This is a genomic window from Variovorax paradoxus (assembly GCF_030815975.1).
Taxonomy (GTDB): domain Bacteria; phylum Pseudomonadota; class Gammaproteobacteria; order Burkholderiales; family Burkholderiaceae_C; genus Variovorax; species Variovorax paradoxus_N.
In genome coordinates this window covers 1-221,387 of the sequence record NZ_JAUSXL010000002.1, presented here as the reverse complement: position 1 = coordinate 221,387, position 221,387 = coordinate 1, and the positions used below count along the sequence as shown (strand labels likewise).

General features: G+C 66.6%; 215 protein-coding genes, 3 tRNA genes, 3 pseudogenes and 1 riboswitch (1 of these 222 running past the window's edge). Of the genes and pseudogenes, 96 read left to right on the top strand and 125 right to left on the bottom strand.

The features are described 5' to 3' along the window. Both QFZ47_RS04790 and QFZ47_RS04785 read left to right on the top strand, forming a co-directional pair. Positions 1-1,007: the 3' portion of a M20 family metallopeptidase gene (locus QFZ47_RS04790; protein WP_307654558.1), read on the top strand. The gene continues 412 nt to the left of window position 1, outside the view; 1,007 of the gene's 1,419 nt are visible here — the last part of the coding sequence; its start codon lies beyond the left edge, outside the window; its stop codon occupies positions 1,005-1,007. Positions 1,008-1,027: 20 nt separating this feature from the next. Then, on the top strand, positions 1,028-2,017 hold the full coding sequence (locus QFZ47_RS04785; RefSeq protein ID WP_307654557.1) for a Bug family tripartite tricarboxylate transporter substrate binding protein: 990 nt from the start codon (positions 1,028-1,030) through the stop codon (positions 2,015-2,017). Positions 2,018-2,029: 12 nt separating this feature from the next. Here the strand turns inward: QFZ47_RS04785 and QFZ47_RS04780 are convergent, their stop codons facing one another. Beyond that, positions 2,030-2,842, bottom strand: a complete 813-nt coding sequence (locus QFZ47_RS04780; RefSeq protein WP_307654556.1) for an alpha/beta fold hydrolase — start codon at positions 2,840-2,842, stop codon at positions 2,030-2,032. 364 nt (positions 2,843-3,206) lie between these two features. After that, positions 3,207-4,517, bottom strand: coding sequence for an O-acetylhomoserine aminocarboxypropyltransferase (locus tag QFZ47_RS04775; protein WP_307654555.1), 1,311 nt, complete (start codon positions 4,515-4,517; stop codon positions 3,207-3,209). A 142-nt stretch (positions 4,518-4,659) separates the two neighbouring features. Here QFZ47_RS04775 and QFZ47_RS04770 point away from each other — a divergent pair, with 142 nt between their 5' ends. Further along, positions 4,660-5,100, top strand: a complete 441-nt coding sequence (locus QFZ47_RS04770) for a CBS domain-containing protein (RefSeq protein WP_055799807.1) — start codon at positions 4,660-4,662, stop codon at positions 5,098-5,100. Between the two features lie 32 nt (positions 5,101-5,132). Here the strand turns inward: QFZ47_RS04770 and QFZ47_RS04765 are convergent, their stop codons facing one another. After that, on the bottom strand, positions 5,133-6,113 hold the full coding sequence (locus QFZ47_RS04765) for a Bug family tripartite tricarboxylate transporter substrate binding protein (protein ID WP_307654554.1): 981 nt from the start codon (positions 6,111-6,113) through the stop codon (positions 5,133-5,135). An 8-nt stretch (positions 6,114-6,121) separates the two neighbouring features. Further along, positions 6,122-7,213 carry an adenosine deaminase gene (gene add / locus QFZ47_RS04760; RefSeq protein ID WP_307654553.1) on the bottom strand — a complete coding sequence of 364 codons (1,092 nt, stop codon included), beginning with the start codon at positions 7,211-7,213 and terminating at the stop codon, positions 6,122-6,124. Positions 7,214-7,297: 84 nt separating this feature from the next. Between add and QFZ47_RS04755 the strand changes: the two genes are divergently transcribed. Continuing rightward, the gene (locus QFZ47_RS04755; protein WP_307654552.1) at positions 7,298-8,254 is read left to right on the top strand and encodes a LysR family transcriptional regulator; all 957 of its coding nucleotides are present in this window, start codon (positions 7,298-7,300) and stop codon (positions 8,252-8,254) included. Between the two features lie 21 nt (positions 8,255-8,275). Here the strand turns inward: QFZ47_RS04755 and QFZ47_RS04750 are convergent, their stop codons facing one another. After that, entirely contained in the window at positions 8,276-9,493 is a 1,218-nt protein-coding gene (locus tag QFZ47_RS04750) for a polyhydroxyalkanoate depolymerase (protein WP_307654551.1), read from the bottom strand. Between the two features lie 99 nt (positions 9,494-9,592). Here QFZ47_RS04750 and QFZ47_RS04745 point away from each other — a divergent pair, with 99 nt between their 5' ends. After that, a complete protein-coding gene (locus QFZ47_RS04745) occupies positions 9,593-10,249 on the top strand; it encodes a glutathione S-transferase (protein ID WP_307654550.1) in 657 nt (218 codons plus the stop codon). A gap of 53 nt (positions 10,250-10,302) precedes the next feature. Here QFZ47_RS04745 and QFZ47_RS04740 read toward each other — a convergent pair whose 3' ends face one another. Genes QFZ47_RS04740 through QFZ47_RS04720 form a run of 5 tightly spaced genes read right to left on the bottom strand, consistent with a single transcriptional unit; the run spans position 10,303 to position 13,817 of the window. Next, positions 10,303-10,650, bottom strand: a complete 348-nt coding sequence (locus QFZ47_RS04740; protein ID WP_307654549.1) for a DOPA 4,5-dioxygenase family protein — start codon at positions 10,648-10,650, stop codon at positions 10,303-10,305. A 21-nt stretch (positions 10,651-10,671) separates the two neighbouring features. Continuing rightward, positions 10,672-11,721, bottom strand: a complete 1,050-nt coding sequence (locus tag QFZ47_RS04735; RefSeq protein WP_307654548.1) for an SRPBCC family protein — start codon at positions 11,719-11,721, stop codon at positions 10,672-10,674. A gap of 35 nt (positions 11,722-11,756) precedes the next feature. Next, entirely contained in the window at positions 11,757-12,716 is a 960-nt protein-coding gene (locus QFZ47_RS04730; RefSeq protein ID WP_307654547.1) for a class I SAM-dependent methyltransferase, read from the bottom strand. A gap of 15 nt (positions 12,717-12,731) precedes the next feature. Further along, entirely contained in the window at positions 12,732-13,157 is a 426-nt protein-coding gene (locus tag QFZ47_RS04725) for a thiol-disulfide oxidoreductase DCC family protein (RefSeq protein WP_307654546.1), read from the bottom strand. A 57-nt stretch (positions 13,158-13,214) separates the two neighbouring features. Next, positions 13,215-13,817 carry a GbsR/MarR family transcriptional regulator gene (locus QFZ47_RS04720; RefSeq protein ID WP_307654545.1) on the bottom strand — a complete coding sequence of 201 codons (603 nt, stop codon included), beginning with the start codon at positions 13,815-13,817 and terminating at the stop codon, positions 13,215-13,217. A gap of 118 nt (positions 13,818-13,935) precedes the next feature. Between QFZ47_RS04720 and QFZ47_RS04715 the strand changes: the two genes are divergently transcribed. Then, positions 13,936-15,030 carry a PA0069 family radical SAM protein gene (locus QFZ47_RS04715; protein ID WP_307654544.1) on the top strand — a complete coding sequence of 365 codons (1,095 nt, stop codon included), beginning with the start codon at positions 13,936-13,938 and terminating at the stop codon, positions 15,028-15,030. Here the strand turns inward: QFZ47_RS04715 and QFZ47_RS04710 are convergent. From QFZ47_RS04710 to QFZ47_RS04700, 3 genes are all read right to left on the bottom strand, one after another. After that, positions 14,981-16,468 (bottom strand): efflux transporter outer membrane subunit, encoded by a 1,488-nt coding sequence (locus tag QFZ47_RS04710; protein WP_307654543.1) that lies wholly within the window; start codon positions 16,466-16,468, stop codon positions 14,981-14,983. The two genes, QFZ47_RS04715 and QFZ47_RS04710, sit on opposite strands and share 50 nt — an antisense overlap. After that, positions 16,465-17,718 carry an efflux RND transporter periplasmic adaptor subunit gene (locus QFZ47_RS04705; RefSeq protein WP_307654542.1) on the bottom strand — a complete coding sequence of 418 codons (1,254 nt, stop codon included), beginning with the start codon at positions 17,716-17,718 and terminating at the stop codon, positions 16,465-16,467. The genes QFZ47_RS04710 and QFZ47_RS04705 overlap by 4 nt, the downstream gene beginning before the upstream one ends. An 85-nt stretch (positions 17,719-17,803) precedes the next feature. Next, on the bottom strand, positions 17,804-21,034 hold the full coding sequence (locus tag QFZ47_RS04700; protein WP_307658885.1) for an efflux RND transporter permease subunit: 3,231 nt from the start codon (positions 21,032-21,034) through the stop codon (positions 17,804-17,806). A 104-nt stretch (positions 21,035-21,138) separates the two neighbouring features. Here QFZ47_RS04700 and QFZ47_RS04695 point away from each other — a divergent pair, with 104 nt between their 5' ends. Then, positions 21,139-21,645 (top strand): gluconokinase, encoded by a 507-nt coding sequence (locus QFZ47_RS04695; protein ID WP_307654541.1) that lies wholly within the window; start codon positions 21,139-21,141, stop codon positions 21,643-21,645. Positions 21,646-21,656: 11 nt separating this feature from the next. Here QFZ47_RS04695 and gnd read toward each other — a convergent pair whose 3' ends face one another. The 8 genes from gnd to QFZ47_RS04655 all read right to left on the bottom strand — a co-directional run bounded on the left by gnd (position 21,657) and on the right by QFZ47_RS04655 (position 28,085). After that, a complete protein-coding gene (gene gnd / locus QFZ47_RS04690; RefSeq protein ID WP_307654540.1) occupies positions 21,657-23,078 on the bottom strand; it encodes a decarboxylating NADP(+)-dependent phosphogluconate dehydrogenase in 1,422 nt (473 codons plus the stop codon). A gap of 105 nt (positions 23,079-23,183) precedes the next feature. Next, entirely contained in the window at positions 23,184-23,792 is a 609-nt protein-coding gene (locus QFZ47_RS04685; RefSeq protein ID WP_307654539.1) for a 3'-5' exonuclease, read from the bottom strand. Beyond that, entirely contained in the window at positions 23,789-24,094 is a 306-nt protein-coding gene (locus QFZ47_RS04680; RefSeq protein WP_307654538.1) for a TfoX/Sxy family protein, read from the bottom strand. Before QFZ47_RS04680 ends, QFZ47_RS04685 begins: the two co-directional genes overlap by 4 nt. Before the next feature lie 93 nt (positions 24,095-24,187). Continuing rightward, entirely contained in the window at positions 24,188-24,577 is a 390-nt protein-coding gene (locus QFZ47_RS04675; protein ID WP_307654537.1) for a VOC family protein, read from the bottom strand. A gap of 28 nt (positions 24,578-24,605) precedes the next feature. Continuing rightward, entirely contained in the window at positions 24,606-25,109 is a 504-nt protein-coding gene (locus tag QFZ47_RS04670) for a GNAT family N-acetyltransferase (RefSeq protein WP_307654536.1), read from the bottom strand. A 49-nt stretch (positions 25,110-25,158) separates the two neighbouring features. Beyond that, complete coding sequence (gene fghA / locus QFZ47_RS04665) at positions 25,159-26,034, bottom strand: S-formylglutathione hydrolase (protein ID WP_307654535.1); 876 nt, start codon at positions 26,032-26,034, stop codon at positions 25,159-25,161. After that, the gene (locus tag QFZ47_RS04660; RefSeq protein WP_307654534.1) at positions 26,031-26,957 is read right to left on the bottom strand and encodes an alpha/beta fold hydrolase; all 927 of its coding nucleotides are present in this window, start codon (positions 26,955-26,957) and stop codon (positions 26,031-26,033) included. Before QFZ47_RS04660 ends, fghA begins: the two co-directional genes overlap by 4 nt. Positions 26,958-26,978: 21 nt before the next feature. Then, complete coding sequence (locus tag QFZ47_RS04655) at positions 26,979-28,085, bottom strand: S-(hydroxymethyl)glutathione dehydrogenase/class III alcohol dehydrogenase (RefSeq protein ID WP_307654533.1); 1,107 nt, start codon at positions 28,083-28,085, stop codon at positions 26,979-26,981. Positions 28,086-28,176: 91 nt separating this feature from the next. Between QFZ47_RS04655 and aroQ the strand changes: the two genes are divergently transcribed. Then, positions 28,177-28,617, top strand: coding sequence for a type II 3-dehydroquinate dehydratase (gene aroQ, locus QFZ47_RS04650; protein ID WP_307654532.1), 441 nt, complete (start codon positions 28,177-28,179; stop codon positions 28,615-28,617). 12 nt (positions 28,618-28,629) lie between these two features. Here the strand turns inward: aroQ and QFZ47_RS04645 are convergent, their stop codons facing one another. The 19 genes from QFZ47_RS04645 to QFZ47_RS04555 form a co-directional block, all read right to left on the bottom strand. Then, the gene (locus QFZ47_RS04645; protein WP_307654531.1) at positions 28,630-30,168 is read right to left on the bottom strand and encodes a SpoVR family protein; all 1,539 of its coding nucleotides are present in this window, start codon (positions 30,166-30,168) and stop codon (positions 28,630-28,632) included. Next, positions 30,165-31,457 carry a YeaH/YhbH family protein gene (locus QFZ47_RS04640; protein ID WP_307654530.1) on the bottom strand — a complete coding sequence of 431 codons (1,293 nt, stop codon included), beginning with the start codon at positions 31,455-31,457 and terminating at the stop codon, positions 30,165-30,167. Before QFZ47_RS04640 ends, QFZ47_RS04645 begins: the two co-directional genes overlap by 4 nt. A gap of 66 nt (positions 31,458-31,523) precedes the next feature. Next, the gene (locus QFZ47_RS04635; RefSeq protein WP_307654529.1) at positions 31,524-33,446 is read right to left on the bottom strand and encodes a PrkA family serine protein kinase; all 1,923 of its coding nucleotides are present in this window, start codon (positions 33,444-33,446) and stop codon (positions 31,524-31,526) included. Positions 33,447-34,176: 730 nt separating this feature from the next. Beyond that, a complete protein-coding gene (dnaJ, locus tag QFZ47_RS04630; protein ID WP_307654528.1) occupies positions 34,177-35,313 on the bottom strand; it encodes a molecular chaperone DnaJ in 1,137 nt (378 codons plus the stop codon). A 97-nt stretch (positions 35,314-35,410) separates the two neighbouring features. Next, positions 35,411-37,351, bottom strand: a complete 1,941-nt coding sequence (gene dnaK, locus QFZ47_RS04625) for a molecular chaperone DnaK (RefSeq protein WP_307654527.1) — start codon at positions 37,349-37,351, stop codon at positions 35,411-35,413. 120 nt (positions 37,352-37,471) lie between these two features. Beyond that, on the bottom strand, positions 37,472-38,047 hold the full coding sequence (gene grpE, locus QFZ47_RS04620; protein WP_307654526.1) for a nucleotide exchange factor GrpE: 576 nt from the start codon (positions 38,045-38,047) through the stop codon (positions 37,472-37,474). Between the two features lie 159 nt (positions 38,048-38,206). Then, positions 38,207-38,557, bottom strand: a complete 351-nt coding sequence (locus QFZ47_RS04615; RefSeq protein ID WP_012746856.1) for an FKBP-type peptidyl-prolyl cis-trans isomerase — start codon at positions 38,555-38,557, stop codon at positions 38,207-38,209. A 98-nt stretch (positions 38,558-38,655) separates the two neighbouring features. Further along, positions 38,656-39,102 (bottom strand): winged helix-turn-helix transcriptional regulator, encoded by a 447-nt coding sequence (locus QFZ47_RS04610; RefSeq protein WP_307654525.1) that lies wholly within the window; start codon positions 39,100-39,102, stop codon positions 38,656-38,658. A gap of 176 nt (positions 39,103-39,278) precedes the next feature. Beyond that, positions 39,279-40,130, bottom strand: coding sequence for an archaetidylserine decarboxylase (asd, locus tag QFZ47_RS04605; protein WP_307654524.1), 852 nt, complete (start codon positions 40,128-40,130; stop codon positions 39,279-39,281). Between the two features lie 145 nt (positions 40,131-40,275). Next, complete coding sequence (locus QFZ47_RS04600) at positions 40,276-41,268, bottom strand: Bug family tripartite tricarboxylate transporter substrate binding protein (protein WP_307654523.1); 993 nt, start codon at positions 41,266-41,268, stop codon at positions 40,276-40,278. 34 nt (positions 41,269-41,302) lie between these two features. Beyond that, positions 41,303-42,394, bottom strand: a complete 1,092-nt coding sequence (locus QFZ47_RS04595) for a lactonase family protein (RefSeq protein ID WP_307654522.1) — start codon at positions 42,392-42,394, stop codon at positions 41,303-41,305. Continuing rightward, on the bottom strand, positions 42,391-43,377 hold the full coding sequence (locus QFZ47_RS04590) for a tripartite tricarboxylate transporter substrate binding protein (protein WP_307654521.1): 987 nt from the start codon (positions 43,375-43,377) through the stop codon (positions 42,391-42,393). The genes QFZ47_RS04595 and QFZ47_RS04590 overlap by 4 nt, the downstream gene beginning before the upstream one ends. Positions 43,378-43,445: 68 nt before the next feature. Continuing rightward, positions 43,446-44,207 carry an SDR family NAD(P)-dependent oxidoreductase gene (locus QFZ47_RS04585; protein ID WP_307654520.1) on the bottom strand — a complete coding sequence of 254 codons (762 nt, stop codon included), beginning with the start codon at positions 44,205-44,207 and terminating at the stop codon, positions 43,446-43,448. A 17-nt stretch (positions 44,208-44,224) separates the two neighbouring features. Further along, positions 44,225-45,814 (bottom strand): galactarate dehydratase, encoded by a 1,590-nt coding sequence (gene garD / locus QFZ47_RS04580; protein ID WP_307654519.1) that lies wholly within the window; start codon positions 45,812-45,814, stop codon positions 44,225-44,227. A 28-nt stretch (positions 45,815-45,842) separates the two neighbouring features. After that, a complete protein-coding gene (locus QFZ47_RS04575; RefSeq protein WP_307654518.1) occupies positions 45,843-47,138 on the bottom strand; it encodes a TRAP transporter large permease in 1,296 nt (431 codons plus the stop codon). A gap of 6 nt (positions 47,139-47,144) precedes the next feature. Then, positions 47,145-47,633: a TRAP transporter small permease gene (locus tag QFZ47_RS04570; RefSeq protein WP_307654517.1), complete on the bottom strand. Its 489-nt coding sequence runs from the start codon at positions 47,631-47,633 to the stop codon at positions 47,145-47,147. Positions 47,634-47,771: 138 nt separating this feature from the next. Beyond that, the gene (locus QFZ47_RS04565) at positions 47,772-48,749 is read right to left on the bottom strand and encodes a TRAP transporter substrate-binding protein (protein ID WP_307654516.1); all 978 of its coding nucleotides are present in this window, start codon (positions 48,747-48,749) and stop codon (positions 47,772-47,774) included. A 48-nt stretch (positions 48,750-48,797) separates the two neighbouring features. Next, a complete protein-coding gene (locus tag QFZ47_RS04560; RefSeq protein ID WP_307654515.1) occupies positions 48,798-49,688 on the bottom strand; it encodes an SMP-30/gluconolactonase/LRE family protein in 891 nt (296 codons plus the stop codon). Continuing rightward, positions 49,678-50,511 carry an NAD-dependent epimerase/dehydratase family protein gene (locus QFZ47_RS04555; protein ID WP_307654514.1) on the bottom strand — a complete coding sequence of 278 codons (834 nt, stop codon included), beginning with the start codon at positions 50,509-50,511 and terminating at the stop codon, positions 49,678-49,680. Before QFZ47_RS04555 ends, QFZ47_RS04560 begins: the two co-directional genes overlap by 11 nt. 61 nt (positions 50,512-50,572) lie before the next feature. Between QFZ47_RS04555 and QFZ47_RS04550 the strand changes: the two genes are divergently transcribed. The 6 genes from QFZ47_RS04550 to QFZ47_RS04525 all read left to right on the top strand — a co-directional run bounded on the left by QFZ47_RS04550 (position 50,573) and on the right by QFZ47_RS04525 (position 56,913). Beyond that, a complete protein-coding gene (locus QFZ47_RS04550; protein WP_307658884.1) occupies positions 50,573-51,400 on the top strand; it encodes a FadR/GntR family transcriptional regulator in 828 nt (275 codons plus the stop codon). Between the two features lie 76 nt (positions 51,401-51,476). Beyond that, on the top strand, positions 51,477-52,454 hold the full coding sequence (locus tag QFZ47_RS04545) for a Bug family tripartite tricarboxylate transporter substrate binding protein (protein WP_307654513.1): 978 nt from the start codon (positions 51,477-51,479) through the stop codon (positions 52,452-52,454). Between the two features lie 144 nt (positions 52,455-52,598). Beyond that, a complete protein-coding gene (kdgD, locus tag QFZ47_RS04540) occupies positions 52,599-53,510 on the top strand; it encodes a 5-dehydro-4-deoxyglucarate dehydratase (protein ID WP_307653667.1) in 912 nt (303 codons plus the stop codon). 46 nt (positions 53,511-53,556) lie between these two features. Then, positions 53,557-54,006, top strand: a complete 450-nt coding sequence (locus QFZ47_RS04535) for a nuclear transport factor 2 family protein (protein ID WP_307654512.1) — start codon at positions 53,557-53,559, stop codon at positions 54,004-54,006. A 29-nt stretch (positions 54,007-54,035) separates the two neighbouring features. Continuing rightward, positions 54,036-55,391, top strand: a complete 1,356-nt coding sequence (gene gudD, locus QFZ47_RS04530) for a glucarate dehydratase (RefSeq protein WP_307654511.1) — start codon at positions 54,036-54,038, stop codon at positions 55,389-55,391. Positions 55,392-55,476: 85 nt separating this feature from the next. Then, positions 55,477-56,913, top strand: a complete 1,437-nt coding sequence (locus QFZ47_RS04525; protein WP_307654510.1) for an aldehyde dehydrogenase family protein — start codon at positions 55,477-55,479, stop codon at positions 56,911-56,913. A gap of 48 nt (positions 56,914-56,961) precedes the next feature. On the opposite strand, the gene QFZ47_RS04520 is transcribed toward QFZ47_RS04525, so the two are convergent. Beyond that, positions 56,962-58,521, bottom strand: a complete 1,560-nt coding sequence (locus tag QFZ47_RS04520; RefSeq protein WP_307654509.1) for an ABC transporter permease/substrate-binding protein — start codon at positions 58,519-58,521, stop codon at positions 56,962-56,964. A 111-nt stretch (positions 58,522-58,632) separates the two neighbouring features. On the opposite strand from QFZ47_RS04520, the gene QFZ47_RS04515 reads away from it, so the two are divergent. Beyond that, a complete protein-coding gene (locus tag QFZ47_RS04515) occupies positions 58,633-59,685 on the top strand; it encodes an ROK family protein (RefSeq protein WP_307654508.1) in 1,053 nt (350 codons plus the stop codon). Here the strand turns inward: QFZ47_RS04515 and QFZ47_RS04510 are convergent. From QFZ47_RS04510 to QFZ47_RS04490, 5 genes are read right to left on the bottom strand one after another with little or no spacing between them, the layout of a single operon-like run. Further along, complete coding sequence (locus tag QFZ47_RS04510; protein WP_307654507.1) at positions 59,682-61,211, bottom strand: efflux transporter outer membrane subunit; 1,530 nt, start codon at positions 61,209-61,211, stop codon at positions 59,682-59,684. The two genes, QFZ47_RS04515 and QFZ47_RS04510, sit on opposite strands and share 4 nt — an antisense overlap. Before the next feature lie 9 nt (positions 61,212-61,220). Further along, positions 61,221-62,339 carry an ABC transporter permease gene (locus QFZ47_RS04505; protein WP_307654506.1) on the bottom strand — a complete coding sequence of 373 codons (1,119 nt, stop codon included), beginning with the start codon at positions 62,337-62,339 and terminating at the stop codon, positions 61,221-61,223. 13 nt (positions 62,340-62,352) lie between these two features. Continuing rightward, complete coding sequence (locus tag QFZ47_RS04500) at positions 62,353-63,489, bottom strand: ABC transporter permease (protein WP_307654505.1); 1,137 nt, start codon at positions 63,487-63,489, stop codon at positions 62,353-62,355. Beyond that, the gene (locus QFZ47_RS04495) at positions 63,486-65,267 is read right to left on the bottom strand and encodes an ATP-binding cassette domain-containing protein (protein WP_307654504.1); all 1,782 of its coding nucleotides are present in this window, start codon (positions 65,265-65,267) and stop codon (positions 63,486-63,488) included. Before QFZ47_RS04495 ends, QFZ47_RS04500 begins: the two co-directional genes overlap by 4 nt. Next, positions 65,267-66,292, bottom strand: coding sequence for an HlyD family secretion protein (locus QFZ47_RS04490; RefSeq protein ID WP_307654503.1), 1,026 nt, complete (start codon positions 66,290-66,292; stop codon positions 65,267-65,269). Before QFZ47_RS04490 ends, QFZ47_RS04495 begins: the two co-directional genes overlap by 1 nt. 97 nt (positions 66,293-66,389) lie before the next feature. Between QFZ47_RS04490 and QFZ47_RS04485 the strand changes: the two genes are divergently transcribed. Beyond that, positions 66,390-67,112 (top strand): TetR/AcrR family transcriptional regulator, encoded by a 723-nt coding sequence (locus QFZ47_RS04485; RefSeq protein ID WP_307654502.1) that lies wholly within the window; start codon positions 66,390-66,392, stop codon positions 67,110-67,112. Here the strand turns inward: QFZ47_RS04485 and QFZ47_RS04480 are convergent. The 3 genes and pseudogenes from QFZ47_RS04480 to QFZ47_RS04470 all read right to left on the bottom strand — a co-directional run bounded on the left by QFZ47_RS04480 (position 67,090) and on the right by QFZ47_RS04470 (position 70,318). Beyond that, a complete protein-coding gene (locus QFZ47_RS04480) occupies positions 67,090-68,469 on the bottom strand; it encodes a phospholipase D-like domain-containing protein (protein ID WP_307654501.1) in 1,380 nt (459 codons plus the stop codon). The two genes, QFZ47_RS04485 and QFZ47_RS04480, sit on opposite strands and share 23 nt — an antisense overlap. 34 nt (positions 68,470-68,503) lie before the next feature. Beyond that, positions 68,504-69,170: pseudogene (locus QFZ47_RS04475) on the bottom strand (glutathione S-transferase family protein). A gap of 26 nt (positions 69,171-69,196) precedes the next feature. Beyond that, positions 69,197-70,318, bottom strand: coding sequence for a 5-methyltetrahydropteroyltriglutamate--homocysteine S-methyltransferase (locus QFZ47_RS04470; protein ID WP_307654500.1), 1,122 nt, complete (start codon positions 70,316-70,318; stop codon positions 69,197-69,199). A gap of 144 nt (positions 70,319-70,462) precedes the next feature. On the opposite strand from QFZ47_RS04470, the gene QFZ47_RS04465 reads away from it, so the two are divergent. The 9 genes from QFZ47_RS04465 to QFZ47_RS04425 all read left to right on the top strand — a co-directional run bounded on the left by QFZ47_RS04465 (position 70,463) and on the right by QFZ47_RS04425 (position 80,177). Then, the gene (locus QFZ47_RS04465) at positions 70,463-71,569 is read left to right on the top strand and encodes an aromatic ring-hydroxylating dioxygenase subunit alpha (protein ID WP_307654499.1); all 1,107 of its coding nucleotides are present in this window, start codon (positions 70,463-70,465) and stop codon (positions 71,567-71,569) included. Continuing rightward, positions 71,569-72,345: a GntR family transcriptional regulator gene (locus QFZ47_RS04460; protein WP_307658883.1), complete on the top strand. Its 777-nt coding sequence runs from the start codon at positions 71,569-71,571 to the stop codon at positions 72,343-72,345. Before QFZ47_RS04465 ends, QFZ47_RS04460 begins: the two co-directional genes overlap by 1 nt. Positions 72,346-72,385: 40 nt before the next feature. Next, positions 72,386-73,372: a PDR/VanB family oxidoreductase gene (locus QFZ47_RS04455; RefSeq protein ID WP_307654498.1), complete on the top strand. Its 987-nt coding sequence runs from the start codon at positions 72,386-72,388 to the stop codon at positions 73,370-73,372. A 153-nt stretch (positions 73,373-73,525) separates the two neighbouring features. After that, positions 73,526-74,701, top strand: a complete 1,176-nt coding sequence (locus tag QFZ47_RS04450; protein ID WP_307654497.1) for an ABC transporter substrate-binding protein — start codon at positions 73,526-73,528, stop codon at positions 74,699-74,701. A 364-nt stretch (positions 74,702-75,065) separates the two neighbouring features. Then, positions 75,066-75,938: a branched-chain amino acid ABC transporter permease gene (locus QFZ47_RS04445; RefSeq protein WP_307654496.1), complete on the top strand. Its 873-nt coding sequence runs from the start codon at positions 75,066-75,068 to the stop codon at positions 75,936-75,938. Then, positions 75,939-76,946 carry a branched-chain amino acid ABC transporter permease gene (locus tag QFZ47_RS04440; RefSeq protein ID WP_307654495.1) on the top strand — a complete coding sequence of 336 codons (1,008 nt, stop codon included), beginning with the start codon at positions 75,939-75,941 and terminating at the stop codon, positions 76,944-76,946. It abuts the gene before it with no gap. Then, complete coding sequence (locus QFZ47_RS04435; RefSeq protein WP_307654494.1) at positions 76,943-77,704, top strand: ABC transporter ATP-binding protein; 762 nt, start codon at positions 76,943-76,945, stop codon at positions 77,702-77,704. The genes QFZ47_RS04440 and QFZ47_RS04435 overlap by 4 nt, the downstream gene beginning before the upstream one ends. Further along, positions 77,697-78,401 (top strand): ABC transporter ATP-binding protein, encoded by a 705-nt coding sequence (locus QFZ47_RS04430; protein WP_307654493.1) that lies wholly within the window; start codon positions 77,697-77,699, stop codon positions 78,399-78,401. Before QFZ47_RS04435 ends, QFZ47_RS04430 begins: the two co-directional genes overlap by 8 nt. A 72-nt stretch (positions 78,402-78,473) precedes the next feature. Beyond that, positions 78,474-80,177 (top strand): tannase/feruloyl esterase family alpha/beta hydrolase, encoded by a 1,704-nt coding sequence (locus QFZ47_RS04425; protein ID WP_307654492.1) that lies wholly within the window; start codon positions 78,474-78,476, stop codon positions 80,175-80,177. Here QFZ47_RS04425 and QFZ47_RS04420 read toward each other — a convergent pair. From QFZ47_RS04420 to QFZ47_RS04410, 3 genes and pseudogenes are all read right to left on the bottom strand, one after another. Further along, positions 80,174-80,851 carry a DsbA family protein gene (locus QFZ47_RS04420; protein ID WP_307658882.1) on the bottom strand — a complete coding sequence of 226 codons (678 nt, stop codon included), beginning with the start codon at positions 80,849-80,851 and terminating at the stop codon, positions 80,174-80,176. The genes QFZ47_RS04425 and QFZ47_RS04420 overlap by 4 nt on opposite strands. Positions 80,852-80,895: 44 nt before the next feature. Further along, positions 80,896-81,789: pseudogene (locus tag QFZ47_RS04415) on the bottom strand (MBL fold metallo-hydrolase); the annotation flags it as partial. A 122-nt stretch (positions 81,790-81,911) separates the two neighbouring features. Beyond that, positions 81,912-82,829, bottom strand: a complete 918-nt coding sequence (locus QFZ47_RS04410; RefSeq protein ID WP_307654491.1) for a LysR family transcriptional regulator — start codon at positions 82,827-82,829, stop codon at positions 81,912-81,914. Positions 82,830-82,928: 99 nt separating this feature from the next. On the opposite strand from QFZ47_RS04410, the gene QFZ47_RS04405 reads away from it, so the two are divergent. Genes QFZ47_RS04405 through QFZ47_RS04395 form a run of 3 tightly spaced genes read left to right on the top strand, consistent with a single transcriptional unit; the run spans position 82,929 to position 86,100 of the window. Further along, positions 82,929-83,876 carry a hydroxymethylglutaryl-CoA lyase gene (locus tag QFZ47_RS04405; RefSeq protein ID WP_307654490.1) on the top strand — a complete coding sequence of 316 codons (948 nt, stop codon included), beginning with the start codon at positions 82,929-82,931 and terminating at the stop codon, positions 83,874-83,876. Next, positions 83,873-85,078: a CaiB/BaiF CoA transferase family protein gene (locus QFZ47_RS04400; protein WP_307654489.1), complete on the top strand. Its 1,206-nt coding sequence runs from the start codon at positions 83,873-83,875 to the stop codon at positions 85,076-85,078. The genes QFZ47_RS04405 and QFZ47_RS04400 overlap by 4 nt, the downstream gene beginning before the upstream one ends. Before the next feature lie 35 nt (positions 85,079-85,113). Then, the gene (locus QFZ47_RS04395; RefSeq protein ID WP_307654488.1) at positions 85,114-86,100 is read left to right on the top strand and encodes a tripartite tricarboxylate transporter substrate binding protein; all 987 of its coding nucleotides are present in this window, start codon (positions 85,114-85,116) and stop codon (positions 86,098-86,100) included. A gap of 10 nt (positions 86,101-86,110) precedes the next feature. On the opposite strand, the gene sugE is transcribed toward QFZ47_RS04395, so the two are convergent. The 4 genes from sugE to rpoD all read right to left on the bottom strand — a co-directional run bounded on the left by sugE (position 86,111) and on the right by rpoD (position 91,197). Then, the gene (gene sugE, locus QFZ47_RS04390) at positions 86,111-86,431 is read right to left on the bottom strand and encodes a quaternary ammonium compound efflux SMR transporter SugE (protein WP_307654487.1); all 321 of its coding nucleotides are present in this window, start codon (positions 86,429-86,431) and stop codon (positions 86,111-86,113) included. Positions 86,432-86,449: 18 nt separating this feature from the next. Next, on the bottom strand, positions 86,450-87,580 hold the full coding sequence (locus tag QFZ47_RS04385; protein ID WP_307654486.1) for an HPP family protein: 1,131 nt from the start codon (positions 87,578-87,580) through the stop codon (positions 86,450-86,452). Between the two features lie 13 nt (positions 87,581-87,593). Further along, a complete protein-coding gene (locus QFZ47_RS04380; protein WP_307654485.1) occupies positions 87,594-88,829 on the bottom strand; it encodes a multidrug effflux MFS transporter in 1,236 nt (411 codons plus the stop codon). A gap of 100 nt (positions 88,830-88,929) precedes the next feature. Beyond that, entirely contained in the window at positions 88,930-91,197 is a 2,268-nt protein-coding gene (gene rpoD / locus QFZ47_RS04375) for an RNA polymerase sigma factor RpoD (RefSeq protein WP_307654484.1), read from the bottom strand. Here rpoD and QFZ47_RS04370 point away from each other — a divergent pair. Beyond that, complete coding sequence (locus QFZ47_RS04370; RefSeq protein WP_307659043.1) at positions 91,112-91,684, top strand: hypothetical protein; 573 nt, start codon at positions 91,112-91,114, stop codon at positions 91,682-91,684. The genes rpoD and QFZ47_RS04370 overlap by 86 nt on opposite strands. Here QFZ47_RS04370 and dnaG read toward each other — a convergent pair. After that, complete coding sequence (gene dnaG / locus QFZ47_RS04365) at positions 91,612-93,591, bottom strand: DNA primase (RefSeq protein WP_307654483.1); 1,980 nt, start codon at positions 93,589-93,591, stop codon at positions 91,612-91,614. The genes QFZ47_RS04370 and dnaG overlap by 73 nt on opposite strands. Positions 93,592-93,673: 82 nt before the next feature. Between dnaG and QFZ47_RS04360 the strand changes: the two genes are divergently transcribed. Further along, complete coding sequence (locus QFZ47_RS04360) at positions 93,674-94,615, top strand: YihY/virulence factor BrkB family protein (RefSeq protein ID WP_307654482.1); 942 nt, start codon at positions 93,674-93,676, stop codon at positions 94,613-94,615. On the opposite strand, the gene QFZ47_RS04355 is transcribed toward QFZ47_RS04360, so the two are convergent. Then, positions 94,563-95,321: a 3-hydroxyacyl-CoA dehydrogenase gene (locus QFZ47_RS04355; protein ID WP_307654481.1), complete on the bottom strand. Its 759-nt coding sequence runs from the start codon at positions 95,319-95,321 to the stop codon at positions 94,563-94,565. The genes QFZ47_RS04360 and QFZ47_RS04355 overlap by 53 nt on opposite strands. 127 nt (positions 95,322-95,448) lie before the next feature. Beyond that, a complete protein-coding gene (locus tag QFZ47_RS04350) occupies positions 95,449-96,000 on the bottom strand; it encodes a phasin family protein (protein ID WP_307658881.1) in 552 nt (183 codons plus the stop codon). Positions 96,001-96,178: 178 nt separating this feature from the next. On the opposite strand from QFZ47_RS04350, the gene QFZ47_RS04345 reads away from it, so the two are divergent. Both QFZ47_RS04345 and QFZ47_RS04340 read left to right on the top strand, forming a co-directional pair. After that, positions 96,179-97,105: a histone deacetylase family protein gene (locus QFZ47_RS04345; protein ID WP_307654480.1), complete on the top strand. Its 927-nt coding sequence runs from the start codon at positions 96,179-96,181 to the stop codon at positions 97,103-97,105. Next, positions 97,102-97,545, top strand: a complete 444-nt coding sequence (locus tag QFZ47_RS04340) for an acyl-CoA thioesterase (RefSeq protein ID WP_307654479.1) — start codon at positions 97,102-97,104, stop codon at positions 97,543-97,545. The genes QFZ47_RS04345 and QFZ47_RS04340 overlap by 4 nt, the downstream gene beginning before the upstream one ends. A gap of 61 nt (positions 97,546-97,606) precedes the next feature. Here the strand turns inward: QFZ47_RS04340 and QFZ47_RS04335 are convergent, their stop codons facing one another. Beyond that, positions 97,607-98,029, bottom strand: a complete 423-nt coding sequence (locus QFZ47_RS04335; protein WP_307654478.1) for a hypothetical protein — start codon at positions 98,027-98,029, stop codon at positions 97,607-97,609. 38 nt (positions 98,030-98,067) lie between these two features. Then, positions 98,068-98,301 (bottom strand): CsbD family protein, encoded by a 234-nt coding sequence (locus QFZ47_RS04330; protein WP_307654477.1) that lies wholly within the window; start codon positions 98,299-98,301, stop codon positions 98,068-98,070. A gap of 176 nt (positions 98,302-98,477) precedes the next feature. Between QFZ47_RS04330 and pncB the strand changes: the two genes are divergently transcribed. Genes pncB through QFZ47_RS04305 form a run of 5 tightly spaced genes read left to right on the top strand, consistent with a single transcriptional unit; the run spans position 98,478 to position 104,691 of the window. Further along, positions 98,478-99,698 (top strand): nicotinate phosphoribosyltransferase, encoded by a 1,221-nt coding sequence (gene pncB, locus QFZ47_RS04325; RefSeq protein ID WP_307654476.1) that lies wholly within the window; start codon positions 98,478-98,480, stop codon positions 99,696-99,698. A 25-nt stretch (positions 99,699-99,723) separates the two neighbouring features. Beyond that, entirely contained in the window at positions 99,724-101,136 is a 1,413-nt protein-coding gene (locus QFZ47_RS04320; protein WP_307654475.1) for a sodium:proton antiporter, read from the top strand. Between the two features lie 11 nt (positions 101,137-101,147). Next, on the top strand, positions 101,148-102,134 hold the full coding sequence (locus tag QFZ47_RS04315; protein WP_307654474.1) for a 2-hydroxyacid dehydrogenase: 987 nt from the start codon (positions 101,148-101,150) through the stop codon (positions 102,132-102,134). 29 nt (positions 102,135-102,163) lie between these two features. Further along, on the top strand, positions 102,164-103,531 hold the full coding sequence (locus QFZ47_RS04310; protein WP_307654473.1) for a DNA recombination protein RmuC: 1,368 nt from the start codon (positions 102,164-102,166) through the stop codon (positions 103,529-103,531). Continuing rightward, positions 103,528-104,691, top strand: a complete 1,164-nt coding sequence (locus QFZ47_RS04305; protein WP_307654472.1) for an MFS transporter — start codon at positions 103,528-103,530, stop codon at positions 104,689-104,691. The genes QFZ47_RS04310 and QFZ47_RS04305 overlap by 4 nt, the downstream gene beginning before the upstream one ends. 47 nt (positions 104,692-104,738) lie before the next feature. Here the strand turns inward: QFZ47_RS04305 and QFZ47_RS04300 are convergent, their stop codons facing one another. The 4 genes from QFZ47_RS04300 to earP all read right to left on the bottom strand — a co-directional run bounded on the left by QFZ47_RS04300 (position 104,739) and on the right by earP (position 108,374). After that, positions 104,739-105,602 (bottom strand): LOG family protein, encoded by an 864-nt coding sequence (locus QFZ47_RS04300; RefSeq protein ID WP_307658880.1) that lies wholly within the window; start codon positions 105,600-105,602, stop codon positions 104,739-104,741. A gap of 66 nt (positions 105,603-105,668) precedes the next feature. After that, positions 105,669-106,448: a crotonase/enoyl-CoA hydratase family protein gene (locus QFZ47_RS04295; RefSeq protein ID WP_307654471.1), complete on the bottom strand. Its 780-nt coding sequence runs from the start codon at positions 106,446-106,448 to the stop codon at positions 105,669-105,671. Positions 106,449-106,532: 84 nt separating this feature from the next. Further along, the gene (efp, locus tag QFZ47_RS04290; RefSeq protein ID WP_012746921.1) at positions 106,533-107,087 is read right to left on the bottom strand and encodes an elongation factor P; all 555 of its coding nucleotides are present in this window, start codon (positions 107,085-107,087) and stop codon (positions 106,533-106,535) included. Between the two features lie 189 nt (positions 107,088-107,276). Continuing rightward, complete coding sequence (earP, locus tag QFZ47_RS04285; RefSeq protein ID WP_307654470.1) at positions 107,277-108,374, bottom strand: elongation factor P maturation arginine rhamnosyltransferase EarP; 1,098 nt, start codon at positions 108,372-108,374, stop codon at positions 107,277-107,279. Between the two features lie 89 nt (positions 108,375-108,463). Between earP and QFZ47_RS04280 the strand changes: the two genes are divergently transcribed. From QFZ47_RS04280 to QFZ47_RS04265, 4 genes are all read left to right on the top strand, one after another. Further along, a complete protein-coding gene (locus QFZ47_RS04280) occupies positions 108,464-109,927 on the top strand; it encodes a M20/M25/M40 family metallo-hydrolase (protein WP_307654469.1) in 1,464 nt (487 codons plus the stop codon). Positions 109,928-109,992: 65 nt separating this feature from the next. Beyond that, complete coding sequence (gene uvrC / locus QFZ47_RS04275; protein ID WP_307654468.1) at positions 109,993-111,954, top strand: excinuclease ABC subunit UvrC; 1,962 nt, start codon at positions 109,993-109,995, stop codon at positions 111,952-111,954. Between the two features lie 55 nt (positions 111,955-112,009). Then, positions 112,010-112,576, top strand: coding sequence for a CDP-diacylglycerol--glycerol-3-phosphate 3-phosphatidyltransferase (gene pgsA / locus QFZ47_RS04270; protein WP_307654467.1), 567 nt, complete (start codon positions 112,010-112,012; stop codon positions 112,574-112,576). Further along, positions 112,573-113,457 carry a DMT family transporter gene (locus QFZ47_RS04265; RefSeq protein WP_307654466.1) on the top strand — a complete coding sequence of 295 codons (885 nt, stop codon included), beginning with the start codon at positions 112,573-112,575 and terminating at the stop codon, positions 113,455-113,457. Before pgsA ends, QFZ47_RS04265 begins: the two co-directional genes overlap by 4 nt. Positions 113,458-113,473: 16 nt before the next feature. Here QFZ47_RS04265 and QFZ47_RS04260 read toward each other — a convergent pair whose 3' ends face one another. Continuing rightward, positions 113,474-114,421 (bottom strand): LysR substrate-binding domain-containing protein, encoded by a 948-nt coding sequence (locus tag QFZ47_RS04260; protein ID WP_370880625.1) that lies wholly within the window; start codon positions 114,419-114,421, stop codon positions 113,474-113,476. Between the two features lie 85 nt (positions 114,422-114,506). Here QFZ47_RS04260 and QFZ47_RS04255 point away from each other — a divergent pair, with 85 nt between their 5' ends. The 6 genes from QFZ47_RS04255 (at position 114,507) to QFZ47_RS04230 (ending at position 119,872) form a co-directional block, all read left to right on the top strand. After that, complete coding sequence (locus QFZ47_RS04255; protein ID WP_307654464.1) at positions 114,507-115,421, top strand: alpha/beta fold hydrolase; 915 nt, start codon at positions 114,507-114,509, stop codon at positions 115,419-115,421. Further along, on the top strand, positions 115,418-116,503 hold the full coding sequence (locus QFZ47_RS04250; protein ID WP_307654463.1) for a tartrate dehydrogenase: 1,086 nt from the start codon (positions 115,418-115,420) through the stop codon (positions 116,501-116,503). Before QFZ47_RS04255 ends, QFZ47_RS04250 begins: the two co-directional genes overlap by 4 nt. Positions 116,504-116,718: 215 nt before the next feature. Beyond that, on the top strand, positions 116,719-116,991 hold the full coding sequence (locus QFZ47_RS04245; RefSeq protein WP_307654462.1) for an HU family DNA-binding protein: 273 nt from the start codon (positions 116,719-116,721) through the stop codon (positions 116,989-116,991). 28 nt (positions 116,992-117,019) lie between these two features. After that, positions 117,020-117,095 (top strand) — tRNA-Val (locus tag QFZ47_RS04240). Positions 117,096-117,172: 77 nt separating this feature from the next. Next, the gene (locus QFZ47_RS04235; protein ID WP_307654461.1) at positions 117,173-119,083 is read left to right on the top strand and encodes a SurA N-terminal domain-containing protein; all 1,911 of its coding nucleotides are present in this window, start codon (positions 117,173-117,175) and stop codon (positions 119,081-119,083) included. A gap of 114 nt (positions 119,084-119,197) precedes the next feature. Continuing rightward, complete coding sequence (locus tag QFZ47_RS04230) at positions 119,198-119,872, top strand: histidine phosphatase family protein (protein ID WP_307654460.1); 675 nt, start codon at positions 119,198-119,200, stop codon at positions 119,870-119,872. A 27-nt stretch (positions 119,873-119,899) separates the two neighbouring features. Here QFZ47_RS04230 and QFZ47_RS04225 read toward each other — a convergent pair whose 3' ends face one another. Then, the gene (locus tag QFZ47_RS04225; protein ID WP_307654459.1) at positions 119,900-120,232 is read right to left on the bottom strand and encodes a hypothetical protein; all 333 of its coding nucleotides are present in this window, start codon (positions 120,230-120,232) and stop codon (positions 119,900-119,902) included. Between the two features lie 21 nt (positions 120,233-120,253). Further along, positions 120,254-120,502: a GlsB/YeaQ/YmgE family stress response membrane protein gene (locus tag QFZ47_RS04220; protein ID WP_307654458.1), complete on the bottom strand. Its 249-nt coding sequence runs from the start codon at positions 120,500-120,502 to the stop codon at positions 120,254-120,256. Between the two features lie 160 nt (positions 120,503-120,662). Between QFZ47_RS04220 and QFZ47_RS04215 the strand changes: the two genes are divergently transcribed. The 3 genes from QFZ47_RS04215 to QFZ47_RS04205 all read left to right on the top strand — a co-directional run bounded on the left by QFZ47_RS04215 (position 120,663) and on the right by QFZ47_RS04205 (position 122,114). Next, positions 120,663-121,355: a YbhB/YbcL family Raf kinase inhibitor-like protein gene (locus tag QFZ47_RS04215; RefSeq protein WP_307654457.1), complete on the top strand. Its 693-nt coding sequence runs from the start codon at positions 120,663-120,665 to the stop codon at positions 121,353-121,355. A gap of 75 nt (positions 121,356-121,430) precedes the next feature. Next, positions 121,431-121,506, top strand: a tRNA-His gene (locus QFZ47_RS04210). A 263-nt stretch (positions 121,507-121,769) separates the two neighbouring features. Then, positions 121,770-122,114 (top strand): H-NS histone family protein, encoded by a 345-nt coding sequence (locus QFZ47_RS04205; RefSeq protein ID WP_307654456.1) that lies wholly within the window; start codon positions 121,770-121,772, stop codon positions 122,112-122,114. Positions 122,115-122,198: 84 nt separating this feature from the next. Here the strand turns inward: QFZ47_RS04205 and QFZ47_RS04200 are convergent, their stop codons facing one another. Then, a complete protein-coding gene (locus QFZ47_RS04200) occupies positions 122,199-123,185 on the bottom strand; it encodes an NADPH:quinone oxidoreductase family protein (RefSeq protein ID WP_307654455.1) in 987 nt (328 codons plus the stop codon). Between the two features lie 127 nt (positions 123,186-123,312). Between QFZ47_RS04200 and surE the strand changes: the two genes are divergently transcribed. The 5 genes and pseudogenes from surE to rlmD all read left to right on the top strand — a co-directional run bounded on the left by surE (position 123,313) and on the right by rlmD (position 128,243). Next, positions 123,313-124,071: a 5'/3'-nucleotidase SurE gene (gene surE / locus QFZ47_RS04195; RefSeq protein ID WP_307654454.1), complete on the top strand. Its 759-nt coding sequence runs from the start codon at positions 123,313-123,315 to the stop codon at positions 124,069-124,071. Between the two features lie 2 nt (positions 124,072-124,073). After that, positions 124,074-124,847 (top strand): protein-L-isoaspartate(D-aspartate) O-methyltransferase, encoded by a 774-nt coding sequence (locus tag QFZ47_RS04190; RefSeq protein WP_307654453.1) that lies wholly within the window; start codon positions 124,074-124,076, stop codon positions 124,845-124,847. Between the two features lie 11 nt (positions 124,848-124,858). Next, positions 124,859-125,763 (top strand): annotated as a pseudogene (locus QFZ47_RS04185) (peptidoglycan DD-metalloendopeptidase family protein). Between the two features lie 4 nt (positions 125,764-125,767). Continuing rightward, positions 125,768-126,766 (top strand): sigma-70 family RNA polymerase sigma factor, encoded by a 999-nt coding sequence (locus QFZ47_RS04180; RefSeq protein WP_307654452.1) that lies wholly within the window; start codon positions 125,768-125,770, stop codon positions 126,764-126,766. 28 nt (positions 126,767-126,794) lie between these two features. Then, the gene (gene rlmD, locus QFZ47_RS04175) at positions 126,795-128,243 is read left to right on the top strand and encodes a 23S rRNA (uracil(1939)-C(5))-methyltransferase RlmD (RefSeq protein ID WP_307654451.1); all 1,449 of its coding nucleotides are present in this window, start codon (positions 126,795-126,797) and stop codon (positions 128,241-128,243) included. Between the two features lie 64 nt (positions 128,244-128,307). Here the strand turns inward: rlmD and QFZ47_RS04170 are convergent, their stop codons facing one another. Then, a complete protein-coding gene (locus QFZ47_RS04170; protein WP_307654450.1) occupies positions 128,308-129,009 on the bottom strand; it encodes a Bax inhibitor-1/YccA family protein in 702 nt (233 codons plus the stop codon). Positions 129,010-129,174: 165 nt separating this feature from the next. On the opposite strand from QFZ47_RS04170, the gene QFZ47_RS04165 reads away from it, so the two are divergent. Beyond that, positions 129,175-129,582 (top strand): GlcG/HbpS family heme-binding protein, encoded by a 408-nt coding sequence (locus tag QFZ47_RS04165; RefSeq protein ID WP_028258861.1) that lies wholly within the window; start codon positions 129,175-129,177, stop codon positions 129,580-129,582. 175 nt (positions 129,583-129,757) lie between these two features. Here the strand turns inward: QFZ47_RS04165 and hemP are convergent, their stop codons facing one another. From hemP to QFZ47_RS04140, 5 genes are all read right to left on the bottom strand, one after another. Continuing rightward, the gene (gene hemP, locus QFZ47_RS04160; RefSeq protein ID WP_018903010.1) at positions 129,758-129,970 is read right to left on the bottom strand and encodes a hemin uptake protein HemP; all 213 of its coding nucleotides are present in this window, start codon (positions 129,968-129,970) and stop codon (positions 129,758-129,760) included. 95 nt (positions 129,971-130,065) lie between these two features. After that, a complete protein-coding gene (locus QFZ47_RS04155; RefSeq protein WP_021006519.1) occupies positions 130,066-130,479 on the bottom strand; it encodes an ExbD/TolR family protein in 414 nt (137 codons plus the stop codon). Between the two features lie 5 nt (positions 130,480-130,484). Continuing rightward, entirely contained in the window at positions 130,485-131,201 is a 717-nt protein-coding gene (locus QFZ47_RS04150; protein ID WP_307654449.1) for a MotA/TolQ/ExbB proton channel family protein, read from the bottom strand. Between the two features lie 22 nt (positions 131,202-131,223). Further along, positions 131,224-131,925, bottom strand: coding sequence for an energy transducer TonB (locus tag QFZ47_RS04145; RefSeq protein ID WP_442480561.1), 702 nt, complete (start codon positions 131,923-131,925; stop codon positions 131,224-131,226). Between the two features lie 108 nt (positions 131,926-132,033). Continuing rightward, the gene (locus tag QFZ47_RS04140; protein WP_082517598.1) at positions 132,034-132,306 is read right to left on the bottom strand and encodes a (2Fe-2S)-binding protein; all 273 of its coding nucleotides are present in this window, start codon (positions 132,304-132,306) and stop codon (positions 132,034-132,036) included. Positions 132,307-132,654: 348 nt separating this feature from the next. On the opposite strand from QFZ47_RS04140, the gene QFZ47_RS04135 reads away from it, so the two are divergent. The 4 genes from QFZ47_RS04135 to QFZ47_RS04120 are packed head-to-tail and all read left to right on the top strand — an operon-like array spanning position 132,655 to position 136,504. After that, positions 132,655-134,892: a TonB-dependent receptor gene (locus QFZ47_RS04135; protein WP_307654447.1), complete on the top strand. Its 2,238-nt coding sequence runs from the start codon at positions 132,655-132,657 to the stop codon at positions 134,890-134,892. 19 nt (positions 134,893-134,911) lie between these two features. Further along, entirely contained in the window at positions 134,912-135,598 is a 687-nt protein-coding gene (locus QFZ47_RS04130) for a Fe2+-dependent dioxygenase (RefSeq protein WP_307654446.1), read from the top strand. A gap of 37 nt (positions 135,599-135,635) precedes the next feature. Further along, positions 135,636-135,935, top strand: a complete 300-nt coding sequence (locus QFZ47_RS04125) for a PepSY domain-containing protein (protein WP_307654445.1) — start codon at positions 135,636-135,638, stop codon at positions 135,933-135,935. Between the two features lie 14 nt (positions 135,936-135,949). Next, positions 135,950-136,504 carry a cytochrome b/b6 domain-containing protein gene (locus QFZ47_RS04120; protein WP_307654444.1) on the top strand — a complete coding sequence of 185 codons (555 nt, stop codon included), beginning with the start codon at positions 135,950-135,952 and terminating at the stop codon, positions 136,502-136,504. A gap of 24 nt (positions 136,505-136,528) precedes the next feature. Here QFZ47_RS04120 and bfr read toward each other — a convergent pair whose 3' ends face one another. Continuing rightward, on the bottom strand, positions 136,529-137,005 hold the full coding sequence (bfr, locus tag QFZ47_RS04115; protein WP_307654443.1) for a bacterioferritin: 477 nt from the start codon (positions 137,003-137,005) through the stop codon (positions 136,529-136,531). Positions 137,006-137,248: 243 nt separating this feature from the next. Between bfr and ahpC the strand changes: the two genes are divergently transcribed. After that, the gene (gene ahpC / locus QFZ47_RS04110) at positions 137,249-137,821 is read left to right on the top strand and encodes an alkyl hydroperoxide reductase subunit C (protein WP_025569327.1); all 573 of its coding nucleotides are present in this window, start codon (positions 137,249-137,251) and stop codon (positions 137,819-137,821) included. Between the two features lie 85 nt (positions 137,822-137,906). Then, positions 137,907-139,463 (top strand): alkyl hydroperoxide reductase subunit F, encoded by a 1,557-nt coding sequence (gene ahpF / locus QFZ47_RS04105; RefSeq protein ID WP_307654442.1) that lies wholly within the window; start codon positions 137,907-137,909, stop codon positions 139,461-139,463. Positions 139,464-139,505: 42 nt separating this feature from the next. Here ahpF and ppsR read toward each other — a convergent pair whose 3' ends face one another. Beyond that, positions 139,506-140,327: a posphoenolpyruvate synthetase regulatory kinase/phosphorylase PpsR gene (gene ppsR / locus QFZ47_RS04100; RefSeq protein WP_307654441.1), complete on the bottom strand. Its 822-nt coding sequence runs from the start codon at positions 140,325-140,327 to the stop codon at positions 139,506-139,508. A 190-nt stretch (positions 140,328-140,517) separates the two neighbouring features. On the opposite strand from ppsR, the gene ppsA reads away from it, so the two are divergent. The 7 genes from ppsA to dnaB all read left to right on the top strand — a co-directional run bounded on the left by ppsA (position 140,518) and on the right by dnaB (position 146,791). Then, entirely contained in the window at positions 140,518-142,911 is a 2,394-nt protein-coding gene (ppsA, locus tag QFZ47_RS04095; protein ID WP_307654440.1) for a phosphoenolpyruvate synthase, read from the top strand. A gap of 214 nt (positions 142,912-143,125) precedes the next feature. After that, on the top strand, positions 143,126-143,632 hold the full coding sequence (locus QFZ47_RS04090; protein ID WP_307654439.1) for a hypothetical protein: 507 nt from the start codon (positions 143,126-143,128) through the stop codon (positions 143,630-143,632). Between the two features lie 114 nt (positions 143,633-143,746). Then, the gene (gene rpsF / locus QFZ47_RS04085) at positions 143,747-144,121 is read left to right on the top strand and encodes a 30S ribosomal protein S6 (RefSeq protein ID WP_012746958.1); all 375 of its coding nucleotides are present in this window, start codon (positions 143,747-143,749) and stop codon (positions 144,119-144,121) included. A gap of 4 nt (positions 144,122-144,125) precedes the next feature. Further along, positions 144,126-144,443: a primosomal replication protein N gene (gene priB / locus QFZ47_RS04080; protein ID WP_307654438.1), complete on the top strand. Its 318-nt coding sequence runs from the start codon at positions 144,126-144,128 to the stop codon at positions 144,441-144,443. Between the two features lie 21 nt (positions 144,444-144,464). Further along, positions 144,465-144,746 (top strand): 30S ribosomal protein S18, encoded by a 282-nt coding sequence (gene rpsR / locus QFZ47_RS04075; RefSeq protein WP_007830781.1) that lies wholly within the window; start codon positions 144,465-144,467, stop codon positions 144,744-144,746. A gap of 12 nt (positions 144,747-144,758) precedes the next feature. Then, entirely contained in the window at positions 144,759-145,211 is a 453-nt protein-coding gene (gene rplI / locus QFZ47_RS04070; RefSeq protein ID WP_007830783.1) for a 50S ribosomal protein L9, read from the top strand. A gap of 170 nt (positions 145,212-145,381) precedes the next feature. Beyond that, the gene (gene dnaB, locus QFZ47_RS04065; RefSeq protein ID WP_307654437.1) at positions 145,382-146,791 is read left to right on the top strand and encodes a replicative DNA helicase; all 1,410 of its coding nucleotides are present in this window, start codon (positions 145,382-145,384) and stop codon (positions 146,789-146,791) included. 10 nt (positions 146,792-146,801) lie between these two features. Here dnaB and QFZ47_RS04060 read toward each other — a convergent pair whose 3' ends face one another. The 7 genes from QFZ47_RS04060 to QFZ47_RS04030 form a co-directional block, all read right to left on the bottom strand. Continuing rightward, on the bottom strand, positions 146,802-147,518 hold the full coding sequence (locus QFZ47_RS04060) for a helix-turn-helix transcriptional regulator (protein WP_307654436.1): 717 nt from the start codon (positions 147,516-147,518) through the stop codon (positions 146,802-146,804). A 55-nt stretch (positions 147,519-147,573) separates the two neighbouring features. Next, positions 147,574-148,041 (bottom strand): GyrI-like domain-containing protein, encoded by a 468-nt coding sequence (locus tag QFZ47_RS04055; RefSeq protein WP_307654435.1) that lies wholly within the window; start codon positions 148,039-148,041, stop codon positions 147,574-147,576. Between the two features lie 23 nt (positions 148,042-148,064). Next, on the bottom strand, positions 148,065-148,517 hold the full coding sequence (locus tag QFZ47_RS04050; RefSeq protein WP_307654434.1) for an EVE domain-containing protein: 453 nt from the start codon (positions 148,515-148,517) through the stop codon (positions 148,065-148,067). An 11-nt stretch (positions 148,518-148,528) separates the two neighbouring features. Next, positions 148,529-148,900, bottom strand: coding sequence for a VOC family protein (locus QFZ47_RS04045; protein WP_307654433.1), 372 nt, complete (start codon positions 148,898-148,900; stop codon positions 148,529-148,531). 153 nt (positions 148,901-149,053) lie between these two features. Next, entirely contained in the window at positions 149,054-150,838 is a 1,785-nt protein-coding gene (locus tag QFZ47_RS04040) for a PhoH family protein (protein ID WP_307654432.1), read from the bottom strand. 211 nt (positions 150,839-151,049) lie between these two features. After that, entirely contained in the window at positions 151,050-151,526 is a 477-nt protein-coding gene (locus QFZ47_RS04035) for a peroxiredoxin (protein WP_007830801.1), read from the bottom strand. A 133-nt stretch (positions 151,527-151,659) separates the two neighbouring features. Continuing rightward, a complete protein-coding gene (locus tag QFZ47_RS04030) occupies positions 151,660-152,040 on the bottom strand; it encodes an Mth938-like domain-containing protein (protein WP_307654431.1) in 381 nt (126 codons plus the stop codon). A 99-nt stretch (positions 152,041-152,139) separates the two neighbouring features. Here QFZ47_RS04030 and QFZ47_RS04025 point away from each other — a divergent pair, with 99 nt between their 5' ends. The 6 genes from QFZ47_RS04025 to moaD all read left to right on the top strand — a co-directional run bounded on the left by QFZ47_RS04025 (position 152,140) and on the right by moaD (position 158,380). Further along, positions 152,140-153,369: a pyridoxal phosphate-dependent aminotransferase gene (locus QFZ47_RS04025; protein ID WP_307654430.1), complete on the top strand. Its 1,230-nt coding sequence runs from the start codon at positions 152,140-152,142 to the stop codon at positions 153,367-153,369. 88 nt (positions 153,370-153,457) lie between these two features. Continuing rightward, complete coding sequence (locus QFZ47_RS04020) at positions 153,458-154,780, top strand: homoserine dehydrogenase (RefSeq protein ID WP_307654429.1); 1,323 nt, start codon at positions 153,458-153,460, stop codon at positions 154,778-154,780. 21 nt (positions 154,781-154,801) lie between these two features. Next, positions 154,802-156,217, top strand: coding sequence for a threonine synthase (gene thrC, locus QFZ47_RS04015; protein WP_307654428.1), 1,416 nt, complete (start codon positions 154,802-154,804; stop codon positions 156,215-156,217). Positions 156,218-156,300: 83 nt separating this feature from the next. Further along, positions 156,301-156,846 (top strand): molybdopterin-guanine dinucleotide biosynthesis protein B, encoded by a 546-nt coding sequence (mobB, locus tag QFZ47_RS04010; RefSeq protein ID WP_307654427.1) that lies wholly within the window; start codon positions 156,301-156,303, stop codon positions 156,844-156,846. Then, positions 156,839-158,116, top strand: a complete 1,278-nt coding sequence (locus tag QFZ47_RS04005; RefSeq protein ID WP_307654426.1) for a molybdopterin molybdotransferase MoeA — start codon at positions 156,839-156,841, stop codon at positions 158,114-158,116. The genes mobB and QFZ47_RS04005 overlap by 8 nt, the downstream gene beginning before the upstream one ends. A 12-nt stretch (positions 158,117-158,128) precedes the next feature. After that, the gene (gene moaD / locus QFZ47_RS04000) at positions 158,129-158,380 is read left to right on the top strand and encodes a molybdopterin converting factor subunit 1 (RefSeq protein ID WP_307654425.1); all 252 of its coding nucleotides are present in this window, start codon (positions 158,129-158,131) and stop codon (positions 158,378-158,380) included. On the opposite strand, the gene dapA is transcribed toward moaD, so the two are convergent. After that, on the bottom strand, positions 158,367-159,362 hold the full coding sequence (gene dapA, locus QFZ47_RS03995) for a 4-hydroxy-tetrahydrodipicolinate synthase (protein ID WP_307654424.1): 996 nt from the start codon (positions 159,360-159,362) through the stop codon (positions 158,367-158,369). The genes moaD and dapA overlap by 14 nt on opposite strands. Positions 159,363-159,515: 153 nt before the next feature. Between dapA and QFZ47_RS03990 the strand changes: the two genes are divergently transcribed. Then, on the top strand, positions 159,516-159,992 hold the full coding sequence (locus QFZ47_RS03990; protein ID WP_307654423.1) for a molybdenum cofactor biosynthesis protein MoaE: 477 nt from the start codon (positions 159,516-159,518) through the stop codon (positions 159,990-159,992). Here the strand turns inward: QFZ47_RS03990 and QFZ47_RS03985 are convergent. Beyond that, complete coding sequence (locus QFZ47_RS03985; protein WP_021006547.1) at positions 159,989-160,981, bottom strand: Bug family tripartite tricarboxylate transporter substrate binding protein; 993 nt, start codon at positions 160,979-160,981, stop codon at positions 159,989-159,991. The genes QFZ47_RS03990 and QFZ47_RS03985 overlap by 4 nt on opposite strands. 110 nt (positions 160,982-161,091) lie before the next feature. On the opposite strand from QFZ47_RS03985, the gene clpB reads away from it, so the two are divergent. The 4 genes from clpB to QFZ47_RS03965 all read left to right on the top strand — a co-directional run bounded on the left by clpB (position 161,092) and on the right by QFZ47_RS03965 (position 165,222). Further along, positions 161,092-163,713 (top strand): ATP-dependent chaperone ClpB, encoded by a 2,622-nt coding sequence (gene clpB, locus QFZ47_RS03980; protein WP_307654422.1) that lies wholly within the window; start codon positions 161,092-161,094, stop codon positions 163,711-163,713. A gap of 9 nt (positions 163,714-163,722) precedes the next feature. Next, positions 163,723-164,064: a hypothetical protein gene (locus QFZ47_RS03975; protein WP_307654421.1), complete on the top strand. Its 342-nt coding sequence runs from the start codon at positions 163,723-163,725 to the stop codon at positions 164,062-164,064. A gap of 107 nt (positions 164,065-164,171) precedes the next feature. After that, complete coding sequence (gene arfB / locus QFZ47_RS03970) at positions 164,172-164,579, top strand: alternative ribosome rescue aminoacyl-tRNA hydrolase ArfB (RefSeq protein ID WP_307654420.1); 408 nt, start codon at positions 164,172-164,174, stop codon at positions 164,577-164,579. Between the two features lie 73 nt (positions 164,580-164,652). Next, the gene (locus QFZ47_RS03965; RefSeq protein WP_307654419.1) at positions 164,653-165,222 is read left to right on the top strand and encodes a DUF3299 domain-containing protein; all 570 of its coding nucleotides are present in this window, start codon (positions 164,653-164,655) and stop codon (positions 165,220-165,222) included. Positions 165,223-165,267: 45 nt separating this feature from the next. On the opposite strand, the gene QFZ47_RS03960 is transcribed toward QFZ47_RS03965, so the two are convergent. The 6 genes from QFZ47_RS03960 to QFZ47_RS03935 form a co-directional block, all read right to left on the bottom strand. Next, on the bottom strand, positions 165,268-167,004 hold the full coding sequence (locus QFZ47_RS03960) for a SulP family inorganic anion transporter (RefSeq protein WP_307654418.1): 1,737 nt from the start codon (positions 167,002-167,004) through the stop codon (positions 165,268-165,270). Positions 167,005-167,126: 122 nt separating this feature from the next. Then, positions 167,127-167,549: a DUF2501 domain-containing protein gene (locus QFZ47_RS03955; RefSeq protein ID WP_307654417.1), complete on the bottom strand. Its 423-nt coding sequence runs from the start codon at positions 167,547-167,549 to the stop codon at positions 167,127-167,129. A 78-nt stretch (positions 167,550-167,627) separates the two neighbouring features. Beyond that, on the bottom strand, positions 167,628-168,836 hold the full coding sequence (locus QFZ47_RS03950; RefSeq protein WP_307654416.1) for a beta-ketoacyl-[acyl-carrier-protein] synthase family protein: 1,209 nt from the start codon (positions 168,834-168,836) through the stop codon (positions 167,628-167,630). Continuing rightward, a complete protein-coding gene (locus tag QFZ47_RS03945) occupies positions 168,833-169,075 on the bottom strand; it encodes an acyl carrier protein (protein WP_307654415.1) in 243 nt (80 codons plus the stop codon). Before QFZ47_RS03945 ends, QFZ47_RS03950 begins: the two co-directional genes overlap by 4 nt. 93 nt (positions 169,076-169,168) lie before the next feature. Further along, the gene (locus QFZ47_RS03940) at positions 169,169-169,954 is read right to left on the bottom strand and encodes a phosphatase PAP2 family protein (protein WP_307654414.1); all 786 of its coding nucleotides are present in this window, start codon (positions 169,952-169,954) and stop codon (positions 169,169-169,171) included. Between the two features lie 19 nt (positions 169,955-169,973). Continuing rightward, positions 169,974-170,816, bottom strand: coding sequence for an AraC family transcriptional regulator (locus QFZ47_RS03935; protein WP_307654413.1), 843 nt, complete (start codon positions 170,814-170,816; stop codon positions 169,974-169,976). A gap of 88 nt (positions 170,817-170,904) precedes the next feature. Between QFZ47_RS03935 and QFZ47_RS03930 the strand changes: the two genes are divergently transcribed. Further along, positions 170,905-172,158: an MFS transporter gene (locus tag QFZ47_RS03930; protein WP_307654412.1), complete on the top strand. Its 1,254-nt coding sequence runs from the start codon at positions 170,905-170,907 to the stop codon at positions 172,156-172,158. A 23-nt stretch (positions 172,159-172,181) separates the two neighbouring features. On the opposite strand, the gene arsC is transcribed toward QFZ47_RS03930, so the two are convergent. The 11 genes from arsC to QFZ47_RS03875 form a co-directional block, all read right to left on the bottom strand. Continuing rightward, positions 172,182-172,565, bottom strand: a complete 384-nt coding sequence (arsC, locus tag QFZ47_RS03925) for an arsenate reductase (glutaredoxin) (RefSeq protein WP_307654411.1) — start codon at positions 172,563-172,565, stop codon at positions 172,182-172,184. Positions 172,566-172,575: 10 nt separating this feature from the next. Further along, complete coding sequence (locus QFZ47_RS03920) at positions 172,576-173,262, bottom strand: glutathione S-transferase family protein (RefSeq protein WP_307654410.1); 687 nt, start codon at positions 173,260-173,262, stop codon at positions 172,576-172,578. Positions 173,263-173,294: 32 nt separating this feature from the next. After that, complete coding sequence (locus tag QFZ47_RS03915; RefSeq protein ID WP_307654409.1) at positions 173,295-173,810, bottom strand: 6,7-dimethyl-8-ribityllumazine synthase; 516 nt, start codon at positions 173,808-173,810, stop codon at positions 173,295-173,297. Positions 173,811-173,909: 99 nt separating this feature from the next. After that, positions 173,910-174,079: riboswitch (FMN riboswitch) on the bottom strand. A 115-nt stretch (positions 174,080-174,194) separates the two neighbouring features. Continuing rightward, entirely contained in the window at positions 174,195-175,286 is a 1,092-nt protein-coding gene (locus tag QFZ47_RS03910; RefSeq protein WP_307654408.1) for a DNA glycosylase AlkZ-like family protein, read from the bottom strand. A 350-nt stretch (positions 175,287-175,636) separates the two neighbouring features. Next, the gene (locus QFZ47_RS03905; protein ID WP_307654407.1) at positions 175,637-176,515 is read right to left on the bottom strand and encodes a sugar phosphate isomerase/epimerase family protein; all 879 of its coding nucleotides are present in this window, start codon (positions 176,513-176,515) and stop codon (positions 175,637-175,639) included. A gap of 8 nt (positions 176,516-176,523) precedes the next feature. Next, entirely contained in the window at positions 176,524-177,711 is a 1,188-nt protein-coding gene (locus tag QFZ47_RS03900; protein ID WP_307654406.1) for a dihydrodipicolinate synthase family protein, read from the bottom strand. Positions 177,712-177,721: 10 nt separating this feature from the next. Then, complete coding sequence (locus QFZ47_RS03895; protein ID WP_307654405.1) at positions 177,722-178,885, bottom strand: Gfo/Idh/MocA family protein; 1,164 nt, start codon at positions 178,883-178,885, stop codon at positions 177,722-177,724. 43 nt (positions 178,886-178,928) lie between these two features. Next, positions 178,929-179,912, bottom strand: a complete 984-nt coding sequence (locus tag QFZ47_RS03890; protein ID WP_307654404.1) for a tripartite tricarboxylate transporter substrate binding protein — start codon at positions 179,910-179,912, stop codon at positions 178,929-178,931. Positions 179,913-180,053: 141 nt separating this feature from the next. Further along, the gene (locus tag QFZ47_RS03885; protein WP_307654403.1) at positions 180,054-180,710 is read right to left on the bottom strand and encodes a TetR/AcrR family transcriptional regulator; all 657 of its coding nucleotides are present in this window, start codon (positions 180,708-180,710) and stop codon (positions 180,054-180,056) included. A 189-nt stretch (positions 180,711-180,899) separates the two neighbouring features. Continuing rightward, positions 180,900-181,349, bottom strand: a complete 450-nt coding sequence (locus QFZ47_RS03880) for an SWIB/MDM2 domain-containing protein (protein ID WP_307654402.1) — start codon at positions 181,347-181,349, stop codon at positions 180,900-180,902. Between the two features lie 155 nt (positions 181,350-181,504). Beyond that, positions 181,505-182,437, bottom strand: a complete 933-nt coding sequence (locus QFZ47_RS03875) for a DMT family transporter (RefSeq protein WP_307654401.1) — start codon at positions 182,435-182,437, stop codon at positions 181,505-181,507. A 36-nt stretch (positions 182,438-182,473) separates the two neighbouring features. Between QFZ47_RS03875 and QFZ47_RS03870 the strand changes: the two genes are divergently transcribed. The 11 genes from QFZ47_RS03870 (at position 182,474) to QFZ47_RS03820 (ending at position 192,860) form a co-directional block, all read left to right on the top strand. Next, positions 182,474-182,902: a gamma-glutamylcyclotransferase family protein gene (locus QFZ47_RS03870; RefSeq protein ID WP_307654400.1), complete on the top strand. Its 429-nt coding sequence runs from the start codon at positions 182,474-182,476 to the stop codon at positions 182,900-182,902. A gap of 246 nt (positions 182,903-183,148) precedes the next feature. After that, complete coding sequence (aceA, locus tag QFZ47_RS03865) at positions 183,149-184,468, top strand: isocitrate lyase (protein ID WP_307654399.1); 1,320 nt, start codon at positions 183,149-183,151, stop codon at positions 184,466-184,468. Positions 184,469-184,794: 326 nt separating this feature from the next. Next, positions 184,795-186,702 (top strand): threonine--tRNA ligase, encoded by a 1,908-nt coding sequence (gene thrS, locus QFZ47_RS03860; protein WP_307654398.1) that lies wholly within the window; start codon positions 184,795-184,797, stop codon positions 186,700-186,702. Between the two features lie 102 nt (positions 186,703-186,804). Continuing rightward, positions 186,805-187,422: a translation initiation factor IF-3 gene (infC, locus tag QFZ47_RS03855; protein WP_307658879.1), complete on the top strand. Its 618-nt coding sequence runs from the start codon at positions 186,805-186,807 to the stop codon at positions 187,420-187,422. A gap of 162 nt (positions 187,423-187,584) precedes the next feature. Continuing rightward, positions 187,585-187,788 carry a 50S ribosomal protein L35 gene (gene rpmI / locus QFZ47_RS03850; protein ID WP_007832497.1) on the top strand — a complete coding sequence of 68 codons (204 nt, stop codon included), beginning with the start codon at positions 187,585-187,587 and terminating at the stop codon, positions 187,786-187,788. Positions 187,789-187,812: 24 nt separating this feature from the next. Further along, the gene (gene rplT, locus QFZ47_RS03845) at positions 187,813-188,172 is read left to right on the top strand and encodes a 50S ribosomal protein L20 (RefSeq protein ID WP_007832499.1); all 360 of its coding nucleotides are present in this window, start codon (positions 187,813-187,815) and stop codon (positions 188,170-188,172) included. Between the two features lie 113 nt (positions 188,173-188,285). Continuing rightward, complete coding sequence (gene pheS, locus QFZ47_RS03840) at positions 188,286-189,362, top strand: phenylalanine--tRNA ligase subunit alpha (RefSeq protein ID WP_307654397.1); 1,077 nt, start codon at positions 188,286-188,288, stop codon at positions 189,360-189,362. A 43-nt stretch (positions 189,363-189,405) separates the two neighbouring features. After that, complete coding sequence (gene pheT, locus QFZ47_RS03835; protein ID WP_307654396.1) at positions 189,406-191,847, top strand: phenylalanine--tRNA ligase subunit beta; 2,442 nt, start codon at positions 189,406-189,408, stop codon at positions 191,845-191,847. 5 nt (positions 191,848-191,852) lie between these two features. Further along, positions 191,853-192,224 carry an integration host factor subunit alpha gene (locus tag QFZ47_RS03830; RefSeq protein WP_307654395.1) on the top strand — a complete coding sequence of 124 codons (372 nt, stop codon included), beginning with the start codon at positions 191,853-191,855 and terminating at the stop codon, positions 192,222-192,224. Between the two features lie 65 nt (positions 192,225-192,289). Then, positions 192,290-192,757 (top strand): MerR family transcriptional regulator, encoded by a 468-nt coding sequence (locus QFZ47_RS03825; RefSeq protein WP_307654394.1) that lies wholly within the window; start codon positions 192,290-192,292, stop codon positions 192,755-192,757. 26 nt (positions 192,758-192,783) lie between these two features. Continuing rightward, a tRNA-Pro gene (locus QFZ47_RS03820) sits at positions 192,784-192,860 on the top strand. Between the two features lie 429 nt (positions 192,861-193,289). Here QFZ47_RS03820 and QFZ47_RS03815 read toward each other — a convergent pair. The 13 genes from QFZ47_RS03815 to QFZ47_RS03755 form a co-directional block, all read right to left on the bottom strand. Then, positions 193,290-196,754, bottom strand: coding sequence for an autotransporter outer membrane beta-barrel domain-containing protein (locus QFZ47_RS03815; protein WP_307654393.1), 3,465 nt, complete (start codon positions 196,752-196,754; stop codon positions 193,290-193,292). A gap of 326 nt (positions 196,755-197,080) precedes the next feature. Next, positions 197,081-197,938, bottom strand: coding sequence for an alpha/beta fold hydrolase (locus tag QFZ47_RS03810; RefSeq protein WP_307654392.1), 858 nt, complete (start codon positions 197,936-197,938; stop codon positions 197,081-197,083). Between the two features lie 36 nt (positions 197,939-197,974). After that, the gene (locus QFZ47_RS03805; protein ID WP_307654391.1) at positions 197,975-198,679 is read right to left on the bottom strand and encodes an SDR family oxidoreductase; all 705 of its coding nucleotides are present in this window, start codon (positions 198,677-198,679) and stop codon (positions 197,975-197,977) included. 64 nt (positions 198,680-198,743) lie between these two features. Beyond that, positions 198,744-199,745: an NADP-dependent oxidoreductase gene (locus QFZ47_RS03800; RefSeq protein WP_307658878.1), complete on the bottom strand. Its 1,002-nt coding sequence runs from the start codon at positions 199,743-199,745 to the stop codon at positions 198,744-198,746. 90 nt (positions 199,746-199,835) lie between these two features. After that, positions 199,836-200,441 carry a TetR/AcrR family transcriptional regulator gene (locus QFZ47_RS03795; protein ID WP_307654390.1) on the bottom strand — a complete coding sequence of 202 codons (606 nt, stop codon included), beginning with the start codon at positions 200,439-200,441 and terminating at the stop codon, positions 199,836-199,838. Between the two features lie 57 nt (positions 200,442-200,498). Further along, the gene (locus QFZ47_RS03790; protein ID WP_307654389.1) at positions 200,499-200,966 is read right to left on the bottom strand and encodes a hypothetical protein; all 468 of its coding nucleotides are present in this window, start codon (positions 200,964-200,966) and stop codon (positions 200,499-200,501) included. 133 nt (positions 200,967-201,099) lie between these two features. Continuing rightward, positions 201,100-202,128: a Csu type fimbrial protein gene (locus tag QFZ47_RS03785; protein WP_307654388.1), complete on the bottom strand. Its 1,029-nt coding sequence runs from the start codon at positions 202,126-202,128 to the stop codon at positions 201,100-201,102. Further along, on the bottom strand, positions 202,125-204,449 hold the full coding sequence (locus QFZ47_RS03780) for a fimbria/pilus outer membrane usher protein (RefSeq protein WP_307654387.1): 2,325 nt from the start codon (positions 204,447-204,449) through the stop codon (positions 202,125-202,127). Before QFZ47_RS03780 ends, QFZ47_RS03785 begins: the two co-directional genes overlap by 4 nt. Before the next feature lie 34 nt (positions 204,450-204,483). Continuing rightward, positions 204,484-205,212, bottom strand: a complete 729-nt coding sequence (locus QFZ47_RS03775; RefSeq protein WP_307654386.1) for a fimbrial biogenesis chaperone — start codon at positions 205,210-205,212, stop codon at positions 204,484-204,486. A gap of 22 nt (positions 205,213-205,234) precedes the next feature. Beyond that, complete coding sequence (locus QFZ47_RS03770) at positions 205,235-205,741, bottom strand: Csu type fimbrial protein (RefSeq protein WP_307654385.1); 507 nt, start codon at positions 205,739-205,741, stop codon at positions 205,235-205,237. A 712-nt stretch (positions 205,742-206,453) separates the two neighbouring features. Continuing rightward, positions 206,454-206,738, bottom strand: a complete 285-nt coding sequence (locus tag QFZ47_RS03765) for a hypothetical protein (protein WP_307654384.1) — start codon at positions 206,736-206,738, stop codon at positions 206,454-206,456. Beyond that, positions 206,735-207,169, bottom strand: coding sequence for a low molecular weight protein-tyrosine-phosphatase (locus QFZ47_RS03760; protein ID WP_307658877.1), 435 nt, complete (start codon positions 207,167-207,169; stop codon positions 206,735-206,737). The genes QFZ47_RS03765 and QFZ47_RS03760 overlap by 4 nt, the downstream gene beginning before the upstream one ends. A gap of 63 nt (positions 207,170-207,232) precedes the next feature. Then, positions 207,233-207,874 (bottom strand): integrase core domain-containing protein, encoded by a 642-nt coding sequence (locus tag QFZ47_RS03755; protein ID WP_307654383.1) that lies wholly within the window; start codon positions 207,872-207,874, stop codon positions 207,233-207,235. A gap of 107 nt (positions 207,875-207,981) precedes the next feature. Between QFZ47_RS03755 and QFZ47_RS28860 the strand changes: the two genes are divergently transcribed. The 3 genes from QFZ47_RS28860 to QFZ47_RS03745 all read left to right on the top strand — a co-directional run bounded on the left by QFZ47_RS28860 (position 207,982) and on the right by QFZ47_RS03745 (position 209,670). After that, on the top strand, positions 207,982-208,092 hold the full coding sequence (locus tag QFZ47_RS28860; protein ID WP_370880563.1) for an ESPR-type extended signal peptide-containing protein: 111 nt from the start codon (positions 207,982-207,984) through the stop codon (positions 208,090-208,092). A 24-nt stretch (positions 208,093-208,116) separates the two neighbouring features. Then, complete coding sequence (locus QFZ47_RS03750) at positions 208,117-208,677, top strand: hypothetical protein (RefSeq protein ID WP_307654382.1); 561 nt, start codon at positions 208,117-208,119, stop codon at positions 208,675-208,677. 198 nt (positions 208,678-208,875) lie between these two features. After that, the gene (locus tag QFZ47_RS03745) at positions 208,876-209,670 is read left to right on the top strand and encodes a phosphodiesterase (protein WP_307654381.1); all 795 of its coding nucleotides are present in this window, start codon (positions 208,876-208,878) and stop codon (positions 209,668-209,670) included. 23 nt (positions 209,671-209,693) lie between these two features. On the opposite strand, the gene QFZ47_RS03740 is transcribed toward QFZ47_RS03745, so the two are convergent. The 5 genes from QFZ47_RS03740 to QFZ47_RS03720 are packed head-to-tail and all read right to left on the bottom strand — an operon-like array spanning position 209,694 to position 215,824. Then, positions 209,694-211,058 (bottom strand): four-carbon acid sugar kinase family protein, encoded by a 1,365-nt coding sequence (locus QFZ47_RS03740; protein WP_307654380.1) that lies wholly within the window; start codon positions 211,056-211,058, stop codon positions 209,694-209,696. Next, positions 211,058-212,329: a ribulose-bisphosphate carboxylase large subunit family protein gene (locus QFZ47_RS03735; RefSeq protein ID WP_307654379.1), complete on the bottom strand. Its 1,272-nt coding sequence runs from the start codon at positions 212,327-212,329 to the stop codon at positions 211,058-211,060. Before QFZ47_RS03735 ends, QFZ47_RS03740 begins: the two co-directional genes overlap by 1 nt. Then, complete coding sequence (locus QFZ47_RS03730; RefSeq protein WP_307654378.1) at positions 212,326-212,865, bottom strand: VOC family protein; 540 nt, start codon at positions 212,863-212,865, stop codon at positions 212,326-212,328. The genes QFZ47_RS03735 and QFZ47_RS03730 overlap by 4 nt, the downstream gene beginning before the upstream one ends. Positions 212,866-212,902: 37 nt before the next feature. Further along, positions 212,903-214,798 (bottom strand): TRAP transporter large permease, encoded by a 1,896-nt coding sequence (locus QFZ47_RS03725; protein ID WP_307654377.1) that lies wholly within the window; start codon positions 214,796-214,798, stop codon positions 212,903-212,905. Between the two features lie 6 nt (positions 214,799-214,804). Next, complete coding sequence (locus tag QFZ47_RS03720) at positions 214,805-215,824, bottom strand: TRAP transporter substrate-binding protein (RefSeq protein ID WP_307654376.1); 1,020 nt, start codon at positions 215,822-215,824, stop codon at positions 214,805-214,807. Between the two features lie 124 nt (positions 215,825-215,948). On the opposite strand from QFZ47_RS03720, the gene QFZ47_RS03715 reads away from it, so the two are divergent. Beyond that, positions 215,949-216,998, top strand: a complete 1,050-nt coding sequence (locus tag QFZ47_RS03715; RefSeq protein WP_307654375.1) for a LacI family DNA-binding transcriptional regulator — start codon at positions 215,949-215,951, stop codon at positions 216,996-216,998. A 28-nt stretch (positions 216,999-217,026) separates the two neighbouring features. Here the strand turns inward: QFZ47_RS03715 and hpaI are convergent, their stop codons facing one another. The 4 genes from hpaI to QFZ47_RS03695 form a co-directional block, all read right to left on the bottom strand. Continuing rightward, positions 217,027-217,830: a 4-hydroxy-2-oxoheptanedioate aldolase gene (hpaI, locus tag QFZ47_RS03710; RefSeq protein ID WP_307654374.1), complete on the bottom strand. Its 804-nt coding sequence runs from the start codon at positions 217,828-217,830 to the stop codon at positions 217,027-217,029. Between the two features lie 38 nt (positions 217,831-217,868). Continuing rightward, on the bottom strand, positions 217,869-219,338 hold the full coding sequence (locus QFZ47_RS03705; protein ID WP_307654373.1) for an NAD-dependent succinate-semialdehyde dehydrogenase: 1,470 nt from the start codon (positions 219,336-219,338) through the stop codon (positions 217,869-217,871). A 28-nt stretch (positions 219,339-219,366) separates the two neighbouring features. After that, positions 219,367-220,890, bottom strand: coding sequence for a UxaA family hydrolase (locus QFZ47_RS03700; protein ID WP_307654372.1), 1,524 nt, complete (start codon positions 220,888-220,890; stop codon positions 219,367-219,369). After that, positions 220,890-221,387 (bottom strand): tripartite tricarboxylate transporter substrate-binding protein (locus tag QFZ47_RS03695; protein ID WP_307654371.1); only part of this gene is annotated, 498 nt, incomplete at its 5' end. The genes QFZ47_RS03695 and QFZ47_RS03700, both read right to left, overlap by 1 nt.

The following is a 221,387-nucleotide window of genomic DNA, read 5'->3' as shown; positions in this document are numbered from 1 at the left end:
GGCTGGCCGCCGCGCTGCGCGCACGGGGCGGGCGCCTGGGCTACAACATCACCTGGCTCATCGAGACCGGCGAGGAGGCCGCATCGCCGGGCCTGCACGCGGTGTGCGAGCAGCGGCGCGAGCGGCTGCGCGCCGACCTGTTCATCGCCAGCGACGGACCGCGCGTGAGCGCCGAGCGTCCCACGCTGTTCCTGGGCTCGCGCGGCGCCGTCAACTTCAGCCTGCGGCTGCGTGCCCGGGCGCGCGGCTACCACTCGGGCAACTGGGGCGGCGTGCTCGCCAATGCGGCCACCGTGCTGAGCCATGCCGTGGCCTCGCTGGTGGACGCGCGCGGGCGCATCCTGGTCGAGGCCTTGCGGCCGCCTGAAATTCCGCAGGGCGTGCGCGAGGCGCTGGCCGGCATCGCCATCGGCGGCGGCGCCGACGATCCCGCGCTCGACCAAGGCTGGGGCGAGCCCGGCCTGAGCCCGGCCGAGCGGCTGGTGGCGTGGAACACCATCGAGGTGCTCGCACTCGGTGCCGGCTCGCCGCAGCGGCCCGTCAATGCGATTCCGTCCGAGGCAGTGGCGCATTGCCAGCTGCGCTTCGTGGTCGGAACGCCGTGGCGGGAGCTGGCGGACATCGTGCGCGCCCATCTCGATGCGCACGGCTTCGGCCAGGTCGAAGTGCAGATCACGCTGACCGGCGCGGCGACGCGGCTCGATGTCGAGAATCCCTGGGTGGGCTGGGCGCGCCAGTCCATCGAGCAGAGCAGCGGCCAGCGCGTCGACCTGCTGCCCAACCTCGCGGGCTCGCTGCCCAACGACGTCTTCGCCGACCTGCTGGGCCTGCCCACGCTGTGGGTGCCGCATTCGTACCCGGCCTGCGCGCAGCACGCGCCCAACGAGCATCTGCTGGCCTCGCTGGCGCGCGAAGGCCTGCAGATCATGGCGGGTCTCTACTGGGATCTGGGCGAGCCGGGGCTTGCGCCGTGGGCCGCCGGGAAAACGACGCGCGCTGCTGCCTGATTTCTCTTTCTGGACAAACCATGAAAACTGCTCTCTTCCATCGGCTCCGTGGCCTGCTGGTCTGCGCTTGTGCGCTCGTCGCCTTCCATGCCCCCGCACTGGCGCAGGACAACTGGCCCGACAGGCCCGTGAAGCTGATCGTGCCCTTTCCGCCAGGCGGCGGCACCGACATCGTCGCTCGAGCCATGGGGCAGGGCCTGTCGGAGCGGCTCGGCCAGCCCGTGGTCATCGACAACAAGCCCGGCGCCGCCACCATCATCGGCACCGACGCCGTCGCCAAGGCCGCGCCAGACGGCTACACGCTGCTGCTCTCGGGTTCCACCAGCTACAGCGTGAACCCCGCGCTGCGCGCCAAATTGCCCTACGACCCGGTGCGCGACCTGGCGCCCATTGCCATCGTCGCGCGCACGCCGCTGGTGCTGGTGGTGGGCGCCGGCACGCCGTGGCGCTCGCTGCCCGAACTCATCGCCGCCGCCAAGGCCAAGCCGAAGAGCATCCGCTACGCCACCTTCGGCGCCGGCTCGGGGCCGCACCTCGCGGGCGAACTGCTCGCGCTGGCCGCGGGCATCCAACTGCAGGACATCCCGTACAAGGGCAGCAGCCAGGGCTCGATGGCGGTGATCGGCGGCGAGATCGAGATCGGCATCGACACCGTGGCCGCCGTGGCGCCGCATGTGCGATCGGGCAAGCTGCGGGCCTTGGGCATCGTGGGCGCGGCGCGCTCCAGCATGCTGCCCGAGGTGCGCACCCTGGCCGAGCAGGGGCTGCCCGATGCCACTTTCGATGCCTGGTACGGCTTTGCCGCGCCGGCGCGCACGCCGGCCCTGGTGGTCGAGAAGCTGGCGCGCGCGGTCACAGCCACGATGGGCAACCCGGCGCTGCAGGCGCAGCTGCGCGCGCAGGGCATGGAGCCGGTGGCCATCGGCGCGGCGGCATTCCGCACGCAGATGGAGGGCGAGATCTCGCGCTACCGTGCGCTCGCGCATCGCGCGGGCATCGCGGCTGAATAAGAGGCGGAAGGTTCAGGCGGTCGCGCCGACGAAATCGCGCAGCGCGAACAGCACTTCGTCGGGCGCCTCGCTCATCAGCGCGTGGCCGGCATGCACCGTCACCACCTTGGCGTTGCGGGCCTTGCCCACCAGCGCCTTGGTCGCGCGCGGCGGTGTCATCTGGTCGGCATCGCCGAGCAGGAACAGCACGGGGCACTGCACGGCTTCGATCGCTTTCTCGCCGTTCGCGTAGTCGTTGCAGGCCTTGAAGCCGATGTGGAACACATTGGCGTCGCGGTTGCTCGCAAGCACGCGGCGCATCAGCGCGCGCGAGCTGCCATAGAGCCAGGTGCCGGGGCCGAGCGAGGAGGGCGGCGGTGCCAGCAGCGAGTGCGAGAAGGTGTTGACCATCGCGATGGCGCGCTGCGGGTCGTTGAGCGCACCATCGAGCAGCGCGGGCGACACGGTCATCGGGTAGGCCGTGCCCACCAGCGCCAGATGGGTCACCCGTTCGGGTGCGCGCGAGGCGGCTTCGAGCGCGATCAGCGATCCGAAGCTGTGGCCCACGAGCGCAGCCTTCTGCACGCCGGCCGCATCGAGCAGCGCGAGCACGAACTGCGCCGCGTCTTCCACGCTGGCAGGCGGCGGGCCTGCGCTCCTGCAGTGGCCGGGCAGGTCTAGCGCCAGCACGTTCCAGCCGTGATTGGCGAACCAGCGGCTTTGCAGGATCCACACGCTGTGGTCGTTGAGCACGCCGTGGATGAACACCACGGTCGGCTTGTCTGCATCGAAAGCCTTGCCGCCGGTGTAGCAGTAGGTGGCGTGGCTGTTGACGGTGTAGTTCATGTCAGTTGCTCCACGGGGCGGTGTCTTTGTTCGTGGCGCTGTTGTTCAGGGCGCCGTTGTTCAGGGCGCGTGCACAGGCCACCGGGTACTCCCCTCCGCGAATGTCCCCCGGCTTCGCCTCCTCCTTTATTTCGCTGCGGGGAGCACCCGGCGCCCTGCGCACACTGGGCGCTGCCGTTGTTCCGCTCGATCAACCGCCGCTGCGTACAACGCTCCCGCCGATGGGGTGCCTTGCGCAGCGAAATCAAGGAGGAGGCCGCAGGCCGGGGGACATTCGCGGAGCAAGGTACCCCGTCGGCGGGAGTGCGCCCTGAACAAGGCACGTCGAACACAACACGACGCAAAGAAAAGCAAGGTTTCATCCCTAGCCCCCCGCCTTTTCCGCAGCCTTGAGCGCACGCTTCAGGTCGTCGATCAGGTCGGCCGGGTCTTCGAGCCCGATGGAAAGCCGGATCGTCCCCTGCGAAATGCCCGCCCCCGCCAGCGCCTCGTCGGTCATGCGGAAGTGCGTGGTGCTGGCCGGGTGGATCACCAGGCTGCGGCAGTCGCCCACGTTCGCCAGGTGGCTGAAGAGCTTCAGCGCCTCGATGAAAGCCTTGCCCTGCGCGCGGCTGCCCTTGATGTCGAAGCTGAACACCGCGCCGGCGCCGCGCGCACCGTGGCGCAGCAGCTTCTGCGCCAGCGCATGGCTGGCATGCGATTCGATCAGCGGATGCCCCACGCGCGACACGAAGGGGTGGCTCGCGAGGAGCTCGACCACCTTCTGCGTGTTGTCGATGTGGCGCTCCATGCGCAGCGGCAGCGTCTCGATGCCCTGCAATATCAGCCACGCCGTGTGCGGACTCATCGAGGCGCCGAAGTCGCGCAGGCCTTCGCGCCGGGCGCGCAACAGGAACGCGCCGACCGTGCTTTCCTCGCTGAAGACCATGTTGTGAAAGCCGTCATAGGCCTGCGTGAGTTCGGCGAATTTGCCCGATTTCTCCCAGTCGAAGCTGCCGCCGTCGACCACCACGCCGCCAATCACCGTGCCATGGCCCGAGAGGAACTTGGTGGCCGAGTGGTAGACCAGGTCGGCACCCCAGTCGAAGGGCTTGATGAGATAGGGCGAGGTGAGCGTGGAGTCGACCAGCAGCGGCACGCCGGCTTCGTGGGCGATGTCGCTCACGGCCGGAATGTCGAGCACGTCCAGGCCCGGGTTGCCCACGGTTTCGCCGAACAAGAGCTTGGTTTCGGGCCGGATCGCGGCGCGCCAGCCGTCCAGGTCGCCGGGCTTCACGAAAGTGGTGTCGATGCCGAAGCGCCGCATCGTGTAGTGCAGCAGGTTCTGCGAGCCGCCATAGAGCGCGGTGCTCGCCACGATGTGGGAGCCCGCGCCCATCAGCGTGGCCACCGACAGGTGCAGCGCGGCCTGGCCGCTGGCGGTGGCAATCGCGCCGATGCCGCCTTCGAGCGCCGCAACGCGCTGCTCGAGCACCGCGTTGGTCGGGTTGCTGATGCGCGAATAGACATGGCCTGCGCGCTCGAGGTTGAAGAGCGCCGCCGCATGGTCGCTCGACTCGAAGACGAAGGAGGTGGTGAGGTGGATCGGCACCGCCCGCGCGCCGGTGGCGGGGTCGGGCGCGGCGCCGGCATGCAGCGCCAGGGTGTCGAAGCCGGGGTCGGAATAGCCGGGCATGGGGGCCTTTCTGGGTTCGTTCGCAATGCCCCGTTACGTCTGCTAATCATGCGAGCGCGTCATGGGCGTGGGAGTCGGCGCCGATTGTGGGCTATATTCAAATCGGCACGCCGCCGAGAACGATTTCCGAGAGGAGCACACGATGAAAGTCAGCGACATCCTTCGCGTCAAGGGCAACACGCTCTTCACCATCACGCCCGACGACCTGCTGGCCGAAGCCGTCAACACCATGGCGGAAAAGGACATCGGCTCCCTGGTGGTCATGGAACACGGCGACCTGGTCGGCATGCTCACCTTCAGGGAAGTGATCCTGGCCATTGTCGACAACGGCGGCCAGGTGGGCGGCACGCTGGTGCGCAAGGCCATGGACGACGCGCCCGTGACCTGCACGCTCGAAACCGACCTCGACGAGATCCGCCGCATCATGCTGGAGCGCCACGCGCGCTACATGCCCGTGATGGACAAGCGCATGCTGATGGGCGTGATCAGCTTCTACGACGTGGCCAAGGCGGTGGTGGACAGCCAGAACTTCGAGAACAAGATGCTCAAGGCCTACATCCGCGACTGGCCAGAAGAGCAGTAGTTAGCACCGCACCCTGCGCCTGCCGGGCTGGTTTATTCCTTGATGTTGGCTGACTGCACGATCTTTTGATTTCGGGCGTATTCGGCCTGGACGAACTGGCCGAATTGCTCCGGCGTGCCGCTTCCGGGCAGGGCGCCTTGCTCGTTGAGCTTGGCACGCACCTGCTCCTCGGCGAGCACGGCGTTCAGTTCCTGGTTGAGGCGGGCCACGACGGCGGGCGGGGTTCTGGCGGGGGCGAAGATGCCGGTCCAGCTCACCATGTCGTAGCCCTTGAGGCCCGGCATCTCGTTGAAGGTGGGCACGTTGGGCAGCGCGGCCAGGCGCTGGCTGCCGGTGATGCCAAGCGCCTTCAGGCGGTTGCCGTTCACGTGCGGAATGGCGCTGGTGCTGACCAGCATTGCCAGGTCGACCTGGTTGCCGATCACGTCGGTGGCAATCTGCGCGCCGCCGCGGTAGGGCACATGGGTCACGAAGATGCCGCTCTTCTGCTTGAGAAGCTCCATGGCCAGCTGCAGCACGGTGCCCACGCCCGAGGTGGCGTAGTTGTAGGCGCCGGGCTTGGCCTTGGCGAGCTTCACGAAGTCGGCATAGGTTTGCGCCTCGAGGCCGGGCCGAGCCACCAGCACCATCGGCGCGGTGTTGAGCATGCCGACCGGGGCCAGGTCCTTGAGCGGATCGAACTTGAAGGCCGAAGGATTGACCAGCCGCCCGATGGCGATGGCGCTGTCGGGCCCGACCACCAGCGTGTAGCCGTCGGGCGCCGCGTTGACAGCCTTGGCCACGCCGATGGCGCCGCCCGCGCCGCTCACGTTCTCGATCACCACCGACTGCTTCAGCCGCTCGCCCAGCCGCGTGGCGACGAGGCGGGCGTTGACGTCCACGCTGCCGCCCGCGGTGTAGGGAACGATCAGCGTGATCGGCTTGGCCGTGGGCCATGCGCCCTGCGCGAGCGCCGAAATCGGCAGCACCGAGCAGAGGGTGGCGGCAAGAAGAAGGCGGCGAGGGTTGTTCATGGCGTGGGTCATTGCGGGTGGGCGGGATGCTGCTCTTGTGCGAGGCGCGCGCGCAGCGTGTCGAACTCGCGGCTCCATTGCGTGCGCCAGCCGCGGCGCTGCGTGTCGTCGATCCATGCGCCGTCGAGCCCGTTGTGCATGAAGCCGCGCAGGTCGTTCAGCCCGAAGCCGAAGTCGCGCGCCATCATCAGCCAGGCCTGCGTGGGCGTGACCTTGTGCAGCGTCGGGTCGTCGGTATTCGGATGGATGCGCAGGCCCAGGCCCGGCATGCGGCGAATGGGATGGTCGAGCGCCCAGCGTTCCGGCGGCAGCGTGCGCAGGTAGTAGGAGTTGGTGGGCACCACGGTGAAGATCACGCCGCGTTCGGCGCACTGGCGCGCGAAGTCGGGCTGGTCGACCACCGTGTAGCCGTGGTCGATGCGGTCCACCTGCAGCACGTCGAGCGCGGTGCGCACGTTGGTCCATGGCATGCCGAATTCGCCCGCATGCGCGGTGGCCTTGAGCCCCGCGCGCCGCGCGTCGGCATAGGCCTGGGCGAAGAGTTCGGGCGGCCGGTCGACTTCGCGGTAGTCGATGCCGATGCCGATCACCTCGTCGCAGCGGTGCGCCTTGACCCACTCCACCATGTCGACGGCCGCCTCGGGGCTCGCCTCGCGGTCGATGGCGGCGATGAGCCGGCCCGTGATGCCGAACTCCTGCTGCGCGTCCTGGATCGCGCGGACGATCGCGCCCTGCGCCATCGGGTAGGCGATGCCGGAGCCGTGCACCGTGCCGGTCGGGTTCCAGAAGAACTCGGCGTAGCGCACGTTGTGGGCTGCCGCGTCCTCGAGGTATTCGCGCGTCAGCTGGTAGAGGTCGCCGGCGCTGCGCACCAGCTGCGCGTCGAGCGCGCGCAGCACGCGCAGCACGCCCACCGGTTTTTCTCCGCGTGTATAGAAGCCTTCGATCTCCTCGGCCGCGAGCGGAGAGCCGGCGCGATGGTTGAGTTGCCTGAAGGTTTCGTGGCGCACCGTGCCGAACAGGTGGCAGTGCAGCTCCACCTTGGGAATCGCATGCAGCATGGATTCCAGCGTGAGGGGCGCAAAGGCGGGGCTGGTCATGCCAGCCAGTCTAGGGAAGGCTGCTCCATAAGCAAAATTTTGAATTTCTATAATTTGATTCATTGAATTGATAATTGGAACGCCATGGCCTCCTTGCCGCTTCGGGCGCTCACCTTGCGCCAGCTTCAGTTCTTCTCGGTGCTGGTGGAAGAAGAGCACTTCGGCCGCGCGGCGCGCCGGCTGGCCATTACCCAGCCGGCGCTGAGCAACGCGATCAAGCAGATGGAGAAGCTGCTCGGCGCCGAGCTGCTGACCCGTTCCACCCACCGGCTGGAACTCACGCCCGTGGGCGCCGAGGTGCTGGCGCGCACCGATTTCCTGGTCAACACCTTCGAGGTGGCCTTGCGCGACATCGAGAGCACCGTGCAGCGCGGACGCGCCTTCGTGCGCGTGGGCGTGATCCCGTCGGCCAGCGCACGCGTGACGGCCGCGGCCAGCGAGTTTCTTCAGGCCGGGCAGCGCGAGCTCGAGATCGCCTGGCGCGATGCGCCTTCGACCACCTTGCTGGCCGAGCTGCGCAGCGGCCAGCTCGACATGGCGGTGGCCGCCATCACCGAGCCGCCGGGCGGGCTGGCCTGCGTCGACCTGTTCCGCGATCCGCTGGTGCTGGTGGTGCGCCGCGACCATGCGCTGGCCGCGGCCGCAGACGCGAGCTGGGAGGCCATCGGCCGCGAGCGGCTGGTGCTGTTCGAAAGCGGCAGCATGCCGGCCCTCGGCAATCCGGCGCGTGCGCAATTCGAGCAAGGCCCCGAGCCTTGCCGCGTGAGCTATTCCGAAACGCTCTATGCGCTGGTGCGCAGCGGCCAAGCCTTGGGGTTGATGCCGCGGCTCTACACCTCGCTGCTGCGCGACCCCGAGCTGGTGGTGCTGCCGCTGCTCAAGCCGCGCATCGAGCGCCGCGTGGTTCTGGCCTACCTGCCGGGGCCGATGCGCAACGTGGCGGCGCAGGAGCTGATCGCGTTCCTGCGCGAGCGGCTGCCGCAGGCCGGCGAGGCCACGGTGCGGCGTGTGGCGGTCAAGGGAAAGCGCAGCCGGCGCTGAAGCCGGCATTCGACCGAATGCTCAGTGCAGCTCGGCCGCGGCGTGGATGGTCTCGCGCACGCGCGGGTAGATCTGCGCGTTCCACTTGCTGCCGCTGAAAACGCCGTAGTGGCCCACGCCGGCTTGCAGGTGATGCACCTTGAGGTACGGCCGGATGCCGGTGCAGAGGTCTTGCGCCGCCACCGTCTGGCCGGCCGAGCAGATGTCATCGCGCTCGCCTTCCACCGTGAGCAGCGCGGTGCGGCGGATGGCGGCCGGGTTCACCGTGCGGTCGCCCACGGTGAGCACGCCGCGCGGCAGGTCGTAGGTCTGGAACACGCGCTCCACGGTCTCCAGGTAGAACTCGGCCGGCAGGTCGTTCACCGCCAGGTATTCGTCGTAGAAGCTGCCGATGGTGCGGGCCTTCTCGATGTCGCCCTCAACCAGATGGCGGACCATGTCCTGGAACTGCTTCTTGTGGCGCTCGGGGTTCATGCTCATGAAGGCCGAGAGCTGCAGGAAGCCGGGGTACACGCGCCGCATCATGCCGGCATGCGGCCAGGGCACGTGGCTGATGAGGTTGCGGCGAAACCATTCGATCGGCTTGCTGGTGGCCAGCGCGTTGACGCCGGTCGGGTTGACGCGGCAATCGACCGGGCCGGCCATCAGCGTGAGGCTGCGCGGCGTGGCCGGGTTGTCGTCTTCCGCCATCAGCGCCGTGGCGGCCAGCGCGGCCACGCAGGGCTGGCAGACCGCGACCATGTGCACGCCCGGGCCCACGGCCTCGAGAAAGCGCATGAGCTGCAGCGTGTAGTCGTCCAGGCCGAATCGGCCCTGCCACAGCGGCACGTCGCGCGCGTTGTGCCAGTCGGTCAGGTACACGTCGTGGTCGCGCAGCAGGGTGCGCACGGTTTCGCGCAGCAACGTCGCGAAATGGCCCGACAGTGGTGCGACCAGCAGCACGGGCGGGTGCACGGCCTGCGTGTCCTTGCGGAAGTGCAGCAGCGTGCCGAAGGGCGAGACCAGCGTTTTCTCTTCGTGCACCGCGGTTTCCACGCCATCGACCGGCACGCTGGCAATGCCGTAGTCGGGGCGCGAGTGCGTCAGCCGCATGCGCGAAAACACTTCGAACTGCGCGGCCATGCGCCGCAACATGGTGCGGTCGGTGCCGTCCTTCCAGAGGGCCTGGCCGAGGTACTGGGCTGCGAGCCGGGAGGGCGAAAGCAGGTCGGCTTGGTTCTGGTAGGCCCGATACAACATGAAAGTAGTACAGGCAAGTTGCGGGCCAAGCGGTGGCACAGGCCTTGCACGTCCCATGGGAGCCAACCGGCAGCAGGCAGCCCGTCAAGGAGATCCACGATGGCCAAACCCGTTCTCACGATCAGCAGCAAGAACTACGGCGCCTGGGCGCTGCGGGGCTGGCTGATGTGCAGGCTGGCAGGGCTCGACTTCAGCGAGAAGATCATTCCGCCCGACGACCCGGCCATGAAGGCCGAGATGCTGCTGCTCTCTTCGTCGATGCTGGTGCCCTCGCTGCAGCACGGCGGCGTCAAGGTGTGGGACACGCTGGCCATCGGCGAATACCTGAACGAGATCAAGCCCAAGGGCGGGCTGCTGCCGACCGACATCCAGGCCCGCGCGCACTGCCGCGCCATCTGTGGCGAAATGCACTCGGGCTTCGCTTCGATGCGCGGCGCGTTGCCGATGAACATCAAGGCCCGGTTCCGCGGCTTCAAGATCTGGTCGCGCGCGCAGGCCGACATCGACCGCATCGTCATCATCTGGCGCGAATGCCTCAAGACCTACGGCGGCCCCTTCCTGTTCGGCAAGCAGCCGGGCATGGCCGATGCGATGTACGCGCCGGTGGTCACGCGCTTCCTGAGCTACGACGTGCCACTCGACAGCGTCTGCGCCGCGTACTGCAAGCGCGTGATGGACCTGCCCGCCATGCAGGAGTGGGTGGCCGCCGCGAAGGAAGAGCCCGAGGAAATCGACGAGCTCGACGCCGAGTTCTAGCCAGGGCCTGTTAACGCCATGGAAGGGATCCCCTTCCATGGCGTTAACACGCCCTAGCGGCGGAACATCCGCAGGTCGAGCGCGCTTTCCTCGCCGAGCCACATGGCATGCGCCGTGTGGTCGGCGAAGTCGTCGCCCGTGACGCCGTGCACGAAGATGTCGAGGCCGTTGCGGTGTGCCTCCAGCCATTCGATCACCTGGTCGAACTCGGCCGCGTCGAACGCCAGCTGGCAGCTCCAGCGCGTGTGGGGCCCCACCAGCCGTTCGTGCACCCGGCCGACCACCACCATCAGTTCGCGGCCCGCCTGCTCGCACAGCTGCCGTGCCTGCGCCACCGTGCCGGGGCCGAAGTACACGTGGGCGTGGTATTGCGGATAGAGGTTTTCAGGGCGGCGCGGCATGGTCCGGTCATTGTGGACTGTTCACGCGGCCGCCGCAGCGGTTTCGCTGCGCGCCTTGTAGAAGCGCAGGATGTGCTCGGAGAAGTCGCCCAGGAGGAACTGCGCCACGCGGTCGGCGTACCAGTTGAAGCGCGTGCTCACGCGCCAGGAGACGTCGATGCGAAGCTCCGTGCCGCCCTCGCGCGGCGTGAGCGTGTAGGCCGAATCGCGCAGGTCGAAATAGTGGCCGCCGATCACCACGTGGTCGTCCAGCGCGCCGGCGGGAAACGAATCGGGCGAGAAGCGGTAGCGCCACTTCACCCGCTGCAGCGGCTGCCATTCGGTGATGATTTCGTCGAAGTGCACGTCCTTCTGCCACTGCACCTTGCGCACGCGGCCTTCGGGGGTGTCTTCGGTCAGGCCCGCCACCGGCATCGGCACGCCGATGCGGTAGGCCCAGGCATCGCCGACTTCGCTCGGGCGGATGCCCTGCGCATCGTTGAGTTCATGCCACACGCGCTCGGCGGGCGCGGCGATGAAGAGCGTGCGCGAGGTGCTCGAGACCTGCTCGGGGTTGGGCCAGTGCGGCTCGATGGCGCCGAACACCAGCGGCAGCATGGCGAAGCTGTAGAGCGCCGGCCTGGGCCAGTTCGTGACGCGGCAGACGATGCCCATCGCGAGGCCGCCGAGGCTGCCCATGAACGCGAACAGCGGAATGATCACGACCGCGCAGATGATGCCTTCGATGAAGACTGCCAATGTGCCGGCCACGAACAGGGCAGTGGAGATCAAGGGCATCCAGAGGTAGTAGCCCCAGCTGCGCCGTTCGATGCGCTCGGCCATGTAGACCGTGACCGCGCCGCACACGGCAGGCGCGAGGTAGATGAACGAGCCGAGCATCGCCGAGAAGCGATGGCCCGGTCCACCGCTGAATGCGATGCGCAACAGCAATGCCACCAGGGCACCAGCCAGCGTTGGCCAGAACCACGCGAAGGGCATGCCGCGAATGGAGACGTCGGTCATCGCAGGCGCGGCGGCGGGCGCCGGCGCGGCTGGGTCAGACCGCTGGGTGTCATCGGGTTCGGTGCTCATCTCAACCTTTTCTCCTCGTTGTGTTTTTCGGTCTTTCAGTCGCTGCGCCTGGCGGTCACCAGGCAGTAGTCGAAATCGCGCCAGAAAAGGCCCAGCACCAGCGCGCAGTAGCTGGCCACGATGTGCTTGCGGCGCCAGGGGCTGAGCCGGCCGCGCGCCTTCCAGAGTTCGGCCAGCGCGAAGCGGGTGGCAAGCACCGGGATGTGCAGCGCGCTGGGCGCCACGCGCCAGCGCAGCGAGCGCACCTCGACGTCTTCGAATCCGTTGTCGCGCAGCGCAGCGACGAAATCACCCTGCACGGCCAGCGTGGGCACGGCCCAGCTGTCGGCCCACAGGCGGTGCAGCCAGCTGGCGGTGCGGCCGGGCTTCTGGCGCAGCAGGAAGCCGTCGATCACCGCGAGCCGCGCGCCGGGCTTCAGCAGGCGGGCCGCCTCGCGCACGAAATCGGCCTTGGCGGTGCCGCTCGCGTAGCAGGCGCTTTCCACGGCCCAGGCGCCATCGGCCTGTGCAGCGGGCAGGCCGGTGCGCGTGTAGTCGGCTTCGATGTGCGCCATGCGGTCGGCCACGCCGGCACCGGCGTCGAGCCGCGCGGCGATGCTGTTCTGCACCGCCACGTTGGTGACCGTCACGGCAAACAGCGACGGGTCGTCGCCCACCAGCGTGCGCGCGGTCGCGCCGGCGCCGCAGCCGAGGTCGACCACGCAGCGGCGTCGTGGCGCCTTCTCCATGGACCGGGGCTCGTCGAGCTTCAGCGCGCGGCCGACTGCGCGGTTCATCTCCACCAGCATGCCTTCGCGCCGCAGCGGGTTCAGGCCGAGCCGCCAGAAGCCGAAGTGCATGTTGTAGCTGGGGCTCCATGCGCGGTAGTCGTCGGCGACCTCGGTGAAATAGTCCTGTGTGTCGGCCTTGGTGATGGAGGCTTCGGGCGCCGTGGATGTTCGAGGCCCACCGCGGGCGCTGGAGGGACGGAAATCGGGCTGGAAGACGTTGGGCACGAAAGCTCCTTTTTTTCAGATCCGGCAGTTGCCGCCGGTGCAGGTGCGGGACGCGCGCGCGGCCTTGCCGGCGAGCAGGGCCACCAGCCAGAGCGGCAGCTGGTAGCGGTTGCGCGCGAGCACCGCATAGGCGCGGTCGGCCAGCGGCGCGACCAGCGGCAGGTCGAGCAGCAAGCTGCCGCTCGGCAGCCCGACGGCGTCGCGGCAGGCGCGGATGGCGGGGACGCCCACGAACAGCTGTCCCGCGGCGTCAATGGCGTGGATCGCGGTCATCAGCGCCTCGCGCGGGGCCGGCCCGGCGTCGAATCCAGCGGGCGAGCAGTCGACGAGGTTCAGGCGGGCCGCGGCATCGCGCGCCTTCATCGCAGTCATTTCCGCCGTGCAGAGGGCGCAGGTGGCATCGAAGTAGACGGTCAGAGGGTAGGCGGCGATGGTGGGCATGAGGATGTTTTCGTTATTTCTGTCAAAACAGAAATGGTCGGGCAAAAAAAGAGCAGCTCAGATCATCGGCAGGCTGGCATGGTGGGCATCGGGGTCGTCGTCCTTCTTCGGCGCTGCTGGAGTTGCCGCCTGCGCCGCATCCCCGCGAACGAACTTCTGCACGCTGGCGCCGAGCGTCAGCACCTTGTCGAGCGTGCCGGGCGAGAGCCGCAGCATTTCGTCGGCCCAGGTGGCGAGCTTGGCCATCAAGTCCATGGTGGAGCGGATGCGGTCTTGCGCATCGGCGGGCTCCTTCTGGAAGTCGGGGCTGGAGACGATCTCGCGCAGCACGCGGATGGTGGGGTCGAACTCGCGTTCCTTGCGCTCGCGCACCACGGTGCGGAACAGCTCCCAGACGTCGACACTGGTTTCGAAATAGTCGCGCCGGTCGCCCAGGATGTGCGTCACGCGCACCAGGTTCCATGCCTGCAGTTCCTTCAGGCTGTTGCTCACGTTGGAGCGGGCCACGCCCAGCGTGTCGGAGAGCTCTTCGGCATGCATGGGCTTGCCGTGCGCGAACAACAGGGCATGGATTTGCGAGACCGTGCGGTTGACGCCCCACATGGAGCCCATTTCCCCCCAATGGAGAACGAACTTGCGTTGGATGTCGGTGAGTTCCATGCCTCGGAGTCTAGGATTTTAGAAATTTCTGTCAAGAGAGAAATAAAAAATCCGATTGCCATCGGAAAGGGTTTGGAATACTGTGTAAACATACAGTATTCGAAAGAAAGGATCTGTCATGCCGGCGGCCTACATTCCCCTCCATGCCATCAAGGGCCGCGGCGCGGCCACGCGCCTGGCGCACCGCTTTTCGCGCGACGAGCGCAATGCATTCGACGACGGCTGGGGCACGCTCGAAGAAGGCGCGGCCGAAGCCGAAGAGTTGTCGCCGCTTGCCACCGAGGTGCGCTTCGAGGACGTGAAGTCGGTGCTCAACGAGAACGACTCGCCCGACATTTCATTCGACCGTTCGCTCAACCCGTACCGCGGCTGCGAGCACGGCTGCATCTACTGCTTCGCCCGGCCGACGCACAGCTACCTCAATCTCTCGCCGGGGCTCGACTTCGAAACCAAGCTCATCGCCAAGCGGAACATCGTCGAGGTGCTGCGCGCCGAACTCGGCCGCAAGGGCTACCGGCCCAGCCACATCGCTATCGGCACGGCCACCGATTGCTACCAGCCCATCGAACGCGAGCTGCGGCTCACCCGCTCGGTGATCGAGCTGCTGAAGGAAACGCGGCATCCGTTTGCGCTGGTCACAAAATCGAGCGCGGTCGAACGCGACCTGGACCTGATCGCACCCATGGCCGCCGAGCACCTGGCCGCGGTGTACATCACCGTGACCACGCTCGACGGCGAGCTGGCCCGCAAGCTGGAGCCGCGCGCGGCCGCGCCGCATCGGCGGCTGCGCACCATTCGCACGCTGGCCGAGGCCGGCGTGCCGGTGGGCGTGAGCGTGGCGCCGCAGATTCCCTTCGTCAACGAAGACATGGAGCAGGTGCTCGAAGCCGCCTGGGAGGCCGGTGCGCGCAGTGCCTTCTACACGGTCATCCGGCTGCCGTGGGAGGTGGCGCCGCTCTTCAAGGAATGGCTCGAACTGCACTACCCGCAGCGCGCGGACCGCATCATGGCGCGCATCCACGAGATGCGCGGCGGCAAGGACTACGACGCCGACTTCGCCACCCGCATGAAGGGCAGCGGGCTCTGGGCCGACCTGATCCGCCAGCGCTTCGAGAAGGCGGCGAACCGCATCGGCTTCAACCGCGAGCGCATTGCGCTCGATCTCAGCGCGTTCCGGCCACCGGGCGCAGCGGGGCAGGGCAGCCTGTTCTAGGATCGGCCGCGCTGGAAGTGTCCGCTGCGCACCAGTCGCCGCCGAGCGCCTTCACCAGGAACACCGAAGTCAGCAGGCGCTGGCCCTGCAGCTGCGCGGCCTGGCGCTCCACCGTGAGCAGCGACTGCTGCGCGGTGATCACGTCGAGATACGTCGAGGCGCCGCCTTCGTAGCGGCTGGTGGCCATGTCGAGCACGCGGCGCGCCGCCGCGACGGCGGCCTGCGCCTGGGTGGTCGCGCGGTCGAGCGCGGCCAGGCCGGTGATGCCGTCTTCCACTTCCTGCATCGCGGTCAGCACCGTGCGGCGGTAGTTGCCCACGGTGGCGTCGTAGCCGGCCTTGGCGAAATCGACATTCGCGCGCACGCGGCCGCCATCGAACAGCACCTGCGTGGCCGACACGCCCACCGACCACAACAGGCTCGGTCCGTCGAATAGCGTCTCGATCATGCGGCTGTCCACGCCCACGGTCGGCGAGATGACGAAGCTCGGATAGAGGGCCGCAGTGGCCACGCCGATCTGCGCGTTGGCCGCCGCCATGGCGCGCTCGGCCGAGGCCACGTCGGGCCGGCGCTGCAGCATTTCGGAAGGCAGGCCCAGCGGCACCGCGGGCGGGCGAATCTCGCGCAGGTCGGCCGGCAGCTCGAAGCTCGGCGCCGGCGTGCCCGTGAGGGTGGCGAGCGCGTGCTCATACTGCGCGCGCTGCTTCTTCAGCACGTCGACCTGCGTCAGCGTGGTGTCGAGCAGCGCCTGCTGCTGCGCCACGTCGAGGCCCGACACCGCACCCAGGTCGTGGCGCGCTGTGACCAGTTCGAGCGCGCGCCGCTGCAGGGCGATGGACCGCGAGAGCACGTCGAGCTCGGTGTCGGTCGAGCGCAGGTTGAAGTAGTTGTTCGCCACGTCGGCAGTGAGCACGAGCCGCGTGTTCTCGAGGTCGGCGGCCGATTGTTCGGCCGAGGCCGTGGCGCCTTCGACGCTGCGCTGCACGCGGCCCGCGAGGTCGAGCTCATAGCTCGCGTTGAGCGACAGCATAAAGTCGTTCTGCACCGTCGACGAGTTGGCTGTGGCGTAGTTGGTGAGCGGCCGGTTGGCGGAAATCTTCAGGCGCGAAGCGCGGGTGCCGAAGCCGAGCTGCGGATACTGGCTGGCCGAATTGGCCGCGAGCGTGGCGCGTGCCTGGGCCAGCCGCGCGTTGGCGATGGCCAGCGTCGGGCTGCCGGCCAGCGCCTTGTCCTGCAATGCGTCGAGCTGCGCGTCGTTGAAGCGCCTCCACCACGGGCCCTTGTCGGCGCTGTCGTCCGGTGCGGCCTGCCGCCACGGTTCCTCGAGCTTCCAGCTCACGGGCAGCGGGGTCTCGGGCGCCTTGTAGTCGGGGCCGACCGCGCAGCCTGCCAGCAGCAGCGCTGCGGCTGCGCAGGCATCCAGCAGGCGCAGTCTCACGCCGGTTCCTTTCGGGGAGGTGCCTTCGCATCCGCTGCCGGTGCTTCGGGTGCGATCGTCACCACGTCGCCCTCGGCCAGCGAGTCGGAAGGATTGAGCACCATGCGGTCATTGGCGCCGATGCCATCGGTCACCTCAACGCTCTCGCCGTAGTTGCGGCCCAGCGTGACCGCGCGCAAGCCGATGCGGCCTTGCGCATCGACCACCGCGATGCGCGTGCCTTCGGCGCGGAACAGCAGCGCATTGGCCGGCACCGTGAGCGTCTGGCTCGCGGCCAGCGGCAGCGACACCTGCACATAGGCGCCCGGCAGCAGCGCGCCGTCGCGGTTGGGCAGCGACACCTCGACCTGCATCATCCGCGTGGTGGCGTCGATCGAGCCCGAGGTGCGCGCCACCTCGCCCGTGAAGCGCTGGCCGCGCAGTTCCGCCTGCGTCACCACCACCGGCTGGCCCGCCTTGACGAGCTGCGCGTAGGCCTGTGGCACGTTGATGTACACGCGCAGCGGATCGGTCTGCGCCAGCATGAAGAGTGCGCGCCCGGCGCCGCCGCCCGCACCGGCGTCGATCAGGTCGCCCACGTCGACATTGCGGCGCGTGATCACACCCGCGAACGGCGCGACGATGCGCTTGAAGCCTTCGGTCTGCCTCAGGCGCTGCACGTTCGCATCGGCCGCCGCCACGTTCGACGTGGCCTGCGCCACCGCGCTGCGGCGTTCGTCGAGGTCCTGTTGCGAGACCACGTCCTTCTTGCGCAGGTTTTCCCAGCGCTCGGCCGTGCTCTTCGCGAGCTCCAGGCCCGAGGCCGCCTGCGCGCGGGCGGCAATGGCCTGCGACAGCTGCTGGTCGATTTCGGGCGTTTCGATCTCGGCCAGCAGCTCGCCTTTCTCGACGCGGCTGCCGATGTCCCTGGTCCAGCGCTTGAGGTAGCCGCTCGCGCGCGCCGAGATCGGCGACTGCACGAAGCCCTGCAGCGTGCCGGGCAGCGCCAGCGTCTGGCCCGCGGCGGGCGTGCGCGGCAGGGCGGTCTGCACATGCAGCTTCGCGCGTTCCGCGGTACCGGCTTCGAGCGCGCGTGCATTCGCGATGCGCACGAACACCGTGCGCGCCGCCCCCAGCGCCAGCAGCGCGAGCACGATCAGCACCAGCCAGCGCGTGCGCTTCACGATCTGGCGGCGGCGCAGCAGTTCGCCTTCGCCGTCTTCCGCGGCGATGGGGTGGATGGCCAATGCCGAGTGGCGTTGCTCCGTCATGGCCAGCTCGGCGCCGGGCCGCTCCCAAGGCGAGCTGCGGCCCCCTTGGGGGGCAGCGAATACACGGAGTGAATGAGCGTGGGGGTCAAGGTTTCAGTTCTCCTGGGGCGCTGCGCCCCGCGGGCGGTTGCGCCGAATGGTGTGCTTCTTCGCGTGCCGCTTTGCGGTGCGCAAGCCGACTGTGCACCCCCGCGAACACGGCAGGCACGAAAAACAATGTCGACACCGTGGCAAAAAGCAGGCCGCCGATCACCGCGCGGCCCAGCGGCGCGTTCTGCTCGGCGCCTTCGCCGATGCCCAGCGCCATCGGGATCATGCCGATGATCATCGCCAGCGCCGTCATCAGCACCGGCCGGATGCGCGTGGCACCGCCCTCGAGCGCGGCCGAAAGCGGTGGAATGCCGGCCTGCAGCCGCTCGCGCGCGAACGACACCAGCAGGATGGAATTGGCCGTGGCCACGCCCATGGTCATGATCGCACCGGTCAGCGCGGGCACGCTCAGCGTGGTGCCGGTGATGAACAGCATCCACGCGATGCCGGCCAGCGCGGCGGGCAGGGCGGTGATGATGATGGCCGCGTCGAGCCACGACTGGAAGGTGACCACGATCAGCAGGTACACCAGCACGATGGCCATCACCAGCCCCACGCCCAGGCCGATGAAGGACGACTGCATGGTCTGCACCTGCCCGCGGATGGCGACCTGGCTGCCGCGCGAGAGCTTGGGTCGCATCTCGTCGACCAGCACCTGCACCTTCGAGGCCACGCTCGCAAGGTCGGTGCCCTGCACGCTCACGTAGACGTCGATCACCGGCGCAATGTTGTAGCGCGACATCACCGCCGGCTGCCGCGCGGCCTGCGCATCGACCAGGTTGCCCAGCAGCTGCTGCGAAACACCGCTGGCGGCCGCCGTGCCGCCCGTGCCCACCGGGATATTGAGCAGCGAGTCGAGCGAGTCGACGTTGTACTGCGGCGTCTGCACCGCAATGCTGTAGACCACGCCGTTCTGTGGATTGAGCCAGAAGGCCGGCGCCGTCTGCGAGCTGCCCGAGAGCGCAATGAGCACGTTCTGCCCCACGTTGGCCGCGGTGAGGCCGTACTGCTGCAGCCGCGTGCGGTCCATCTGCAGGTTGAGGCTGGGCCCGTCGAGCCGCTGGTGCACGTGCGCATCGACCGCGCCGGGAATCTGCTTGATGGCCTTGGTGAGCTCGGCCGCGCGGGCCGCGTTGCCCGCCATGTCGGCGCCGCTGAACTGCACGTCGATGGCCGCAGGCAGGCCGAAGTTCAGGATCTGCGTGACGATGTCGGCGGGCTGGAAGAAGAATTCGACACCCGGAAAGCGCCTGGGCAATTCAGCGCGCAGCAGCGAGACGAATTCCTCGGTGGGCCGATGGCCGTCCTTCAGCGAGAGCAGCAGCTCCGCGTCGAAGGTGCCGATGGTGCCGGCATTGCTGTATGAGAGGTTGATGCCGCTGTTGGGAATGCCGAGGTTGTCGAGGATGGTTTCGAGCTGGCCGGGCGGCACCAGCTCGCGGATGGCGGCCTCGACGCGGTCGGTGAGGCGCGCCGTTTCCTCGATGCGGGTGCCGGTGGGGGCGCGCAGGTGCAGGCGGATCTGGCCTGCGTCCACGGTCGGGAAGAAGTCGCGGCCCAGCGCCGGATACAGCAGGCAGGACAGCAGGCAGAAGCCCAGGAACAGGCCGATGAACCCCCCGCGCCTGGACAGCACCACCGACAGCAGCAGCGTGTAGGCGCGGCGCACGCGCTCGAAGCGGCGATCGAAGCTCTGGTAGACGCGCTGCAGCGCGCTGGGCTTTGCATCGTGGGCCGGCTGCGCATGTGCGCCGCCCATCAGCAGCATCACCAGCGTGGGCACCAGCGTGCGCGAAAGCAGGTAGGAGGCCAGCATCGCGAACACCACCGCCTCGGCCAGCGGCACGAACAGGAAGCGCGCCACGCCCGAGAGAAAGAACATCGGCACGAACACGATGCAGATGCACAGCGTGGAGACGAAGGCCGCATTGCCGATCTCGCCCGCGCCGACCTCGATGGCTTCCTTGAGCGGCGTGCCCATGTGCAGGTGGCGCTCGATGTTCTCGATCGTCACGATCGCCTGGTCCACCAAGATGCCGACCGAGAGCGCAAGCCCGCCCAGCGTCATGAGGTTGAGCGTTTCGCCGAGCGCATACAGCACCAGGATCGAGGCCAGGATCGACAGCGGAATCGTGAGCCCGATGATCAGCGTGCTGCGCCAGTTGCCCAGGAACAGCAGCACCATCGCTGCCGTGAGCGCCGCCGCCAGGATGGCCTCGAACACCACGCCCTTGACGGCCGCCTTCACGAACACCGACTGGTCGAACAGCGGCGTGATCTTGATGTCCTGCGGCATGGTCTGCGCGGCCACCGGCAGCATCGCGCGGATGTTCGAAACGATGTCCAGCGTGGAGGCGCCGCCGTTCTTCAGCACCGACAGCAGCACGCCGCGCACGCCGTCCTGGCGCACGATGTTGGTCTGCGGCGAGAAACCGTCGCGCACATAGGCCACGTCGCGCAGGTAGGTGGTGGCGCCGTTCACCGTGCGCACCGGCAGGTCGTTGAGTCCGGCCACCGCGTCGGGCGAACCGTTCATGCGCACGCTGTATTCGGTGGCGCCGAACTTGGCGGTGCCCGAAGGCAGGATCAGGTTCTGCGTGTTGACCGCGTTCACCACGTCGGCCGGCGTGAGGCCGCGCGCCTGCATCGCCTGGGTGTCGAGGTCGACCGAGATCAGCCGGTTCTTGCCGCCGTACGGAAACGGAATGGCCGCGCCGGGCACCGTGATGAGCTGCGGCCGCAGCTGGTTGACGGTGGCATCGAACAGCGAGTTTTCAGAGCGCGTGGGGCTGGACAGCGCAAGCTGGACCACCGGCACGCTGGAGGCCGAATACTTGATGACCAGCGGCGGCGTGATGCCCGGCGGCAGCTGCCGCACCTGCGCCTGCATGGAGGCCACCACCTGCGAGATCGCCATCTCGATGTTGGCGGTGGGCTGGAAGAACACCTTGATGATCGACACGCCCGCGAGCGACTGCGACTCGATATGCTCGATGTCGCTCACCGTGGTGGTGAGGCCGCGCTCCACCTGGCCCGAGATGCGCTGGCCCATCTCCTGCGCCGGCAGGCCGGTGTAGTTCCAGATGACGCTGACCACCGGGATGTTGATCTCCGGGAAGATGTCGGTGGCCATGCGCGCCAGCACGAAGGGCGTGGCCAGCACGATCAGCATCGCCATCACGATGAAGGTGTAGGGGCGACGCAATGCGAGCTGGACCATGGACAGGGCTCTCTGCTTCCGGCGGAAAAAGGTTGTGCATCATAAGGAAGTAGATTTAAGTTCGGCTGATGCACGGGGATTGCCCCGCAATTGCACCAAAAAGGGAATGTATGAACGGGGTATGGCTGGTCGTGATGGGTGTTTCAGGCTGCGGCAAATCGAGCCTCGGGGCTGCGCTGGCAGTGGGGTTCGGGCTGCCGCTGATCGAGGGCGACGACTACCATCCGCCGGCCAATGTCGAGAAGATGAGCCGCGGCATCGCCCTGACCGATGCGGACCGCGCCGGCTGGCTCGCGACGCTGGGGCAGAAGCTGGCCGCTGCGCCGCAGGGAGCGGTGCTGACCTGCTCGGCGCTCAAGCGCAGCTACCGGGAGCAGCTGCGCGCGGCGGTGCCGGGGCTGCGCTTCGTGTTCATGGAGATCGAGCGCGCCGAGGCCGAACGCCGCGTGGCCGCACGGGCCGGCGAGGGTGAGCACACGTTCCCGGCAAGCCTGGTCGCCAACCAGTTCGCAACGCTCGAATCACCGGCCGGCGAGCCGGGCGTGCTGGCGGTCGATGCGACCGCACCGCTGGGGGTGCTGGTCGGGCACGTGAAGGCCTGGCTGCCTGCGGTCTGATCTGTTCGGCGTCAGCCGATGACTTCCGGCCAGTTGGTGTGGAAGAACTCGCCGGCGGGCTTGTCCACACGCTCGTAGGTGTGCGCCCCGAAGAAATCGCGCTGCGCCTGCAGCAGGTTAGCGGGCAGCCGCTCGGTGCGGTAGCTGTCGTAGTAGGCCAGCGAGGCGCTGAACGCCGGCACCGGAATGCCGTTGCTCACCGCCAGTGCCACCACTTCTCGCCAGTTCTGCTGCGTGCGGTTCAGCAGGTCCTTGAAGTAGGGGTCGAGCATCAGGTTGCGGAGGGATGGATCGGTGCGGTAGGCGTCGGTGATGCGGTTCAGGAAGCGCGCGCGGATGATGCAGCCGCCGCGCCAGATGGCCGCGATGCGGCCGAGGTCGAGCTTCCACTCTTTCGTCTCGCCCATGGTCTGAACGAGGTCGAAGCCCTGCGTGTAGCTGATGACCTTCGAGGCATAGAGCGCGTCGTGTACCTTGGCCACCAGCGCCTTCTTGTCGAGCGACAGTGCGATCTTCGGCCCCTGCAGCAGCTTGCTGGCCGCCACGCGCGCCTTCTTCTGCGATGACAGCACGCGCGCCTCGACCGCGGCGTTGATGGTGCTGATGACCACCGCGTTCTGGGCCGCGTTGACGAGTGTCCACTGCCCCGTGCCCTTCTGGCCGGCCTTGTCGAGAATGAGTTCGACGATCGGCTGGCCGGTTTCCGGGTCCTTTTGCTCGAGCGCCTTGGCGGTGATCTGGATCAGGTAGCTTTGCAGCTCGCCCTCGTTCCATTCGTTGAAGACCGCAGCCATCTCGTCGGTGCTGAAGCCGGCGGCCTTGAACAGGCTGTAGGCCTCGCAGATCAGCTGCATGTCGCCATACTCGATGCCGTTGTGCACCATCTTCACGTAGTGGCCCGCGCCGCCGGGGCCGATGTGGATCACGCAGGGCTCGCCGTCCACCTTGGCCGCGATGCTCTCGAAGATCGGCTTCATCACCTCCCAGGTGGAGAGCGGTCCGCCCGGCATGATCGACGGACCCTTGCGCGCGCCTTCCTCGCCGCCCGAGACGCCCGCGCCGATGAAGCGCAGGCCCTTGGTTGCGAGGTAGGCGTCGCGGCGCTCGGTGTCGGTGTAGAGGCTGTTGCCGCCGTCGATGACGATGTCGTCCTTGTCGAGCAGCGGAATCAGCTGCTCGATGACCTGGTCGACCGGCGCGCCGGCCTTCACCATGATCTGGATCTTGCGCGGCCGGGCGAGGCTCTGCACGAACTCCTCCAGCGTTTTCGTGCCGACCAGCTTCTTGCCCGGGTTGGCGGCCACGAAGGCTTCGGTGGTGGCTTCGGTGCGGTTGTACACGCTGACCTGGAAGCCGCGGCTTTCCACGTTCAGCACCAGGTTCTGGCCCATCACGGCCAGGCCGATCAATCCGAAATCGCTCTTGTTGCTCATGGCCCTTCTTTCGTGTGCGGTAAATGTGATGGGCATTGTGCCGGCGGTGCCGTGGGCCTGCCATCGGAGGGCGCTGATGGCCGGGCGGGATGCAGGGCCGCCGGTTCAGCCGCCGAACAGCGCATCGAACACGCGAATCGATGCATAGGCGTCGTTGGCCGCGTAGCGCATCTGCGCTTCGGTCAGTTGCCTGTTGGCCCAGTTCGAGGTGGTCGCCTTGCGCGACTTCACGAAGCGCCGGTTGAACACCAGCGCCACGGCCGCCTTCACGCCCACCGACTTGCGGTAGCCGCGGCGGCGAAACTCGCTGTCGATGTCGAACACCGCCTTCGGTTCGATGTTGAGGCGGTTGCGTATCAGCGTGAGATCGGTCGAAAGGCCGAAGCCGACTTTGCGGAGTTCGGTGGAAGCAAGCAGCGCTGCGACCACCGGGTTGCATTCGGTGCGGTGCAGCTGGAACAGCCAAGCGGTTTCGCGCGTTGCGAACTGCACCACGTGCGGTCCGCCCGAGACCTCGTTCTTCGCGAAGGTGGGCTTGGATTCGGTGTCGAAGCCGGCAACGCCGGCGGCCAGCAATGCGGCGGCGGCATGTTCGGCCTCCTGCAGCGTGGAAACGACCACGATGTCTCTCAGGCCCAGGCCCTCGAAGGGTTCGAGCAGCGCGATCTGCTCGCGCTCGGGGAGGGGTGGCAACGCGGGAGGGTTGTCGCTCACAAGGGGGCTGCTTTCTTTTTCTTCACTGGGGCTTTCCTGGTGGCCTTCCCGGCGGCGGCCGCGGTCTTTTTCTTCTTCGGCGGCTGGCCTGAACGCAGGGCCGCTTCATAGGCGCGGCGGCCCCAGAGCGCGGCTTCCTCGCGGTCCTCGAAAAGATCGGCCGGCGCCAGCCGGTACGACATGGGCATCGCCTTCCCTTCGCGCACATAGGTGAAGGGCGGCAGGTTCAGCTTGTCGAAATGCTCGGCGCTGCCGGCATCGGCCTTGAGGTAGAGCGTGTCCTTGGCGACGAGCGCGATCATGCGGCCCTCGTGCCACACGCCATGGCCGCATGCGGCGCGTTTCGATGCGGCCGAGGCGCTCGAAGACTTCGTGCAGGCTCTGGACGAATGCACTCATCCGGTGATCTCGATGCGGTTGCCGTCCGGGTCGAGCACCACGCTTTCGTAATAGCCGTCGCCGGTGCGGCGCGGGCCGTCGAGCAGCGGGTAGCCGTCGGCCTTCAGGCGCTGCGTGAGCGCGTCGACCGCCGCATCGGAACCCACGCTGATGGCCAGGTGCGTCCATCCCATGCGCTGGGCGCCGGGTTCGGCGGGCACGGGCGAGAGGGTGCTCGTGGCCATGGCCTCGATGCGGGCACCGTCGCCCAGGCTCAGGAAGCAGGACGCAAAACCCTTGGCCGGGTTGACATAGCCCGCACCGGCCGTGGCGCCGAAGTAGTCGATGTAGAAGCGCTTGCAGCGTTCGAGATCGGTGGTCCAGAGGGCAATGTGATCGATGCGCATGAAGAAAGAAACCGGGGAAGGAAAGTGCTCAGCCGTTGCGCCGCGGCTGCCGCGGCGGGCTCGCGGGATGCCAATGGTAGGCGACCCGTTCACGTCCGCTGGCCGGGTGCCGGTCGACCGCGCCGCGCGCGAGGCCGTAGCGCTCGTAGAAGCGCTGCGCCGCGGTATTGCTGGTGGCCACGTGAAGCTTCCAGCCGAGCGGCATGCGCACGCTGGCTTCGTCGAGCAGCGCCTGCCCCAGGCCCTGGTTGCGAAGATGGGGCTCGACGAACAGCTGCGCCACGTATTCGCGCCGCGCCAGCAGCACCATGAAGGCGAGCACCTGGCCTTCGCGTTCGGCCAGCACCACGTCGGCGGGCGGCACGAATTCGGTTTGCACGCGCCGCAGCCAATGCGTGATCGGCTCGATGACGGCGGCATTCCGGTTGGCCGCCATCCAGGCGCGGCGCCAGATGCCGGCCAGTGCCAGGCTCTCTTCGGCGGCACCGTCGCGGGACCGCAATTGGAAGGCAGGAATCTGTGCTGCGGACATGCGGCCCATGATAAGCCGCCCGTGGGCCGCGGTCGATCAACGGGGCCGATCAACCGCGCAGTGTTTGCGCGTGGTGCGCGATGTGGTCCGCCATGAAGGTCTGGATGAAGTAGTAGCCGTGGTCGTAGCCCGCGTGGCGGCGCAGCGTGAGAGGCTGGCCGGCGGCAAAGCAGGCCGCCTCGAAGACTTCCGGGTGCAACTGCTCGGCCAGGAATTTGTCGGCCAGCCCCTGGTCGATCAATATGCCTTGCGGATAGGGTGCAGCGGTTTGCGACTTCATGAGCGCGCTGGCGTCGTGTGCGAGCCATTGCGCGCGGTCGCCGCCGGGCTCGCCCAGGTAGCCGCCGAACGCCTTTTCGCCCCATGGGCACTGCGAGGGAGCGCAGATCGGCGCAAAGGCCGACAGCGACTTGAAGCGCCCCGGATGCCGCAGCGCCAGCGTGAGCGCGCCATGGCCGCCCATCGAATGGCCGAAGATGCCCAGGTGCTGGTCGTCGATGGCGAAGTGCCGTCCCACCAGGGGCAGCAGCTCGTGCACGATCCAGCTTTCCATGCGCCAGTGGGTGGACCAGGGGGCTTCGGTGGCGTCGAGGTAGAAGCCCGCGCCAATGCCGAAGTCCCAGTCGGCCGTGGCGCCGGGCAGGCCTTCGGCAATGCTCCCGCGCGGGCTGGTGTCGGGCGCGATCAGCGCCAGGCCCAGGCTGGCGGCCATGCGCTGCGCGCCGGCCTTCACTGCGAAGGTTTCTTCGTTGCAGGTCAGCCCCGCAAGGTAGAGCAGGGCCGGCACGCGCTCGTTCGCGGCCTGCGGCGGCAGGTAGACCGAGAAGCGCATCGGCAGGCCGGTTTCGTGCGAGGCGTGCGCGTGGAAGCTCTGCACGCCGCCGAAGACGTGGTGCTCGGAAAGGGTCTTGAGGGAGTCGGTCATCGGGAGGTGTTGTTGTGCAGCGATGCCGGAACGAGTTCGAGCACGGCGTCGGCAAAGATGCGCGGCGCCTCCTGCGGCAGGTTGTGGCCCGCGCCGGGCACCAGGCGGTGCGAGCGCGGCCCGCTGAAGCGCTGCGCATGGGCCGAGGCGTCGGCGGGCGGGCGCACCCCGTCGTCGATGCCGTCGAAGGTGATGGCGGGCACGGCAATCGCGGGCTGCGCGGCCAGGCGGCGCTCGATGTCCGCGTACGCCGGGTCGCCCGCAACCAGGCCGAAGCGATGCCGGTACGAATGGATCACCACGTCGACGAAGTCGGGGTGGTCGAAGGCGGCGGCGCTGCGCTCGAAGGTGGCGTCGTCGAACTTCCAGGTCGGCGACCAGAGCTGCCAGAGCAGCCGCGTGAGCGCCTTGCGGTCCTTCGCGAGGCCGGCGCGGCCGCGTTCGCTGTGGAAGTAGTACTGGTACCAGAGGCTGCGCTCGTTTGCCGGCGTGTCGGGCTCCATCGCCTTGGCGATGTCCTGGATGTTGTAGCTGTTGAGCGAAACCAGGCCCGCGCAGCGCTCGGGCCACAGAGCCGCCACCACGCAGGCGGCGCGGCCGCCCCAGTCGTAGCCGGCGAGCACCGCGCGTTCGATCTCCAGCGCATCGAGCAGCGCGAGCAGGTCGGCGCCGAAGGCCGCCTGTTCGCCCGAGCGCGGCGTGGCATCGCGGAGGAACCGCGTGGCGCCATAGCCGCGCATGTACGGAACGATCACGCGGCAGCCCTGCCCGGCGAGCATCGGCGCGACTTCCGCGTAGGCGTGGATGTCGTACGGAAAGCCGTGCATCAGCAGCACGGGCGGGCCGTCGGACGGGCCTGTTTCGTAGTAGGCGACTTCGAGGACGCCCGCTTCGATCCTGCGCAAGGGTTCCATGTGGTTCATGGCGGGCGTTCTCCTCGAAGGCTAGTAGAGAACCACGCCGCGAATGGATTCGCCGCGCTTCATCAGGTCGAAGCCCTTGTTGATGTCTTCGAGCGGCATGGTGTGCGTGATCAGGTCGTCGATGTTGATCTTGCCTTCCATGTACCAGTCGACGATCTTGGGCACGTCGGTGCGCCCGCGCGCGCCGCCGAAGGCCGAGCCTTCCCACTTGCGGCCCGTGACCAGCTGGAACGGCCGCGTGCTGATCTCGGCACCCGCCTCGGCCACGCCGATGATGATGCTGCGGCCCCAGCCCTTGTGCGTGCATTCGAGCGCCTGGCGCATCACCTTGGTGTTGCCGATGCACTCGAAGCTGTAGTCGGCGCCGCCGTCGGTCAGCTGCACGATCGCATCGACGATGTTCTCGTGCTCCTTCGGGTTGAGGAAGTGTGTCATGCCGAACTTGCGGGCCATCGCCTCGCGCTCGGGGTTCAGGTCGACGCCGATGATCTTGTCGGCGCCCACCATCTTGGCGCCCTGGATCACGTTCAGGCCGATGCCGCCGAGGCCGAACACCACCACGTTGGCACCGGCTTCCACCTTGGCCGTGAAGATCACCGCGCCGATGCCGGTGGTGACGCCGCAGCCGATGTAGCAGACCTTGTCGAACGGAGCGTCCTCGCGGATCTTGGCGAGCGAGATCTCGGGCGCGACCGTGTAGTTGCTGAAGGTGCTGGTGCCCATGTAGTGGAAGATGGGCTTGCCGTCCAGGCTGAAGCGGGAGGTGGCGTCGGGCATCAGGCCCTTGCCCTGCGTGCCTCGGATCAGCTGGCAGAGGTTGGTCTTGCGCGACAGGCAGAACTTGCACTGGCGGCATTCGGGCGTGTAGAGCGGAATGACGTGGTCGCCCTTTTTCAGCGTGGTGACGCCGGGGCCCACGTCGACCACGATGCCCGCGCCCTCATGGCCGAGGATGGCCGGGAAGATGCCTTCGGGGTCGGCGCCCGAGAGGGTGTAGTAGTCGGTGTGGCAGATGCCGGTGGCCTTGATCTCGACCAGAACCTCGCCGAATTTCGGCCCTTCGAGGTCCACGGTTTCGATGGTCAGCGGGGTTCCGGATTTCCAGGCGACGGCAGCTTTGGTTTTCATGGCGCTTCAGGGCAAAAGCACAAGCATACCCAGACAGCGCCCTCTGCGGCCAGCGCAACCATAATGGCGGCATCCTTCGTTGCCATTCATCATGAAGAAAATACTCGTCCTCAACGGCCCCAATCTCAACCTGCTCGGCACGCGCGAGCCCGAGCAATACGGACGCGACACGCTGGCCGACGTCGAGCGCCTGTGCAGGGACGCCGGCGCCAGCCACGGCGTGGAAATCGAATGCCGCCAGTCGAACCACGAGGGCGTGCTGATCGACTGGATCCACGAGGCCGGCCGCGAGGTGGCCGCCGGCAACATGCTCGGCGTGGTGATGAACCCGGGCGCCTACACCCACACCTCGATCGCGCTGCACGACGCCATCAAGGGCGCGAGCGTGCCGCTGATCGAACTGCACATCTCGAACGTGCACGCGCGCGAGGAGTTTCGCCACCACTCGTACATTTCGCCCGCGGCGCGCGGCATCATCGTGGGTCTTGGCGTCAAAGGCTACGCATTGGCCATCGCGGCCCTGGTGCCCTGAGCCTCGCGGCGGTCAGTCGGTTTGCCGGGGGGCAGCGGCCTTCCAGCTGCGGCTGATGTGGCCTTGGGCGTCGACGCTCTCCAGATGCACGTCGAAGCCCCACAGCCGCGCGACGTGCTTCAACACTTCTTCGGCGTCGTCGTGCAGCGGCAGGTTGTTGCGCTGCGTGTGGCGCAGCGTCAGGGCGCGGTCGCCGCGCATGTTGACGTTCCACACCTGGATGTCGGGCTCCCTGCTGCTGATGTCGTACTGGCGTGACAGCGATTCGCGCAGCGCCTGGTAGCCGCTGTCGTCGTGGATGGCGGACACCTCGAGTTCGGGCTCGCTCTGGTGGTCGCGAATGGAGAACAGCCTGAAATCGCGCATGGTCTTCGGGCTCAGGAACTGGCCGACAAAGCTCTCGTCCTTGAAGTTGCGCATGGCGTAGTCGAGCGTCTTGACCCAGTCGGTGCCCGCGAAGTCGGGGAACCAGCGGCGGTCTTCCTCGGTGGGCTTTTCGCAGATGCGCCGCAGTTCGGTGAACATCGAGAAGCCCAGCGCGTAGGGGTTGATGCCGCTGTAGGCGCGATGTCCGACGGGCGGCTGGAAGATCACGCCGGTGTGCGAGCTGAGCCATTCCATCATGAAGCCGTCGGCGAGCTGGCCGCGGTCGTACATGGTGTTGAGCAGGGTGTAGTGCCAGAACGTGGCCCAGCCCTCGTTCATGACCTGGGTCTGGCGCTGCGGATAGAAATACTGGGCGATCTTGCGCACGATGCGCACCACCTCGCGCTGCCAGGGCTCGAGCAGCGCGGCATTCTTCTCGATGAAGTAGAGCAGGTTCTCCTGCGGTTCCGAGGGGAAGCGGCGGGATGAGTCGGATTCGGTTGTGTGTTCGCCGCTCTTGCGCGGCAGGGTGCGCCAGAGATCGTTGACCTGCTGCTGCATGTGGCGCTCGCGGTCGGCGCGCTGCGTACTCTCCTGCGCCAGCGAGCGCTTCTGCGGACGGCGATAGCGGTCGACGCCGTAGTTCATCAGCGCGTGGCAGGAGTCGAGCAGCTCTTCCACCGCGTCGAGCCCGTGGCGCTCCTCGCATTCGGCGATGTAGTGCCGCGCATAGACGAGGTAGTCGATGATCGAGGACGCGTCGGTCCACATCCGGAACAGGTAGTTGCCCTTGAAGAAGCTGTTGTGGCCATAGGCCGCATGGGCGATCACCAGGGCCTGCATGGCCATGGTGTTTTCTTCCATCAGGTAGGCAATGCAGGGGTCGGAGTTGATGACGATCTCATAGGCCAGCCCCATGTGGCCGCGGCGGTAGTTCTTCTCGGTGGCGATGAACTGCTTGCCGTAGGACCAGTGGCGATAGATCATGGGCATGCCGACGCTGGCATAGGCATCCATCATCTGCTCGGCGGTGATCACCTCGAGCTGGTTCGGGTACACGTCCAGGCCGAAGCTCCTGGCCGTCTTCGCGATCTCGGTGTGGTAGGTCTCGATGAGATCGAAGGTCCAGTCCGACGGACTGGGCAGGCGCTCCAGGCGTTCGAGGGGAGGGTGGTCGGAGGTCATGCCGGCACTCCCTCTTTCTTGAAGAGGTCGCGGAACACGGGGTAGATGTCCCGCGCGTCCGACACCTTGCGCATCGCAAAATTGGGCTCCATGCCTTCGAGTTGCGCGTATTCCTGCCAGAGGTTCTGCTCGGTTTCGGCCACCTGCACATAGGCGTAGTAGCGCACCACCGGAAGGATGCTCTCGACCAGCAGCTCGCGGCAGCGTCCGCTGTCCTGGTGCCAGTTGTCGCCGTCGCTCGCCTGCGCGCCGTAGACGTTCCATTCGCCGCTCGGATAGCGCGCCTTGATGATTTCATCCATCAGCACCAGCGCGCTCGACACCACGGTGCCGCCGGTTTCGGTGGCATGGAAGAACTCTTCCTCGGTCACTTCCTGCGCTTGCGTGTGGTGGCGCAGGAACACGAGGTCGATGGTTTCGTAATGCCGCGTGAGGAACATGTAGAGCAGCATGAAGAAGCGCTTGGCCATGTCCTTGCGCGCCTCGTCCATCGAGCCCGAGACGTCCATGAGGCAGAACATGACGGCCTTGGCGCTGGGCACCGGCGTCTTGACGCGGTTGCGGTAGCGCAGGTCGATGGGGTCGATGTAGGGCACATGCCGCATGGTGCGGCGCAGTTCGGCGATCTGCTCCTCGGTTTCGCGGATTTCGTTCTTGATCAGGGCCTGTTCGGCCTGCGGGTGCTGCCGCAGGTGCAGCAGGTGCGTCTCCAGTCGGCGCAGCTCCTTGCGCGGCTCGCCGCCCAGCGCGATGCGCCGCGCCAGGGCGCCGCGCATCGAGCGCACCACGTGCAGGTTGTTGGGCGAGCCGTCGCTCGTGAAGCCGGCGCGGTGGCTCTTCCACTCGGGCACTTCGGCGATCTGCGTGCGAATGAGGTGCGGCAGCGCCAGGTCGTCGAAGAACACGCGCATGAACTCGTCGCGCGTGAGGCGGAACACGAAGTCGTCCTCGCCTTCGCCGCTGTCTCCGGCCTCGCCGCTCCCCGAACCGCCGCCGGCCTGCCCCTCCGGGCGCGCAATGCGGTCGCCCTTGAGGTATTCCTGGTTGCCCGGGTGCACGTACTCGCGGTCGCCGCCGCGCGCATGGCCGAAGACGGGTTCGGACACATCGTGGCGCGGCAGGGTGACATCTTCGCCTTGCTCCAGTTCGCGGATGTTGCGCCCGCTCACAGCGCGCCGCACGGCCTCCTGGATCTGTCCGCGGTAGCGCCTGAGGAAGCGCTCGCGGTTGCCAATGGACTTGTTCTTGCCCGAGAGCCGGCGGTCGATGATCTGCTGCAGGATGGCCACGATGTTGTCAAAGCTCCTTGCAAAAAGGGGGTGAAGCCTTTTGGGCCCCGCCGCTGTGAACTGTCGCTATGAACTCTTGCGCACGCGCAGGTACCACTCGCAGAGCAGGCGAACCTGCTTGGCCGTATAGCCTTTCTCGACCATGCGGGTCACGAAGTCCTCGTGCTTCTTCTGCTCGTCGGCGCTGCTCTTGGTGTTGAAGCTGATCACCGGCAGGAGTTCCTCGGTGTTGGAGAACATCTTCTTCTCGATGACCGCGCGCAGCTTTTCGTAACTGGTCCAGGCGGGGTTGCGCCCGGCATTGCCGGCGCGTGCGCGCAGCACGAAGTTGACGATCTCGTTGCGGAAGTCCTTCGGATTCCCGATGCCCGCGGGCCGCTCGATCTTCTCGAGTTCGGCGTTGAGCGAGGCGCGGTCGAAGACTTCGCCGGTGTCCACGTCGCGGAACTCCTGGTCCTGGATCCAGTAGTCGGCGTAGGTGACGTAGCGATCGAAGATGTTCTGGCCGTACTCGCTGTAGCTCTCGAGGTAGGCGGTCTGGATTTCCTTGCCGATGAACTCGGCGTAGCGCGGTGCCAGCAGCTCCTTGATGTAGCTGATGTACTTCTGCTCGGTTTCCGGCGGAAACTGCTCGCGTTCGATCTGCTGCTCGAGCACGTACATGAGGTGCACGGGGTTGGCCGCCACTTCGGAACTGTCGAAGTTGAACACCTTCGAGATGATCTTGAAGGCGAAGCGGGTCGAGACGCCGCTCATGCCTTCGTCCACGCCGGCGTAGTCGCGGTATTCCTGGATCGACTTGGCCTTGGGGTCGGTGTCCTTGAGGTTCTCGCCGTCGTAGACCTGCATCTTGCTGTAGATGCTGGAGTTCTCGGGTTCCTTCAGCCGCGTGAGCACCGAGAGCTGCGCCATCATGCGCAGCGTTCCGGGGGCGCAGGGCGCCTTGGAGAGCGACGAGTTGCGAACCAGCTTCTCGTAGATCTTGATTTCCTCCGAGGCACGCAGGCAGTAGGGCACCTTGACGATGTAGATCCGGTCGAGGAAAGCCTCGTTGTTCTTGTTGTTGCGGAAGGCCTTCCATTCGCTTTCATTGCTGTGCGCCAGCACGATGCCGTCGAACGGAATGGCGCCGAAGCCCTCGGTACCCTTGAAGTTGCTTTCCTGCGTGGCAGTGAGCAGCGGATGCAGCACCTTGATGGGCGCCTTGAACATTTCCACGAACTCCAGCAGGCCTTGGTTGGCCAGGCACAGGCCACCCGAGTAGGCATAGGCGTCGGGGTCGTCCTGGGCGTAGGTTTCGAGCTTGCGGATGTCGATCTTGCCGACCAGCGAGGAAATGTCCTGGTTGTTCTCGTCGCCCGGCTCGGTCTTGGCCACGGCGATCTGCCGCAGCACCGACGGGTAGCGCTTGACCACCTTGAACTGGCGGATGTCGCCGCCGTACTCCTCGAGCCGCTTCACGGCCCAGGGCGAGAGGATGCGGTTCAGGTAGCGCCGTGGGATGCCGTATTCCTTTTCGAGGATCTCGCCGTCTTCGGCGGCATCGAAGAGGCCCAGCGGCGTCTCGTTGACCGGCGAACCCTGGATGGCATAGAAGGGCACGTGCTCCATGAGCTGCTTCAGGCGCTCGGCGATCGAGCTCTTGCCGCCGCCGACGGGGCCGAGCAGATAGAGGATCTGCTTCTTTTCTTCCAGGCCCTGGGCGGCATGCCGGAAGTACGACACCACCTGCTCGATGGCGTCCTCCATGCCGTAGAACTCCTTGAACGCCGGGTAGATCTTGATGACCTTGTTCGCGAAGATCCGCGACAGCCGGGAATCGTTGCGCGTGTCGACCAGCTCGGGTTCGCCGATGGCCTTGAGCATCCGCTCGGACGCAGTGGCATACGCGGTGGGGTCGCGTTTGCAGATATCCAGGAAGTCCTGCAGCGAGAGGACTTCCTCGCGGGTGCGCTCGTAACGGGCGGCAAAGTTGCTGATCACATCCATGGTCACGCCTCCATCAGGTCTGCGGGTTTATTGACCCGAAGCCTGCAGCCGCAATGCGCCGCAACTTTTTAAAGGTGTGCCGCCCGTGGCTGCAAGCCATCGAAACTCCCTTAATCTCCATCTACACAAACAGCATAAAGCAAAGAGTGCACCCGGAAAATTCTTTGTTAAATCAGAACCACAGTGCCGAGTAAAGTTCCTGAGAAAAACCCGCAGCATTTGGCAATTCCAGCTAAATTTCAGGGTTCGGCAATCGAACTTCGTGCGGCCCCTCCGCCCAGTGAAAATACCTATGGCGATCGGCCTATGCAGTCATTGCATCTTTTCCGGCGAAAGCACCTCCTAATGAGCCCTCGGCAGCTCAAAACGGTTACACCATCAATAACGCGCCGGGTCGTGTTTAGGTTTATTGCTCAGCCGAAAAATATATAAAAGCAATCTGCGCGCCATCTTTTGATGGGCATGTCGCGCATGTGGGCGTGGGAAAGCGCGCCAGAACTTGGTCGGCGCAGTTCCGAGGAGGGGCCGTCATGGCGCACGGCACCGAACGAGGTCGGCAGGCACCGTTCGCGTGCGCGGAGGACGGCGGCGTCGAAGCGAGGTCGCGCCGTGCCTTCCAACTACTTGAAAAGACAGGGAAATCGGCAGCGCCGAGCCTTCGGTTGGCTCCGGGCGAGGAACGAAGCAAGGCGCAGCGAAGTGCACCGAGCTTCATGCAGGGGCCTCTTCTTCAGCTGAAGAATTCCTTGGCCTTGTCGAGCCATCCCTTGTCGGTCGGGCTGTGCTTGTCGCCGCCCTTCTTGAGCGATTCGTCGAGTTCCTTCAGCAGCTTGCGCTGGTGCTCGGTGAGCTTGACGGGGGTTTCGACGCGCACGTGGCAGTACAGATCGCCCGGGTAGCTCGAACGCACGCCCTTGATGCCCTTGCCGCGCAGGCGGAACTGCTTGCCGCTCTGGGTGCCGTCGGGAATGTCGATGGCGGCGGCGCCCTTGAGCGTGGGCACGCTGATCTCGCCGCCCAGCGCCGCGGTGGTCATGCTGACGGGCACCACGCAGTGCAGGTCATCGCCGTCGCGTTCGAACAGCTCGTGCTTCTTGAGGCGGATCTCGATGTAGAGATCGCCGGGCGGCCCGCCATTGGTGCCCGGCTCGCCGTTGCCGGTGCTGCGGATGCGCATGCCGTCGTCGATGCCGGCCGGGATCTTGACTTCGAGCGTCTTGTTGTTCTTGATCCTGCCCTGGCCATGGCACACGGTGCAGGGCTCGGGAATGATCTTGCCGCTGCCGTGGCAGGTGGGGCAGGTCTGCTGCACGCTGAAGAAGCCCTGGCGCATCTGCACGGCGCCGGCGCCGTGGCAGGTGGTGCAGGTGATGGGCTTGGTGCCGGGCTTGGCGCCGGTGCCCTTGCAGGTGCCGCAGTCGTCCCAGCTCGGAATGCGGATCTGCGCTTCCTTGCCTTCGGCCGCTTCTTCCAGCGTGACTTCCATCGCGTAGCTGAGGTCGCTGCCGCGGAACACCTGGCGCCCGCCGCTGGTGCGCCCGCGCGCGCCGCCGAACACGTCGCCGAAGATGTCGCCAAAGGCCTCCGCGAAGCCGCCGAAGCCTTCGGCGCCGGGGCCGCCGCGCATATTGGGGTCGACGCCGGCGTGGCCGTACTGGTCGTAGGCCGCGCGCTTCTGCGCGTCGGACAGCATTTCGTAGGCTTCCTTGACCTCTTTGAACTTGGACTCGGCGTCCTTGGTGGTGTCGCCGTGGTTGCGGTCCGGGTGGTGCTTCATCGCAAGCTTGCGATAAGCCTTCTTGATTTCCTCCTCGCTCGCGTTCTTGGGAACGCCGAGGGTTTCGTAGTAGTCGCGTTTTGTGGCCATGGCTGGTTCGGTCGGGGCAGGCGGGAAGCCGTAACTTGAAGCGAGAAAGGCTGGAGCACCCTGTCAGGTGATCCAGCCTCGTTCGAAGGACGGAGGATCAGCCCTTCTTGACTTCCTTGACTTCGGCGTCGACCACGTTGTCATCGGCCGGAGCGCTTGCAGCTTCCGGGCCAGCGGCCGAGGCACCCGGGCCGCCGGCGGCGCCTGCCGCGGCCTGCGCGTCGGCATACATCTTCTCGCCGAGCTTCTGGCTTGCGGTCATGAGCGTGTTGGTCTTTTCCTCGATCGAGGCCTTGTCCTCGCCCTTCAGGGCTTCTTCCAGGTCCTTGATCGCGGCTTCGATCTTTTCTTTCTCGCCGGCGTCCAGGCTTGCGCCGTGTTCGCCGAGCGACTTCTTCACGCTGTGCACCATGGCTTCGCCCTGGTTGCGGGCCTGCACGATCTCGAGCTTCTTCTTGTCGTCGGCCGCGTTGAGCTCGGCGTCCTTCACCATCTTCTGGATCTCGTCTTCCGAGAGGCCCGAGTTCGCCTTGATGGTGATCTTGTTTTCCTTGCCGGTGCCCTTGTCCTTGGCGCCGACATGCAGGATGCCGTTGGCGTCGATGTCGAAGCCCACCTCGATCTGCGGCGTGCCGCGCGAGGCCGGCGGAATGCCCTCGAGGTTGAATTCGCCCAGCAGCTTGTTGCCCGAGGCGATCTCGCGTTCGCCCTGGAACACCTTGATGGTCACGGCCGGCTGGTTGTCCTCGGCGGTGGAGAAGGTCTGCGCGAACTTCGTCGGGATCGTGGTGTTCTTCGTGATCATCTTGGTCATCACGCCGCCCATGGTCTCGATGCCCAGCGACAGCGGGGTCACGTCGAGCAGCAGCACGTCCTTGCGGTCGCCCGAGAGCACCTGGCCCTGGATGGCGGCGCCGACGGCCACGGCTTCATCGGGGTTCACGTCCTTGCGCGGCTCCTTGCCGAAGAAGGCCTTCACCTTTTCCTGCACCTTGGGCATGCGGGTCATGCCGCCGACCAGGATCACGTCGTTGATGTCCGACACGCTGATGCCCGCGTCCTTGATGGCCAGGCGGCAGGGCGCGATGGTGCGTTCGACCAGCTCGTCGACCAGGCTTTCGAGCTTGGCGCGCGTGAGCTTGATGTTCAGGTGCTTCGGACCTGAGGCATCGGCCGTGATGTAGGGCAGGTTGATGTCGGTCTGCGCGCTGTTCGACAGTTCGATCTTGGCCTTTTCGGCCGCTTCCTTCAGGCGCTGCAGCGCGAGCACGTCCTTGCCCAGGTCCACGCCTTGCTCTTTCTTGAACTCGGCAATGATGTAGTCGATGATGCGCTGGTCGAAGTCTTCGCCGCCCAGGAAGGTGTCGCCGTTGGTCGACAGCACTTCGAACTGCTTCTCGCCGTCGACGTCCGCAATTTCGATGATCGACACGTCGAAGGTGCCGCCGCCGAGGTCATACACGGCGATCTTGCGGTCGGCCTTGTCCTGCTTGTCGAGGCCGAAGGCCAGCGCAGCAGCGGTGGGCTCGTTGATGATGCGCTTGACGTCCAGGCCCGCAATGCGGCCGGCGTCCTTGGTGGCCTGGCGCTGGGCGTCGTTGAAGTAGGCCGGCACCGTGATCACGGCTTCGGTGATGGTTTCGCCGAGATAGTCTTCGGCGGTCTTCTTCATCTTGCGCAGGATGTCGGCGCTGACCTGCTGGGGCGCGATCTTCTTGCCGCGCACTTCCACCCATGCGTCGCCGTTGTCGGCCTTCGCGATGGTGTAGGGCATCAGGTCGATGTCCTTCTGGACTTCCTTTTCCTCGAACTTGCGGCCGATCAGGCGCTTGATCGCGTACAGCGTGTTCTTGGGATTGGTCACGGCCTGGCGCTTGGCCGAGGCACCGACCAGCACTTCGCCGTCTTCCTGGTAAGCCACGATCGACGGCGTGGTGCGCGCACCTTCCGAGTTCTCGATCACACGCGTGGTGTTGCCTTCCATGATCGACACGCACGAGTTGGTGGTGCCGAGGTCGATGCCGATGATCTTTGCCATGTTCTTACTCCTGAAAGCCTGAAAAGTATGTTGTTATGAACTTGTGGATAACCCGGCGCGATTCAAGGTATGAAGCGGGGATTTCCTGTGGGAATCGTGTGTGCAGCGAGCCGGGGCCGGTTACTTCGGCGCGCTGACCGTGACCAGCGCCGGGCGCAGCACGCGGTCGTTGATGGTGTAGCCCTTCTGGAGCACGCTCACCACGGTGTTGGGCTCCTGCTCGGGAGCGGGCACCACCGAGATGGCCTGGTGCTGGTGCGGATCGAACCTGGTGCCGGGGGCTGGAGCCACCTCGATCACCTTGTTGCGTTCGAGCGCGCTTTTGAGCTGGCGCAGCGTGGCTTCGGCGCCTTCGCGGATCTGCTCGGGGGTGGCGTCCTTGATGGCCAGGCCGGCTTCGAGGCTGTCGGTCACCGGCAGCAGGCTCTCGGCAAAGGCCTCGACGGCGAACTTGCGCGCCTTGGTGATTTCGTCGTCGGCGCGGCGGCGGGCGTTCTGGACGTCGGCTTGGGCGCGCAGGTACTGGTCGGACAGCTCGGCATTCTTGGCCTGGAGGGCAGCAAGTTCGCCCTGGGCAACGGCGAGCGCGTCCTGCGCCTCGGCTTCGTTGGCAGCCTGTGCGGCTTCCAGTTCTTCGGGGCTTGGCTCGCCTTGCAGCATTTGCGAATTCTGTGCGGATTGTTGCGGGTCGGACATTTTTCAGAGAACCGGTGGGGGCCGGGAAACAAAACGATAGCCAGCCACTTGGGGCTGGTCAGGGGCATTTCAAGCGAAAAAATGCGGCCAAAAGGGTCGCGGAGGCATGAAAAAGGCCCGCAATCGGGCCTTCGTGCCAGCGCCTGGCTTGGAGAAAGATCAGTGCGCGTCGAGCAGTTCGACGTCGAACTTGAGCGTGGCGTTGGGCGGGATCACGCCGCCCGCGCCGCGTGCGCCATAGCCCAGCGACGCGGGAATGATCAGCGTGCGCTTGCCGCCGATCTTCATGCCGGCAACGCCTTCGTCCCAGCCCTTGATGACCTGGCCTGCGCCCAGCGAGAACGCGAACGGGTCGTTGCGGTCGCGGCTCGAATCGAACTTGGCGCCTTGCACGCCGTCGTTGTAGAGCCAGCCGGTGTAGTGCACGTGCACGTGCTGGCCGGCCTTGGCTTCTGCGCCGTCGCCCACGGTGGTGTCTTCGTATTGCAGGCCGGAGGGAGTGGTAGGCATGTTGAACGCTCCTTGCGTCAATGGAATGGAGGGTGGATGGATAAACGGACCGAAGGCGCGGAGTTTACCGACGCCCCGGGAGAGGCCGGCCGGCCTGCTCAATTGCCAGTGTCAAGAGGCGGGACGGAGGAAGACGGAGACGACGCAGCAGGCGCGGGAGAGGGCGCTGCGCCAGGGGAAGAGGAAGAAGGAGGCGCCGAAGGCGAATTCGACGAAGGCGCAGGGGGGGCGGGCGCCGCCGCCTTCTTGACCTGGCCCAGCTGCCATTTGCCCGCGAAGGCCTGCAGATCCGAGAGCCGCTTGAGAAGGTCTTGTCCGCTCACCGTGAGGCTGTAGCCATCGCCGCCATGGCTCACGAGGCCGGCCTCGCGCAGCTCCTTGATGCGGGTGTTGAGCGTGTTGGGGGTGATGCTGCCGACGCTGTCCTGCAGCAGCCGGAAGGTCTGTGCGTGCCCATCGCGCAGCGCCCAGAGCACGCGAAGTGCGTAGCGGGCCTCGAGCAGCGCGAGCAGCTGGCTGACGGCTGCGTTTTCCTTGGTACTCATCGACATCATCTCCTCGGGGCTGGGCGGGCCATCGATCCTGGGAAGGGCCGGTGCCTCGCGTTCTTGTTGGCTCGCTACATGACCGCGCGTTGGCCGGCGACTATAGCGCAAGGATCACGATGCTACTAGTTTTATAGCTACGGGTGCATGCTGCATGCGGGCCGTGAGACAAAGCTTCACAAATTGGCGAAATTGGCCATGGCTTCGCCCAACCGGACCGCGCGGGTGGGCGACCAGTCGGGATTGAAGGCCAGCGGGGGCGCCGGGAACAGCATGACGACGGTGGAGCCGAGCAAGAAGCGGCCCATCTCCTCGCCCTGCCCGAGCACGATCTGCTGATCGGCGTAGTGCCATTCGCGCAGCTCGCCGCCGCGCGGCGGATTGACCACGCCGTGCCACACGGTGGCCATGCTGCCGACGATGGTGGCTCCCACCAGCACCAGCACGAAAGGCCCGTGCGCCGATTCAAAGACGCACACCACGCGCTCGTTGCGCGCGAACAGGCCGGGCACGCCGCGCGCCGTGACGGGGTTGACCGAGAACAGGTCGCCGGGCACGTGGATCATGCGCACCAGGCGCCCCTCGCACGGCATGTGGATGCGGTGGTAGTCCTTCGGACTCAGGTACAGCGTTGCGAAGCTGCCGTGCGCGAAGCGCGCCGCCAGCACCGCGTCGCCGCCGACCAGCGCGGTGGTGGTGTAGTTGTGGCCCTTGGCCTGGAAGATCTGGTCGCCCTCGATGGCGCCGAACTGGCTGATCGCGCCGTCCACCGGGCACAGGAGGTCGGCCTGCGCGAGCGGCCGCACGCCGGGCTTGAGCGCGCGCGTGAAGAACTGGTTGAAGCTCTTGTAGTGGTTGATGTCGGATTCGAGCGCCTCGCCCATGTCGACGCCGTACTTGGCAACGAAGCGCCGGATGATCCACGTGGTGACGGCGCCGCGTTCCTTGCCCGCGACCCAGCCGGCGAAGTTCGTCAGGGCCTGCTTGGGAAACAGGTATTGGGGCAGTACGGCAGAGCGGTCGGACACGTGTGGGAGGCCTGGAATGCCTGGAGTGCGAATCGGAGGGGCATTCTATAAAGCGCCCGGCGGCCCGAACGTAGGAGGCTTCCCTTGTATCCGGCGCGCCGTTTCTCGTAGCCGGGACGCGCCTCTGGCACGCCCCAAGCCGGCGTCAATCCGCCTTGATGCCCGCGGCCTTGATCACCTGCGCCCACTTTTCGACCTCGGCCTTCTGGAAGGCCGCGATCTTCGCAGTTGTCAGGTCGGCGGGCTCCATGCCGAAGCCCTTGAGTTTTTCCTGCATCTCGGGCGTTGAAAGGATCTTGCGGATCTCGGTGTGCAGCCGCTCGACGATGGGCGCCGGCGTGCCCGCGGGCACGAAGATCGCCTGCCACGACAGCACCTCGAAGTCCTGCAGGCCCGCGATGCCCGATTCCGCGACGGTCGGCACGTCGGGCATCGACGCCAGGCGCTTGGCCGAGGTCACGGCGATCGCGCGCAGCTTGCCGCTCTGCACGTGCGGGCCCGCCACCACGGTGGTGTCGAACATCATGTCGACCTGGCCGCCGATCACGTCCTGGATGGCCGGGCCGCTGCCCTTGTACGGAATGTGCGTGAACTTCACGCCCGACTTGAACGCCAGCAACTCGAGCGACAGATGCTGCGAGGTGCCCGTGCCGGCGGAGGCCGACGAGAGGCCGCCCGACTTGGTCTTGCTGGCTTCCAGCACGTCCTTCAGTGTCTTGTAGGGGCTGGCCTGGTTCACCACCAGCACCAGCGGATTGGTGCCGATCAGCGTCACCGGGGCAAACGACTTCTGCGGGTCGTAGCCGAGTTTCGGGTACAGGCTGATGTTGATGGCGTGCGAGCTGATCGTGCCGCCCACCATCGTGAAGCCGTCGGGCGCCGCGCGTGCGCCGATTTCCGAGCCCACGCTGCCGCCGGCGCCGCCCTTGTTGTCGATGATCACGCTCGTGCCCAGCACCGTGCCGAGCTTCTGGCCGATCAGGCGCGCCAGCACGTCGGTCGTGCCGCCCGCGGGAAAGGGCACGAGGTAGGTGATGGCCTTGCCCGTGGGCCAGTTGCCCGGGCCCTGCGCGAATGCGGGCAGGCCTGCGGCAAGCGAAGAGGCGAGGGCGGTGCGAATCAGTGTGCGGCGTTGCATTGCGGAATCTCCTTTGATGATGTTGGTGTCGTCGTCACGGTGCGTCGACGATCTCGATCCAGTTCGGGTTCTTGCCCACGTCCGTGCGCGAAGGCTTGCCCAGCGCGCCGGTCGTGGAATCGATGGCGTAGAGAGAAATGCCGTGCGACTCCTGACCGGCGGCAATCAGGTAGCGGCCGCCCGGATCGATCGCGAAGCCGCGCGGCGTTTTCTCGGTCGGCGTCTGGCCCAGCGGCTGCAGCTGGCCGCTCGCCGCGTCCACCTTGAATGCCGAGAGCGTGCTCGAGGTGCGCTCCGAGGCATACAGGAAGCGTCCGTCGGGCGTCAGGTGCAGGTCGGCCGCCCAGGGCTTGCCCGTGAAGCCCGGGGGCAGCGTGGTGGTGCTCTGTTCCAGCTTGAGCGTGCCGCGCGCGGCGTCCCAGGCATACACGTGCAAGGCTGCGTCGAGTTCGTCCAGCAGGTAGAGGTGGCGCTGCGCCTTGTCCCACACGAAGTGGCGCGGGCCCGATTTGGCGGCGCCCAGGGTCAGCGGCGGATCGTTGGCCGACAGCAGTCCCTTCTCTGCATCGAAGCGCCAGCTCGACACGTTGTCGCCGCCCAGGCTGGTTGCGAGCACGAAGCGGTTGCCGGCATCCGCGTGGACCGCATGCGCATTCGGCGCGGTCTGCACCAGCTGCTGGATCGGGCCCGCCGCGCCGTCCTTGCCGATGGCGTTGACCGAGATCTTGCCGCCTTGGTAGGAGGCCGCGAACAGCCATTTGCCGCTCGCGTCGAGGTCGATGTTGGCCATGCTGTCGGCCAGCGGCGCCTCGCCGAGCTTCTGCAGCTTGCCGGTGGCCGCGTCGATCGACAGCGAGACCACGCGGAACGGCTGCGAGCGCAGCGCGGCGTAGAGCACGCGCTTGTCGGGGCTCACGGCCATCGGCATGACGGTGCCGCCGACATTGAGCGTCTGCACCGGCATGAGCGAGCCCTTGTCGCGGTCCAGCGCGAGCACCGAGATCTCCTGGCTGTCGGCGTTGGACACATAGACCCAGGTGGCGGCCGAGGCGTGGCCCATGGCGGCAACGCACAGCAGCGCGGCCGCGCCCCGAAGCGCGCGAAGGATAGGAGTGTGGCGGTTCATGGTTTGATATTGAGTTTGGCGATCAGTGCCTTGAAATAGGCGTTGTCCTTGTCCAGCGTTTCCTTGAACACCGCGCCATCGGTATAGACATAGCCGAGGTTCTGCTTGTCCATCACTTCGTGCATCAGCGGCTCGGCCGCCGTCTTGGCCGTTATCTCGCGCAGCTTGGTCATCACTTCGGGCGGCGTGTTCTTGGGTGCGCCGAGGCCGCGCCACGTGCCGATCGACAGGTCGATGCCGCGCTCCTTGGCGGTGGGTACCTTGTCGAAACCCTTCACGCGCTTGTCGGCCATGACCATCAGCACCTTGAGCTTGCCGGACTGGACATGCGTCGTGACTTCGGCCGGGCTCACCGCCACCGCCTCGATGTGGCCGCCCAGCAGCGCCAGCACCGCGGGCGCGGCGCCCTGGAACGGGATGTGGCCGAACCGGGTGCCGGTCTTGTCCTCCAGCGCCGCGGCGGCAAGATGCCAGATCGAACCGTTGCCCGAATTGCCCACGCGCACGCCCTCGGGCGACTTCTTTGCCGCGGCCAGGAATTCTTCGATGGTGTTCCACGGCGCGTCCGCCTTGACGGTGATGGCGGCCGGGTCGGCATTGAGCTGTGCAATCGGCTGGAAGTCGTCGTAGTTGAACTTGGCCAGGCCGAGGTGCGGCAGCGTGAGCAGCTCCACCGTCAGCACCGCGAGCTTGTAGCCGTCGGGCCGGGCGTTGATCACCTCGGTCCAGCCGATGGCGCCGCCGGCGCCGGGGCGGTTGACGATCACGATGCTTTGCGAAATGTGCTTGCGGCTGGCTTCCGAAAAGGCGCGCGCCAGGCCGTCGGTACCGCCGCCCGGCTGGTAGGGCACCAGCAGCTCGATGGTGTGGTTCGGAAAGTTGTTGCTGCTGCTTTGGGCGGCGGCCACTGCCGCGTATCCGAACGAGAGGCTCGCCGTCGCCGAAAGGGCGGCCAGGCCGCGAAGGAATCTGCTTCTTTTCATTGGTCGTTGTCTCCGTTATTGAACTTGATTCGGCAAGCCTCGGGAAAGGGCTGAAAGAGCGCTTCCCGTCAGGGCATGTACTGACCGCCGTTGACTTCGATCACCTGGCCCGTGACGTAGCCCGAGAGCTGCTCCGAGGCCAGATAAAGAAAGGCGCCCACACATTCGTCGGGCGTGCCGATGCGGCCCATCGGAATGGCGGCGCGGAACGACTCGAGCATCGCGGGCGTCGAGAAGCGGTCCTGGAACGGCGTCTGGATGACGCCGGGCGCCACGGCGTTCACGCGGATCTTGTCGCCGACGAGCTCGCGCGCAAGCCCGTGCGTGGCCGTGCTCACGAAGCCCTTGGAGCCCGCATACAGGTAGGCGCCCGGCCCGCCGCCGGTGCGTGCCGCGACCGAAGTCACGTTGATGATGTTGCCGCCGCCGTGCGTGCGCATCAGCGGCACCACCTCGCGCGCGAACGCAAGCGCCGAGCGCGCATTGATGTGCATCACTTCGTCGAACAGCGCATCGTCGAACTCGGCGATGGGCACGCGCTTGACCAGGCTGCCGGCGTTGTTCACCAGCACGTCGATGCGGCCGAACCGTGCCGCGGTCTGCTTGACGCATTCGCGGATCGCGGCGGTGTCGAGCACGTCGGCCTGCAGCGCGAAGGCGTCGCCGCCGGCCGCGTGAATGGCGTCGACGACCCGGTCGGCCGCCTCGGCCGAGCTGTTGTAGTGCACCGCCACGCGCATGCCGCGGGCGGCGAATGCACGGGCCACGGCCGCGCCGATGCCGGTGCTGGCGCCGGTGACGAGCGCGGTCTTGCCTTTGAGGTCTTCCATGGTGTTTCCTTTCGAGGTCAGGTCACGGGGGCAGGGTTGAACAGCACCAGCGCGTTGTGCAGCTTCCACTGTTCGGCCCAGGTCTTCTTCCGGCCGCTGGCCACGTCGAGCATCAGGCGGAACATCTCCCAGCCGATGTCCTCGATGGTGGCCTCGCCGTCGGCGATGCGGCCCGCGTTCACGTCCATCAGGTCGTGCCAGCGGCGCGCGAGATCGCTGCGCGTGGCCACCTTGATGACCGGCACCTCGGCCAAGCCGTAGGGCGTGCCGCGGCCGGTGGTGAACACGTGCAGGTTCATGCCGGCGGCCAGCTGCAGCGTGCCGCAGATGAAGTCGCTGGCGGGCGTGGCGGCATAGAGCAGGCCCTTCTGCCTGGCCTTCTCGCCCGGCGCGACCACGCCCGAGATCGGCGCGCTGCCGCTCTTCACGATCGAGCCCATGGCCTTCTCGACGATGTTCGAGAGCCCGCCCTTCTTGTTGCCCGGCGTGGTGTTGGCACTGCGGTCGACGCGCCCGCGCTCCAGGTAGGCGTCGTACCAGGCCATCTCGCGGATCATCGCCTCGGCCACGGCCGGCGTGGTGGCGCGCGAGGTGAGCTGGTCGATGCCGTCGCGCACCTCGGTCACTTCCGAGAACATCACGGTGGCGCCGGCACGCACCAGCAGGTCGGTGCAGAAGCCGACGGCCGGGTTGGCCGTGACGCCCGAGAAGGCATCGCTGCCGCCGCACTGCACGCCCACCACCAGCTCGCTTGCCGGCACGGTCTCGCGCCGGCGGGCATTGAGCCGCTCCAGATGCTCTTCGGCCTGCCGCATGATCGAGTCGATCATCGACATGAAGCCGACATGCGCGTCGTCCTGCAGGCACACCACGTCGAGCTTCTCGTCGGCGCTGGTGCCGACGTCGGCCACGTTGCGCTCGTCCACCAACGGGATGCTGCCGGGCGGCAGCAGGCGCTCGGGCTGCAGCTTCTCGCAGCCCAGGCTGATGACCATCACCTCGCCGCCGAAGTTCGGGTTCAAGCTGATGTTGCGCAGCGTGCGAATCGGGATGACCGCGTCGGGCGCGTCGATGGCCACGCCGCAGCCGTAGCTGTGCGACAGCCCCACGACGTCGTCGACGTGGGGGAACTTGGGCAGCAGCTCGGCCTTGATACGCTGCACCGCGAAGTCGACCACGCCCGCCACGCACTGCACCGTCTGCGTGATCGCGAGGATGTTGCGCGTGCCCACCGATCCGTCGAGATTGCGATAGCCCTCGAAGGTGTAGCCCTCGAGCGGCGGCTGCGCGGGGGGCTTGACGGTGGCGATCGGCAGGCCCTCGAGTTCGCGCGCGGCGGGCATGCGCAGCAGGCGTTCGTGCACCCAGCTGCCGGCCGGAATCGGCTTGAGCGCATAGCCGATCGGCACGTCGTAGCGGCGCACGACGCCACCTTCGGGGATGTCTTCGAGCGCCACCTTGTGGGCCTGCGGCACCTTGTCCACCAGCACGAGGCCCGACGCGAGCGCGGTGCCGGCGGGCAGGCCGCCGTCGTTGGCCACGATGGCGACGTTGTCCGCCGGATGCATCCGGATGGTGTGGGGCGGTCGGGTGTTCGGGTCGGTCATCGCGGAACTTCCATCTGCTTGCTGCCTGTTATTTCACCACCATGAACATGCTCGGCAGCCAGGTCGAGAAGGCGGGAACGAAGGTGACCACCCCGAGCGCGAAGATCAGCGCACCGTAGAACGGCCAGATGGTCTTCATCACCGTACCCACCGACACGCCGCCGATCGCACAGCCCACGAACTGCGTGGTGCCCACCGGCGGCGTGTTCAGGCCGAGCGCGCAGTTGATCAGCATCACGATGCCGAACTGCACCGAGCTCATGCCGTAGTGCTGGGCGATCGGCAGGAAGATCGGCGTGCACAGCAGGATCGTCGCCGCCATGTCGAGAAAGGTGCCCAGCACGAACAGGATGATGTTGATGAGCAGGAAGATCACCCATGGCGTGCTCGTAATTTGCGACAGCATCTGGCCCGTGAGTTCGGCCACGCCATACAGGCTGATCAGGTAGCCGAAGGTGCTGGAGATGCCGATCAGGAGCAGGATCACGCCGGTGGTGCGCACCGCCTTCGATGCCGCCTTGACGAAGTGCTCCCACTTCAGCGTGCGGTAGACGAAGATGGTGAGCGCCAGCGCATACAGCACCGCCACGGCGGCCGACTCGGTCGCCGTGAAGATGCCCGACAGGATGCCGCCGAGAATCAGCACCACGATGAACAGGCCCGGCAGTGCCGCCGCGAACGAACGCGCCACGATGGCCCAGCCCGGGAAGCTGCCGGCCGGATAGCCGCGCTTCACCGCCACCAGGTAGGCGGCCGCGAGGTTGCTGAGCGTGAGCACCGCCGCCGGCAGCAGCGCCGCCAGGATCAGCGCCGCGATCGACACCTTGCCGCCCGCTGCCAGTGAATAGATGATCAGGTTGTGGCTGGTCGGCATCAGTGCGCCGACCAGTGCCGCATGGGTCGTCACGTTGACTGCGTAGTCGGCGTGGTAACCCTCTTTCTTCATCATCGGGATCATCACGGCGCCCATGGCCGAGACGTCCGCCACGGGCGAGCCCGAGACGCCGCCGAACAGCGTGCAGGCCACCACGTTCGACATGCCGAGGCCGCCGCGCACGTGGCCGACGACATTGCGCGCGAAGTTGACGATGCGGTCCGCGATGCCGCCATAGAGCATCAGCTCGCCGGCAAAGATGAAGAACGGAATGGCCAGGAACGAGAAGATGCCCATGCCCGAGGTCATCTGCTGGAAGCCGACCTCGAGCGGCAGGCCTTCATACAGCAGCGTGGACAGGGCCGAGAGGCCGATCGAGAAAGCGACCGGCACCCCCAGCAGCAGGAAGAGCGTGAACGAGAGGCAAAGAATCAGGAGGGGGATGGTCATGGTGGCTCAAGCCCAGGCGGGTTCGACTTCGCGGCCTTGGGCGAGCGCGATGATGTGTTCGATGGAGAACATCACGATGAGAACGCCGGCCACGGAGGCGGGCACGTATTTCCAGCCCTCGGAGATCCAGAGCGTGGGCAACCTGTAGCCCCACACCGATTCAGCGAGCGAGGCGCAGTTCCAGGCCATGGCCAGGCCGAAGAGCAGGATCAGCGCGTGGATCAGGTACTCCATCTTCAGCCGCAGCCAGTCGGGCGCGAGCACGAGGAACGACTCGAGGCCGATGTGGCCCGCATCGCGCACGCCGACGGCCACGCCGAACATCGTGACGTAGATCACCAGCAGCAGTGCCAGGCTTTCAGCCCAGGTCGGAGTGTTGTTGAGGACGTAGCGGCCGAACACCTGCCAGCTCACGGCGCAGATCACTGCGACAAGGCCGAGGATGCCCAACCACATGCAGGCACGGGCGAGGGTGCGGCAAAGTTTGGTGTACATGAAGGTTCTTCTTTGTCTTGCTCCCTCCCCTTCCGGGGGAGGGCGGGGGTGGGGGCAAGCGGCGTCTCTATGCCAGCGCCGTCGTGCCCCCATCCCAACCTTCCCCCGAGAGGGGAAGGAGCAATGCAACTGACTTGCTTATTTCGTGTCCTGCACGCGCTTCACGAGATCCTTGAGCTTCGCGTCGGTGATGAACTTGTCGTACACCGGCTTCATCGCGGCCTGGAACTGGGTCTTGTCGACGTCGATGATCTCGGCGCCGCCGGCCTTCACGGTGGCCAGCGACTTGATCTCGCGCTCTTCCCACTGCTTGCGCATATAGGGCACCGACTCCTTGGCGGCCTGGCGGATCCAGCCCTGCTCCTCGGCCGAGAGCTTGTCCCACGCGCGCTTGGAGAACAGCAGCATCTCGGGGGCCATCGAGTGCTCGGTCTTGCTGTAGTACTTGGCCACTTCGAAGGCGCGGGCGCTCTCGTACGTGGGATAGTTGTTTTCCGCGGCGTCGATCAGACCGGTCTTCAGACCCGTGTAGACCTCGCCCATCGGCATTGGCGTGGCGTTGGCGCCCATGGCTTCGAGCATCGACACCCACAGGTCGGACTGCTGCACGCGGACTTTCAGGCCCTTCATGTCGGCGAAGCTGCGCACCGGCTTCTTGGCCGTGAACATCGAGCGCGCGCCGCTGTCGTAGTAGGCCAGGCCGACGAAGCCCTGCTTCTCGCACGACTTCAGGATCTCTTCGCCGATCGGGCCGTCGAGCACCTTGTGCAGGTGGTCGACCGATCGGAACAGGAAGGGCATGGTCGGCACCTGGGTCTCGGCGCAGATGTTGTTCATGGGGGCGATGTTCACGCGCACCATCTGCAGCGCGCCGATCTTGGTCTGCTCGATGGTGTCCTTCTCGCTGCCGAGCGAACTGTTGTTGAACACCTTGATGGTGTGCTTGCCGCCCGACAGCGCCTTGAGCCGTTCGCTCATGAACTTGACCGCGGTCACGGTCGGGTAGTCGTCGGGATGGATGTCGGCCGAGCGGAACTCGGTGGCGCTGGCAGCCAGTGTGGTGAGCGCGGCTGCGGCGCCCACGGCAAGTGCGATCAGGGTCTTGTGGCGTTTCATTTGTCTCGTCCTCTGCTTGGGGTTGTCGAAAAAGAAAAAAAAGATGGATCAGCCGCCGAAGGCCGGCTCCGGCACGCCGGCCACGCCGGGCCGCAGCGCGAACACGCCGCCGGCCAGCGGCTGGTCCGACAGGTCGATGCCGCCGGGGCGGATCGATGTGACAAAGAGCGTGTCGAGCGCCGCTCCGCCAAAGGCGCACATCGCGGGCTTTTTCACCGGAACTTCGAGCGAGCGGTCGAGCCGGCCGTCGGGCGTGAACCGGTGCACCAGGCCGGCGTCGTTGCCGCAGATCCAGTAGCAGCCGTCGACGTCCATCGCCGCACCGTCGGGGCGGCCGGGCAGGGGCTTCATGTCGGCGAACAGCCGGCGGTTGGCCGGGGTGCCGCTGTCGGTGTCGTAGTCGAAGGCCCAGATGGCCTGCACGCTCGGGTGCGAATCGGAGAGGTACATCGTGCGGCCGTCGGGGCTGAAGGCGAGTCCGTTGGGCACGATGAAATCGTCCAGGCGCACGGCGGCGCTGTCGCTGCCCTTGCCGTAGCTGTAGAGCCGGCCGACGCGCGCGCCGGCCGCCATGTCCAGCAGCATCGTGCCGGCCCAGAAGCGGCCCTGGCGGTCGCAGCGGCCGTCGTTGAAGCGCATGGCGGGCACAGCGTGCGCGACCTGCGCGAGCGGGGTGGCGGCCAGCGTGCCATCGGCCTGCGGCTGCAGCGAGAACAGGCCGCTCTCCATGCCTGCGATCCAGGCGCCGGGTGCATCGGCGCGCGGCGCGATGCAGGCGATCATTTCATTCGCATGCCACCGGGCGTGGCCTTCGCTCGCATGCCAGCGGTTCAGCGCGCGCGCCGGAATGTCGACCCAGTAGAGCGCCTGCTCCGCGGCACACCACACCGGGCTTTCGCCGGTGCCGTTGCGCGCATCGAGAACGAGCTCAGCCTGCATCGCCGAAGGGCCCCTGTGCCGTGAAGGCGCCGCCCTGGTAGATGGCGTTGGGGTCGGTCGGCGCCACCGGCGGCTGCGCCTCGACCTTGTCGCGGAACACCTCGGAGCTGTCCTGCGGCACGTAGCCCAGGTGGGCGGCGGCGCTGTTGTCCCACCACTGGTCGCGGTTGTTCGACATGCCATAGACCACCGTGTGCTTCACATCCGGCGTGAAGAGCGACTTCTCGATCAGCGTGGTCAGGTCGCGGTAGCTGAGCCAGGTGCTCATCATGCGGCGGTTGAGCGGCTCGGGGAACGAGGAGCCGATGCGGATGCTCACCGTCTCGATGCCCCAGCGGTCGAAGTAGAACTGCGCCATGTCCTCGCCGAAGGACTTCGACAGGCCGTAGTAGCCGTCGGGCCGGCGCGGGGCGCGGGCGTCGATGTGCTCGGTCTGCTGGTAGAAGCCGATCACGTGGTTGGAGCTTGCGAACACCACGCGCTTCACGCCGTGGCGGCGCGCGGCTTCGTAGACGTTGAAGACGCCCTTGATGTTGGCTTCGAGGATTTCCTCGAACGGGCGCTCGACCGAGACGCCGCCCAGGTGCACGATGGCGTCGCAGCCCTCGACCAGCGCATGGACCGCGGCCTTGTCCGAAAGATCGCAAGGCACGGCTTCTTCGTGCGCACCCTCGGAGGGCGCGAGCGCGGCGATGTCGGACAGGCGCAAGATCGCGGCAAAGGGGCGCAGCCGTTCACGCAGGACCTTGCCCAGGCCGCCGGCGGCGCCTGTCAGCAGAATCCGGTGGAGCTTGGTGTTGGAGGCTTGAGGGGAGGTCGACATTTTTGCTGACGTGAGAAGTTATCTGTTGTCGTACAACTAATGGAGGATTATTATCGTGACCATGGTCCAGACGACTGCGGGTAATCCCTCAATTTCCGACGCGGCGGCAGAAGTTGCCGCCGGCGCGCCCTTCATGGGCCGCCCGCGGCCGCGGGCGCGCGGCCTCGCCCATGGGCTGGTCGAGGACCTGGGCGAGAAGATCCGCAGCCAGCAGCTGCGCCCGGGCGACAAGCTGCCGACCGAATCGGCCATCATGCAATCCTTCGGCGTCAGCCGCACCGTGGTGCGCGAGGCGCTGTCGAAGCTGCAGGCCGCGGGGCTGGTGGAAACGCACCATGGCGTCGGCACCTTCGTGCTGCAGCCGCGCGCGGCCGGCATGTTCCGGCTCGATTCCGCCGACATCGCCACCTCGGTGGACGTGCTGGCGGTGCTCGAGCTGCGCATCAGCCTCGAAACCGAATCCGCGGGGCTGGCCGCCACGCGCCGCACCGAGGAACACCTGCTCGCCATGCGCCAGGCGCTCGACGATTTCGAGCGCAACGTGGCGGTGGCGGGGGACACCGTGGCGCCGGACTTCCGCTTCCACCTGCAGATCGCCCAGGCCACGGGCAATCCGTATTTCGCGGACATCATGAGCCACCTGGGCACCACGATCATTCCGCGCACGCGCATCACCGCCATCCGCAACTACGACCGGCGCGGCGAGTACCTGAGCCGCGTGAACCGCGAGCATGAAGAAATCTACGCAGCCATCGCACGCCGCGACCCGGAATCGGCCCGTGCGGCCATGCGCATCCACCTGACCAACAGCCGCGAACGGCTGCGGGTGGCGCAGGAAACCGCGCAGGCAGCCGCGGTCCAGGCGCCGCCGGCCGCTCCGTCGAGGTAATTTGTGCCGAGGGGGTGGACAATCGTCGTTCCTGGTTGTACGATGACTGACAACACAACCCAGCAGGAGACTCCGAATGAGCTTGAACCGACGTGATCTGATGCTTGGCGCCCTCGGCGGCGGGGTGCTTGCCGCCGGCGGTGGCGTGCATGCCGCCGACAACTGGCCGACCAGGCCCGTGCGCCTCGTGGTGCCGTACCCGCCCGGCGGTTCGTCCGACATCATTGCCCGCTCCATCAGCCAACCGCTGTCGGAAGCGCTCGGCCAACCAGTCATCGTCGACAACAAGCCCGGTGCCAACGGCAATCTCGGCGCCGATTTCGTCGCCAAGTCCAAGCCCGATGGCTACACGCTCTTGCTGTGCGACGTCGGCGCGCTCGCCATCAGCCCCTCGGTCTACACGAAGCTGCCCTTCGATCCCTCGAAGGATCTGCGCGGCGTGACCATGCTGGCCTATTCGCCGCACCTGCTGGTGGTGCATCCGTCGGTCCAGGCCAACAACCTGAAGGAACTGATCGCGCTGTCGAAGCGGTCGGAGATCAACTTTGCCGTCACCGCCACCGGCAGCGCGCCGCACCTGGCCGGCGTGGCGCTCGAACGCGCAAGCGGCGCGCGCTGGCAGTACGTGCCCTACAAGGGCGGCGTGCAGGCGGTGCAGGACACGGTCGCCGGCCAGACCCAGATTCTGATGAACGGCATGCTGGCCACCCTGCCGCATGTGCAGAGCGGCAAGCTCAAGGTGCTCGGCGTTTCGAAATCGACGCGCATGCCGCTGATCGGCGAAGTGCCCACCATCGCGGAGCAGGGCGTGGCCGGCTTCGAGTCGGGCACCTGGCAGGGCGTGCGGGTGGCCAGGGGCACGCCCGACGCCATCGTGCAGCGCCTCAACAAGGAACTGATCACCGTCATCCGCATGGCCGACATCCGCTCGCGCCTCGCGGGGCAGGGCGCCGAAGTCGTGACCATGGCGCCGGCCGAGGAAGAGCAGTTCTTCGGCAAGGAACGCGCGCGCTGGGCCAAGGTGGTTGCCGATGCCGGCATCAAACTCGACTGATTGGCTCTCCCCCAGTCTGCGCGCACTTCGTGTCGCTTGCCAACCCCTCACTGGGGGCACTACCAGCGGCCCGGCAGAGCCGGTTCCGCGGTAGTCCACGAAAAGAACGGATCCATTTTTTAACTCACTCTCATTGGTGTCTCGATGAACCCTCAAGAACTCAAATCCATCATGGGCTCCGGCCTGCTCTCGTTCCCGTTGACCGACTTCAACGCGAACGGCGACTTCCACAAGAAGGGCTACGAGCAGCGTCTCGAGTGGCTTGCTCCCTACGGCGCGAGCGCGCTGTTCGCGGCCGGCGGCACCGGTGAATTCTTCTCGCTGACCGGCGACGAATACCCCGGCATCATCCAGACCGCGGTCGACACCTGCCGCGGCGTGGTGCCGATCATTGCCGGCGCCGGCGGCCCCACGCGCTTTGCGATCCAGTGCGCGCAGGCGGCCGAGAAGGCCGGCGCCCACGGCATCCTGCTGCTGCCGCACTACCTGACCGAAGCCGGCCAGGAAGGCCTGGCCGCGCACGTGGAAGCCGTGTGCAAGAGCGTGAAGTTCGGCGTGATCGTCTACAACCGCGCCAGCAGCCGCCTCCAGCCCGACACGCTGGCCGGCCTGGCCGAGCGCAACCCCAACCTGGTGGGCTTCAAGGACGGCGTGGGCGACATCGAGGCCATGGTGGCCATCTACCAGCGCATGGGCGAGCGCTTCGCCTACCTGGGCGGCCTGCCCACGGCCGAGGTCTATGCCGCGGCCTACAAGGCGATGGGCACGCCCGTGTACTCGTCGGCGGTCTTCAACTTCATTCCGAAGACGGCGATGGACTTCTATCATGCGGTCGCGAACGACGACCTGCCCACGCAGCACCGCCTGCTGAAGAACTTCTTCATGCCCTACCTCGAACTGCGCAACCGCGTGCCCGGCTATGCCGTGAGCATCGTCAAGGCCGGCGCCAAGATCGTCGGCCACGACGCCGGCCCGGTGCGCGCACCGCTGACCGATCTGAAGCCCGCCGAGATGGAACAGCTCAAGGCGCTGATCGACGCTCTCGGCCCGCAGTAAGCGGCCGAGTCGGGAACGACGAAGACAACAACAACGGAGACAACGCATGTCCATCAAGAAGCTCTTTCTCGTGGCCGCATCGGCCTTTCTGTTCGCCGGCTGCGCCATGGCGCCCGCGGGCGGCGGCGCATCGGCCGAGCCGGCCGTGGCCGCGGCTGCCGAGCGGCTGCGCCTTGCGATGATCGACCCCACCGCAGCCGCCCTTGGCGCGCTGGTGGCCGACGACCTGAGCTACGGCCATTCGAGCGGCAGAGTCGACACCAAGGCCAGCTTCATCGGCGACCTGGTGGCCGGCAAGTCGGACTTCGTGGCCATCACGATCACCGACCAGACCATCAAGGTGGTCGACGGCCAGACGGCCATCGTGCGCCACACGCTCGCGGCCGACACCAACGATTCGGGCAAGCCCGGCAAGGTGGCGCTGAAGATCCTCGGCGTCTGGCAAAAGCAGGGCAGCGAGTGGAAAATGCTGGCCCGCCAGGCCGTGCGGATCTAGCAGCACTCTCCCAGGGTTTCGCGCAAAAAATGACACTTTCAGATTCCACGTCTCCCATCTCCGGCGCGCCCGTGGTCACCGGCATGCGCGTGGTGCCCGTCGCGGGCCACGACAGCATGCTGATGAACCTGAGCGGCGCGCACGGCCCGTTCTTCACGCGCAACCTGCTGATCCTGACCGACAGCGCCGGCCACACCGGCGTCGGCGAAGTGCCGGGCGGCGAGAAGATCCGCCAGACGCTCGAAGATGCGCGCGGCCTCATCGTGGGCCAGCCCATCGGCCGCCACAACGCCGTGCTCAACAGCCTGCGCAGCGCGTTTGCCAACCGCGACAGCGGCGGCCGCGGCCAGCAGACCTTCGACCTGCGCGTGACCATCCATGCGGTCACCGCCGTCGAGGCGGCGCTGCTCGACCTGCTGGGCCAGCATCTCGAGGTGCCGGTGGCGGCCCTGCTCGGCGAAGGCCAGCAGCGCGATGCGGTGCAGATGCTCGGCTACCTGTTCTATGTGGGCGACCGCACCAAGACCGACCTGCCCTACGAGAGCGATCCGGGCGCCGGCGACGACTGGTTTCGCCTGCGCCATGAAGAAGCCATGACGCCCGAGGCCATCGTGCGCCTGGCCGAGGCCACGCATGCGCGCTACGGTTTTACCGACTTCAAGCTCAAGGGCGGCGTGCTGCGCGGCGAGGAAGAGGTCGAAGCCATCCGTGCGCTGCACGAGCGCTTTCCCAAGGCGCGCGTCACGCTCGACCCGAACGGCGGCTGGCTGCTGGCCGACGCGATCCGCCTGTGCCGTGACCTGCATGGCGTCATGGCCTATGCCGAAGACCCGTGCGGCGCCGAAGGCGTGTTCTCGGGACGCGAGGTGATGGCCGAGTTCCGCCGTGCCACGGGTCTTCCGACCGCCACCAACATGGTCGCCACCGACTGGCGCGAGATGGTGCACAGCCTTTCGCTGCAGTCGGTCGACATTCCGCTGGCCGATCCGCACTTCTGGACCATGCAGGGTTCCGTGCGCGTGGCCCAGCTGTGCCAGGCCTGGGGCCTGACCTGGGGCTCGCATTCGAACAACCACTTCGACGTGTCGCTGGCCATGTTCACGCACGTGGCGGCCGCGGCACCCGGCAAGGTCACCGCCATCGACACCCACTGGATCTGGCAGGACGGCCAGCGCCTGACCAAGGCGCCGCTGCAGATCGAGGGCGGCTTCGTGAAGGTGCCGACGCGCGGCGGCCTGGGCGTGGAGCTCGACATGGATGAGGTCGAGAAGGCGCACCAGCTGTACCTGAAGCACGGCCTGGGCGCGCGCAACGATGCGCAGGCGATGCAATACTTGATGCCGGGCTGGACCTTCGACAACAAAAAGCCCTGCATGGTGCGTTGAAGGTTTAGTCTCCCGTTTCCATTTTCGCAGCCGGACCCGCAGTGTTCCGGCTTCTTTCTTTCCATCGAGCAGCAAGGAACCTCTCATGCAAAACTTCGACAACCTGATCGGCGGCGAATGGCGTGCCGGCGCAAGCTACAGCCCCAACGTCAATCCCAGCAACCTGTCCGACGTGCTGGGCCAATACGCGCAGGGCAGCGCCGCCGATGTCGAGGCCGCCGTGGCCGCCGCCACCGCCGCCTTCCCGGCCTGGGCCACCGGCAGCATCCAGGCGCGCTCCGACGCGCTCGACAAGATCGGCACCGAGATCCTCGCGCGCAAGGAAGAGCTCGGCACCCTGCTCGCGCGTGAAGAAGGCAAGACAAAAGCCGAAGGCATCGGCGAGGCCACCCGCGCCGGCCAGATCTTCAAGTTCTTCGCCGGCGAATGCCTGCGCCTGGCGGGCGAGCTGCTGCCCTCGGTGCGCCCGAACATCGGCGTGGAAATCACGCGCGAGCCGGTCGGCGTGGTCGGCCTCATCACGCCCTGGAACTTTCCCATCGCGATTCCCGCCTGGAAGATCGCGCCGGCGCTGGCCTTCGGCAACTGCGTGGTCCTCAAGCCCGCCGACCTCGTGCCGGGCTGCGCCTGGGCGCTGTCCGAAATCATCAGCCGCTCGGGCATCCCGGCGGGCGTGTTCAACCTGGTGATGGGCCGCGGCAGTGTGATCGGCGAGGCGCTGGTCAACCACCCCGGCATCCATGCGATCAGCTTCACCGGCTCGGTCGGCGTGGGCCGCAACATCGCGGTGCAGTGCGTCACCAAGCACAAGAAGGTGCAGCTCGAAATGGGCGGCAAGAACCCGCAGGTGATCCTGGACGACGCCGACCTGGCGCAGGCCGTGGAGCTCAGCGTGCAGAGCGCGTTCTACTCCACCGGCCAGCGCTGCACGGCCTCCAGCCGGCTCATCGTGACCGAAGGCATCTACCCGAAGTTCATCGAGGCCATGAAGGCGCGCATGGCCAAGATCAAGGTCGGCGATGCGCTGGCGCAGGGCACAGACGTGGGCCCGGTCTCGTCCAAGTCGCAGCTGGACCAGGACATGGAATACATCGCCATCGGCAAGGGCGAGGGCGCCACGCTGGCGGCCGGCGGCGAGCTGCTGAAGCTGGAGACCGACGGCTACTACATGTCGCCGGCGCTGTTCAGCGAATCGGCGGCGGCCATGCGCATCAACAAGGAAGAGATCTTCGGCCCGGTTGCGAGCGTGATCCGCGTGAAGAACTACGAAGAGGCGCTGGCCACGGCCAACGACACGGAATTCGGCCTCTCGGCCGGCATTGCGACCACGAGCCTGAAGTACGCCACGCACTTCAAGCGCCACAGCCAGGCCGGCATGGTGATGGTGAACCTGCCGACCGCGGGCGTGGACTACCACGTGCCGTTCGGCGGGCGCAAGGGCAGCAGCTACGGGCCGCGCGAGCAGGGCAAGTATGCGCAGGAGTTCTTCACCACGGTGAAGACGGCGTACACGCTGGCCTGATCCATCTGTGACGGGACCGGGCAGCCGAATCCCGCATCTGCAAGGGCCTCAAGCCAGAAGCGAAGACGGCGGTGCGCGCCGGCGTCTTCGCATCAGGTACTCCACGAGCTCGAAGATCCCCTCGCTCAGCAGCGCCAGCGCTGCGGCCGGCAGCGCGCCCGCCAGCAGCAGCTCGCGGTCGTTGAGCGCCAGCCCCGTGACGATGCGCTCGCCGAATCCGCCCGCACCGATGAAGGCCGCGATGGTCGCCGTGCCAATGGCAATCGCGGTGGCCGTTCGCACGCCCGCCAGCAGCGTGGGCAGTGCCAGCGGCAGCAGCACCAGCCGCAGGCTCTGCGGCGGCGTCATGCCCAGCGCGGTGCCGGCCAGGCGCAGGCCGTTCGGCACTTCGGCCAGGCCTGTCACGGTGTTGCGCATGATCGGCAGCAGCGAATAGAGCGTGAGCGCGATCAGCGCGGGCAGCGCACCGATGGCTCCGAGCATCGAGATCAGCACGGCCAGCAGCGCGAGCGAAGGCACGGTCTGCAGCAGGCTCGCGAAGCCGAGCACCAGCGCACGCAGCCGCACATGCGGAAACACCAGGATCGCGAGCGGCACACCGATCAGGATCGCGACGCCCACCGACACCGCCACCAGCACCAGGTGCTGGCGCGCGAGCTGCCAGAGGTCGGGGCCGAACAGCTTGGCCATGAAGCCGTGCCGGGGTTCCTGTGCCTGCGCCTTTGCGCCCTTGCCCACAGTGCCGGCCAGGAAGTCGCGCGCAATGGCGTCGAAGGGCACGCTCTGCAGTTCGGCGCGCGCATTCATCGCGATCATCGCGTGCTCATCGATGCGGCCTTCGAGCGCCTGCAGCGCGGTCCATGCCTTGGGCAGCCGCGCCGGCAGGTCGAGCCTGTAGAGCACCACGGCGTCGTAGCGCGGAAAGTATTTCTTGTCGTCTTCGAGCACGCGCAGGCCGAGGTGGTCGATCTTGGCGTCGGTGGTGTAGATGTCGATGGCGTCGATCTGCTTCGCGGCCACGGCTTCGTAGGCCAGGCCGTGGTCGAGGCCGGTGGGCGCTTGCGTGAAGCCGTAGCGCGCGGCCAGGCCCTTCCAGCCATCGGCGCGGCCGAGGAATTCGTTTGACAGGCCGAGCTTGAGCTCCGGGTGCTTCGCGAGATCGCTCAGCGTGCGCAGGCCGAGCCGTTCGGCATCGGCCGCCCGCACGGCCAGCGCATAGCCGTCGTTGAAGCCCAGCGGAATGGCCACGCCCAGGCCCAGCGGCGCGAGCGCCGCATTCATGGCCTCGCGCGTCTCGGCCGGCGAGCCCTTGAGAATCTCAAGCGCGATGGTGCCGGTGTATTCGGCATAGAGATCGATGGCACCCGAACGCAGCGCCTCGTACACGATGGCCGTGTTGCCCAGGCCCTGGCGCACCACCGGCGGCGATGCGGTGTGCGGCGCCGCGGTCTGCGCCAGCAGTTCGGCCAGGATGTACGACTCGGTGAAGCGCTTGGAGCCGACGCGCAGCGTGCCGTCGCCCGGCTGCGCCGAGGCGGCGGCGCCGAGCCAGGCCATGGCCAGCAGCAACAGGGCGGCGCGCAGCACGCGGTGGTGGGGCAGTTGCATCGCAGGCCAGTGTATAGATATCGAGACGGCCGGCGTACCCGCCAATCTCCTACAAACCCTGGTGCGGGCTACCGATGCTTCGTAGATGCAGCCGCATCCATAGTGGCCGCCATGAAGAAGAAAACCCATCTCCTGCCCGGCCCCGACGTGCACGGCTTGCGCGAGCTGCCGGGCCTCAGGGTCGAGGGCTACAGCCTGCAGCTGCGCGACAAGGAGGGCTTCGTCGGTGACCAGGCCAGCCAGACGGCCTTCAGGGAACTGCTCGAACGCTGGCGCAAGCGCCGCCGCAAGAGCGGCGCCGATCCGCTGGGCAAGGAACACTCGCGCGACCTCAGCAAGAAGCAGCTCGATCGCGTGCTGCAGAAGACCTCGGCAGCCGGCGACCTGATGCATGGCGCCATCGAGGAATTCGCCGAGGAACTGGCCTTGGTGATCCAGCGCTTCACGCGCCAGCCCTCGTGGAAGAAGGTGGAGCGCATCGTGGTGGGCGGCGGCTTCACCGAAAGCGACGTGGGCGAGCGCGCCATCCTGCAGACGGCCGCCATCCTCGAGGAGCTGGGGGTGCACGTTCAGCTCGGGCGCCTGTCGCACGAGGTCGACGACGGCGGCCTGATCGGCTGGGTCCACCTGGCGCCGCCGGCCATGCTCAAGGAGCACGATGCCATCCTGGCGGTGGATATCGGCGGCACCAACGTACGCTGCGGCATCGTGAAGACGCGGCGGCGCAAGGCACGCGACCTGTCGCTTGCCAAGGTGGTGCGGCGGGAGAAATGGCGGCATGCGGACGACGACCCGAACCGCACCGACATGGTCGAGCGCATCGCGGCCATGCTCGAGGACATGGTGCTCTACTGCGAGCGCAAGCAGATCCGCCTGGCACCCTTCATCGGCATTGCCTGCCCCGGGCTGATCCGCAAGGACGGCTCGATCGAGCGCGGCACGCAGAACCTGCCGGGCGACTGGGAAAGCCGCGCGTTCCACCTGCCGAGCGCGCTGTGGCGCCGCATGCCGATGATCGGCTCCGGCCCCACGCTGATACTGATGCACAACGACGCGGTGGTGCAGGGGCTGAGCGAACTGCCTTTCATGCGCGATGTGACCCACTGGGGCGTGCTGACGATCGGCACCGGGCTCGGCAATGCGAGCTTCACCAACACCTTCTAGCCTGGTGAGTTCGGCGCCAGTGGCACGCCGCCGCCGAGCGCCTTGTAGACGGCTACCATGCCGACCGCCATGCGGCTCGTGCTTTGCACCTGGTCGCGCCGGGCCTGCAGCAGTGCGCGGCGGGCATCGAGTTCGACGCCGAAATCCGTGAGCCCGTTAGCGTAGCGCGCATGGGCGAGCGTGAGCGCATCGCGGCTGCTGCGCTCGCGCTCGACCAGCTCGGCATGGCGCTGGCGCTCGGCGGCGTAGGCGCTCAGCGCCGAATCGATCTCGTGCCATGCCTTGAGCACGGCCTGCTGGAAGGCCACTGCGGCTTCCTGCTGCTGCAGCTCGCGCAGGCTCACCGTGCTGCGGCGCCGGCCGTTGTCGAAGATCGGCAGGCTGATGGAGGGGCCGACATGCCATTGCCGGCTGCCCCATTCGCCAAAGCGTTCGCTGCCGGCCGACTCGTAGCCGAAGCCCGCACCGAGCGTGATGCGCGGGTAGAGGTCGGCCACCGCAATGCCGATGCGGGCGGTGGCGGCATGCAGTTGGGCTTCGGCCGCGGCGATGTCGGGGCGCCGGCGCGCCACGTCGCCGGGCAGGCCCAGCGCAAGCTCGGGCAGCGGTGGTGCTTGCAGCGTTTCGAGCGTGTCGCCCGCGCCGCCGGCCGGCGGCGCGAGTTCGGCGTTCAGCGTGCCGGGCGATGCGCCGGTCAGCAGCGTGATCTGGTTCATCGCCTGCGCCTCCTGCTGCAGCAGCATCGGAACGCGTGCGCGCAGTTCGGCCAGCTGCGTGCGCTGGCGGGTCGGGTCCAGGTCGGTGACCAGGCCGCCGTCGGCACGCGCCTGCACCAGTTCGAGCGATTCGGCCGCGGCCGCGATGTCGGCGTTCGCCAGGCGCAACTCGCGCTGTGCGCCGCGCAGTTCGAAGTAGCTGCGCGCCACCTCGGCCTGCACGCTGAGCTGTGCCTGCCGCAGCAGCGCGGCCGATGCGCCGGCATCGGCATCGGCGGCTTCGATACTGCGCCGCACGCGGCCCCAGAGATCGATTTCCCACGACGTATCGAAGCCGGCCTGGTAGAGGTTGTAGGGCTCGCTGAGCGTGCGGATCAGCTGGTCGCGGTTGGCGACCGACGAGCCCAGCGCATCGATCATCCGCGTGGCGGCGCCGCTCTCGCTCTGGCGCTGCCGGTTGACGCTGCCGCTGGCATTGAGCTGTGGTGCCTGCTGCGCTGTGGCTGCGGTGCGCTGCACGCGACTTTGGGCAAAGTGCAGGGCAGCGGTCTGCAGGTCGTGGTTGGCGGCGAGCGCGCGGGCGTGCAACCGGTCGAGCAGCGGATCGCCGAAGGCCTTCCAGTCGCCGGATGCGGCGGCCGTGGGCGCAGCTTGGCGCTCGGCGCCGAGCAGCGCCGGCGAGCCGCCATGCCACGCGGACCAGTCGGTGGGTGCCTGCGGTTCCGCGGGCTGATGGTCGGGCCCCACGGCGCATCCGCTCAGAAGCAGCGCAAGCATGGAACATGCAAAGGGGGTGCGCGATGCAGGCATGTGGTGCTCCTAGACCAGGCGATGGCGAAACAGCCAGGCCGCCAGCGGCAGCGTGACGATGGCGATGATCGACAGCGGAATCAGGTTGTGCCACACCGTGGACAGGCCTACGCCTTCCAGATAGACGCGCTGCACCAGCTCGATCGCGAAGCGCAGCGGATTGGCCATGGTGATCAGCTGCAGAACGTGCGGCATGTTGCGCACCGGCGTGGTCAGGCCGGAGAGCAGCATCATCGGCATCAGCAGCACGAAGGTGTAGAGCATGGCCTGCTGCATGTTGGCCGACACAGCAGAGATCGAAAGGCCGATGCCAACGCTGGCCACGGTGAAGAAAACCAGCCCGGTGTAGAGCGTGGCCAGCGAGCCTGCCATCGGAATGCCGAACCAGAACAGCGCCACCAGCAGGATCAGCGTCGACTGCGCAAGGCCCACCAGCACCGGCGGCAGCGCCTTGCCGATCATGATCTCGAGCGGCGACATCGGCGTGACCAGCAGCTGGTCGAAGGTGCCTTGCTCGCGCTCCCGCGCCACCGAAAGCGCAGTGAGCAGCAGCGTCTGCAGCATGCTGAGCGCGGCGATCAGGCCGGGCAGCAGGTTCCAGCGCGTTTCGAGGTTGGGGTTGAACCAGGCGCGCGATTCGACGGTGAGCGGGGCCGGCGGCGCGCCGGCGCGCATGCGCAATTCGGCGTTGTAGCGCTCGACCACCGCGCTCACGTAGCCGGCCGCGGAGCCCGCGGTGTTGGAGTTGCGCGCATCGAGAATCAGCTGGATGGCCGCGGGCTGGCCCGCGCCGAGCTGCTGCTCGAAGTTCGGCGCGATCTGGATCACCAGCAGCGCCTTTTCGGTGTCGATCACCTCGCGGATGTCGGCCTGCGTGCGCAGCGTGGCGACGCGATGGAAGACACCGGTGCTGTCGAGGTGCGCAATCAGTTCGGTCGATGCGCCCGTGCGGCTCTGGTCGAGCAGCGCGTAGGGCACGTTCGAGAGGTCGTAGGTGGCGGCGTAGCCGAAGACGAGGCTCTGCATGATGGCCGGAACGAACAGGATCACGCGGCTGGCCGGGTCCTTGAAGATGGCGAGCAACTCTTTCTTGCAGAGGTTGGCGACGCGCAACAGGAAGTCGGTCATGAGAGGCTGTCCTTCAGTCGAGGCTCTTGCGCGTGACGGCGCGGGCCAGCAGCAGCAGGCCCACCGCATAGGCCACGAGGACCGCGCAGTTGCGCCAGATCAGCGGCCAGACGTCGCCCGCAAGAAACAGCGTCCTGATCAGGTCCATGAAGTAAGTGGCCGGCAGCACATGGCCGATCACGCGCACGGCGGTGGGCACGTTGCGCAGGTCGAACAAAAAGCCCGACAGCATCATCGAAGGCATGAAGGTGGCGATCAGCGCCACCTGGCTCGCGAGAAACTGGTTGCGCGTGACCGACGAGATCACCAGCCCCAGGCTCACCGCCACGATCAGGTAGAGCATCGAACTGAGCACCACGGCGAGCAGCGAGCCGACCATCGGCACCGCGAACAGGAAGCGCGCGGCCAAGAGGCACAGCGCGAGGCCCAGCATGCCGACCGCGAAGTACGGAATGATCTTGGCCAGCAGTATTTCCACCGGCCGCACCGGCGTGACGAACAGCGCCTCGAGCGTGCCGCGCTCCCATTCGCGGGCCATCACCAGCGCGGTGAGAAACGCGCCGACCAGCGTCATGATGAGCACGATGAGGCCCGGCACCAGGTACCAGGTGCTGGTGTTCGCGGCGTTGAACCACATGCGCTGCTCCACGGTCACTCGGCCCGTTGGGAGTGCGTCCGCGCCTGTGCTGCCGCCGCCGCGGTCGGCCTGGCGCACGGCCGCTTGCGCCAGGGCACCGCTCACGTAGGCCTGGATGATGGTCGCGCGCCCCGCGTCGGCGCCATGCACGATGAGCTGCACGCGCGCGTTGCCCGCGGCCAGCGCACGCGAGAAGTCGGCGGGCACGCGCACGATGGCGTCGACCTTGCGCTCGCGCATCAAGGCCTCGGCCTCGTGCATCGAGCCCAGCAGCACGGGCGCGATGGCGGGCGAAAGCTGCAGGCCCGCAATGGCCTCGTGCGCGGTGGGCGAGGCGTCTTCGAGCACCACGGCCACCGGCGCGTTCTTCACGTCCAGCGACATGCCGTAGCCGAAGATCAGGATCAGCACCATCGGCAGCAGGATGCCGATGGCCAGGTTGCTGCGGTCGCGCAGCAGCTGGCGAAACTCCTTGCGCGTGAGCGAGACGAGCCGGGTGCGGAAGCCGCTCATGGCTGCGTCCTTTCTTCGCGCCGCGCCTTCTCGACGATGCCGATGAAAGCCTGCTCCATGTCGATGCGCCTTTCCTCGTCCCCGCCATCCCGCGCCTGCGCCCGCACCTCGCGCGGCGTGCCGATGGCCAGCACCTTGCCGGCGTCCTGGATCACGATGCGGTCGCAGTACTCGGCCTCTTCCATGAAGTGCGTCGTGATGACGACGGTGGTGCCGCCCTCGGCCAGCGCCGTGATGCGGCGCCAGAACTCGCGGCGCGCGAGCGGGTCGGCGCCGCTGGTGGGCTCGTCGAGGAACAGGATCTCGGGCTCGTGCAGCAGGCCCGTGGCCATGGCCAGGCGCTGCCGGTAGCCGCCGGGCAGCTGGCCGCTGGGCGCATCGAGTTCGCGTTCGAGGTCGAACTGCCGCAGCACCGTGTCCATGCGTCCCTGCAGCTTCTGCCCGCGCAGGCCGTAGGCGCCACCGAAGAACGAAAGGTTCTCGCGCACCGTGAGGTTGCCGTAGAGCGCGAACTTCTGCGAGACATAGCCGATGCGCTGGCGGGCCTGCGCGCGCGCATGGCGCAGGTCGACGCCGGCCACGCGCAGCTGCCCGCCGCTCGCGGGCAAGAGGCCGCAGAGCATGCGGAAGGTAGTCGTCTTGCCCGCGCCGTTGGGCCCGAGCAGGCCGAAGATCTCGCCGCGCCGCACCGAGAAGCTGGTGCTTGCCACGGCCACGAAATCGCCGAAGCGGCGCACCAGGTCCTTCACCTCGATGACCACTTCGCCGGGCTCTCCTTCGGCCGGTGCAAGGCCCTCGCTCGTCGCCGATTGCGCGATGTTCGTGTCGGCGGCCTGCCGGCTGCGCAGCAGCGTCATGAAGCCGTCTTCGAGCCGCGGCGGCACGGGCTCGGCGCGCGCACCGGCCAGCAGCTTCCTGAGCGCCGCATCGTCCGTGCCCGGGCGGCGGATGAAGTGCACCTCGCCGCCTCGCGGCACGGCATCGACGATCTGCTGCCGCGCGTCGAGCAGGCGCGCCTGCATCAGGCGCGGCGCCTCGCCATCGGGCGGCGCCGCGACGAAGCACGTGCCCTCTGCATGGGCGCGGATCTGGTCCGGCGTGCCCTGCGCGATCAGCCGGCCCTCCTGCAGCACGAACACGTGGCTGCAGCGCTCGGCCTCGTCGAGGTAGGCGGTGCTCGCGATCACCGAAAGCTTTTCGTCGTCGACCAGCTGCTGCACGATCTGCCAGAGCTCGCGCCGCGAGAGCGGGTCGACGCCCACGGTGGGCTCGTCGAGCAGCAGCAGGTCGGGCGAGCGCACCAGCGTGCAGGCGAGGCCCAGCTTCTGCTTCATGCCGCCCGAGAGCTTGCCCGCGGGGCGGCCGGTGAAACGGCCGAGGTCGGTCATTTCCATCAGGCGCGCATAGCGCTCGCGGCGCTGGCCGGCGGAAACACCATGCAGGTCGGCGTAGAGGTCGAGATTCTCCTGCACGCTCAGGTCGTCGTAGAGGCCGAAGCGCTGCGGCATGTAGCTGATGCGGTCCTGCACCGCCTGCGGATCGGCCGACACGTCGATGCCGAGCACGCGCAGCTCGCCTTCATCGGCGCGCATCAGGCCGGCCATGAGCCGCAGCAGCGTGGTCTTGCCGGCGCCGTCGGGTCCGACCAGCGCCGTGAGCGTGCCGGTGGGCACTTCGAGCGACACATCGTCGAGCGCGCGCACCACCTGCTTCGAGCCCTTGGCCACGAAGCGCTTGTGCAGGGAGCGTGCAGCCACGGCGGGCCCGGTGTCGTGCATCAGGGTTTGCCGCTGGCGGTGGAGGAGGACGAGGCGAGCTGCAGCCGCACGGTCGCCGGCATGCCGAGCCGCAGCCGGTCTTCCTTGTCATCGACCATCACGCGGATCTCGTAGACCAGGCTGCTGCGCAGCTCCTCGGTCTGCACGGTCTTGGGCGTGAATTCGGCGACCGACGAGATGTAGCCCACCTTGCCCGCGATCGGCTGGCCGGGCTGACTGTCGGTGGCCACGCTGGCTGGCTGGCCGGGCCGCACGCGGCCGAGGTCGGGCTCCGCCACATAGGCGCGCACCCACTTGGGATCGGTGATGGCCAGCGTGAAGGCCGGGCGCTGTGGCGAAGCCATGTCGCCTGGCTCGAGCAGGCGGGCGCGCACCACGGCGTCGATGGGCGACTTGAGCTCGGCTTCGGCCAGCTGGTGGTTCATGAGCGCGAGGTCGGCGCGCGCGGATTCGAGCTGGGCCTGCGCCTGCGCGATGTCTTCCCTGCGCGGGCCGGCCACCGCCAGCTGCTGGGCCTTGCGCGCGTTGTCCAGCTGCGCGAGCGCCACCTTGCGGCGGGCCTGCGCACTGTCGAGGTCCTGCTGGCTCACGGCGCGGCCGGCCGTGGTCTGGCCGATGGCCTGCAGGCGCGCGAGTTGCTGCTGCGAAAGATCGGCATCGGCCTGCGCGGCGGCCACCTGGGCGCCGGCCTGCGCCAATTCCTCGGGGCGGCTGCCGGTCTTCAGGCGCAGCAGCGCCTGTTCCTGCACGCCGATGCGCGCCTGCGATTGCGCCACGCGCAGCACCAGCGAGCGGGTGTCGAGCCGGCCCAGCACCTGGCCGGCCCGCACAGGGTCGCCTTCGCGCACCGCGAGTTCGGCCACGCGCTCGCTGGCGTTGAAGGCGAGCGAGACCTGGCGCACATCGACGTTGCCGTACAGCACGAGCTGGTCGGACGGCGCGGCCGAGCGATGAAAGTACCACCAGCCGCCTGCAACGGCCGCCAGCGCCACGGCGGCCGCGGCAATGAGGGGTTTCTTGTTCATGAGCGGGTTCCTGCCGGTTTCCACACGGTGCTCGCCGGATGTTATCAAATTGAAATTTGAATTTGAAGTATTTTTTCAGTTCGATTAACCTCGGGCCATGGCGACACGCTCTTCCAGTACCCGCTCCCCCGCCGCCCCGCGCAAGACCGCGGCGCGCACCCAGCGCACCGACGGCAGCACCACGCGGCTGCACATCCTCGAAACCGCGGGCCAGCTGTTCGCGGAGCGCGGCTTCGCCGAGAGCACCAGCAAGGAAATCTGCACGCGCGCCGGCACCAACATGGCGGCGGTCAATTACCACTTCGGCAGCCGGGACGGGCTCTACGAGGCCGTGCTGATCGAGGCGCACCGCCAGCTCGTGAGCATGGACGAACTGGCCAGCCTGGCCAGCGAGCCCACCGATCCGCGGCAGAAGCTGCGAGCGTTCCTCATGCACCTGATCGAGCTGGGCAGCCAGCCCCGGGCGCCCTGGGGATTTCGCGTGGTGCTGCGCGAGGCGCTGTCGCCTTCGCCGGCGCTGCCTGCGCTGATCCGGCAGGCGGTGCTGCCCAAGGCCCGGCTGATCCGCGGGCTGATCGGCGGCATCATGGGCCTGCCCGACGACCATCCCTCGGTGCAGCGGGCGCTGCTGTTCGCAGTGCTGCCCTGCATCGTGATGACCGTGGCCCCCAAGGACCTGGCCAGCAAGGTGCTGCCGGCCCTGAAGGATGCCGACGGCCTGGCGGACGACCTGATGCGCTACGTGTTCGCGGGCCTCGATGCCATCGCGAAGGAGGCGGCCAGGACCGCGGCGCCCGCTAGAGCTGGAAAGCGACGGTGAGCAGCAGCCCTTCGGCCACGTCGCGCACCAGGCCCGGACGCCGCGCGCGGTAGGGCTCGCCGGCGGAGGCGATGGTGTCGATCCACTTGGCCAGCCAGTCGATCTGGCGCGGGCCGTAGAACACCACGGCCGCCTCGTGGTTGAGCAGCAGGCTGCGCAGGTCGAGGTTGATGGAGCCGCACATGGCCAGCTCGTCGTCGACCACCACGGCCTTGGCATGGGCCATGAAGGGCAGCATGCGAAAGCTCACGCCCGCGCGCGCCAAGTCGCGCATGGCGCGTGCGCGCACGAAATCGGCCAGGCGGTGGTTCGACCGCGCGGGCATGGCGATGGTCACCTGTACGCCGCGCCGCGCGGCCAGCCGCAGCGCATCGCGCAGCCCGTCGCCGGGCACGAAATAGGGCGTGACGGCGAGCACGCGGTGCTCGGCGCGAAAGCAGGCGTCGATCAGCAGCGCATGGGCGGTGTCCTCGGTCTGGTCGGGGCCGCTCGGCAGGAATTGCGCCATGGCGCTGCCCGGGCCTTCCTCCACGTCGTCGGCCGTGATGGCGCGTGCCTTGCGCCCGCGCACCGAGCTCCAGTCGTGGTCGAACTGGCGCGCGGCCGCTGCGGCCACGCTGCCGCGCAGGTCGAAGGACAGGTCGGGCCAGGCTTCGGGGAACTTGTCGCTGCCGGTGAAGTATTCGCCCGCGAGATTGCGCCCGCCCGACCACAGCCAGCCGTCGTCCGCAATGGTGAACTTGCGGTGGTTGCGCAGGTTGCGCGGCCCGATGCGACGCAGGCTGAAGAGGGGGCGGAACACGGCGACTTCGCCGCCCGCGGCGCGCAGCAGGCGGGTGTGGCGGCGCGGCAGGGTCAGCGCGCCGAAGCCGTCGAGCAGCACGCGCACCTTGATGCCTTCGCGCGCGCGCAGCGCCAGCCGTTCGATCACCGAGCGGCCCAGCGCGTCGTCGCCGATGATGAAGGTGCTCACGTCGATGCGCTCGCGCGCGCCGTCGATCACCTGCCACAGCGCCTCGCGCGCGGTGTCGCCGTCGGCATGCAGCCGGATGTCGCAGCGCCCGGGCGGCGCGAGGCCGAAGCTTTCGATGAGGTCGGCGGCCCAGTGCCCCGGCGCAGCCGAGCGCGCCGGCCGCGGCGAGCCCGCGGGGCGCAGCTTGCGCTGGCCGAACAGCAGGTACATCGGCAGGATGAGGTAGGGCATCAGCACCAGCCCCATGACCCACGCGATGGCCGTGGTGGGGGCGCGCTGCTCGCGGCGCGCGCGCGTGGTCAGCACATAGACCAGTAGCGCAAAGGTGACGACAAGAAAATGCTGGGACGGGGAGGGGAGCCAGTCGAATGTGGAATTCGGCATGTGGCGATGATGCCCGAGGACGGGTCCGCGCCGGTCAGCGTTGCAGGAAGGCGGGCACGCCGCGCCCCTGGGAGGCCAGGAATCGCATCATCGGATCGACCGCCGCGCGCACCGCGGGCCGCTCGCCCACGCGGCCGCGCCAGGCCACCAGGCGCGGCGTGGCATCGGTCATGCCGGCGCCCTTTCGGTCGGCGAACACATGCGCCATGTAGAAGGCGATGTCGGCGAAGGAATAGGGGCCCGCAAGGTACTCGCGTGTGGCCAGCAGGGCTTCCATCTCGCCGTAGTAGCGCGCGCAGGCGGCGCAGGCCGCCACCGCGGGAGCGCTCTGCATGTCGTGCTGCAGGCCGAAGAGCCGGATCACGTTCGGAAAAAAGACCTCGTCCGACTTCTGCTCGAGCTGCCGCGCGCGGGCCCCGTTCGGCAATGCCTTCGGGCCACAGCGCGGGGGCCGGATAGCGATCTTCGAGGTACTCGAAGATCTGGGTCGAGTCGAACAGCTCGACGTCGCCGTCGATCAGGATCGGCACCTGCTGCTTGACGGGATTGACGCGCAGCACCTCGGGGTGCTTGGGCTCGTACGCGTCGTCCTTGGTGAACGGCACCATCACCAGTTCGAAATCGACGCCTTTCTCGAGCGCGGCGATCTGCACCTTGGCGCCGAACATGCTGAGGGGGGCGGAATAGATCTGAGTCGTCATCCCCCGACTTCACCATGAATGGCGCCTCAGGTCGAGCCCCAGACCTCCTGGGCCGTCTCGACCACCAAACGCAGCTTGCTGCGCTGCGCTTCCACCGCGATGTTGTTGCCGTGCACCGTGCTCGAGAAGCCGCACTGCGGCGACAGCGCGAGCTGCTCGAGCGGGGCGTACTTGGCGGCGTCCTCGATGCGGCGCTTGAGTTCATCCTTGTCTTCCATCTCGCCGAACTTGGTGGTCACGAGGCCCAGCACCACCGTCTTGCCCTTGGGCAGATAGCGCAGCGGCTTGAAGTCGCCCGAGCGGGCGTCGTCGTATTCCATGAAGTAGGCGTCCAGGTCCATTTCCTTCAGCAGCGCCTCGGCCACCGGCTCGTAGTTGCCGGCCGCGGCGTGGGTGCTCTTGAAGTTGCCGCGGCACAGGTGCATGGCCAGCAGCATGCCCGGCGGCTTCTGCGCCACCACCTTGTTGATGAATGCGGCGTAGCGGTGGGGCAGCTCGTTCGGGTCGTCGCCGCGCTTGCGGGCGGCTTCGCGCATGTGCTCGTCGCACAGGTAGGCGAGGTTGGTGTCGTCCATCTGCACGTAGGTGCAGCCGGCCGCGGCCAGCGAGCGCAGTTCGTCGCCATAGGCCTTGGCCACGTCGTCGTAGAACACCGGGTCGAGCTCGGGGTAGGCCTCTTTGCTGATGCCGGCGCGGCCGCCGCGGAAGTGCAGCATGGTCGGCGAAGGGATCGTCACCTTGGGCGTGCGACCGGCCGAGACCTGGCTCTTGAGGTACTGGAAGTCGGCGAGCTGGATGTCTTTCACGTGGCGCACCTTGTCGAGCACGCGCATCGCGGGCGGCGCAAGTTCCTCGGTGCCGTCGGGCTTGCGGATGGTGACCGGAATGTCGGTCTTCACGCCGCCGAGCTGGTCGAGGAAATCGATGTGGAAGTAGGTGCGGCGGAATTCGCCGTCGGTGATGCTCTTGAGGCCGATGTCTTCCTGGAACCGGACGATTTCGGTGATGGCCTGGTCTTCGACCTTGCGCAACTGCTCGGGCGTGATCTCGCCCTTGGCTTTTTGCTCGCGTGCTTCGAGCAGGTATCTGGGGCGCAGGAAACTGCCGACGTGGTCGTAGCGGGCGGGCAGGGCGGCGTGCTGGGACATGGTGATCTCCGTCGTGGCTGAAAACGAATCGGACATCGTATCGCCTTGGAAACATTCGAATCTGTATACATTGAACCTGGTGTTTACCCTCGATAAGGCAATTCCTACTGGAAATTTTCTTATTTCTGTATACATTGGGTATTCATGAAAACGCCCACGACTGCCTTTCCGCTGAACGCCTGGTATGCCGCCGCCTACGATGTCGAAGTGCGCCACGCGCTGCTGCCGCGCACGATCTGCAACGAGAAGCTGGTGCTGTTCCGCCGTACCGACGGCCAGGTGGCCGCGCTCGAGGACGCCTGCTGGCACCGGCTGATGCCGCTGTCGATGGGCCGGCTCGAAGGCGACGAGCTGGTGTGCGGCTACCACGGCCTGGTCTACAACAGCCAGGGCCGCTGCACCCACATGCCGAGCCAGGAGACGCTGAACCCCTCGGCCTGCGTGCGCAGCTTTCCGGTGGTCGAGAAGCACCGCTTCGTCTGGATCTGGCCCGGCGACCCGGCCAAGGCCGACCCCGCGCTGGTGCCCGACATGCACTGGAACGACGACCCGGCCTGGGCCGGCGACGGCAAGATGATTCGCGTCAATTGCGACTACCGCCTGGTGGTCGACAACCTCATGGACCTCACGCACGAGACCTTCGTGCATGGCTCGTCCATCGGCAACCGCGAAGTGGCCGAGGCGCCTTTCGTGGCCACGCACGGCGACCGCTCGGCCACCGTCACGCGCTGGATGGAGAACATCGACCCGCCGCCGTTCTGGGGCGGCCAGATCCGCCACGCGCGCGGCTACACCGGCAAGGTCGATCGCTGGCAGATCATCCGCTTCGAGGGGCCGTGCACGGTGAACATCGACGTCGGCGTGGCCGAGGCGGGCAGCGGCGCGGCGCCGACGGAAGGCAACCCCGGCGACCGCAGCCAGGGCGTGAACGGCTACGTGCTCAACACCATCACCCCCGAAACCGACAAGACCTGCCTCTACTTCTGGGCCTTTGCGCGCAACTACTGCCTGGGCGAGCAGCGCCTCACGCACGAGCTGCGCGAAGGCGTGGCCGGCATCTTCCGCGAGGACGAGATCGTGCTCGAGGCGCAGCAGAAAGCCATGGACGAACGGCCCGACCATCAGTTCTACAACCTCAACATCGACGCCGGTTCGATGTGGGCGCGCCGGCTGATCGACCGCATGGTCGAGAAGGAAAAGCCCGCGCGCGCCGCCATCGCCATCCATCCCGCCGAGAAGCAGGCCGCATGATGAAAGTCGCGGCCGTCGCATCGCCCGCCGAACCCGCAGACGGCGGCGGCTCGCAGGCCGTGAAGGCGCAGCTGCGGCTGCGCGAAATGATCCTGGCCGGCGAACTGCCCGGCGGCGCTCGCATTGCCGAAGTGGCCATCTCCGAGCAGCTCGGCGTCTCCCGCACGCCGGTGCGCAGCGCGCTCATGCGGCTGGAGCAGGAAGGCCTGCTCGAGGCGCTGCCCAACGGCGGCTATGCGGTGCGCACTTTTTCCGAACGAGACGTGGCCGACGCCATCGAGCTGCGCGGCACGCTCGAAGGCCTGGTGGCGCGGCTCGCGGCCGAGCGCGGCGCGGCGCCGGTGGTGCTGCGCGAGGCGCGCGCCTGCCTGGCGCGCATCGACGAACTGCTGCGCGAGCCCGCGCTGGACGACGCGGCTTTCGCGCGCTATGTCACGCACAACGGAAAGTTCCATGCGCTGCTGTGCGAAATGGCGGCCAGCCCGGTGATCGCGCAGCAGCTCGAGCGCGTGGTCAACCTGCCGTTCGCCTCGCCCTCGGGCTTCGTCGTGGTGCAGGCCAATTCGCCCGCCGCGCGCGACATGCTCGTGATTGCGCAGGACCAGCACGTGCAGGTGCTCGACGCCATCGAGTCGGGCGAAGGCTCGCGTGCCGAGGCGCTGATGCGCGAGCACAGCCGCATCGCGCGGCGCAACCTGCGCGAGGCGCTGCATGGCACGCCCACCGCTGAACAGCGTGCGCTGCCCGGCGTGCAGCTGATCCGCCGGCGCGGCTGAGCGGCCGCTTTCCTTTCTTTCCTGTTGGTGTTGTTCCCCGATGAAAAGCGATCTTCAATGGATGCAGGCGCAGGTCGTTGCGCTGCGCGACGTCACGCCCACCGTGCGCGAGTTCGAACTGCGGCCCGAGCCGGGTTTTGCCGCTGCCCATGAGCCCGGCTCGCACCTGCAGGTGCAGGTGATGACGGCGCAGGGCAGGCTGCAGACCCGCTCGTACTCGCTGGTGGGCGAGGGCGACGGCCAGTGCTGGCGCATTGCCGTCAAGCGGCTCGACGACGGCCGCGGCGGCTCGCTCGCGATGTGGCGCCTGGCCGTGGGCGACCGGCTGCAGGTGAGCGCGCCGCAGAACCACTTTGCGCTCGACCTCTCCGCGCCGGGCTATCTGCTGGTGGCGGGCGGCATCGGCATCACGCCGCTGGTGCTGATGGCCGAGCGCCTGGGCGCGCATGCACGGCGCAACGGCGTGCCGGTCAGGATGCTCTACGGTGCGCGCCATGCCGGCGAGCTCGCCTACCTCGATCGGCTGCGCGAAGCCCTGGGCGCTGAGGTCGTGCCGCACGAAGGCGCGGCGCCTATCGACTTCGCGGCCGCCATTGCGGCGCTGCCGCCCGGCGGCCAGCTCTACACCTGCGGTCCGGTGCCGATGCTCGAAGCCGTCAAGCGCGCCTGGCAGGCCGCCGGCCGCGCGCCGGCGGACCTGCGCTTCGAAACCTTCGGCAGCAGCGGCCGGCTCGCGACCCAGGCCTTCACGGTGCGCATTCCCCGGCACGATCTTTCGATCACCGTGCCGGTTGACTGCACCCTGCTTGAAGCGCTCGACGCGGCCGGCGTGCAGACACTCTCGGACTGCAAGCGCGGCGAGTGCGGCCTCTGCGTGATGGACGTGCTCGCGGTCGATGGCGAAATCGACCACCGCGACGTGTTCCTGAGCGAACACGAGAAGCAGGCAGCCACCCGCATCTGCGCCTGCGTGTCACGCGCCGTGGGCACCCTCACGCTCGACTCCGCGTACCGCCCCGACAGCTGAAAACGGGCTGCGCGATCATCGCGCAGTTCATTTGTTCATCGCGCAACAATGGTCCGCTTTGAGTGGGGAGTAGGTGATTGCCTGCTCCGCCAGCTGTTGCAAAGTGTTGAAAAATAGCCCCGGTTCGCATTCCGTCCCTCCAAGGAAAACCTCATGCAAAGACGCCACCTCATCCAGACCGCAGGCCTCACGGCGCTTGCGCTTTCCATGTCGCTTGCCAATGCGCAGGACGGCAACAAGTTCAAGATCGGCCTGATCCTGCCGATGACGGGGCAGCAGGCGTCCACCGGCCGGCAGATCGAAGCGGCGGCCCGGCTGTACATGGCGCAGAACGGCGACACCGTGGCGGGCAAGAAGATCGAGCTCATCATCAAGGACGACGTGGCCACGCCCGACGTCACCAAGCGCCTTGCGCAGGAACTCATCGTCAACGACAAGGTCAACGTGATCGCCGGCTTCGGCGTGACGCCGGCCGCACTGGCCGCCGCGCCGCTGGCCACGCAGTCGAAGACGCCGCAGGTGGTGATGGCCGCCGCCACATCGAGCATCACCGAAGCCTCGCCCTACATCGTGCGTTCGAGCTTCACGCTGCCGCAGGTGTCGGTGGCGATGGGCGACTGGGCGCCCAAGAACGGCGTGAAGACGGTCGTCACGCTGGTGGCCGACTACGGCCCCGGCAACGACGCCGAGAAGTTCTTCAGCGAGCGCTTCCAGCTCAACGGCGGCAAGGTCGTCGAGAAGCTGCGCGTGCCGCTGCGCAATCCCGACTTCGCGCCCTTCCTGCAGAAGGTGCGCGACGCCAAGCCCGATGCGCTGTTCGTCTTCGTGCCCTCGGGTGCGGGCGCGGCGGTGATGAAGCAGTTCCTCGAGCGTGGCATGGACAAGGCGGGCATCAAGATGATCGCCACCGGCGACGTGACCGACGACGACCAGCTCAACGACATGGGCGACGGCGCGCTGGGCGTGGTCACCTCGCACCACTATTCGGCCGCGCATCCATCGCCCGCGAACAAGAAGTTCGTCGAGGCTTTCCAGAAGGCCAACCCCAAGATGCGCCCCAACTTCATGGCCGTGGGCGGCTACGACGGCATGCGCGTGATCTACGAAGCGCTCAAGGCCACCAAGGGGCAGGGCGGCGGCGATGCGCTGCTGGCCGCCATGAAGGGCCAGATCTTCGAGAGCCCGCGCGGCCCGGTGTACATCGATGCGCAGACGCGCGACATCGTGCAGGACGTGTACCTGCGCAAGGTCGAGAAGAAGGACGGCCAGCTCTACAACGTCGAGTTCGACGTGATCAAGGGCGTGAAGGATCCCGGCAAGGCGAAGTAACTGGGTCTCCCGAGGTGTTGTGCTCAGGACGGGATCACTCTTCAGGGCGCGCTCCCGCCGACGGGGTACCTTGCTCCGCGAATGTCCTCCGGCCTGCGGCCTCCCCCTTGATTTCGCTGCGCAAGGCACCCCATCGACGGGAGCGTTGGACAGAGCGGTTGTTGATCAGCTGTGCACCCAGAGCGTGCCCTGGTGCACAGGGCATCGGGTGCTCCCCGCAGCGAAATAAAGGAGGAGGCGAAGCCGGGGGACATTCGCGGAGGGGAGTACCCGGTGGCCTGTGCACGCGCCCTGAACAAGAGCCCCGAACAAGAGCCCCGAACAAAAAAGCAACGCGAGCCAAACGCCGTAGCGGAACACTGACATGTTGACCATTCTTTTCGACGGCATCGCCTACGGCATGCTGCTCTTCGTGCTCGCCGTGGGGCTGGCCGTGACGCTCGGGCTGATGAACTTCATCAACCTCGCGCACGGTGCCTTTGCCATGGCGGGCGGGTATCTCACGGTGTTTGCGATGCAGAAGCTGGGCCTGCCGTTCCTGGCCTGCCTGCCGCTCGCGTTCATCGTCGTCGCACTGGCCGGCGCGCTGCTCGAACGCACGCTCTACCGGCCGATGTACGGCAAGCCGCACCTCGACCAGGTGCTGTTTTCCATCGGCCTCGCGTTCATGGCGGTGGCGGCCGTCGACTACTTTGTCGGCTCCTCGCAGCAGAACATCCAGTTGCCCGAATGGCTGCGCGGCCGCACCGAGGTCGGCGACGGCGCGCTGCTGCTGGGCATGGGGCATTACCGCCTCTTCATCATCGCGGTGTGCGCCGTGCTCACGGTGGTGCTGCAGCTCATCCTCTCGAAGACCCGCTTCGGCAGCCGGCTGCGTGCCGCGGTCGACGATCCGCGCGTGGCGGCGGGGCTGGGCATCAACGTCAACATCGTGTTCCTGCTGACCTTCGCGGTGGGCTCCGGGCTCGCGGGACTGGGCGGTGCACTGGGCGCCGAGATCCTCGGGCTCGATCCGACCTTTCCGCTCAAGTACATGATCTATTTCCTCATCGTGGTGTCGGTCGGCGGCACCTCGTCGATCACCGGGCCGCTCGCGGCCGCGCTGCTGCTCGGCATTGCCGACGTGGCGGGCAAGTACTTCATTCCGAAGATGGGGGCGTTCACCGTCTACCTGCTCATGATCCTGATCCTGATGTGGCGGCCGCAGGGCCTGTTCACGCGCAAGGGAGGCCGTTGAATGAGCGCGCCTTCTTCTTCCTCTTCGGTTGATTTCCAGTCCGCGTTGCTGCGCAGGGCACGCTGGCGCCCGCTCGAATTCGTGGTGTGGGCCATGGCATTTGCATTGCCCTTCGCCATGCCTTCGCATTCGCTGCTGGTCAACGAGATCGCCATCGTCGCACTGTTCGCGATGTCGCTCGACCTGATCCTCGGCTACACCGGCATCGTCTCGCTCGGCCATGCCGCCTTCTTCGGCTTCGGCGCCTACACCGCGGCGCTGTTCGCCAAGCTCGTGATGCCGGACCCGACCGTGGGGCTGGTGGTGGCCACCGTGCTGTCGGCACTGCTCGGCCTGGTGGCCAGCGTGACGATCCTGCGCGGCAGCGACCTGACACGGTTGATGGTCACGCTGGGCACCGCGCTGCTGCTGCTAGAGCTTGCCAACAAGCTCGACTGGCTCACCGGCGGCGCCGACGGCCTGCAGGGCGTGGTGATGGGGCCGGTGCTGGGCCTGTTCGAATTCGATCTCTTCGGCCGCACGGCCGCCTGGTATTCGCTGAGCGTGATGCTTGTGCTGTTCCTCGTGATGCGCCGCATCGTGCACTCGCCCTTCGGCGCCACGCTGAAGGCGATCCGCGACAACCGGCTGCGCGCCATGGCCATCGGCATTCCGGTGGTGCCGCGGCTCGTGGTGATCTACACCGTGGCAGCGGGCATTGCCGGTGCCGCGGGCGCGCTGCTGGCGCAGACCACGGGCTTTGCCTCGCTCGACGTGCTGGCCTTCGACCGCTCGGCCGACGTGCTGCTGATGCTGGTGATCGGCGGCGTGGGCTGGCTCTATGGCGGCGTGGCGGGCGCCATTGTCTTCAAGCTGCTGCAGACCTGGCTCTCGGCCGTGACGCCGCAGTACTGGATGTTCTGGATCGGCCTGCTGCTGGTGCTGCTGGTGCTCGTGGGGCGCGACCGGGTGCTCAGGCCGTGGACATGGCTGGGCATCGGCAAGAAGAAGCAAGGCGGTGCCGCATGACCGAAACCGTGCTTTCGACCCACGGGCTCGTGATGCGCTTCGGCGGCATCACGGCCACCAACAACGTCACGATGGAATTGAAGCGTGGCGCGCGCCACGCGTTGATCGGCCCGAACGGGGCCGGCAAGACCACGCTGATCAATCAGCTGACGGGCGTGCTCACGCCGTCCGAAGGCCGCATCACGCTGTTGGGCGAAGACATCACGAAGCTCGCCCCGCACAAGCGCGTGGCGCGTGGGCTGGTGCGGACCTTCCAGATCAACCAGCTGTTCGACTCGATGACGCCGCTCGAAACGCTGGCGCTCGTGGTCTCGCAGCACCAGGGCATCGCGTCGCAATGGTGGCGTCCGCTGGGTGCCAGCAAGGCCGTGACGGAGCGCGCGGCGCAGCTGCTGGAGCAGTTCCACCTGAGCGACGTGGCGCAGCAGCAGACGAAGTTCATGGCCTACGGCAAGCGCCGCTTGCTGGAGATTGCAATCGCACTGGCCTGCGAGCCACGCGTGCTGCTGCTCGACGAGCCCGTGGCGGGCGTGCCCGCCGGCGAGCGCGAGGAGCTGCTGCAGACCGTGGCCGCATTGCCGGCCGATGTGTCGGTGCTCTTGATCGAGCACGACATGGACCTGGTGTTCAGCTTTGCCGACCGCATGACGGTGCTGGTCAACGGCACCTTGCTGACCGAGGGCGACCCGGAAACCATTGCCAACGATCCGAAGGTGAAAGAGGTCTATCTGGGCCATGGAGAAGCCGTTCATGTCTGAGCTGCTGCGCATCGAGAACCTGAGCGCCGGCTACGGCGAGGCCGTGGTGCTGCACGACGTGGCGTTCGCGCTCGGCGAAGGCCAGACGCTGGCGCTGCTGGGCCGCAACGGCACCGGCAAGACCACGCTGATCAACACGCTCGCGGGTGCCACGCGGCAGCATGGCGGAACCATCGCGCTCGGCGGCCAGGCCCTGCACAAGCTCGCGCCGCACCAGCGCGCCGCGGCCGGCATCGGCTGGGTGCCGCAGGAGCGCAACATCTTCAAGTCGCTCACGGTGCACGAGAACCTCGCGGCGGTGGAGCGACCCGGAAAATGGAACCCGCAGCGCGTCTACGAGATGTTCCCGCGCCTGGCCGAGCGCAAGACCAACCTCGGCACGCAGCTCTCGGGCGGCGAGCAGCAGATGCTGGCGGTGGGCCGCGCGCTGGTGCTGAACCCCAAGCTGCTGCTGCTCGACGAACCGCTCGAAGGCCTCGCGCCGATCATCGTGGAAGAGCTGCTGCGCGCCATCCGCCGCATCACGCAGGACGAAGGGTTGGCCGCCATCATCGTGGAACAGCATCCGCAGGCGATCCTTGCGATCTCCGACCATGCGGTGGTGCTCGATCACGGCACCATCGTCCATGCCAACAGCGCGGCGGCATTGCGCGGGCAGCCGCAGGTGCTCGAACGCTTGTTGGGCGTGGCGCGCTGATGAACGCCACCCGAAGGACGGCGCCCGGTGTAGCAATCGGCCCCTGACAACAGACCACAAGGAGACAGACAGATGGCGTTCCCGAAAACCATGTCTTGCGGGGGCGCCATGTTGGCGGCCGCTGCATTGCTCGCCGCTTGCGGCACCACCGGCCCGAAGAACCTGAGCCTCGGCGCCAATCCTGCGGCGGTCTGTACGGCGCTTGCTGGCGTGCCGATCGCACCCGCAGCCATCGGCCTGCCGAGCGGCGCGGCGACGATCGATTCCGCGACCCTCGTGCCCGCGTCGGCACTCGCGGTGGCCGAGCGTGGTCCCAGTCCTGCGGCACGCATCACGCCGGCCACGCCCGCGCATTGCCGGCTGCTGGGCCGCATCGCGCCGCTCGATGCCAAGGCGCCACCGATCCTGTTCCAGGTCAACCTGCCGCTCGCATGGAATGGGCGCAGCGTGCAGTACGGCGGCGGCGGTTTCAACGGCACGCTGATCACCGGCCTCGCGCTGGTGCCGGCCGCGCGCTTCGACCAGCCCACGCCGCTGGCGCAGGGCTACGTGACCTACGGCACCGACTCGGGCCACCAGAACGTCGCGGGCCAGCCGCCGCAGGCCTTTGCGCTCAACGACGAGGCACTGGCCAACTTCGCCCATGCCTCCTACAAGAAGGTGCGCGACGTGGCGGTGGCGCTGATGCAGCGCGCCTACGGGCAGGCGCCGCAAAAGCTCTACTTCATGGGCAGCTCCGAAGGCGGGCGCGAGGCATTGACGATGGCGCAGCGCTATCCGCAAGACTTCGACGGTATCTTCAGCCGCGTGCCGGTCATCAACTGGACCGGGCTTCAGCACGCCGGCACGCGCAACGGCATTGCCACCTTCGGCGAAGGGTGGCTGCGGCCCGCGCAGGTGCAGCTGGTGCACAACGCCGTGCTTGCATCGTGCGACGCCGCGGATGGCGCGGCGGATCGCATCGTGTCGAACCCGGTGGCATGCCTGCAGCGCTTCGATCCGGCGAGCCTGCGCTGCGCCGCGGGAACGAGCGGCGACAACTGCCTCAACGATGCACAGGTGCAGGCGGTGCGCACGCTGCGTTCGCCATGGCGCTCGCCCGTGCCGCTGGCCCATGGCGTCACCGAATACCCGGGCTGGGGCATCGGCGGAGAAGCGACGCCGGCCTTCGCGTCGATGGGAGGCTGGAACGCGTGGTGGACCGGCACTGCCGCACCGACCGTGCCGCCGCAGCCAAGCAACGGCATCGCATGGTTCTACGGCAGCGGGGCGCTGCAGTATTTCTATGCGCGCAATCCGTCGATCGACGTGCGCAACTACCGTGCCGAAGACTTTGCGGCGCGCATCGCCACCGTGTCGCAGCTGATGGACTCGACCAACCCCGACCTGAGCGCCTTCAACGCGCGCGGCGGCAAGCTGCTGATGCTGGAGCACATGGCCGACTACGCGCAGAGCCCGTTTGCAGGCATCCGCTATTACGAATCGGTCGTCGCACGCATGGGCCGCGGCAACGTGGACCGCTTCATGCGCCTCTACACCGCGCCCGGCGTCGACCATGTGGGCAGCGGGGCGCCGGCCAATGTCGACATGCTCGGCGCGCTGGCCGATTGGGTCGAGCGCGGCCGTGCGCCGGGCGCACTGCAACTGGCCGAGCAGGAAGTGCAGCCGCCGTTCAGGGTCGTGCGTGCGCGCCCGCTGTGCGAGTGGCCGCTGTGGCCGCGCCATGTAAGCGGCGACGCTTCGCAGGCGGGCAGCTTCCAGTGCACCAGCCCCTAGATTGCGCAGCCGTCCGGGCCGCACGCGGCGGGGGCGGCGTCCCTCGCCGTCGCGGGCTGCGGCGGCGCGATGAGCGCGGTGAGCTGCGCCTTCCACTCGTCGGCACGTCCGAGCCAGGGGCCGATGTCGATGCGGCTCGCAGTGCCGCCGGCCTGCGCCAGCACGAAGGTCGGAAAGCCCTGGCCGCCCGCGCGCTGCAGCAACTGCCGGCTCGCGGCAATGTGCTCCGAGGTCGCCTCGCCGGACAGGCGCGCGAATGCCGATCCGAAGGCTTCGGCATCGAAACCGAGTTCGATGGCCACGGCACCGAGCACCTCCGCATCGGCAACGCGCCGGCCTTCGACATAGTGCGCGCGCTGCAGCCGATGGATCATGTCGAGGCCGCCACCGGCGCGCAGCGCCTCGGCCGCGAGCGCCGCGGTGGTCGGCGGCTCGGAGTCCATCACGGCACCGGTGTCGCGCAGCAGGCCCTCGAAGTACGCCTCCCCGAAGGGCTGGCCGGTGAGTTCGGCGATGCGCCGGTCGTGCGGCATCACGTAGTCGCGCCACTGCGGCGTGATCGCGCGGCGGTTGGCGCCGGTCATCATGCCGCCGCCGTGGAACTCGACCTGCAGGCCCGGCACGCTGCGCGCCGCATCGACCAGCGGTGCGGCGGCATAGCACCAGCCGCACATCGGATCGAAGATGTAGTGCAGCGTCGTGGTGGTGTCTTTCACTGCGGCCACTTCATTTCTCCCTTGATGACCTTGGCGCTCAGTTCGAGCGACGAGTCGTGTGCCAGCTTCGGGTAGCGTTTCTTCATGGCGGCGATGAGCGCGGCCGAGTCCTTGGCCTTGGCGGCTTCGGTTTCGAAGGCCTGCAGATAGCTGCGCGTGAACTTCACCGAGGCCACCGAGTAGGGCGCCGTGCCATCGGCGTTCGGCTCGAAATGGCCGGGCACCACGGTCTTGGGGTGCAGCGCCTCGATGCGTCCCAGCGTCTTGATCCAGTCGCGGCGCGATTCGGGCGTTTGCGTATCGGCCACCCACACATGGATGTTGGCCGACACCGGGATGCCGCCGACCACGGCCTTGAGCGAGGGAATCCATGCAAAGCTGCGTTCGGGCGTGGGACCGTCGAGGCCGACGACCTGGATCTTGCGGCCTTCGAGCGTGATGCTGTCGCCCGCGAGCGGCTCGGGCACCACCAGTGCCTTGGGCGCGTTGTCCTTCAGGATCGGTCCCCAGTGCGCGAGCTTGCCGTCCTTCGAGGCCTGGATGGCGGCCACGGTCTGCGGCGTGGCGACGATCTTCGCGTCGGGGAACGCAGCCTGGATCACGTCGAGGCCGAAGTAGTAGTCGGGGTCGCTGTGGCTGATGTAGACCGTGGTCAGCTTCTTGCCGCTGGCCTTGATCTTCTGCACCAGCGCCTCGGCGTCGTTGCGCTGGAACTGCGCGTCGATCAGCACGGCATCGGTCTGGCCCGTGACGAGTTCGGACGACACCGGGAACATCGACTTGGCGCCGGGGTTGTACACGTCGAGCTTGAGGGGCTCCGCGGCGTGGGCTGCAAAAGCGGCGAGGGACAAGGTCGCGGAAAGGGCGGCAGCGGAGAGAAGGGTTCTGCGGAACATTCGAGGTCTTTCGGTGAAGTGGCGTTGGCGGGACGGCAACGCGGACAATTCGAATGCTAGGCTTCAAGAATAGAAACAAAAATCCTGATTTCGCCAATGAATAGTTTCTGATTTCGGTCGAATCACGCGGCAGCTGGGCGGTCCGTCGCGCACCGTTCGAGGTGCGCCACCAGCAGCTGCGCCGCCAGCGACAGCGTTGCCTCGCCGCGAAAGCAGATCGCGAAGCGCCGGCGCGCCCAGGCATCGGTGAGCGGCATCAGCCGGAGGCCGTAGGTGTCGGTGAAGGGCTGCGCCACTTCGGCCGGCACCACGCTGATCGCGAGCCCGGCGCGCACCACGCGCAGGGCGGCGTCGAAGTTGCTCACCAGCACGCGGTACACCAGCGGCTTGCCCGCCACCGCCGCTTCCCGGGCGAGCATCAGCTGGACGGCGCTCAATGCGGGCATGCCGACGAACTCGTGGTCGAGCACCTGTTCGAATCGCACGTCGCCATGGCGCGCCACCGGGTGCGACGGGTGCGCCACGATGGCCAGGTGATCGGTGCGGTAGCTGCGCCGCTCCAGCCCGTCGAGGTCGGCGGCATCCCAGCACAGGCCGATGGAGGCGCTGCCCTCGCGGATGCCGCGCACGATCTCGGGGCTGACACGCTCTTCCATGTCGACCCGGATATCGCGGTGCGCGGGATTCTTCAGGAAATCGGCCACGTCCTCGGCCAGCGATTCGGCCATGACGGAGGCCGACGCGAGGATGCGCACATGCCCGCGCGCGCCGCCCGCGTAGGCGGCCATGTCGCGCTCGATGCGGTGGGCGCTGCTGAGCATCGCGCGCGCGTGTTCGAGCAGCGTCTCGCCGGCCGGCGTGGGCACCACGCCGCGGCGCTTGCGCAGCAGCAGCGGCGTGCCCACGGTGTCCTCGAGCTGGGCCAGCCGCTTGCTGATGGCCGAGCCGACGATGCTGGCCTGTTCCCCGGCGCGCGCGATGCTGCGGGTTTCGCAGACGGAAACGAAAAGCCGCAGCGTGGTCAGGTCGAGGTCTCTCATGGTGTTCCATTCTGGAAGCAAAGGACTTCCAAAATATACCTTCTGGATCGAACCGGAACTTCTAATATCAACGCCGTACCCTCACGACGGAGACAAGTTTTGATTCACGCCTTCCTGCCGCCACGCGCGGTCGTCCGCGAAGTGGGGCTGCGCGACGGCCTCCAGAGCATCGCCAGAACCCTGTCCACCGCGCACAAGCTCGAATGGATCCGCGCTGCGCACGCGGCGGGCCAGCGCGAGATCGAGGTCGGCTCCTTCGTGCCCGCGCGCCTGCTGCCGCAACTCGCCGACACGGCCGAACTGCTGGCGTACGCGAAGACGCTGCCCGGGCTTTCCGCCTCGGTTCTGGTGCCCAACCTGAAGGGCGCGGAGCGCGCCATCGACGGCGGGGCCGACCTCATGGTCGTGCCGCTGTCGGCCAGCCATGCCCACAGCCTTGCCAACCTGCGCAAGGCGCCCGACGAGGTGGTGGCCGAGGTCGGCCGCATCCGCGCGGCGCGCGATGCGGCGGGCTCGAAGACGGTGATCGAGGGCGGCGTCGGCACCGCGTTCGGCTGCACGATCCAGGGCCATGTGGCGCCCGACGAGGTGCTGCGGCTGATGCAGGCGCTGCTCGATGCGGGCGCCGACCGCGTGAGCCTGGCGGATACCGTCGGCTATGCCGATCCCGCGATGGTCCGCAGCCTGTTCGAGCGTGCGCTGCGCATCGCCGGCGACCGGCTCTGGTGCGGCCATTTCCACGACACGCGCGGCCTCGGGCTCGCGAACGCCTATGCCGCGCTGGAAGTGGGCATCGCGCGCTTCGACGCCTGCCTGGCCGGCATCGGCGGCTGCCCGCACGCGCCCGGCGCCAGCGGCAACGTCGACACCGAAGACCTCGTCTTCATGCTCGAGAGCATGGGCGTGGCCACCGGCGTCGACCTGCCGAAATTGCTCGAGCTTCGCAAGCGCGTGGCCGGCTGGCTCGAAGGCGAAACGCTGCAGGGCACGGTGTGGCGCGCGGGCTTTCCGAAGACTTTCGCGGCGACCGCGGGAGCAACGGCATGAGCGCGGCGGCCCAAGAAAAACGCCTGCCGCTCGCCGGCATCCGCGTGGTCGAGTTCACGCACATGGTCATGGGCCCGACCTGCGGCATGGTGCTGGCCGACCTGGGCGCGGAGGTCATCAAGGTCGAGCCCATCGACGGCGACCGCACGCGGCACCTGCTGGGCGCGGGGGCCGGCTTCTTCCCGATGTTCAACCGCAACAAGAAGAGCATCGCGCTCGACCTGCGCCATCCCCAAGGGCTCGAAGCGGCGCTGCGCCTGTGCGCCACCGCCGACGTGGTGGCGCAGAACTTCAGGCCCGGCACCATGGACAAGTACGGCCTCGGCTACGCCGCGCTCGGCAAGCTCAATCCGCGGCTGGTGTACGTCAACCACACGGGCTTCCTGCCCGGCCCCTACGAGCACCGCACCGCGCTCGATGAAGTGGTGCAGATGATGGGCGGCCTGGCCTACATGACGGGCCGTCCCGGCGACCCGCTGCGCGCGGGCACCAGCGTGAACGACATCATGGGCGGCATGTTCGGCGCCATCGGCGCGATGGCCGCGCTGATGCAGCGCGCAGAAACCGGCAAGGGCCAGGAAGTGCAGTCCGCGCTGTTCGAGAACAACGTGTTCCTGGTCGGCCAGCACATGCTGCAGTACGCGATCACGGGCCAGGCCGCGGCCCCGATGCCCGAGCGCATCTCGGCCTGGGCGCTGTACGACGTGTTCACCGTGAAGGACGGCGAGCAGATCTTTTTGGCCGCGGTGAGCGACGCGCAATGGACCGTGTTCTGCGATGCGCTCGGCTTCGACGACCTGAAGGCCGATCCCGCCCTGCGCACCAACAACGACAGGGTCCGCCTGCGGCCCGCGCTGCTGGCCGATCTGCGCAAGCGCCTGGCCGACCGCCCGGCCGCCGAACTGTCGGCGATCTTCGAGGCGCGGGGCCTGCCTTTCGCGCCCATCACGCGGCCCGAAGACCTCTATGAAGATCCGCACCTGAAGGCGACCGGTGGCCTCGCCGACATCCGCTTGCCCGACGGCGAACGCGCCGGGCAGATGGCGCAGACGACCCTGTTCCCGATCACGCTCGACGGCGAGCGCCTGGGCGTGCGCCTCGATCCACCGACACTCGGCGAGCACACGCGCGAGCTGCTGGCCGAGCTCGGCTATGCAGAAGCGCAGGTGGCGGCGATGCAGGCCGAATCGGCTGTGGCCTGAAGGCCTTTTCCAGAACCACAAAGAGAGACAAGACCATGCACACGATGCTTTTCCCGATGACCCGCCGCGCCGTCCTGGGCTTGGGCGCCTCCGCCGCCGCAGTGGCGGCATGCCCCGCGCTCGCGCAGGGCTCCGACAAGCCCATCCGCTTCATCCTGCCGATCAGCGCCGGCTCGGGCGTGGACGCCATCGTGCGCGCGGCTTCGGTCGCGCTCGGCAAGGCCTTCGGCCAGCCGGTGGTGATCGAGAACTTGCCCGGCGCGGGTGGTATCACCGGCACCTCGGTGGTGGCCAAGGCCGCGCCCGACGGGCTCACGCTCGGCATGGTGTCGAACAACCACGTGATCAATCCGGCGGTGTACAAGAAGATGCCGTTCGATGCCATCAACGACGTGACGCCGATCAGCGTGGTGGGCGCGACGCCGCTGGTGCTGGTGGTCAACCCCAAGCTGCCCGCAAAGAACGTCAAGGAACTGGTGGCGCTGTTGCGCGCCAAGCCCGAGGGTTACAACTACGCCTCGTCGGGCAACGGCACCATCATTCACCTGGCCGGCGAGATGTTCATGGACGAGGCCGGCGTGAAGGCGCGGCACATTCCCTACAAGGGCACCGGCCCGATGGTCACCGACATGATCGCGGGCCAGGTCGAGATGGGCGTGGTGGCGCTGCCCGCGGTGCAGCCGCACCTCAAGAGTGGCGCGCTGCGCGCCATCGGCCTGTGCGGCCCGGCGCGCTCGCCGGCTGCGCCCGACATTCCCACCATCGCGGAGCAGGGCCTGCCCAACTATGCCGTCGAGGGCTGGTTCGCGGTGATCGGCCCGCCGAAGATGCAGGCCGCCGACGTCCAGCGCGTGCACGACGCCGTGGCCGCGGCCTTCACGAGCGCCGAGGTGCGCGAGGCCATGGACAAGCAGGGCAACATCATCAAGCCCACCTCGCCCGAGCAGGCCGCGAGCTATTTCCGCAGCGAGGCGGCGCGCTATGCGGCGCTGGTGAAGAAGGCGAACGTCGTGCTGGAGTGAAGCGCGGATTTCAGGCTGGGCTCGTGAGTTTGAGCCCGAGGATGCCCGCGACGATCAGGCCCACGCAGGCCAGCCGCGCCGCGTTCGCCGGCTCCTGGAACAGCACGATGCCCAGCACCACCGTGCCCACGGCGCCGATGCCGGTCCACACCGCATAGGCCGTGCCCACGGGCAGCGAGCGCATCGCCCAGCCCAGCAGCACCACGCTGAGCACCATCGAGATCGCGGTGCCGACCGAAGGCCAGAATCTGGTGAATCCTTCGGTGTACTTGAGCCCGATGGCCCAGCCCATTTCGAGCAGGCCCGCCACCAGCAAAACGATCCACGCCATGCGCGCTCCTTGAGGGTTTCAGTTCTCCGGCCGCACGGCACGGTAGAGGGCGCGCACGAAATCCGACTGCGTGATCATGCCGGTGAGCCGCTTTTCATGGTCGATGATGGGGATATGGTGGTGGCCGCCTTCGGAAAACAGCGGCACCAGGTCGACCACCGGGCGGTCTGCACTGGCCACGCGCACCTGCCGCGTCATGATCTGGCCCACCACCTCGGGCTTGTTCGACACCACGGTGCGCGTGGCGCGGATCAGGTCGCGCAGCTTGCCGGCAATGCCTTCGTGGTGCTCCAGATCGAGCAGGCGAAAGAAGTCGGCCTGCGTCACGATGCCGACCACGCGCCGCGTGCGGTCGGTCACCGGCAGTGCCTTGATGCGGCGCTGGTTCATCAGCATCCAGGCCTCCTGCAGCGGCGTGCCGAACTCCACCGACACCGGGCCGGGCGACATGATGTCGCCGCAGTTCAGCGTGCCGAGCCGCCGCTTGTACGACTCGAGCTCGGTCTGCTGGATCAGCGCTTCGAGATCGTCGCGGCTGATGTCCAGCACCTGGTTGTAGCGCGACAGCACCGCGTCGACGTCGGCCTGGCTGAAGCGTGCATCGGCGCGCGGCGGCTGCGCCACCTGCACGTGCGGATAGCGCCGCCCGGTGAGCGTGTTGTAGGCCACGCCGGCCAGCACCAGCAGCAGCGAGTTGGTGAAGAACGGAAAGAGCGCCGAAGAGAAGTGCGTCGTGTGCGTGAGCACCGCGAGCAGCGCCGCCGCACCGCCTGGCGGATGCAGGCAGCGCGCGAAGAACATCACGCCGATGGCGGCGGCCACCGCCACGGAGGCGCTCAGCGCGGGGTCGGGAATCCAGCTCACGCTGGCAATGCCGACCATCGCCGACAGCGTGTTGCCGCCGATCACCGACCAGGGCTGCGCCAGCGGACTCGCGGGCACCGCGAACACCAGCACGGCGCTGGCCCCCAGCGGTGCGATCAGCCAGACGCTGCTGCCCAGCGGCTCGGCCAGCCAGCGGCACAGCACGGCCGTGATCAACAGGCCGATGGCGGCGCCGCAGACCGCGCGCAGCCTTTCGCGCATGTCGACGGTGGTGCGGCCTGGCAGCCAGGCGCGCGCGTGGGTCAGGAGCGGGGAAAGCTGCATCGAATCGCTTCTTTCAGATGTCGTTGGCTAGGGTGCGGCCGATGTCGGGCCAGCGGCCGTGCAGCCAGACCCAGGCCACCAGGCCGATGCCGAGCATCGCCGTGGAGGTGAGTGCGAGGGCGAGGGTGGAATGCATCACCAGCGGCGCGATGGCGCCGGCCACCACCCCGTTGGCCGTCGAGCCGATCACGGCCTGCAGCGAAGAGGCCATGCCGCGCCGCTCAGGGTGCAGGTCGAGCACCAGCAGCGTGACCACCGGCACCATCAGCGCCCAGCCGAAGGCGAACACCGCGAGCGGCCAGAGCGCCCAGGCCACGTGCGCGTCGAAGAAGCTGTTGGCAACCACGTTGACCACCGAGGTGACCAGCATGATCAGGAAGCCGTCGCGGATCTGCCGCTTGGGCGTCACCTTGCCGGCCATGCGGCCGCTCGCGCGCGCACCCAGCATGATGCCGCCGATGGTCAGCAGGAAGAACCAGAAGAACTGCTGCGGCTGCAGCGAGAGGTGGTCGCCCAGGAAGGCGGGCGCGGCCAGCACATAGAGGAACATGCCGTTGAACGGAACGCCGCTCGCGAGCGCGAGCAGCAGAAAACGCGGGTCGGAGCACAGGTCCCAGTAGCCGCGCATCAGGTGCCGCCCATGGAAGGACTGGCGGTGCGAGGGATGCAGCGTCTCGGGCAGCAGCTTGTAGTTGGCCGCAAACAGCACCACGCCGACCGCCACCAGGAACCAGAACACCGCGTGCCAGCCCGCATGCACGAACAGGAAGCCGCCGATGATCGGCGCAATGGCCGGCGCCACGCCGAAATAGATGGTGACCTGGCTCATCACCCGCTGCGCCTCGGCGGGCGGGAACATGTCGCGGATCACCGCGCGCGAAACCACGATGCCCGCGCCGGTCGAAAGCCCCTGCAGCCCGCGGAACAGCACCAGCTGCGCGATGGTCTGCGACAGCGCGCAGCCCAGAGAAGCGATGGTGAATACCGCCAGGCCCCACAGCACCACGGGCCGGCGGCCGAAGCTGTCCGACAGGGCGCCATGGAACAGGTTCATGAACGCAAAGCCGAACAGGTAGGCCGAAAGCGTCTGCTGCATTTCGGCCGGCGTGGCGCCGATGGAATGCGCAATGCCCGAGAAGGCCGGAATGTACGTGTCGATGGAGAACGGGCCCAGCATGCCCAGTACCGCGAGCAGCACGGCCAGTGCCCAGCGCGGGGCCTGCCAGAGTTTGTCTGCATCGGGATTCATGGCGATGGCTCCATTCTTCTTGTTTGCGTTGCACAAAAGAGAGCGCCCGCCGCCCGTATGACGGGGCGCTGCGGGCGCTTGTGGCTTCAGGGAACCCGGATTACAGAGTATCGATGAAGCTGCGCAGTTTGTCCGAGCGCGACGGATGCTTGAGCTTGCGCAGCGCCTTCGCCTCGATCTGGCGGATGCGCTCGCGCGTCACGTCGAACTGCTTGCCGACTTCTTCGAGCGTGTGGTCCGTCGACATCTCGATGCCGAAGCGCATGCGCAGCACCTTGGCTTCGCGCGGCGTGAGCGAGTCGAGGATGTCCTTGACCACGTCGCGCAGGCCGGCCTGCATGGCGGCCTCGATGGGCGCCGTGTTGCTGCTGTCCTCGATGAAGTCGCCCAGGTGCGAATCGTCGTCGTCGCCGATGGGGGTTTCCATCGAGATCGGCTCCTTCGCGATCTTCATGATCTTGCGGATCTTGTCTTCCGGAATCTCCATCTTCGCGGCCAGGATGCTGGCGTCGGGCTCGAAGCCGAACTCCTGCAGATGCTGGCGCGAGATGCGGTTCATCTTGTTGATCGTCTCGATCATGTGCACCGGGATGCGGATGGTTCGAGCCTGATCCGCGATGGACCGGGTGATCGCCTGGCGGATCCACCACGTGGCGTAGGTCGAGAACTTGTAGCCGCGGCGGTATTCGAACTTGTCGACCGCCTTCATCAGGCCGATGTTGCCTTCCTGGATCAGGTCCAGGAACTGCAGGCCGCGGTTGGTGTACTTCTTGGCGATGGAGATCACGAGGCGCAGGTTGGCCTCGATCATTTCCTTCTTGGCGTCGCGCGAAGACGATTCGCCTTCGTTCATGCGCTTGTTGATGTCCTTGAGCTGGGTCAGCGGCACCACCACGCGCGACTGGATGTCGGCGAGCTTCTGCTGCAGTTCCTGCACCGGCGGAATGTTGCGCGCGAGCACGGCGCTCCAGGGCTTGCCGGCGGCAGCCTGCTTCTCGACCCACTTCTGGTTCAGCAGGTTCGAGGCCACGCGGTGGCCGTTCTTGTCGTAGCCCGAGAAGTCGCGGATGAACTCGTCCTGCGGAAAGCCGCACTTGTCCACGATGATGCGGCGCAGCTCGCGCTCCTTCTTGCGCACGTCGTCCACCTGCGTGCGAACCAGGTCGCACAGCTTCTCGATGGTCTTGGCCGTGAAGCGGATGGTCATGAGCTCTTCCGACAGGGCCTGCTGGGCCTTCTCGTAGGCCGGCGTGCCGTAGCCTTCCTTGTCGTAGATCTTGTGGACCTTCTCGAACATCGAGGCAATGCGGTCGAAGCGCTCGAGCGCATCGCGCTTGAGTTCCTCGAGCTTCTTGGTGAGGGCCTTGGAGCCGCCCTTGCCGTCGTCGTCGTCTTCCTCGTCGAATTCGTCGAAGTCTTCCTCGGCCACGTAGTCGTCGGCTTCGTTGGGGTTCGAGAAGCCATCCACCACGGTGGAGATGACGACCTTGCCTTCACGGATGTCGGCGGCCAGGCGCAGGATTTCGGCGATGGTGGCGGGGGAGGCCGAGATGGCTTCCATCATGGCCATCAGGCCGCCTTCGATGCGCTTGGCGATTTCGATTTCGCCTTCGCGCGTGAGCAGCTCGACCGTGCCCATTTCGCGCATGTACATGCGCACCGGGTCGGTGGTGCGGCCGAATTCGCTGTCCACCGTGGACAGAGCCGCTTCGGCTTCTTCCTCGGCTTCTTCCACCGTGGTGGCGGTGGGGGCGGTGTTGTTCAGCAGCAGGGTCTCGGCGTCGGGCGTTTGCTCGTACACCGCCACGCCCATGTCGTTGAGCATGGTGACCACGACTTCCATGGTCTCGGCGTCGACCAGCTTGTCGGGCAGGTGGTCGGAGATTTCGCCGTGCGTGAGGTAGCCGCGGGTCTTGCCGAGGGTGATCAGCGTCTTCAGGCGCGAGCGGCGCTTGGCCAGGTCTTCTTCGGAGAGCACGGTCTCGTCGAGGCCGAACTCCTTCATCAAGGCGCGTTCCTTCGCCTTGCTGATCTTCATGCGCAGCGGCTTGACCTTTTCTTCGGTGGTCGTGGCAACCGCCGGTTCGTCGCCGGCCAGGTCGTCCTCGATGTCCGACAGGTCGACGTCGCTTTCGGGCGCTTCGTTGCCGGCCTTGGGCTTGCGGCCGCGCTTGGCGCCGGTGGCGGGCGCGGCGGCGCCGGCGGCCTTGGGCGGGCGGCCTACTTTCTTGGCGGCAGGGGCGGCGGCAACCGCCTTGGCGGCAGCTTTTTTCGGATCGTCGATGGAGGTCGATTTCGTGGGCACGGTTTTCACTTTCGTTGCGGTTGCCGATCTGGAAGCGGCGGCATCCGACTTAGTTGCCGGCATAACGCCAGCTTTCAACGGTTTTTCTGCGACAGGCTTTCTGGCGGCGCTTTTGGCAAGTGAAACGGCAGGCTTCTTTGAACTGGGCATACGACCTCGTTACGGCAAGAATGAACAAGCGGAAATCACAGGCGCACCGCCCTTCGGGCAGCGCCACCAGAGCCCGTGCACAGGCACGGACAAGACACAACGCCCGCGCGCAGGCACGGACAGACAATTGGGAAAGAGGAAGAAATTCCTCGTCAGGCAAGATGTCGGGCGAACATTTGGTGTGCAGTCCTTGCGGTTATTGACCCTTTCCGCCGGATTCTTTCCGTTGGAGTGCGTTGCGCTGGGGGTCGGCCCGGAGGTGCTGCTGTCGCTCTTGCCTAATTTCGCCAGTTGCGAAGCCTTACATTATAGCCTATTTCGCAAATATCAAGCAGTTTCTGCACCGCGCGGGTTCAATCGGTTGCGCAATTCGAGCCGCCGGGCCTCCAGCGCCTTGTAGCGCTCCAGCGCCTTGGGGTCCTTTCCGACGGCGGCAATGGCTTCGCTTTGCTGGGCTTTCAGGCGGTCGTCGAGCATGAAGTCGAGCACGCTCGCGAGTTCCTTGGCGGCATCGGCGAGGTGCTGATCTTCCTCGCCCTCGGGCACCGGCGCGGTATCGGCGACGTTCATGAGCCGCTCGGCCAAAGCTTCGAAATCGAGCCCGCGCATGCCTTCGCGAAGTGCCGCCCACGGCTGCACGCCGTGCTCGTGCAACTGGCTGTCGAGCCAGGTGAAAAGCGCCCCGTGCGGGCCCGGCAGATCGCACAGCATCAGGTGCAACTCGTGCGACAGCGCATCCCACTGCGCCATGTTCGACAGCAGCAGCCGCGCCGCCACGTCCGGCCGGCTCGGCGGCTTGCCCCGGCCGCGCAATGGCTCGATCGGCGCCTCGAACTTGCCGCTCCAGCGCTTGCCCTTGGTGAATTTGCGCGGATTGCTATCGCTTTCATAGCGCGGCGGCGCGTATTCGGCCGGCGGCGGCATGTCCGGGTAGTCGCTCTCGTGGCCCGGCTCGCCATGGCGCTGGCCTGGTGCCGCGGCCGGCTTGCGCGGGCCGGGAGTGGAGGCCCAGAGTTCGGAGAGCGCCGCCGCGTCGAGCTGCACCAGCGTGGCAATCTCGCTCAGCAGCTGGCGCTTAAGCGCGCCGTCGGGCATCGCGCTCCAGAGCGGGCGCACGTTGCTCGTCATGTGCGCGCGGCCTTCGGCGGTGCCCAGGTCGCAGCCTTCGCGCGCGGCCTCGAGCATGAAGCGCGACAACGGCGTGGCTTCCTGAATGAAGCGCGCGAATGCCTCGGCGCCGAATTCGCGGATGAAGCTGTCGGGGTCGTGCTCGGCCGGCAGGAACAGGAACTTGATGCTGCGCACGTCGGTGGCGTAGGGCAGGGCGCCGTCGAGCGCCTTGCGAGCGGCGCGGCGGCCGGCCGCATCGCCGTCGAAGCTGAACACCACCGATTCGGTGAACCGGAAGAGTTTTTGCACATGCTCCGTGGTGCAGGCCGTGCCGAGCGTGGCCACGGCATTCGGAAAGCCGAGCTGGGCCAGGGCGACCACGTCCATGTAGCCTTCGGTCACCAGCGCGAAGCCGCGTTCGCGGAAGGCGGCGCGCGCCTCGTACAGGCCGTAGAGCTCGCGGCCCTTGCTGAACACCGGCGTTTCGGGCGAGTTCAGGTACTTGGGCTTTTCGTCGCCGAGCACCCGGCCGCCGAAGCCGATGCATTCGCCCTTCACGTTGCGGATGGGGAACATCACGCGGTCGCGGAAGCGGTCGTAGCGCTTGGCGTCTTCGGCGCCGTCTTCGGTGTTGACGATCACCAGGCCGCTTTCGGCCAGCAGCGGGTCGTCGTAGTCGGGAAACACGCTCGCAAGCGCGCGCCAGCCGGCCGGCGCGTAGCCGATGCCGAACTGCTTGGCCACTTCACCCGAGACGCCGCGGCCCTTGAGGTATTCGATGGCGCCCGGCGCCTGCCGCAGGGCCTTGCGGTAGGCCTCGCCGGCTTTTTCGAGCACGTCGCTCAGCGTGGCCTGCTTCTGGCGCTGGTTGGCGGCGCGGGCGCGTTCGGCGGGGGAAGCGTCGTCCTCGGGCACCTGCAGGCCGTATTGGCCGGCCAGGTCGTGCACCGCCTCGACAAAACCCATGCCCGCATGCTCCATGAGAAAGCCGATGGCGTTGCCATGGACCCCGCAGCCGAAGCAGTGATAGAACTGCTTGGTGGGGCTGACCGAGAAGGAGGGCGACTTTTCGCCGTGGAACGGGCACAGGCCCATGAAGTTGGCGCCGGCCTTCCTGAGCTGCACATAGCGCCCGACGATTTCCACCACGTCGGCGCGCGCGATGAGTTCCTGGATGAAAGAAGCGGGGATGGTCATGTAGGCGAAGAGCGGCAAATCATACGCAAGCGTTCGAACGCCCGTGCGCGGACGCCATACTGCCCGCAGCTGGAATCCACGGATGACGACGCCCAACCCATTGCACCACGCCGCGCCGCTGTTGCGCCATCCCTTGCGATTCGCCTGGGATGCGCTCAAGGCTTTCCGCGCCAACCAGGGGCTGCTGCTCGCGGGCGCCGTGGCCTACTACGCCCTGCTTTCCATCGTGCCGCTCCTGATCGTGAGCGTGATCGCGATGTCGCACCTGATCGAGCAGGCCGAGCTGCTGCGCACCATCGGCCGGTACCTCGAATGGCTGTTGCCGGGGCAGTCGAAGGCGATCGTGGCGGAGCTGTCGAACTTTCTCCAGCATCGCGACGTGATGGGGCCGGTGCTGTTCGTGACCATGATCTTCTTCAGCTCGCTGGCCTTCAGCGTGCTCGAAAGCGCCATGGCGGTGATCTTCCATCACCGCAAGGCCGACCACCGGCGCCATTTCCTGGTTTCGGCGCTCATGCCCTATCTCTACATCCTGTTCCTGTGCGTGGGCCTGCTTCTGGTCACGCTGGTGTCGGGCGCGCTGCAGCTGGTGGGCCAGGAAAGCGTCGACCTGCTGGGCCGCAGATGGTCGCTGTCGGGGGTGTCGGGCCTGCTCCTCTACTTGCTGGGGCTGGGCGGCGAGATCTTCATGCTGACCTCGCTCTACCTGGTGATGCCGGCCGGCCGGATGTCGCTGCGCCATGCGCTGCTCGGGGGCGTGACGGCCGCGCTGCTGTGGGAGGCCACGCGGCGCGTGCTGATCTGGTACTTCTCGACGCTGTCGCAGGTCAACGTGGTCTACGGCTCGCTCACCACGGCCATCGTGGTGCTGCTGAGCCTGGAGATTGCCGCCACGCTCGTGCTGCTGGGGGCCCAGGTCATCGCCCAGTACGAGCGGCTGGACCGCACCGGCAGCACGGCGGTGCCGCCGCTCACCGGGGCGGAAGCCGAATCGCTCCGTCGAGACGAATCACCTCGCCGTTGAGCATGTCGTTCTCGATGATGTGCTTGGCGAGCTTGGCGTAGTCCTCGGGCGTGCCCAGGCGGGAGGGGAAGGGAACGCTGGCCGCCAGCGCGTCCTGCACCTCTTGGGGCATGCCGAAGAGCATGGGCGTGCCGAAGATGCCGGGCGCGATGGTCATGTTGCGGATGCCGTTGCGCGCCAGGTCGCGCGCAATGGGCAGCGTCATGCCGACCACGCCGCCCTTGGAGGCGCTGTAGGCGGCCTGGCCGATCTGGCCGTCGTAGGCCGCCACCGAAGCGGTCGAGATCAGCACGCCGCGCTCGCCCGTGGCTTCGGGCTCGTTCCTGCTCATGGCATCGGCCGCGAGGCGGATCATGTTGAAGCTGCCGATCAGGTTGACCGTGACGGTCTTGCTGAACACGGCGAGTGCGTGCGGGCCGTTCTTGCCCACGGTCTTCTCGGCCGGCGCGATGCCCGCGCAGTTGACCAGGCCCACCAGCTTGCCGAGCTTCTGCGCCGCGGCAACGGCGGCCTGGCCGTCGGCCTCCTGGCTCACGTCGCATTTGACGAACACGCCGCCGATGTCGCGCGCGACGGCTTCACCCTTGTCGGCCTGCATGTCGGCGATCACCACCTTGGCGCCGTTCGCAGCCAGCATGCGCACTGTGCCTTCGCCGAGGCCCGAAGCGCCACCGGTCACGATAAAAACCTTGCCGTCGATCTGCATGGAGAGTCTCCTGAAATGAGACCGGCATTATCGAAGACGGCTGCAGGATAAAAAAAAGCCCCGTCCGAAGACGAGGCTTGAATTGGATCCGTGAGGACCCAAGGAGACAACTGGTTTGGCCGGCGGCTCAGCGCTTGCGCGAGGTGGTCGCGGTCTTGGCGGCGGCGACGGCTTGCGTCGACACGGCGTTGAAGTTGGCTTCGGCAACATCCGACGCTTGCTTGACGGCCTTCTGGACCGATTCGAAAGCGTTGTTGGCGGCAGCCACGGCGCTCTTCAGCACGGCAACGGCGGTTTCCGAACCGGCGGGTGCGTTCTTGGAAGCGCTGTCGACCAGGCCGACGAAGTTTTGCTGGGCTTCAGCGGCCTTGGCTTCGAAAGCCTTGGTGAACTCGGCGCCGGTGCCCTGGGCGATGTCATACAGATGACGGCTGTAGGCAGCGGTCTTTTCGGCCAGGGGCTGGAACAGGCTGGCTTGCAGCGTCAGCAGTTCTTGCGCGTCCTTGACGTTCAGCGCAGCTTGGGCGGTGCCGGCGGCTTCGGCCAGGGCAGCCTTGGAAGCGGTCACGTTGAGTTCGACGAGCTTCTCGACGCCTTCGAAGGCCTTGGTGGTCAGGCCGAACAGGGTTTCGAGGTTGGCTTTTTGGGCGGCGAGGATTTGGTCAGCGGTCAGGGCCATTTGGGATCTCCAGAAGGAAAGGGTGGTCGGTTCACGTTGCGCTGCCTCGTCGTTTATGTTGCGGTGCAGCATGGCCTCAAGTATAGGCAGCACAGCTTTGCGATCAAGGGGGTTTTGCTGCTTTGCAGCAATTTAGAACACACTTTCTAAATTCGCTCCGGCATCCAGAATGCAGGCCATGCGCGCGTTCTATTCCGGCCAGTTCGTACTGCCCCTGCCACCGGGCCATCGCTTCCCCATGTCCCGCTATGCCTTGCTGCGCGACCGCCTGCTCGAGCACCTGCCGGCGGTGGACATGGACCAGGCCCCGCGTGCCACCGACGGCGAACTGGCGCTGGCCCACACCCCGCAATGGATCGCCGCCATCAGCGACGGCAGCGTGAGCGCGCAGGCCATGCGGGAGATCGGCTTTCCCTGGAGCGAGGCGATGGTCGAGCGTTCGCGCCGCTCCACCGGGGCGACCATTGCGGCCTGCCGCGCGGCATTCGCCGGCGGCGTGGCGGCCAACATGGCGGGCGGCACGCACCACGCCTATGCCGACAAGGGCGGCGGATTCTGCGTCTTCAACGACGCCGCGGTGGCCGCGCGGCTGATGCAGGCGGAGCACGGCCGCGGCGGCCGGCAGCTCAAGGTCGCGGTGATCGACCTCGACGTGCACCAGGGCAACGGCACGGCCAGCATCTTCCGCAGCGATCCGAGCGTCTTCACGCTGTCGCTGCACGGACAGAAGAACTTTCCGTTCCGCAAGGAGGCCAGCGACCTCGACGTCGAGCTGCCCGACGGCTGCGGCGATGCCGACTACCTCAGCGCGCTGGAGCAGGCGCTCGACGAGCTGGAACGGCGCTTCTCGCCCGGCCTGGTGATCTACCTGGCGGGTGCCGACCCCTTCGAGCGCGACCGGCTCGGCCGGCTCAAGCTGACGTTCGACGGCCTGGAGGCGCGCGACCGCCGGGTGTTCGACTGGGCCTGGCAGCGCCGCGTTCCGCTGGCCTTCGCGATGGCCGGAGGCTACGCCAGCGACATCGCCGAGACGGTGCAGGTGCAGCTGGGCACTTTCAGGGTGGCGTTCGACTACTGGCGCCGCTGGCAGAATGCCGCGCGATGAGCTCCGACTCCAAACCCGCGCCGCATTCCCGAAGCAGCTACCGCGCCTTTCGCAGCATTCCCACGCGCTGGGCCGACAACGACATGTACGGCCATGTCAACAACGTCGTCTACTACAGCTGGTTCGACACCGCGGTGAATGCGCTGCTGATCGAACGCGGCGCGCTCGACATCCACCAGGGGCAGACCATCGGCTTCGTGGTCGAGACGCAGTGCAACTACTTCGCCCCGATCGCCTTTCCCCAGACCGTGGAGGCTGGCATCCGGGTGGCCCAGGCCGGCCGCTCGAGCGTGCGCTACGAGATCGCGCTCTTTGCGCAGGGCACGGAAACCGCGGCTGCCCAGGGCCACTTCGTGCACGTGTATGTGGACCGGGCGACGCAGCGGCCGGTGCCCCTGCCCGAGGAGCTGCAGCGCGTGGTCGATTCGCTGAAGGCCTGATCCCCCAAGAAAAAGCGCCCGGGGAGGGCGCTTTTTTTTTGCCGCGCGGATCGGGCCGCGCTTACATGGCCGTCTTCGTCTTCGTCTTTTTCATGGCCTTGATGTCGGCCTTGCCCTGGGCCTCGTCGGCCTTGGCCTGCTTCACGCAGGCGGCCTTGGCATCGCCGGACTGATCGTCGCATTTTTCCTTGGCGACTTCGTACGTCGCCTTGACCTTCTCCTCGGCCAGCTTGCGGGCATGGGCGTCGCTCGGCTTGTACTGCTGTTCGAGCTCGGCCTTCGCCACGTTTTCCGTGCCCTTGGCTTCCTTCTGGCAGACGTCCTTCGCGTTGTCCTTCATCGCATCGCACTGGGCCTTGGCGGACTTGTAGTCGGCTTCGACCTTTTCCTTGGCTGCCTTGTATTCGTCCTTGGTCATGGCACCGGCTTGGGTGGCCATGAAGCAGGTGGACGCAAGAGCGAGCATGAGCAAGTGTTTTTTCATGATGTTCTTTCTTTGCTGTTCAGAGAGGAATCGGGAGATCAGTACTTCTCGTACCAGAGGGCCTCGGGCGTGCGGCCGTCGCGGGTTTCCCAGTCCCGGACCTGCTTTTCGGCCTCGTCGCGGCTGATGCCGTGGCGCTCCTGGATGCGGCCCAGCAGCTGGTCGCGCTTGCCGGCGATCACGTCGAAGTCATCGTCGGTCAACTTGCCCCATTGCTCCTTGACCTTGCCCTTGAGCTGTTTCCAGTTGCCTTCGATGGTGTCCTTGTTCATGCGAATCTCCTTGAAAAGATGGATTCGGCAAGCTCCCCGGCTGCCGTGCACGGACTGTCGCGGCGCCGATTCACCCTGGCGGTAGGACGCCCTGTGCGGGCGCCGTAGGCACAAGCCGACGGCGCCCGTGATAATCGGGCGCACGCCGAAAAGCTTGGGACAACGCGCGCCGCACCATGATCATTCACAGCCTGCTCGACACCGACCTCTACAAGTTCACCATGATGCAGGTCGTCCTGCATCACTTCCCGGGAGCCCGGGTCGAGTACCGGTTCAAGTGCCGCAACCCCGGCATCGACCTGGCGCAGTTCGCCGGACAGATCCGCGAAGAGGTGCGAAGCCTCTGCTCGTTGCAGTTCCGGGATGCCGAGCTCGCGTACCTGCGCTCGATGCGCTTCATCAAGAGCGATTTCGTCGACTTCCTGGGCCTGTTCCGGCTCAACGAAAAGTACATCACCATCACGCCCCAGCCCTCGGGCGAGCTCGAGATCCGCATCACGGGCCCGTGGCTGCACACCATCCTGTTCGAGATTCCGGTGCTGGCCATCGTGAACGAGGTCTACTTCCGCAACACGCAGAAGAAGCCCGACTTCGAGGAAGGCCGGCGGCGCCTGGAGACCAAGATCGGGGAGCTGCAGGATGCCGGCCTGTCCGATCTCAAGATTGCCGACTACGGCACGCGCCGCCGCTTCTCCAAGGACTGGCATGAAGAGGTGCTGCGCACGCTGAACGCCAGGCTCGGCGCCGTCACCTCGCCGCCGGTGCACGCCGAGCCCGGCGCGCGGCTGCCCCAGCTCGCGGGCACCAGCAACGTGCTCTATGCCATGAAGCTCGGCCTGATCCCGCTCGGCACCATGGCGCATGAATACCTGCAGGCCTGCCAGGGGCTCGGTCCGCGGCTGCGCGACAGCCAGATCTTCGGCTTCGAGAACTGGGCCCGCGAATACCGTGGCGACCTGGGCATTGCGCTGTCCGATGTCTACGGCATGAGCGCCTTCCTGCGCGACTTCGATCTTTATTTCTGCAAGCTGTTCGACGGCGCGCGCCATGACAGCGGCGATCCGTTCCAGTGGGGCGAACGCATGCTGGCGCACTACGCCGCCAACCGGGTCGATCCGCTCACCAAGACGCTGATCTTCAGCGACAGCCTCACTGTGCCGCGCACCATCGAGCTCTATCAGCAGTTCCGCGGCCGCTGCCAGCTGGCGTTCGGCATCGGGACCAATCTCACCAACGACCTCGGCTACGAGCCGCTGCAGATCGTCATCAAGATGATCAACTGCAACGGCCAGCCGGTGGCCAAGCTGTCGGACACGCCTTCCAAGAACATGTGCGAGGACGAAAAATACCTGGCGTACCTGCGCCAGGTGTTCGAGATCGAGCAGCCGCCGGCCTGACGCCTGTCTGGTACGGTACGGCCCCATGAAAAGAAGAGTCCGCCTGGCGGCAGCCGCAGCGCTGCCGATGATGTTCCCCGCGCTGGCCATGGCTGCCGAGTTCGACGGCAGCAAGCTGTCGGCGCTCTGGGGCCTTCCGTTCGCGGGCATCCTGCTGTCGATCGCGCTGATGCCGCTGCTGGCCCCGTCGGTCTGGCACCACCACTACGGCAAGATCTCCGCGGCATGGGCACTGGCATTCCTGCTTCCCTTTGCCGCGATCCATGGCGCACCGCTGGCCGGGGCCCAGCTCGTGCACGCCCTGGTGGAGGAATACATCCCCTTCATCATCCTGCTCACTGCGCTGTTCACGGTGGCGGGCGGCATCCACATCCGCGGCAACCTGCACGGCGCGCCCGGGCTCAACACGGCCATCCTTGCCATTGGCGCGGTGCTGGCGAGCCTCATGGGCACCACGGGCGCCTCGATGCTGCTGATCCGCCCGCTGATCCGCGCCAACGACAACCGCGTGAGCAAGGCGCATGTGGTGGTGTTCTTCATCTTCATCGTCTCGAATGCGGGAGGTTCGCTCACGCCGCTTGGCGACCCGCCGCTGTTCCTCGGCTTTCTGAAGGGCGTCGATTTCTTCTGGACGGCGCGCAACATCCTGCCCAACACGCTGTTCCTCGTCGGCATGCTGCTGGCGCTGTTCTACGTCGTCGACCGCCATCACTACCGCAAGGAGGGTGTGCTGCCATTCGACCCGACGCCGGACACCCGGCGCGTCGGCTTCGACGGTGCCGCGAATTTCTGGCTGCTGGGCGGCGTGGTCTTCCTGGTGCTGCTCTCCGGCGTATGGAAATCGCCCGTCGGCTTCGAGGTGTTCGGCACGCACGTCGGGCTGCCGGGGCTGGTGCGCGACATCGGGCTCATCGCCATCACGCTGCTTTCGTTCAGGACCACCTCGGCCAAGGTGCATGCCGACAACCAGTTCGAATGGGGCCCGATGGCCGAGGTGGCCAAGCTGTTCGCGGGCATCTTCCTGACCATCATCCCGGTGATCGCTATGCTCAAGGCCGGCGCGCACGGGCCGTTCGCGGCCGTGATCGCGGCGGTGACAAGGCACGACGGCCAGCCCGATCCGGCCATGTATTTCTGGGCTTCCGGCATCCTGAGCTCGTTCCTGGACAACGCGCCGACCTACCTCGTGTTCTTCAACACTGCGGGCGGCGACCCGGCCACGCTCATGACCACCTACGCCACCACGCTGGCCGCGATTTCGGCCGGTTCCGTGTTCATGGGCGCCAACAGCTACATCGGCAACGCGCCCAACCTCATGGTCAAGGCCATTGCCGAGAGCCGCGGCGTTCGCATGCCGAGCTTCTTCGGCTACATGGGCTGGTCCGTGGCCGTCCTGATTCCGCTGTTCGTTCTTTCCACCTTCATCTTCTTCCGTTGAGTGCAAACATCATGAGCAAGCCCAAGATCCTGGTCGCACGCGCGATCTTTCCCGAAACCATCGAGCGCCTCTCGCAGCATTTCGAGGTCGAGTCGAACCAGGCCGACGAGAGCTGGAGCAAGGAGCAACTGATCGCAAAACTGCAAGGCAAGCAGGGCGCCTTCACCACCGGCAGCGAGCGCATCGACACCGCCGTGCTCGAGGCCTGCCCCGACCTGAAGATCTGCGCCAACATGGCTGTCGGCTACAACAACTTCGACGTCGATGCGATGGCCGCGCACGGCGTGCTCGGCACCAACGCGCCCGACGTGCTCACCGAGACCACGGCCGACTTCGGCTTTGCGCTGCTGATGGCCACGGCGCGCCGCATCACCGAGAGCGAACACTTCCTGCGCGCGGGCAAGTGGCAGAAGTGGAGCTTCGACATGTTCGCGGGCTCCGACATCCACGGCTCCACGCTCGGCATCATCGGCATGGGCCGCATCGGGCAGGGCATTGCCAGGCGCGGTGCGCACGGCTTCGGCATGAAGGTGGTCTATCACAACCGTTCGCGGCTCGATGCGGCCCTGGAGGCCGAATGCAAGGCCAGCTACGCGAGCAAGGAAGAGCTGCTCAAGACGGCCGACCACGTGGTGCTGGTGGTGCCGTATTCGCCGGCTTCGCACCACACCATCGGCGCGGCCGAGATCGCGCTGATGAAGCCGACCGCCACGCTGGTGAACATCGCGCGCGGCGGCATCGTCGACGACGCGGCGCTGGCCGTTGCGCTGCGCGAGAAGCGCATTGCCGCGGCGGGGCTCGATGTGTTCGAGGGCGAGCCCAAGGTCCACCCCGACCTGCTGACCGTGCCCAACGTGGTGCTGACGCCGCACATCGCGAGCGCCACCGTGCCCACGCGCCGCGCGATGGCCGAACTCGCGGCCGACAACCTCATCGCCTGGTTCGGCGGCAAGGGGCCGCTGACGCCCGTCACGCCCGTTCCGCCCGCCGCCAGATAAGTAAACAAACACGGACCGCCATCGCTACCTTGGACACTTCCCTGATTCTTCTTCTGCTGGCCGCCTTCGCGGTGGTCCAGCTGGTGCTCGTGATCTGGCTGCTTGCGCGCCGCCAGCCTGCGCCCGACCACAGCGACCTGCTCACCGTGCTGTCCGCGATGGGCGCCGCCAACGAACGCACCGAACGCGAGCTGCGCCACGAGATCGGCGAAAGCTCGCGCGGCGCGCGGCAGGAAACCGCGCAGGCCTTCGCCACCTTCCAGCAGGCCCTGGTGCAGCAGGGCGCCGAAGCCACGCGCACCCAGAACGCCCAGCTCGATGCCTTCTCGCTGCAGCTCGCCTCCTTGCAGAAGACCCTGGCCGACACGCTCAACACCCAGCTCCAGGGCCTGAGCGAATCCAATGCGCGCCGCCTGTCGGAAGTGCGCGCGACCATGGAAGCGCAGCTCGCGCAGCTGCAGCAGAGCAACACCGCCAAGCTCGACGAGATGCGCAAGACCGTCGACGAAAAGCTGCAGAGCACGCTCGAAGCCCGCCTTGGCGAGAGCTTCAAGCAGGTGGCCGACCGGCTCGAGCAGGTGCACAAGGGCCTGGGCGAGATGCAGACGCTGGCCGTGGGCGTGGGCAGCCTGCAGCGCGTGCTGACCAACGTGAAGACGCGCGGCGTGTTCGGCGAGGTGCAGCTCGAGGCACTGCTTGAGCAGGTGCTCACCCCGGAGCAGTACGCCAAGCAGATCGAAACCAAGCCGCGCAGCGGCCAGCGCGTCGATTTCGCGATCCGCTTTCCGGGCCGCGGCGACGACGGGGCGCCGGTGTGGTTGCCCATCGACGCCAAGTTTCCGCGCGACGACTACGAGCGCCTGATCGATGCGCACGAGCGCGCCGATGCGCCCGGCGCCGAACTCGCGGCCAAGGCGCTCGAAGCGCGCATCCGCGTCGAGGCGCGCTCGATCGCCGAGAACTACCTGGCGGCACCGCACACCACGGACTTCGCCATTCTTTTCCTGCCGGTCGAAAGCCTCTATGCCGAGGTGCTGCGCCGGCCGGGCTTGATGGATGCCATCCAGCGCCAGCACCGCGTGACGCTGGCCGGCCCCACCACCTTGCTTGCCATGCTCAACAGCCTGCACATGGGCTTTCGCACGCTGGCGCTCGAGCAGCAGGCCTCCGAGGTCTGGAAGGTGCTGGGCGCGGTCAAGACCGAGTTCGAGCGCTATGGCGAATGGGTTGCACGCATCAAGGAGCAGGTGGCCAAGGCCTCCGACACGCTCGACAAGGCCGACACGCGCGCCAAGCAGATGCGCCTGGCGCTGCGCAAGGTCGAGGCGCTGCCTGAAGCGCAGTCGCAGGTGCTGCTGCCTCCCACCGCCGACAGCGAGGGCGACGACACCCCGTGAAAGGCTCCGAACTGCTGCGCGTGATCGGCGCCCAGGTCTGCCTGCACGCCACCATGGCCGGCATGCGGCTCGCAACCCCGCTGCTGGCGCTGCAGCTGGGCTACAGCGCAGCGGCCGTCGGCGTGCTGATTGCGCTGTTCGCGCTCACGCAGGTGTTCCTGGCGCTGCCGGCCGGGCGCTTTGCCGACCGGCACGGGTTCAAGCGGCCGCTGTGGCTGTCGGTCATTGCGGCTTCGGCCGGCGCGGGACTCGTCCTCGTCTTCCCGACCTTTCCGATGATGTGCGTTGCCGCGCTGCTGACCGGCGGCGCCACGGGCGCGACCGTCATCGCGCTGCAGCGCCATGTGGGCCGTTCCGCGACCAACGCCATGCAGCTCAAGCGCGTATTCAGCTGGCTTGCGATTGCGCCCGCGGCCGCCAATTTCGTCGGCCCGTTCGTCGCCGGCCTGCTCATCGATCACGCGGGGCGCGCACCGGCAGACATGCTGGCGTTCCGGGTTTGCTTTGCGGTGATGGCGGCCTTTCCCATCGTCTGCTGGCTGCTTGCGCGCGGCGCGCACGAGCCGCCGCGCACCGCACCCGCCGCCGGCGCCGTGCCCACACGGGCCTGGGACCTGCTGCGCGAACCGATGTTCCGCCGCCTGCTGTTCGTGAACTGGCTGCAGTCGTCGAGCTGGGATGTGCATGCCTTCGTGCTGCCGGTGCTGGGCCACGACCGCGGCATCAGCGCTTCGGTGATCGGCTCCATCCTCGGCGCCTTTGCCATTGCCGCGGCCGTGATCCGGGTGCTGCTGCCTCTCATTGCCTCGCGGGCTTCGGAGCGCAGCGTGATCCTGAGCTCCACCCTCGTCACGGCGGCAGTGTTCGCGGTCTATCCGCTGCTCGACTCGGCCTGGACCATGGGCCTGTGCTCGGTGATCCTGGGCTTCGCACTCGGCGCGGTGCAGCCGATGGTGATGAGCATGCTGCACCAGATCACGCCGCACGCGCGGCACGGCGAGGCGCTGGGCCTGCGGCTCATGACCATCAATGCGTCGAGCGTGGCCATGCCGATGCTGTTCGGCTCGATCGGCGCGCTGATCGGCATCGCGGGCGTTTTCTGGGTGGTGGGCGGCGTTCTTGCGCTGGGCGCGCGGGCGACCTGGGGATTGAAGGTCTGAACTGATCGGCGTCGTCCTGGCCTTCACGCGCTGCGTGCCAGGCCGGGCTACAGCTTGTAGAAGCGCTTGATCGCGTCCCAGGCGTCTTCGGCAGCGTCGACGTATTCGAAGAGCTTCACGTCGGCCGGCGAGATCACGCCTTCTTCGACCAGAAAGTCGAAGTCGATCAGCTTCTTCCAGTAGGCCGAACCGAACAGCACGATTGGCACCGGCTTCGACTTGCGGGTCTGCACCAGCGTGATCACCTCGAACAGCTCGTCCAGCGTGCCGAAGCCGCCCGGAAACGCCACCAGCGCCTTGGCACGCATCATGAAGTGCATCTTGCGGATCGCGAAGTAGTGGAACTTGAAGCTCAGCGCCGGCGTGACGTAGGGGTTGGCTTCTTCTTCCATGGGCAGCGCGATGGCAAGGCCGACCGAGATGCCGCCCCCTTCGTGCGCGCCGCGGTTGGCCGCCTGCATGATGCCCGGGCCGCCGCCGGTGCAGACGAAAAGCTTGTCCTCCGGTTCCTTGTCGTTGCTGTACTGCGCCACCAGCTTGCCGAAGGCGCGCGCCTTCTCGTAGTAGTGCGAACTTCGCGCCAGGCGGCGCCAGCGCTCGGCCGCCACGGCGTCGCCGCCGGCTTCGGCCTTCGCGACCAGCGCGGCGGCTTCTTCCTCGCTTCGAAAGCGCGCGCTGCCGAACACCACCACGGTGTTCTCGATGCCGTGCGCGCGCTGCTCCAGGTCGGGCTTCATCAGCTCGAGCTGCATGCGGATGCCGCGGGTTTCGCGGCGCAGCAGGAACTCCGGATCGGCAAAGGCGAGGCGCGAAGGATCGGGGTCGAGCGGAAGGCCTTTTTCGGAGTGGGTCTTGAGGGTGGCCCAGGCGTCCGCGAGGCGCTTGTCGTGAAGGTCGTGCGTGTTGTTCATGGGGAAATCGGGCAGGAAGACTCGGTACATTGATTGTGCAGCGTCGCGGCCCTCAGGTCCGACGGCTCAGAAAGCACCGTGCCGGCCCGCGCCGCGAACGAAGCGCTCGGCACCGGCCGCGCCTTCGGCCACGACGATCGGCACGCCGAGCCGGCCTTCCTGCCGCAGCGCATCGGCCAGCGGCAGGTTCCATTGGGCGTAGGCCGAATGCCGGTCCGCCAGCATGCACTGCGGGGGGAACGATGCGATCTCGCGCGCGAGCGCTTCGGCTTCGAGGCGCGCGTGGCCTGGAGGCACCACGCGGTTGACCAGGCCCATCGCTTGCGCTTCCGGGGCGCTCACGGGCCGTCCGGTCAGGATTAGGTCGAGCGCGCGGCCCATGCCGACGATGCGCGGCAGCCGCACGGTGCCGCCATCGATCAGCGGCACGCCCCAGCGCCGGCAGAACACGCCGAGCACGGCATCTTCCTCGGCCACGCGCAGATCGGCCAGCAGCGCGAGCTCCAGGCCGCCAGCCACCGCATGGCCGCTGATGGCGGCGATCAGGGGCTTGGCGAGCGCCATGCGGGTCGGGCCCATCGGGCCTGAACCGCCGCCTTCGGGGTCGAGTTCATTGCGGCGCGCGGGGTCGCCGACCGCGCCCAGGTCGGCGCCCGCGCAGAAGGTGCCGTGCTCGCCCCACAGCACCGCAACGCGCTGGCTCTCGTCGGCCTCGAAGCGTTCGAAGGCGGCGCGCAGCGCCTCGGCCATGGGCCGGTCGACGGCGTTGCGCTGCTGTGGGCGGCTCATGACGATGGTGCTGACCGGTCCATCGATCTCGGTGCGGACGCTGGCGGGTGTGTTCATGGGCAAAAGGGTAAACCCATCAACGGAAAAAGGCTCCTTGCGGAGCCTTTGTCTTGGTGCTGGCCAGCCAGCAGGGTGCAGCGCTTAGACGCGCTTGCGGTATTCGCCGGTGCGGGTGTCGATTTCGATCTTGTCGCCTTGCGAGACGAACAGCGGCACCGGCACTTCGAAGCCGGTGGCGATCTTGGCGGGCTTGAGCACCTTGCCCGAGGTGTCGCCCTTGACGGCCGGCTCGGTCCAGGTGATTTCGCGCTCGACGCTGGTCGGCAGTTCGACCGAGATGGCCTTGCCGTCGTAGAACACCACTTCGACCGGCATGCCGTCTTCGAGGTAGTTGAGGGCGTCGCCCATGTTCTCGGCTTCGACTTCGTACTGGTTGTACTCGGTGTCCATGCAGACGTACATCGGATCGGCGAAGTAGGAGTAGGTGCACTCCTTCTTGTCGAGCACGATCTGGTCGATCTTGTCGTCGGCCTTGAAGACCACTTCGGTGTTGAAGTTGGCAATCAGGCTCTTGAGCTTCATGCGCACGGTGGCCGAGTTGCGGCCGCCGCGGCTGTATTCGGTCTTGAGGACGACCATCGGGTCCTTGCCGTGCATGATGACGTTGCCGGCGCGGATTTCTTGAGCGATTTTCATGTCAGGTTCTCTGGATGTTGGCCGCTCGGTGCGCGGAGCCATCGGCGACGTTCGCAATGTGGTTTGCAAGGTCTTGCCGGCGTGTCATGCCGGCGTCATTGGCCCCGCGGTACATGTCCCGCGGCAGGTTTGGCGGAGAGCATCTCGGATTTGTGTAAATCCGGGCCGAAATCCGCAAAGCCCACTATTTTAGCTTTTTTGGGCGACCAGATGTCGCAGCTGCGTGACCATGTCCTCTTGCGCGAACAGCCTTTCGCGGGCGGCCTGCACGGTTTCACGCCACGGGCCCTGCGTTTCGAGAGCGGGCAGGGGGGCGCTGTCGAACCCGTTCCAGGCCTGATGGAACTGCCGCAGGGACGGCGGGGCGCCCAGCCAGTCGAGCCAGGCGCCGAGCTTGACGTGGTGCGCGTCGTCGTCCTGCGGATAGATCTGCCAGACCAGCGGCGCGCCGGCCCAGAGGCCCCGCACGAGGGAGTCTTCGCCGCGCACGAAATTCAGGTCGCAAGCCCAGAGAAGATGATCGAAATCCGGCTGCGTGAGATAGGGCAGGTATGAAATCGACAGCGCACCCAGCCCCGCAAGCCCGTGGTCCGGCTGTTCGCGGCCGGAAAAAAATGCCCTGACCGCATGCGCGGCACGGCCCGAAGTGACCAGCAGCCGCGTCGGTTCCGGCCCGGCCGCCAGCTGCTCGAGCAGGGTCGCCAGGGCCGGAGGCTCGTAGCAGAACAGCGAAACCAGGCGCTCGCCATCGCGCCAGGGAATCTCCTGCGCCGCCAGCCATTGCGTGCGGTCGAAGCGCGCCCGTCCCTCCATCAGGCCGGGCTCCCGCAGCAGCCCTCCCGTTGCGGGCGTGAAACCGGGATAGAAAAAGCGCTTCGTCAATCCTGCGCCGGGCCCCTTGAACACCGGCGAAGGCAGGCCGTGCAGGCGTTCGACGTATGGTTCGGCCGACAGGTATTCGAGATTGATCCACGCCCGGCCCGCTCCGCCGGCGGCCTGCGGCTCGGCGAAGCGCGCGATCAGTTCGGGTGCCGGTTCGCAGCCGAAGGCCTCGATCAGCACATCGGGCGGCGGGGCCGCCACGGCTTGCCGGATGGCAGCCGGTTCGAGCCAGTCGATCACGCTCACGCCCTCGCAGCCCGTGGGCGCCATCCAGTGCAGCGCCGTGGCGTCGTCGATCCACAGGCGCACGCGCTCGCCGAGCGCCGCCAGCTGGGTGGCCAGCCGCCAGCACACGCCGAGGTCGCCATGGTTGTCGATCACCCTGCAGAAAATGTCCCATTGCATGGGCGTCAGTGTGCCCGTCTTCGGCCTCGTGGAGGCACCGGGCCTCCTTGGTATGCTGGCCGGCGCCACAACATCCGGAGAGAGAAACCATGCGCATGCCGACCCGCCGTTCGCCGCTTCCCTTTGGTTCCCTTGCTTCCCTCGGTTCCCGTGGCACGGCGAGAACCGTGCTCGCGCTTTCCCTGGCCCTGGGCGGCCTGGCCGGGGCATCGGCGCAGACGACGCCGTCGCTCACGCCGCAGCAGCAGCGCTTCCACGACATCTACAAGGAGTTGATCGAGATCAACACCAGCCATTCGGCAGGCGACAACACGCTCGCGGCGCGCGCGATGGAAAAGCGCCTGGTCGAATCGGGCTTTGCGCCCGGCGACATCCAGATCTTCGAGCCGTTCCCCAAGAAGGGCAACCTGGTGCTGCGCTTCAAGGGCAACGGCAGCAAGAAGCCGCTGCTGCTGCTGGCCCACATCGACGTGGTCGAGGCCCGGCGCGAGGACTGGAAGACCGATCCGTTCAAGCTGCAGGAAACCGGCGGCTACTTCACGGCGCGCGGGTCGATCGACGACAAGGCCATGGCCTCGGCCCTGGTGTCGGTGCTGGGGCAGCTCAAGCAGGAAGGCTTCAAGCCCAGCCGCGACATCATCCTGGCGCTGACGGCCGACGAAGAGCGCGGCGATGCGCTCAGCAACGGCGCCTTCTGGCTCATCAACAACAAGCCCGAACTGCTGCAGGCGGAGTTCGGCATCAACGAAGGCGGCGGCGGCGAGCTGCGCGGCGGCAAGCCCAACCTGCACCGCATGCAGGTGGCCGAGAAGATGTACACCACCTACATGCTCGAGGCGCGCGACGTGGGCGGCCACAGCTCGGTGCCGACAAAGAGCAACCCCATCTACGCGCTGTCCGCGGGGCTGGAGCGCCTGGGCAGCTACGCGTTTCCGGTCAAGCTGGGCGAGGTCACCAAGACCTACTTCGCACGCAGCGCGCCGTTTGCCACCGGCCAGCTGGCCGACGACATGCGCGCCGTCGGCGGCGGCAACCCCGAGCCGGCGGTGATCGAACGGCTCTCGGCCAACCCGGCCTACAACGCGCAGCTGCGCACCACCTGCGTGGCAACCATGGTGCAGGCTGGCCATGCGGAGAATGCGCTGCCGCAATCGGCCAAGGCCACGGTCAACTGCCGCATCCTGCCGCACGATGACCCCGACGAAGTCGAGCGCCTGCTGACCCAGGCCGTCGGCAACGACAAGATCGTGGTGCGCAACCTCGGCAAGCCCTTGCGCAGCCCGGCCTCGCCGCTGAACGGCGATCTGGTGAAGACCGTGGAATCGGTGACGCAGGCCATGTGGCCGGGCGTGCCGGTGGTACCCGCGATGAGCACCGGTGCCACCGACAGCCGCTTCATGCGCAACGCCGGCATTCCGATGTACGGCGTGACGGGCATGTTCCTCGATCCGGCGGACGCGCGCGCGCATGGGCTGGACGAGCGCATCGAGATCCAGCGGCTCTACGACGGCCGCGAATTCCTGTATCGGCTGGTGAGCGAACTCGCGAAATAACCTCGTGTCTTTGAGGGGCGGTGGACGCGTCCGCCGCCGTCCTGTGCGCGCGCCACAATAGCCGCATGTCAGACGTGCATTCCGATCAATTGCTCAGCGAAGTCGCGGCCCTGCCGCAGCTGCCGGGCGTCTACCGTTATTTCGACGCGGCCGGCGCGGTGCTCTACGTGGGCAAGGCGCGCAACCTCAAGAAGCGGGTTGCCAACTATTTCCAGAAGAGCCATGGCGGTACGCGCATCGGCCACATGATCAGCAAGATCGTGCGCATGGAGACCACGGTGGTGCGCTCCGAGGCCGAGGCGCTGCTGCTCGAGAACAATCTCATCAAGACGCTCAAGCCGCGCTACAACATCCTGTTCCGCGACGACAAGAGCTACCCCTACCTGAAGATCGCCTCGCACGAGTTTCCGCGCCTGGCCTACTACCGCGGCGCGGTCGACAAGAAGCACCGCTACTTCGGGCCTTACCCGAGCGCCTGGGCGGTGAAGGAATCGATCCAGCTGCTGCAGAAGGTCTTCAAGCTGCGCACCTGCGAAGACACGGTGTACGCCAACCGCACGCGGCCCTGCCTGCTGTACCAGATCAAGCGCTGCACCGGTCCCTGCGTGGGCTACATCTCGCCCGAGGCCTATGCGCAGGACGTGGCCAGCGCCGAAGCCTTCCTGATGGGCGACACCCAGCTCGTGCTGTCGAAGCTCGAGGCGCGCATGGCCGAGCACGCCGAGAAGCTCGAATTCGAGCAGGCCGCCGAGCTGCGCAACCAGATGTCGGCGATCTCGCGCGTGCTGCACCAGCAGTCGATCGAGATCGCTTCGGACAAGGACGTGGACATCCTCGCCGTCAAGGTGCAGGGCGGCAAGGCCTGCGTCAACCTGGCGATGGTGCGCGGCGGCCGGCATCTGGGCGACCGCCCCTATTTTCCGGTGCACGTGGAAGACGCCGCGCTGATCCACCACGGCGAGCTCGACGCGGAAGAGGGCGCAGCGCCCATTCCGGCCGACTCGGTCGAGGTGCAGGTGCTCGAAGCCTTCATTGCCCAGCACTACATCGATGTGCCGGTGCCCGCCACGCTGGTGCTGAGCCATCTGGTGAGCCGAGAGCTGATCGAAGCCATCTCACAGCAGGCCGGCGCGCGCGTGACGGCCGTGTTCCAGCCGCGCGAGCAGCGCCGGCACTGGCTCGAAATGGCCGAGACGAACGCCGGCCTGCAACTGGCACGCCTGCTGGCCGAAGAGGGCTCGCAGCAGGCGCGCACCCGCGCGCTGGCCGATGCGCTGGAACTCGCGGCCGACGACCTCGACAACTTCCGCGTCGAATGCTTCGACATCTCGCACACCGCGGGCGAGGCCACGCAAGCCTCCTGCGTGGTATTCGAGCATCACACGATGCAGAACCGCGAATACCGCCGCTACAACATCGAGGGCATCACGCCCGGCGACGACTACGCCGCCATGCGCCAGGTGCTGCACCGCCGCTACGGCAAGCTGGCCGAGGCGATGGCCGCCGAGACCGAGGCGCTGCCGCCGGGCGACGCCGAGAGCGACGGCAGCGGCGCATCGCCCAAGACCCGGACCGCGCGCATGCCGGAACTGGTGCTGGTCGACGGCGGCAAGGGGCAGGTGTCGATGGCGCGCGAGGTGTTCAGCGAACTGGGCCTGCCGCTGTCGCTGATCGTCGGCGTCGAGAAGGGCGAGGGCCGCAAGGTCGGCCTCGAGGAACTGGTGTTCGCCGATGGCCGCGAGAAGGTCTACCTGGGCAAGGATTCCGCGGCGCTGATGCTGGTGGCGCAGATCCGCGACGAGGCGCACCGCTTCGCCATCACCGGCATGCGGGCCAAGCGCGCGAAAGTGCGCGTGGGCGGCAGCCAGCTCGAAGACATTCCGGGCATCGGCCCGAAGCGCCGGGCGCGCCTGCTGCAGCGTTTTGGCGGGATCCGCGGCGTGGCGGCGGCCAGCGTGGAGGACATCGCGTCGGTCGAAGGCATTGCCACGGACCTGGCCGAGGAAATCTATCGCGCATTGCATTGAGGACGATTGCCCCCGGCTTTCGGCCTCGCCGCGCGCGCATGACACAATCGCCCGCATGTTCTGGACCCTCCCGACCATCATGACCTGGACGCGCATCGTCGCGATTCCATTGATCGTTGGCGTGTTCTACCTGCCGATGGCCGAGCCGATGCGCAACCTGATCGCCACGGTCATGTTCATCGTCTTCGCGGCCACCGACTGGCTCGACGGCTTCCTGGCGCGCAAGCTCAACCAGACCTCGGCCTTCGGCGCCTTCCTCGATCCGGTGGCGGACAAGTTCCTGGTCTGCGCCTCGCTGCTGGTGCTGGTGCATCTGCAGCGGGCCGACGTGTTCGTGGCGCTGATCATCATCGGCCGCGAGATCGCCATCTCGGCCCTGCGCGAATGGATGGCGCAGATCGGCGCCAGCAAGAGCGTGGCGGTGCACATGATCGGCAAGGTCAAGACCACGGTGCAGATGGTCGCGATTCCGTTCCTGCTCTATGACGGACGCCTTTTCAAGATCATCGACACCGGGCTCTGGGGCCAGTGGCTGATCTGGATCTCGGCCGTGCTCACCATCTGGTCGATGGTCTATTACCTCCAGAAGGCCATCCCCGAAATCCGGGCCCGCGCGAAATGAGCGTGGCCGCGGCTCGCAACGCGGGCTGGCTGCGGGCAATGCCGGTGGTCTTCGTGCTGATATGGAGCACGGGCTTCATCGTTGCGCGCTATGGCATGCCCTACGCGCCGCCGCTCAAGTTCCTGGCCGTGCGCTATGCGCTCTCTCTCGTGTGCTTTGGCATCTGGGTCGCGCTCGCGCGGGTCGCCTGGCCGAAGGAGCGCGCGCAGTGGGGGCACCTGGCGGTCACGGGCGTGCTGATGCAGGCGGGCTACCTGGGCGGCGTCTGGGCGGCCGTGCATGCGGGCATGGGCGCGGGGCTGGTGGCGCTTTTGGTCGGCATCCAGCCGGTGCTGACCGCCATCTGGCTTTCGTTCAATGGCGGGCGCATTTCGCAGCGCCAATGGGCGGGGCTGATTCTCGGCTTTGCGGGCCTGGTGCTGGTGGTGTCGCGCAAGTTCGGGCAGGGCGCCGAGGTCAGCGCGTTGACCATGGGGCTTGCCGTCATGGCGCTACTTTCGATCACGGCGGGAACGCTGTACCAGAAGCGCTTCGTCGCGCCCTGCGATGTGCGCAGCGCGAGCGCCGTGCAGATGGCGGCGGCATTGCTCGTGAGCTTGCCCTTTGCGGCGATGGAGTCGCAGGGCATCGAGTGGAACGCGCATTCGGCCGGCGCCATGGCCTGGTCGGTGCTGGTGCTGTCGCTCGGCGGCAGTTCGCTGCTCTACATGCTGATCCAGCGTGGCACCGCCACCGCCGTCACGAGCCTGCTCTACCTGGTGCCGCCGTGCACGGCGGTCATGGCCTGGCTGCTGTTCGCCGAGCCGATCACCCTGGTGACCTTGCTGGGCATCGGGCTCACCGCAGCCGGCGTGAGCCTGGTGGTGCGCAGCGGGCGCTGACCCAACGGTTTTTCTTTCAGCGCGGCGAAGCGGCCTTGCCGGGTTTCCAGGGCTCGCCGCGGAACTGTTCGGCCAGGTGGTCGAGCAGCAGCCGCACGCGGCGCGGCGTCTTGGGGCGCCAGGGCGCAATCCAGTGGATGTCGGCATCGGGCATGGCGTAGTGGGGCAGCACGCGCACCAGTTCGCCGGAAGCCAGTTGGGGCGCAATGTCCCACAGGCTGCGCAGCATGATGCCGTGGCCGGCCAGGCACCAGTCGCGCACCATCTCGCCCGAATTGCTTGTCAGCGGTCCCTGGACGCGCACGCGCGCCGTGCTGCCGTCGCGCGCGTGGCGCAGTGTCCAGAGCGCGAACTGGCGCTGGTTGACCTCGCCGTTCTCGCGCGCCACCAGGCAGTCGTGCGCGCCCAGCGCGTCGACCGTGGCCGGCATGCCGCGCCGTTCCATATATGCAGGAGAGGCTGCAAGCACGCGCTGGTTGCGCGCAATGCGGCGCGTGACCCAGTCGGCCGCACGGCGCTGCTGCACGGCCCAGAGCCAGAGCGCGCCGTCGTAGCCTTCGGCGCCGAGGTCCGGGAGCCGCTCGGTCAGCAGCAATTCGATCTGCAGCCCGGGATGGCGCGCCTGGAACATTGCCAGGGCGGGGCCGAGCCAGCGCCGCCCGAAACCAAAAGTGGCTGCCAGCCGGATGGTGCCGACCAGCTCGTTCTGCCGCTCGCCGAGTTCGCTTTCGAGCGCCGCGAAGCCTTCGAGCAGTGTCTTGGCGTGCAGGCAGACGGTTTCGCCCTCGGCCGTCACGCTGAGCCGGCGCGTGGTGCGTTCGAACAGCCGCTGGCCCAGCCGCGTCTCGAGTGCACCGAGCCGCTTGGTCACGACCGAGGGCACCACGTCGAGCGTGGCGGATGCGCCCGCAAGGCTGCCCTGGTCGCGGATGGCCAGCACCAGCTCGAGATCGCCTCGGTCCATTGCCAATGAATTCATGCCAGATTGGAAAGTATGAATTGGCTGATTGTTGCTTGATGATCGGTGGAGCGCAACGCACAATCGCCGCGTGACTGCTTCCTTCTTCGACTTTCCGACATTCGACATCGAGCTCAACGGCGTGCGCGTGCATGGCCGCATCGGCGGGCGCGGCGCGCCCTTGCTGCTGTTGCACGGCCATCCGCAGACGCACCTGATCTGGCATCGCGTGGCGCCGGCGCTTGCCGAGCACTTCACGCTGGTGGCAGTGGACCTGCGCGGCTACGGCGACTCCGGTCGCCCCGTGGATGACGACGACCACAGGGTCTACAGCAAGCGCGAAATGGCGCTCGATGCACTCGCCGCCATGCGCCATCACGGCTTCGAGCGCTTCGGCGTGCTGGCCCACGACCGAGGTGCGCGCGTCGCGCACCGGCTGGCTGCCGACCATGCGGCGGCCGTCGACCGCATGCTGCTGCTGGACATCGCGCCCACGCTCTCGATGTACGAGAACACCACCGAGGCGTTTGCGCGCGCCTACTGGCACTGGTTCTTCCTGATCCAGCCTCCACCGCTGCCCGAGGCGCTGATCGCCTCCGACCCGGTGCGCTACGTGCGCAGCGTGATGGGTGGACGGCACGCGGGGCTCGCGCCCTTCGCGCCCGAGGTGCTGGCCGAGTACGAGCGCTGCGCGGCCATTCCAGGTACGGCCGAATCCATCTGCGGCGACTACCGCGCTTCTGCCACCATCGATCTGGTGCACGACCGCGCCGACATCGCCGCCGGCCGCAAGCTTGCGCAACCGCTGCGCGTGCTCTGGGGCGAGCACGGCGCGGTGGGCCGCTGCTTCGATGTGCTGGCGCTTTGGCGCGAATGCGCCGTTCAGCTTTCGGGCCGTGCATTGCCGTGCGGCCACTATGTTCCGGAGGAAGCCCCCGGCGAACTGCTCGCCGAGGCACTCCAGTTTTTTACTCCCCCTCTCCAGCAAGAAGGAACCAGACCATGACCACCCACAGAATCGCAGTCATCGCCGGCGACGGCATCGGCAAGGAAACCATGCCCGAAGGCCTGCGCGTGGTCGATGCCGCGGCGCGCAAGTTCGGCATCGACCTGAAGTTCGACCACTTCGACTTTTCGAGCTGGGACTACTGCGAGAAGCACGGCAAGATGCTGCCCGACAACTGGAAGGACCAGATCGGCGGACATGACGCCATCTACTTCGGCGCGGTCGGCTGGCCCGAGAAGATTGCCGACCACGTGTCGCTCTGGGGCTCGCTGCTGCTGTTCCGCCGCGAGTTCGACCAGTACATCAACCTGCGCCCCGCACGCCTGATGCCCGGCATCATCGCGCCCGTGGTGCGGCGCGACGGCACGCCGCGCGAGGCCGGAGAAATCGACATGTACATCGTGCGCGAGAACACCGAAGGCGAATACTCGAGCATCGGCGGGCGCATGTATGAAGGCACGCCGCGCGAGATCGTGGTGCAGGAAACCGTGATGTCGCGCGTGGGCGTCGACCGCGTGCTCAAGTTCGCCTTCGAGCTTGCGCAATCGCGCCCCAAGAAGCACCTGACGAGCGCCACCAAGTCGAACGGCATCTCCATCACCATGCCGTACTGGGACGAGCGCGTGGCCGAAATGGGCAAGAACTATCCGGGCGTGAAGCTCGACAAGTTCCACATCGACATCCTCACGGCCCACTTCGTGCAGCGGCCCGACTTCTTCGACGTGGTCGTGGCGAGCAACCTGTTCGGCGACATCCTGTCCGACCTGGGTCCGGCGTGCACCGGCACGATCGGCATTGCGCCCAGCGCCAACCTCAACCCCGAGCGCACCACGCCGTCCCTGTTCGAACCGGTGCACGGCTCGGCGCCCGACATCGCTGGCAAGGGCATCGCCAATCCCATCGGACAGATCTGGTGCGGCGCGATGATGCTCGAGTTCCTGGGCCACAAGCAGGCGCACGACGCGATCCTGACCACCATCGAGAAGGTGCTGGCGCCCCAAAGCGGAGCGCCGCGCACACCCGACATCGGCGGCAAGGCGAGCACCAGCGACCTCGGCAAGGCGATTGCCGACGCCCTTTGAAATAGGACTTCACGAAACGCCCCTAAAATCGCGCGCTCCGCTGTTCTGCACGGCCTCGTGTCGTATTGACACCCTGCAGACCAGTGGTTGTAATCCTCGCTGGCAGCGCGCTGCCGAGGCGTCAGTCCTGCCAGGCTTCTCGAGTCGCGTCATTTCGCGGCCAACTCGCAGCTGACGAAAGCCGACCAACTTTATTTCTTCGACAAGGGGCCCTTGTGAACAAGACCGATCTGATTGAGCACATCGCAAAAAACGCCGATATTTCCAAGGCAGCCGCCACCCGCGCGCTTGAATCCACCATCGGCGCCATTCGCACCACGCTCAAGAAAGGCGGCTCGGTGTCGCTGGTCGGTTTCGGCACTTTCGCAGTCGGTAAAAGGGCCGCCCGCACCGGCCGCAATCCACGCACCGGCGAGGCGATTAAAATCAAGGCTGCCAAGATTCCGAAGTTCCGTCCGGGCAAGGCGTTGAAAGACGCACTGAACTAAGACGTAGACTCGGAGAGTATTCCCGGTGGGGTGCTTAGCTCAGCTGGTAGAGCGGCGCCCTTACAAGGCGTAGGTCGGGGGTTCGAGCCCCTCAGCACCCACCACCACCCGATGCAAAGGCGAACACTGGTTCGCCTTTTTTATTGCCGTCCCGACATCCGTCGCAAAAGAGTGTTCAAGCATGTTTGATTTCTTCCGCAGGTACAACAAGATCGTCATGATTTTCTTGTTCTTGTTGATCATTCCCTCGTTCGTCCTCTTTGGCGTGGAGCGCTACCAGGGCTCCGGCGGCGAAGTGAAGGTAGCGCGGGTCGACGGCCAGAACATCACCCGGCCCGAGTGGGATGCGCAGCATCGCAACGAAACCGACCGCATTCGGCAACAGTCGCCGAACGTCGATCCGGCGCTGCTCGAATCCGACGTGATGCGCTATGCCACGCTGGAGCGCATGGTGCGCGATCGCGTGCTGGCGGCAGCGGCAGCCAAGTCGAACGTGACTGTTTCCGAAGAACGGCTGTCGCGGATCTTTGCGCAGGACACGGGTCTTGCGGCGTTCCGCACGCCGGACGGCAAGTTCGACCGCGAGAGCTTCCAGCGCGTCACCGGCCGCACGCCGGAGCAGTACGAGGCATCGATGCGCGCCGAACTGGCCACGCAGCAGATGCTGCTGGGCATCTCGGGCACGGCGTTCACGCCGCCCGCGCTGGCTGCGGCAACAACCAACGCCTTCTACGACCGCCGCGAGATTCAGGTCGCGCGCTTCAGCCCCGAGAGCTTCGCATCCAAGGTGACCGTGAGCGATGCCGACGTCGAGGCCTATTACAAGGCCCACACCGCGCAGTTCCAGGCGCCCGAGCAGGCCAGTATCGAATACCTCGTGCTCGACCTCGAGGCAGCCAAGAAGAACATTTCGGTGAACGAGGCCGACCTCAAGAGCTACTACGAACAGAACACGGCGCGTTTCGGCACGAAGGAAGAGCGCCGCGCAAGCCACATCCTGATCACCGCCCCGGCGAGCGCATCGGCAGCCGACCGCGCCAAGGCCAAGGCCAAGGCGGAGCAGTTGCTCGCCGAAGTGAAGAAGGCGCCCGCCACCTTCGCCGACCTCGCGCGCAAGAATTCGCAGGATCCCGGATCGGCGGAGAAGGGCGGCGACCTCGACTTCGTGACGCGCGGTGCGATGGTCAAGCCTTTCGAGGACGCGATGTTCGCGCTCAAGAAGGGTGACATCAGCGACGTGATCGAAACCGAATTCGGCTATCACATCATCCGCCTCGCCGACATCAAGCCGGCCGTGGTGCCGCCTTTCGAGCAGGTCCGCGCCACCATCGAGAATGAAGTGCGCGCGCAGCAGGCGACGCAGGAATTCGCGAAGGCCGCGGAAACCTTCACCGATGCGGTCTACCAGCAGCCCGACAGCCTCAAGCCCGCGGCAGAAAAGCTCAAGCTCACGATCCAGACGGCAAGCAACGTCGCGCGCACGCCGGCACCGGGTGCCACCGGCGTGCTCGCAAACCGCAATTTCCTGAGCGCGCTGTTCGCGGCCGATTCGCTGGACCGCAAGCAGAACACCGAAGCGATCGAAGTCGGTTCCAGCCAGCTCGCGGCGGGCCGCGTGACGCAGTACACGCCCGCGCATCCGATGCCCCTGGCCGAAGTCAAGGACAAGATCCGCGCGCAGCTCGTTACCGAGCGTGCCGCGGTCATGGCCAAGGCAGAGGGCGAAGCCAAGCTCGCCGCCTGGACCGCCAAGGCCGACGGCGCCACCTTTGGCGCGCCGGTCACGGTTTCGCGCCGCGAAGCGCAGGCCCAGCCCATTGCCGTCATCGATGCCGCGCTGCGCGCCGACGCGTCCAAGCTGCCCGCGCTGGTGGGCGTGGATCTGGGCACGCAAGGCTATGCGGTGGTTCGCGTGACCAAGGTCGTTCCGCGCACGCCGTCGGCGCCCGAGCAAACGCAGCAGGAAAACGCGCAGGTCGGCCAGTCGGTGACTGCGGCGGAAGAAGTCGCGTACTACAACCTGCTGAAGGAACGTTTCAAGGCCGAGATCATCGTGCCGAAGCCGGCGGAGACGCTGCCTGCGGCCCGCTGACCCGGGCCTGATGCGCGCCGCCATGTCGCGTCCGGGTCAGCAGCCGGGACGCGATCGCGTATTTCGTCGCGCGTGGGACAAGCGCAAGATGCGCCTGTCGCCAGAATCCCGTGCATGGGAACCCTCTATCTCGTGCGCCACGGCCAGGCCAGTTTCGGCGCTGCCGACTATGACAACCTGAGCGAACTCGGACACCGGCAGTCCGTGCGCCTCGGCGAGTATTGGCGAGAGCGCGGCATGCATTTCGATGCCGTGATCACCGGCACCCTGAAGCGCCATCGCCAGACCTGGGAGGGCATTGCCGAGGGGCTTGCGCTGAAGCGCGACGATGTGCTGGCGTGGCCCGGGCTCAACGAGTACGACAGCGAAGCGGTCATTGCCACCATTCACGAAGGCAAGCTCGAGAAGCCCGATTCGCCCGAGATGTACCGGCACCACTTTCGTCTCTTGCGCGATGGCCTCGGCGCCTGGATGCAGGGCCGGACCCAGCCTGTGGGCATGCCGAGCTATATCGACTTCCTGGCAGGCGTGACGACGGCGCTCGACCATGTGCGCGACCGCCACCATGGCGCCAAGGTGCTGGTGGTGTCGAGCGGCGGACCGATCAGCACGGCGGTCGGACATGTGCTCGGCACGAGCCCCGAAACGACCATCGAGCTGAATCTGCGCATCCGGAACACCGCGGTGACGGAGTTTGCCTTCACGCCCAAGCGGCACATGCTGGTCACCTATAACACGCTGCCGCACCTGGACGCTGCGGCTTACGAGAACTGGGTCACCTACGCCTGAGGCGCCGCTGCAGGAAGGCGATCGGCCTCAGGCCTGCCAGACGCCGTAGCCGCTCTTGCGCAGCGCGATGCCGAGTTCGACCTCCATCGAGCGCGCATCCTCGTAGCTCATCGGGTTGTAGCGTTCGTAGAGAGCGGGCAGCAACCGGAGGCCGAAGGCCAGAACGAAGCTGCTGGCCTGGATGCCGGCCTTGTGCTTGTCGAAGCGGATGTCAGGGTCGAGCCCGGTCATTCCCACGTAGACAAAGGGCTTGCCGAGCTGATAGTCGGGGTTGGCGCGCCTGAACCGGCCATGGTTCCAGACGCGGTCATCGAGTTCCACCACGTAGACGTGGTGCCTGGCCCGTGGCTTGCGCGGCATCGATCCGCACTGCCCGTCGAATCAGCTCTTGCGCTTGACCAGGCCGTACAGGATCAGCAGCACGATCGCGCCGAGCACCGACGCAATGAAGCCTGCACCTTGGCCCGCGGTGTACCAGCCGAGTGCCTGGCCGACATAGGTCACGATCAAGGAGCCCGCGACGCCGATCAGCGTGGTCACGATGAAGCCTGCGGAATCGTCGCCCGGCTTGACGGCCCGCGCCACCAGACCCACGATGAACCCGATCAGGATGGTCCAGACGATGCTCATGAAGAAATTCCTTTGGCGGTGAAGTGGAAAGTGGAGGCCGCGGCGAAAAGCGCGAACCGTCGCGTCGATGCAAGCGGCGCTCATGATAGCGGAGCAAGGCTGGCGCCAACCGTTGTGAATCACGTCGGGCTCGAGTTCGAGAACTTTGGCGCAGACGGCCATGTCGTGGTTGCTGCTGCGTCCTACAGAGCGTTTCGCGGCGCAGCGCTATACCGAGGGCATGCTGGAAAAATTGCCTGAAGTCATCGGTCACGCGCTGCTGGGGATGCGCGCGGGCCTGGACAAGATCGTCTTCAATGCGCTGGGCATGCGGCAGGGCATGGCGTCGATCGCCTTGAGCAGCGTTGCCTTCGCGGACCATGCGCCCCTGCCGTCGCGCTATACGGCCGATGGAGAGGGCCTCTCGCCGCCGCTGCAATGGGCCGACCTTCCCGTGGGCACCCAATCGCTGGTGCTGGTGGTCGAGGACGCCGATTCGCCGACGCCGAATCCGCTCGTGCATGCGATCGTCGTCGGGCTGCAGCCGAACGAAGGCAAGCTCGACGAGGCGGCCATCCCGAGCCGGGACAACGCTGGCGCCGCCGGTTTGCGCGTAGGGCGCAACTCCGGGCTGCAAACCGCCTGGCTGCCGCCCGATCCGCCCCCGGGCCACGGCGCTCACCGCTACGCTTTTCAGTTGTTTGCGCTCGATAACACGCCTGTGTTTTCCGCCGCACCCGGTCGCGACGAGGTATTCGACATCCTGCGGGAGCACGCGCTCGCCAGCGGCCTGTTGATCGGCACCTGCGAAAGGCCGGACGGTTCGATCAAGATCAAGAAGACGGCCCCTGCGGGCCCTCTCGCCACGGGTTGAAAAGGATTTCAGGCCAGTTCGCATGCCCCGGTGGCGAAAACCCGGGTTTTTGCCGCTACAATTGAAGGCTCTGCGGTGGCTGTAGCTCAGCTGGTAGAGTCCCAGATTGTGATTCTGGTCGTCGTGGGTTCGAGTCCCATCAGCCACCCCAAAAATACCTTTCCCGGCTGCTATTGCGCAATAGCGTCCACGGGAACACAGCGCCGGGCCAGCCCCGGCGTTGTCATTTCCGGCTCCTGCGGCCGGGCCAGCACTCTTCCTTTGGTTTGATAAAAAGCGTCCAGACCGGTGCGCGCTGCATTGTGCGCTGCCACAAACCTGTCGCTCGGCTTCAATTTTCTCGCAACGGCCCGCTTGTAATAAATTGGAATTGAATTAAAATCCGCCCCGTTTCCAATTTTCAGGAGTCCAACAATGGCTTCGACCCTTGCCGATATCAATTCTCAGATCAAGAAGTACGACGAGCAGATTGCGCAATTGCGCAAGCAGGCCGAAGACCTTCGCAACCAAGAGCGCTCGGGCGTGATTGAAGACGTGCGCAGGAAGATCGCCGAATACGGTTTGACAGCTTCCGATCTGAAACTCAGCGCACGCGGCGGCTCAGTCAAGCGCAGCGCTGGTGTTCCCGCGGTCAAGGCAGCAGCCAAATACCGCGGCCCGACCGGCGAAACCTGGTCTGGTGGCCGTGGCCGCAAGCCACGTTGGGTGACCGAGGCGCTGGCCGCGGGCAAGTCGCTTTCCGAGTTCGAGATCAAGTAGGCGCCCGAGAAGGCCGCCGCCCAATAAAAAAGCCCGCGATGCGGGCTTTTTTATTGGGCGCGAACCCGGACAAACCCGAGGCGCTCAGTTCACCATCACGAGTTTTCCCTTAACGCCGCGCGATCCCATGTGGGCATAGGCAGCTTTCAATTGTGACATCTGCATCGTGCTGTCGATCACGGGCTTGATCTTTCCCTGTCCGTACCAGTGCGCCAATTCGGCCATCATTTGTGCATTGGCCTTGGGCTCGCGCTTGGCGAAATCGCCCCAGAACACGCCGACCAGGGAGGCGCCTTTCAACAGCGTTAGGTTCAATGGCAGCGACGGAATCGGCCCGGAGGCAAAGCCGACCACCAAATAGCGTCCGCGCCAGCCAATCGAGCGAAATGCCGGCTCGGCGAAATCACCGCCTACCGGGTCGTAAATGACATCCGGGCCTTTGCCATCGGTGGCGGCCTTGATGGCGTCGCGAAAACCGCCTGGAAGCGCATGCGTCGTGTAGTTGATCGTGGCGTCGGCGCCAATGGAGCGGCAGAGTTCGCATTTTTCGTCAGTGGAAGCCGCTGCAATCACCTTTGCGCCCGCTGCCTTTGCGATTTGTATGGCTGCAGTGCCCACCCCGCCCGCGGCACCGAGCACGAGCACGGTTTCTCCGGCCTTGAGCTGCGCGCGGTCCATCAGCGCATGCCACGAGGTGGCATAGATCATGATGAACGCCGCCGCATCGACATGGCCAAAGCCTTCGGGCAGCGGCATGCAGAGCGCCGCCGGTGCCAGCGCGTGGGTTGCAAACCCGCCCGTGCCCGAGAGGCACGCCACGTTCTGGCCGGTCTTCAGGTGGGTGACGCCTTCGCCCACCGCCTGAATGACGCCGGCGTATTCTGAACCGGGCACGAACGGCAGGGGCGGCTTGATCTGGTATTTGTTCTGCACGATCAGCAGATCGGGAAAGTTGAGGCTGGCCGCCCTGATTTCGATCAGCACCTGGCCTGGACCCGGCGCCGGCGTCGGCAGTTCTTTCCAGGTCAGCGCATCGACGCCGGTGGGGTTTTCGCAAAGCCATGCGTGCATGCTCGGGTCTCCTTTGAATCAGTCGTGTGTGGGCGGGAATGCGAGGCGATGATAGGGGGCGCGGCAGGCCGCCGTTGTCCCTGCTGCGACGCACGCGGCGCCTACAATCCGGGCACTGAAAAGCACCATGAAGATACTTATTTCCAACGACGATGGTTTTCAGGCGCCGGGCATCGTCGCATTGCACGACGCATTGAAAGACATCGCGGACGTCGAGGTGGTTGCGCCCGAGCACAACAACAGCGCCAAGTCGAATGCCCTCACATTGGCAGCGCCGCTCTACGTGCACAAGGCGCACAACGGCTTTCGCTATGTGACGGGCACGCCGGCCGATTGCGTTCACATCGCGCTCAAGGGGCTGCTCGACTATCGGCCCGACCTGGTGGTTTCCGGCATCAACAACGGCGCCAACATGGGCGACGACACCATCTACTCGGGCACCGTGGGTGCAGCCATGGAGGCCTATCTGTTCGGCATCCCGGCCATCGCGTTCTCGCAGATCGAGAAGGGCTGGGCGCATGTCGATGCGGCCGCGCAGGTGGCCCGGAGGCTGGTGCAGCAGATCGAGCGCGAGCGCATGCTGGATGGAGGCGCTTTCCTGCTCAATGTGAACGTTCCGAACCGGCCGCTCGAAGAGCTCAAGCCAGTCCAGGTTTGCCGGCTGGGCCGCCGCCATGCCGCGGAGAAAGTCATCACGCAGGAAAGCCCGCGGGGCGACACGATGTACTGGATTGCAGGCGCCGGAGCCGCCAAGGACAGCGGCGAAGGCACCGATTTCCATGCAACCACCGCCGGCCACATTGCGCTGACGCCGCTGCAGATCGACCTGACCGACCATGCCAACCTGGGCCAATGGCGCGAGACGGTTGCCCGTCTCGGTAATTGAGCATGGCCACGCAACGGCCTGGATTTCCGGTTCGCCTGACCCCCACTGCATCGGCCGCCACACGCGGGCGCCTGCCCGCCGTGCCTGCCAAGCCGATGGTGCCGACCACGCCTTCGATGGCCTCCGACGCCGTGCGCGCGCGCATGGTGCAGAAGCTCGCCGCCCAGGGCATTGCCGATCCGCGCGTGCTGCGCGCCCTGAGCGCGGTCGAGCGGCATCGCTTCGTCGACAGCGCGCTCGTCAACCAGGCGTACGAAGACACGAGCCTGCCGATCGGGCTGGGCCAGACCATCTCGAAGCCGAGCGTGGTGGCCCGCATGATCGAGCTCCTGCTGGGCGCGCCCGCGCTGGCCGGCAAGCCGCAGGACCGTCTTGGCCGCGTGCTGGAAATCGGCACCGGCTGCGGCTACCAGGCGGCGGTGCTGAACCACGTGGCCACGGAGGTCTACAGCATCGAGCGCCTGCGCGGACTGCACGAGCGCGCGCGCGCCAACCTGCGGCACTTCCGGCTGGCCACGGTTCATCTGATGCTGGGTGACGGCATGGTCGGCTATGCCAAGGGTGCTCCGTATGCCGGCATCATCGCCGCGGCAGGCGGCGAAGCAGTGCCGCAGGCCTGGATCGAACAACTCGCCGTCGGCGGGCGCATCGTGGCGCCCACGCATTCGGCAGGCGGCGGACAAGCGCTTGTCGTCATCGATAAAACCGCCCGTGGACTCGAGCGCCGCATTCTTGAGGCGGTTCACTTTGTCCCCCTAAAATCGGGCATCGCTTGAAGGAACAACAAATGCAGGGTTTTGGCAATCGGAGTTGGGTGCGCTGGTATCACGTTGGCCGTTGTGCTCGTGATCGCGGGCTGCGCCGCACCGCGAGGGCCGGCACCGGTCGAAGACCGCGGCACGATGACGCGTGCGCCCAATGCGGCACCCGGTGGCCCGCTCATCACCACCGACGCCTCGGGCAAGCCGCTTCCAGGCATCGAGAACTATGGCAAGCCGGGCTATTACGCCGTGCGGCCCGGCGACACGATTCGCCGCATCGGCAACGAAACCGGCCAAAGCTGGCAGAACATCGTTCGCTGGAACAACCTTGAAAATCCCGACCTGATCGAAGTCGGCCAAGTGCTGCGCGTGGTGCCGCCGGTGGGGCCGGCCACCGCTGTCGCTGCCGCACCTGCCTCTTCTTCTTCCTCTTCCGAAGGTGCGGTGACCAAGCCTGTCACGCCGCCGTCGGTGGTGGTGCCCGCGGCGCCCGCGAGCGCTGCGGTCGGCAAGCCGCCGGTCACGGCGTCGCCGTCGGCGCCCGCAGCAAATTCCGGGCGACGAAGACCTCGGCTGGATCTGGCCGGCGCACGGTACGCTGCTCGCGGGTTTCGACGACGCCAAGAACAAGGGCTTCGACATCGGCGGCAAGGCGGGAGACGCTGTCCTCGCGGCGGCCGACGGCCGCGTCGTCTATGCCGGCGCAGGTCTGCGCGGCTACGGCAACCTGATCATCCTGAAGCACAACAACACCTACCTCACGGCCTATGCGCATAACCAGACGCTGCTCGTGAAGGAAGACCAGTCGGTGCAAAAGGGCCAGAAGATCGCCGAGATGGGCAACAGCGACGCCGACCGCGTCAAGCTGCATTTCGAAATCCGCCGCCAGGGCAAGCCCGTCGACCCGGCGCGCTACTTGCCGAGCCGGTGATGCCATGGCCACGTCCAGCCCCCGTCGCGCACTGCCCGTGCGTCGGCCGGTGGGCCGGGGCAGGGCGGCAGAGAACGGCCAGCAGGGCTCGGCTGCGAAGACTGCACTCGCTGCAGACCTGATTGCGGCAACCGATTCGCTCGGCGGCGAGGGTGCCGATGCGCTGACGATCTACCTGCGCCAGGTGCGGCGCACCGAGCTCTTTACCCCCGAAGAGGAATACCAGGCCGCATGCGCTGCGCGCGGCGGCGACTTTGCAGCGCGGCAATCGATGATCGAGCACAACCTGAGGCTGGTTGTGAACATCGCCAAGGCCTATCTGGGCCGGGGCGTGCCGCTTTCCGATCTCATCGAGGAAGGCAACCTCGGCCTGATGCACGCCATCACCAAGTTCGAGCCCGAACGGGGCTTTCGTTTTTCCACCTATGCGACCTGGTGGATTCGCCAGTCGGTCGAGCGCGCGGTGATGACCCAGGCGCGTGCGATCCGCCTGCCGGTGCATGTGGTGCGTGAGCTGCAGCAGGTGCTGCGGGCCCGCCGCACGCTCGAAGGCGATGCCGAATTCCTCGCGCATCGGCCCGATGGCGTGCGCGTGGAGGATGTCGCCGCATTTCTGGGACTCGAGGTGCAGGCCGTCGCGGAACTGCTGGCGCTGGCCGAGGCGCCGCGTTCGCTGGATGCCGGCGATGCACACGCAGACGAAGGCTTCACCCTGGCCGACACCGTGGCGTCCGAGGATGGCCAAGGCGATCCGACCGACGTCACGCACAGCCACGAGGTCGCGCGCCTGCTCGATCAATGGGTCCATGCCCTCGATGCGCGCGAGCGCGAAGTGCTGGAGGGCCGCTACGGCCTGCACGACCGCGAGCCCGAGACGCTCGAGGTGCTGAGTGTGCGCCTGGGGCTGACGCGCGAGCGCGTGAGGCAGATCCAGAACGAGGCCCTGGCCAAGATGCGGCGCCAGCTGACCCGTTCCGGCGTGGGGCGCGACGCCTTGTTCTAGCCGGCGTCGGCACTGAGACAATCGGGGGATGACGGAATCCATCGAAGAAAAGAAAGTCCCTGCGAAAACCCCCGCGACCGCGGCGGGCGAATGGCTCAAGGTCGAGTCGCTCGACCTCGACGCGCAAGGCGTGGCGCACAACGCCGAAGGCATGGTCGTGTTCATCGAAGGCGCTCTGCCTTTCGAAGAGGTGCAGTTCAACGTTCATCGCCGCAAGAACAACTGGGAGCAGGGCACGGTCACGGCCATCCGGCGCGAATCATCGCAGCGGGTTCGGCCCGGCTGCCCGCATTTCGGTTTGCACACCGGTGCGTGCGGTGGCTGCAAGATGCAGCATCTGGACGAGGCGGCGCAGGTTGCGGTGAAGCAGCGCGCCCTCGAGGACAACCTGTGGCACCTCGGCAAGGTGCGGCCCGAAAACATGCTGCGGCCGCTGGAAGGCCCGGCATGGCACTACCGCTACCGCGCCCGGCTCTCGGTGCGCCATGTGGTCAAGAAGGGCACGGTGCTGATCGGCTTCCACGAGCGCAAGAGCCGGTATCTCGCCGACATGCAGGTATGTCCGGTGCTGCCGAAGCAGGTCAGCGACATGCTGATGCCGCTGCGCGCGTTGATCGATTCGATGGACGCGCGCGAAACCTGCCCGCAGATCGAGCTCGCCTGCGGCGACGCACCCGGGACGACCTTGCTCGGCACGATCGCGCTGGTGCTGAGGCACCTTGAGCCGCTCTCCAACGCGGACATCGGCCGCCTGAAAGCCTTTGCGGCGCAGAACGCCGGCGTCCAGTGGTGGCTGCAGGCCAAGGGGCCGGACACGGTGAAGCTGCTGGAAGAAGGCGGCATGCCGCTGTCCTACGAACTGCCCCAGTTCGGTGTGACGATGCCGTTCAAGCCCACCGATTTCACGCAGGTCAACCCGCACATCAATCGCGCCCTGGTGGGGAAGGCGCTGCGCCTTCTCGACGTGCAGGCGCACGAGCGCGTGATCGACTGGTTCTGCGGCCTCGGCAATTTCACCCTGCCGCTGGCCAGCCGAGCCCGCGAGGTTCTGGGCATCGAGGGCAGCGACACCCTGGTCGCGCGCGCGAGCGACAACTTCAGGAAGAACCAGCCCGCCACATCCGCCAGGCGGGCGCTGTCGGCGACGCGGTTCGTGGCCCGCAACCTCTTCGAAATGACCCCTGCCATGCTGGTCGCGGACGGCGGCGCCGACAAGTGGCTGGTCGACCCGCCGCGCGAGGGCGCCTTCGCGCTGGCCAAGGCCATGGCCGACCTGCACCTGCAGCCCGAGCTGCGAACCGATGGCTGGACACCACCGAAGCGCATCGTGTACGTGAGCTGCAATCCGTCCACCCTGGCGCGGGACGCCGGCCTGCTGGTGCACCAGGCCGGCTACCGCTGCACGTTCGCGGGGGTGATCAACATGTTCCCGCACACGGCGCACGTCGAGTCGATCGCGGTGTTCGATCTGGCATGAAAAAAGGGCCGAGAGGCCCTTTTTTCATGTTGGCGCCTTGGCGCCGTTCGTCTGGTGCGTTCGCTCAGTCGCGTTCGCCGCCGGCGATGCCCAGCAGGGCCAGCAGGCTCTGGAACACGTTGAACAGGTCCAGGTAGAGTGCCAGCGTGGCACTGATGTAATTGGTTTCGCCGCCGTCCATGATCTGCTTCAGGTCATACAGCATGAAGGCCGAGAAGATGCCGATCGCCGCGACCGAGATGGCCATCATGCCGGCGCTCGAGCCGACGAAGACGTTGATGATGGCGCCCACCATCAGCACCATGGCGCCGACGAAGAGCCACTTGCCCATGCCGGACAGGTCCCGCTTGATCACGGTGGCCAGCGACGCCATCACGAAGAAAACGCCGGCGGTGCCGCCGAACGCGGTCATGACGAGCTCGGAACCGTTCTTGAAGCCCAGCACCATCGCGATCAGGCGCGACAGCATCAGGCCCATGAAGAAGGTGAAGGCCAGCAGCACCGGTACGCCGGCGGCCGAGTTCTTGGTTTTCTCGATGGCGAACATGAAGCCGAAGGCGCCGCCAAGGAAAACCATGAGGCCCAGTCCGCCCGTGAGCGAACTGGTGATGCCGGTGGCGACGCCGATCCAGGCGCCCAGCACGGTAGGCAGCATGCTCAGCGCGAGCAGCCAATAGGTGTTGCGCAGGACGCGTTGGCGCTCAGCCTGCGGCAGCGCCTGGCCGTAGCCGGCGGAAGTGTCGAGGGTGGTAACGCGGTCGTTCATGGCCGTAGCTCCTTTGGTTGCTGCTGTCACGCAGTTGGGCGCATTCTAGGGGGCTGCAAGAGGGGGGCGGCACAAAGACCGTATGGACGATGGTCCTAAGCGCCGGGGCGGCCCCGGGCCGGTTGGCCGTTATGCTGTCGGGTTTTACGCAACCTGATTCTCAACATGAAGACCAAGTCCTTCCTCGAACTCGCCGATGTCAAGGCCATTGCCGCGGCTGCCGAAGCCGAAGCCCTCAAGAACAACTGGGCCGTGACCATTGCCATCTCCGACGATGCCGGCAACCTGCTGTGGCTCCAGCGCCTCGACGGCGCCGCGGCACTGTCGTCCCATATCGCACCTGCCAAGGCACATACGGCAGCCATGGGGCGCCGCGAGAGCAAGGTCTACGAAGACATCATCAACGGCGGCCGCACCGCTTTTCTCACGGCACCCGCCGTGCAGGGCTTGCTCGAGGGCGGCGTGCCCATCGTGAAGGACGGCCAGGTGATTGGCGCCGTCGGCGTGAGCGGCGTGAAGTCGAACGAGGATGCCCAGATTGCCAAGGCGGGCATCGCAGCCCTCGGTCTTTGAGCATTCGAAGCGCCAAAGCAAAACGCCGACTTCGAGTCGGCGTTTTTGTTGGATATCCAGCGTGAAAAAAAGCTTGGCTGGTCGGCGAACCGTTGGCTAGCAAAAAACGACCCTCGGAGATGAATCTCCTCAAGTCGCCCCACGATGAAACTTGCGCGAGGGGCGGGCTGACTGCTTACTTGGTAAGAATCAGCTTGCCGAGTTTGGTGGCCTGGAGGCGATAGAGGGAGCCGTTGTGCATGATGCCCACGGTTTTGCTTCCCTTGAGAAGCTCCGTGCTTTCGACCATCGGCGCCGGGCGCGGCGCCTGGATGGACGCATGTCCGCCACCCGATTGGTCGAGCGAAGGATGGCTCAGAACAGAAAAGGCGTTCGGTTTGGCTTGCATCTGAAATTCCCTTATCGAAGCGATGAGTGAATGATAATGATTCGCAATAAAAAGTCAATCGCGGCGATCAGCTTTTTTTAAGGCCGTTCCGTGACTTACTTCGCGTCGGGCTCGGTAATGAAGCCGATCTTGCGCACGCCCGCTTCCCGCGCCTGCGACATGGCCTTGGCCACGCGTTCATAGCGCACAGCCTTGTCGCCGCGAATGTGCAGCTCGGGCTGCGGGTCCTTCGCGGCCTCGGCGGCCAGGCGGGCGGGCAGCTCGCCGTCTTCGATCTTCTGTTCGTTCCAGTAGTAGCTGCCGTCGGCGGTGATGCTGAACAGGATGTTCTGCGGCTTGGGCTGCTCCGGTTCGCTGGTGGCGCGCGGCAGGTCGATGTTGACTGCGTGTTTCATCACCGGCACGGTGATGATGAAGATGATCAGGAGCACCAGCATGACGTCGACCAGCGGCGTCATGTTGATCTCGTTCATCACCTCATCGGGTTCGTCCTGGGTTCCGAAAGCCATGATGCTCAGCCCTTCTTGAGCGGAACCACGATGGCGTCGCCGCTGCCGCTTTGCACGCGTGCGCCGGTCACGAAATAGGCGTGGAGGTCATGCGCAAAGCTGTTGAGCTTGGTGAGCACGAACTTGTTGCCGCGCACCAGTGCGTTGTAGCCCAGCACCGCCGGAATGGCCACCGCGAGGCCCAGCGCCGTCATGATCAGTGCCTCGCCGATCGGGCCCGCCACCTTGTCGATGGTGGCCTGGCCGGCCGTACTGATGCTCATGAGCGCGTGATAGATACCCCAGACGGTGCCGAACAGGCCGATGAACGGGGCCGTCGAACCGACCGATGCCAGGATCGCCAGGCCGGTTTGAAGGCGCGCGGTGAATGCGTCGATGCCGTTGCGCAGTGCGCGCGTGATCCAGTCGCTCACGTCCAGCGCATCGTGCAGATGGGCTTTCGTGTTGCGGTGATGCGCAGCCGCTTCGCGGCCTTCGAGCGCCAGGGCGCGAAACGGGTTGCTGTCGTCCTTGCCGAGCTTGTTGAGCGCGGTTGCGAAGTCTTCGCTGTGCCAGAAGTCCTGCGAATGCTTGGCCAGGCGCTTGTATTTGATGACGTCGAGGGCCTTGATGATGATCACGATCCACGACGCAAGCGACATGCCGACCAGCAGCAGCGCGACGGCCTTGGTGACGAAATCGCCCTGGTTCCAGACGTTCATCAAGCCGAATTGGGAATCCATACGAAGTTGCTCCAGAGAAGAATTAATTCAGTTTGAATGAGAAGGGGGCCCGCAGCAGGTAGGTGGTCTGCGCGTTGCCTCCCGTTTGCCTGAAGGGCGTGACCTGGGCGGTTCGGGCGGCGCTGAGCGCCGCTTCGTCGAGCCGTTCGAATCCGCTGGACTTGAAGAGTTCGACGCGCTTGGCGAAGCCTTCGCTGTCGAAATAGATCGAGACGACGGTGGTTCCCGACTCGCCCAGCCGCCTGCTCATGCTGGGATACACGAGCTTGGGTTCCCTGACGTAGCGCGTCTGGCCTTCCGAAATCTCGATCGTCCGCGGTGCGGGCGGCGCCGGTGGAGGGGCCGGGGGAGCGGGCGGGGTAGGAGCGGGAGCCTCCGCGATGGGCGCGGGGGGAGGTGGCTCGGGCACGCCGACCGGCGCGCTGGGCGCGGGTGTCGGCTTCGGTTCGCGGACGGCCACCGGGCGAGGCGGAGGCTTGACGGCCTCGGGTTTGCGCTGCGGAGGCGGCGGCGGAGGTGGAGGAGGCGGCTCGGCCGGCTTGGGCGGCTCGACGAACTGGCTCAATATTTCGACAGGGATCACCACTTCGGCAGCGCGGCGCAGCAGGCCGCTTTGCAGCGCCCACAGCGCGGCTGCATGAAACAGGATCACGCCCCCGGCAATGAGTGCATTGCGCGAGAGGCCCAGAACGGAGGGAGGGGGGGCAAAGCGGTCAGACACGATCAACCAATTCGAATGCGAGCGCGCACGGAGCGTGCCTCGATTGCAGCAAAACCGCTACGACTACTGTTTACTTACGAAAGATCCACCAGACCGAGCCTGCAACGAGTATCAGGCTGCCGCCGAGCGCCGAGAAGAGTTCCATGCCTTGCTTTCCGAGATGGAGGTGGCAAGCTGGATCGCACTCGTTCCCGATTCGCGGTTCAACGCGGCAACCGGATGAGAGGCGCTGCACTGCGCGACGATATCGCGCGCACAGCCTTCACACTGGCCACACTGGGTGGCCACGCCAAGTTCGAACTGGACTTCGTCGAAAGTCATGCCGGCCCGCACGTGACGTGCGATTTCACGGTCGGAGACTCGGCGGCAGACGCAAACGATCATGGCGGTGAAAGCGGCAGTTGGCTGGCTGGTTGGGTTCGAGCCGATTATAAATACGAATCTCTCGCATTTTCAATCACTATCCCCTCGAGAGGTCTTTCGTACTGCTGTGAAAAAGTTGCATTCTGACAACACGCGAATCTAATTGCGAATGATTAAGACTACGTTCGCACTACACTCCAGCCCAATTTCGGCAAGCCACCACCGGTAAAGCACCGGTCCCAGCCAGCCATTCAAACCAGCCGTTTGGCTTTCTGGGAGGTCCTCTTGTCCAATGTTGCCCGTCGGCGCGCTCGTGCGTTGCGTCCCTTGTCTTCTTCGGTTCCTGCGGCGGGCGCCGCGACATCCAGCATGCCGCGCGAAGCGGCCATCCTGCCTTTCGGGGCCCTGATGCTGGCTGCATCGGTCAGCAGCTGGGCGCAAACGCCGGCGGCGCCGGTGCAGGGCGGAACCCTCGGAACCATCACGGTGACGGAGCAGGCCGAAGCGCAGAGCAAGGACAAGGTCCAGACCAAGAAGACCAGCATCGGCAAGGGAACGCAGGAGATCCGCGACATTCCGCAGTCGATCAACGTCATCACCGAAAAGCTGATCGACGACGTCAAGCTCGACACGCTCAAGGACGCCTTGCACTATTCGGCCGGCATCACCTTTGCGGCCACCGAGAACGGCACCGACCAGGACATCCGGCTGCGCGGCTTCCCGATTGCCAGCACCGGCGATCTCATGATCGACGGCATGCGCGACCCCTCGCAGTACGACCGCGACACCTTCAACCTCGACCGCATCGAAGTGCTGCGCGGCTCGGCCTCGATGCTCTTCGGCCGCGGCTCGACGGGTGGCGTGGTGAACCAGGTGAGCAAAAGGCCGATGCTGGCCGACCAGACCGATGTCGTGGGCACCATCGGCAGCGGTGGCTACTTCCGCACCACCGCCGATTTCAACGTGCGCACCGGCGAGACCTCGGCGCTGCGCATCAATGCGATGTACAACAAGGCCGACAACGGCGGCGCGAACATCGACAAGTACGGCATTGCGCCGTCATACAGCTGGGGCCTGGGCACCGCGGACGAATTCACCGTCGGCCTGTTCCACCTGAAGAACAACAACGTGCCGATGTCGGCCGTGCGCTATGTCAACGGCAGCCTGGCGCCGGTCAAGCCCGGCAACTTCTACGGCACCTCGGCGGACTTCGTCGACGGCGAGGCGAACTATGTGCACGGCGCATGGAAGCACACCTTCGCCAACGGCGGCGAACTGCGCACGCAGCTGCGCAGCGGCGTGTTCGAACGGGCGCAGTGGAGCACCGCGGTGGGCGCCTGCGGCGCGCTTCCGACGGCGGCGGGCACCTGCCCGGCCGGCACCCGGGCGGTCACGTCGCTCGATCCGTCGACCTTCCTCACGCGCAGCAGCCTCACGCCGCGCAAGGACCGGTACAAGGCCACCTATGCGCAGAGCGACTACAGCCTGGCCTTCGATGCGCTCGGCATGAAGCATGAGCTGCTCACCGGCATCGATGCCTCGAAGGAAGAGGCCGTTCGCTTCCAGAACAACGGCAGCACACTGGGCATCCGTCCGCCCACGCGCGTCGGCACTCCCGACGATGGCACCGGCCTGGTTGGCACCGGCCTGTCGCCGCAATGGCGCAATTCGAGCAACTACGATGCGAAGGCCTACGGCCTCTACGTGCAGGACCTGGTTCAGGTCGCGTCGCACTGGAAGGTGCTCGGCGGCATTCGCTACGACAACTTCAAGGGCGACTTCGAGCAGCTGAACTACCGCACCGGTGCAGTGAGCAACACGCCGCTGAGCGTCACCAGCACGCACCTGTCGAATTCGCCGTGGAGCTACCGTGGCGGCGTGCTGTATCAGCCTTCGGACACCCAGTCGTACCACCTGTCGTACGGCACTTCGTTCAACACCTCGGCCGACACCTACCAGTACGTCACGCCGCAGAACGCCAATACGCCGCCCGAGAAGAGCCGCAACCTCGAACTGGGTGCCAAGCTCGACTGGCTGGGCGGCGCGCTCTCCACGCGCGGCGCGATCTTCCGCACCGAGAAGTACAACGAGCGCACCACCGATGCCGACTTCGCCGGCTCGGCCTACACGCTCTCGGGCAAGCGCCACACCGCGGGCGTCGAGCTCGACGTGGTCGGCCGCCTGGGCCCGCAGTGGGAGATCTACGCTTCGTACACCTGGGTGCCGGTCGCCAAGATCGACCAGGCCGGCAGCGCGGCTGCGGCGCAGGCCTCGATCGGCCAGCGCGTGGGCCTCACGCCCAAGCAGTCGGGCGCGGTCTGGGTGAGCTACCAGGCGACACCGAAGCTGCGCGTCGCGCTGGGCGCGCATGGCGCGACCGAGAACCGCCCGCTGACGGGCAACACCGGCGCCGCGTCGGCGACCGCCCGCGTCCCGGGCTACGTGGTGGCCGACGCCATGCTCGAATACAAGTTCACCCCGGACGTGTACGTGCAGCTCAACGTCAACAACCTCAGCAACAAGGCCTACGGCGATCAGCTGTATCCGGGCTTCGCCATCCTCGGCACCAAGCGGCAGGTGCTCGGCACCGTCGGCGTGCGCTTCTGATCGGACTATCCTCGGAGCCATGCTGCTGCACATCAAAGAGGTGCTCACCTCCGAGGAGCTGGGCGAGGCCCGCGAGATCCTCGCCGACGCCCCCTGGGGCGACGGACGGATCACCGCCGGCAGCCAGTCGGCGCAGGCCAAGAACAACGAACAGCTGCGCGAGGACTGCGAACAGACCCGCGCGCTGCAGCAGCTGCTGCTGCGCGGCCTGGAACGGCACCAGGTTTTCTTCTCGGCAGCGCTCCCGAAGCAGATCTCGCCACCATTGTTCAATCGCTATGGCGGCGCGGCCAACAGCTTCGGCAATCACGTTGACAGTGCGGTCCGCTTCCTGCGCGATGGTTCAGGGCGGGTGCGCACCGACATTTCGTGCACCCTGTTCCTGGCCGAGCCCGGTGAATACGACGGCGGCGAACTCGTGATCGAGGACACCTTCGGCACCCAGCGTGTGAAGCTCGCAGCCGGCGACATGGTGCTCTATCCGGGCACCAGCGTTCACCGGGTGCTTCCCGTCACCCGCGGGTATCGCCTGGCGAGCTACTTCTGGATCCAGAGCATGGTGCGCAGCGATGAGCAGCGCCGGCTGCTGTTCGAGATGGACAACCACCTGCGCCATCTGCGCAGCCAATATGGCGAGACCGATTCCGGCGTGATCGGCCTCACGAGCACGTACCACAACCTGCTGCGCATGTGGCTCGACATCTGAGCCGCGGCGTGGCGCCTGCAACGCCAGGAGATCATTCATGAACAAGTCACTTCTTTTCGCCGCAGCCACTGCGGCCGCGCTCCTTGGGTCTGCATCGGCATCCGCTCAATTCGTCGAGCACGGCGCGGTCAAATGCGCGCCGGTTCCCAAGGAAGAAATGCGCCCGCAGATGGAGCTTCAGCGCAAGCTGACCGGCGAAGGCTGGAAGGTTCGCCAGATCAAGAACTTCAATGGCTGCTACGAGGTCTACGGCTTCGACGAAAAAGGCCAGCGCGCCGAAGCATTCTTCGACCCCAAGACCTTCGAGAAGGTCGGGCAGGTGAAGCAGCCGTCCTGATGAAGAAGCGCGCGGTGCGTGCGACTCCCGATCGTCCGTCGATGCGGGTCTGGGCGCCCTGGCTGCGCGCAACGCATTGGGCGCTGGTCGCGGCCATTGTCGTGGCATGGTTCAGCGGTGAGGCGCTGTTGTGGCTGCACGAACTCGCAGGCTACGCAGCGATGGCCCTGATTGCCGGCCGTTGCATGGGCGGCTGGTGGGGCGGGCGCTACGCGAGGTTCGGGCAGTTCGTGCGGCCTCCCGCGGAGGTGGCGCGCTACGCCGCCCAGGTGTTCGCCCGACGCGAGAAGCGCTACCTGGGCCACAACCCGCTGGGCGGCTGGATGGTCGTCGGCTTGCTTGCCACGGTGACGGCTGTGGGCGTCACGGGCTGGATGTATTCGCTCGACATGTTCTGGGGATTGGCGTGGGTGGAATGGCTCCACCGTAGCCTGGCTTGGACGCTGGTGGCGCTGATTGCGCTGCATCTGGCCGGCGTTGCCTTCACGAGCTGGCGGCACCGGGAAAACCTGGTTGCCGCCATGCTCAACGGGCGCAAGCGCCCGCAGGAGCCGGGCGACGTCGACTGAGAACGTCGCCCAAGCCTTGTGGCATCAGCTGACTTCGCCCATCTGCGACTGCAGATAGTTCTGCACGCCGACCTTGTCGATCAGGTCGATCTGGGTTTCCAGGAAGTCGATGTGCTCTTCCGTGTCGTCCAGGATTTCCTGCAGCAGGTCGCGCGAAACGTAGTCGCGCGCCGTCTCGCAGTAGGCGATGCCGTCCTTGATGGTGGCTTGCGCGCCGGTTTCGGCGCCCAGGTCGCAGCTCAGCAGTTCGGGCACGTCCTCGCCGATGTTCAGCTTGCCCAGGTCCTGCAGGTTCGGCAGGCCGTCGAGCATGAAGATGCGGTCCATCAGCTTGTCGGCGTGCTTCATTTCGCCGATCGATTCTTCGTATTCCTTCTTGGCCAGCTTGTCCAGGCCCCAGTGCTTGAGCATGCGGTAGTGGAGGAAATACTGGTTGATTGCAGTGAGCTCGTTCTTGAGCTGCGCCTGCAGATGTTCGATGACCTTGGGGTCGCCCTTCATGTTTTTTCCTTATTCTGAAAGTACCGATTGTGAGAGGGGCGGGCGAGCCCTTGCAAGCAATCCCATGCTGCGCCGGTCTGCATGCGTTTGAGGGTGATACACGTTCGTATCCGAGCTGCCTCGAGGCCATCGAAAACATAGCGAGCTGCAATGCTTTTAATAGCTGATAACTATTAAAAACAACAGATTGGTAGTTATACTCATGTCTCGCACTTTTCATTAGCCACCACCAAGGAAACAGCAATGTCCCTGATCAACACCGAAATCATTCCCTTCAAGGCCACCGCGTATCACAACGGCAAGTTCGTGCCGGTCAGCAACGACAACTTCAAGGGCAAATGGTCGGTCGTGGTGTTCTACCCGGCTGACTTCACGTTCGTGTGCCCCACCGAACTCGGCGACCTCGCCGACCACTACGCTGAATTCCAGAAGCTGGGCGTCGAGGTGTATGGCGTGTCGACCGACACCCATTTCACCCACAAGGCCTGGCACGACACTTCGGACACCATCGGCAAGGTCAAGTACCCGCTGATCGGCGACCCCAGCCAGCAACTGGCCCGCGCCTTCCAGGTGCTGATCGAAGAAGGCGAAGACGCCGGCCTCGCCTACCGCGGTACCTTCGTGATCGATCCCGAAGGCAAGATCAAGACTATCGAAGTGCACGACAACGGCATCGGCCGCGACGCCGCCGAACTGCTGCGCCGCGTGAAGGCTGCCCAGTACGTGGCCGCCCACCCCGGTGAAGTCTGCCCCGCCAAGTGGACCGAAGGCGCCGAAACGCTCAAGCCCTCGTTCGACCTCGTCGGCAAGATCTGAGCGTTCCGAAAGCCCGGGCGCTCGCGAGGCCCCGGGCTTTTTTGTCCCCCGTTGATAGTTTTCAGTTATCGAAAGAGAGTTCGTCATGCTCGACGCCAGCACCAAAGCCCAATTGAAGAATTACCTCGAACGCGCCACGCAGCCGATCGAGATCGTCGCCTCGCTCGACGACGGCAAGGCCTCGGGCGAAATGCTGTCGCTGCTGAAGGACGTCGCCGAAGCGTCGCCGCTGGTGAAGCTGACCGAAAGCCGCGACGACAACCATCGCAAGCCCTCTTTCTCGGTCAACCGCCCGAGCGAGAACCACGGCCCGCGCTTCGCCGGCCTGCCGATGGGCCATGAATTCACGTCGCTGATCCTTGCGCTGCTGCAGATCGGCGGCTATCCACCGAAAGTCGAGCAGGCCGTGCTCGACCAGATCCGCGCACTCGACGGTGATTTCGAGTTCGAGATCTATGTTTCGCTCACTTGCCACAACTGCCCCGACGTGGTCCAGGCCCTGAACCTGATGGCCATCCAGAACCCGCGCATCCGCACCACGATGATCGAGGGCGGCACCTTCCAGGAAGAGGTCAAGGAACGCCAGGTGATGGCCGTGCCGACCGTGTTCCTGAACGGCACCGAATTCGGCCAGGGCCGCATGAGCCTGGAAGAGATCCTCGCGAAGATCGACACCAGCGGCGTCGAGCGCGAGGCAAAGAAGATCGCCGCCAAGGATCCGTTCGACGTGCTGATCGTCGGCGGCGGCCCGGCCGGCGCAGCAGCTGCCGTGTATGCGGCGCGCAAGGGCATTCGCACGGGCGTGGCGTCGGAGCGCTTCGGCGGCCAGGTGCTCGACACGCTGGGCATCGAGAACTTCATCTCGATCAAGGAAACCGAAGGACCGAAGTTCGCCCACGCGCTCGAAGAGCATGTGCGCGACTACGACGTCGACATCATGAACCTGCAGCGCGCCAAGGCGCTGGTTCCGGGCAAGGACCTGATCGAAGTCCAGCTCGAGAACGGCGCTTCGCTCAGAGCCAAGTCGCTCATCATTTCGACTGGCGCGCGCTGGCGCAATATCAACGTGCCCGGCGAGCACGAGTTCAAGAACAAGGGCGTGGCCTACTGCCCGCACTGCGACGGCCCGCTGTTCAAGGGCAAGCGCGTGGCCGTGATCGGCGGCGGCAACTCGGGCGTCGAGGCGGCCATCGACCTGGCCGGCATCGTCGGCCATGTCACGCTGATCGAGTTCGACACGCAGCTGCGTGCCGACGCCGTGCTGCAGCGCAAGCTCAAGAGCCTGGTCAATGTGGACGTGTTCACCAACGCGCAGACCACCGAGATCACCGGCGACCAGAAGGTCAACGGCCTGGTCTACAAGGACCGCGCAAGCGGCGAGCTGAAGAGGGTCGAACTCGAAGGCGTGTTCGTCCAGATCGGCCTGGTGCCCAACACCGATTGGCTCAAGGGCGTGGTCGAGCTGACCAAGCACGGCGAGATCGTCGTCGACGCCAGGGGCCAGACCTCGGTGCCGGGCGTGTTCGCCGCGGGCGACGTGACGACCGTGCCGTTCAAGCAGATCATCATCGCGGCCGGCGACGGCGCGAAGGCGGCGCTGGGCGCGTTCGATCACCTGATCCGCGCGTCGGCACCGGCCTGAGCGGGCGGCCGGCGGGTGGGCGAACCGATCCGGACGCCCGGCTCAGTAAACCAGCCGCTCGGGCCTCAGCTCCTGCAGGATGGTGGTGGCAATTTCCTCGATCGACTTGGTCGTCGTCGAAAGCCACCGGATGCCGGCCCGGCGCATCATGGCTTCGGCTTCGCTCACCTCGTTGCGGCAGTTTTCGAGGCTGGCGTAGCGCGAATCCGGCCGGCGCTCGTTGCGGATCTGGCTCAGCCGCTCGGGCTGGATGGTGAGCCCGAAGATCTTCTTGCGATGGGGCATCAAGGCCGGCGGCAGCTGGCGGCGCTCGAAATCTTCCGGAATCAGAGGGTAGTTGGCGGCCTTCAGGCCATGCTGCATCGCCAGGTAGAGCGAAGTCGGCGTCTTGCCGCTGCGGCTCACGCCCACCAGGATCACGTCGGCGCCTTCGAGGTCCCGGTTGCTCTGGCCGTCGTCGTGCGCCAAGCTGAAGTCGATGGCCGCAATGCGGGCGTCGTATTCCTTGCTCTTGCTGACGTCGCTGAAGCGGCCGATGCGGTGGTTCGACTTCACCGCCAGCTCGATTTCCAGCGGCCGCACGAAAGTGCCGAACATGTCGAGCAGCATGCCCTTGCAGCCGGTCTCGATCACTTCCAGCACCTCCATGTTCGCGAGCGTCGTGAAGACGATGGGGCGCAGGCCTTCCAGTTCGGCCGTGTGGTTGATCTGCCGCACCGCCTGGTGCGCCTTGTCGACCGTGTCGGTGAACGGCAGCCGCACATGGCGCGGTTTCATCTCGAATTGGGCCAGCACGGCGTTACCGAACGTTTCGGCGGTGATGCCGGTGCCATCGGAAATGAAGAAAACAGTGCGTGTATGCATGGTGTTGCTCTTGCGGCCTTGTCCTGCGGCGCGTGCAATCTCGCCACGCCTACAATCCGGGCCATTATCGGGAATCCGCTTTCCCATCCCCAATTCTTTCCATGCACACCGCGCCCGCACCCAGAGCAACGAGAACGATCGTGCCGCGCCGCCTGCATGCAGCACCGGTTTCAACTTCTGGAGCTTTCCCATGTCTGCACTTTTCGACGCGACCGCCCTGGTCGTACCGTTTGAAAACCTGAGGATGACCGACGTCGAGTCGGTCGGCGGCAAAAACGCCAGCCTCGGCGAAATGATCTCGCAGCTGCCGCAGGGCGTGCGGGTGCCCACGGGCTTCGCGACCACGGCGCACGCATTCCGCCAATTCCTGGCCCACGCCGGCCTGGCCGACAAGATCAGCAAGCGGCTCGCCGCACTGGACACCGAGGACGTCCGGGCGCTGGCCGCGGCCGGCGCCGAGATCCGCGCCATGGTCGAGGCCCAGCCTTTCCCGGCCGATCTGCAAAAAGCCATTGCCGACGCGTTCGCGAAACTGAACGCCGGCAATCCCGCGGCCTCGTTCGCGGTGCGCTCCTCGGCCACGGCCGAAGACTTGCCGGACGCTTCCTTTGCCGGCCAGCAGGAAACTTTTCTCAATGTGGTCGGCATCGACGACGTGCTGCACAAGATGAAGGAGGTTTTTGCCTCCCTCTACAACGACCGCGCCATCAGCTATCGCGTGCACAAGGGCTTTGCGCACGACGTGGTCGCGCTGTCGGCCGGCGTGCAGCGCATGGTGCGTTCCGATCTGGGCGCGGCTGGCGTGATGTTCACCATCGACACCGAATCGGGCTTCGACCAGGTGGTGTTCATCACCTCGAGCTACGGTTTGGGCGAGACGGTGGTGCAGGGCGCCGTGAACCCCGACGAGTTCTATGTCCACAAGCCCACGCTGCGCGCCGGCAAGCGGGCGGTGATTCGCCGCAACCTCGGCTCCAAGCTGATCCAGATGGAATTCGCGACGCCCGAAGAGAAAAAGGCGAGCGGCAAGCTGGTCAAGACCACCGACGTCAAGGCCGAGCAGCGCAACCGCTATTCGCTGAGCGATGCCGACGTCGAGCAGCTGGCCAGGTACGCGCTGGTCATTGAAGAGCACTATGGCCGCCCGATGGACATCGAGTGGGGCAAGGACGGCACCGACGGCCAGCTCTACATCCTGCAGGCGCGCCCTGAAACCGTGAAGAGCCAGCAGCAGGGCAAGGCCGAGCAGCGCTACAAGCTGCTGGGCAAGGGCGCCGTGCTCGCCGAAGGCCGCGCCATCGGCCAGAAGATCGGCACCGGCCCCGTGCGGCTCGTGCACAACATCAGCGAAATGGACAAGGTCCAGGCCGGCGATGTGCTCGTCACCGACATGACCGACCCCAACTGGGAGCCGGTGATGAAGCGTGCTGCCGCCATCGTCACCAACCGCGGCGGGCGCACCTGCCACGCGGCCATCATTGCGCGCGAGCTCGGCATTCCGGCCGTGGTCGGCTGCGGCGACGCCACCGACCTGCTGAAGGACGGCACGCTGGTGACCGTGAGCTGCGCCGAGGGCGACACCGGCTTCATCTACGACGGCCTGCTCGAAACCGAGGTGACCGAAGTGCAGCGCGGCGTGATGCCCGAGATCGACATCCAGTTGATGATGAACGTGGGCAACCCGCAGCTGGCCTTCGACTTCGCGCAGCTGCCGAACCATGGCGTGGGCCTGGCGCGGCTCGAATTCATCATCAACAACAACATCGGCGTGCACCCGAAGGCGATCCTCGACTATCCGAACGTTGACAACGACCTGAAGAAGGCCGTCGAGTCGGTGGCCCGCGGCCATGCCTCGCCGCGCGCCTTCTATGTCGACAAGGTGGCCGAAGGCATTGCGACCATCGCGGCTGCCTTCTGGCCCAAGAAGGTGATCGTTCGCCTGTCGGACTTCAAGTCGAACGAATACCGCAAGCTGATCGGCGGCAGCCGCTACGAGCCGGAAGAAGAAAACCCGATGCTCGGCTTCCGTGGCGCCGCGCGCTACCTGAGCAAGGATTTCGGCGAGGCCTTTGCCATGGAATGCGAGGCGCTCAAGCGCGTGCGCAACGACATGGGCCTGACCAATGTGCAGATCATGGTGCCTTTCGTGCGCACGCTGGGCCAGGCCGAGCGCGTGACCACGCTGCTCGGCGAGCATGGCCTCAAGCGCGGCGAGAACGAGCTCAAGCTGATCATGATGTGCGAGGTGCCGAGCAATGCCATCCTGCCGGAAGAGTTCCTGAAGTTCTTCGACGGCTTCTCGATCGGCTCGAACGACCTGACCCAGCTCACGCTCGGCCTGGACCGCGACTCGGGGCTCGAGCTGCTGGCTGCCGACTTCGACGAGCGCGACCCGGCCATCAAGGCGCTGCTGAGCCGTGTCATCAAGGCCTGCAAGGCCGAGGGCAAGTACGTCGGCATCTGCGGCCAGGGGCCCAGCGACCATCCGGACTTCGCGCTCTGGCTGGCCGAGCAGGGCATCGAGTCGATTTCCCTCAATCCGGACAGCGTCATCGACACCTGGCAGCAGCTCGCCAAGCGCTGACGACGGACGGTGGCGGGGGCATGCCGCCCCGCCACGCTGCAGCCCCTGCGGGAATCCTCATCGGGAAATTCCCGCTCCGGCGCCTGCCCAATTGAATCAGAATGTGTTACTCGTGTCAGACTTGCGACATTCGCAGGGGCGGCGGGTCGCTTGCGGATTGCTTGGCGAAGCCGCTCGTCGCCGCACCCGCCGGTATTTCGCGGAAGAAACCATCATGATTCTTGTCAAGACAGACGCCGGACAGCAGGTTCTCAAGGATCGCTCGGTACCGCTTTCGCCCCGCCAGCGCACCGCGTTCATCCTGTTCGATGGCAAGCGCTCGGTCGACGAGGTGCTTGCCGCCGCAGCGGGGATCGCGCGGGAGGAAATCGATCAGATGGTCGAGCTGGGGCTGCTCGGGCCTGCGCCAGGAAGCAAGCCGGCCGTGGCCGTGCCGGCCAAGGCACCCCAGGCGCCTGCGCCGGCCGCGAGCAAGGCGCCCGCGGCGCCGAAGCCGGCCGAACCCGCTCAGCCTTCGAGCCGCAGCAGGCAGCAGCGCTACAAGGACGCCTATCCCATTGCCACCCAATTGACCGGGGCGCTCGGCCTGATGGGCTTCAGGCTCAACCTGCAGGTCGAAGGCACCACCAGCTACGAAGACCTGGTCGCGCTGGCGCCCAAGATACGCGCCGCCGTGGGCGCGGAGAAGGCCGCGGCCCTGGACCGGGCCCTGAACGACTGACGCTGGGCACGCGCGGCGCCGGCAGTGCTACAATAGCCGGCTTTGCCTTGCCACACTGCGCCCGACGCTGCAGGTGGCTTTTCCTCTTCTACGGAAGAATCCACAAGGAGTGCCATGCGTCACTATGAAATCATTTTGCTGATCCACCCGGATCAGAGCGAACAAGTTCCGGCCATGCTGGAGCGCTACAAGGGCCTCATCACGGCCGGCGGCGGCAAGGTCCACCGCGTTGAAGACTGGGGCCGCCGCCAGCTGGCCTACCAGATCAACAAGCTCAGCAAGGCGCACTACCTGTGCGTCAACATCGAAGCCGAGCAAACCGTGATGGGCGAACTGGAACACGCGTTCAAGTTCAACGACGCCGTGCTGCGCCACCTCACCGTCCAGAAGAAGAAGGCCGAAACCGGTCCTTCGTCGATGATGAAGACGGTCGAGCGCGAAGAAGCCCGCAAGGCTCAGCAGGCCGAATACGCCGCCAACAACAGCTGATGGCGTGACCGCTGCCGCTGCTGCGGCAACCGGAGTCAATCAGCTTGTGCTGAGCGCCTCGGTTGCCGAACTCGGAGCCTTGCGATATACGCCGGCCGGCCTTCCCGCCATCGATCTGAAGCTCGAACACGAGTCGACGCTCCATGAAGCAGGAAAAGCCAGGCAGGTGAAAGCGGCCCTCAGGGCCGTTGCCTTCGGCGCCATCGCCGAACGGCTCGCAAAGCAGTCAATGGGAAGTCTCTGGCGTTTTCAGGGCTTTCTCGCGACACCGGGCAATGGCAAGCATCCGGTCCTGCACATCCAGGATTTTCAGCAAGATTAATTTTCGACAAGAGGTCCCCAAATGGCCACGTTCAAGAAATTCAACAAAGACAAGCGCCCGAAGCGCAACACCCAGTCGCTGCTGTTCAAGCGCAAGCGCTTCTGCCGCTTCACCGTCGCTGGCGTCGAGGAAATCGACTACAAGGACATCGACACGCTGCGCGACTTCATCAGCGAAAACGGCAAAATCATCCCCGCCCGCCTGACCGGCACGCGCGCGATCTATCAGCGCCAGCTGAACACCGCCATCAAGCGCGCGCGCTTCCTGGCCATGGTGCCGTACAGCGACCAGCACCGCGTCTAAGGAGCCGTCACCATGCAAATCATTCTTCTGGACAAGGTTCTGAACGTCGGCGGCCTTGGCGACATCGTCAAGGTCAAGGACGGCTACGCACGCAACTTCCTGATCCCGACGGGCCGCGCCCGCCGCGCCACTGCTGCCAACAAGGCCGAATTCGAAGCCAAGCGCGTCGAACTCGAAAAGGCTGCGGCCGCCAAGCTGGCCGAGTCGCAAGCCCAGGGCGAGAAGCTCGGCGGCACGACCGTCAAGCTGACCCAAAAGGCTGGCGTCGACGGCCGCCTGTTCGGCTCGGTCACCAACGGCGACATCGCCGAAGAGCTCGGCAAGCAAGGCTACAAGGTTGCCAAGTCGCAAGTGCGCCTGCCCAACGGCCCGATCAAGGTCGTCGGCGACAGCACCGTGAGCGTTGCGCTGCACACCGACGTGGTGGTCGACATCACCGTGACGGTCTACGGCGAAACCGCCTGATCGTCCACAGCGCCTTGTGCGCTGCCGCAAAAGCCGCCTTCGGGCGGCTTTTGTCTTTCTGCGCACCGGTTTTCCAGCCCGGTGCACCGAAAGATCACCGTTTATTCACAACCTTGTCCACACGCGCCAACGCGTGCACGGCTTAGCATGCAGGGTTGCAAGGGAAGTCCATGTCCGCCGTTTTTTCCTATGCCGACAATGATCCGTCGGCCGATCGTCAAGTCGCCAAGCTTCGCATTCCGCCTCACTCCATCGAGGCCGAGTCGAGCGTGCTCGGCGGCCTGTTGCTCGACAACGGCGCCTGGGACCGCATGGGCGACCTGCTGGTGGATGGCGATTTCTACCGCCACGAGCACAAGCTGATCTATGCCGCGATCGGCGGGTTGATCAATGCGAGCAAGCCGGCCGACGTCATCACCGTCTACGAGCAGTTGCAGGGCCTGGGCAAGGCCGATGAAATCGGCGGCCTGGTCTACCTGAACTCGCTCGCGCAGTATGTGCCGAGCGCGAGCAACATCCGCCGCTATGCGGAGATCGTGCGCGAACGCTCGATCCTGCGAAAACTCGTCTCCGCGAGCGACGAGATCGCGACCAACGCCTTCAACACCCAGGGCAAGTCGGTCGACAAGATCCTGGACGAGGCCGAACAGAAGATCTTCAACATCGGCGAAGAAGGCACGCGGATGAAGCAGGGCTTCCAGAGCATGGATGCCCTGGTCGTCGAACTGCTCGACCGCGTGACCGAGATGGCGGAGAACCCGAACGACATCACGGGGGTGCGCACCGGCTTCTACGAGTTCGACAAGATGACCTCGGGCCTGCAGCCGGGCGACATGATCGTGCTGGCCGCGCGCCCTTCGATGGGCAAGACCTCGCTGGCCATCAACATCGCCGAGCACGTGGCGCTCAACGAAGGGCTGCCGGTGGCGGTCTTCTCGATGGAAATGGGAGCCTCGCAGCTGGCGGTGCGTATCGTCGGCTCGATCGGGCGCATCGACCAGGGGCACCTGCGCACCGGCAAGCTCAGTGATGAAGAGTGGCCGCGCCTCACGGAAGCGATCGAGAAGCTGCGCAACGTGTCGCTGCACATCGACGAGACGCCGGGCCTGACCACCAGCGAGCTGCGCGCCAACGCGCGCCGCCTGGCGCGCCAGTACGGGCGCCTCGGCCTGATCGTGGTCGACTACCTCCAGCTCATGAGCGTGTCGAGCAGCATGAACGACGAGAACCGCGCCACGGCCGTGGGCGAAATCTCGCGCGGCCTGAAGATGCTCGCCAAGGAGCTCAAGTGCCCGGTGATCGCGCTGTCGCAGCTGAGCCGCGGCGTCGAAAGCCGCACCGACAAGCGTCCCATGATGAGCGACCTGCGCGAATCCGGCGCCATCGAGCAGGACGCGGACATCATCATGTTCATCTACCGCGACGACTACTACGACAAGAACAGCAAGGAGCCGGGCGTGGCCGAAGTGATCATCAGCAAGCACCGCAACGGGCCCACGGGCACCATCAAGCTGACCTTCCTCAAGCCGCTCACCAAGTTCGAGAACCTGGCCAGCTACGGCAGCAGCAACGACTACTGACGCTGCGTCTTCATTTGTGCTGCTGTTCCAGCAGCTTCGCTTCGGCTGTCCGCGCCTTCACCTGGCGCAGCATGTCTGCCAGCGTCTTGCCCGCTTCGTCGCGAAAGCGTTCGGGCAGCACGTCGACCGCATCCATGCGGTCGAGGCGAAAACCGCGGAAGTCGTTGCGCAGTTCGCACCAGGTCGAAAGCGTCCAGACCTTGCCCCAGTAGAAGCAGCCCAGCGGACGCACGGTGCGCTCGCTGGCATCGCCCGACACGTCGCGATAGTGAAGGCGCAGTTTCTGGCGTGCCTGCACGGCTTCGCGCAGGGTCTGCAGCCGCGCGCGCAAGGCATCGCCCAGCCCCAGCGCTGGGGCGTAGAGCGCCAGTGCCTCGGCTGAGACGCGTGCCGCCGGCGGCAGCACCGAGAGGATCTTGCCGAGCCCGGTTTCGATGTCGCGCGCGAGCGCCGGATCGACCCAGCTCTGCGCCAGGCGGGCCGCGGCCACGAGCGCCGAGGCCTCGTCCTGCGTGAACATCAGCGGCGGCAGTTCGAAGCCCGCGCCCAATCTGTAGCCCATGCCGGCTTCGCCCTCGATCGGCACGCCCTGGTGCTGCAGGTCGGCCACATCGCGGTAGACGGTGCGCTCCGACACCTCGAGGCGCTGTGCCAGGAAGGCCGCCGTGGTGAGCCGGCGCCCGCGAATGATCTGCACGAGCTGGAACAGGCGGTCGGCGCGGCGCATCAGCGTGCTCCCTGGGATGTTCGGACGAACCCGTCGGGCCGGCCCTGGCGTGTGCTCATGAAATTCCGATGTGGATCGCCACCTTGTCCGGCCCTTCGTAGGCTTCGAAATCGCTGCGGTAGCGGCGCGCGATTTCCGGGTGCGCCTCGAAATACTGCCAGATGCGCTGCCAGGCGGCGATCACCATCTGCGGCATCTCGCCCTGGCCGGCAAAGACGAGGTAGTTGCCGGCCTCGACGGCCACGCTGTCCGCTGCGCCCGAGACGGCCACGCCCACGGTCACGTCGAAGGCGCCATGGGCGTCGGATTCGTAGCCGGAATAGACGCCGAAGATGCGGGCATCGCCGGTGCGCCCGGGCGTCGACCGGTATGTTTCTTCGCCGAAGAAGCGATTCCACAAGGCGGTGATGCGGGCACCCGCGGGGTCGTTCTCTTCGCGGTTGGTGGTGCGGACCGTGAGGCCTGCGACCTCGAAAGCGTCATGGTGCTGGCGCACGGGTTCCATCGGGGTTTTCTTCTGCATGGCTGATGTAGGGATTGTGGTGCTCAGAGCGCAAGCGCTTTCAGGTCGGCTTTCATGGCCCGGGCGATCAGCATCATGTCGGCGTCGGAGACATCGAACAGCCCGAAGCGGAACTTGTAGCCCCACTGCTTCGGGTTCTCGATGAACGCCAACTGCGCCAGCAGGGGCGCAATCGGCGTTTCGTGGGAGGCCGCGTAGGCCACGTCGAGCCGGCACGGAACAAAGCCGTTGCCCATGTTGTCGGCTTCGTACGGCGCGCCCGGCTGCACGATGCCGATCGAGACGAAGCTCTGCAGCCTGTCGGTGCCGCCGAAGACCGTGGCCGGCGCGTAGTAGGCGACGCGGTCGCCCGCCGCAACCCGCTTGAGCGGACCGAGCTTGCCGTGGCCGACCTGCATGAAGCCGAGCGGCTTGTGGTCGCGCCCGCGGCGGGCGTGTTCCGCGCTGGCGACGGCGATCCAGTTGCGCTGTGCCATGGTGATGCGATTCAGGCGAGGGCGTGAAGGCCGACGTCGTTGCCTTCGGTGTCGCGCAGATGGGCGATGAAGCCCATGCCCGGCGGCAGCGCGGACTTGGGCGCGACGATCTGGCCGCCTGCCGTTTCGACGCGCGCCAGCACGGCGTCGATGCTCGGCATGCAGTCGAGGTAGATGCGGATGCCGCTGCCCGCGCGTGCGCTGGCGTTTGCGCCGGCCTGCAGGGCGCCGCCCGTGGCGGGCTTTTCGCAGGGGAAGACGGCCAGCGTCTGGCCGCCGAAGTCTTCTCGGCGCAGCGTGCGGCCGAGCACGGTTTGGTAGAAGGCCTGGGCGCGGTCGATGTCGGTGACCGGAATTTCGAACCAGCTGATGGCGTTTTGCATGAAGGACTCGCTTTCGTTGCGTTGAAGGAGCCCTGATGGTGCGGGCCGCCTCCTGACAGCGTCTTGTCAGGAGCCTGTCACCTCGGACAAAAAAAAGCCCGCGGTGCTCCTGGGAGCACCGCGGGCTTTTTGATCGCCGCGAACCGGCGACTTTTAGAGCACGTCGCTTGCGAAGTCGGCCAGCCGCGAGCGTTCGCCGCGCGCCAGCGTGATGTGTCCGCCGTGCGGCCAGCCCTTGAACTTGTCGACGGCGAAAGTGAGGCCCGAGGAGCCTTCCGTCAGGTACGGCGTATCGATCTGCGCGAGGTTGCCCATGCAGATGATCTTGGTGCCGGGGCCGGCCCGCGTGATCAGCGTCTTCATCTGCTTGGGCGTCAGGTTCTGCGCCTCGTCGATGATCACGTACTTGTTGAGGAAGGTACGCCCGCGCATGAAGTTCATGCTCTTGACCTTGATGCGGCTTCGGATCAGCTCGTTGGTGGCCGCGCGGCCCCATTCGCCGGCGCCGCCGCCGTCGCCCTTGGCCAGGAATTCGAGGTTGTCGTCGAGCGCGCCCATCCACGGGCCCATCTTTTCTTCCTCGGTGCCGGGCAGGAAACCGATGTCCTCGCCCACGCTCACCGTGGCGCGGGTCATGATGATCTCGGTGTAGCGCCGGTCGTCGAGCACCTGCGTGAGGCCCGAGGCGAGCGCCATCAGCGTCTTGCCGGTGCCGGCGGTGCCGGTGAGCGAGACGAAGTCGATCTCGGGGTCCATGAGCAGGTTCATCGCGAAGTTCTGCTCGCGGTTGCGGGTGTTCACGCCCCAGACCGCGTTCTTGCCCGAGCTGTAGTCCTTGAGGGTCTTGAACACCGCCGTCTTGTCGCGGATCTCGGTGACGCGCGCGTACATGCTCGGCTCGCCCGGCGCTTCGAAATAGACGAACTGGTTGATGTAGAGGTTGGGCACCAGCGGTCCGCTGACCCGGTAGAAGGTGTTGCTGCCGCTTTGCCAGCTCTCGACCGTCTTGCTCTGGCGCGTCCAGAAATCGGCCGGCAGCGCGAGCGAGCCCGAATAGAGCAGGTCGCCGTCTTCGAGCGTCTTGTCGTTCTGGTAGTCGTCGGTGGCCAAGCCGAGGGCGCGCGCCTTGACGCGCATGTTGATGTCTTTCGACACCAGCACCACTTCCTGCTTGGGACGGCCGGGCTGGTCATTGGCGTAGAGGTCGCGCAGTGCCTGCACCACGCCGAGAATCTGGTTGTCGGCCTTGCCCTGGGGCAGGCTGACCGGCAGCGAATAGTCGAGCGGCGCGGTCTGGAAGAACAGCCGGCCGCCGGCCTCGCGATGGCCGGTGGTGTCGAGCTTCAGGCCCTTGTCGATGTCGGCGTCCTGGGTGCCGGCCAGCGCGTCGAGCGTGCGGCTGGTCTGGCGGCCGTTGCGCGCGACCTCGGTGGTGCCCTTCTTGTGGCCGTCCAGCTCTTCCAGCACGATCATCGGCAGGAAGATGTCGTGTTCCTCGAAGCGGAACAGGCACATCGGGTCGTGCAGCAGCACGTTGGTGTCGAGCACGAACAGCTTGGCCGGTCCATTGGATTTGCTGCGCTTGGGCCGCGCCGGGGCCTGCGGCGCCGCAATTTGCTGCTGCTGCGGCGCAGGCGCATGGACGGCGGGTGCCGGCGCCTCGGGTTCCCGGCGCGCAGCGGGCTGCTCCCGCTGGCTGCGGGAAGGAGCGGGTTTCGACTTCGCGCGGATCGGTGGCGCGATCTCGGTACCGCCGCCTACCGCATCGGCGGCATGGCGGTCGAACAATTCCAGCGGCTGGGAGCCGCTCGACGACGCCGATTCAGCGTGCGATTCGCCCGAGCGGCGCGATCCCCTGTGCGAGGAGCGGGCGGGTGCATCGTGCGCATCCGGCGAGAGCAGTGCGGCGCGTTTCGTGGGGGCGGGAGGCAATGGCATGTGTCAGATCGCTCGCAGGAAGTGGAAACCAGAAAACGAAAAAGCCGCCTGTAGACCAAGGCGGCTTTGTTCGGGGGATGCGGTCGTGGAGCTCAACGGCATGAGGCCATTATGCACACCGCCGGTCACGCGTCTCGCGCTCTTTGCACAGTCCGTTGGGCATTCCCCACGGCCTGACGCAAAAGCGCACAGACTGCGCTTCTTGTAACGGTCAGGCGGCCTTCTTGAGCGCCTTGACGGCCTTGAGCACGTCGTCCACATGGCCCGGGACCTTGAGGCCGCGCCATTCGGCCTTGAGGATGCCGTCCGCGCCGATCAGGAAGGTGCTGCGCTCGATGCCCTTGACCTTCTTGCCGTACATGATCTTGTTCTTGACCACGCCGAACATGTGGCACATTTTTTCTTCGGTGTCCGCGATGAGTTCGAACGGGAGTTCGAGCTTGGCCTTGAACTCGTCGTGCGACTTCATGTTGTCGCGGGACACGCCGAACACCGTGGCGCCGGCCTTTTCGAAGTCCTTGTAACGGTCGCGAAACTGCATGGCTTCGGTCGTGCAACCCGGAGTGTTATCTTTCGGGTAAAAATACATGACCAGCACGTGGCCGAGGTGAGAGGTATTCGAGACTTTCAGTCCGCCCGTGGCGTTGGCGTCGAATTCAGGAATGGGTTTGTTGACAACGATCGCCATGAAACTTGTTTTCTCCGTTGGTTTCCATTGATCGAGCGCCTTGGGGCACACTCGACGAATGGAGGATTGGTCGTTGCTAACTGGAGCAGCAGGCCTGTTCGCAACCTGGTATTTTACCCCGAAAACCCCTCCCTCAGTGCTCGGGCGGTTCCACGAGGAGGGCGGCCACCACGTGGCGGCCTTCGCCGGCCAGGATGTTGTAGGTACGGCAGGCTGCGGGGGTGTCCATGGTTTCCACCCCGGTGCGCTTGGCCATCAGGGGCTGGAGCCAGGCAGGCTGCGGGAACCGGATGCGTGATCCGCTTCCGAAAATGACCAATTCCGCGCCCAGCGATGCAAGTTGGGCGAAATGCTCGGGCCCGAGCTGGTCGAAACGGGTGCAGTTCCATTCGAAGCGCTCGCCGCGCGAGCCCACCACCACGCTGCCCTCGACCTTTTCGTTGTTGATCGCGACCCACCCGGGGCCGTGCGCGGTGAGGGTCTGGGCGTCGGATTTGTCGGGCTGGAGCTTCATCGGGGCACTGGGAACTGTGGTCAAATTATAGGTTTTCCCAGTGACACGAGGCCTCCAAGGGCCTTTAGACCTCGAGTAACCCGCGCCCGGGAGGGCTCTTTGAAGCAGTTCAAGAAATCGGCCAAGCTGGCCAATGTGCTCTACGACATCCGCGGCCCCATCATGGACGCCGCCAAGCAGATGGAGGAAGAGGGCCAGAAGATCATCAGGCTCAATATCGGCAACCTGGCCGTGTTCGGCTTCGATGCGCCGGAAGAAGTCCAGCAGGACATGATCCGCAACCTGCCGGGATCGGCGGGCTATTCGGACAGCAAGGGCATCTTCGCGGCCCGCAAGGCCGTGATGCACGAGACCCAGAAGCAGGGCATTGCAGGTGTCACGCTCGAGGACATCTACCTGGGCAACGGCGCGAGCGAACTGATCGCCATGGCCACCAACGCGCTGCTGAACGACGGCGACGAAATGCTGCTCCCGGCCCCCGACTATCCGCTGTGGACGGCCGCCTCGAGCCTGTCCGGCGGCAAGCCGGTGCACTACCTCTGCGACGAAGCCAACGGCTGGATGCCCGATCTGGACGACATCCGCGCCAAGATCACGCCCCGCACCAAGGGCATCGTGGTCATCAATCCGAACAATCCGACCGGTGCGCTTTATTCCGACGAACTGCTCAAGAGCATCGTCGCCATGGCGCGCGAGCACCACCTGGTGATCTTCGCCGACGAGGTGTACGACAAGGTGCTGTACGACGGCGTCAGGCACACCGCGATCGCGAGCCTGTCGACCGACGTGCTCACGCTCACCTTCAATTCGCTCTCCAAGAGCTACCGCTCGTGCGGCTACCGCGCGGGCTGGCTGGTGGTTTCGGGCGACAAGGCACGGGCGCAGGACTACATCGAGGGCCTGAACATGCTCTCGAACATGCGCCTGTGCGCCAACGTGCCCGGACAGTGGGCGATCCAGACCGCACTCGGCGGCTACCAGAGCATCAACGACCTGGTCGGCGACGGCGGCCGCCTGCGGCGCCAGCGCGACCTGGCCTACGAGCTCATCACGGCCATTCCGGGCGTGAGCTGCGTCAAGCCGAGCGCCGCGCTCTACATGTTCCCAAAGCTCGATCCGAAGGTCTACCCGATCGCCGACGACCGCCAGTTCTTCCTCGAACTGCTGAGGGAAACCAAGGTGATGCTGGTGCAGGGCACGGGCTTCAACTGGGCCACGCCGGACCACTTCCGCATCGTGTTCCTGCCCCACGAGGACGACTTGCGCGAAGCGATCAACCGCATTGCCAAGTTCCTGGAGCTGTACCGTCTGCGCAGCAAGACGGATTGATGGCGCGGCCGCTCGCCGCGCGCTTGGCCGCGGCGGCCGGCAGTCCCTTCCTTTCCACCCCATACGAATCATCCACGCGAATCCCTCAATGAAACCCATCCAAGTAGGCCTGCTCGGCGCAGGCACGGTCGGCAGCGGCACCTTCAAGGTGCTGCTGCGCAATCAGGAAGAAATCAAGCGACGTGCAGGCCGGGGCATCGAGATCACGATGGTGGCCGATCTGGACGCCGCCCGCGCCCGCGAAGTCGCCGGCGAAGGCGTGAAGGTGGTCGCCGACGCGCGCGAAGTCATCGCCAACCCCGACATCGACATCGTCATCGAGCTCATCGGCGGCTACGGCATTGCGAGGCAGCTGGTGCTCGAGGCCATTGCGGCCGGCAAGCACGTGGTCACGGCCAACAAGGCGCTGCTCGCGGTGCACGGCACCGAGATCTTCGCGGCCGCGCATGCCAAGGGCGTGATGGTGGCCTTCGAAGCCGCGGTGGCCGGCGGCATCCCGATCATCAAGGCGCTGCGCGAGGGCCTCACGGCCAACAGCATCCAGTGGCTGGCCGGCATCATCAACGGCACCACCAATTTCATCCTGTCCGAGATGCGCGACAAGGGGCTCGATTTCGCCACTGTGCTCAAGGAAGCGCAGCGCCTGGGCTACGCCGAAGCCGACCCCACCTTCGACATCGAGGGCATCGACGCCGGCCACAAGGTCACGCTGATGAGCGCCATTGCCTTCGGTATTCCGGTGCAGTTCGACAAGGCGCACATCGAAGGCATCACCAAGCTGGCCGCGCAGGACATCAAGTACGCCGAACAGCTCGGCTACCGCATCAAGCTGCTCGGCATCACCAAGCGCACCGCGCAGGGCATCGAGCTGCGCGTGCACCCTTCGCTGGTGCCGTCGAAGCGGCTGCTTGCCAACGTGGAAGGCGCCATGAACGCCGTGGTGGTGCATGGCGATGCCGTCGGCACCACGCTGTACTACGGCAAGGGCGCGGGCAGCGAGCCGACCGCCAGTGCGGTGATCGCCGACCTCGTCGACATCACGCGCCTGCACACGGCCGATGCTGCGCACCGCGTGCCGCACCTGGCCTTCCACCCCGATGCCATGAGCGACCTGAAGGTGCTGCCGATGGCCGAGGTCGTCACCAGCTACTACCTGCGCCTGCGCGTGGCCGACCAGGCCGGCGTGCTCGCCAAGGTCACGGGCTTGCTGGCCACCGCGGGCATCAGCATCGACGCGGTGCTGCAGCGCGAAGCCGACGAAGTGGGCGGCGAGGGCTCCACCCAGACCGACTTGATCATCCTCACGCACGACGCGCGCGAAGGCACCGTGAACGACGTGCTCGCGGAACTGCAGGCCCTGCCCACGGTGCTGCAGCCGATCGTGCGCATCCGCAAGGAAGAGCTGTCCTGAGGACGGCACAAGAGACATACCGTGAACTACCTGAGCACCCGCGGCCACCCCGACCGCAAGCGTTTCTGCGAAATCCTGCTCGAAGGCCTCGCGCCCGACGGCGGGCTGTACCTGCCCGAGCACTATCCGCAGGTCGACACCGCCATGCTCGCCAGATGGCGCGAGCTGCCGTATGCGGAACTGGCGTTCGAGATCCTCTCGCTCTACATCGACGACATTCCGCCGGCCGACCTGAAGGCCATCTGCGCCAAGACCTACACGCTCGAGGTGTTCGGCTCGGATGAAATCGTGCCGCTGCGCGAACTGGAAGACGGCGTGTACCTGGAGGCACTGTCCAACGGCCCCACGCTGGCCTTCAAGGACATGGCGATGCAGCTTTTGGGCAACCTGTTCGAGTACGAACTGGCCCGCCGCGGCGCCGAGCTCAACATCCTGGGCGCCACCAGCGGCGACACCGGCAGCGCGGCCGAGTACGCCATGCGCGGCAAGAAGGGTGTGCGCGTCTTCATGACCTCGCCCGACGGGCGCATGAGCCCCTTCCAGCAGGCACAGATGTTCAGCCTGCAGGACGAGAACATCCACAACATCGCCGTCGCCGGCGTGTTCGACGACTGCCAGGACATCGTCAAGGCGGTATCGAACGACCTGGGCTTCAAGCGCAAGTACCGCATCGGCACGGTCAACTCGATCAACTGGGCGCGGCTGCTCGCGCAGGTCGTCTACTACTTTGCCGGCTACTTCCAGGCGACGGCCAGCAACGACAAGCCGGTGAGCTTCACCGTGCCCTCGGGCAACTTCGGCAACGTCTGTGCCGGCCATGTGGCGCGCATGATGGGCCTGCCGATCCAGACGCTGGTGGTCGCCACCAACGAGAACGACGTGCTCGACGAGTTCTTCCGCACCGGCATCTACCGCGTGCGCGCGGCGGCCGACACGCATGAAACCTCGAGTCCGTCGATGGACATCAGCAAGGCCAGCAACTTCGAGCGCTTCATGTTCGACCTGGTGGGGCGCGATGCCGACAAGCTGCGCTCGCTGTTCGTGGACGATCTCGGCAACCGAGGCCGTTTCGACCTGAGCGGCAGCCCCGCCTTCAGGCAGGCCGCGGAGCGCTTCGGCTTCAAGAGCAGCCGCAGCACGCACGCGGACCGGCTTGCCACCATCCGCGACACCGACAAGCGCTTTGCCACCTTGGTCGATCCGCACACGGCCGACGGGCTCAAGGCCGCGCGCGAACATCTCGCGCCTGGCGTGCCCATGGTGGTGCTCGAAACCGCGCTGCCGATCAAGTTTGCCGCCACCCTGGTGGAAGCCCTGGGGCACGAGCCCGCACGGCCCGCCAGGTTCGAAGGCATCGAGGCGCTGCCCAAGCGGGTGGTCAAGCTGCCGGCCGATGCCGAGGCCGTGAAGGCCTACATCGCGCAGAACTGTGACTGACCCTGGCCGCACGCCGCACACTGCGGCGGCTGCTCCGCATATGCATACGGCTGCCGCGTAGACCGCAGCCACAGGAACTCGACATGAAGGTGATCGGCTTTTCCGGGTATTCGGGTTCGGGCAAGACCACGCTGGTCGAGCGCCTGATTCCCGTGCTCAAGCTCCATGGCCAGCGCGTGTCGGTGGTCAAGCATGCGCATCACAAGTTCGACATCGACCATCCGGGCAAGGACACCTATCGCCATCGCGAGGCGGGGGCCTTCGAGGTGGTCGTGGCCTCGGACCGGCGGCTCGCGCTGATCCGCGAATTCGAGCAGCCCGCGCAGCTGTCGGTGCACGACCTGATTGCCGAGCTCCATGACGGTGTCGACTGGGTGCTGGTCGAGGGCTTCAAGCACAGCGACCTTCTCAAGATCGAAGTCTGGCGCGCGCCCGAGCCCGGCAGGCCGGCACGGCCCTCGCAGTACATCGAGGACGCCTTCGTGACCGCCATTGCCACCGATGCGCCCGCGAGCCTGCCGGTGCCCACCAGCCTGCCGCTGTTCGACCTCGACGACATCGAGGGCATCGCCCAGTGGTTGATCGACAGCGCAAGCCGCTTCGAATACAACCCCGAACACCATGGCTGATTCCGTGACCCCCTCGCGCCCGCCGCTGATGGCGCTCGACGAAGCCCTTGCGAGCCTGCTCGCGAAGGCGCTTCCGAAGCTGCCTGCCGAGAGCGTTGCCACCTTCGATGCGGACGGCCGCGTGCTCGCGCAGGACATCGTCTCCGCGCTCACCGTGCCGCCCCGCGACAACAGTTCGATGGACGGCTATGCGGTGCGCGTGGCCGACTGCGCCGCGCCGGGTGCCTTGCTGCAGGTGGCGCAGCGCATTCCCGCCGGCACCGTGGGCACGCCGCTCGCGGCCGGCACCGCGGCGCGTATCTTCACCGGCGCGCAGATTCCCGAAGGCGCCGACGCCATCGTCATGCAGGAAGACACCCAGCCGGTGCCGCAGGAAGGCACGCTCGGCGCGGTGCGCATCGAGATCGCTCCCGCGCCCGGCCAATGGATTCGCCGTGCGGGTGAAGACGTGGCTGCCGGCGATGTGGTGCTGCGCCAGGGCGAGCGCCTGACGCCCGCGGCACTCGGCCTCGCCGCCAGCGTGGGTTTCGACCGGCTCCAGGTGGCGCGGCGGCCGCGCGTGGCGCTGCTGTCCACCGGCGACGAACTGGTGATGCCCGGCGAAGTCGCGCCCGAGGCCATGAAGCCGGGCGCCATCTACAACTCCAACCGCTTCTTCATGCGCGCCTTGCTGCACCGGCTCGGCTGCGAGGTGAACGACCTGGGCATCGTGCCCGACAAGCGCGAAGCCACCATCGAGGCGCTGCGCGGTGCCGCGGAGCACAGCGACCTGATCATCACCACCGGCGGCGTGTCGGTGGGCGAGGAAGACCACATCAAGGCCGCGGTGCAGGCGCTTGGCGAACTGCAGCTGTGGTCGCTCTCGATGAAGCCCGGCAAGCCCTTCGCCTACGGTTCGATTCCCAGGGCCGGAGGCGACGCGCAAGGGCGCTGCCACGTCACGGGGCTGCCCGGCAACCCCGTGTCCAGCTTTCTCACCTTCCTGCTGCTGGTGCGCCCGTTCCTGCTGACGCTGCAGGGCGCCAGCCGCGTGGCGCCGGAGCCTGTGCAGATGCGCGCCGACTTCGACTGGCCGCGCGCCGACCGCCGCCGCGAGTTCCTGCGCGCCCGCCGCAATGCCGCGGGCGGGCTCGACCTGTTCGCCAACCAGAGCTCGGGTGTGCTGACGTCGATGGTCTGGGGCGACGGCGTGATCGACAACCCGCCGGGCCAGACCCTCCGGGCCGGCGACACGGTGAATTTCATCCCCTTGGCCTCGCTGCTGGCCTGACTGACGCTGCCCATGAAGGTCCGGATCCGTTACTTCGCCTCCGTGCGCGAGGCGCTCGACACCAGCGGCGAAACCGTCGACACCGGTGCCGCCACGCTGGCCGCGCTGCGCGACGAACTCATCGCCCGTGGCGGCGCATACGCCACGGCGCTTGCGCGCGGCAAGGCCGTGCGCATGGCGCTCGACCAGGCCATGAGCGACGAGGCGGCCGCGCTGCGCGAGGGCTGCGAGGTCGCCTTCTTTCCCCCGGTTACGGGCGGCTGAGCCGGGCGTCCAGCGCCACGAGGCGCTCGCGCAAGGCGTCGGACGCGCGGGTCATCGGCGAGCGCAGCTCGTCGCGCATCGATCCGCCGTGCGCCAGCAGCGCCTTCAGCGGCGCCGGGTTCGGTTCGGCAAACAGCATCTCGATCAACGGCTGCAGCGGCTGCCATTCGGCGCGCGCCTCTTCGAGCCGGTTTTCGGCCAAGAGGCGCAGCAGCTGCACGAAGCGCTTCGTCTGCACATGCCCGCTCGCCGCAATGGCGCCCACGCCGCCTTCGGCCACCGTGCCGAAGATCTGGTGGTCTTCGCCCGACAGCACCTGCAGCCGGCCGTCGGCGATCAGGGCGCGCGTCTTGGCCATGTCGCCGCCGCAGTCCTTGATGCCGCGGATGCGCGGGTGCTCGGCCAGCGCCAGCAGCGTTTCGCGCGCGAGGGTCGCGCCGGTGCGGTAGGGAATGTCGTAGATCAGCACCGGTGCGGTGCTGGCGTCGGCAATGGCGCGGAACCATTCGAGCAAGCCGGCCTGCGAAGGCCGGATGTAGTGCGGCGCGGGCACCAGGAGCCCCGCCAGCGGCCGTTCGGCGAGCCGGCGCACCCAGGCCGTCGTCTTGCCCAGGTGGTAGCCCGACAGGCCCATGACGATCGGCAGCCCTTCGGCGGCGGCCTGCACCGTCTCGAGCGCGGCGAGCTGCTCCGTTTCATCGAGTGCGGCGGGCTCGCCGGTCGAGCCGAAGACCACGAAGCCCGCCACGCCATCGCCGGCGAGACGGCGGGTCAGTGCCGAGAGTGCGGCATGGTCGACCGCACCGTGCTGAAACGGTGTGACAAGGGGAATCCAGAGGCCCGAGAAATCAGGGCTGGAGGAAGGGATGGACGATGGCGGCACGCGGGTTTCCTCAGGGGAATCGACCGATGGAAAGGAACCGTCGTTCGATGCGCGCGCAACCCATTCGGGGCCAAGGCCTTGGCAGGTTCCGTCGCTCATCCGACGACGGAACCGCAGCTCCGGTCAGACGAGCTTTGGTTTTTTGGCTTTGCTGCCCTGGCGCGCACGGCTGCTTTCGATGTGCGAAGGCACTGAAGAAAGCATGGCGAGGCGGGGCATTGCCGAAGTCTAGCGCGGTGCCACAATCCCGGCATGAGTGGTGCACGCGTTTCGATCCAGACAGCCGATTTCGACCTGGGGCAGGAGGTCGCCGCGTTGCGTGCCGGCGACAAGCGCGTGGGCGCGGTCTGCAGTTTCGTCGGCACGGTGAGGGATCGCAATGACGGCAGCACCATCGCCTCGATGGAACTCGAGCACTACCCCGGCATGACCGAGAAGGCCATCGAGGCCATGATCGACGAGGCGCACCAGCGCTTCGACATCCTGGGTGCCCGCGTGATCCACCGCGTGGGCCTGCTGCAGCCGCTCGACCAGATCATGATGGTGGCCGTGGTTTCGGCCCACCGCGGCCAGAGTTTCGAGGCCTGCGAGTTCCTGATGGACTACCTGAAGACCCAGGCCCCGTTCTGGAAGAAGGAACAGACGCCCGAAGGCGCCCGCTGGGTGGATGCGCGCGTCAGCGACGACGCCGCATTGGCGCGCTGGGGCATCAGCGCCCCGAACGCTTAAAGGGGCTTGAAGCCGCTCGATTGGATGATCCGTTCCCAGGTCTGCGTGTAGCTGCGCACGCGGCCTGCGAACTGCCCCTGCGGCTCGTAGCCGACCGTCAACCCCATGGTCGTGAGCTTCTGCTTCACGTCGGGCATGGCCAGCACCTTCTGCAGCGCCTCGCCGTACTTGTCGATGATCGGCTGCGGCGTACCCACGGGCGCGAAGATGCCGTAGTAGGGCAGGTCTTCCAGGTTCGAGAAGCCCAGTTCGGTGAAGGTGGGCACGTTCGGCAGCACGGCCTGGCGCTTGGCGCCGATGGAAGCGACGATGCGCACCTTGCCGGCCTTGTGGTTCTCGATGAAGTCGGGCACCGAGGCGATGCCGGCCGTGATCTGGTTGCCCAGCATGTCCGCCGTCATCGGCGCGCTGCCGCGGTAGGGCGCGGGCTGCACGTCGATCTTGTATTTTTCCGAAATCATCTTCACCAGGAACTCGGGGATGGAGGCCGGTGCCGGAATGCCGATGGTTTCCTTGCCGCCGCGCTGGGTGCGAACCCACTTCACGTACTCGTCGATGCTCTTGGCCGGCGTGCCGCCCGAGACGGCCAGCACGTTGGCAAAGGTGGCGAAACCGGCCACGGGCACGAAGTCGGTCGCGGGGTTGAAGCCCGGGTTCTTCACCACCTGCGGCAGGATGGAAATCGAATGGTCATGGGAGAGGAACAGCGTATGGCCGTCGGCCGGGGCCGCCTTGAGCGCCTGCGCCGCGATCTGTCCGCCGGCGCCGGCGCGGTTTTCCACCACCACCGGCACGCCCAGCACGTCCTTGAGTTTTTCGCCGAGTGTGCGTGCAATGGCGTCCGTGCCGGCACCGGCCGGAAAACCGACCAGCAGCCGGATGGGCGTGCCTTGCGCCTGCGCAAGACCCGTCAGGCCCATGGCCGCTAGAAAGAGACCGACGCCGAGCGCCCGGCGAACCGGATGGGCGCGCTGCATTGAAAAAACCATGATCGACTCCATTCGAAAGATGACGAGGCACAGTGCAATAGCCGTGCCCGAAGCGCCGGACACCTTGAATCGCGCCCGAACAGTCCTATTTTGAGTGCAGGAACACCACCATGCGACAAGACAAACTCACCACCAAATTCCAGGAAGCACTGAGCGACGCCCAGACGCTCGCGCTCGGCAACGACAACGCCTACATCGAACCGGCCCACCTGCTGGTCGCGATGCTGCGCCAAGAGGACGGCCCGCGCGCCCTGCTGGAACGCGCCGGCGTCAACGTGCAGGGTCTTGTGAACGCTGCCGAGGCGGCCATCAAGAAGTTGCCGCAGGTGCAGGGCCACGACATCGTGCAGGTCGGCCCTGAATTGGGCAAGCTGCTGCAGGCGACAGAGAAGGAAGCCATCAAGCGCAATGACCAGTTCATTGCGGGCGAGCTCTTCCTGCTGGCCGTGGCCGACAGCAAATCCGACATTGGCCGCATCGCCAAGGAAAACGGCCTCGGCCGCAAGTCGCTCGAATCGGCCATCGATGCCGTGCGCGGCGGGCAGGGCGTGAACAGCGCCGATGCCGAAGGCCAGCGCGAAGCCCTCAAGAAATACTGCCTCGACCTCACCGAGCGCGCGCGCCTGGGCAAGCTCGACCCGGTGATCGGCCGCGACGAGGAAATCCGCCGCGCGATCCAGGTGCTGCAGCGCCGCACCAAGAACAACCCCGTGCTCATCGGCGAGCCCGGCGTGGGCAAGACCGCCATCGTCGAAGGCCTGGCGCAGCGCATCGTCGCGGGCGAGGTGCCTGAGTCGCTCAAGGGCAAGCGCGTGCTGTCGCTCGACATGGCCGCGCTGCTGGCCGGCGCCAAGTTCCGCGGCGAATTCGAGGAGCGCCTGAAGACCGTCTTGAACGAACTCGCCAAGGACGAAGGCCAGACCATCGTCTTCATCGACGAGCTGCACACCATGGTGGGTGCCGGCAAGGCCGAGGGCGCGATGGACGCGGGCAACATGCTCAAGCCCGCGCTCGCGCGCGGCGAGCTGCACTGCGTGGGCGCGACCACGCTTGACGAATACCGCAAGTACATCGAGAAGGACGCCGCGCTGGAGCGCCGCTTCCAGAAGATCATCGTGGGCGAGCCCTCGGTCGAGGCCACCATCGCCATCCTGCGCGGCCTGCAGGAAAAATACGAAGTGCACCATGGCGTGCAGATCACCGACCCGGCCATCGTGGCCGCGGCCGAGCTGAGCGACCGCTACATCACCGACCGCTTCCTGCCCGACAAGGCGATCGACCTGATCGACGAGGCCGCGGCCAAGATCAAGATCGAGATGGACTCCAAGCCCGAGGTCATGGACCGGCTCGACCGCCGCCTGATCCAGCTGCAGATCGAGCGCGAAGCCGTGCGCCGCGAAAAGGACGAAGCCTCGCAGAAGCGCTTCGGCCTGATCGAGGACGAGATCGCTCGCCTGCAGAAGGAGATCGCCGACTACGACGAGATCTGGCAGGCCGAGAAGGCCCAGGCGCAGGGCAGCGCGAAGATCCGCGAGGACATCGACAAGATCAAGTTCGAGATCGAGGAGTGGAAGCGCAAGGGCGACTTCAACAAGCTCGCCGAACTCCAATACGGCCAGTTGCCGGCGCTGGAGAAGCGCCTGCGCGAAGCCGAGGAAAGCGAAGCGAGCAAGGGCAAGTCCAGCGCGCCCACGCTGCTGCGCACGCAGGTGGGCGCCGAAGAAATCGCGGAGGTCGTGGCGCGCGCCACCGGCATTCCGGTCGCCAAGCTGATGCAGGGCGAACGCGACAAGCTGCTGGTCATGGAGGGCAAGCTGCACGAACGCGTGGTGGGGCAGGACGAGGCCATCGGCGCGGTCGCCAACGCGATCCGCCGCTCGCGCTCGGGCCTCTCCGACCCGAATCGCCCGACCGGCTCGTTCCTGTTCCTGGGCCCCACGGGCGTGGGCAAGACCGAGCTGTGCAAGGCGCTCGCGGGCTTCCTGTTCGACAGCGAAGACCACCTGATCCGCATCGACATGAGCGAGTTCATGGAGAAGCACTCGGTCGCCCGCCTGATCGGCGCGCCGCCGGGCTACGTGGGCTACGAAGAGGGCGGCTACCTCACGGAAGCCGTGCGCCGCAAGCCCTACAGCGTGGTGCTGCTCGACGAGGTCGAGAAGGCGCACCCCGACGTGTTCAACGTGCTGCTGCAGGTGCTCGACGACGGCCGCCTGACGGACGGCCAGGGCCGCACCGTGGACTTCAAGAACAGCGTGATCGTGATGACCAGCAACATCGGTTCGCCGATCATCCAGTCGATGGTGGGCCAGCCCGCCGAGGAGATCAAGGAAGCGGTGTGGGACGAGCTGAAGAACTACTTCCGCCCCGAGTTCCTGAACCGCATCGACGAGACCGTGGTGTTCCACGCGCTCGACGCGAAGAACATCGAGTCGATTGCCGCGATCCAGCTCAAGGTGCTGAAGGCGCGGCTCGCGAAAATGGACCTGGGGCTCGAGGTGTCGCCCGCGGCGCTGGCCGAGATTGCCAAGGTCGGCTTCGACCCGGTGTTCGGCGCACGGCCGCTCAAGCGCGCCATCCAGCAGCGCATCGAAAATCCGCTCTCGAAGCTGCTGCTCGACGGCAGCTTTGGGCCGAAGGACACGATCGAGGTGAATACCGATCCGATCCGGACCCCTGGCCAGTTCTCGTTCACCAAGGCCGGGGAACCATCGGAGGCCGTTGCGGCCTAAAGTCGGATGATGAACTTCATTTTTCGCGTCATTCTTCTGCTCCTGGGGCTGGTCTTCGCGGCCAGCCTGGCGGTCGCCGTCACGCTGCTGGCGGCCGTCTGGGGCGTGCGCTACGCCTGGGGACGGATCACGGGCAAGCCCGTGACGCCCTGGATGGCTTCGATGGGCGGGCGCTTCAACCCGCGTTCGGGCTTCGAGCGTTTTCGCAATGCGGCACAGCCGGCCGAGCCGACTGCGGCCGACATGGCCAATGCGCGTGCGCGCGGCGAATCGGTGGAGCACCCGGTGCGCATTCGCGGCAGCGCCAGCGACGTGACCGACGTGTCCGCAAAGTCGGTTTCGCGCGGCTGAGCCGCCGGTATTTCCCGCGGCGACAGTCCGTCGCGTCACGATGTGCATCGGCGGTGACCAGGGCATCGCAGGCGTCTTCGAACGCGTTTGAAGGCACACTTGCGGGCATGCTCCGCCCACCCCTCCTGATCGACCCCGACGAGGTCGAGTTCAGCGCCATCCGCGCGCAGGGCGCGGGCGGCCAGAACGTCAACAAGGTGTCGAGCGCAGTGCACCTGCGCTACGACATCCATGCGAGCTCGCTGCCTGCCGACGTGAAGGAGCGGATGCTCGCGCTGCGCGACAGCCGCATCACGCAGGAAGGCGTCTTCGTTTTGAAGGCGCAGCAGCACCGCACGCAGGAAATGAACCGCGCCGACGCGCTCGCACGCCTGCAGGAGGTGGTCGACAGCGTGGCCACGCCGCCGCGCGTGCGGCGCGCCACCAAGCCGACCTACGGTTCGAAGCAGCGCCGGCTCGAAGGCAAGAGCCAGCGCTCGCAGATCAAGAACCTGCGCGGACCGGTGCGGGACTGACCGCTTGCCCGCGGCTTTCACCGTTAAGCCCCCGCTAAGCTGGCGGACACAAGCCGCAAGCACAATAGGAGCCATGAGAGCCTTCTTCCGCCGCGCCTTGCCGGCCTTCCTGCTTGCGCTGGGCGCTGTTGGCCTGGCGGGCTGCGGGCCGGCCGCGGGCACCAGCCCGACTGTCGCCGGCGCCGTGCAGGAACTCAAGTGGGAAGAGCTCGTTCCCAAGAGCTGGGACCCGACCAAGCGCTACCGCAACCTCAGCCTGGAGGCGCTGCGCGACAACGACCCGCGCGCGGTCCAGATGCTGGACGAGATGCGCGCCGTCTGGGACAACGCACCGGTCAACGTGGCGCTCGACGGCATGGCCGCAGGGCTCTCGGGCTTCGTCGTTCCGCTCGACAACACGCAGGACGGCATTCGCGAGTTCCTGCTGGTGCCGTACTTCGGCGCCTGCATCCATACCCCACCGCCGCCGGCCAACCAGATCGTGCATGTGGTCGCGGCCGATGCCGTGAAGGGCCTGCATGCGATGGACACCGTGCGTGTGAGCGGCCTGCTGAAGGCCGCGCGCTATGCCTCGGCGGACATGGGCGTGAGCGGCTACGAGATCAAGTCGGCCTCGGTCGAGCCTTTTGTCGCGGCGCGCTGACTTCCTTCGGTCATGCGCTGCGTGCGCGGCGCCAGAGGCGTTCGTTCAGCTGCCGATGTCGTTCCGAGCCGCCGCATGCGGCGGTGCGTCGGCGCGCGGGGCCAACGCCGCCAGCGCTTCGCCGTCGGTGCGGTAGCTGAAGAGCATCGGCCCCGGCGCGAGCAGGCCGGCGCGCTCCAGCACCTGCATGGCCGGCAGCTTCAGGCCGCTCAGGTGCAGGCGCACGCCCTTGGCTTCCATCATCCGGCGGATCGAGCCGAACACTTCGGCACCCGTGATGTCGATGCGGTTGATGGGCTGCGCGAAGAGGCACACGTCGGTCAGTTCGGGGCGCTCGGCCAGCGCCACGGTGAGCGCGCGTTCGAGCGTGGAGGCCGAGGCGAAGTCCAGCTCGGCATCCATGCGCAGCGCATAGAGCTGCGGCGCCAGCGGGGGCAGCTTCCAGAGGTTGCGGTCGCGCAGGCTGCCGTCGGGATGCAGGCCCACCTCGATGATGCGTGGATGAAGGTGGCGGTACATGTAGTGCGCCAGGCTCGCGAGCAGGCCGCCCAGCACGCCCCAGTAGATGCTCGGCGCCGTGGCAATGGTCAGCACGAAGGTGCCGAACGAAATGCCGGCCTCGATGCGCGACACGCGCCAGAGCGCGACGAAGCTCGCCGGCTTGACCAGTCCGAGGATGGCCGTGACCACCACCGCCGCCAGCACCGCCTGCGGCACGTGATAGAGCAGCGGCATCAGCCACAGCAGCGCACCGGCCACCACCACCACGCTGGACAGCGTGGCCCAGCCGGTCTGCGCGCCCGCATACAGCGTGATGGCCGAGCGCGAGAACGACGAGCTGGTGGGAAAGGCGCCCGAGAAACCCGAGGCCAGCTTGGCCAGGCCCTGGCCGATCAGGTCCTGGTTCTCGTTCCAGAGCGTGCCGGCGCGCGCGTTGTCGACCTTGGCGCTCGAAGCGGTTTCGAGAAAGCTCACCAGTGTGATCATCAGGGCCGGCAGCACCAGCGCGCTGAACGTGTGCAAAGGCAGCAGGCCCGGCCAGTAGAAGGAGGGCAGGCCCGAGGGCAAGCTGCCCACCACGGCCCCGCCGCGCAATGCGTAGTTGACGCTCCAGCTGATGGCCGCGGCGCCCGCCACCAGCGCCATCGTGGTCGGGAAGCGCGGCGCGAGCCGCTTGCCGAGCCACAGCACGGCGATGCTGCCCAGCCCGAAGGCAACGGCGACCAGATCCGGCAGCGGCCCCCCCTGCAGCACCTGGGGGATGGTGCGCCCTGTGAAGCCGAGCAGCGCCGGCAGCTGCGAGATGGCGATCAGCACCGCCGCGCCCTGCGTGAAGCCGATCAGCACCGGCGAGTTGACCAGCCGCAGCAGCCAGCCGAAGCGCCCGGCACCCAGCACGACCTGGATCGCGCCCGACATCAACGTGAGCCAGACGGCCATTTCCACCCATTCGGCGCTGCCGGGCACCGCCAGCGGCGCGAGCGATGCGCCCACCAGCAGGCTGGTGAGGGCAGTGGGGCCGACCGACAGCCGCTGCGACGAGCTGAAGATCACCGCGACGAGCGCCGGGAACAGCGCCGCGTACACGCCGGTGACCAGCGGCATGCCCGCCAGCGCCGCATACGCCACGCCTTGCGGAATGACCATCAGCGCCACCGTGATGCCCGCCATCGCCTCGTTGCGCAGCAGCGCCGCGGAAGGGCGGGGCCATGCAAGGCAGGGAACCCAGCGTGCGATGCGCTGGCGCAGGGAGGACGAGGAGGAGGTGGCTGCCGGATTCATGGATGGTGGGTGGCTCGCTGGCGATTTTCCTGCGCCACCGCAGGCGGTAACTTACGCGGCCGGTCGTGGAATGCCGAGAAAGCAGTGATGACGATGACGGGCCGCGGGCATGGGGAGGGTACCTAGACCAGCGAACTCGCGTTCTTGAGCACGTAGTCGCAGGCCTTCTCCTTCACCTTCGACGAGAGCATCTTGAAGTTCAGCGTCTTGCCGTCGCCGCCCTTGAGCAGCCCCTTGGCACCGCTCGCGAAGCCGGTCTCCTGCTGCTTCTGGCCGGTGATTTTGGCCAGCAGCTTGTCCTTCACCGAGGCCGCATCGCCGCCGAGATAGTTGTTCTTGACGCAGTACTGCAGCACGCCGGCCGCATTGCCCATGGTGCTGGAGCCGATCGCGGGCATCTTGAAGCCGAGGTTCTCGCCGAGCGCTGAGGCGCCGCCCGAGGAGCCCATCTGGTCCTTGAACTTGCCGAGCAGGTCCGACTGGGCCGAGGCCGAGACGCCGGCCGCAACCAGCGCGATGGAAATCAGTGCGGTGCGAAAACGCATGATGACGAACTCCCGTTTGTCGAGGTGATTGATCGAAGAAGATTCCATTGTCAGCATACCCCCGACGGAACCCCGGTTTCACGAGCGGCGGAAGAGCAGCACGGAATTCGTGCCGCCGAATGCGAAGGAGTTGCTCATGGCCGCTTCGATGGCTGGCGCACCCGTGTCGTGCTGCGCCACGAGATTCAGGCTGCAGGCCGGATCGACTTCGCTGCAGTTCGCATTCGGCGGCAACTGCCGGTGGTGCAGCGCAAGTACCGTGACGAGCGCCTCGATGGCGCCCGCGGCACCGAGCATGTGGCCGTGCAGCGCCTTGGTGGAGCTGACGCGCAGGCTGTCCAGGTCATTGCCCCACACATCGGCCAGCGCGTTGCGCTCGACCACGTCGCCGATGCGCGTGGCGGTGCCGTGCGCATTGCAGTAGCCCACATCGCGCGGTGCGAGCCCGGCCTGCCGCAGGGCCTGGCGCAGCGCACGCGCCTGGCCGGGCGCATCGGGCTTGGTGAGATGGGTGGCATCGCTGCTCAGGCCCCAGCCGGCCAGCGTGGCATAGCTGCGGGCGCCTCGGCCGCGTGCGCGTTCGGCGGATTCGAGCACCAGGAAGGCCGCGCCTTCGCCCAGCGCAAAACCGCTGCGGTCGCTTGCGAAGGGCCGCACCGCGCCGGCCGCCTCGCCGGGTTGGAAGCTGGCCAGCGTCTGCATGGCCTGCCAGGCCAGCACCACGCCCGGCACGATCAGCGCTTCGCTGCCGCCGGCAATGGCCATGTCGACTTCGCCGCGCCGGATGGCCTTGGCCGCTTCGGCAATGGCCACCGACGACGAGGCGCAGGCGATCGAATAGGTCAGCACCGGTCCCTGCACGCCCTGGCGCATGGCCACGTGGGCGGCGGGCGCATTGGGCATGAAGGCGGGAATGGTGAGCGGCGATACCCGCCCGTTGCCGCGGTAGGCCGCCTCCAGCGCCGCGGCGCCGCCCATGCCGCAGCCGGCGTAGACACCCATGCGTTCGGGATCGGCATCGTTCGCGGCAAGGCCCGCATCGCGCAGCGCGAGATCGGCCGCGGCCACCGCGAGCTGGCTCACGCGGTCGACGCCGGCGAGTTGCAGCTTGGTGAACCAGCGTGTTTCGTCGAAGGCCACCGTGGCCGCGGCGGCAGGCCTGGGCAGTTCGGGGAAGATCGGGCGGATGGCCGATTGACCATCGAGCAGCGCCTGGAACAGCGCGCCGGGCTCGTCGCCGTGCGGCGCCACGACGCCCAGTCCGGTGACGCAGACCTCGTGGTTCACGCTGTCTTCGCGGCCCTGACCTTGTCGACCAGCACCGCCAGTTCGGTCAGGGTGTCGATGTTGGCGTCTTCGTCGGGCATGGTGATGCCGAAGTGGTCTTCGATGGCAAACAGGAACTCGGCCAATGCCAGCGAGTCGAGCCCGCCGGTTTCGCGCATCGATGCGTTGGGGTCGAGCTTCGACGGTTCGATGCCGTACTTCTCGTGGATCAGGTCCTGCAATTCCTTCAGCGAACTCATCGTGCGATGCCTGTTGTCGTATGCCGGCCGCTGATCGATCGCCGCCCTGGGGGCGCTCCATGGGATCGACCCCTTCCTCGCTCGGCTTGTGGGTCAGTGATGGCCAATGATATCCGCTCCCACCAGCGCATGGCCCCGGCTTCTGTCCCCCGGCCGCCAGCGAAGCGAGGCGAGCACAAAGGCCATTCCCAGCAGTGCGCCGGCCAGCGCGTCGAGCACCACGTGCTGCTTGATGGCCAGTGTCGAGTACGCAATGGCGGCAAACCAGAGCCAGTTGGCAAGGCGGAGAAAGGCCGGCGTGCGCGCCTCGCGCAGCACGTGGTCCAGGCGGATGGCCGTGAAGATGGCCACGGCCACGTGCATCGAGGGGCAGGCGTTGCCCGCGGCATCCACGCCCTGCAGCATCGCAAAGCCGGGATAGCCCGAGACGTCGATGGCAAGCGGCGGTATCTGCGTCGGCCAGAAGTAGAAGAGGCCCAGGCCCGTGAGGCACAGCGCGCCGATCCACAGCCCGTACACCACCAGCTCGCGAAAATTCGGCTGCAGGCCGGGCGCGACGCCCACGTAGACCCACAGCGAGAGGTAGGCGCCCAGCGTGTAGGGCTGGAACGGAATCAGGTGGTCCAGCGCCGTGAGCGGCATCACCACGACCGGGTAGGCCGGGTTGCGCAGCATGTGAAAGTAGCCGATGAAAAAGAGCCAGGTGAAGACCGTGGTCCCGATCGCCTTGAGCCAGAAGAGACGGCGAATGCGCGCGCCGATGTCGGCGGTCCAGGTCTGGGGGCTGTGCGTTCGCGGAAGGGGCGCCATGGGCAGGTCGGTCGGGTGGTCCGTGGTTTTCGTCGGCCGGCCGATCTTGCCAGAGCGCCGTGACGGCACGGTGCCATTCAGGCGAGCTTCAGGCGAATGCGGCGGATCGCTTCCTGTGCTGGAACGATGTCGGCGAGCGCCCGGTGGCGGCCTTGAACATGGCGCAGAACGCGCTGTCGGTGGCATAGCCGCTGGCCGCCGCCACCTGGCTCACGGCCATGCCGCGCGCCAGCAGCGGCAGCGCGTGCGCCATCACGGCCTGCTGCCGCCACTGCTGCCAGCTCATGCCGAGCTGGTCGCGGAAGAGCCGCGCCACGGTGCGCTCGCTCGCGCCGATGGCAGCGGCGCGCTCGGCCAGCGTGGCGCGGTCGGCCGGGTTGCGCAGCAGCGTCTCGCACAGCTGGCGCAGCCGCTTGTCGGTGGGCAGCGGCACGTCGATGCGGATCTGCGTGGCGCGCTCCAGCTCGTCGACCAGCAGCGGGGCGATCATGCGTTCGCGCTGCGGCGCATGCGGATCGGCCGGCGGCAGGCCGTCGGGCGTGGTGTCGAGCGCGAGCATCAGCGCGCGCAGCAGCGGGCTGATTTCGAGCACCTCGCATTTTTCCCATGGCGGGCCGAGCCAGGCATGCAGGTACACCGTGCGCAACTCGGCGTCTTCGATCAGCATGATGCTGTGCGGCATGTTGGCCGGCACCCAGACCGCGCGCGACGGCGGCACGATGTAGCTGCCGTCCTGCGTGCTGAGCCGGATCACGCCGCGGGTCGAGAAGGTGAGCTGCGGCCACGGGTGCTGGTGCAGCTCGACGAAGGTGTCGGCGCTCAGGAAATGTTCCTTGGCGCGCAGCGGCCGGACCGCGTCGGGTGCGTAGAGATGCGGCGTGAGCGAGGCGACGCTGGTGACCGGGGAAGGGAGGGAAACGGCGCTTGGCATAGTTTCGACAAATGTTGTCGCTGTATCGCCATTCTGCCGCGGCCCGCGCGCATAGCATCGGTGCCTGCCCGGTTTTTTGTAGCAATCCATGTCTTCCTCTTCCTCCACTACAGCCACCCCTTCCACCAGCTTGCGCAGCGATGCCCAACTGATCGGCCTGGTGGGCCTGGCCCATGCCATCAGCCACTTCAGCCAGCTGATCCTGGCGCCGCTGTTCCCCTGGCTCAAAGACGCGTTCGACGTGAGCTACACCGAGCTTGGCGCGGTGCTCACGGTGTTCTTCGTGGTCTCGTGCATCGTGCAGGCGGCCTCGGGTTTCATCGTCGACAAGCTGGGCCCACGGCCGGTGCTGTTCGTGGGGCTGGGCGCGCTGGCCCTGGCGGCCTTCGGCTATGCGCTGGCCCAGAGCTACTGGATGCTGCTGCTGTGCGCGGTGGTGGGCGGCATCGGCAACGGGGTGTTCCACCCGGTCGACTACACGCTCTTCAACCGCAAGGTGGCGCCGACGCGGCTCGGCCACGCCTACAGCGTGCACGGCATCACCGGCAGCCTGGGCTGGGCGCTGGCGCCGGCCTTCGTGGTGCCGATTGCCATGGCCTTTTCATGGCGCGTGGCGCTGGCGTCGGCCGGTGCGGTGGCCATCGTGGTGCTGCTGGTGCTCTGGGCCTACCGCAGCGTGCTGGCGCTCGACGTGAAGACCGTGCAGAAGGCCACCGGACACGGCGAGCCGGCAGCCATCGGCGGCGAGTTCGACTTTCTTCGCATCCCGGCCGTGTGGATGTGCTTCGGCTTCTTTTTCTTCTACGCCGTCGTGATCAGCGTGGTGCAGACCTTCGCGCCGGTGGCAGCGGGCCACCTGCACGCGGTACCGGTGGCGCTGGTGGCGGTGTGCCTCACGGTCTACATGGTGGCGAGCGCGGCCGGCATGGTGGCGGGCGGTTTCCTGGCCTCGGACCCATCGCGCTGCGAGCGCATCGTGGGCATCGGCTTCGGGGTGGCGGCCGCGCTGGCGCTGGTGCTGGCCTTTGCGCAGTTTCCGCCGGTGATGGTGCCGGTGCTGTTCGGCGCCATGGGATTCGTGTCCGGCGTTGCGGGGCCGTCGCGCGACCTGCTGGTCAAGCGCTCGACGCCGCCGAATGCGACCGGGCGCGTCTATGGCGTGGTGTATGCGGGCCTCGACATCGGCCAGGCCCTGGCGCCGCTGGTGTTCGGCCGGTTGATGGACCATGGCCAGTACACGAGCGTGATCGCCGGCCTTGCGCTGGTGCAAGGCGTGCTGATTGCCAGCGCTTTCAACGTGACGCGGGTGCGCCGTACGGCGCTGATGCCGGCGTCGGCCTGAGGGCTGGAGAAGGCGGCCTCCCGCTATGCCGCGGGCAGGATCTCGCGCACGCGCTCCCACGGCCGGCACATCAGCGTGCCGCGCGGGGAAACGACGATCGGGCGCTGCAGCAGGATCGGGTTCGAAACGATGAAGTCGAGCAGCTGGTCGTCGCTCCACTTCGGGTCGGCCAGCCCCAGCTCTTCGTAGGGTGCCTCCTTGGTGCGCAGCAGGTCGCGCGCGCCGATGCCCATGGCCTTGGCCAGCTCGCGCAGCTTCTTCTTCGAGGGTGGCGTCTCCAGGTACAGCACGATCTCGGGCTCCACGCCGCTCTCGCGGATCAGACCCAGCACGTTGCGCGAAGTGCTGCAGTTGGGCTTGTGGAAGATGGTCATCGGGTAGTCGGTGGTCGGGGTGCGTGCGGCCATGGTGTCGTCGTCAGTCTTTCTGTGCTTCCTGGTCCATCGTGAAGGGAAAGCGCGCCGCCCAGAAGTCGGCCAGCCGCGGATCGGCATCCACGCGCCGCACCACCCGTGCCATGCGCGGTGCCACGCGGTAGAAGCGCCTGCGCTGCGGCGTCCAGCGCGACATCACGGTCACGTAGAGGTCGAGCATGCTGATCTTCTCGCCGAGCAGGTAGGGCGCGGGTTCGTCAATCTGCGTGTCCATCAGGTGCCAGCAGTGCGCAATGCGCTCGGCCGTGCGCTCGAGCATCACGGCCTGCGCAGCAGGGTCGGGCGTGAGGCGCGTGGGGTCGTCGCGCACCCAGTAGAGCGAATAGATGGCCGCCGACAGGTAGACCATCCAGCGCAGGTAGCGCGCGCGCAGCGGATCGTCCGGCGCGGGGCAGAGGCTGGCCTCCGGATAGCGGTCGCCGAGCCAGATCAGGATGGCCGCGCTCTCGGTCATCACCTCGCCCGAAGGCAGCACGAGCGCGGGCACCTGCTGCATCGGGTTGACGGCAGACATGCGCTCGCGCTCGGAGTCGCCCTCCCAGGGCGAGACGTCGACCACGTCGACCTGCGCGCCGATCAGCGTCAGTGCGGCATGGACGGGCGTGGCGCCCGAGCCGGGCGCGCCATAGAGGGTGTAGTGGTCGTTCGAGGAAGCGGATGAAGAAGCCATCCGCCCAGATTACTGCAGCAGCGTGCCGGTTGTCACGCGGCGGCCAGCAGCGCGTCGACCTTCTTCAGGCCTTCGAGCGTCCTGAAGCAGGCCTCGGCCACCTCGGTGCCCTTGACGGCGAAATGGCGGTGGAAGTACTTGCGGTGCTCCACGTGCTCGTGGAAGTGGTGCGGCGTGAGCACGGCCGAAAAAATCGGCACGTCCGTCTCGAGCTGCAGCGACATCAGCGTGCTGACCACGGTGCCGGCCACGAACTCGTGGCGGTAGATGCCGCCGTCCACCACCAGCGCGCAGCCCACGATGGCCGCGTACTTGCCCGAGTTGGCGAGCCGCTTGGCATGCAGCGGAATCTCGAAGGCGCCGGGTACGTCGAAGACGTCGATCAGCTCGCGTGCCACGCCGAGCCGTTCCATTTCTGCAAGGAAGGCATCGCGCGCCTGGTGGACGATGTCGGAATGCCATTGCGCCTCGACAAAGGCGATGCGCTCGCCGCGCGGGTTGCCCGGCGCGTTGACGGCGGAGAGAGGAAGGTCGTTGATCTGACTCATGGTGTGCCTCTTGAAAGCAGGTTTCCTGAATCAGGGCGCACGAAACCGCAGGGCAGACTGCGCGCTCCAATAACAAAGCGCGCGGGCCGGCCCGCATTTTCGCGCTCTCTTTCATCCGGACTGTGACCGTCGGCTTCGGAATTGCACCGAAATCTGCTGACCCCGCAGCCTGTTGCAGGCCGCGGGCGCTCGCGGGCTCGTGCGGCCTCACTTTCGAAGAAGCCGCCATTACCGCCGGTGGGGAGTTTCGCCCCGCCCTGAGAACGCTTGCCGCCCGGCATGCCGGACGACGACGCGATTCTAGAAGCGGCCGGCGGCAGAGGTTGTCGCCCGCGCGCCAGACCTTCGGCGGCGCGGGGATTTTCGTTGCGCGCGGAATGCGGCTCAGCGCTTTGCGAGGAACTGCGTCATGCGCTGCAGCTCGTCGTCGAGCGCCGAACGGAACGCCGCATCGTGCGGCTTGCGGTCGATGTAGCCGAACGCGGGCTGCACCCGGCCTTCGGGCGCGGTGACGTTGGCCCAGCCGATCACGCGGTCGTGCCAGAGCAGAGGCAGCGCGTAGTAGCCGAATTGCCGCTTCGGCGCCGGCGTGTAGGCCTCGAACTTGTATGTCCAGCCCCACAGCAGCTCGAAGCGGCGGCGGTCCCACACCACGGGGTCGAAGGGCGCGAGCAGGCGAACTTCATCGTCGGGCGCATGGCGGCGCGAGGCCGGGTTTTCATCGCCGGGCCAGTACCAGGTGGTGCCGTCGATGCGGCAGCTCGCGAGTTCTTCGCGTGCGAGGCGCAGCGCGGCCTGCGTCTGCGCCGAGAGATGCGGCGCGCCGTAGCCGAGCAGCCGCACGAGGTACGTCAGGCTCGCGGTCGGCAGCGGCGCGTACTTGCGCACGACCAGGTCGATCAGCGCGGCGGCGCGTTGCGCGCGGCCGGCAGGGCTGTCGTCGGCGGGCTGATGCGTCACGGCTTCGTAGACGCGCGTGCCGCTGTCGCGCCGCACCACGCGCAGCATGCCGCGGTAGTGCAGGCCGTCGAGCAGGTGCGTGGTCGCGTTGCTCGAGCCGCCCCAGTAGTTCTTGACGCTGCCGTGCGCGAAGTGCTGCTCCACCTGGCGCGGATGCACCGGGCCGTGCTCGCGCACGTAGGCCAGCACGTCGGCCGCCTTGCGCCGCGTGTCGGCGTCCCATGGGCGCCTGGCTTCGCGCGGATGCATCAGCGCCAGGTGCTCGCGCGGCAGGAAACCGTAGTTGACGAGGCAGTCTTCCTCGATGGCAAGGCGGGTATAGCGGCTCTCGAGATCGCCGGCGCGGTAGTCCTTCACGCGATGGCGCAAGGTCAGATCTTGCGCGCGCGCCGGGGCGCGGATCGGGTCGGCCTGCACGAATCCGAGCTGGCGGATCGCGCCGGGAAGCGTCGTCGGCTTGAAGAGGGTGCGCGCAATTGCATAACGGCGCAGGTCGTCGAGGGTCGGGGGAGCCATGGGGCGAATTGCAGCACAGGTGGCCTTGTTCGGGGCGCTGCTGTTCAGGGTGCTGCTGTTCAGGGTGCTGCTGTTCAGGGCGCGATCCCGCCGACGGGGTACCTTGCTCCGCGAATGTCCTCCGGCCTGCGGCCTCCCCCTTGATTTCGCTGCGCAAGGCACCCCATCAGCGGGATCGTTGGACAGAGCGGTCGTTGATCAGCGGTACACCGGCCGTGTGTCCAGGTGCACAGGGCATCGGGTGCTCCCCGCAGCGAAATCAAGGAGGAGGCGAAGCCGGGGGACATTCGCGGAGGGGAGCACCCGGTGTCCTGTGCACGCGCCCCCAATACTCCGTCCGCATAATGAAGCTAGACGGCTTGCTTGTGCCGCTCAATACATACGTCGAGTGTTTCGCTGCCAGGCCGCCGCCACCAATCGAGATTCGAGAAGATCTCGACCTCGCTGAACCCCGCGAAGCCCGCGTCCTCGACCCAGCCGCGGATCTTCTTCAGTTCGACCACGCCATCGCCCATCATCCCCCGATCGCTCAGCAGGTCGCGCGTGGGCGTGAGCCAGTCGCAGACGTGGTACGCCAGCAGGCGCTCGCGCCCCGCACGTGCGATCTGCTGCTGCAGCTTCGGATCCCACCAGACGTGATAGATGTCCAACGCCACGCCCAGCATGCCGCTCTTGCCCGCGTCGAGCTCGTCGCAGATGTCAAGCGCGTGTTCGAGCGTGTTGATGCAGGCACGGTCCGCGGCCTGCATCGGGTGCAAGGGCTCGATGGCGAACGGCATGCCGACTTCGCGCGCATATTCGAGCGATGCGGCGATGCCGTCGCGCACCTCGCCGCGTGCGCGGCCGATGTCCTTGTAGGCGACCTTGCCGTCGAGCGCGCCGGGCAGCGCGCCGACCACCAGCACGAGGCAGGGCGCGTTCAGCGTCTTGGCTTCGTCGATGGCGCGGCGGTTGTCGTCGAGCGCGGCTTTCAGGCCCACCGCATCGGCTGCCGGAAAGAAGCCGCCGCGGCAGTAGCCCGAGAGGCCCATGCCATGCGCCTTCAGCTGACGGGCGACCTTGTCGAGCCCGACGGCCGCCACCTGGTCGCGCCAGGGGCTGATCGCGCGGATGCCGCGTTCGGCGCACTGGTCGATGATGCGGTCCAGCGGCACCTCGGTGCCCGATTGCTTGCGGATGGTCGCCGTGTTGATCGACAGCCAGCCATGGTTCTGCGAGAAGTCGCGCATAGGGTCGATCAACCCTCGACGCCGTGCAGCGCAAGCAGCGTCTTCATGCGCCGCACAGCCAGTTCGGGCTGCTCCAGCAGGTTGGCCGCGTCGGCCAGCCGGAACAGCTCGGCAAAGTGCTGCAGCGAGCGCGTGCTCTGCTGGCCGCCGACCATCGTGAAGTGCTTCTGGTGGCCGTTGAGCCAGGCCATGAACACCACGCCGGTCTTGTAGAAGCGCGTGGGCGCCGCAAAGATGTGGCGCGACAGCGGCACCGTCGGGCCGAGGATCGCGTGGAACTTCTCGGTCTGGCCCTGGGCCAGCGCACCGAGCGCGGCGCTCGCTGCCGGTGCGATGGCGTCGAAGATGCCGAGCAGCGCATCGCTCTTGCCGTGCGTCGGCTCGCTGCCGAATCCGTCGCCGGCAATCAGCTCGGCATAGTTGAAGTCGTCGCCGGTGTACATGCGAACGCCGGGCGGCAGGCGGCGGCGCATCGCGATCTCCTTGTCCTTGTCGAGCAGCGAGATCTTGATGCCATCCACCTTGTGCGGATGCGCGGCAATCACGGCGAGCGCCGTGTCCATGGCCGCATCGGCATCCTTGCTGCCCCAGTAGCCTGCGAGCGCCGGGTCGAACATGTCGCCCAGCCAGTGCAGCACCACGGGCTGCTTCGCCTGGCGCAGGATGCGGTCGTACACCCGCTCGTAGTCGGCAGGGCTCCTCGCCACGCGGGCCAACGCCCGGCTCGCCATCACGATCAGCTTGCCACCGAGCGCCTCGATAGCGGCCATCTGCTCTTCATAGCCGCCGATCACGTCGTCGACGCTCTTCACGTCGTCGATGTTGAGGTGGTCCGTGCCGCAGCCCGAAGCGACCAGCGCGCCCGGCACGTCCTTGGCCGCATCGAGCGAGCGGCGGATCAGCTCCAGCGAGGTCGGCCAGTCCAGGCCCATGCCGCGCTGCGCCGTGTCCATCGCCTCGGCCACGCCCAGGCCCAGCGAGAACAGGTGGCGGCGGTAGGCGATGGTGGTGTCCCAGTCGACCGCCGATTGCAGCCATGGATCGATCGCGGCCAGCGGGTCGGCCACCACGTGCGCGGCCGAGTAGGCGATGCGGTTGAACCTGACGCCCGCATCGGGCTTCACCGGCGCGGTGCCGCGCAGGGCGTAGGGCGCAAGCGAGCCGCTCGCGGTGGGAAGGGTCAGCGAAAGTGCCATGGTGCCTGCCTCAGACCTTCAGCGCCGGCACGTCGACCCAGCGGCGGTCCTTCCACGACTCGAGCGCGGCCTCGACCAGCTGCACGCCTTTGGCGCCTTCGGGCAAGGTCCACCTGTAGGGCTCGTTCTCCACCACGTGGCGAATGAAATGCTCCCACTGGATCTTGAAGCCGTTGTCGTAGACCTGCGAATCCGGAATCTCCTGCCACTGGTCGAAGAAATTCATCATCTGCTTCTCGTCGGGGTTCCACACCGGACGCGGCGTGGCCACGCGCGACTGGGCGCGGCAGCTCGACAGGCCCGCCACGGCCGAGCCGTCGGTGCCGTCGACGTGGAAGGTCACGAGGTCGTCGCGGCGCACGCGCGTGGCCCAGCTCATGTTGATCTGTGCGATCACCGGCTCGCCGTTGTGGCCGGTGAGTTCGCAGGTCGCGTAGGCCGCGTCGTCGGCCGTGGCCTCGTACGGCTTGCCGGCTTCGTCCCAGCGCGTGGGGATGTGGGTGGCGCCAATGCACGACACCGATTTGACCTCGCCGAACAAGTTGTCCAGCACGTAGCGCCAGTGGCACATCATGTCCAGGATCATGCCGCCGCCGTCTTCCTTGCGGTAGTTCCAGCTCGGGCGCTGGATCGGCTGCAGGTCGCCCTCGAACACCCAGTAGCCGAACTCCAGGCGCACGCTGAGCATGCGGCCGAAGAAGCCCGCGCGGCGCAGCATGTCGAGCTTGCGCAGGCCCGGCAGGAAGAGCTTGTCCTGCACGGCGCCGTGCTTCAGCCCCGAGCCCTCGGCCAGGCGCGCGATCTCCACCGCTTCGTTCAGGTTGGTGGCGATCGGCTTCTCGCAGTACACATGCTTGCCGGCGCGAATGGCCTTGGCCAGCAGCGTGGGGCGCATCTGCGTGGTGCCGGCGTCGAAGAAGATGGTGTCGTCCCTGTTCTCCAGGGCCTTGTCGAGGTCGGTGCCCCAGCGTGCGATGTTGTGCGTCTTGGCGAGTGCTTCCATCTTCTCGGCGTTGCGGCCGATGAGGATCGGGTCGGGCATCACCTTGTCGCCGTTCGACAGCGTGACGCCGCCTTGCGCGCGGATCGCGCAGATGGAGCGGATCAAATGCTGGTTCATGCCCATGCGGCCGGTGACGCCGTGCATGATGATTCCGAGTCGTTGTGTAGCCATGTCTTCAGCTGAAAAAAGGTTGGAGAGAGAGAAGGTGCGAGGGTTACTGCGCCGGCGTCAGCCCGGCGGCCTTGACCAGCGTGGCGTTGGACTTGATTTCGTCCTTGATGTAGGCATCGAACTGCTCGGGCTTGAGGGTCCACGCATCGGCGCCGAGCTTCAGGAAGCGTTCCTTGACCTCGGGCGAAGCCAGCGCCTTTGCCACTTCATCGTGCAGCCGGTTGACGATGTCGCGCGGCGTCTTGGCCGGCGCCATCATGCCGATCCAGAAGTTGAACTCGGAGCCGGGCACGCCGGCCTCGGCGGTGGTCGGCACGTCGGGCAGGGCGGCGGCGCGCTTGGGCGAACCCACCGCGAGCGCGAGCAGCTGGCCTTCCTTGATCTGGCCGATCACCGGCGCGATGGGCGAGAAGTAGTAGTCGACCCGGCCCGACAGCACTTCCGTCACGGCCTCGGCCGACCCCTTGAACGGGATGTTGGTGGCATCGATCTTCGCGGCCAGCTTGAACTTTTCGGCGTTGAGGTGGGTGGCGCTGCCCTGGCCCGCCGAGGCGAAGTTGATGGTGCCCGGCTTGGCCTTGGCTGCCGCGACCAGTTCCTGCAGCGTCTTGATGTTCTTCGAGGGCGAGATCACCAGCGCGTTGGGCAGCGACGAAATTGGCGTGACGCCCGCGAAGTCGTTCACCGTGTCGAACGGCAGCTTCGCGAAGGTGGAGGGGCTCACCGTGTGCGACGACGAGTGGATCATGATCGTGTAGCCGTCCGGCGCGGCCGTGGCCACGGCCTGCTGGCCGATGGTGCCGCTGGCGCCGCCGCGGTTGTCCACCACCAGCGTCTGGCCCATGCTCTGGCCCATCTTGTCGGCAATGGCGCGCGCAATGATGTCGGTGGTGCTGCCGGCCGCGAACGGCACGATCACGCGGACCGGCTTGTTGGGATACCCGTTCTGCGCCGACGCCAGACCCGGCATCAGGGCGGCGAGGCAGGTGAGCGTGGCCAGTGCAGTGGTGCGTACAAGTTGCTTCATGGTTGTCTCCGTGCGGGCGAGCCGCCTTGTTTCGTCGATTAATTCACCAGTGAGTGAATTAGAGATTTTAGAAAGGCCGTCCCCGCAGCGCAACCGCTGCGAATTGGTAGATACCCGAAGAGGTTGGGGATGCCCGAAGGCTCAATGCAGGACGTAGCCCAGCACGAGGTCGGTCATGTGCGAGAGGCGCTGCGCCATCGCCTTGGGCGCACGCAGGTCACGCCCGAAGACGGCCGACAGCGTGTGGTTGTTCGAGAGGTAGAAGTAGCACAGCGAGGCGATCGAGATGTAGAGCTGCACCGGGTCGACCCCGGCGCGAAACAGCTTGTCGCGCTTGCCGCGCTCGAGCACCGTGTCCAGCAGCTGCACCAGCGGCGAGTTCATTTCCTGGATGCGCTCGGAGCGCTTCAGGTGTGCTGCGCAATGCAGGTTCTCGCTGTTCAGGAGCGTGATGAACTCGGGATGCTCCAGGTAGTAGTGCCAGGTGAACGAAACCAGCTGGCGAATGGCCTCGACCGGATCGATCTCGTCCAGGTGCAGCTGCTGCTCTGCCTCGCGGATGTCGGCGTAGGTGCGTTCGAGCACTGCAAGGAACAGGTCGTCCTTGCTGCCGAAGTAGTAGTAGATGAGGCGCTTGTTCAGGCCCGCGCGCTCGGCGATGCTGTCCATGCGCGCGCCGGCCAGGCCGCGCTGGGAAAACTCGTCGCGGGCCGACGCAAGGATGGCGAGTTGCGAGCGGTCGGCATCGCGCGAACGCGGCTCGGCTGTTTCGGGCAGGGAATCCTTGGTGGCCTTCATGGTGCGAATTTAACCAATTGGTGAATTAACGCAAGGCGTTGGGAGCAAGCGCACGTGATGGCCGCAGACATTGCAGCTGAGGTTGGTTCGACTTCCCATGAGTAAATCACGACCCCCGCGGGCAAAAAAAAACCGGCATGTGCCGGTTTTTCGATTCGGGAGCGCGATGCACGCGCAGTGCCCGAGCGCTTACTTGACGTGCTTGCCGATCAGCGCGGCCAGTTCGAACATCGACACTTGCGGCTTGCCGAAGATTTCCTTCAGCTTGGCGTCGGCGTTGATGTTGCGCTTGTTGGCCTTGTCTTGCAGGTTGTTCTTCTTGATGTAGTCCCACAGCTTGCTCACGACTGCGGTGCGCGGCAGAGGCGTCGGACCGACCACGGCGGCGAGTGCCGGGCTGGGGGTCAGGGCCTTCATGAACGCGGCGTTGGGCGTGCGCTTCTTGGCAGGAGCGGCCTTCTTTGCAGGAGCCTTCTTCGCCGGTGCAGCAGCCTTCTTCGCAGGAGCCGCAGCCTTCTTTGCGGGAGCAGCCTTCTTGGCCGGTGCAGCAGCCTTCTTCGCAGGAGCCGCAGCCTTCTTTGCGGGAGCGGCCTTCTTTGCCGGAGCTTTCTTGGCCGGAGCCTTCTTTGCAGTTGCCATGGTTGATTTCCTTTTTTGGTTGAACAGTCACCAATGAAAAACTTGCGTCTCCAGTGGCATTGCGGATGCTAAAGGAGAAAAAACGCGTTTCCAAGGGAAAAAGCGGTTTTTTCATTGGGAGTTGTTGTTTTTTCAGAGGGGAGAACCCCCGGTTTTCAGCTTCGGCGTGCGGGCCAGGTCGCAAGCACCACGCCAACGAGCGCAAGAGCGAACGCGAGCAGTTGCGGTGCGGAGAGGCTTTCACCGAGCACCAGCACGCCCACGAGGGCCGCGCTCACGGGCAGCATCACGGCAAAAACGCCGGCCTGCGCAGCAGGCACATGGCGCAGTCCGGTCATCCAGAGCCACACGGTCCAGATGCTCGCGGCCAGCGCATAGACCACGAGCAGCGCCCAGGTGCCGAAGCGCACGGCCGAAAAGTCGAACTGCAGTGCGAACCAGATGCCGAAGGGCATCGACAGCACGAAGCCCCAGAGGTTGATGAGCGAGGAGATCCGCTTGGGGCCGAGGCTTCCGGTGAGCGACTTGCCGATCACCGCGTAGGCGGTTTCGCAAAGCACCGCGCAGAACACGAGCAGGTTGCCGAGCCACGGCATCGAAGGCGCAGTTGCGCCGTTGTGGCCCGTGGCCGGTGCGTGCGCCGGCGCCGGCGCGAGGGCCAAGAGGCCGATGCCGAGCGCGGCGCAGCCGATGGCAAGGCCGATGCGCACCGTGATGCGCTCGCGCAGGAAGAGCCAGCTCGCAACCGCCACGGCCGCCGGGATGGAAGCCATGATCACGCCGGCGGACACTGCGCTCGTCAGGCTCACGCCGAACAGCATGCAGACCGAGAACAGGAAGTTGCCGAGGAACGATTCGAGAAAGACCAGCCCACGCGTGCGTCCGCTCATCGGCGGTTCGCCCGGCGCGCGCCGCAGCCAGTGAGGCATGGCGAGCGCCGCAATGCCGAAGCGCAGCCACGCGAGCAGCAGCACCGGAAAGGCCGCCACCAGCGGCTTGGAAAGGGCGACGTAGCCGCCGACGAGCGACATGCTCAAGGCCAGGCAACCATAGGCCAGCAGGCGACTGGCGGGAGCAGCGGTGTTCAATAGACTGGAGGGCTTGTTGGAACGATGGATTCGATGATGCCCCAATCCCTGGAGTCCGATGGCGGGCCGGACACGCACTCGCAGCGCCACGTCTTTGTCTACGGCACCCTGCGCCGCGGCGGGCGCAACGACATCGCGCGCTATCGGCCCGCGCCGGTCCATGTGGCCGACGCGACCATCGCCGGAACGCTCTACGACATGGGCGCTTATCCGGGCGCGGTGCTGGACGGACCGCGGCGCATCGCCGGGGAGATCTACCGCATCGCACCCCCGGTGGAGGCCGCGCTCGATCGGCTCGAGGAAGTTGCCGACGACGATTCCGGCGAATACATCCGCCGCCACGTGGTCGTGGAAGCGGACGCGCAGCGGTTCGAGTGCCTGGTCTACGAGATACATCCGGCGCGCATCGAAGGGCACGCGGTGATCGACGGCGGCGACTGGATCGCGCACGCCGCCGCAAGGTGAGCCCTTTCCCCACGCCTCGTTTTCACGCCTGAAAGATTGATTGCACATTGCGAAACAGGCGGCTGCTGCGGCGCAATATTTTTTCTCAATATGAGAAAAATAATTTTGCATGGAGAAATGTCTCTCTAAGTCATTGATTTTTATGGGTTAAAAATATGTCTTCTATAAGACATAAGAGTCCGGCTTCGGCTTAGAGTAACTCCACGGCCACAGCGCCCATCCTTCAATCAACCTCACGGAGTGACCATGCCCCAGACCCTCACCGAACAATTGAGCCGCGAACAGCAAATTGCCGCCCTCGAGAAAGAATGGGCCACCAATCCCCGCTGGAAGGGCATCAAGCGCGGCTACAGCGCGGCCGACGTCGTGCGCCTTCGCGGTTCCTTCCCCATCGAGCACACGCTGGCGCGCCGCGGTGCCGAGAAGCTCTGGGAACTGGTGAACAACGAGCCCTACGTCAACTGCCTCGGTGCGCTCACAGGCGGCCAGGCCATGCAGCAGGTGAAGGCCGGCGTGAAGGCCATCTACCTGTCGGGCTGGCAGGTTGCGGCCGATGCCAACACCTACTCGGCGATGTACCCGGACCAGTCGCTGTACCCGGTGGACTCGGTGCCGACCGTGGTCGAGCGCATCAACAACACCTTCCGTCGTGCGGACGAAATCCAGTGGTCCAAGAATGTGAACCCCGGCGACAAGGGCTACGTCGACTACTTCGCGCCCATCGTCGCCGACGCCGAAGCCGGCTTCGGCGGCGTGCTGAACGGCTTCGAGCTGATGAAGGCCATGATCAAGGCCGGCGCCGGCGGCGTGCACTTCGAAGACCAGCTCGCCTCGGTCAAGAAGTGCGGCCACATGGGCGGCAAGGTGCTCGTGCCCACCACCGAGGCCGTGCAGAAGCTCGTCGCCGCGCGCATGGCCGCCGACGTCTGCGGCACGCCGACGCTCGTGATTGCCCGCACCGACGCCGAAGCCGCCGACCTCATCACCAGCGACTACGACGAGAACGACAAGCCTTTCCTCACCGGCGAGCGCACCGCCGAAGGCTTCTACAAGACGAAGAAGGGCATGGACCAGGCCATCAGCCGCGCCGTGGCCTACGCGTACTACGCCGACCTGGTGTGGTGCGAAACCGGCACGCCGGACCTCGAGTTCGCCCGCAAGTTCGCCGAAGCCGTGCACAAGGTGCACCCGGGCAAGATGTTGGCCTACAACTGCTCGCCGTCGTTCAACTGGAAGAAGAACCTCGACGACGCCACCATTGCCAAGTTCCAGAAGGAACTCGGCGCCATGGGCTACAAGTACCAGTTCATCACGCTGGCCGGCATTCACTCGATGTGGTTCAACATGTTCGACCTGGCGCAAGACTACGTGGCGCGCGGCATGTCGGCTTACGTCGACAAGGTGCAGGAGCCCGAGTTCGCAGCGCGCGATCGCGGCTACACCTTCGTGTCGCACCAGCAGGAAGTGGGCACCGGCTACTTCGACGAAGTGACTACGGTCATCCAGGGCGGCAAGTCCAGCGTCACGGCGCTGACCGGCTCGACCGAGGAAGAGCAGTTCCACTGATCCGCTGAATTCGCCGCCAGCACAGACGATTCGCTGTCACCTTCGAGCCCGGCCGAGCGCCGGGCTTTTTTTTGTGGGGACTCGCAAAATCCCGGCGTCGATGGGCCCAACAGGCAGCGGATAGAATTGCGGCCTCTGCACCCAACAAGAGCGAGAAAGGCACCTTGGTTATGACACCGCGAACTACTCCGCAAGGATTCAGCGGCTTTTTCTTCATCTCCGAAGAAAAGAGCCGGTAGCCCGCGCTCGCTGGTTTCTGCCAGCTCTCATCCCAAGCAAAGCGCGGCCAGTCACCGCGCTTTTTGTTTTTTCGCCCAAGGTTTTTCATGATCCAGATCACGCTTCCCGACAACTCGCGCCGCGAGTTCCCCGGCCCGGTTTCGGTGGCCGAAGTTGCCCAGTCCATCGGACCCGGGCTTGCCAAGATGACGGTGGCAGGCAAGATCGACGGCAAGCTCGTCGACGCCAGCGATGTCATCGACCATGACGCCAGGCTCCAGATCATCACGCCCAGGGACGACGAAGGCCTGGAGATCATCCGCCACTCGACGGCCCACCTGGTCGGCCACGCCGTGAAGCAGCTCTATCCGACGGCCAAGATGGTGATCGGGCCCGTGATCGAAGAGGGCTTCTACTACGACATCTCCTACGAGCGCCCCTTCACGCCCGAGGACATGGCCGCCATCGAGGCGCGCATGCGCGAACTCATTGCGCAGGACTACGACGTGGTCAAGAAGATGACGCCGCGTGCCGAAGTCATCGAGGTCTTCAAGTCGCGTGGCGAAGACTACAAGCTGCGCCTCGTCGAGGACATGCCCGACGAGCAGGCCATGGGCCTGTACTATCACCAGGAATACGTCGACATGTGCCGCGGCCCGCACGTGCCGAACACGCGCTTCCTGAAGGTCTTCAAGCTCACGAAGCTCGCGGGCGCCTACTGGCGCGGCGACGCCAAGAACGAGCAGCTGCAGCGCATTTACGGCACGGCCTGGGCCGACAAGAAGCAGCTCGACCAGTACATCCAGCGCATCGAGGAAGCCGAGAAGCGCGACCACCGCAAGCTGGGCAAGGAACTCGACTTGTTCCACATCGACGAAGTGGCGCCGGGCGTGGTGTTCTGGCACCCCAAGGGCTGGGCCCTGTGGCAGGCGGTGGAGCAATACATGCGCGGCATCTACCGCGACACGGGCTACTGGGAAGTGAAGGGCCCGCAGATTCTCGACAAGAGCCTGTGGGAGAAAACGGGCCACTGGCAGAACTACCGCGACAACATGTTCACGACGGAGTCGGAGAAGCGCGAGTACGCGCTCAAGCCGATGAACTGCCCCGGCCATGTGCTGATCTTCAAGAGCGACCTGCGCAGCTACCGCGACCTGCCGCTGCGCTACGGCGAGTTCGGCCAGTGCCACCGCAACGAGCCCAGCGGCGCGCTGCACGGCATCATGCGCGTGCGCGGCTTTACGCAGGACGACGGCCACATCTTCTGCACGGAGGACCAGATCCTCGAAGAATGCGTGGCCTACACGGCGCAGCTGCAGAAGGTCTATGCCGACTTCGGCTTCACGGACATTCTCTACAAGGTGGCCACGCGCCCCGACAACCGCGTGGGCTCCGACGAGCTCTGGGACAAGGCCGAGCACGCGGTGATGGAGGCGCTGCGCCGCTCGGGCGTCGACTTCATCATCTCGCCCGGCGACGGTGCCTTCTACGGCCCCAAGATCGAATACACGCTGAAGGACGCGCTCGGCCGCCAGTGGCAGTGCGGCACGATGCAGGTCGACTTCAACACGGCCGAGCGCCTGGGCGGCGAGTACGTCACGGAAACGAGCGGCCGCGCCCACCCCGTCATGCTGCACCGCGCCATCGTCGGCAGCCTCGAGCGCTTCATCGGCATGCTGATCGAACACCACGCCGGCGCGCTGCCCGCGTGGCTCGCTCCGGTGCAGGTGGCGGTGCTCAACATCAGCGAAGGACAGGCCGACTACGCTGCGTCAGTGGCGAAAACGCTGCAGAATCAAGGGCTTAGGGTTCAGCTCGATCTGCACAACGAGAAGATTACGTATAAAATACGCAAGCATTCGTTGCAAAAGCTCCCTTACATCCTTGTCGTGGGTGACAAAGAGAAGGAAGCTGGTGCCGTCGCAGTGCGCGCCCGGGGCAATCAAGACCTCGGTGCAATGTCCCTCGAGTCGTTCGTACGACGGCTCAATCAGGATATTGCTGACAAGCGTTGATTTGTCCCGGAAGCACCCTCATGTGTGTTTCTTGGCCATCTTGCCGCTTGTCCGCGAGACTGACCCGGCTTCCGCTACAGATTTTGTAGCAATTTTTGAAGGATTCTGACCATCGCTACTGCATTTCGCGACCGCCGCCACCGCGAGGAACGCCAACACCGCCTGAACCGGGAAATCATGGCCCCGGAAGTCCGCCTTGTAGGCCCGGAAAACGAGCCCATGGGTGTTATGAGTCTCTCCGAGGCCTTGCGCCTCGCCGGTGAGGCTGATGTGGATCTGGTAGAGGTCGTTGCCGCGGCCAATCCGCCTGTGTGCCGTCTGATCGAGTACGGCAAGTTCAAGTACCACGAGCAGAAGAAGGCGGCCGAGGCCAAGTCCAAGCAGAAGGTCATCGAGGTCAAGGAAATCAAGTTCCGCCCCGGTACCGACGATGGCGACTACAACATCAAGATGCGCAATATCCGGCGCTTTCTTGAAGAGGGCGACAAATGCAAGATCACGCTGCGCTTCCGCGGCCGCGAGATCACGCACCAGGAGCTCGGTCTGGCATTGCTGCAGCGAATTCGCGATGAGCTGGCCGACCTGATCGTCGTGGAGCAATTCCCCAAGCTCGAAGGCCGGCAAATGATCATGATGATCGCGCCGGGCCGCAAGAAGCCGGGTGGCGGTGGTGCCGCAAAGCCTGCTTCCTCGGAAGCATCGGCGCCCGCGACGGCCTGAAAAGGCTGGCAGGGCAGGAGAGCAGCAGGGTTTGAAGAATTTCGCCGTTGCCGGCGCTTCGAAAGAAGGGCAGGCAGGGGCGGAATAAAGAAGTGTCTCGGGGCCAACAAGTCCGTGGAGTATCCGCGGCGCCTCACGAGCACAAACTAAAGGAGCATTCACATGCCCAAAATGAAGACCAAGAGCAGCGCGAAAAAACGTTTCCGCGTTCGTCCCGGTGGCACCGTCAAGCGCGGTCAAGCCTTCAAGCGTCACATCTTGACGAAGAAGACCACCAAGAACAAGCGTCACCTCCGTGGTGCAGTCGCAGTGCATGAGACCAACATGGTTTCTGTCGCCGCCATGCTGCCCGGCCGTGGCATTTAACTCAGACGAACAAGGAGTACACACATGCCTCGCGTCAAACGTGGTGTAACGGCTCGCGCCCGCCACAAGAAAGTTCTCGCACTCGCCAAGGGTTTCCGCGGTCGCCGCGGCAATGTCTTCCGCGTCGCCAAACAGGCGGTGATGAAGGCTGGGCAATATGCCTACCGTGACCGCCGCACCAAGAAGCGCGTGTTCCGTCAACTGTGGATCGCGCGTATCAACGCCGCCTCGCGTGAACTGGGCCTGACCTACAGCCAGTTCGCAAACGGCATCCGCAAGGCCGGAATCGAGATCGACCGCAAGATGCTTGCGGACATCGCAGTGCACGACAAGGCCGCTTTTGCCGGCATCGTGGAGCAGGTCAAGGCCAAGCTGGCTGCTTGATTCTGCACAGCAGGGGGCGAGCCTTCGGGCGGCTTCCTGCGCCCACGGCACAAGGGCTGGCGCTTGAAAAGGCTCCAGCTCTTTTTTTATTTCCCCGCCTAATTTTTGTTGCTATGAACGAGTTGGACTCCCTGGTAGCCACCGCAGGCGCTGCCTTTGCCCAGGCGAAGACACCTGCAGAGCTCGAAAACGCCAAGGCCCAGTTCCTCGGCAAGTCGGGCCGCATCACCGAGCTGATGAAGGGCATGGCCGCGCTCAGCGTCGACGAGAAGAAGTCGCGCGGCGCCGCCATCAACGTGGCCAAGCAGGCCATCGAGTCCGCACTGACCGAACGCCGCCAGCAACTGGCCGACGAAGAGCTTTCGCTGCAGCTGCGCGCCGAGGCGCTCGACGTGAGCCTGCCCGGCCGCCGCCGCATTCCGGGCGGCCTGCACCCCGTGAGCCGCACGCTGGAGCGCATCGAGGAGATCTTCTCGAGCATGGGCTTCGACGTGGCCGACGGCCCCGAGATCGAGAGCGACTGGCACAGCTTCACCTCGCTCAACAATCCGCCGAACCATCCTGCGCGTTCGATGCAGGACACCTTCTATGTCGACCTGAACGGCGACGACGGCATTCCCTACAACCTGCGTCCGCACACCAGCCCGATGCAGGTGCGCTATGCGCATCAGCACATCAAGAAGTACGCGGCTGAATTCGCCGCTGCCGCAGCCGACACCACCGGCACCATCAAGGCGCCCGAGATCCGCGTGATCGCGCCGGGCCGCACCTACCGTGTCGACAGCGATGCCACGCACTCGCCCATGTTCCACCAGTGCGAAGGCCTGTGGCTCGGCGAGAACGTGAGCTTCAAGGACCTGAAGGTCGTGTTCACCGACTTCTGCCGCACCTTCTTCGAGAGCGACGACCTCGTGCTGCGCTTCCGGCCCAGCTTCTTCCCGTTCACCGAGCCCAGCGCCGAGATCGACATCCAGTTTGCGAGCGGCCCGCTGGCCGGCCGCTGGCTCGAAGTTGCGGGCTCGGGCCAGGTGCATCCGAACGTGGTGCGCAACATGGGGCTCGACCCCGAGCGCTACATCGGCTTTGCCTTTGGCATGGGCCCCGACCGGCTCACCATGCTGCGCTACGGCGTGAACGATCTGCGGCTGTTCTTCGACGGCGACTTGCGCTTTCTCTCGCAGTTCCAGTAAGCACCCGTCCATAGAAACAAATACCGAATACGAGATCGAAGAGATGCAATTCCCGGAATCCTGGCTGCGCGAGTTCTGCAATCCGCCTCTCGGCAGCGCCGAACTGGCCGAAACGCTCACCATGGGCGGCTTCGAGGTCGAAGAGCGCCGTCCCGTGGCGCCGCCCTTCAGTCGCATCGTGGTCGGCGAGATCAAGGAAGCCGTGCAGCATCCCAACGCCGATCGCCTGCGTGTGTGCCAGGTCGATGCGGGGCAGGGCGCCTTGCTCAACATCGTGTGCGGCGCGCCCAATGCGCGTGTCGGCATCAAGGTGCCCTGCGCGCTGGTCGGCGCCGAACTGCCGCCCGGTGAAGACGGCAAGCCCTTTCTCATCAAGCTCGGCAAGCTGCGCGGCGTGGAAAGCCAGGGCATGCTGTGCTCGGCGCGCGAACTGAAGCTCAGCGAAGACCACGGCGGCCTGCTCGAACTCGATGCCGACGCACCCATTGGCGCCGACGTGCGCGACGTGCTCAAGCTCGACGACGCGCTGCTCACGCTCAAGCTCACGCCCAACCTCGCGCACGGCCTGAGCGTCTATGGCGTGGCGCGCGAGCTCGCGGCGCTGACCGGTGCGCCGCTCAAGACGCCCTCCATCGCGCCGGTGGCCGCATCGTTTGCCGACGTGCTGCCGGTGAAGGTGGAAGCGCCCGAACTCTGCGGCCGCTTCTCGGGCCGCATCGTGCGCGGCGTGAACACCAAGGTGGCCACGCCGGCCTGGATGGTCGATCGCCTCGCGCGCTGCGGCCAGCGCAGCGTGACGCCGCTGGTCGACATCTCGAACTACGTCATGTTCGAGTACGGCCAGCCCAGCCACATTTTCGACCTCGACAAGATCCACGGCGGACTCACGGTGCGCTGGGGCAGGGCGGGCGAACAGCTCAAGCTGCTGAACGGCAACACCATCAGCGTGGACGAAAAGGTCGGCGTGATTGCCGACGACCAGGCCGTCGAATCGCTCGCGGGCATCATGGGCGGCGATGCCACCTCGGTGTCCGACGACACGCGCAACATCTACGTCGAGGCCGCGTTCTGGTGGCCCGAAGCCGTTCAGGGCCGCTCGCGCCGCTTCAACTTCTCGACCGACGCCGGGCATCGCTACGAGCGCGGCGTCGATCCGAGCCGCACGGTGGAAATCATCGAGCGCATCACGCAGCTCATCATCGAGATCTGCGGCGGCCAGGCCGGCGCCATGGACGACAAGATCCTGAACGTGCCCGAGGCCATGCCCGTCACGCTGCGCGTGGCGCGTGCTGCGCGCGTCATCGGCATGCCGCTGACGCAGGCGCAATGCGCCGACGCGCTGCGCCGCCTCGGTTTTGCGCTGCGCGAACGCGAGGGCACCCTGACCGTCACGCCGCCGCCGCATCGCTTCGACCTGCTGATCGAGGAAGACCTGATCGAAGAGGTCGCGCGCCTGATCGGCTTCAACAACCTGCCGACCAACGCGCCGCTCGCGCCCATCACCGCGCGCGTGCGGCCCGAGGCCCAGCGCAGCCGCTTCGCGGTGCGCCGCAGCCTGGCGGCGCTCGGCTACCAGGAAACCATCAACTTCAGTTTTGTCGAGGCGCACTGGGAGCAAGACCTGGCCGGCAATGCCCATCCGGTGAAGCTCCTCAACCCCATTGCCAGCCAGATGAGCGTGATGCGCTCGTCCCTGCTCGGCTCGCTGCTGCAGGTGCTGAAGTTCAACCTCGACCGCAAGGCGCCGCGTGTGCGCGTCTTCGAAGTGGGCCGCGTCTTCATGCGCGACGACAGCGTGGCCACCACCGACAGCACCGTGCGCGGCGTCGACCAGCCGATGCGCGTGGCCGGCCTCGCCTGGGGCGATGCGGAAGAAGCGCGCTGGGACGGCAAGGCGCAGCGCGTCGATTTCTACGATGCCAAGGGCGATGTCGAAGCGCTGCTCGCACCGCGGGTGCCGAGCTTCGAGCCGGCCGAGCATCCGGCGCTGCACCCCGGCCGCTCGGCCCGCGTGCTGGTCGACGGCAAGGCCATCGGCTTCATCGGCGAGCTGCATCCGCGCTGGCGCCAGAAGTGGGACTTCGCCCTGGCGCCGGTGCTGTTCGAACTCGACCTCGACGCCGTCACCGCGCGCCCCGTGCCCGTGGCGCAGCCGGTGCCCAGGCATCAGGCCGTGGAGCGCGATATTGCGGTGGTGGTGGCCGAAGCCGTCACGCACAATGCGTTGATGCAGGCCATTCAATCGGTGGCAGCGGCGCGAGGGCTGCTGCGCGACACCACGCTGTTCGACATCTATCGTCCGCAACCTGCGCGCGACGGTGCGGTGCCGGCATCGGTCGGCCTGGCGCAAGGGGAAAAAAGCATGGCGGTTCGCCTGAGCTTCCAGGACGACAGCGCCACGCTCACCGACGAGCAGGTGGAACCGGCCGTGCGCGCCATCGTCGAACAATTGAGCGCCAGCCTCGGCGCACGCCTGAGGGGTTGATGAGAATGAACGCTGCGGAATTCACGCTCGAAGCCCTTGAAACGCCCGCACTCACCAAGGCGCACCTGGCAGATTTGCTGTTCGAGCAGATCGGCCTCAACAAGCGCGAATCCAAGGACATGGTCGAGGCCTTCTTCGACCTCGTCGCCAACAGCCTGATCGAGGGCACCGACGTCAAGATCTCCGGCTTCGGCAACTTCCAGATCCGCGTGAAGGCGCCGCGGCCGGGCCGCAACCCGCGCACCGGCGAAGCCATTCCCATCGGCGAGCGCCGCGTCGCCACCTTCCACGCGAGCGCCAAGCTCAAGGAACAAATCCACGGAAGCATCGAGCAGAGCGGCACTTCCGAGGTCGAGTGGAGCCTGGGCGCCGAATAAGTGCTTGGCGCCCTGCGCGTGCGTAGAGTAATCTCTAAGGTTTCCAGCGCACGGTCTTGATTTCAATGGAGAAAACGCTCCCGCCCATTCCTGTCAAACGCTACTTCACCATCGGTGAGGTTGGCGAGCTCTGTGGCGTCAAGCCGCACGTGCTGCGCTACTGGGAGCAGGAGTTCACGCAACTTCGGCCCATGAAGCGGCGCGGCAACCGGCGCTACTACCAGCACCACGAAGTGCTCATGATCCGCCGCATCCGCGACCTGCTCTACGACCAGGGCTTCACCATCAGCGGCGCGCGCAACAAGCTGCAGGAACTCGTGCAAGGCGAGCGCGACAAGCGCAAGGCCGGCATGGTGCCGCTCGAGGGCATGGAGGCCGTCGAGATCGACCAGGAAGAGTTCGAGGCGGCTCTGCACCAGGACGACAACCGCAACCCCGAGCCGCAAGTGGCTCGCACCGTCGATCCGTCGCAGTTGCGGCACCTGCGGCGCGAGCTTTTTGAAATTCGTGAGCTGCTGACCATCGGACGGTGATTTGAGCCGGCTATAATCGCAGGCTTCGGTGTGTGGCGCAGCCTGGTAGCGCACTTGCATGGGGTGCAAGGGGTCGAAGGTTCGAATCCTTTCACACCGACCAATAAAACGTCCAAGGGCGTCCGGTTTCATCCACCGGACGCCCTTTTTCATTGGAGAACTGGGCGAATCGTGTCCGGAGGCATGCAACCGCACACATACCTCAAGTAGCGCACCGTGATGCTTCAGCGGTGGGCGGCCCTTTCATTCAGCAAGACCACGCAGCTCAAGCGATCTCGATTGCCTCTGCCCATACGCTGTTGAAAAAAAAGACTCCTGGGTCTTCTTGAACACGACGCTCGAGTGCAGACCGACAGCGGACTCGATCCGCTTTGTCTTGCCAAAGTCGGCACTGGATGCCCTGAGTGATTGAATGATGGCCCCCGCAGAACCTGAAAGATGAAACCGGCAACAGTTCACTTCGGCCCAGGCACCGGGAGGTTCGTCCGCGAAGGCGCATCAAGAATGTCGATGGAGCGACGGGCTCACCACTTCATGCGCAGCCCAGCGAGCCTTGCACTGCGCTTTTCACCTTCGCGTCGCCGCCCGAGGCCCACAGCTTTCCGACTTCGCCATAAATGCTGGTTGTCTGGCTCAGCGCCAAGGTCAGGCCGCCGGCCAGTTCGCTCACGGTAGAACCGGTGCGGCTCGTGATGTCGGTCGTGGCGGCGGGTGAGATGAAACGGGCCACGTCGGCACCGCCGCTCGCCTTGTAGATGTTGAAGCGGCCGTAAGGCTGCAGCGTGCCGAGGCCGGTGGCCATCTCGCCCTTCACGCGCACGCCGACGCGCGCAATCCAGCCGTCGTCGCTGTCCTGCCGCACATTCGCACCGGAGATCGCGATATTGTCCAGGCCCAGATGCTGGTGGATCAGCTGCAGCTGCGGCTCGATCTTCCAGCCGCTCTCGCCGAGTGCGAAGGCCTGGCCCACTTCGATCGACGCCATCAGGCTGTCGCCCTTGCCCGCGTTGCGGGAGGCCGACAACGGCTCGACGGTGTAGCGATGCCGCCCGGCCTGCAGCACGGCATCGGCATAGAAGCCCGAATCGGCGGTCCAGGTGCCGTAGGCGCCCAGGTACTGGCTGCGCAGGTCGTTGGAGCCGACGGCCAGGTTGGCAATACCGCTCGCAAAGCCGCTGACCTTGACGCTGCCGTCGAGCTGGCCGACGTACACGCCGGCGCGCCAGTTCGAGCTGGCGAACAGGTCGGTGCCGGCCTGGAAGCCCCTGACGTCGCCCTTGCTGTGCGGGCTGACGGTGCCTTGCTGGCGAACGTCGATGTCGGTGGCGATCACGCGGCCCCATGCGCGGCGCTCGGTGCCGCTCGACGCGGCAGCGCCGGCCTTGACGTCGTCGTCGCCGATGCGCTGGTGCAGGTTGCCGATCATCGCCAGGTCCATCTGGCGCAACTGGCTGGGCAGTGCCGCGAGCAACGGGACTTCGGCGCGGTAGGTGGGCACTTGCACGGCGATCGTGGCCGTGCCGCCTGTGGCGCCGCCCGTCGATCCGCCTGCGCCAGTCGTGGGCGTCGTCGGGGTGACAGGTGTGGTCACCGTGGTCGTCGAGCGCAGGTACCAGTTCTCGCCGGCGCCGCTGGCGTCGGCCGCCTGCAGGCGGTACTCGTAGGCGCCCGCATCGACGTGGCCGCCCGCGAGCGTGAACGCGTCCCGGGTGTTCTGCGCCGTGGTGGTGGCGCCGTTGAGCGCCGAGACCACCTCGATGCCGTTGCCGGTGGTCAGTGCGCCCAGGCCGCCCAGCTGTGTGATCTGCACGCTGGTGCGGCCGCTGGCCGAGGCGCTCGCGCCGTCGAGCACCAGCCGGTCGCTCACGCTGGTGCTGTCGCCCAGAAACGTGCCGAGCCGCAGCACGCCGTTGTTGCCGACATAGGCGCCGTTGACGGTGAGGGTGGTGCCCGGAGCGCTGCCCACCGTCGAGACCGTGCCGCTGTTGGCGAGCGAGGCGACCGTCTGGCTGAAGCCTGCGAGGTCGAGCGTGGCGCCGCTTCGCACGGTGTGTGCCGAGGCGGCGCTGAAGGTGCCGGTGGCGCCGGCCTTCAGGGTGCCTTCGGCCACGTCGGTGGCGCCGGTATAGCTGTTGACGCCCGAGAGCGTGAGGGTGCCGCTGCCCAGCTTGGTGACGAAGCCGCCGCCGCTGATGTTGCCGCTGAGTGTTTCGCTAAACGCGCCGGTGTCGATGATCGGATCGTTGGCGCCGGTCAGCACGATGGCGTTGGCGAGGTTCAGGCCGTCGGCAACGAAGCCGAGCGTGGTGCCGTCGTCCATCGCCAGCGCGCCGGTGCCCAGCGCCAGGCTGTCGCCGACGTTCAGCCGGCCCTGCTTGAGCGCGGTGCCGCCGCCGTAGCTGTTGGCAGCGGTGAGCGTCGTGGTGCCGGCGCCTTCTTTCACGAGCGAGCCGGTGCCGCTGATCGTGCCCGACAGCGTGAGCGCGTTCGAGCGGTTGATGGCCAGCGTCGCATTGTTCACAACGTCGCCCAGAACGCTGCCCGTGGTGCCGCCATTGCCGAGCTGCAGTGTGCCCGCGCTGATGGTGGTGCCGCCGGTGTAGCTGTTGTCGGCGGTGAGGATCGTGGTGCCGACGCCGGCCTGCACGAGTGCGCCAGTTCCGCTGATGGTACCGGGCAATGTCAGCGCGTTCGAGCGATTGACGGCCAGCGTCGCGTTGTCGACGATGTTGCCTTGCACCGAGCCTGTGGTGCCGCCGTTGCCGAGCTGCAGCGTTCCGGCGGTCACGGTAGTGAGGCCGGTGAAGGCTTGGTTCCCAGTTAGCGTGAGCACGCCCGCACCGGTCTTTTCGATGCCGCCCGTGCCGCTCACCAGGCCGGCATAGGTTGCGTTGTCGGGCTGGGCGAAGCGCACGAGCCCGTTGTCGGTGATCGCTGCCGGCGCGAACTGCGCGCTGCTCTGCAGCACGCCCCCCGAATTGACCGTCATGCTGCCCGTATAGGCGCTGGCATTGGCGCCCAGAATCAGCGTGCCGCCATTGACAGTCGCGCTGGTGATGCCCGAAGAAGGCAGCGCGACATTGAAGGTCCAGACGCCGGCATTGCTCTGCAGTGTCTGGAATCCGGAGAGGGAGAGGGGTGCAAAGGTGGCCGCGGCGCCGTCGTCGCTTTCGAGCGTGAGAAGGTTGGCACCGCCGCCGCCACTGATGTTGCCGGTGATGGAGGACCCGGTATAGGCGTGCAACGCGTCGTTTCCGCTCGCGAAGAGGAGCGAGCCGATGACGCGGCCCTTGTTGGTGAAGTCGACGGCCGAGGTGCCGTTGGCGCCGAACACTGGCGCAATGCCGGGGTTGCTTTTGCCGTCCGCATAGCCCGCTTCCATCGTGCCGGTGTTGACGATGGTGTTGTTGCCGGAGTTCGCCTGGAACCAGATGGCCGCATGGGTCGATCGCACGGTTCCGTGATTGATGATCGTGTTGCCGCTGCCCACGGGATTGACGGCCTCCGAATTGCCGGCGCTTCCATCGGCGAAGACGTTGGCGTTCTGCTCGATGGTGAGGGTGCTGTTGCTGTTGAACTCGATCGTGTTGGCGCCGATGCCGCCGGGGTACGGACTGTTTCCGCCGGTGGAACTGTTCTGGACCGTAGCACCGCCACGTACCGTGATGACGGCGTTGTTGCCCAGGCTGATCGCGGAAGCGTTGGCCGAATCGACCAGCGCACCCGACTGGACATCCACCGAGGTGTTGTCCGCCGTGGCCGGCCCGCTCCCGACGGTCGCGCTCTGGGTTCCGCCTGCCGCGGCGCAGGTGATGGCCGCGCCCGCAGCCACGCAGTTCGCCGCGGCGGGCATGGCCGCGGCGGCCAGGGCGACGGCCACTGCCGCAGTGGCGACGCCGGTGGCGGCGCGCGCTTTCGAATGGCCGCGGCTCAGTTCCGACGCGACCGTCCATGCCGCGAGGGCATCGTTCCAGACAATGCGAAAAACTCTGTTCATGATGTTCCTGGTTGGTTCCGCCGCCGCGGTGGAGCGGCGCCGTCCCAGCCAGGATCGGGAAGGGGCGGCAAGGCCGGTCAACCCGCCGTGCCAGAGCGCCAAGCGTGAGCGCGCGAGCTTATGTAACAGGCGCTTCGCAGAAGCTGACAACTGTTAACTTGAGTTTGCTTTTTATTAACTAAATCACACAAAAGGTGTAATTCGGAATTTGCTCGAAAGCCTTGTTGCCGGGCCGCTACAGGCACTGGGCGTGCAGCAACGGGCTACGACTTCGGCATGAGGCACACGTTCTAGATGCGTGAGAACAGCGTCAAAGATGAGGCCGTTCAGCGCGCAAGAAACGCGAGCGCCCTCGGCACGAAGTCGGCATGGAACTGGAACACCGCGCCGTGTCCGGAATCGGGATAGACGATGAGTTCGCTGTTCGGAAGGCGCTGCGCCAGGTCGCGCGTGTTCTTGCTCGGGACCATGCGGTCGCTGTCGCCATTCGCCACGAGCACGGGGTGCCGCACCCTCGACAGGTCCGCGGGCTTCTTTGCGCCCCAACGCCGCAATGCCTTCAGCTGGGCCTGCAGGGCGGCCACGGTGATGGCCTTGTCGCGGTTCTCGGAGCGCTCCTTCAGGCGCTGCAGAAACTCTTTCCCCGCGCGGATTCCCGCGGGCGTCCTGGTGAAGAACAGGAACTGCTTCGGGTCCTGGAAGGTGAGCCAGCCGCGGATCATGTCGATGTAGGTCACGCGGGCCACCCGGCTGATGCCTTCGCCGCCCGCGGGGCCCGTTCCCGTGATGATCATCCTGCGCACGAGCTGCGGCTCCATCTGCACGATCTCCTGGGCGATCATGCCGCCCATCGAGAAGCCGAAGAGGTCGACCTGGCCAAGGCCCATGGCCTTGATGAAGGTGATTGCGTCCCTGGCCATCTCCTCCATCGACGCCGCCGGGGCTCCGCTCGACGCGCCCACGCCGCGGTTGTCGAACGCGATCACGCGGCGCGTTGCCGCGAATCCGTCCACGACCCGCGGATCCCAGTTGTCCAGCACGGCCGCCAGGTGGATGAGGAACACGACCGGGACGCCCGCGTTCTCGGTGCCCAGTTCCCGGTAGGCGAACGCCACGCCACCGGCGGCGATCGTCCGCGTGGGAACGTCTTTCCAGGTGACTTTCGGCTTCTGCTCGAAGATCATGGTGTTCCTTGGATGGATGCGGTCGGTGCGCCGGCCTCAGGCGGCCTGGGGCAGGTAGCTCGGCCTTGCCGCGGTCAAGCCGTGCTTGACGTGCTGCGTGATCTCATCGGCCAGCACCTCGTCCAGGCCCGACTCGAGGCCGTCGAGCGCGCGCTTGACGATGTCCTCGGGGCTGGACTTCGGGGCATCGAATCCGCGCGTGAGGTCGGTGTCGACGTAGCCCATGTGCAGCCCGAGCACTTGCGTCTTCTGCGCCGCCAGTTCGTTGCGCAGCGAGTTGGTGAGCGACCAGGCTGCGGACTTGCTGGCCGAATAGGCAGCCAGCTCGCCGCCGTTCACCCAGGAGGCGACCGACAGCACATTGAGCAGCGCGCCGCCGCCGTTGGCCTTGAGGATGGGCGCGAAGGCCTTGCTCATGCGCAGCACGGAGAAGAAGTTGGTCTCGAAGATGCGGCGCGCGACCTCTTCGCTGTCCGGCGCAAGAAAGCCTCCGGGCTGGGCGATGCCGGCGTTGTTGATCACCAGCGTCACATCCGACGCCAGCTCCGCGGCGGCCGCCACGTCGCCCGGCTGGTTGACGTCGAGCCGCAGGGGCTGCACACCGGCTTGCGTGACGGACGCGGGGTCGCGTGCTCCGGCGTAGACCTTGCGGGCGCCGCGCTCGAGCAGCTCGCGCGCGAATGCCAGGCCGATGCCGCGATTGGCACCCGTGACAAGGACAACGGAATTTTCGATCTTCATGGGGAACTCCAAAGGTACGTAGGTAGGGTGGGGGAACGGGGAACGGGGAACGGGGAACGGGAACTCACTTGACCTTGATGACGACCTTGCCCTTTGCGCGGCCGGCCTCCACGTAGGCCAGGGCTTCGTTGGTCGATTCGAATGGAAAGACCCGGTCGATCACCGGGCGGATGTCGCCGGCCTCGATGAGCCGCGTGATCTGCTGCAGCTGGCTCCCGTCCGCCCTCATGAAGAGGAACGAGTAGCCCACGCCCAGGGCTTTGGCCTTTCGCCTGGCGCCCGAGCTCAGCAGCCGCATGACCAGCTTCACGAAGCCCGGCGCCGCGATCTGCTTGCCGAATTCAGGATCGGGCGGTCCGGAGATGGAGACGAGCTTGCCGCCGCGCTTGAGCACGCGCAGCGATTTCTCGAGCGTCTTGCCGTCTTGGCTGTTCAGGACCACGTCGCAGTCGCTCAGCACATCCTCGAAGTCCTGCGTCCTGTAGTCGATGACCACGTCGGCGCCCAGGCTCTTCACGAGTGCGGCATTGGGCGCGCTGGTCGTCGTGGCAACCGTTGCGCCCAGCTGCCTGGCCAGCTGGATGGCAAAGGTGCCCACGCCGCCGGAGCCTGCCTGGACGAAGACCTTCTGTCCCTTCTTCAGCCCGGCCTTCTCGACCAGTGCCTGCCATGCCGTCAAGCCCACCAGCGGGATCGACGCGGCTTCTTCCATCGTGAGGCCGCGGGGCTTGAGGGCGAGCGATGCCTCCTTGACCGGCACGAACTCCGCGAAGGTGCCGATCCGGAAGTCGTCGACCCGCGCATAGACCTCGTCGCCCACCTTGAAGCCGCGCACCTGCGGCCCCGCCTTGATGACGACACCCGCCACGTCGTGCCCCAGCACCAGAGGCAGCCGGTAGGGCAGGATGAGCTTGAACTCGCCGTCCCTGATCTTGGAATCCAGCAGGTTCACGCCGGCGGCGTGGACCTCGACCAGCACCTCGTCGTCGCGCAGCTCCGGGGTGGGCATTTCTGCCGGCCGCAGCGCGCGCTTCTTGCCGTAGCGCTCCAGGACAAAGGCTTTTATGGTGCGTTCCTGTTCTTGTGTTGAGTATTTGGCATGATGGCCATCATATTTATCGGCGAAAGAAAAGGCAGCATTCGTCCGTGGGCGGACTCAGCTGCCGACGGCGGTCAGGTGCTTGAGTGCGGCCTCGCGCAGGCTGTCGGACAGCGCCGGCTCGTCGACCGCACGCGCCAGCAGCAGGGCGCCCACCATGGTGGAGATGGTCACGAGCGCCCGCTCGTGGGCGCCCGGCTGTCCCCAGTCGGGCAGCTGGCGCGCGACGAGGTCGATCATTTCCTTGATGTGCCGGGTGGTCACGCGGCGCACCTCGGGCGCCTGGCGCGAGGTCTCGGAGCCCAGCGCGGCCAGCGGGCAGCCGATGTCGACGTGGCCCAGGTGCTCCTTGGAGAGATAGCCGTTCAGCATGGCCGGCAGCGCCGTGCCGGAGGGCACCTTGGCCACGACATCGGCTGCGGCGGCAGCGGACTCCGCGCAGGCCCTTTGGGCCGCTTCGGCCAGCATGGCTTCGCGCGAGGCAAAGTGGGCATAGAAGGCGCCATGCGTCAGGCCGGCCTCCTTCATGATGTCCGCCACCCCGGTGCCGTCGTAGCCGCTGCGCCGGATGGCCCGGGCGGCCACGGACACGATGCGGTCGTGCGTGGCGTCCTTGGCAGCAGCCCTGGTGTTGGGTTTCGAGTTTCGCATGATGCATATCATACAACTTTTGCCGACAGCGCGCACGGCCACACTGGCAGCAAGGGCGGACGATGCCCCTCAGTAAGTGACCGTCACCCGCATCGCATTGCTGCCGTCGCCATCCGCAGCGGAGGCCTGCGGGGCAGTGCGGGCCGTGATGGCCGCCATGGCGCCGATCGCGCCGCGCCAGGTGGGGTCGAGGGTGTCGAGGCCGTCGGCGGTGGTGCCGGCGACCATGAAGGTCGTCTCGCCGATCTTGTCGAACGGGTACTCGCGGCCCTTGATGAGCACCGACTTCATGTTGGTCCAGACGCGGTATTCGTGGCCGCCCTTGACCGGCGTGACCTGGAGCACCTTGAAGGTCGGGAGGACGATCATCGTCACGTTGAACCGCGCCGTGGCGCTGCCCACGCCATGCGTCGGCTCCGCGGAACCGAGCCGAAGCGGCAGCAGCAGCATCATGCCGACGGCGGCCGCCGCGCGAGCCGCGCGCGGTGGAAGCAGCAGGCCGGTCGAACCCGCACGGGACAACATGTTTCCGGGCATGGAACCTCCTCTCGTCGCAACCTCGGTGGAGGGCATCGCATCGATGCCCCAAACTGGGTTATCGGCAGAGTAGCCGGAAAATTAAGGCCCGTCGCGCAATTTATCGGCGCAGCCCGCTGGCCCCCGCGCGGGTTCAGTAGGTCACGGTGACCGTCACGGTGTCCCGGTAGCTGTCCGGCCGCACGTTGACGCTGCTGCCAAGCACCCTGCCATACACGGTCAGCGCCTGGGCCGTACCCGTGCCGGTGCCTGCGACGGTGTTGGTGCCCGTGACGCTGCCCCACGGCGCCGAGCGGGCGGCATTGCTGTAGAGCCGGTAGGGCACCGTGTCCGTGTTGGCCGGCACGCCGCCCGTCGGCGACATGACCCCGGCGCCGATCGTCGAGCCATTGCCTGGCGACAGCGCCACCGTGTAGGAGGTCGGCGTTGTGCAGGTGACGTTGATCGTGCTGGTCTGGTCGGAATTGGCAGCGCCCGGCAGGCCGTCGATGGTGCCGAAGTTCAGCGGATCGGCCGTGACCAGGCAGCTCTTGGAGACGTTGGCTGTGACCACGAACGGAAAGTTGTCCGCCGCCGAGCCGTTGCACGCGGCCGGCGTGGTGGTGGTGCTCGACGAGAACGTGATCGAGGTGTGGACGCTGCCGAAGTTGTCCTGGTAGGAGCCTGGAGGCACGGTGCCCTGGAGGGCCATCAGATCCCCTCGCATGGCCGCGCTTCCCGAGAAGCTTCCAGGGACGGTGGTGGAAGTACGGCGAGGAACGGTGAACGTGGCAACGAAGGGACTCGGCACCTGCCCGTTGCCGCTTGAACCCCAGACAACGTTGCTCGTCCCCTGATAGAGCTGGAACTTCAGGCTGTTTCCTGCGGCGTTCTTCATGACGCGCGGATTGAAGTTTGTCAGGCCTTCGTCGCCGTCGCCGATGTTGAAGCAGGCCCTGACGATCTCGGCGACAGTGCTGTTGTTGGTGCAGGTGTAGTTCAGTGTGGCGGTGGGGGAGGGCGGCGTGCTCCCGTCGACCAGGTCGACCGTGCCAAAGGCCAGGTTCGTCATCGTCGCGGTGCACGTGATCGTCGCCTGCGCGCTCCCCGCACCCACCCACCACAGCAGCGCGCAAAACAAGGGCAGGCGCAGCGCCCGCAAGGTGCGAGTCAAAAAGCTCATGGCGTCCTGGCCTCCCTGATGCAGCGCAGCGGTCCGATCTGCGGAATGCCCGCGCCGTCCTTGCGATAGTCGAAGCTCGCGCGGCAGCGCCCGCCCGGCGTCTGCACGTCGAGCGTGTTGCGCGGCTGCAGAGACTCCAGGTACACCGCGCCGTCAAAGCCGACCAGCGCCGGCTCGCCGGTGCCGCCGTTCGCGCGTACGCGGCTGCCCAGCGGCAGCGGCTTGCCCGCCTCGTCCGCCAGCAGCAGCGCCGCCGCATTGATCGGCGCGATGCCAAAGCGCACCAGCGTGCCGGCGCGGTCGCTCGGCGTGGCCACCGTTTTCACGCGCTCGATCCGCACGTCCGCCGGCAACTGCATCGGGTCGATCGACAGCTGGTTGTTCTGGTAGGCCCGCAGCGGTGCCACCAGCAGCATGCCGTGGCTGTCGGTGGTGCCGATGTCGCGGTTCTCCAGCCTCACCGGCACGCCCGCAATGCCGTCGGTGGAAACCACCGCAAAGGCATCGTCGATGCGCCGCGCCGCAAAGGGCTGGCCGCCCATGAACGCGATCGAACCCGTGGCGCCCGCGTAGGCATAGCGGCTGTCGCCCAGCACGCTGATGCCGGCCATCGCGCGGCCGTAGCGGCCCAGGTAGTCGACCTCGGCCTGGCCGCCGTTCTGGCCGCCGCCTTGGCGCAGGCCGGCGCGCCAGCCGATGCCGCCTTCGCCCGGAATCGAGCTTTGCGCGTCGGCCGAGAAGGTGGTGCGGTCGCCGTCGCGCTGCACGCCGGTGCTGGCCGTGATCTTGCCGTCCAGCGCCCAGGTGAAGCCGACGTACAGGCTGCGCTCGCGGCGGTTGTCCAGGTTCTGGTTGAGGCTCACGTTCACCGAGGCGCCGCGGCCTATCGCGCTGAACCAGTAGACGCTGGCCAGCCGCGTCGGCTGCTGCGCCGGATAGCGCAGGTACAGGAAGCTCAGGCCAAAGCTGCCGAAGCTCCCCGTGGTGTAGCCGATCGAGGCGCGGCCCGATCCGCGCGCGGGCGCGCTGCCGTACAGCGACGCCACGTCGCCGTACTCGCCGTAGGTGCGCGTGCCTTCGACCGCAAAGTTGAAGTGGTTGTCGCGCCAGCTGTAGCCCAGGTTGGCCAGCGAGCCTTGCTCCGAGCGGTAGCTGCTGCGCGCCACCGCGCCCGCCAGCACACCGCTCTGGCCGAGCAGCCAGGCGCCGCCCACGCCGGCCTTCACCAATCCCTTGGTGGCTTCGCCATGCGCTTCCATCGTGAAGCTGTTGTTCACGCCATAGCGCCAGGTGCCGCTGGCCGCCGGATCGCTGCCGTATTCGAACGAGCGCAGGCCGTAGTCCTTGCGCACCATGCCCAGGTCCACCGACCAGTCCGACAGGCCCGCCTCCAGCAGCCGCTGCGTGTCGTACAACGAAAAGTCGAGCGTCGTCGCACGGCCGAAGGCATCGGTCAACACCACCTGGGCATTGCCTGCACCATTGATGCTCGGCACCGTCTTCAGTTGAAACGGCCCCGCCGGCACCTGGCCCGTGTACTGGCGCATGCCGTTGATGTACAGCTCCACCTGCGAAGGCAGCGCGGCCGCCCCCAGGAAGGCCGGCAGCGGCGTGGTCGTGCGATAGGGCTGCAGCGCAAAGTTGCGCGACAGCTGGATGCCGCCGATGCGCGTGGAGCGCGACCACGGCAGCGCGGCCGTAGTGGTGTCGCCCACGCGAAGCGTCAGCATGTCTTCAGGGAACGAGGTGCTCAGCGTCGTGTCCAGCCGCACCGAGTCGTGCGTCCAGCCTTCGCCCGGAAGGCGCGCCGAGCGCGACATCATCGTGTTGCTGAGCACCGTGCTTCCGGTGAACGCGCGCAACTCGGTCAGCGCGTTCAGGCTCGACGTGTTGCCGCGGCCCTGCGTGCCATACAGGTCGTAGTTGAGCAGCAGGCCGGGCGAAGCGCTGGCCTTGGGCACGATGGTCGTCGACGTGTCGACCACCGTCGTGGGCAGTCGCAGCACATCGGCGGAGGCGTTGATTGCAACGCTCTGGGTGGCGGCGTCGTACTTGATCTGCAACCCCGGAAGGCTCTTGAGCCGCACCGGGTCGGACACGCCCGCCGGCAGCACAAAGCCCAGCTGCCGCAGCGTGGCGGCGCTGGCCCACAGCTCCTGGCCGCGCAGGCCAAAGTGCACCAGCCCCTGCGGGTTGCCGTTGAGGCTCAGGTCCAGGTAGAGGTCGCTGCCGGTGGGGCCGGCCAGCTCGCCCTCCGCGGGCGCGACCAAAGATGAGCCCGAGCCGGCTGCGGCATTCTCAGCCTGGGCGGCAAAAGACATCAGGCCGGAAAGAAGCAGCAGTGGCAGCAGGCGCTCAGCGGGCGCGTGGGAGCGGCGGGATTTTTTCCTGCGTCGCGTTGCCATTGATCTTCGTTTCCAGGATGCCGCCGAGGGCAAATGCCTCCGCGGGAGTCTTCAGTGGCCAGCGCATGCGCGCACCTGGCAAAACGTAGCCCAGCAGGCCGGCATGCACCGGCGTGCGGCGGCCCACCGTATCGACATATTCCACATCGGCAAGCTGCGCATGCATGCCGCCGCTGTTGGTCACTTCGAGCACCGTTTGGCCTTCCTCGCGGCGCAGCGACCATGCGAGCTGCGGCTCGGACGACTGCGCGCCCGCGGCTGCAATGAAGATCGGCACCGAATAGCGCAGCACCAGCTGCAGGCCCTTCTTGTCCTTCATCTCCACCGGCAGCTCGTCGATCACGACCCGGTACGAGCCTTCGACCGTGCCGGCCGGAACGCCCGTGCGAATCACGCGGATCAGCTGCCGGTCCGAGGCGGCCAGCTGCACCATCGGCGGACTGACCAGCAGTTCGCGCGAGGGCGTCAGCTTTTCTGCCCCGTTCTCCTGCGCCCAGTGGTAGACGCGCACCTGCGCGTGCACCACCGTGTCGCCCGTGTTGCTGAGCCAAAGGCCTTCGGCGTTTTGCGTGGCCTGCAGCGTCAGCGTGACCGGAGACACCTGCAGCCCGCTTGCCGATGCGACCGCCTGCACCAGGGCAAGCGCGAGAACAGCGGTATGGCGGAGCAGGCGGCGCATGGGCAATCGATCGATCAATCGATCAGTAGTTGACTTGGACCGTCACCGTGTCGGCGTAGGCGCCAGGCGTCACGTTGGCGCTGGCAACCGTGGCGTACACGGGAATCGTCTGCGCCGCGCCGGTGCCGGTGCCGGCCACGCCGTTGCCCACTGCGGTGGCCGTGGCCGTGCTGCCCCAGACGGCGCCCGTAGCGCTCACCGAACGAAGCTGGTAGGCGACAGTGTCCGAACCGCTCGCGGGGCTCATCACGCCGGCGCCGGTGGTGCTGTTGTTCGAGGGCAGCAGGCCAATGTTGTAGGGCGTGGTCTTGGAGCAGGTCACGCTGATGTTGCTGTTGCCGCTCAGGCTGGTGGCCGACGAATCGACCGTACCGAAATCGATCTTGGAGCCGGCGCCCGCCACAACCGAGCAGGCCTTGGCGACATTGATCAGAACCTGGAACGTGGCAGTGGCCGGGCCCGTGGCCGCCAGTACTGCGCTGGTGGTGACTGCAAGGGTCGCTGCAACGATGAGGGAGAGTTTTTTCATGATGACGCTGACGGGTTAGATGAGATGTTGAAAAGACAGGCGCTTGAACTCGCCCTCGGCTAAGTAACTAAATAGTTCTCAGAGTGTTATTATCGATACTTTTGTTTCCAAAAGTCAACTGACGCGCTTCAAACCGTCGTGCTTTGGTTGCACGCGCGGTACTTGCCCACGGGGGAGCCCGTCCACCAGGAACGAGCTGATAAATGGCTAGAAAGGCGGCCCCTACAGAGGGGCCGAGAACACCGGAACGCGGCGAATTCCTTCTGGCTGTACCACCCGCAAAGAGGCGGGTGTGCAGAAGCAATCGACAACAAGAACGGCAGTCGGTTTGGATTGCCGGTGCTCGTTACGCTGAATCAATGGCCACTTCCGACTTACAAAATGTAGCCGCAAGTACGTATTGTCACGAACAAGTGCTTGTATTTAATAAGTGGTTGTGCCAAATCCATCACGGATTTCCGTGGGGGCAGGGGCCCTCTGGCCCTTGAGCGTCCGTCGCGCGGGGCTTTCTGCCCTGACGCGCAGAAACAACAGTGAACCGGTGCTGCGAGGGTGACGGCGTCAGTCGTCAGACCGCGAAACCTGGAGCAGGCACATGACCAGGACACCCAGAAAGGCGCCAGCTACGAAGATTCCGGTGTCGATTGCGAAGGTGTACATGGATGTAAACAACAAATGCCCTCCCGAAGGGTCTTTTTGAGCATTGGATATGTCACACCTGACCGCCTGCTGATCGCTGATCTGCGTTCCCCGGTCGCAAGAAAAAAATGGGCACGCATTCACATTTTCGACAAAAGATGGGTAGCAAAAGGTAAGACACGTTAGATAGCTCTGAAAAGGTGATCCTGGTCACTTGTTGAATACGCCACTTGTGGTCGATCAGGATGTCGAAATATTCCGAGAGGTTGATCTCGTCATCGTTCGTCTTTGCAGCGGAGGACGCAGCAGGCTGGCCGGCCCGCGCCGCGTTGGAAGTAGTGGCAGCAGGAGTGTTCATTTGAATTGCCGAATGCGTTCGGCCCATGTCTTGACGCCGGCGTCAATGAGTTGAAGTGCGTGCTCGAAGGCTTCCTGGCCCATGCGGTAGGGGTCAGGGATATTCAGCTTGGCGGTTTCGGCAAGGCGAAAGACCCGGCCGCGCGTGAGCGGGTAGCTGTTTTCGATGTGGCGACGCTGCCCCTCGTCCATGGTGAGGATCAGGTCGGCCTGGACGCACATCGGCTGGGTGATCTGCCTCGCGCGGTGGGCACTCAGGTCGAGGCCGCGCGCGGCCATCAATTGCTGGGCGATGGAGTCCGCGGGGTGGCCTATCAACGCACCCGTGCCGGCCGACGACACGGTGATCTCTGGCAACGCATCGGCGAGCAGGACATGCGCCATCGGGCTTCGGCAGATGTTGCCGATGCAAACGACAAGAACGGATTTCAACGTGTCCGCCTTTCTGTGCAGAAATGGACAACGCATGCGCCTGGTGGGCGCGGGCGAGCGATGTTAGCTTGCATACGAACAGTCATGGTCGGCCAGCGTGTTGCCGTTCCAGGTTTCCATCGGCGTCAGCCCCTTGAGATTCTGGTGCACCCGCACATGGTTGTAGAACCAGGTGAACTCCTTGAGCGAGGTGCGCAAGGCTTGGACGGTGTGAGGTCGGATCGATCTGAGCAGCGACTTGAGCGTGCCGAACAGGCGCTCGATGCGCCCGTTGTCCCACGGGCAGCCCGGCCGGCTGCGCCGATGGCAAACGCCCAACGCCGCCAGCATCGTGCGCCAGAGCACGCTGGCAAACATCGACTCGTTGTCGGTGCGGATCACCGCCGGCACACCATAGCGCGCCATCGTCAGGAACAGATGGCCCAGCAGTGCCAGCGTGCATTTGCGCGGCAACTGCTTCAGGCACAGCAAGCGGCGCGAGCCGTGGTCGATGATGCCCAGCATGGCGAAGGTGAAGCCCTGCGCGTTGACCATGAAGCTCAGGTCCAGCGCCCAGGTGTGGCCGACCGCGAAGAAGCGGGGTGGGCGCCGGCGCATCGTGCGTCTGCGCTCGGCGATCTCCTGCGCATCCGCCTTGATGTGCTCGGCCACCCAACTGTGGTCCACGGTGGTGTGGTCGCCGTGCACATCGAGCAGCAAGAACATCACAGCTCATCCGCCGCAGATTCGGCGGGTTTAGCCTAGCGCTAAACATTTCACGCAATGTGCGGATGTATTGACGGTATTCCCACCGCAAGCAAAGCCGCCGTCCCGTGAACCGCCAAGCCCACCGCCTCGTCTTCAGCGCCAGCCGCGGCGCACTCGTGGCCGTGGGCGAGACGGCAAGAAGCGCAGGCAAGCGCTGCCCTTTTCCTCCCGCTTGATATCTCAGGACAACCTCAATTCAAATGAGTCACATCGCAATCCAGACCACTGTATCCATTGCCGCCTGCGTACTCTCGCTGGCCGCTACGTGTTTCGCATGGCAGCAAATCGAGATATCGCGCACGCATAACCGCCTGACAGTCAAGCCGATGCTGCAGTTGGTTCCCCAGCTCAAAGGGCCGGGAGGGCGCAATGGCCTGTATCTGACGAACACCGGGCTGGGTCCGGCCATCATCAAGGAATTCACCGTCGAATCGGGGCGTGGCGTATTTTCGGGATTGGGTCCTGATCGTTGGGCCGAGGCGCTGTCGGCGGCGCGCCTGAAGGCCGACTGTTTTGCGACAGGTTGGCCGCGAACCGAGACGCCCATCAAGGCGGGCGACGAGCTTTCCTTGCTGCGCCTGACCAGTGCCGAAAACAGCGCCCCATGTTTTGCCGAACTCGTCAAGCTGGTTGGCGGAGAGGGCGTCACAACCATCATCCGATACGAATCGGTGTACGACGAGCCGCAAGATTTGCGGTCGGGTTCCAAGGTTCCAACCCCCGCAATCAATGCGCTGTATCGCATGGTCATGCAGAAATGACGGGCTGCCGTCCGGCGGGTTGCAGCATGTTGGACGGCCGAAGTGATACACCATGTGAATCCCCATCGAGAGCGCGGGCCAGGGCCATCCGTCGACGGCATGAGACCGCTTGCTGGTACTCGAACAACTACGCCAACAGGCGTATGGCTGCACTCCTTCCGTGGAGACACCATGGCAGCCTGTTTTTCGAGGAGCCAAATGCTCATCGCCCAGCTGTCCGATCCGCACATTCGCGCCAAAGGCGAACTGTACCAAGGCGTTGTCGACTCCAACAGGATGTTTGCCGAGGCGCTCGCGCATCTGCACGCGCTCGACCGTCTCCCTGATCTGCTTGTGCTCACGGGCGACCTGGTCGACGAAGGCCGCGCCGAAGAATACGAGATGGCGCGCATGCTGCTTTCTGCCTCGCGCATTCCGTTTCTCGTCATTCCCGGCAACCATGACCATCGCGAGAGCTTTCGCGCTGCGTTCAGCGACCACGCCTACCTGCCCAAGGCGGGGCCGCTGCAGTGGTGCCTGGACGACCATGCGGTGCGCATCATCGGGCTGGACTCGTGCGTTACCGGAAAGCACCACGGCCACATCGACACCGAAGGCCTCGCGTGGCTTGCGCGCACGCTGGCAAAAGACACCGTCAAGCCCACGCTGCTGATGCTGCATCACCCGCCCTTCACGAGCGGCATTCCCTATGTGGATGCCTACCGCTGCATGGAGGCGCAGCAGCTCGAAGACGTGGTGCGGAGCGCGCCGAATGTCGAACTGGTGCTGTGCGGGCATGTGCACCGCACGATGCTGCGCCGCTGGGGTGGAACCGTGGTCTGTTCATGCCCGAGCACCACGACGGAGATCGCATTGCAGCTGCGCCCCGGTGCGCCGCCGCAATCCCATGTCGGGCCGCGCAGCTGCATGCTGCATCTGTGGGACGAGCGGCAGGGCGTGGTCAGCCACCTGAGCCATATCGGAGACTTTGCCGGTCCCTACGCGTTCGCCTGAACGCCTGCCTCTCGCTCTCTCTCTCACGAAAGCGGGCCGCTGCCCGCATCACCATGCACCAGGCGCTCGAACACATCGTCCGAGCCCATCTGGCCGCCCTTGAGCATGATCTCCATGCCGTCGAGCGCGGCGTCGTCGCTGTGCACGCGGCACAGCGAGGCGCCGGCGCCCATGTCGGCCACATAGGAGAGCCCCCACGCATCGAGCGCCTGCACGGCGTGGCTCGAAGTGTCGCCTCCGGCAATGCCGACGCGGTGCAGCGGCGCCATCGCCAGCACCTTGGCCAGCAGGTCGCCGCCGGCGCGGGAGAGGGACTGGGCATCGACGTTGTGGCCCTCGGTGGGCGTCTGCTCGGCGGGGCGGGTGCAGGCCAGCATGTGGCGGCCGCGGGCAAGGCCCTGCGCGATCTCGCGGGCATGGCGCTCCAGCGTGGCCGCGTCGCGTTGCGCGAGCCGTGGCGCATCGAGCCACACGGTGTCGAACGAGCGTGCCGCCGCCACCTGCCGCGCCGTCACGGGCGACAGGCTTCCGGCAAGCACGAGCACGGGGCCGCGCGCGGGAGTGACGTGGCGCGAGTCGGCCGGCGAATCGCTGCGCGTGCCGAGCGCGCTGGCCAGCGCATCGACCACGCTGCTCGGGCCCACGGCAAGCAGCGTGGCGCGCCGGGCCTCGGACCACAGCACATGGCCGATGGCCGCGAGCTGCGGGGCATCGGCCACGTCGAACAGCACGGCCTGGGCATCATCGGCATCGGCCACAGCGGAGGGCAGGCGCAGTGCGCGCTGCAGCGCCTCGCCGAGCGCATCCGGGCCCCGTGAGGCGGCCGTGAAAGGAATGGAGTGCATGCCGGCCAAGCCCTGCGCCGCCAGGTGCAGCCTCAGGTCCGCCTCGTGCATCGGCGTGACCGGGTGCCGGCTCATCGTCGGATGCCGGTCGATGCGAAACACCTCGCCGCCCGCGCCGGCCGCGGCGAACAGGTGGCCGAACAGGCAATGCCGGCCGATGTTGGGCTGGCCGCCGACGATCGCGGTCCAGGGTTGTTCGACGGCGCCGCGCAGCGCGCGCACGGCTGCGCCGATGGAGCCGATGTGCGGCGCGCTGTCGAAGGTCGAGCAGGTCTTGTAGTGCAGCACGCGCGCGCTGAGCGAGCGGAACAGCGCGGCGACCGGGGCCAGCTCGGCCTGCATGGCTTCGGGCGCCATGGCGCGGGCGGCGCCTGCAATGCCCAGCACGTCGAGCGGGCCGGCTTGCGCGAGCCGCGCGGCATCGGGCGTGTTCAGGAACAGCAGGGCCCGCAGGCCTGCGCGCGCGGCGGTGCCAAGGGTGTCGGTGGCGCCGGTGAAATCGTCGCCGTAGTAGACGATGGCCGGCACTTGAGCGGCCGGCATCACGGCCTGCCGAAGAAGGCCAGCGCGCGCGCCAGTTCGGGCGCGCCGCGGGCGGCTTCTTGCAGCGCGATGCCGGCGCGCGCGGCCGACCAGGCCTGGCGGATGCTCGTGACGCCGGCCGCTGCGCCATCGGGATGCGCGAGGATGCCACCGCCGGCCATGAAGAGCAGGTCGTCGATGCCGATGGCGGCCCAGGTGGCGGGCACGGTGCCGGCCCATTGGCCCGACGAGAAGGCCGGCATCACGCGGTCGTCGGCGGCATCGGTCAGCGGCGTGAAGCAGTCGCGCGCCGATTCGACGACTTCGCTGTCGGGCTGCGAGAACTTGCCCTGCAGGCCGTGCACGTGCATGTGGTCGACGCCGGCCAGCCGCCAGAGCGTTTGATAGGCCTGGAACGAAATGCCCAGCAGCGGATGGCGCGACAGCGCGCCGTAGCCGTTGCGGTGGCCGTGCAGCGCCAGGCCGGTGTGGCGGCGCAGGGTCTGCATGCCCGAATGGCCGCACCAGTTGAGGCTGGCCATCACGCACGATCCGCCTTCGCGCTCGACCAGGTCGGCATGCCGCTTCATCGCATCGGTTTCGTCGGTGATGTTGAAGGCCACCATCACGTGCTTGCCGGTGCGCTGCTGGTGTGCGCGCACCACGGCCATCACCGCGGGTACGCGCTCGGCGAGCGGCGCATGCGCGGGGTCGGCACACACCTCGTCGTCCTTGATGAAGTCGACGCCCGCGGCGCAGAGCCTGGCGACCAGCTCGGCGGTCTCGTTCGCGGACAGTCCCACGTTTGGCTTGATGATGGTGCCGACCAGCGCGCCGCTGGCCACGCCGGTGGCGCGCCGCGTGCCCGCGATGCCGATGCGCGGCATTTCGAATTGCGTGCGGTAGGCGGCAGGAAGCTGCAGCGATTCGAGCCGCAGGCCCGTCACTTCGCCCAGGTCGTAGAGGTTGCCTGACACCGTGGCCGCGAGCGTCGGCAGGTTGGCGCCGATGTTCGACATCGGAAAAGAGATGTCGACGTGCGCACGCCGCCACGGGCCGCGCGTGCCCTTGCGTTCGAGCAGCGCGTTGGGCAGGCTCGGTACTTCGGCAGGCACAAGCTCGGTGATCGCCTCGACGGTGGCGCGCGCGCGTTCGCGCAGCGCGTCGGTCTCGCCCCCCACGCGCGTGAAGGTGCCGCACGATTGTTCGCCGGCCATCACCTCGGCCACGGCGGCCGGGTCCAGCGGCGTCTCGATCAGGTAGCGCGCGCGGATGCGTTCAGTCACGGTCACAGCTTGCTCAGATCGGGAAAGGGCCGCACCGGCTCGCTGCCGTCCCAGCCTTCGGAGGCGTTGCGGATCAGGTCGAACATCTTGCCCTTGGGGCCCGCCACTTCGGACAGCTCGATGACCGTGCCCGGGTGGTACTCGGTGTCGAAGTAGATGAAGCGCCCGCGCTCGCCCACCTCGCCGCTCATCACAGGCTTGAAGCCCTGCGCGGTGAGGCGCGCGAGGTCGGCGTCGTAGTCGGCCGTCCAGTAGGCCACGTGCTGCAGCCCGGTGCGGCCGGCCTGCAGGAAGTCGCGGTACATCGAGGGCACGTCGTTGCGCGTCTGGATCAGCTCGACCTGCACATAGCCCGAGTTGGCCAACGCCACCGAGTTGTGAGGCTCGTGCGCCTGGCCGTTGTAGCGGTAGTTCTTGATCGGCACCTTGGGGTTGTAGAACCACGGGCCCACGCCCAGCGTGGTGCTCCAGTAGTCCATGGCGGCTTCGATGTCGTGCACGACATAGCCCAGCTGGCGGATCTCGCCGAGGAATCGACTCATTGCGGTTGGCTCCGTTGATGTGAGTGTGTTGTTGTGATCAGAACTTGAGAAAACCGGTCGAGAACCACGGGAACGCGGCCACGATCACCAGGCCCACCAGCATCGCGGCGATGTAGCCCCAGATGTGCCTGATGCCTTCGTCGGGGTTGACCTTGCTGACGGCGCAGGCGCCGTAGTAGCCCACGCCGAAGGGCGGCGCGAACAGGCCGATGCCCATCGCGAAGATCACGACCATGGCGTAGTGCACCTCGTGCACGCCCGCGGCCTTGGCAATGGGAAACAGCAACGGCCCGAACAGCACGATGGCCGGAATGCCCTCGAGCACGCTGCCCAGCACGATGAAGGCCACGATCGACACGGCCAGGAAGCCGTAGGCGCCGCCCGGCAGCGCGCCCATGACGCGTGCCAGGTCCTGCGAGAAGCCCGACTGCGTGAGGCCCCAGGCCATGGCCGTGGCGCAGCCGACAATGAAGATGATCGCGCCCGAGAGCGAGGCCGTGTCGACCAGCATCGGCTTGAGCCGTTTCCAGTCGAACTGCCGGTACACGAAGAGCCCGACGATGGCCGAGTAAACAATGCCGATGGTCGACACCTCGGTGGCCGTGGCCACGCCCTCGACCACGGCGGCGCGGATCACGAAGGGCAGCAGCACCGCGGGCAACGCAACCAGCAGCAGCTTGCCGACCTCGCGCCTGCTGTGGCGCTGCACGCCGCTCAGGTCTTCGCGCCGGTAACGCCACCACACCACCGCGCACAGCGCGGCGCCCAGCACCACGGCGGGCAGCAGCCCGCCGGTGAAGAGCGCCGCGATGGAAATGCCCGTGACCGAGCCGATGGTGATGAGCACGATCGACGGCGGAATGGTCTCGGTCTGCGCGCCGGTGGCCGACAGCAGCGCCACCAGGTCGCCGGGCTTGGCGCCGCGCTTGACCATCTCGGGGAACAGCACGGGCGCAATGGCCGCCATGTCGGCGATCTTGGAGCCCGAGATGCCCGACACCAGGTACATCGCTCCGATCAGCACATACGAGAGGCCGCCGCGCACGTGGCCCAGCAGGCTCGCAAGAAACTGGATCATGGCGCGCGCCATGCCCGTCATCTCGATCAGCGCGCCCAGGAAGATGAAGAGCGGCACCGCGAGCAGGATCAGGTGCGACATGCCTTCGTCCAGGCGCCCCACCATCACCAGCAGCGGCGTGCGCGTGGTGAGCGCCAGGTAGCCGAAGGTGGCCAGCGCGAACGAGAACGCGATGGGCACGCCCGAAAGCACCGTGGCCGCCACCACCACCACAAAGAAGATCACGAGGTTGAACTTGCCGAGCGTCGCGAACAGCGGCGCAGCCAGCCAGAAAGCCGCCACCAGCGCCGCCATGCCGAGCACCGCGACTGCGATCTGCCGCCCGGTGCACACGCGCAAAAGGCGCAGCAGCGCCATCGCCAGCATGATGCCGATGCCCGTTGGAATGGCCGCGGCGCGCCAGGCGTTGCTGATCTCCAGCGCGGGCGTGACGATGAACGACTCCTCGTGCGCGTAGTCGATCGACGGCCAGATGATCAGCACCAGGAACGCGACCGAAGCCGCGATGGCAAAGGCGTCGAGCATCGCCCGCGTGTGCGGCTGCACCTTCTGCAGCAGCGCCGTCATGCGCATGTGCTCGCCGCGCCGCAACGCCACCACCGCGCCGAGCATCGAGAGCCACAGGAACAGGATCGACGCGAGCTCGTCCGACCACACCAGCGGCGCATGGAACACATAGCGCGACACCACGCCCGCGAACAGCACGCAGATCTCGGCCAGCACCAGCAGCGCGGCCACGGCCTCGACCGCGCCGCCCAGCACGCGGTCGGCGCGCCCGGCCATGCCGCTCAGCGCGTTGGCGGACGGGCCGGCGCCCACGAAAGGCGCGGCCTCGAAAGTGGATTCATGCACCATGGGCGGTCAGGCCAGCTTGCCGACGGCGCCTTCGAGCAGCGCCCACGCCTCGGGGCCGAAGCGGCCCTTCCACTCGCCATAAAAGCCCGACTCGCGCAGCTTGGCGCGAAAGCTCTCGGCCACCGGGCGGTTGATGCTGAGGCCCTTGGCCTGCAGGTCGCCGACGACCGATTCGTTGAGCTTCTTGATGTCTTCGCGCTGCTGCATGCCGGCGTCGTTGATGGCACGCGAGACGATGGTCTTGAGGTCGTCGGGCAACGCCTCCCAGGCGCGGCCGTTGGCAATGAACCAGTAGCCGTCCCAGATGTGGTTGGTGAGCGAGCAGAACTTCTGCACCTCGAACAGCTTGGCCACCTGGATGATCGGCAGCGGGTTCTCCTGCGCATCGACGATCTTCGTCTGCAGCGCGGAATACACCTCGCTGAACTGCAGGCTCGCGGGCGCGGCGCCCAGGCCCTTGAACATCGAAATCGACAGCGGGCTCACGGGCACGCGGATCTTCAGGCCGTCCATGTCCTTGGCGTTGGTGACCGCGGCCTTGCTGCTGGTGGTCTGGCGAAAGCCGTTGTCCCACATCTTCTCGAAGGCATGGAGGCGCGACTTGGCGATGGCGCCGCGCACGTGCGCGCCGAGCTGGCCGTCCATGGCGCCCCACACCTGGCCGTAGTCGTTGAACGCGAAGCCCACGGCGTTGATGGCGGCCACCGGCACCAGCGTGGCAATCACCAGCGCGGACGGCGTGAAGAACTCGATGCCGCCCGAGCGCACCTGCGCCAGCATGTCGGTGTCGCCGCCGAGCTGGTTGTTGGGGAAGATCTTGATCTCGACCCGGCCCTTGCTTTCCTTGGCAATGCGGTCGGCCGCCTCCTGCGCGCGGATGTTCAGCGGATGGCTGAGCGGCAGGTTGTTGCCGTACTTGTACGAGAACTCGGCCGCGCGGGCGATGCGCGGCAGGGCGCTCACGATGCCGGCGGCGGGGAGGGCGGAAAGCGTGCGCAAGGCACTGCGGCGGGTCAGCGATGTCATGTCTTTGTCTCCAGGATCTTCGGAATGCGGTTGATGCAATCTGATGCACCATTGGATGAGAGCCACAGGGAAGATAAAAGGATGCATCATCCGGGTCAAACTCGAACTTGATGGTTTTTGATGTATGCGGGATAACCCTTCAACCGATGCGCGGCGCGCGCGCGTGGTCGACATCGCGCGTGCGGCGCAGGTCTCGACCGCCACCGTCGACCGCGTGCTCAACCGCCGCCCCGGCGTGCGCGACGCCACGGTGCAGCGCGTGCTCAAGGCTGCGGGCGAGCTCGACTACCTGCCTGGCCCGGAGCTCTATGCCGCGCTCACGCCGCCGCCCCTCAGGCTGGTGTTTTTGCTGCCGGCCGGCACCAACCGCTTCATCCGCATGCTGGGCGACATGGTCGGCTATTCGCAGGAGCACTGGGCGCCGTTCAACGTGCAGTGCCGCACGGTGTTCATCGAGAGCTTCAACCCGCACGAACTGGCCGACGCGCTGCGCCGCCATGGCCAGCGCTGCGACGGCATCGCGATGATGGCGCTGGAGCACCCCGCGGTGCGCGAGGCGGTGGCCGCGCTGGCGGCGCGCGGGCTGCCGGTGGTCACGCTGATCTCGGACCTGTCGAACTCCGAGCGCGCGGCCTTCGTGGGGCTGGACAACCGCGCGGCCGGCCGCACCGCGGGCTACCTCATCGGCCGTTTCATCGGCGCGCGCGCCGCGAAGGTCGCGCTCATCGCGGGCAGCTTGAGCTACAAGGCGCACGAGGAGCGCGAGGCCGGCTTCCTGCACGTGATCGACGAGATGTTTCCGCGGCTCGAAGTGGTGGGCCTGCGCGAAGGCCAGGACGATGCCGGCAAGAACTACCGGCAGACGCGCGCGCTGCTGGAGCAGTACCCCGACATGGGCGGCATCTACAACATCGGTGGCGCATCCGACGGCGTGGCGCGGGCGCTGAAGGAAGCGGGGCGCGAGCAGAAGGTGGTGTTCATCGGGCACGGACTCACGCCTGACACGCGCACGCTGCTGATCGATGGCAGCATGGATGCGGTGATCACGCAGAGCCCGCACACCACGCTGATGAACTGCGTGCGCATCTTCGCCAATCTGCGCGACAAGCGCGAAGCGCTCAGCGGCGTGGAAACCACGCGCAGCCAGGTGATCTTTCGCGAGAACCTTCCTTAGGTTTGTCTCCTCGCGCCGAGGCCGTCGTTCAGTAGGCCGCGCGCGAGGCCGGCTCGGCGGCAGGCGGCGCGCCGCTGAAGTCGGCCGCGAGCTTGCGGGCCGCGCCCGCGAACAGCAGCACGTCGACACCCACCGCGACGAAGCTGCAGCCCAGCTCCAGGTAGCGCCGCGCCAGCTTCGGGTCGGAGGTCAGCGTGCCTGCGGCCTTGCCCGAAGCCACGATGGTGCGCATGGCGGTTTCGATCGCGGCCTGCACCTCCGGATGCCCGGGCTTGCCGCGGTGGCCCATCGACGCGGCAAGGTCGGCGGGGCCGATGAAGACGCCGTCGATGCCGTCCACATCGCAGATCTGCGCCAGGTTGGAGAGCGCCGCCACGGTTTCCGCTTGCACCAGCAGGCAGACTTCCGCGTCGGCGATGTCGAGGTAGTCGGTGCGCGCGCTCCACTGCGAGGCGCGGCCCACGGCACTGCCGACGCCGCGGATGCCCAGCGGCGGATAGCGCGTGGCCGACACCAGCGCGCGCGCCTGTTCGGCCGTGTCGACCATGGGCACCAGCAGGTTCTTTGCGCCGATGTCGAGCAGCTGCTTGATGAGGGCCGTGTCGCCCTGCACCGCGCGCACCACCGGTTGCGCGGCGTGGGGCGCCACGGCCTGCAGCGCGGCCAGCGTCGAGCGCAGGTCGTTGGGCGCGTGCTCGCCGTCGATCAGCAGCCAGTCGAAGCCGGCGGTGGCGCTCACCTCGGCCAGGTACGGGTCGGCCATCGAGAGCCAGAGGCCGATCTGCGGCCGCTGCGCGGCCAGTGCTGTCTTGAAGGTGTTGTGGGCGGGCATGGGTCTCTTGCGTTGTTGGTGTTGCGTGTGCGCGCGGCTCAGTCCAGCTGGCCCTGGCAAACGTACTTGGTGTGCAGGTAGTCGTCCAGCCCATGCACCGAACCTTCGCGGCCATAGCCCGAATCCTTCACGCCGCCGAAGGGCGCGGCCTCCGCGGCCAGCGCGCCTTCGTTGATGCCGACGATGCCGGCTTCCAATGCGTCCGCCACGCGCCAGATGCGGCGCACGTCGCGCGAGTAGAAGTACGCGGCCAGGCCGAAAGGCGTGTCGTTGGCTTGGGCGACCACCTCGGCTTCTTCGGCGAAGCGGGTCAGTGGAACGACGGGGCCGAAGGTCTCTTCGCAGGCGCAGGCCATGGTGGCGTCGGCGTTCACCAGCACGGTGGGCGCGAAGTAGTTCGGCCCGAGCGCGGGCAGCCGCGTGCCGCCGGCCAGCACGCGCGCGCCGCGCGCCACGGCGTCCTGCACATGGCGCTCTATCTTTTCGATGGCGCGCGCATTGATCATCGGGCCGATCTGCGAGGCGGGGTCGCTGGCCGGGCCCACTTGCAATGCCGCCACGCGCGCGGCGAGCAGCTCGGCAAACTCGTCATGCACGGCCTCGTGCACGAACACGCGGTTGGGGCACACGCAGGTCTGGCCGCCGTTGCGGAACTTGGCGGCCATCAGGCCATCGACCGCGGCGTGCAGGTCGGCATCCTCGAACACGATGAAGGGCGCATTGCCGCCCAGTTCGAGCGACAGCTTCTTGAGCGTGTCGGCCGAGCGGCGCGCCAGGTGCTTGCCGACCGGCGTCGATCCGGTGAAGGTGATCTTGCGCACCCGGGCATCGTCCAGCCACGCGTCGACCACCTCGGGCGTGCGCTCGCGCGAGGCCGTCACGATGTTGAGCACGCCTGCGGGCACGCCGGCTTGCGCGGCCAGCGCCACCAGCGCGAGCGAGGTGAGCGGCGTGTCCTCGGCCGGCTTGCAGACCACGGTGCAGCCCGCGGCAAGCGCCGGCGCGATCTTGCGCGCGATCATCGCGGCCGGAAAATTCCACGGCGTGATGGCGGCAACCACGCCCACCGGTTCCTTGATGGCGAACATGCGCCGGCCGGGAACGGGCGCGGGAATCACGTCGCCGTTGGCGCGCGTGGCCTCTTCGGCAAACCACTCGATGTAGCTGGCCGCATACGCGACCTCGCCGATGCCTTCGGCCAGCGGCTTGCCCTGTTCGCGCGAGATGAGGCGGCCCAGGTCGTCCTGATGCGCGAGCACCAAGTCGTTCCAGCGCTTGAGGATCTGTGCGCGCTGCTTGGCCGGCGTGCGGCGCCAGGCGGGGAAGGCGGCATGCGCGGCATCGGCGGCGGCACGCGCGGCATCGGCGCCCGAATCGGGCACCTGTGCAATGAGCGCGCCGGTGGCGGGGTCGGTCACGTCCAGCGTACGGCCGGCGGCGCCGCACCATTCGCCGGCGATGAAGTTGGCGGTGCGCTGCAGGTCGGGGCGGGTGAGGGTCAGGGGCATGTCTTTTGGCGTCGGAAGAGGGAGAAAGTCAACTCACGATGCCCAGGTGCCATGGCACGAACTCGTGGTCGCCCAGGCCCAACGCTTCGCTGCGCGTGCGCTCGCCGGAGGCATGGCGCAGGATCTGCTCGAAGATCTGCTGGCCGAGCTCGGGCACCGAGAGTTCGCCGTCGATCACCACGCCGCAGTTGATGTCCATGTCCTCTTCAAGACGCTTGAACATCGGCGTGTTGCTGGCCAGCTTGATGGTCGGCGCCGGCTTGCTGCCGAACATCGAGCCGCGCCCGGTGGTGAAGCAGATCAGCTGCGCGCCGCTCGCGATCTGCCCGGTCACGGCCACCGGGTCGTAGCCCGGCGAATCCATGAAGACGAAGCCGGCCTGGTCGATCGGCTCCGCATATTCGTACACGGCCTGCAGCGGCGTGGTGCCGCCCTTCATGGCCGAGCCCAGCGATTTCTCGAAGATGTTGGCCAGCCCGCCGGCCTGGTTGCCGTGCCCCACGACCCCGTTGAACTGCGCGTTCTGGCCCGCGGCATAGCGCTCCCACCAGGCCAGCCGGTCGAGCAGCTTCTGGCCGACCTCGGGCGTGGCGGCGCGCCGCGTGAGCATGAATTCGACGCCGTGGATCTCGGGTGTCTCGGAAAGAATGGCCGTGCCGCCATGGCGCACCAGCACGTCCATGGCCGCGCCCAGTGCCGGGTTGGCCGTGATGCCCGAGAAGCCGTCGGAGCCGCCGCACTCCAGCCCGATCTTCAGGTGGTTGGCGCCCACGCGGGTGCGCTGCGCGGCATTGGCCTCGGGCAGCATCTCTTCCACGGCGCGAATGCCGGCCTCGATAGTCTGGCGCGTGCCGCCCACCTCCTGCATCACCATCGTGCGCATGAGGCGGCCCTGCTGCAGGCCCTGGGAATCGACCAGCGCATCGACCTGGTTGCGCTCGCAGCCCAGGCCCACGATCAGCACGCCGGCCAGGTTGGGATGGCGCGCATAGCCCGCGAGCGTGCGGCGCAGCACGTCGAAATGCTCGCTCGGCGAAGACATGCCGCAGCCGCTGGTCTGCGCGAAGGCGGCCACGCCGTCCACGTTGGGAAAGGCCGCGAGGCGCTCGGGCGTGAAGTGCGCCGCGATGCGCTTGATGACGGTGGCCGAGCAGTTGACCGACGACAGAATGCCGATGAAGTTGCGCGTGCCCACGCGGCCGTCGGCCCGCACAAAGCCCATGAAGGTGGCGCGCTCGGCCTCGGGCACGTAGGCCACCGGACGCACGTCCTGGCAGAAGGCCGGGTCGCGGTAGGAATCCACCAGCGTCAGGTTGTGGCTGTGCACATAGTCGCCCGCCTCGAGGTCGCGCGAGGCCACGCCAATGACGGTGTCGTACTTCTTCACCTGCTCGCCGGCCGCGATGGCGCGCGACGCGATCTTGTGCCCCGCGGGAATCTGCGCGCGGGCGCGCACACCGAACTCGGCAATCGTCTCGCCCAGGGCGATGGGGGTCTTTGCAACCAGCACGTTGTCATGCGGGTGCAGGCGAAGTAGGGGGCTGTCGTTCATCAACCCTTCTCCATCAGTTCCTTGAGGTTGAGCTTGCGGATCAGTTCGGTCTCCTGCTTGTAGACGGCTTCGACGTACTTGCGGTAGTCGGGGCCGTCCTGGTACATGACCGGCGCATCGATGCTGTCGGCCACCTTCTTGAATTCTTCGCTGTTGACGGCCACGCGGAACGCATCGCGCAGCTTCTTTTCCACCGCGGCCGGCAGCCCGCGCGGCGCGCCGATGCCGTTGGGCGCTTCCACCACCACGTCGTAGCCCAGTTCCTTGAGCGTGGGCGTGTCCTTGAAGCGCGGCGTGCGCGCCTCGCCCCAGGTGGCGAGCAGGCGCAGCTTGCCGCTTTCGACGTGCGGCGCCCAGGAGCTGCTGTCGGCCAGCATGTCGACCTGTTCACCCAGCACGTCCTGCAGCGCGGCCGAACCGCCCTTGTAGGCAATGGCGTTGAACTTGACGCCGGCCGCCTGCGCGAATTGCTCCATGCCCACGTGGGTGGCGCCACC

Coding starts and splice junctions, on each gene's coding strand:
- QFZ47_RS04755 (WP_307654552.1), top strand. CDS start 7,298: ATGGCCTCCTTGCCGCTTCGGGCGCTCACCTTGCGCCAGCTTCAGTTC.
- QFZ47_RS04765 (WP_307654554.1), bottom strand. CDS start 6,113: ATGAACAACCCTCGCCGCCTTCTTCTTGCCGCCACCCTCTGCTCGGTG.
- pheS (WP_307654397.1), top strand. CDS start 188,286: ATGAACGAGTTGGACTCCCTGGTAGCCACCGCAGGCGCTGCCTTTGCC.
- QFZ47_RS04490 (WP_307654503.1), bottom strand. CDS start 66,292: ATGAACAAGAAACCCCTCATTGCCGCGGCCGCCGTGGCGCTGGCGGCC.
- QFZ47_RS04260 (WP_370880625.1), bottom strand. CDS start 114,421: ATGGACCGAGGCGATCTCGAGCTGGTGCTGGCCATCCGCGACCAGGGC.
- QFZ47_RS03805 (WP_307654391.1), bottom strand. CDS start 198,679: ATGAAGATCGAAAATTCCGTTGTCCTTGTCACGGGTGCCAATCGCGGC.
- QFZ47_RS03770 (WP_307654385.1), bottom strand. CDS start 205,741: ATGAAAAAACTCTCCCTCATCGTTGCAGCGACCCTTGCAGTCACCACC.
- QFZ47_RS03870 (WP_307654400.1), top strand. CDS start 182,474: ATGCCCCAATCCCTGGAGTCCGATGGCGGGCCGGACACGCACTCGCAG.
- QFZ47_RS04170 (WP_307654450.1), bottom strand. CDS start 129,009: ATGAACGACCGCGTTACCACCCTCGACACTTCCGCCGGCTACGGCCAG.
- QFZ47_RS04005 (WP_307654426.1), top strand. CDS start 156,839: ATGGCTGATTCCGTGACCCCCTCGCGCCCGCCGCTGATGGCGCTCGAC.
- QFZ47_RS03815 (WP_307654393.1), bottom strand. CDS start 196,754: ATGAACAGAGTTTTTCGCATTGTCTGGAACGATGCCCTCGCGGCATGG.
- ahpC (WP_025569327.1), top strand. CDS start 137,249: ATGTCCCTGATCAACACCGAAATCATTCCCTTCAAGGCCACCGCGTAT.
- fghA (WP_307654535.1), bottom strand. CDS start 26,034: ATGACCGACTCCCTCAAGACCCTTTCCGAGCACCACGTCTTCGGCGGC.
- QFZ47_RS03935 (WP_307654413.1), bottom strand. CDS start 170,816: ATGCCAAGCGCCGTTTCCCTCCCTTCCCCGGTCACCAGCGTCGCCTCG.
- QFZ47_RS04380 (WP_307654485.1), bottom strand. CDS start 88,829: ATGAATCCCGATGCAGACAAACTCTGGCAGGCCCCGCGCTGGGCACTG.
- QFZ47_RS03740 (WP_307654380.1), bottom strand. CDS start 211,058: ATGCCGGCCGCTCAAGTGCCGGCCATCGTCTACTACGGCGACGATTTC.
- QFZ47_RS04280 (WP_307654469.1), top strand. CDS start 108,464: ATGCGCATGCCGACCCGCCGTTCGCCGCTTCCCTTTGGTTCCCTTGCT.
- QFZ47_RS04420 (WP_307658882.1), bottom strand. CDS start 80,851: ATGTGCGGCTGGTGCTATGCCGCCGCACCGCTGGTCGATGCGGCGCGC.
- QFZ47_RS04410 (WP_307654491.1), bottom strand. CDS start 82,829: ATGAGAGACCTCGACCTGACCACGCTGCGGCTTTTCGTTTCCGTCTGC.
- QFZ47_RS04555 (WP_307654514.1), bottom strand. CDS start 50,511: ATGTCGACCTCCCCTCAAGCCTCCAACACCAAGCTCCACCGGATTCTG.
- QFZ47_RS04130 (WP_307654446.1), top strand. CDS start 134,912: ATGCTGCTGCACATCAAAGAGGTGCTCACCTCCGAGGAGCTGGGCGAG.
- bfr (WP_307654443.1), bottom strand. CDS start 137,005: ATGAAGGGCGACCCCAAGGTCATCGAACATCTGCAGGCGCAGCTCAAG.
- QFZ47_RS04460 (WP_307658883.1), top strand. CDS start 71,569: ATGAAAGTCGCGGCCGTCGCATCGCCCGCCGAACCCGCAGACGGCGGC.
- QFZ47_RS03755 (WP_307654383.1), bottom strand. CDS start 207,874: ATGTTCTTGCTGCTCGATGTGCACGGCGACCACACCACCGTGGACCAC.
- QFZ47_RS04450 (WP_307654497.1), top strand. CDS start 73,526: ATGCAAAGACGCCACCTCATCCAGACCGCAGGCCTCACGGCGCTTGCG.
- QFZ47_RS03830 (WP_307654395.1), top strand. CDS start 191,853: ATGAACGCTGCGGAATTCACGCTCGAAGCCCTTGAAACGCCCGCACTC.
- QFZ47_RS03705 (WP_307654373.1), bottom strand. CDS start 219,338: ATGCCCCTGACCCTCACCCGCCCCGACCTGCAGCGCACCGCCAACTTC.
- QFZ47_RS04395 (WP_307654488.1), top strand. CDS start 85,114: ATGCACACGATGCTTTTCCCGATGACCCGCCGCGCCGTCCTGGGCTTG.
- QFZ47_RS04725 (WP_307654546.1), bottom strand. CDS start 13,157: ATGCCCACCATCGCCGCCTACCCTCTGACCGTCTACTTCGATGCCACC.
- QFZ47_RS03895 (WP_307654405.1), bottom strand. CDS start 178,885: ATGGCTACACAACGACTCGGAATCATCATGCACGGCGTCACCGGCCGC.
- rplT (WP_007832499.1), top strand. CDS start 187,813: ATGCCTCGCGTCAAACGTGGTGTAACGGCTCGCGCCCGCCACAAGAAA.
- QFZ47_RS04670 (WP_307654536.1), bottom strand. CDS start 25,109: ATGTCCGCAGCACAGATTCCTGCCTTCCAATTGCGGTCCCGCGACGGT.
- QFZ47_RS04470 (WP_307654500.1), bottom strand. CDS start 70,318: ATGTCCCAGCACGCCGCCCTGCCCGCCCGCTACGACCACGTCGGCAGT.
- QFZ47_RS04570 (WP_307654517.1), bottom strand. CDS start 47,633: ATGTACACCAAACTTTGCCGCACCCTCGCCCGTGCCTGCATGTGGTTG.
- QFZ47_RS03790 (WP_307654389.1), bottom strand. CDS start 200,966: ATGCCCGGAAACATGTTGTCCCGTGCGGGTTCGACCGGCCTGCTGCTT.
- QFZ47_RS03905 (WP_307654407.1), bottom strand. CDS start 176,515: ATGCGCGACTTCTCGCAGAACCATGGCTGGCTGTCGATCAACACGGCG.
- QFZ47_RS03750 (WP_307654382.1), top strand. CDS start 208,117: ATGAGTCACATCGCAATCCAGACCACTGTATCCATTGCCGCCTGCGTA.
- dnaJ (WP_307654528.1), bottom strand. CDS start 35,313: ATGGCCACAAAACGCGACTACTACGAAACCCTCGGCGTTCCCAAGAAC.
- surE (WP_307654454.1), top strand. CDS start 123,313: ATGAAGATACTTATTTCCAACGACGATGGTTTTCAGGCGCCGGGCATC.
- QFZ47_RS04355 (WP_307654481.1), bottom strand. CDS start 95,321: ATGCAGATCGACGGCAAGGTTTTTATCGTGACCGGTGGCGCTTCGGGC.
- dnaG (WP_307654483.1), bottom strand. CDS start 93,591: ATGACCATCCCCGCTTCTTTCATCCAGGAACTCATCGCGCGCGCCGAC.
- garD (WP_307654519.1), bottom strand. CDS start 45,814: ATGACCGACCCGAACACCCGACCGCCCCACACCATCCGGATGCATCCG.
- QFZ47_RS04535 (WP_307654512.1), top strand. CDS start 53,557: ATGTCCATCAAGAAGCTCTTTCTCGTGGCCGCATCGGCCTTTCTGTTC.
- rpmI (WP_007832497.1), top strand. CDS start 187,585: ATGCCCAAAATGAAGACCAAGAGCAGCGCGAAAAAACGTTTCCGCGTT.
- mobB (WP_307654427.1), top strand. CDS start 156,301: ATGAAGGTGATCGGCTTTTCCGGGTATTCGGGTTCGGGCAAGACCACG.
- QFZ47_RS04550 (WP_307658884.1), top strand. CDS start 50,573: ATGGTCCAGACGACTGCGGGTAATCCCTCAATTTCCGACGCGGCGGCA.
- QFZ47_RS04345 (WP_307654480.1), top strand. CDS start 96,179: ATGCGCGCGTTCTATTCCGGCCAGTTCGTACTGCCCCTGCCACCGGGC.
- QFZ47_RS03910 (WP_307654408.1), bottom strand. CDS start 175,286: ATGGCTCCCCCGACCCTCGACGACCTGCGCCGTTATGCAATTGCGCGC.
- QFZ47_RS04150 (WP_307654449.1), bottom strand. CDS start 131,201: ATGGATTCCCAATTCGGCTTGATGAACGTCTGGAACCAGGGCGATTTC.
- QFZ47_RS04040 (WP_307654432.1), bottom strand. CDS start 150,838: ATGCCATTGCCTCCCGCCCCCACGAAACGCGCCGCACTGCTCTCGCCG.
- QFZ47_RS04385 (WP_307654486.1), bottom strand. CDS start 87,580: ATGCAGCTTTCCCCGCTCCTGACCCACGCGCGCGCCTGGCTGCCAGGC.
- grpE (WP_307654526.1), bottom strand. CDS start 38,047: ATGTCCGACCCGCAACAATCCGCACAGAATTCGCAAATGCTGCAAGGC.
- QFZ47_RS04705 (WP_307654542.1), bottom strand. CDS start 17,718: ATGACGGAGCAACGCCACTCGGCATTGGCCATCCACCCCATCGCCGCG.
- QFZ47_RS04745 (WP_307654550.1), top strand. CDS start 9,593: ATGGCCAAACCCGTTCTCACGATCAGCAGCAAGAACTACGGCGCCTGG.
- QFZ47_RS03700 (WP_307654372.1), bottom strand. CDS start 220,890: ATGAACGACAGCCCCCTACTTCGCCTGCACCCGCATGACAACGTGCTG.
- QFZ47_RS03880 (WP_307654402.1), bottom strand. CDS start 181,349: ATGGCAACTGCAAAGAAGGCTCCGGCCAAGAAAGCTCCGGCAAAGAAG.
- thrS (WP_307654398.1), top strand. CDS start 184,795: ATGATCCAGATCACGCTTCCCGACAACTCGCGCCGCGAGTTCCCCGGC.
- QFZ47_RS04560 (WP_307654515.1), bottom strand. CDS start 49,688: ATGCAGGCTGAGCTCGTTCTCGATGCGCGCAACGGCACCGGCGAAAGC.
- QFZ47_RS03775 (WP_307654386.1), bottom strand. CDS start 205,212: ATGCGCCGCCTGCTCCGCCATACCGCTGTTCTCGCGCTTGCCCTGGTG.
- rplI (WP_007830783.1), top strand. CDS start 144,759: ATGCAAATCATTCTTCTGGACAAGGTTCTGAACGTCGGCGGCCTTGGC.
- uvrC (WP_307654468.1), top strand. CDS start 109,993: ATGTCAGACGTGCATTCCGATCAATTGCTCAGCGAAGTCGCGGCCCTG.
- ppsA (WP_307654440.1), top strand. CDS start 140,518: ATGTCTGCACTTTTCGACGCGACCGCCCTGGTCGTACCGTTTGAAAAC.
- sugE (WP_307654487.1), bottom strand. CDS start 86,431: ATGGCGTGGATCGTTTTGCTGGTGGCGGGCCTGCTCGAAATGGGCTGG.
- QFZ47_RS03930 (WP_307654412.1), top strand. CDS start 170,905: ATGTCTTCCTCTTCCTCCACTACAGCCACCCCTTCCACCAGCTTGCGC.
- dnaB (WP_307654437.1), top strand. CDS start 145,382: ATGTCCGCCGTTTTTTCCTATGCCGACAATGATCCGTCGGCCGATCGT.
- QFZ47_RS04425 (WP_307654492.1), top strand. CDS start 78,474: ATGGCGTTCCCGAAAACCATGTCTTGCGGGGGCGCCATGTTGGCGGCC.
- QFZ47_RS04060 (WP_307654436.1), bottom strand. CDS start 147,518: ATGCGCCGCGCCGACCGCCTGTTCCAGCTCGTGCAGATCATTCGCGGG.
- QFZ47_RS04090 (WP_307654439.1), top strand. CDS start 143,126: ATGATTCTTGTCAAGACAGACGCCGGACAGCAGGTTCTCAAGGATCGC.
- QFZ47_RS04050 (WP_307654434.1), bottom strand. CDS start 148,517: ATGGCACAGCGCAACTGGATCGCCGTCGCCAGCGCGGAACACGCCCGC.
- rpoD (WP_307654484.1), bottom strand. CDS start 91,197: ATGCCGGCAACTAAGTCGGATGCCGCCGCTTCCAGATCGGCAACCGCA.
- QFZ47_RS04610 (WP_307654525.1), bottom strand. CDS start 39,102: ATGAGTACCAAGGAAAACGCAGCCGTCAGCCAGCTGCTCGCGCTGCTC.
- QFZ47_RS04525 (WP_307654510.1), top strand. CDS start 55,477: ATGCAAAACTTCGACAACCTGATCGGCGGCGAATGGCGTGCCGGCGCA.
- QFZ47_RS04675 (WP_307654537.1), bottom strand. CDS start 24,577: ATGCGCATCGATCACATTGCCCTCTGGACCACCGATCTCGAACGCTGC.
- QFZ47_RS04250 (WP_307654463.1), top strand. CDS start 115,418: ATGACCACCCACAGAATCGCAGTCATCGCCGGCGACGGCATCGGCAAG.
- QFZ47_RS04440 (WP_307654495.1), top strand. CDS start 75,939: ATGAGCGCGCCTTCTTCTTCCTCTTCGGTTGATTTCCAGTCCGCGTTG.
- QFZ47_RS03945 (WP_307654415.1), bottom strand. CDS start 169,075: ATGAGTTCGCTGAAGGAATTGCAGGACCTGATCCACGAGAAGTACGGC.
- arsC (WP_307654411.1), bottom strand. CDS start 172,565: ATGGCCGCACGCACCCCGACCACCGACTACCCGATGACCATCTTCCAC.
- QFZ47_RS04020 (WP_307654429.1), top strand. CDS start 153,458: ATGAAACCCATCCAAGTAGGCCTGCTCGGCGCAGGCACGGTCGGCAGC.
- QFZ47_RS04435 (WP_307654494.1), top strand. CDS start 76,943: ATGACCGAAACCGTGCTTTCGACCCACGGGCTCGTGATGCGCTTCGGC.
- QFZ47_RS03990 (WP_307654423.1), top strand. CDS start 159,516: ATGAGTGGTGCACGCGTTTCGATCCAGACAGCCGATTTCGACCTGGGG.
- QFZ47_RS04740 (WP_307654549.1), bottom strand. CDS start 10,650: ATGCCGCGCCGCCCTGAAAACCTCTATCCGCAATACCACGCCCACGTG.
- QFZ47_RS04140 (WP_082517598.1), bottom strand. CDS start 132,306: ATGATCGTTTGCGTCTGCCGCCGAGTCTCCGACCGTGAAATCGCACGT.
- QFZ47_RS04430 (WP_307654493.1), top strand. CDS start 77,697: ATGTCTGAGCTGCTGCGCATCGAGAACCTGAGCGCCGGCTACGGCGAG.
- QFZ47_RS03915 (WP_307654409.1), bottom strand. CDS start 173,810: ATGAGTCAGATCAACGACCTTCCTCTCTCCGCCGTCAACGCGCCGGGC.
- QFZ47_RS04770 (WP_055799807.1), top strand. CDS start 4,660: ATGAAAGTCAGCGACATCCTTCGCGTCAAGGGCAACACGCTCTTCACC.
- QFZ47_RS04615 (WP_012746856.1), bottom strand. CDS start 38,557: ATGCCTACCACTCCCTCCGGCCTGCAATACGAAGACACCACCGTGGGC.
- QFZ47_RS04785 (WP_307654557.1), top strand. CDS start 1,028: ATGAAAACTGCTCTCTTCCATCGGCTCCGTGGCCTGCTGGTCTGCGCT.
- QFZ47_RS04635 (WP_307654529.1), bottom strand. CDS start 33,446: ATGGATGTGATCAGCAACTTTGCCGCCCGTTACGAGCGCACCCGCGAG.
- QFZ47_RS04780 (WP_307654556.1), bottom strand. CDS start 2,842: ATGAACTACACCGTCAACAGCCACGCCACCTACTGCTACACCGGCGGC.
- QFZ47_RS04575 (WP_307654518.1), bottom strand. CDS start 47,138: ATGACCATCCCCCTCCTGATTCTTTGCCTCTCGTTCACGCTCTTCCTG.
- QFZ47_RS04565 (WP_307654516.1), bottom strand. CDS start 48,749: ATGAAACGCCACAAGACCCTGATCGCACTTGCCGTGGGCGCCGCAGCC.
- hpaI (WP_307654374.1), bottom strand. CDS start 217,830: ATGCCCGCCCACAACACCTTCAAGACAGCACTGGCCGCGCAGCGGCCG.
- gnd (WP_307654540.1), bottom strand. CDS start 23,078: ATGAGCAACAAGAGCGATTTCGGATTGATCGGCCTGGCCGTGATGGGC.
- clpB (WP_307654422.1), top strand. CDS start 161,092: ATGCGACAAGACAAACTCACCACCAAATTCCAGGAAGCACTGAGCGAC.
- QFZ47_RS04515 (WP_307654508.1), top strand. CDS start 58,633: ATGAAGAAGAAAACCCATCTCCTGCCCGGCCCCGACGTGCACGGCTTG.
- QFZ47_RS03725 (WP_307654377.1), bottom strand. CDS start 214,798: ATGGTGCATGAATCCACTTTCGAGGCCGCGCCTTTCGTGGGCGCCGGC.
- QFZ47_RS04235 (WP_307654461.1), top strand. CDS start 117,173: ATGTTTGATTTCTTCCGCAGGTACAACAAGATCGTCATGATTTTCTTG.
- QFZ47_RS04645 (WP_307654531.1), bottom strand. CDS start 30,168: ATGACCTCCGACCACCCTCCCCTCGAACGCCTGGAGCGCCTGCCCAGT.
- QFZ47_RS04360 (WP_307654482.1), top strand. CDS start 93,674: ATGACGACGCCCAACCCATTGCACCACGCCGCGCCGCTGTTGCGCCAT.
- ahpF (WP_307654442.1), top strand. CDS start 137,907: ATGCTCGACGCCAGCACCAAAGCCCAATTGAAGAATTACCTCGAACGC.
- QFZ47_RS04350 (WP_307658881.1), bottom strand. CDS start 96,000: ATGGCCCTGACCGCTGACCAAATCCTCGCCGCCCAAAAAGCCAACCTC.
- QFZ47_RS04330 (WP_307654477.1), bottom strand. CDS start 98,301: ATGAACAAGGACACCATCGAAGGCAACTGGAAACAGCTCAAGGGCAAG.
- QFZ47_RS04465 (WP_307654499.1), top strand. CDS start 70,463: ATGAAAACGCCCACGACTGCCTTTCCGCTGAACGCCTGGTATGCCGCC.
- QFZ47_RS03975 (WP_307654421.1), top strand. CDS start 163,723: ATGAACTTCATTTTTCGCGTCATTCTTCTGCTCCTGGGGCTGGTCTTC.
- QFZ47_RS04300 (WP_307658880.1), bottom strand. CDS start 105,602: ATGAACAACACGCACGACCTTCACGACAAGCGCCTCGCGGACGCCTGG.
- QFZ47_RS04340 (WP_307654479.1), top strand. CDS start 97,102: ATGAGCTCCGACTCCAAACCCGCGCCGCATTCCCGAAGCAGCTACCGC.
- QFZ47_RS04480 (WP_307654501.1), bottom strand. CDS start 68,469: ATGCCGAATTCCACATTCGACTGGCTCCCCTCCCCGTCCCAGCATTTT.
- QFZ47_RS03765 (WP_307654384.1), bottom strand. CDS start 206,738: ATGAACACTCCTGCTGCCACTACTTCCAACGCGGCGCGGGCCGGCCAG.
- QFZ47_RS04680 (WP_307654538.1), bottom strand. CDS start 24,094: ATGATCGCGCTCGTCGCCAAGGACACGCTCTACCTCAAGGCCGATGCC.
- pgsA (WP_307654467.1), top strand. CDS start 112,010: ATGTTCTGGACCCTCCCGACCATCATGACCTGGACGCGCATCGTCGCG.
- QFZ47_RS03785 (WP_307654388.1), bottom strand. CDS start 202,128: ATGAGCTTTTTGACTCGCACCTTGCGGGCGCTGCGCCTGCCCTTGTTT.
- QFZ47_RS03920 (WP_307654410.1), bottom strand. CDS start 173,262: ATGGCTTCTTCATCCGCTTCCTCGAACGACCACTACACCCTCTATGGC.
- QFZ47_RS04315 (WP_307654474.1), top strand. CDS start 101,148: ATGAGCAAGCCCAAGATCCTGGTCGCACGCGCGATCTTTCCCGAAACC.
- QFZ47_RS03745 (WP_307654381.1), top strand. CDS start 208,876: ATGCTCATCGCCCAGCTGTCCGATCCGCACATTCGCGCCAAAGGCGAA.
- QFZ47_RS03955 (WP_307654417.1), bottom strand. CDS start 167,549: ATGCGTTTTCGCACCGCACTGATTTCCATCGCGCTGGTTGCGGCCGGC.
- QFZ47_RS03795 (WP_307654390.1), bottom strand. CDS start 200,441: ATGATATGCATCATGCGAAACTCGAAACCCAACACCAGGGCTGCTGCC.
- QFZ47_RS03985 (WP_021006547.1), bottom strand. CDS start 160,981: ATGGTTTTTTCAATGCAGCGCGCCCATCCGGTTCGCCGGGCGCTCGGC.
- QFZ47_RS04585 (WP_307654520.1), bottom strand. CDS start 44,207: ATGGAAGACCTCAAAGGCAAGACCGCGCTCGTCACCGGCGCCAGCACC.
- QFZ47_RS04155 (WP_021006519.1), bottom strand. CDS start 130,479: ATGGCTTTCGGAACCCAGGACGAACCCGATGAGGTGATGAACGAGATC.
- hemP (WP_018903010.1), bottom strand. CDS start 129,970: ATGCAAGCCAAACCGAACGCCTTTTCTGTTCTGAGCCATCCTTCGCTC.
- QFZ47_RS04590 (WP_307654521.1), bottom strand. CDS start 43,377: ATGAAAAGAAGCAGATTCCTTCGCGGCCTGGCCGCCCTTTCGGCGACG.
- QFZ47_RS04135 (WP_307654447.1), top strand. CDS start 132,655: ATGCCGCGCGAAGCGGCCATCCTGCCTTTCGGGGCCCTGATGCTGGCT.
- aceA (WP_307654399.1), top strand. CDS start 183,149: ATGCCCCAGACCCTCACCGAACAATTGAGCCGCGAACAGCAAATTGCC.
- QFZ47_RS03730 (WP_307654378.1), bottom strand. CDS start 212,865: ATGAGTCGATTCCTCGGCGAGATCCGCCAGCTGGGCTATGTCGTGCAC.
- QFZ47_RS04370 (WP_307659043.1), top strand. CDS start 91,112: ATGGAGGTCGATTTCGTGGGCACGGTTTTCACTTTCGTTGCGGTTGCC.
- QFZ47_RS04600 (WP_307654523.1), bottom strand. CDS start 41,268: ATGCAACGCCGCACACTGATTCGCACCGCCCTCGCCTCTTCGCTTGCC.
- QFZ47_RS04695 (WP_307654541.1), top strand. CDS start 21,139: ATGAACGGGGTATGGCTGGTCGTGATGGGTGTTTCAGGCTGCGGCAAA.
- QFZ47_RS04485 (WP_307654502.1), top strand. CDS start 66,390: ATGGCGACACGCTCTTCCAGTACCCGCTCCCCCGCCGCCCCGCGCAAG.
- QFZ47_RS04125 (WP_307654445.1), top strand. CDS start 135,636: ATGAACAAGTCACTTCTTTTCGCCGCAGCCACTGCGGCCGCGCTCCTT.
- dapA (WP_307654424.1), bottom strand. CDS start 159,362: ATGAGCGACGGAACCTGCCAAGGCCTTGGCCCCGAATGGGTTGCGCGC.
- add (WP_307654553.1), bottom strand. CDS start 7,213: ATGACCAGCCCCGCCTTTGCGCCCCTCACGCTGGAATCCATGCTGCAT.
- QFZ47_RS04190 (WP_307654453.1), top strand. CDS start 124,074: ATGGCCACGCAACGGCCTGGATTTCCGGTTCGCCTGACCCCCACTGCA.
- QFZ47_RS03960 (WP_307654418.1), bottom strand. CDS start 167,004: ATGAATCCGGCAGCCACCTCCTCCTCGTCCTCCCTGCGCCAGCGCATC.
- QFZ47_RS04500 (WP_307654505.1), bottom strand. CDS start 63,489: ATGAGCGGCTTCCGCACCCGGCTCGTCTCGCTCACGCGCAAGGAGTTT.
- QFZ47_RS04165 (WP_028258861.1), top strand. CDS start 129,175: ATGAAGACCAAGTCCTTCCTCGAACTCGCCGATGTCAAGGCCATTGCC.
- QFZ47_RS04035 (WP_007830801.1), bottom strand. CDS start 151,526: ATGGCGATCGTTGTCAACAAACCCATTCCTGAATTCGACGCCAACGCC.
- QFZ47_RS04545 (WP_307654513.1), top strand. CDS start 51,477: ATGAGCTTGAACCGACGTGATCTGATGCTTGGCGCCCTCGGCGGCGGG.
- QFZ47_RS03885 (WP_307654403.1), bottom strand. CDS start 180,710: ATGAAGGCCACCAAGGATTCCCTGCCCGAAACAGCCGAGCCGCGTTCG.
- QFZ47_RS04200 (WP_307654455.1), bottom strand. CDS start 123,185: ATGCACGCATGGCTTTGCGAAAACCCCACCGGCGTCGATGCGCTGACC.
- QFZ47_RS03890 (WP_307654404.1), bottom strand. CDS start 179,912: ATGAAGCAACTTGTACGCACCACTGCACTGGCCACGCTCACCTGCCTC.
- QFZ47_RS04400 (WP_307654489.1), top strand. CDS start 83,873: ATGAGCGCGGCGGCCCAAGAAAAACGCCTGCCGCTCGCCGGCATCCGC.
- ppsR (WP_307654441.1), bottom strand. CDS start 140,327: ATGCATACACGCACTGTTTTCTTCATTTCCGATGGCACCGGCATCACC.
- QFZ47_RS04715 (WP_307654544.1), top strand. CDS start 13,936: ATGCCGGCGGCCTACATTCCCCTCCATGCCATCAAGGGCCGCGGCGCG.
- QFZ47_RS04045 (WP_307654433.1), bottom strand. CDS start 148,900: ATGCAAAACGCCATCAGCTGGTTCGAAATTCCGGTCACCGACATCGAC.
- QFZ47_RS04505 (WP_307654506.1), bottom strand. CDS start 62,339: ATGACCGACTTCCTGTTGCGCGTCGCCAACCTCTGCAAGAAAGAGTTG.
- QFZ47_RS03720 (WP_307654376.1), bottom strand. CDS start 215,824: ATGACATCGCTGACCCGCCGCAGTGCCTTGCGCACGCTTTCCGCCCTC.
- QFZ47_RS04660 (WP_307654534.1), bottom strand. CDS start 26,957: ATGAACCACATGGAACCCTTGCGCAGGATCGAAGCGGGCGTCCTCGAA.
- QFZ47_RS04445 (WP_307654496.1), top strand. CDS start 75,066: ATGTTGACCATTCTTTTCGACGGCATCGCCTACGGCATGCTGCTCTTC.
- QFZ47_RS04720 (WP_307654545.1), bottom strand. CDS start 13,817: ATGGAACTCACCGACATCCAACGCAAGTTCGTTCTCCATTGGGGGGAA.
- gudD (WP_307654511.1), top strand. CDS start 54,036: ATGACACTTTCAGATTCCACGTCTCCCATCTCCGGCGCGCCCGTGGTC.
- QFZ47_RS03965 (WP_307654419.1), top strand. CDS start 164,653: ATGAGAGCCTTCTTCCGCCGCGCCTTGCCGGCCTTCCTGCTTGCGCTG.
- QFZ47_RS04230 (WP_307654460.1), top strand. CDS start 119,198: ATGGGAACCCTCTATCTCGTGCGCCACGGCCAGGCCAGTTTCGGCGCT.
- QFZ47_RS04265 (WP_307654466.1), top strand. CDS start 112,573: ATGAGCGTGGCCGCGGCTCGCAACGCGGGCTGGCTGCGGGCAATGCCG.
- pncB (WP_307654476.1), top strand. CDS start 98,478: ATGATCATTCACAGCCTGCTCGACACCGACCTCTACAAGTTCACCATG.
- QFZ47_RS03900 (WP_307654406.1), bottom strand. CDS start 177,711: ATGGCACTTTCGCTGACCCTTCCCACCGCGAGCGGCTCGCTTGCGCCC.
- QFZ47_RS04215 (WP_307654457.1), top strand. CDS start 120,663: ATGTCGTGGTTGCTGCTGCGTCCTACAGAGCGTTTCGCGGCGCAGCGC.
- QFZ47_RS04520 (WP_307654509.1), bottom strand. CDS start 58,521: ATGCAACTGCCCCACCACCGCGTGCTGCGCGCCGCCCTGTTGCTGCTG.
- aroQ (WP_307654532.1), top strand. CDS start 28,177: ATGAAGAAAATACTCGTCCTCAACGGCCCCAATCTCAACCTGCTCGGC.
- QFZ47_RS04320 (WP_307654475.1), top strand. CDS start 99,724: ATGAAAAGAAGAGTCCGCCTGGCGGCAGCCGCAGCGCTGCCGATGATG.
- efp (WP_012746921.1), bottom strand. CDS start 107,087: ATGAAAATCGCTCAAGAAATCCGCGCCGGCAACGTCATCATGCACGGC.
- QFZ47_RS03780 (WP_307654387.1), bottom strand. CDS start 204,449: ATGTCTTTTGCCGCCCAGGCTGAGAATGCCGCAGCCGGCTCGGGCTCA.
- QFZ47_RS04510 (WP_307654507.1), bottom strand. CDS start 61,211: ATGCCTGCATCGCGCACCCCCTTTGCATGTTCCATGCTTGCGCTGCTT.
- earP (WP_307654470.1), bottom strand. CDS start 108,374: ATGCAATGGGACATTTTCTGCAGGGTGATCGACAACCATGGCGACCTC.
- QFZ47_RS04030 (WP_307654431.1), bottom strand. CDS start 152,040: ATGAAGCTCCAGCCCGACAAATCCGACGCCCAGACCCTCACCGCGCAC.
- QFZ47_RS04055 (WP_307654435.1), bottom strand. CDS start 148,041: ATGCAGAAGAAAACCCCGATGGAACCCGTGCGCCAGCACCATGACGCT.
- QFZ47_RS04595 (WP_307654522.1), bottom strand. CDS start 42,394: ATGAACCGCCACACTCCTATCCTTCGCGCGCTTCGGGGCGCGGCCGCG.
- kdgD (WP_307653667.1), top strand. CDS start 52,599: ATGAACCCTCAAGAACTCAAATCCATCATGGGCTCCGGCCTGCTCTCG.
- QFZ47_RS04220 (WP_307654458.1), bottom strand. CDS start 120,502: ATGAGCATCGTCTGGACCATCCTGATCGGGTTCATCGTGGGTCTGGTG.
- rpsF (WP_012746958.1), top strand. CDS start 143,747: ATGCGTCACTATGAAATCATTTTGCTGATCCACCCGGATCAGAGCGAA.
- QFZ47_RS04655 (WP_307654533.1), bottom strand. CDS start 28,085: ATGAAAACCAAAGCTGCCGTCGCCTGGAAATCCGGAACCCCGCTGACC.
- QFZ47_RS04735 (WP_307654548.1), bottom strand. CDS start 11,721: ATGAGCACCGAACCCGATGACACCCAGCGGTCTGACCCAGCCGCGCCG.
- pheT (WP_307654396.1), top strand. CDS start 189,406: ATGCAATTCCCGGAATCCTGGCTGCGCGAGTTCTGCAATCCGCCTCTC.
- rlmD (WP_307654451.1), top strand. CDS start 126,795: ATGACGGAATCCATCGAAGAAAAGAAAGTCCCTGCGAAAACCCCCGCG.
- rpsR (WP_007830781.1), top strand. CDS start 144,465: ATGGCCACGTTCAAGAAATTCAACAAAGACAAGCGCCCGAAGCGCAAC.
- dnaK (WP_307654527.1), bottom strand. CDS start 37,351: ATGGCAAAGATCATCGGCATCGACCTCGGCACCACCAACTCGTGCGTG.
- QFZ47_RS03810 (WP_307654392.1), bottom strand. CDS start 197,938: ATGATCTTCGAGCAGAAGCCGAAAGTCACCTGGAAAGACGTTCCCACG.
- QFZ47_RS04180 (WP_307654452.1), top strand. CDS start 125,768: ATGGCCACGTCCAGCCCCCGTCGCGCACTGCCCGTGCGTCGGCCGGTG.
- QFZ47_RS04750 (WP_307654551.1), bottom strand. CDS start 9,493: ATGTTGTATCGGGCCTACCAGAACCAAGCCGACCTGCTTTCGCCCTCC.
- QFZ47_RS04495 (WP_307654504.1), bottom strand. CDS start 65,267: ATGCACGACACCGGGCCCGCCGTGGCTGCACGCTCCCTGCACAAGCGC.
- moaD (WP_307654425.1), top strand. CDS start 158,129: ATGAAGGTCCGGATCCGTTACTTCGCCTCCGTGCGCGAGGCGCTCGAC.
- arfB (WP_307654420.1), top strand. CDS start 164,172: ATGCTCCGCCCACCCCTCCTGATCGACCCCGACGAGGTCGAGTTCAGC.
- QFZ47_RS04205 (WP_307654456.1), top strand. CDS start 121,770: ATGGCTTCGACCCTTGCCGATATCAATTCTCAGATCAAGAAGTACGAC.
- QFZ47_RS04335 (WP_307654478.1), bottom strand. CDS start 98,029: ATGAAAAAACACTTGCTCATGCTCGCTCTTGCGTCCACCTGCTTCATG.
- QFZ47_RS03715 (WP_307654375.1), top strand. CDS start 215,949: ATGCGGGATAACCCTTCAACCGATGCGCGGCGCGCGCGCGTGGTCGAC.
- QFZ47_RS04225 (WP_307654459.1), bottom strand. CDS start 120,232: ATGCCGCGCAAGCCACGGGCCAGGCACCACGTCTACGTGGTGGAACTC.
- QFZ47_RS04775 (WP_307654555.1), bottom strand. CDS start 4,517: ATGCCCGGCTATTCCGACCCCGGCTTCGACACCCTGGCGCTGCATGCC.
- QFZ47_RS04295 (WP_307654471.1), bottom strand. CDS start 106,448: ATGAACACACCCGCCAGCGTCCGCACCGAGATCGATGGACCGGTCAGC.
- QFZ47_RS04455 (WP_307654498.1), top strand. CDS start 72,386: ATGAAAAGCGATCTTCAATGGATGCAGGCGCAGGTCGTTGCGCTGCGC.
- QFZ47_RS03825 (WP_307654394.1), top strand. CDS start 192,290: ATGGAGAAAACGCTCCCGCCCATTCCTGTCAAACGCTACTTCACCATC.